The sequence below is a fragment of the Lysobacter korlensis genome, assembly GCF_042434515.1.
In genome coordinates, this window is the sequence record NZ_JBHLTG010000001.1 from 966620 (window position 1) to 1192317 (window position 225698).

Annotated in this window: 209 protein-coding genes, 6 tRNA genes, 7 pseudogenes and 1 riboswitch (1 of these 223 cut by a window edge); of the genes and pseudogenes, 129 read left to right on the plus strand and 93 right to left on the minus strand. The window is 67.3% G+C overall.

Translation table 11 applies throughout. The annotated features are described in order from the left end of the window. The 23 genes from rpoN to ACFFGH_RS04425 form a co-directional block, all read right to left on the minus strand. Positions 1-14: the start of an RNA polymerase factor sigma-54 gene (gene rpoN / locus ACFFGH_RS04315; RefSeq protein WP_386665114.1), read on the minus strand. The gene continues 1384 nt to the left of window position 1, outside the view; 14 of the gene's 1398 nt are visible here — the first part of the coding sequence; the start codon lies at positions 12-14; its stop codon lies off the left edge, out of view. A gap of 188 nt (positions 15-202) precedes the next feature. Further along, on the minus strand, positions 203-826 hold the full coding sequence (locus tag ACFFGH_RS04320; protein ID WP_189457911.1) for a response regulator: 624 nt from the start codon (positions 824-826) through the stop codon (positions 203-205). Positions 827-1030: 204 nt separating this feature from the next. Beyond that, positions 1031-1591, minus strand: coding sequence for a PilZ domain-containing protein (locus ACFFGH_RS04325; protein ID WP_386665118.1), 561 nt, complete (start codon positions 1589-1591; stop codon positions 1031-1033). Then, entirely contained in the window at positions 1588-1866 is a 279-nt protein-coding gene (locus tag ACFFGH_RS04330) for a hypothetical protein (protein WP_386665121.1), read from the minus strand. Before ACFFGH_RS04330 ends, ACFFGH_RS04325 begins: the two co-directional genes overlap by 4 nt. Then, on the minus strand, positions 1863-2279 hold the full coding sequence (gene fliS / locus ACFFGH_RS04335; protein ID WP_386667343.1) for a flagellar export chaperone FliS: 417 nt from the start codon (positions 2277-2279) through the stop codon (positions 1863-1865). The genes ACFFGH_RS04330 and fliS overlap by 4 nt, the downstream gene beginning before the upstream one ends. 5 nt (positions 2280-2284) lie before the next feature. Next, complete coding sequence (fliD, locus tag ACFFGH_RS04340) at positions 2285-3628, minus strand: flagellar filament capping protein FliD (RefSeq protein WP_386665124.1); 1344 nt, start codon at positions 3626-3628, stop codon at positions 2285-2287. Between the two features lie 235 nt (positions 3629-3863). After that, the gene (locus tag ACFFGH_RS04345) at positions 3864-4235 is read right to left on the minus strand and encodes a flagellar protein FlaG (RefSeq protein ID WP_386665126.1); all 372 of its coding nucleotides are present in this window, start codon (positions 4233-4235) and stop codon (positions 3864-3866) included. A 155-nt stretch (positions 4236-4390) separates the two neighbouring features. Beyond that, complete coding sequence (locus tag ACFFGH_RS04350) at positions 4391-5800, minus strand: flagellin (protein WP_386667345.1); 1410 nt, start codon at positions 5798-5800, stop codon at positions 4391-4393. Positions 5801-6296: 496 nt separating this feature from the next. Continuing rightward, on the minus strand, positions 6297-7319 hold the full coding sequence (locus tag ACFFGH_RS04355) for a flagellar brake protein (RefSeq protein WP_386665128.1): 1023 nt from the start codon (positions 7317-7319) through the stop codon (positions 6297-6299). Further along, positions 7252-8271 carry a low-specificity L-threonine aldolase gene (ltaE, locus tag ACFFGH_RS04360; protein WP_386665131.1) on the minus strand — a complete coding sequence of 340 codons (1020 nt, stop codon included), beginning with the start codon at positions 8269-8271 and terminating at the stop codon, positions 7252-7254. The genes ACFFGH_RS04355 and ltaE overlap by 68 nt, the downstream gene beginning before the upstream one ends. A 120-nt stretch (positions 8272-8391) precedes the next feature. Next, positions 8392-11370 carry a bifunctional diguanylate cyclase/phosphodiesterase gene (locus ACFFGH_RS04365; RefSeq protein ID WP_386665134.1) on the minus strand — a complete coding sequence of 993 codons (2979 nt, stop codon included), beginning with the start codon at positions 11368-11370 and terminating at the stop codon, positions 8392-8394. Between the two features lie 256 nt (positions 11371-11626). Next, positions 11627-12829, minus strand: coding sequence for a flagellar hook-associated protein FlgL (flgL, locus tag ACFFGH_RS04370; protein WP_386665137.1), 1203 nt, complete (start codon positions 12827-12829; stop codon positions 11627-11629). Next, positions 12826-14706 carry a flagellar hook-associated protein FlgK gene (gene flgK / locus ACFFGH_RS04375; RefSeq protein WP_386665140.1) on the minus strand — a complete coding sequence of 627 codons (1881 nt, stop codon included), beginning with the start codon at positions 14704-14706 and terminating at the stop codon, positions 12826-12828. The genes flgL and flgK overlap by 4 nt, the downstream gene beginning before the upstream one ends. A 3-nt stretch (positions 14707-14709) precedes the next feature. Next, on the minus strand, positions 14710-15726 hold the full coding sequence (gene flgJ, locus ACFFGH_RS04380; protein WP_386665142.1) for a flagellar assembly peptidoglycan hydrolase FlgJ: 1017 nt from the start codon (positions 15724-15726) through the stop codon (positions 14710-14712). Between the two features lie 238 nt (positions 15727-15964). After that, positions 15965-17062 (minus strand): flagellar basal body P-ring protein FlgI, encoded by a 1098-nt coding sequence (locus ACFFGH_RS04385; protein WP_386665145.1) that lies wholly within the window; start codon positions 17060-17062, stop codon positions 15965-15967. Between the two features lie 9 nt (positions 17063-17071). Continuing rightward, complete coding sequence (flgH, locus tag ACFFGH_RS04390) at positions 17072-17839, minus strand: flagellar basal body L-ring protein FlgH (protein WP_386665148.1); 768 nt, start codon at positions 17837-17839, stop codon at positions 17072-17074. 8 nt (positions 17840-17847) lie between these two features. Beyond that, positions 17848-18633, minus strand: coding sequence for a flagellar basal-body rod protein FlgG (gene flgG / locus ACFFGH_RS04395; protein WP_386665150.1), 786 nt, complete (start codon positions 18631-18633; stop codon positions 17848-17850). 47 nt (positions 18634-18680) lie between these two features. Continuing rightward, complete coding sequence (gene flgF / locus ACFFGH_RS04400; protein ID WP_386665153.1) at positions 18681-19427, minus strand: flagellar basal-body rod protein FlgF; 747 nt, start codon at positions 19425-19427, stop codon at positions 18681-18683. Positions 19428-19617: 190 nt separating this feature from the next. After that, positions 19618-20838: a flagellar hook protein FlgE gene (gene flgE / locus ACFFGH_RS04405; protein ID WP_386665155.1), complete on the minus strand. Its 1221-nt coding sequence runs from the start codon at positions 20836-20838 to the stop codon at positions 19618-19620. A 32-nt stretch (positions 20839-20870) separates the two neighbouring features. Continuing rightward, positions 20871-21533 (minus strand): flagellar hook assembly protein FlgD, encoded by a 663-nt coding sequence (locus tag ACFFGH_RS04410; RefSeq protein ID WP_386665157.1) that lies wholly within the window; start codon positions 21531-21533, stop codon positions 20871-20873. Between the two features lie 40 nt (positions 21534-21573). After that, positions 21574-21981: a flagellar basal body rod protein FlgC gene (gene flgC, locus ACFFGH_RS04415; protein WP_189457819.1), complete on the minus strand. Its 408-nt coding sequence runs from the start codon at positions 21979-21981 to the stop codon at positions 21574-21576. Between the two features lie 10 nt (positions 21982-21991). Then, positions 21992-22375: a flagellar basal body rod protein FlgB gene (flgB, locus tag ACFFGH_RS04420; protein ID WP_386665159.1), complete on the minus strand. Its 384-nt coding sequence runs from the start codon at positions 22373-22375 to the stop codon at positions 21992-21994. A 282-nt stretch (positions 22376-22657) separates the two neighbouring features. Beyond that, complete coding sequence (locus ACFFGH_RS04425; protein ID WP_386665162.1) at positions 22658-23578, minus strand: chemotaxis protein; 921 nt, start codon at positions 23576-23578, stop codon at positions 22658-22660. Positions 23579-23722: 144 nt separating this feature from the next. On the opposite strand from ACFFGH_RS04425, the gene flgA reads away from it, so the two are divergent. From flgA to ACFFGH_RS04445, 4 genes are all read left to right on the plus strand, one after another. Beyond that, positions 23723-24403 (plus strand): flagellar basal body P-ring formation chaperone FlgA, encoded by a 681-nt coding sequence (gene flgA, locus ACFFGH_RS04430; RefSeq protein ID WP_386665164.1) that lies wholly within the window; start codon positions 23723-23725, stop codon positions 24401-24403. Positions 24404-24653: 250 nt separating this feature from the next. Next, positions 24654-24968, plus strand: a complete 315-nt coding sequence (gene flgM, locus ACFFGH_RS04435) for a flagellar biosynthesis anti-sigma factor FlgM (protein ID WP_386665167.1) — start codon at positions 24654-24656, stop codon at positions 24966-24968. Continuing rightward, complete coding sequence (locus ACFFGH_RS04440; protein ID WP_386665169.1) at positions 24965-25303, plus strand: flagellar protein FlgN; 339 nt, start codon at positions 24965-24967, stop codon at positions 25301-25303. Before flgM ends, ACFFGH_RS04440 begins: the two co-directional genes overlap by 4 nt. Next, positions 25300-26529: an ATP-binding protein gene (locus ACFFGH_RS04445; RefSeq protein WP_386665172.1), complete on the plus strand. Its 1230-nt coding sequence runs from the start codon at positions 25300-25302 to the stop codon at positions 26527-26529. Before ACFFGH_RS04440 ends, ACFFGH_RS04445 begins: the two co-directional genes overlap by 4 nt. Before the next feature lie 6 nt (positions 26530-26535). On the opposite strand, the gene ACFFGH_RS04450 is transcribed toward ACFFGH_RS04445, so the two are convergent. From ACFFGH_RS04450 to ACFFGH_RS04470, 5 genes are all read right to left on the minus strand, one after another. Further along, positions 26536-28275 carry an EAL domain-containing protein gene (locus ACFFGH_RS04450; protein WP_386665175.1) on the minus strand — a complete coding sequence of 580 codons (1740 nt, stop codon included), beginning with the start codon at positions 28273-28275 and terminating at the stop codon, positions 26536-26538. An 88-nt stretch (positions 28276-28363) separates the two neighbouring features. After that, the gene (locus ACFFGH_RS04455) at positions 28364-29803 is read right to left on the minus strand and encodes a M28 family peptidase (protein ID WP_386667347.1); all 1440 of its coding nucleotides are present in this window, start codon (positions 29801-29803) and stop codon (positions 28364-28366) included. A gap of 176 nt (positions 29804-29979) precedes the next feature. Then, complete coding sequence (mscL, locus tag ACFFGH_RS04460) at positions 29980-30423, minus strand: large-conductance mechanosensitive channel protein MscL (protein WP_386665177.1); 444 nt, start codon at positions 30421-30423, stop codon at positions 29980-29982. A 20-nt stretch (positions 30424-30443) separates the two neighbouring features. Further along, positions 30444-31166 carry a fumarylacetoacetate hydrolase family protein gene (locus ACFFGH_RS04465; protein ID WP_386667349.1) on the minus strand — a complete coding sequence of 241 codons (723 nt, stop codon included), beginning with the start codon at positions 31164-31166 and terminating at the stop codon, positions 30444-30446. Positions 31167-31186: 20 nt separating this feature from the next. After that, complete coding sequence (locus ACFFGH_RS04470) at positions 31187-31513, minus strand: hypothetical protein (protein WP_386665180.1); 327 nt, start codon at positions 31511-31513, stop codon at positions 31187-31189. 119 nt (positions 31514-31632) lie between these two features. On the opposite strand from ACFFGH_RS04470, the gene ACFFGH_RS04475 reads away from it, so the two are divergent. After that, positions 31633-31956: a Rieske (2Fe-2S) protein gene (locus ACFFGH_RS04475; RefSeq protein WP_386667351.1), complete on the plus strand. Its 324-nt coding sequence runs from the start codon at positions 31633-31635 to the stop codon at positions 31954-31956. A gap of 16 nt (positions 31957-31972) precedes the next feature. Here the strand turns inward: ACFFGH_RS04475 and ACFFGH_RS04480 are convergent, their stop codons facing one another. The 4 genes from ACFFGH_RS04480 to thiS all read right to left on the minus strand — a co-directional run bounded on the left by ACFFGH_RS04480 (position 31973) and on the right by thiS (position 36314). Further along, a complete protein-coding gene (locus ACFFGH_RS04480; RefSeq protein WP_386665182.1) occupies positions 31973-33814 on the minus strand; it encodes an SLC13 family permease in 1842 nt (613 codons plus the stop codon). A 240-nt stretch (positions 33815-34054) separates the two neighbouring features. Next, on the minus strand, positions 34055-34801 hold the full coding sequence (gene trmB, locus ACFFGH_RS04485; protein WP_386667353.1) for a tRNA (guanosine(46)-N7)-methyltransferase TrmB: 747 nt from the start codon (positions 34799-34801) through the stop codon (positions 34055-34057). Between the two features lie 118 nt (positions 34802-34919). Next, entirely contained in the window at positions 34920-35714 is a 795-nt protein-coding gene (locus ACFFGH_RS04490) for a thiazole synthase (protein WP_386665185.1), read from the minus strand. A 399-nt stretch (positions 35715-36113) separates the two neighbouring features. Then, positions 36114-36314: a sulfur carrier protein ThiS gene (thiS, locus tag ACFFGH_RS04495; protein ID WP_386665188.1), complete on the minus strand. Its 201-nt coding sequence runs from the start codon at positions 36312-36314 to the stop codon at positions 36114-36116. A gap of 146 nt (positions 36315-36460) precedes the next feature. Here thiS and ACFFGH_RS04500 point away from each other — a divergent pair, with 146 nt between their 5' ends. The 6 genes from ACFFGH_RS04500 to ACFFGH_RS04525 all read left to right on the plus strand — a co-directional run bounded on the left by ACFFGH_RS04500 (position 36461) and on the right by ACFFGH_RS04525 (position 42346). Beyond that, on the plus strand, positions 36461-38326 hold the full coding sequence (locus ACFFGH_RS04500) for an autotransporter domain-containing protein (protein WP_386665191.1): 1866 nt from the start codon (positions 36461-36463) through the stop codon (positions 38324-38326). A 109-nt stretch (positions 38327-38435) separates the two neighbouring features. Next, positions 38436-38509: transfer RNA gene (locus ACFFGH_RS04505), tRNA-Gly, on the plus strand. 79 nt (positions 38510-38588) lie between these two features. Beyond that, on the plus strand, positions 38589-39047 hold the full coding sequence (locus tag ACFFGH_RS04510) for an ATP-dependent zinc protease family protein (protein WP_386665194.1): 459 nt from the start codon (positions 38589-38591) through the stop codon (positions 39045-39047). 9 nt (positions 39048-39056) lie between these two features. Further along, entirely contained in the window at positions 39057-40001 is a 945-nt protein-coding gene (gene rimK / locus ACFFGH_RS04515) for a 30S ribosomal protein S6--L-glutamate ligase (protein ID WP_386665196.1), read from the plus strand. 317 nt (positions 40002-40318) lie between these two features. Next, positions 40319-41008, plus strand: a complete 690-nt coding sequence (locus ACFFGH_RS04520; RefSeq protein WP_386667355.1) for a response regulator transcription factor — start codon at positions 40319-40321, stop codon at positions 41006-41008. Then, the gene (locus ACFFGH_RS04525) at positions 41009-42346 is read left to right on the plus strand and encodes a sensor histidine kinase (protein WP_386665198.1); all 1338 of its coding nucleotides are present in this window, start codon (positions 41009-41011) and stop codon (positions 42344-42346) included. Between the two features lie 51 nt (positions 42347-42397). On the opposite strand, the gene ACFFGH_RS04530 is transcribed toward ACFFGH_RS04525, so the two are convergent. From ACFFGH_RS04530 to metF, 4 genes are all read right to left on the minus strand, one after another. Continuing rightward, entirely contained in the window at positions 42398-43309 is a 912-nt protein-coding gene (locus tag ACFFGH_RS04530; RefSeq protein ID WP_386665201.1) for a branched-chain amino acid transaminase, read from the minus strand. Between the two features lie 70 nt (positions 43310-43379). After that, on the minus strand, positions 43380-43847 hold the full coding sequence (locus tag ACFFGH_RS04535; protein ID WP_386665203.1) for a hypothetical protein: 468 nt from the start codon (positions 43845-43847) through the stop codon (positions 43380-43382). Between the two features lie 110 nt (positions 43848-43957). Next, a complete protein-coding gene (locus tag ACFFGH_RS04540) occupies positions 43958-44572 on the minus strand; it encodes a hypothetical protein (protein ID WP_386665205.1) in 615 nt (204 codons plus the stop codon). 133 nt (positions 44573-44705) lie between these two features. Beyond that, positions 44706-45527, minus strand: a complete 822-nt coding sequence (gene metF / locus ACFFGH_RS04545; RefSeq protein WP_386665207.1) for a methylenetetrahydrofolate reductase [NAD(P)H] — start codon at positions 45525-45527, stop codon at positions 44706-44708. Between the two features lie 203 nt (positions 45528-45730). On the opposite strand from metF, the gene ACFFGH_RS04550 reads away from it, so the two are divergent. The 5 genes from ACFFGH_RS04550 (at position 45731) to ACFFGH_RS04570 (ending at position 49613) form a co-directional block, all read left to right on the plus strand. Next, a complete protein-coding gene (locus ACFFGH_RS04550) occupies positions 45731-46633 on the plus strand; it encodes an alpha/beta fold hydrolase (RefSeq protein WP_386665209.1) in 903 nt (300 codons plus the stop codon). Between the two features lie 7 nt (positions 46634-46640). Further along, a complete protein-coding gene (locus tag ACFFGH_RS04555; protein ID WP_386665212.1) occupies positions 46641-47684 on the plus strand; it encodes a sensor histidine kinase in 1044 nt (347 codons plus the stop codon). Beyond that, entirely contained in the window at positions 47681-48403 is a 723-nt protein-coding gene (locus ACFFGH_RS04560; RefSeq protein ID WP_386665214.1) for a LytR/AlgR family response regulator transcription factor, read from the plus strand. Before ACFFGH_RS04555 ends, ACFFGH_RS04560 begins: the two co-directional genes overlap by 4 nt. Positions 48404-48581: 178 nt before the next feature. Then, entirely contained in the window at positions 48582-49250 is a 669-nt protein-coding gene (locus ACFFGH_RS04565) for a hypothetical protein (protein WP_386665216.1), read from the plus strand. A 174-nt stretch (positions 49251-49424) separates the two neighbouring features. Then, positions 49425-49613 (plus strand): hypothetical protein, encoded by a 189-nt coding sequence (locus ACFFGH_RS04570; protein ID WP_386665219.1) that lies wholly within the window; start codon positions 49425-49427, stop codon positions 49611-49613. 110 nt (positions 49614-49723) lie between these two features. Here ACFFGH_RS04570 and ahcY read toward each other — a convergent pair whose 3' ends face one another. Beyond that, positions 49724-51157: an adenosylhomocysteinase gene (gene ahcY, locus ACFFGH_RS04575; protein ID WP_386665221.1), complete on the minus strand. Its 1434-nt coding sequence runs from the start codon at positions 51155-51157 to the stop codon at positions 49724-49726. A gap of 47 nt (positions 51158-51204) precedes the next feature. Then, positions 51205-51332, minus strand: a riboswitch (S-adenosyl-L-homocysteine riboswitch). 119 nt (positions 51333-51451) lie between these two features. Here ahcY and ACFFGH_RS04580 point away from each other — a divergent pair. Then, entirely contained in the window at positions 51452-53941 is a 2490-nt protein-coding gene (locus ACFFGH_RS04580; RefSeq protein ID WP_386665224.1) for a S9 family peptidase, read from the plus strand. A gap of 122 nt (positions 53942-54063) precedes the next feature. Here the strand turns inward: ACFFGH_RS04580 and ACFFGH_RS04585 are convergent, their stop codons facing one another. The 4 genes from ACFFGH_RS04585 to metK form a co-directional block, all read right to left on the minus strand. Then, positions 54064-55254: an extracellular catalytic domain type 1 short-chain-length polyhydroxyalkanoate depolymerase gene (locus ACFFGH_RS04585; RefSeq protein ID WP_386665226.1), complete on the minus strand. Its 1191-nt coding sequence runs from the start codon at positions 55252-55254 to the stop codon at positions 54064-54066. A 6-nt stretch (positions 55255-55260) separates the two neighbouring features. Further along, a complete protein-coding gene (locus ACFFGH_RS04590) occupies positions 55261-55695 on the minus strand; it encodes a ribbon-helix-helix domain-containing protein (RefSeq protein ID WP_386665227.1) in 435 nt (144 codons plus the stop codon). A gap of 480 nt (positions 55696-56175) precedes the next feature. Next, entirely contained in the window at positions 56176-57720 is a 1545-nt protein-coding gene (locus tag ACFFGH_RS04595) for an SDR family NAD(P)-dependent oxidoreductase (RefSeq protein WP_386667357.1), read from the minus strand. A 277-nt stretch (positions 57721-57997) separates the two neighbouring features. Further along, positions 57998-59212 carry a methionine adenosyltransferase gene (gene metK / locus ACFFGH_RS04600; RefSeq protein WP_386667359.1) on the minus strand — a complete coding sequence of 405 codons (1215 nt, stop codon included), beginning with the start codon at positions 59210-59212 and terminating at the stop codon, positions 57998-58000. A gap of 150 nt (positions 59213-59362) precedes the next feature. Between metK and ACFFGH_RS04605 the strand changes: the two genes are divergently transcribed. Beyond that, a complete protein-coding gene (locus ACFFGH_RS04605) occupies positions 59363-60382 on the plus strand; it encodes a metal-dependent hydrolase (RefSeq protein ID WP_386665230.1) in 1020 nt (339 codons plus the stop codon). A 253-nt stretch (positions 60383-60635) separates the two neighbouring features. After that, positions 60636-61349, plus strand: a complete 714-nt coding sequence (locus ACFFGH_RS04610) for a carbonic anhydrase (RefSeq protein WP_386667361.1) — start codon at positions 60636-60638, stop codon at positions 61347-61349. Positions 61350-61408: 59 nt separating this feature from the next. Here the strand turns inward: ACFFGH_RS04610 and ACFFGH_RS04615 are convergent, their stop codons facing one another. The 6 genes from ACFFGH_RS04615 to ACFFGH_RS04640 form a co-directional block, all read right to left on the minus strand. Then, complete coding sequence (locus tag ACFFGH_RS04615; RefSeq protein ID WP_386665232.1) at positions 61409-62245, minus strand: class I SAM-dependent methyltransferase; 837 nt, start codon at positions 62243-62245, stop codon at positions 61409-61411. 248 nt (positions 62246-62493) lie between these two features. Continuing rightward, positions 62494-63507: a tRNA dihydrouridine synthase DusB gene (gene dusB, locus ACFFGH_RS04620; RefSeq protein WP_386665234.1), complete on the minus strand. Its 1014-nt coding sequence runs from the start codon at positions 63505-63507 to the stop codon at positions 62494-62496. Between the two features lie 53 nt (positions 63508-63560). Then, the gene (locus ACFFGH_RS04625) at positions 63561-64655 is read right to left on the minus strand and encodes a PepSY-associated TM helix domain-containing protein (RefSeq protein ID WP_386665236.1); all 1095 of its coding nucleotides are present in this window, start codon (positions 64653-64655) and stop codon (positions 63561-63563) included. A 271-nt stretch (positions 64656-64926) separates the two neighbouring features. Next, a complete protein-coding gene (locus tag ACFFGH_RS04630) occupies positions 64927-65898 on the minus strand; it encodes a ribokinase (RefSeq protein WP_386665239.1) in 972 nt (323 codons plus the stop codon). A gap of 4 nt (positions 65899-65902) precedes the next feature. Continuing rightward, entirely contained in the window at positions 65903-67198 is a 1296-nt protein-coding gene (locus tag ACFFGH_RS04635) for a NupC/NupG family nucleoside CNT transporter (protein WP_386665242.1), read from the minus strand. A gap of 87 nt (positions 67199-67285) precedes the next feature. Continuing rightward, the gene (locus ACFFGH_RS04640; RefSeq protein WP_386665245.1) at positions 67286-68500 is read right to left on the minus strand and encodes a GGDEF domain-containing protein; all 1215 of its coding nucleotides are present in this window, start codon (positions 68498-68500) and stop codon (positions 67286-67288) included. Between the two features lie 390 nt (positions 68501-68890). On the opposite strand from ACFFGH_RS04640, the gene hemP reads away from it, so the two are divergent. From hemP to ACFFGH_RS04660, 4 genes and pseudogenes are all read left to right on the plus strand, one after another. Next, positions 68891-69091: a hemin uptake protein HemP gene (gene hemP, locus ACFFGH_RS04645; RefSeq protein WP_386665248.1), complete on the plus strand. Its 201-nt coding sequence runs from the start codon at positions 68891-68893 to the stop codon at positions 69089-69091. Positions 69092-70043: 952 nt separating this feature from the next. After that, on the plus strand, positions 70044-71165 hold the full coding sequence (gcvT, locus tag ACFFGH_RS04650; RefSeq protein WP_386665251.1) for a glycine cleavage system aminomethyltransferase GcvT: 1122 nt from the start codon (positions 70044-70046) through the stop codon (positions 71163-71165). Positions 71166-71254: 89 nt separating this feature from the next. Continuing rightward, complete coding sequence (gcvH, locus tag ACFFGH_RS04655; protein WP_386665253.1) at positions 71255-71650, plus strand: glycine cleavage system protein GcvH; 396 nt, start codon at positions 71255-71257, stop codon at positions 71648-71650. Between the two features lie 1144 nt (positions 71651-72794). Then, positions 72795-73178, plus strand: a pseudogene (locus tag ACFFGH_RS04660) (histone H1-like repetitive region-containing protein); the annotation flags it as partial. 778 nt (positions 73179-73956) lie between these two features. Here the strand turns inward: ACFFGH_RS04660 and ACFFGH_RS04665 are convergent. From ACFFGH_RS04665 to ACFFGH_RS04675, 3 genes are all read right to left on the minus strand, one after another. After that, positions 73957-75264 carry a serine hydrolase domain-containing protein gene (locus tag ACFFGH_RS04665; protein WP_386665256.1) on the minus strand — a complete coding sequence of 436 codons (1308 nt, stop codon included), beginning with the start codon at positions 75262-75264 and terminating at the stop codon, positions 73957-73959. Between the two features lie 336 nt (positions 75265-75600). Next, entirely contained in the window at positions 75601-77415 is a 1815-nt protein-coding gene (gene recQ / locus ACFFGH_RS04670; RefSeq protein ID WP_386665259.1) for a DNA helicase RecQ, read from the minus strand. A gap of 225 nt (positions 77416-77640) precedes the next feature. Beyond that, positions 77641-78132: a Dps family protein gene (locus ACFFGH_RS04675; protein ID WP_386667363.1), complete on the minus strand. Its 492-nt coding sequence runs from the start codon at positions 78130-78132 to the stop codon at positions 77641-77643. 146 nt (positions 78133-78278) lie between these two features. Between ACFFGH_RS04675 and hrpA the strand changes: the two genes are divergently transcribed. From hrpA to ACFFGH_RS04695, 4 genes are all read left to right on the plus strand, one after another. Further along, complete coding sequence (gene hrpA, locus ACFFGH_RS04680) at positions 78279-82382, plus strand: ATP-dependent RNA helicase HrpA (RefSeq protein WP_386665260.1); 4104 nt, start codon at positions 78279-78281, stop codon at positions 82380-82382. A gap of 324 nt (positions 82383-82706) precedes the next feature. Next, entirely contained in the window at positions 82707-83018 is a 312-nt protein-coding gene (locus tag ACFFGH_RS04685; RefSeq protein WP_386665263.1) for a hypothetical protein, read from the plus strand. 454 nt (positions 83019-83472) lie between these two features. After that, positions 83473-85572: a RelA/SpoT family protein gene (locus tag ACFFGH_RS04690; RefSeq protein ID WP_386665265.1), complete on the plus strand. Its 2100-nt coding sequence runs from the start codon at positions 83473-83475 to the stop codon at positions 85570-85572. Next, entirely contained in the window at positions 85535-87175 is a 1641-nt protein-coding gene (locus tag ACFFGH_RS04695; protein WP_386665267.1) for a hypothetical protein, read from the plus strand. The genes ACFFGH_RS04690 and ACFFGH_RS04695 overlap by 38 nt, the downstream gene beginning before the upstream one ends. 26 nt (positions 87176-87201) lie before the next feature. Here ACFFGH_RS04695 and ACFFGH_RS04700 read toward each other — a convergent pair whose 3' ends face one another. Further along, entirely contained in the window at positions 87202-89304 is a 2103-nt protein-coding gene (locus ACFFGH_RS04700; RefSeq protein ID WP_386665270.1) for a glycosyltransferase, read from the minus strand. A gap of 102 nt (positions 89305-89406) precedes the next feature. Here ACFFGH_RS04700 and mrcB point away from each other — a divergent pair, with 102 nt between their 5' ends. From mrcB to ACFFGH_RS04725, 5 genes are all read left to right on the plus strand, one after another. After that, positions 89407-91785, plus strand: coding sequence for a penicillin-binding protein 1B (mrcB, locus tag ACFFGH_RS04705; RefSeq protein ID WP_386665272.1), 2379 nt, complete (start codon positions 89407-89409; stop codon positions 91783-91785). A 32-nt stretch (positions 91786-91817) separates the two neighbouring features. After that, complete coding sequence (locus tag ACFFGH_RS04710) at positions 91818-92333, plus strand: tetratricopeptide repeat protein (protein ID WP_386665275.1); 516 nt, start codon at positions 91818-91820, stop codon at positions 92331-92333. Between the two features lies 1 nt (position 92334). Next, complete coding sequence (locus ACFFGH_RS04715; RefSeq protein WP_386665278.1) at positions 92335-94500, plus strand: ATP-dependent DNA helicase; 2166 nt, start codon at positions 92335-92337, stop codon at positions 94498-94500. Between the two features lie 28 nt (positions 94501-94528). Then, positions 94529-95239: a tRNA (adenosine(37)-N6)-threonylcarbamoyltransferase complex dimerization subunit type 1 TsaB gene (gene tsaB / locus ACFFGH_RS04720; protein WP_386665280.1), complete on the plus strand. Its 711-nt coding sequence runs from the start codon at positions 94529-94531 to the stop codon at positions 95237-95239. A 152-nt stretch (positions 95240-95391) separates the two neighbouring features. Beyond that, positions 95392-96240, plus strand: a complete 849-nt coding sequence (locus tag ACFFGH_RS04725; protein ID WP_386665283.1) for a hypothetical protein — start codon at positions 95392-95394, stop codon at positions 96238-96240. Between the two features lie 36 nt (positions 96241-96276). On the opposite strand, the gene ACFFGH_RS04730 is transcribed toward ACFFGH_RS04725, so the two are convergent. Then, positions 96277-97146, minus strand: a complete 870-nt coding sequence (locus tag ACFFGH_RS04730) for an energy transducer TonB (protein WP_386667365.1) — start codon at positions 97144-97146, stop codon at positions 96277-96279. A 69-nt stretch (positions 97147-97215) separates the two neighbouring features. Next, positions 97216-98163, minus strand: coding sequence for a glutathione synthase (gshB, locus tag ACFFGH_RS04735; protein ID WP_386665284.1), 948 nt, complete (start codon positions 98161-98163; stop codon positions 97216-97218). A gap of 186 nt (positions 98164-98349) precedes the next feature. On the opposite strand from gshB, the gene ACFFGH_RS04740 reads away from it, so the two are divergent. The 5 genes and pseudogenes from ACFFGH_RS04740 to ACFFGH_RS04760 form a co-directional block, all read left to right on the plus strand. Next, complete coding sequence (locus ACFFGH_RS04740; RefSeq protein WP_386665287.1) at positions 98350-98760, plus strand: response regulator; 411 nt, start codon at positions 98350-98352, stop codon at positions 98758-98760. Positions 98761-98778: 18 nt separating this feature from the next. Next, on the plus strand, positions 98779-99144 hold the full coding sequence (locus ACFFGH_RS04745; protein ID WP_386665289.1) for a response regulator: 366 nt from the start codon (positions 98779-98781) through the stop codon (positions 99142-99144). Between the two features lie 54 nt (positions 99145-99198). Then, positions 99199-99747, plus strand: a complete 549-nt coding sequence (locus ACFFGH_RS04750) for a chemotaxis protein CheW (RefSeq protein ID WP_386665291.1) — start codon at positions 99199-99201, stop codon at positions 99745-99747. A gap of 60 nt (positions 99748-99807) precedes the next feature. After that, positions 99808-101823, plus strand: coding sequence for a methyl-accepting chemotaxis protein (locus tag ACFFGH_RS04755; RefSeq protein ID WP_386665293.1), 2016 nt, complete (start codon positions 99808-99810; stop codon positions 101821-101823). Positions 101824-101966: 143 nt separating this feature from the next. Further along, positions 101967-104084, plus strand: a pseudogene (locus ACFFGH_RS04760) (Hpt domain-containing protein); the annotation flags it as partial. Positions 104085-104472: 388 nt separating this feature from the next. Here the strand turns inward: ACFFGH_RS04760 and ACFFGH_RS34525 are convergent. Further along, a complete protein-coding gene (locus ACFFGH_RS34525) occupies positions 104473-104922 on the minus strand; it encodes a pentapeptide repeat-containing protein (RefSeq protein WP_512700300.1) in 450 nt (149 codons plus the stop codon). On the opposite strand from ACFFGH_RS34525, the pseudogene ACFFGH_RS34530 reads away from it, so the two are divergent. Then, positions 104823-105080 (plus strand): annotated as a pseudogene (locus tag ACFFGH_RS34530) (hypothetical protein); the annotation flags it as partial. The gene ACFFGH_RS34525 and the pseudogene ACFFGH_RS34530 overlap by 100 nt on opposite strands. Here the strand turns inward: ACFFGH_RS34530 and ACFFGH_RS34535 are convergent. Continuing rightward, positions 105043-105258 (minus strand): annotated as a pseudogene (locus tag ACFFGH_RS34535) (hypothetical protein); the annotation flags it as partial. The pseudogenes ACFFGH_RS34530 and ACFFGH_RS34535 overlap by 38 nt on opposite strands. Here ACFFGH_RS34535 and ACFFGH_RS34540 point away from each other — a divergent pair. Continuing rightward, positions 105231-105590: pseudogene (locus tag ACFFGH_RS34540) on the plus strand (hypothetical protein); the annotation flags it as partial. The pseudogenes ACFFGH_RS34535 and ACFFGH_RS34540 sit on opposite strands and share 28 nt — an antisense overlap. Positions 105591-105708: 118 nt before the next feature. Here the strand turns inward: ACFFGH_RS34540 and ACFFGH_RS34545 are convergent. Continuing rightward, a pseudogene (locus tag ACFFGH_RS34545) lies at positions 105709-105840 on the minus strand (hypothetical protein); the annotation flags it as partial. Between the two features lie 92 nt (positions 105841-105932). On the opposite strand from ACFFGH_RS34545, the pseudogene ACFFGH_RS04770 reads away from it, so the two are divergent. The 3 genes and pseudogenes from ACFFGH_RS04770 to ACFFGH_RS04780 all read left to right on the plus strand — a co-directional run. Next, positions 105933-108239 (plus strand): annotated as a pseudogene (locus tag ACFFGH_RS04770) (response regulator); the annotation flags it as partial. After that, complete coding sequence (locus ACFFGH_RS04775; RefSeq protein WP_386665295.1) at positions 108232-109845, plus strand: chemotaxis protein CheB; 1614 nt, start codon at positions 108232-108234, stop codon at positions 109843-109845. The pseudogene ACFFGH_RS04770 and the gene ACFFGH_RS04775, both read left to right, overlap by 8 nt. A gap of 340 nt (positions 109846-110185) precedes the next feature. Next, complete coding sequence (locus ACFFGH_RS04780; protein ID WP_386667369.1) at positions 110186-110641, plus strand: chemotaxis protein CheW; 456 nt, start codon at positions 110186-110188, stop codon at positions 110639-110641. 278 nt (positions 110642-110919) lie between these two features. Here ACFFGH_RS04780 and ACFFGH_RS04785 read toward each other — a convergent pair whose 3' ends face one another. Together ACFFGH_RS04785 and bioA are read right to left on the minus strand one after the other, a co-directional pair. Next, a complete protein-coding gene (locus ACFFGH_RS04785; protein WP_386665297.1) occupies positions 110920-111657 on the minus strand; it encodes a 16S rRNA (uracil(1498)-N(3))-methyltransferase in 738 nt (245 codons plus the stop codon). A 174-nt stretch (positions 111658-111831) separates the two neighbouring features. Beyond that, positions 111832-113271, minus strand: coding sequence for an adenosylmethionine--8-amino-7-oxononanoate transaminase (bioA, locus tag ACFFGH_RS04790; RefSeq protein ID WP_386665300.1), 1440 nt, complete (start codon positions 113269-113271; stop codon positions 111832-111834). A gap of 41 nt (positions 113272-113312) precedes the next feature. On the opposite strand from bioA, the gene nudE reads away from it, so the two are divergent. The 5 genes from nudE (at position 113313) to ACFFGH_RS04815 (ending at position 117627) form a co-directional block, all read left to right on the plus strand. After that, a complete protein-coding gene (nudE, locus tag ACFFGH_RS04795) occupies positions 113313-113861 on the plus strand; it encodes an ADP compounds hydrolase NudE (RefSeq protein WP_386665302.1) in 549 nt (182 codons plus the stop codon). Continuing rightward, a complete protein-coding gene (gene cysQ, locus ACFFGH_RS04800) occupies positions 113858-114652 on the plus strand; it encodes a 3'(2'),5'-bisphosphate nucleotidase CysQ (RefSeq protein WP_386665304.1) in 795 nt (264 codons plus the stop codon). The genes nudE and cysQ overlap by 4 nt, the downstream gene beginning before the upstream one ends. A gap of 31 nt (positions 114653-114683) precedes the next feature. Beyond that, entirely contained in the window at positions 114684-115514 is an 831-nt protein-coding gene (gene mazG / locus ACFFGH_RS04805) for a nucleoside triphosphate pyrophosphohydrolase (protein ID WP_386665307.1), read from the plus strand. A 96-nt stretch (positions 115515-115610) separates the two neighbouring features. Beyond that, positions 115611-116321 (plus strand): response regulator transcription factor, encoded by a 711-nt coding sequence (locus ACFFGH_RS04810; RefSeq protein ID WP_189457755.1) that lies wholly within the window; start codon positions 115611-115613, stop codon positions 116319-116321. A 16-nt stretch (positions 116322-116337) separates the two neighbouring features. Continuing rightward, complete coding sequence (locus ACFFGH_RS04815; RefSeq protein WP_386665311.1) at positions 116338-117627, plus strand: ATP-binding protein; 1290 nt, start codon at positions 116338-116340, stop codon at positions 117625-117627. Between the two features lie 907 nt (positions 117628-118534). Here the strand turns inward: ACFFGH_RS04815 and ACFFGH_RS04820 are convergent. Next, on the minus strand, positions 118535-119716 hold the full coding sequence (locus ACFFGH_RS04820) for a S8 family peptidase (protein ID WP_386665314.1): 1182 nt from the start codon (positions 119714-119716) through the stop codon (positions 118535-118537). 918 nt (positions 119717-120634) lie between these two features. Between ACFFGH_RS04820 and ACFFGH_RS04825 the strand changes: the two genes are divergently transcribed. After that, complete coding sequence (locus tag ACFFGH_RS04825; protein WP_386665316.1) at positions 120635-120823, plus strand: hypothetical protein; 189 nt, start codon at positions 120635-120637, stop codon at positions 120821-120823. A gap of 174 nt (positions 120824-120997) precedes the next feature. Here ACFFGH_RS04825 and ACFFGH_RS04830 read toward each other — a convergent pair whose 3' ends face one another. Beyond that, complete coding sequence (locus ACFFGH_RS04830; RefSeq protein WP_386665318.1) at positions 120998-122182, minus strand: S8 family peptidase; 1185 nt, start codon at positions 122180-122182, stop codon at positions 120998-121000. A 396-nt stretch (positions 122183-122578) separates the two neighbouring features. Between ACFFGH_RS04830 and ACFFGH_RS04835 the strand changes: the two genes are divergently transcribed. The 9 genes from ACFFGH_RS04835 (at position 122579) to ACFFGH_RS04875 (ending at position 129855) form a co-directional block, all read left to right on the plus strand. Further along, a complete protein-coding gene (locus tag ACFFGH_RS04835) occupies positions 122579-123589 on the plus strand; it encodes an isoaspartyl peptidase/L-asparaginase family protein (RefSeq protein ID WP_386665321.1) in 1011 nt (336 codons plus the stop codon). 306 nt (positions 123590-123895) lie between these two features. Next, on the plus strand, positions 123896-124282 hold the full coding sequence (locus ACFFGH_RS04840; protein WP_386665323.1) for a diacylglycerol kinase: 387 nt from the start codon (positions 123896-123898) through the stop codon (positions 124280-124282). Positions 124283-124344: 62 nt separating this feature from the next. Continuing rightward, the gene (locus tag ACFFGH_RS04845; protein ID WP_386665326.1) at positions 124345-125079 is read left to right on the plus strand and encodes a TerC family protein; all 735 of its coding nucleotides are present in this window, start codon (positions 124345-124347) and stop codon (positions 125077-125079) included. Positions 125080-125217: 138 nt separating this feature from the next. Further along, positions 125218-125886, plus strand: a complete 669-nt coding sequence (locus ACFFGH_RS04850) for a LemA family protein (protein ID WP_386665328.1) — start codon at positions 125218-125220, stop codon at positions 125884-125886. A 185-nt stretch (positions 125887-126071) separates the two neighbouring features. Beyond that, positions 126072-127013 carry a TPM domain-containing protein gene (locus tag ACFFGH_RS04855; protein ID WP_386665330.1) on the plus strand — a complete coding sequence of 314 codons (942 nt, stop codon included), beginning with the start codon at positions 126072-126074 and terminating at the stop codon, positions 127011-127013. Positions 127014-127016: 3 nt separating this feature from the next. Beyond that, the gene (locus ACFFGH_RS04860; RefSeq protein ID WP_386665331.1) at positions 127017-127508 is read left to right on the plus strand and encodes a TPM domain-containing protein; all 492 of its coding nucleotides are present in this window, start codon (positions 127017-127019) and stop codon (positions 127506-127508) included. Positions 127509-127653: 145 nt separating this feature from the next. Then, complete coding sequence (gene lgt, locus ACFFGH_RS04865; protein ID WP_386665333.1) at positions 127654-128532, plus strand: prolipoprotein diacylglyceryl transferase; 879 nt, start codon at positions 127654-127656, stop codon at positions 128530-128532. Positions 128533-128534: 2 nt separating this feature from the next. Then, the gene (locus ACFFGH_RS04870; protein WP_386665335.1) at positions 128535-129329 is read left to right on the plus strand and encodes a thymidylate synthase; all 795 of its coding nucleotides are present in this window, start codon (positions 128535-128537) and stop codon (positions 129327-129329) included. Positions 129330-129363: 34 nt separating this feature from the next. Further along, the gene (locus ACFFGH_RS04875; RefSeq protein WP_386665338.1) at positions 129364-129855 is read left to right on the plus strand and encodes a dihydrofolate reductase; all 492 of its coding nucleotides are present in this window, start codon (positions 129364-129366) and stop codon (positions 129853-129855) included. Between the two features lie 227 nt (positions 129856-130082). On the opposite strand, the gene ACFFGH_RS04880 is transcribed toward ACFFGH_RS04875, so the two are convergent. From ACFFGH_RS04880 to ACFFGH_RS04920, 9 genes are all read right to left on the minus strand, one after another. Further along, a complete protein-coding gene (locus ACFFGH_RS04880; protein WP_386665341.1) occupies positions 130083-131036 on the minus strand; it encodes a symmetrical bis(5'-nucleosyl)-tetraphosphatase in 954 nt (317 codons plus the stop codon). A 9-nt stretch (positions 131037-131045) separates the two neighbouring features. Further along, positions 131046-131429 (minus strand): Co2+/Mg2+ efflux facilitator ApaG/CorD, encoded by a 384-nt coding sequence (gene apaG, locus ACFFGH_RS04885; RefSeq protein WP_386665343.1) that lies wholly within the window; start codon positions 131427-131429, stop codon positions 131046-131048. A 145-nt stretch (positions 131430-131574) separates the two neighbouring features. Then, complete coding sequence (gene rsmA, locus ACFFGH_RS04890) at positions 131575-132387, minus strand: 16S rRNA (adenine(1518)-N(6)/adenine(1519)-N(6))-dimethyltransferase RsmA (RefSeq protein WP_386665346.1); 813 nt, start codon at positions 132385-132387, stop codon at positions 131575-131577. Positions 132388-132434: 47 nt separating this feature from the next. After that, positions 132435-133430, minus strand: a complete 996-nt coding sequence (gene pdxA, locus ACFFGH_RS04895) for a 4-hydroxythreonine-4-phosphate dehydrogenase PdxA (RefSeq protein ID WP_386665348.1) — start codon at positions 133428-133430, stop codon at positions 132435-132437. Next, positions 133431-134792 carry a peptidylprolyl isomerase gene (locus ACFFGH_RS04900; protein ID WP_386665350.1) on the minus strand — a complete coding sequence of 454 codons (1362 nt, stop codon included), beginning with the start codon at positions 134790-134792 and terminating at the stop codon, positions 133431-133433. After that, positions 134789-137272, minus strand: a complete 2484-nt coding sequence (lptD, locus tag ACFFGH_RS04905; protein WP_386665353.1) for an LPS assembly protein LptD — start codon at positions 137270-137272, stop codon at positions 134789-134791. Before lptD ends, ACFFGH_RS04900 begins: the two co-directional genes overlap by 4 nt. A 159-nt stretch (positions 137273-137431) precedes the next feature. Continuing rightward, the gene (locus ACFFGH_RS04910; RefSeq protein WP_386665356.1) at positions 137432-138346 is read right to left on the minus strand and encodes a histone deacetylase family protein; all 915 of its coding nucleotides are present in this window, start codon (positions 138344-138346) and stop codon (positions 137432-137434) included. A gap of 1 nt (position 138347) precedes the next feature. Continuing rightward, on the minus strand, positions 138348-138902 hold the full coding sequence (locus ACFFGH_RS04915) for a cob(I)yrinic acid a,c-diamide adenosyltransferase (RefSeq protein WP_386665358.1): 555 nt from the start codon (positions 138900-138902) through the stop codon (positions 138348-138350). Further along, positions 138902-139486 (minus strand): hypothetical protein, encoded by a 585-nt coding sequence (locus ACFFGH_RS04920; RefSeq protein WP_386665361.1) that lies wholly within the window; start codon positions 139484-139486, stop codon positions 138902-138904. Before ACFFGH_RS04920 ends, ACFFGH_RS04915 begins: the two co-directional genes overlap by 1 nt. Positions 139487-139574: 88 nt before the next feature. On the opposite strand from ACFFGH_RS04920, the gene ubiH reads away from it, so the two are divergent. Next, positions 139575-140813: a 2-octaprenyl-6-methoxyphenyl hydroxylase gene (gene ubiH, locus ACFFGH_RS04925; RefSeq protein WP_386665363.1), complete on the plus strand. Its 1239-nt coding sequence runs from the start codon at positions 139575-139577 to the stop codon at positions 140811-140813. Further along, a complete protein-coding gene (locus tag ACFFGH_RS04930; RefSeq protein WP_386665365.1) occupies positions 140810-142009 on the plus strand; it encodes an FAD-dependent oxidoreductase in 1200 nt (399 codons plus the stop codon). The genes ubiH and ACFFGH_RS04930 overlap by 4 nt, the downstream gene beginning before the upstream one ends. A gap of 61 nt (positions 142010-142070) precedes the next feature. On the opposite strand, the gene ACFFGH_RS04935 is transcribed toward ACFFGH_RS04930, so the two are convergent. From ACFFGH_RS04935 to ACFFGH_RS04960, 6 genes are all read right to left on the minus strand, one after another. Further along, positions 142071-143018, minus strand: a complete 948-nt coding sequence (locus ACFFGH_RS04935; RefSeq protein WP_386665368.1) for an EF-hand domain-containing protein — start codon at positions 143016-143018, stop codon at positions 142071-142073. A 94-nt stretch (positions 143019-143112) separates the two neighbouring features. Next, positions 143113-144189 carry a 23S rRNA (cytidine(2498)-2'-O)-methyltransferase RlmM gene (rlmM, locus tag ACFFGH_RS04940; protein ID WP_386665370.1) on the minus strand — a complete coding sequence of 359 codons (1077 nt, stop codon included), beginning with the start codon at positions 144187-144189 and terminating at the stop codon, positions 143113-143115. Positions 144190-144300: 111 nt separating this feature from the next. Further along, entirely contained in the window at positions 144301-145734 is a 1434-nt protein-coding gene (locus ACFFGH_RS04945) for a vanadium-dependent haloperoxidase (protein WP_386665373.1), read from the minus strand. A 145-nt stretch (positions 145735-145879) separates the two neighbouring features. After that, positions 145880-146452 carry a nucleoside deaminase gene (locus ACFFGH_RS04950; protein WP_386667371.1) on the minus strand — a complete coding sequence of 191 codons (573 nt, stop codon included), beginning with the start codon at positions 146450-146452 and terminating at the stop codon, positions 145880-145882. A 14-nt stretch (positions 146453-146466) separates the two neighbouring features. Next, positions 146467-146946 (minus strand): hypothetical protein, encoded by a 480-nt coding sequence (locus tag ACFFGH_RS04955; RefSeq protein WP_386665376.1) that lies wholly within the window; start codon positions 146944-146946, stop codon positions 146467-146469. 22 nt (positions 146947-146968) lie between these two features. Then, positions 146969-148744 (minus strand): glutamine--tRNA ligase/YqeY domain fusion protein, encoded by a 1776-nt coding sequence (locus ACFFGH_RS04960; protein ID WP_386665377.1) that lies wholly within the window; start codon positions 148742-148744, stop codon positions 146969-146971. A gap of 141 nt (positions 148745-148885) precedes the next feature. On the opposite strand from ACFFGH_RS04960, the gene ACFFGH_RS04965 reads away from it, so the two are divergent. The 3 genes from ACFFGH_RS04965 to msrA are packed head-to-tail and all read left to right on the plus strand — an operon-like array spanning position 148886 to position 150502. Next, positions 148886-149158 (plus strand): putative signal transducing protein, encoded by a 273-nt coding sequence (locus ACFFGH_RS04965; RefSeq protein ID WP_386665379.1) that lies wholly within the window; start codon positions 148886-148888, stop codon positions 149156-149158. Continuing rightward, on the plus strand, positions 149155-149820 hold the full coding sequence (locus ACFFGH_RS04970; RefSeq protein WP_386665381.1) for a glutathione S-transferase family protein: 666 nt from the start codon (positions 149155-149157) through the stop codon (positions 149818-149820). Before ACFFGH_RS04965 ends, ACFFGH_RS04970 begins: the two co-directional genes overlap by 4 nt. Positions 149821-149878: 58 nt before the next feature. Beyond that, positions 149879-150502, plus strand: coding sequence for a peptide-methionine (S)-S-oxide reductase MsrA (gene msrA / locus ACFFGH_RS04975; protein ID WP_386667373.1), 624 nt, complete (start codon positions 149879-149881; stop codon positions 150500-150502). Positions 150503-150535: 33 nt separating this feature from the next. Here msrA and ACFFGH_RS04980 read toward each other — a convergent pair whose 3' ends face one another. The 3 genes from ACFFGH_RS04980 to ahpC all read right to left on the minus strand — a co-directional run bounded on the left by ACFFGH_RS04980 (position 150536) and on the right by ahpC (position 154172). Then, complete coding sequence (locus ACFFGH_RS04980; protein ID WP_386665383.1) at positions 150536-151456, minus strand: LysR substrate-binding domain-containing protein; 921 nt, start codon at positions 151454-151456, stop codon at positions 150536-150538. Between the two features lie 280 nt (positions 151457-151736). Continuing rightward, positions 151737-153320 (minus strand): alkyl hydroperoxide reductase subunit F, encoded by a 1584-nt coding sequence (gene ahpF / locus ACFFGH_RS04985; protein WP_386667375.1) that lies wholly within the window; start codon positions 153318-153320, stop codon positions 151737-151739. A gap of 288 nt (positions 153321-153608) precedes the next feature. Beyond that, positions 153609-154172 carry an alkyl hydroperoxide reductase subunit C gene (ahpC, locus tag ACFFGH_RS04990; RefSeq protein WP_386665385.1) on the minus strand — a complete coding sequence of 188 codons (564 nt, stop codon included), beginning with the start codon at positions 154170-154172 and terminating at the stop codon, positions 153609-153611. A 174-nt stretch (positions 154173-154346) separates the two neighbouring features. On the opposite strand from ahpC, the gene prmC reads away from it, so the two are divergent. Both prmC and pip read left to right on the plus strand, forming a co-directional pair. Then, positions 154347-155198 (plus strand): peptide chain release factor N(5)-glutamine methyltransferase, encoded by an 852-nt coding sequence (gene prmC / locus ACFFGH_RS04995; protein ID WP_386665387.1) that lies wholly within the window; start codon positions 154347-154349, stop codon positions 155196-155198. Positions 155199-155264: 66 nt separating this feature from the next. Continuing rightward, positions 155265-156206 (plus strand): prolyl aminopeptidase, encoded by a 942-nt coding sequence (gene pip, locus ACFFGH_RS05000; RefSeq protein WP_386665390.1) that lies wholly within the window; start codon positions 155265-155267, stop codon positions 156204-156206. A 114-nt stretch (positions 156207-156320) separates the two neighbouring features. Here the strand turns inward: pip and ACFFGH_RS05005 are convergent, their stop codons facing one another. The 3 genes from ACFFGH_RS05005 to ACFFGH_RS05015 are packed head-to-tail and all read right to left on the minus strand — an operon-like array spanning position 156321 to position 158463. Then, positions 156321-156875, minus strand: coding sequence for an NUDIX hydrolase (locus ACFFGH_RS05005; protein ID WP_386665392.1), 555 nt, complete (start codon positions 156873-156875; stop codon positions 156321-156323). A gap of 29 nt (positions 156876-156904) precedes the next feature. Then, complete coding sequence (locus tag ACFFGH_RS05010; protein ID WP_386665395.1) at positions 156905-157852, minus strand: 5'-3' exonuclease; 948 nt, start codon at positions 157850-157852, stop codon at positions 156905-156907. Further along, positions 157849-158463 carry a nitroreductase family protein gene (locus ACFFGH_RS05015; RefSeq protein WP_386665397.1) on the minus strand — a complete coding sequence of 205 codons (615 nt, stop codon included), beginning with the start codon at positions 158461-158463 and terminating at the stop codon, positions 157849-157851. Before ACFFGH_RS05015 ends, ACFFGH_RS05010 begins: the two co-directional genes overlap by 4 nt. 152 nt (positions 158464-158615) lie before the next feature. On the opposite strand from ACFFGH_RS05015, the gene ACFFGH_RS05020 reads away from it, so the two are divergent. Further along, on the plus strand, positions 158616-160817 hold the full coding sequence (locus ACFFGH_RS05020) for a DUF1631 family protein (RefSeq protein ID WP_386665399.1): 2202 nt from the start codon (positions 158616-158618) through the stop codon (positions 160815-160817). 258 nt (positions 160818-161075) lie between these two features. Further along, positions 161076-162212, plus strand: a complete 1137-nt coding sequence (locus ACFFGH_RS05025) for an NAD(P) transhydrogenase subunit alpha (RefSeq protein WP_386665401.1) — start codon at positions 161076-161078, stop codon at positions 162210-162212. Positions 162213-162230: 18 nt separating this feature from the next. Here the strand turns inward: ACFFGH_RS05025 and ACFFGH_RS05030 are convergent, their stop codons facing one another. The 3 genes from ACFFGH_RS05030 to ACFFGH_RS05040 are packed head-to-tail and all read right to left on the minus strand — an operon-like array spanning position 162231 to position 163656. Next, positions 162231-162626, minus strand: a complete 396-nt coding sequence (locus ACFFGH_RS05030) for a DUF3106 domain-containing protein (protein ID WP_386665404.1) — start codon at positions 162624-162626, stop codon at positions 162231-162233. Between the two features lie 38 nt (positions 162627-162664). Continuing rightward, positions 162665-163069: a hypothetical protein gene (locus ACFFGH_RS05035; RefSeq protein ID WP_386665406.1), complete on the minus strand. Its 405-nt coding sequence runs from the start codon at positions 163067-163069 to the stop codon at positions 162665-162667. Continuing rightward, a complete protein-coding gene (locus ACFFGH_RS05040) occupies positions 163066-163656 on the minus strand; it encodes an RNA polymerase sigma factor (protein WP_386667376.1) in 591 nt (196 codons plus the stop codon). The genes ACFFGH_RS05035 and ACFFGH_RS05040 overlap by 4 nt, the downstream gene beginning before the upstream one ends. A 253-nt stretch (positions 163657-163909) precedes the next feature. On the opposite strand from ACFFGH_RS05040, the gene ACFFGH_RS05045 reads away from it, so the two are divergent. Both ACFFGH_RS05045 and ACFFGH_RS05050 read left to right on the plus strand, forming a co-directional pair. Then, positions 163910-164206, plus strand: coding sequence for an NAD(P) transhydrogenase subunit alpha part 2 (locus ACFFGH_RS05045; protein ID WP_386665409.1), 297 nt, complete (start codon positions 163910-163912; stop codon positions 164204-164206). Further along, positions 164203-165648: an NAD(P)(+) transhydrogenase (Re/Si-specific) subunit beta gene (locus ACFFGH_RS05050; RefSeq protein WP_386665411.1), complete on the plus strand. Its 1446-nt coding sequence runs from the start codon at positions 164203-164205 to the stop codon at positions 165646-165648. Before ACFFGH_RS05045 ends, ACFFGH_RS05050 begins: the two co-directional genes overlap by 4 nt. A 21-nt stretch (positions 165649-165669) precedes the next feature. On the opposite strand, the gene ACFFGH_RS05055 is transcribed toward ACFFGH_RS05050, so the two are convergent. Next, positions 165670-166089 (minus strand): hypothetical protein, encoded by a 420-nt coding sequence (locus ACFFGH_RS05055; protein ID WP_386665414.1) that lies wholly within the window; start codon positions 166087-166089, stop codon positions 165670-165672. 107 nt (positions 166090-166196) lie between these two features. Here ACFFGH_RS05055 and sufT point away from each other — a divergent pair, with 107 nt between their 5' ends. The 3 genes from sufT to ACFFGH_RS05070 all read left to right on the plus strand — a co-directional run bounded on the left by sufT (position 166197) and on the right by ACFFGH_RS05070 (position 170581). Further along, on the plus strand, positions 166197-166754 hold the full coding sequence (gene sufT, locus ACFFGH_RS05060; RefSeq protein ID WP_386665416.1) for a putative Fe-S cluster assembly protein SufT: 558 nt from the start codon (positions 166197-166199) through the stop codon (positions 166752-166754). A gap of 713 nt (positions 166755-167467) precedes the next feature. After that, positions 167468-169213 (plus strand): S8 family serine peptidase, encoded by a 1746-nt coding sequence (locus tag ACFFGH_RS05065; protein WP_386665419.1) that lies wholly within the window; start codon positions 167468-167470, stop codon positions 169211-169213. Between the two features lie 111 nt (positions 169214-169324). Continuing rightward, a complete protein-coding gene (locus tag ACFFGH_RS05070) occupies positions 169325-170581 on the plus strand; it encodes a M12 family metallo-peptidase (protein WP_386665421.1) in 1257 nt (418 codons plus the stop codon). A 78-nt stretch (positions 170582-170659) separates the two neighbouring features. Here the strand turns inward: ACFFGH_RS05070 and ACFFGH_RS05075 are convergent, their stop codons facing one another. The 3 genes from ACFFGH_RS05075 to wrbA all read right to left on the minus strand — a co-directional run bounded on the left by ACFFGH_RS05075 (position 170660) and on the right by wrbA (position 172152). Continuing rightward, on the minus strand, positions 170660-171148 hold the full coding sequence (locus tag ACFFGH_RS05075) for an asparaginase domain-containing protein (RefSeq protein ID WP_386665424.1): 489 nt from the start codon (positions 171146-171148) through the stop codon (positions 170660-170662). Positions 171149-171220: 72 nt separating this feature from the next. Beyond that, entirely contained in the window at positions 171221-171556 is a 336-nt protein-coding gene (locus ACFFGH_RS05080) for a DUF2069 domain-containing protein (RefSeq protein WP_386665426.1), read from the minus strand. 5 nt (positions 171557-171561) lie between these two features. Then, positions 171562-172152, minus strand: a complete 591-nt coding sequence (gene wrbA, locus ACFFGH_RS05085) for an NAD(P)H:quinone oxidoreductase (RefSeq protein ID WP_386665428.1) — start codon at positions 172150-172152, stop codon at positions 171562-171564. Positions 172153-172287: 135 nt separating this feature from the next. Between wrbA and ACFFGH_RS05090 the strand changes: the two genes are divergently transcribed. The 4 genes from ACFFGH_RS05090 to ACFFGH_RS05105 all read left to right on the plus strand — a co-directional run bounded on the left by ACFFGH_RS05090 (position 172288) and on the right by ACFFGH_RS05105 (position 175119). After that, entirely contained in the window at positions 172288-173577 is a 1290-nt protein-coding gene (locus ACFFGH_RS05090) for a YihY family inner membrane protein (protein WP_386667378.1), read from the plus strand. A 2-nt stretch (positions 173578-173579) separates the two neighbouring features. Further along, on the plus strand, positions 173580-174164 hold the full coding sequence (locus tag ACFFGH_RS05095; protein WP_386665430.1) for a TlpA family protein disulfide reductase: 585 nt from the start codon (positions 173580-173582) through the stop codon (positions 174162-174164). Next, positions 174161-174430: an acylphosphatase gene (locus ACFFGH_RS05100; protein WP_386665433.1), complete on the plus strand. Its 270-nt coding sequence runs from the start codon at positions 174161-174163 to the stop codon at positions 174428-174430. Before ACFFGH_RS05095 ends, ACFFGH_RS05100 begins: the two co-directional genes overlap by 4 nt. A gap of 395 nt (positions 174431-174825) precedes the next feature. Next, complete coding sequence (locus ACFFGH_RS05105) at positions 174826-175119, plus strand: SemiSWEET family transporter (protein ID WP_386665436.1); 294 nt, start codon at positions 174826-174828, stop codon at positions 175117-175119. 234 nt (positions 175120-175353) lie between these two features. On the opposite strand, the gene ACFFGH_RS05110 is transcribed toward ACFFGH_RS05105, so the two are convergent. The 3 genes from ACFFGH_RS05110 to hemA form a co-directional block, all read right to left on the minus strand. Further along, a complete protein-coding gene (locus ACFFGH_RS05110) occupies positions 175354-175800 on the minus strand; it encodes a GNAT family N-acetyltransferase (RefSeq protein ID WP_386665438.1) in 447 nt (148 codons plus the stop codon). Positions 175801-176160: 360 nt separating this feature from the next. Beyond that, entirely contained in the window at positions 176161-177246 is a 1086-nt protein-coding gene (prfA, locus tag ACFFGH_RS05115; RefSeq protein ID WP_386665440.1) for a peptide chain release factor 1, read from the minus strand. A gap of 88 nt (positions 177247-177334) precedes the next feature. Then, a complete protein-coding gene (gene hemA, locus ACFFGH_RS05120) occupies positions 177335-178708 on the minus strand; it encodes a glutamyl-tRNA reductase (protein ID WP_386665443.1) in 1374 nt (457 codons plus the stop codon). A gap of 132 nt (positions 178709-178840) precedes the next feature. On the opposite strand from hemA, the gene ACFFGH_RS05125 reads away from it, so the two are divergent. The 54 genes from ACFFGH_RS05125 (at position 178841) to ACFFGH_RS05390 (ending at position 221722) form a co-directional block, all read left to right on the plus strand. Beyond that, positions 178841-180556: a tetratricopeptide repeat protein gene (locus tag ACFFGH_RS05125; RefSeq protein ID WP_386667380.1), complete on the plus strand. Its 1716-nt coding sequence runs from the start codon at positions 178841-178843 to the stop codon at positions 180554-180556. Then, positions 180553-181170, plus strand: a complete 618-nt coding sequence (gene lolB, locus ACFFGH_RS05130) for a lipoprotein insertase outer membrane protein LolB (RefSeq protein ID WP_386665446.1) — start codon at positions 180553-180555, stop codon at positions 181168-181170. Before ACFFGH_RS05125 ends, lolB begins: the two co-directional genes overlap by 4 nt. A gap of 112 nt (positions 181171-181282) precedes the next feature. Next, positions 181283-182191, plus strand: coding sequence for a 4-(cytidine 5'-diphospho)-2-C-methyl-D-erythritol kinase (gene ispE / locus ACFFGH_RS05135; protein WP_386665448.1), 909 nt, complete (start codon positions 181283-181285; stop codon positions 182189-182191). Between the two features lie 31 nt (positions 182192-182222). Beyond that, positions 182223-182298, plus strand: a tRNA-Gln gene (locus ACFFGH_RS05140). A gap of 107 nt (positions 182299-182405) precedes the next feature. Continuing rightward, positions 182406-183365, plus strand: a complete 960-nt coding sequence (locus tag ACFFGH_RS05145; RefSeq protein ID WP_386665451.1) for a ribose-phosphate diphosphokinase — start codon at positions 182406-182408, stop codon at positions 183363-183365. 112 nt (positions 183366-183477) lie between these two features. Next, positions 183478-184104 carry a 50S ribosomal protein L25/general stress protein Ctc gene (locus ACFFGH_RS05150; RefSeq protein WP_386665453.1) on the plus strand — a complete coding sequence of 209 codons (627 nt, stop codon included), beginning with the start codon at positions 183478-183480 and terminating at the stop codon, positions 184102-184104. Positions 184105-184190: 86 nt separating this feature from the next. Then, positions 184191-184772 carry an aminoacyl-tRNA hydrolase gene (pth, locus tag ACFFGH_RS05155; RefSeq protein WP_386665456.1) on the plus strand — a complete coding sequence of 194 codons (582 nt, stop codon included), beginning with the start codon at positions 184191-184193 and terminating at the stop codon, positions 184770-184772. A gap of 96 nt (positions 184773-184868) precedes the next feature. Then, a complete protein-coding gene (gene ychF, locus ACFFGH_RS05160; RefSeq protein ID WP_386665458.1) occupies positions 184869-185960 on the plus strand; it encodes a redox-regulated ATPase YchF in 1092 nt (363 codons plus the stop codon). Between the two features lie 74 nt (positions 185961-186034). Beyond that, positions 186035-186120: transfer RNA gene (locus ACFFGH_RS05165), tRNA-Tyr, on the plus strand. A gap of 99 nt (positions 186121-186219) precedes the next feature. Further along, positions 186220-186293: transfer RNA gene (locus tag ACFFGH_RS05170), tRNA-Gly, on the plus strand. Positions 186294-186327: 34 nt separating this feature from the next. Next, positions 186328-186403, plus strand: a tRNA-Thr gene (locus ACFFGH_RS05175). A 40-nt stretch (positions 186404-186443) separates the two neighbouring features. Next, positions 186444-187634 carry an elongation factor Tu gene (gene tuf / locus ACFFGH_RS05180; protein WP_386665461.1) on the plus strand — a complete coding sequence of 397 codons (1191 nt, stop codon included), beginning with the start codon at positions 186444-186446 and terminating at the stop codon, positions 187632-187634. A gap of 110 nt (positions 187635-187744) precedes the next feature. Further along, a tRNA-Trp gene (locus ACFFGH_RS05185) sits at positions 187745-187820 on the plus strand. Between the two features lie 93 nt (positions 187821-187913). After that, complete coding sequence (gene secE / locus ACFFGH_RS05190; RefSeq protein ID WP_386665463.1) at positions 187914-188291, plus strand: preprotein translocase subunit SecE; 378 nt, start codon at positions 187914-187916, stop codon at positions 188289-188291. Between the two features lie 4 nt (positions 188292-188295). Beyond that, the gene (gene nusG, locus ACFFGH_RS05195) at positions 188296-188880 is read left to right on the plus strand and encodes a transcription termination/antitermination protein NusG (RefSeq protein ID WP_386665466.1); all 585 of its coding nucleotides are present in this window, start codon (positions 188296-188298) and stop codon (positions 188878-188880) included. A gap of 160 nt (positions 188881-189040) precedes the next feature. Beyond that, positions 189041-189469, plus strand: a complete 429-nt coding sequence (rplK, locus tag ACFFGH_RS05200) for a 50S ribosomal protein L11 (protein WP_386665469.1) — start codon at positions 189041-189043, stop codon at positions 189467-189469. A gap of 2 nt (positions 189470-189471) precedes the next feature. Beyond that, complete coding sequence (rplA, locus tag ACFFGH_RS05205; protein ID WP_386665471.1) at positions 189472-190170, plus strand: 50S ribosomal protein L1; 699 nt, start codon at positions 189472-189474, stop codon at positions 190168-190170. 357 nt (positions 190171-190527) lie between these two features. Beyond that, on the plus strand, positions 190528-191073 hold the full coding sequence (gene rplJ / locus ACFFGH_RS05210) for a 50S ribosomal protein L10 (RefSeq protein ID WP_386665473.1): 546 nt from the start codon (positions 190528-190530) through the stop codon (positions 191071-191073). Positions 191074-191142: 69 nt separating this feature from the next. Further along, complete coding sequence (gene rplL, locus ACFFGH_RS05215; RefSeq protein ID WP_386665476.1) at positions 191143-191511, plus strand: 50S ribosomal protein L7/L12; 369 nt, start codon at positions 191143-191145, stop codon at positions 191509-191511. A gap of 353 nt (positions 191512-191864) precedes the next feature. After that, complete coding sequence (gene rpoB / locus ACFFGH_RS05220) at positions 191865-196028, plus strand: DNA-directed RNA polymerase subunit beta (protein ID WP_386665478.1); 4164 nt, start codon at positions 191865-191867, stop codon at positions 196026-196028. 96 nt (positions 196029-196124) lie between these two features. After that, positions 196125-200342, plus strand: coding sequence for a DNA-directed RNA polymerase subunit beta' (gene rpoC, locus ACFFGH_RS05225; RefSeq protein ID WP_386665480.1), 4218 nt, complete (start codon positions 196125-196127; stop codon positions 200340-200342). Positions 200343-200611: 269 nt separating this feature from the next. Beyond that, positions 200612-200986: a 30S ribosomal protein S12 gene (gene rpsL, locus ACFFGH_RS05230; RefSeq protein WP_242103006.1), complete on the plus strand. Its 375-nt coding sequence runs from the start codon at positions 200612-200614 to the stop codon at positions 200984-200986. Positions 200987-201066: 80 nt separating this feature from the next. After that, entirely contained in the window at positions 201067-201534 is a 468-nt protein-coding gene (gene rpsG, locus ACFFGH_RS05235) for a 30S ribosomal protein S7 (protein WP_386665483.1), read from the plus strand. Positions 201535-201674: 140 nt separating this feature from the next. Beyond that, the gene (fusA, locus tag ACFFGH_RS05240) at positions 201675-203765 is read left to right on the plus strand and encodes an elongation factor G (protein WP_386665486.1); all 2091 of its coding nucleotides are present in this window, start codon (positions 201675-201677) and stop codon (positions 203763-203765) included. Between the two features lie 75 nt (positions 203766-203840). After that, complete coding sequence (tuf, locus tag ACFFGH_RS05245) at positions 203841-205031, plus strand: elongation factor Tu (protein ID WP_386665461.1); 1191 nt, start codon at positions 203841-203843, stop codon at positions 205029-205031. A gap of 373 nt (positions 205032-205404) precedes the next feature. Beyond that, positions 205405-205716 (plus strand): 30S ribosomal protein S10, encoded by a 312-nt coding sequence (rpsJ, locus tag ACFFGH_RS05250; protein WP_036212661.1) that lies wholly within the window; start codon positions 205405-205407, stop codon positions 205714-205716. Between the two features lie 10 nt (positions 205717-205726). Next, positions 205727-206380 (plus strand): 50S ribosomal protein L3, encoded by a 654-nt coding sequence (gene rplC, locus ACFFGH_RS05255; RefSeq protein ID WP_386665489.1) that lies wholly within the window; start codon positions 205727-205729, stop codon positions 206378-206380. A 12-nt stretch (positions 206381-206392) separates the two neighbouring features. Continuing rightward, positions 206393-206998: a 50S ribosomal protein L4 gene (rplD, locus tag ACFFGH_RS05260; protein WP_386665498.1), complete on the plus strand. Its 606-nt coding sequence runs from the start codon at positions 206393-206395 to the stop codon at positions 206996-206998. Further along, positions 206995-207291, plus strand: coding sequence for a 50S ribosomal protein L23 (rplW, locus tag ACFFGH_RS05265; RefSeq protein ID WP_386665501.1), 297 nt, complete (start codon positions 206995-206997; stop codon positions 207289-207291). Before rplD ends, rplW begins: the two co-directional genes overlap by 4 nt. A 10-nt stretch (positions 207292-207301) precedes the next feature. Beyond that, positions 207302-208129, plus strand: coding sequence for a 50S ribosomal protein L2 (gene rplB / locus ACFFGH_RS05270; protein WP_386665503.1), 828 nt, complete (start codon positions 207302-207304; stop codon positions 208127-208129). A gap of 6 nt (positions 208130-208135) precedes the next feature. Next, on the plus strand, positions 208136-208405 hold the full coding sequence (gene rpsS, locus ACFFGH_RS05275; RefSeq protein WP_386665506.1) for a 30S ribosomal protein S19: 270 nt from the start codon (positions 208136-208138) through the stop codon (positions 208403-208405). A 10-nt stretch (positions 208406-208415) separates the two neighbouring features. Next, positions 208416-208751 (plus strand): 50S ribosomal protein L22, encoded by a 336-nt coding sequence (gene rplV, locus ACFFGH_RS05280; protein ID WP_386665509.1) that lies wholly within the window; start codon positions 208416-208418, stop codon positions 208749-208751. Positions 208752-208766: 15 nt separating this feature from the next. Next, positions 208767-209519 carry a 30S ribosomal protein S3 gene (gene rpsC, locus ACFFGH_RS05285; protein WP_386665512.1) on the plus strand — a complete coding sequence of 251 codons (753 nt, stop codon included), beginning with the start codon at positions 208767-208769 and terminating at the stop codon, positions 209517-209519. 6 nt (positions 209520-209525) lie between these two features. Beyond that, a complete protein-coding gene (gene rplP / locus ACFFGH_RS05290) occupies positions 209526-209939 on the plus strand; it encodes a 50S ribosomal protein L16 (RefSeq protein ID WP_189457958.1) in 414 nt (137 codons plus the stop codon). Continuing rightward, complete coding sequence (rpmC, locus tag ACFFGH_RS05295; RefSeq protein WP_386665515.1) at positions 209939-210124, plus strand: 50S ribosomal protein L29; 186 nt, start codon at positions 209939-209941, stop codon at positions 210122-210124. Before rplP ends, rpmC begins: the two co-directional genes overlap by 1 nt. Before the next feature lie 9 nt (positions 210125-210133). Further along, positions 210134-210403 (plus strand): 30S ribosomal protein S17, encoded by a 270-nt coding sequence (gene rpsQ / locus ACFFGH_RS05300; RefSeq protein WP_386665518.1) that lies wholly within the window; start codon positions 210134-210136, stop codon positions 210401-210403. A 13-nt stretch (positions 210404-210416) separates the two neighbouring features. Further along, the gene (rplN, locus tag ACFFGH_RS05305; protein ID WP_189457961.1) at positions 210417-210785 is read left to right on the plus strand and encodes a 50S ribosomal protein L14; all 369 of its coding nucleotides are present in this window, start codon (positions 210417-210419) and stop codon (positions 210783-210785) included. Positions 210786-210799: 14 nt separating this feature from the next. After that, on the plus strand, positions 210800-211114 hold the full coding sequence (gene rplX / locus ACFFGH_RS05310; protein ID WP_386665522.1) for a 50S ribosomal protein L24: 315 nt from the start codon (positions 210800-210802) through the stop codon (positions 211112-211114). Positions 211115-211125: 11 nt separating this feature from the next. After that, the gene (gene rplE / locus ACFFGH_RS05315) at positions 211126-211668 is read left to right on the plus strand and encodes a 50S ribosomal protein L5 (RefSeq protein ID WP_386665525.1); all 543 of its coding nucleotides are present in this window, start codon (positions 211126-211128) and stop codon (positions 211666-211668) included. A 17-nt stretch (positions 211669-211685) separates the two neighbouring features. Next, positions 211686-211991, plus strand: a complete 306-nt coding sequence (rpsN, locus tag ACFFGH_RS05320; RefSeq protein ID WP_386665527.1) for a 30S ribosomal protein S14 — start codon at positions 211686-211688, stop codon at positions 211989-211991. A gap of 113 nt (positions 211992-212104) precedes the next feature. Beyond that, positions 212105-212503, plus strand: coding sequence for a 30S ribosomal protein S8 (rpsH, locus tag ACFFGH_RS05325; RefSeq protein ID WP_386665529.1), 399 nt, complete (start codon positions 212105-212107; stop codon positions 212501-212503). 13 nt (positions 212504-212516) lie between these two features. Then, positions 212517-213044, plus strand: coding sequence for a 50S ribosomal protein L6 (gene rplF, locus ACFFGH_RS05330; protein ID WP_386665532.1), 528 nt, complete (start codon positions 212517-212519; stop codon positions 213042-213044). A 29-nt stretch (positions 213045-213073) separates the two neighbouring features. After that, complete coding sequence (gene rplR, locus ACFFGH_RS05335) at positions 213074-213427, plus strand: 50S ribosomal protein L18 (protein WP_386665534.1); 354 nt, start codon at positions 213074-213076, stop codon at positions 213425-213427. 157 nt (positions 213428-213584) lie between these two features. Then, positions 213585-214118 carry a 30S ribosomal protein S5 gene (rpsE, locus tag ACFFGH_RS05340; RefSeq protein ID WP_386665537.1) on the plus strand — a complete coding sequence of 178 codons (534 nt, stop codon included), beginning with the start codon at positions 213585-213587 and terminating at the stop codon, positions 214116-214118. Then, the gene (gene rpmD / locus ACFFGH_RS05345) at positions 214111-214311 is read left to right on the plus strand and encodes a 50S ribosomal protein L30 (RefSeq protein WP_386665538.1); all 201 of its coding nucleotides are present in this window, start codon (positions 214111-214113) and stop codon (positions 214309-214311) included. Before rpsE ends, rpmD begins: the two co-directional genes overlap by 8 nt. Next, a complete protein-coding gene (gene rplO / locus ACFFGH_RS05350) occupies positions 214311-214754 on the plus strand; it encodes a 50S ribosomal protein L15 (RefSeq protein WP_386667382.1) in 444 nt (147 codons plus the stop codon). The genes rpmD and rplO overlap by 1 nt, the downstream gene beginning before the upstream one ends. Before the next feature lie 28 nt (positions 214755-214782). Next, positions 214783-216123: a preprotein translocase subunit SecY gene (gene secY, locus ACFFGH_RS05355; RefSeq protein WP_386667384.1), complete on the plus strand. Its 1341-nt coding sequence runs from the start codon at positions 214783-214785 to the stop codon at positions 216121-216123. A gap of 363 nt (positions 216124-216486) precedes the next feature. After that, entirely contained in the window at positions 216487-216843 is a 357-nt protein-coding gene (gene rpsM, locus ACFFGH_RS05360) for a 30S ribosomal protein S13 (RefSeq protein WP_386665541.1), read from the plus strand. Between the two features lie 12 nt (positions 216844-216855). Next, positions 216856-217251, plus strand: a complete 396-nt coding sequence (gene rpsK, locus ACFFGH_RS05365; protein WP_386665543.1) for a 30S ribosomal protein S11 — start codon at positions 216856-216858, stop codon at positions 217249-217251. A 28-nt stretch (positions 217252-217279) separates the two neighbouring features. Continuing rightward, a complete protein-coding gene (gene rpsD / locus ACFFGH_RS05370; protein WP_386665545.1) occupies positions 217280-217909 on the plus strand; it encodes a 30S ribosomal protein S4 in 630 nt (209 codons plus the stop codon). Positions 217910-218058: 149 nt separating this feature from the next. Then, entirely contained in the window at positions 218059-219057 is a 999-nt protein-coding gene (locus ACFFGH_RS05375; protein ID WP_386667385.1) for a DNA-directed RNA polymerase subunit alpha, read from the plus strand. A 189-nt stretch (positions 219058-219246) separates the two neighbouring features. Next, positions 219247-219618, plus strand: coding sequence for a 50S ribosomal protein L17 (gene rplQ, locus ACFFGH_RS05380; RefSeq protein WP_386665548.1), 372 nt, complete (start codon positions 219247-219249; stop codon positions 219616-219618). Positions 219619-219788: 170 nt separating this feature from the next. Next, positions 219789-220304: a disulfide bond formation protein B gene (locus tag ACFFGH_RS05385; RefSeq protein ID WP_386665551.1), complete on the plus strand. Its 516-nt coding sequence runs from the start codon at positions 219789-219791 to the stop codon at positions 220302-220304. Between the two features lie 29 nt (positions 220305-220333). Beyond that, complete coding sequence (locus ACFFGH_RS05390) at positions 220334-221722, plus strand: class II 3-deoxy-7-phosphoheptulonate synthase (RefSeq protein ID WP_386665552.1); 1389 nt, start codon at positions 220334-220336, stop codon at positions 221720-221722. Positions 221723-221822: 100 nt separating this feature from the next. On the opposite strand, the gene ACFFGH_RS05395 is transcribed toward ACFFGH_RS05390, so the two are convergent. Both ACFFGH_RS05395 and typA read right to left on the minus strand, forming a co-directional pair. After that, entirely contained in the window at positions 221823-223469 is a 1647-nt protein-coding gene (locus ACFFGH_RS05395) for an amidase (protein WP_386665555.1), read from the minus strand. A 255-nt stretch (positions 223470-223724) separates the two neighbouring features. Next, positions 223725-225554 (minus strand): translational GTPase TypA, encoded by a 1830-nt coding sequence (typA, locus tag ACFFGH_RS05400; protein ID WP_386665557.1) that lies wholly within the window; start codon positions 225552-225554, stop codon positions 223725-223727. Positions 225555-225698 lie beyond the last annotated feature (144 nt).

Genomic DNA, 225698 nt, shown 5'->3' on the forward strand with positions numbered 1-225698 from the left:
ATCGTGTTTTTCATGGTCCGCCTCGAATGCTCGAGCCGTTAATCGGCCCTGAACATCATCCTGAGCGGCAGCTGACGGAAACCGAATCGGGCTACACCCGAGCCTGCTTCAGGAAAAACCCTAGCCTTTGTCGGGGAAACCCCTACAACGCGTCGAAATCCCGGCGCGCGGTCGCAAACGCGCGCATCCGGCGGCGTATGGTCTAGGGGCCGCCGTGCAGCCGCATGGCCATGCGCAGCAGTTCGACCGCGTTGCGACAGCCGAGCGTTTCCATGATGCGTGCGCGGTGGGTTTCGACGGTTTTCACGCTGATGCCGAGGTCGGCGGCGATCTGCTTGGTGGTGCGGCCAGCACCGAGCGCCTGCAGGATTTCGCGCTGCCGCGGCGGCAGCCGGTCAGCATCGTTCTGCACGCTGCGGTGACCGTGCAATTGCGGTGCCGACACCTGCGGGCTCAGGAACGTCCGGCCGTTCACCGCGGCGCGCAATGCGATTTCGAGCTCGGCCGGCGCGGCTTCCTTGACCACGAAGCCGCTCGCCCCACGCGACAGCGCGGCGCGCACATGCACCGGGTCGTCGTGCATCGACATGATGACCACGGCCGTATCGGGGCAGGCGCGGCGCAGTTCATCGAGCGCGTCGAAGCCGCTGCGGCCGGGCATCGACAGATCGAGCAGGACGGCATCGGGCAGGGTCTGGCGGGCCTTGATCACCACCTCATCGGCGCTGGCGGCCTCGGCGACGACCTCGAACGAATCGAACGACTCCAGCAGCCGGCGTAATCCGGCTCTTACGAGCGTGTGGTCGTCGCAGATCAGTACTCGCACCTGCCGTGTGTCCTCGGTCGACCGCTAGGGCCACCTTAACCAAGGCTTTCATAGGTGCCAACACGGGAGCGTCAGGATTCCGACGCGTGTCCGGTTCTTTGGCGCAGGGCAGGGCAAACGGCGGCCCTGACCAACATCAGGCCGTGCGATGCGGGACGCACCGACCGTGGCATCGAGGCCGGCTAATCGGCCCCGCAGATCGGATCAGGCCGCCCCGGGATGGCGCCCGCGGCGGCCGGCGACTTCGCGCCGGTGGACGCGGAACAGGTGCCGCTCCAGCGCGAGCACCAGGCCCGGCGTCAGCGGTCCGAAGCGCAGCCAGGCTGCGCCGGAGTCGTCGTGTGCGATCACCGTCGCCGGCAGTTGCAGCGGCTCGGGCAGCCAGTCACACGGCTGCACGCGGAACACGCCGGCGCCCGTCGTGGCCGCGCCCGCCTGTGGAAGATGCGCGCCGACGGCCGACCAGCGCACCGATTGCCAGGCATCGCCACCGTCGCGTTGCGCCAGCCGCGCAACCAGCGCCGTCAGCAGGTCCAGCCGGGCCTCGATGCGGCTCAGTGCGAGCGCAGCCGGGCCGAATTCCTCGGAGTCTTCGCTGCGGCTGTCTTCGATCACCGCCACCGACTGCAGGAACGCTTCGGCGCGGCTGCACAGCGAAGCGATCGCGACCGAATCAAGCGCCGCTGGGACGAACGCGGCCGGCAGGTGCTGCACGCAGGTCAGCGCATCGCCGAACAGCGCGTCCGCAGCCTGCTCGGGTGTCACGCGCCGCTGCCGAGGTAGGCCTGCACGCCGCGCTTGTCGCGCTGGAACTGGCGCAGCTGCGCCGCGACGTGGTCGCGCGCGGCCGAAAGCTCGGTCACCAGCGCCTGGTGGGCGTTGAACAGCTGGGCAGCTTCGGCAAGGCTGGGGCGGCTGGCCTGCGATTCGAACGCCGCACGCACCTCGGCGTCGTAGCGTTCGATCAGCGCGAACGCGGCGTCCCAGGCATCCGTTGCCAGTGCCGAGCGCACCGCATCGGAAGGAGGCAGCAGGCTCATCCCACGGCCTCCAGCTTCTGCGGCGCGGCCGCCTGCGGAGAGATCGCATTCCAGGCCGACTCGATGTCGCCGAACAGGCCATCGATCTCGACGAGGATCGACACGTCGTTGCCGACGTTCGCTTCGACGAGCCGGCGCTGCGCGTATTCGTACAGCGCGCCGAGGTTCGCCGCGATTTCGCCGCCGGCCTGGTGGTCGAGCGTGCCGTCGAGGTTGCCGATGATCAGGCTGGCCTGGCTGATGGCTTCACCCTTGCGCGCGATGTTCCCGCTCTGCATGCACGCGGCCGCGAGCTTGAGGCGCTCGCGCACACCGGCGAACAGCAGCGAGATCAGCTTGTGCGGGTCGGCGTCGAGCACGGCGCTGGTGACGCCGGTCTGCTTGTACTGGGATGCGAGGTTTCGGCTGTACATGGCGGTCACGATTGCTTGCTGAATTGGGCGAGCTGCTGGTTCAGGTAGCTGCTCGTGCTTTGCATCTTCGACATGATTGCGTCGAGTGCAGTGAACTGGCGGCGGTAGGCTTCCTCGACGCGGCCGATGCGCACCGCGAATGCTTCGCGCTGCTTGCCGAGCTGCTTGACGCGCTCGTTGAGGTTGTCGGTGCGCCCGGCGATCATTCCCTTCTCGCCGACGTAGGCGGTCAGGGAGGCCCGCAGCGACTTGCCGAGCTCGGAATCTGTTCCGAACAGGCGGTTGACGGCCGATGGGTCGGCTGCAATCGCGGTGTCGAACTTCGTGCCGTCCAGGCTCAACGAACCGTCGACGCCGGTCTTGAGGCCGAGCGAACTGAGCTCGGAGTAGTGGGCGCTGATTGTTCCGCGCAGCGACGAAATCATCGAGCGCGGCGCCGAGTCGCCGCTGAGTGGGCCCGCGACCTTACCTGTACCACCGGCCGCGCTCTGCGCACGCAGCGCCACCAATGCAGTGTTGTACGAGCTGATCAGCGTCAGCATGCTTGCCTTGAGCGGGCTTGCGTCCGCTTCCACCGCGAGCGAGAACGTCTCGCCGGGCTTGGCCTTCGTGAGGTCGATCGTGACCCCGGTGATCGCATCCGTGATCTTGTTGCCGCTGCTGGTGCGGACAATGCCATCGATGACGACCTTCGCATCGGCTGCGGCTGACGCAGTGGTCATCGTGCCGCTGCCGGTGGCGAGCACGCCTAGACCACCGTCTCCGCCGCCGGCGGTGACCGTCAGTGCGCCTCCAGTGCCGGGCTTCGTCGACGACAGGACCAGTACGTCGCCCGCATCGCCTTTCACCACCGTAGCGCTGAAACCCTTGCCGGAGCCTTTCGCGTTGATCGCGTCGCGGATTTCGGCAAGCGTGCCCTTGTTTTGCTCGATCGTGATCTCGACCGGAGCATCACTGCCGACCGCGATCGAAAGCGTGCCATAGCCGATCTGTGCGGTTGCGGCCGCTGGCGCTGACTGCAGCTTGTGCGCGGTCGCGAGCGCTTCGACCCTGACCTGGTAACTGCCCAGCGCGGCCTTGGTATCCGACGTCGCGCTGAAGCCCGCATCGGCACCGACGGTGACCTTTCGGCCGAGCTGCGCACCGCTACCATCGAATTTCTTGAGCGCGCTTTCGAGGCCCGCAAGGCCGGCGCGGATCGCGCCGAACGCCGAGATCAGTGCCTTCGTCGTCGATTCGATTTTGCTGAAGCGCTGCTCGGTCGGAGCGCGTTCGGATGCGACGAGCTGCGACACGAGTCCGTTGACATCGAGGCCCGAACCGATGCCTGCGCTGGAAATGGATGCCATGGTGTGAGCTCCCAAACTGACCGCATCGCGGCCGTGCCAGGTTTAACGGCCGCAAGGGCTGCGGCTTTAGCGCTGCGGCCCGGGGCGGTGGCGATCGCCGTGTGCGGATGCCTGGCGCAGCGTGCTGGCGGAGCCACAGGCGCAGCCGCATCCACGCAGCTGGAGCCGCGCAAGTGCAGCTGCGTAGTTGGAGCTTCGTAGGCGCGGCTTCAGAGTTGCAGCCGGGCCACGAGCGTCAGGCTTTCGCTTCGACCAGCGAGCCGGTGCTCGCAAGGCGGCGCGCGAGGGTGAGCGCGGTTTCGTTCGGTACCTGCAGGATCACTTCGCCACGCCGGTCGAGCACGGACACCACCACGCGATCGGTTTCCTCGTCAACGCGGAAACGCAGAGTGGTCTGGGTGTTGGCAAGTACGCGGTCGATCTGCGCCTGCAGCGCCCGCTTTGACTGCTCGGCGGGCTGCAGCGCATCAGGCGGCGGCGCCTCGGAGGCCGGTCGCGTGGTGGCAGGTACGGGTGCAACGGACGCGGCCGGCACGGCGGCGGACGCCGCGGCATCGGCGGGTCCGAGTCGAGGCGTGGACGGAGCGATGGACGCGATCTCGGTCATGACGGTTCGCCGTAAGTACGCCAAAGGGAGGCGCTTGCGCGCCCCCCGGAATTGAGCGGAACGGTGCCCATGCACCGTTCCGGTTGGGGCTGGCGCGGGAACGCCAGCCTTTGAAGCCGCCGCGGTGGATCACCGCGGCGTTATTGCGGTGTTGCTTAGCGGAGCAGGCTCAGGACACCCTGGGTTGCCTGGTTGGCCTGGGCGAGCATCGCCGTACCAGCCTGCGAGAGGATCTGCGTGCGGCTCAGCTCAGCCGTCTCCTTCGCATAGTCGGCATCGCGGATGCGGCTGCGCGACGCGGTCAGGTTCTCGGACGTGGTGTTGAGGTTGCTGACCACCGAGGTGAAGCGGTTCTGGATGGCACCGAGATCGGCGCGCGAGGCGTTGATGCCCTGCAGTGCAGCGTCCAGCGAGACCAGCGCGTTCTGGGCGCCGGCCGAGGAGGTGATGTCGATCGTGCTCACCGCCGAGCCGGTGGCGGCAATGGCGTTCGTGCCGAGGCCCGTGTTGCTGAACGCGACGTTGCCCGTCGTGCCAGTCGGCGCGCTGTAGCTGACGTTGAGCGTGCCGCCGGCAGTGCCAGCCGCACCCAGGCCCCAATCCGCAAGGGTCGCACCGGTGTTACCGCCGGCCGCGAAGCCTGCGACGGTCACGTTGCGGCCGTCAGCGGCGCGCAGTTCCAGGCCCGAGCCCGTGTCGACAGCGCGGACGCCCGTCGCTGCGGACTGGTTGTTGATCGCTTCGAGGGCGGTGGCGCGGTTGGTCGCCGCGGCGCCGCTGCCTGCCAGGCTGATCTGAACGCCGTTCAGCGTGAACGTTGAGGTGCCGTTGGCCGTTGCCGTGATGGCCGAGGTGCCTGCCGCCTTCACGGTTTCGTTGGCCGAGGCAGTCATGCCCGCCGGGCCCTTGCTGTTGATCGCCGCGGCCATCGCCTTGGCATCCGTCGCGATCGTGCCCAACTGGTAGATCGTGCCGCCGACCGTGACCGTCTGTGCTGCCGCCGTGTCGTTTGCAGTACCGATGCTGTTGTTGGCCAGCGTAAAGCCCTGGTACTGGCCGAGGCCGGAAGTGCGGGCGCTGGCGATCTGGTCGACCGAGATCGTCTCGCCCTTGTTCGCGCCGACCTGGAACTGCTGTGCGCTGAACGAGCCGTCGAGCAGCTTGGTGCCGTTGAAGTTGGTCTGGGTGGCGACGCGGTCGATTTCCGACTTGAGCTGGTCGACTTCCTTCTGCAGCGCGGCGCGATCGGCGCCGGAGTTGGTCGCGTTCGAGGACTGCACGGCCAGTTCACGGATGCGCTGCAGGTTGTTGCCGATTTCGCCAAGCGCGCCTTCGGCAGTCTGCGCAAGGGAGATGCCGTCGTTCGCGTTGCGGGCGGCCTGGTTGATGCCGCGGATCTGCGTGGTGAAACGCTCGGAGATTGCGAGGCCGGCCGCGTCGTCCTTCGCGCTGTTGATGCGCAGGCCCGACGACAGGCGCTGGATGGTGGTAGCGAGGCTGGCGCTGTTGGTCGACAGATTGCGCTGCGAGTTCAGCGACATCACGTTGGTATTGATAACGGACATTTGTGCGGTCTCCTGGAAGGTGAGGTCCGGCGGCGGCGCGGGCCGGTGCCGGAATTCGCAGGGTGTTGGCTGTTTGGTGCCGCGCCGCTGCTGAGATAAGTAACGGCAACCCCTTGTCAAGCTTTAGGGGGTTTTTTTGCGTCGGATGCGAATTCCTTCCGCATCGGAGCCACTGCATGCAGTGCGCGCGGTCGGCAGCGCGTTGCCGAACTTGAGGGCGGCGACCAACGCTTGAGAAGCGATGCAGGGCGTGCGTTCAGTGCACTCAGCGCAGCGCAGCGTGTGCGATGCACGGCTGCGGCTGCGGCTGCGGCTGCGGCTGCGGCTGCGACATGCGACATGCGACATGCGACATGCGACATGCGACATGCGACATGCGGTGTGGAGCGCGCGATACGGGACGTTGGAGTTACGCGTCGCGTAACGAGGCAGCGCGCCCGGGGCCGGGCAGTGCGAACGCTTCGGGTTGCATGATGCAACCCGAAGCGGGAGTCGATCAGCTGCCGAGTTCGCGCCGGCGAATGGAGTGCAGGCGGTCGAGGTGCATCACGTAGCGCACCAGCCGCGCCTGGTCCTGCGCGCTGAGCTGGACGAACTGGCAGCCGGCACGCATTACCGTGCGCCCGTTCTGCTCGAATTTAGCGACGTGCTGCACGCGCAGGCGCACGGTCAGCGGGCCATCCTCCGGCAGCTCGAGCACGACGTGCTCGAGCTCGTCGCCGACAGCCGGTTGCAGGGCTGCGTCGTCGCTGGTCAGCACCGCCAGGCCGCCGCCGCCGATGTCGGCAATACGCGCGGTGATCTTGTGGTCGCCGCCGGCGGAGGCAGGCACGCTGAGCGTGCAACCAAGCGAGCTCAGCGGTTCGCGGCGCACGTAATCGCGACGCTGGAGATGGATGAGCTTTTCGGGCAGGTCGACCTCGAGTGCCGGCAGGCCTTCGTAGGTGCCCAGCCGCGCCGGACCGGTCGTGAAGCGCACGCCGATGCGCTCGATCGCGCTTTCAAAGCGCAGTTTTTCCGCGGTTTGCAGCCGCGGAGTCAGGTCGGCGTCGCGCGGCACGTCGAACCAGATGCTGCGCTCGCCGAGTGCCAGCGCGGCCGTGGTCGCGTCCTCCTGGCCCGGTGCACGCACCATCACCGTGCAGCGCTTGTCGATCAGCTGCCGCAGGCGTGCGCGGATATCGGCCGGATGATGAAGCATGTACTTCTCGTACATGCTTTCGAAGTCATCGCGGCTGGCAGACGGAGCCGGGTCGGTCATGGGCGTCGATGGTCTTGAGCGAGGCGGGAGGTGGCGCGTTGGATGCGCCGCAATGGACTGTACATCCGGTTTATCCGGCTGCGTATCCGGTAACGGCCGCGCGTTGCCTCGATACAGGGTGAAGCGGCCGTCCTGTGATCGAAGTCGCGCTGTCGCAGGCCTGCGACAGCGGCGACGCTCGGGCCTGCGATCAAGCGGCCCGCGATGAAAACTGCCGGAATGCCGCGACCGTGCGCTCGATACCGTCGTCGTCCACATCCAGGTGGGTGACCAGCCGGACCAGCGGCGTGTAGCCGATCGACAGCCGGATGCCGTCCGCGTCCAGCTGCTGCTTCAACGCCGGCAGCCGTTCGACCGGCACGTCGATGAACACCATGTTGGTATGCTGTGCGGTCACCGTAACGCCGGCATCGCGCAGGCCTTCGGCGAGCCGCGCGGCGCGGCCGTGATCATCGGCGAGGCGCACAACGTGATGGTCGAGGGCATGCAGTGCGCCCGCGGCAAGGATGCCTGCCTGGCGCATGCCGCCGCCGCAGACCTTGCGCCAGCGCATCGCCGTCTCGATCAACGCCTGCGTGCCGAGCAGCACCGAACCGACAGGCGCACCCAGGCCCTTTGACAGGCACACCGACACGCTGTCGAAATGCCGCGCGATCTCACGCACCGGCACGCCGCAGGCCGTCGCGGCGTTGTAGACGCGCGCGCCGTCGAGGTGCAGCGAAAGCCCGCGACGGTCGCATAGCGCCCGCGCCTGCTCGAAGTACGCAAGCGGCAGCGGGCGGCCGTGCCATGTGTTTTCCAGGCACAGCAACCGCGAGCGCGCGAAGTGCGCATCGACCGGCTTGATCGCACGCTCGACGTCGTCGAGCGGCAGCGTGCCGTCGGCGGCATGCATGATCGGTTGCGGCTGGATCGAACCGAGCACGGCCGCACCGCCGCCCTCGTACTTGTAGGTATGCGCGTCCATCCCGACGAGGTATTCATCGCCGCGTGCGCAGTGCGAGATCAGCGCGAGCAGGTTCGATTGGGTGCCACTGGGCACGAACAGCCCGGCTTCGAAACCCAGCTCATCCGCAAGCCGCTGCTGCAGCGCATTGACGGTCGGGTCCTCGCCGTAGACGTCGTCGCCGACCGGTGCGCGCAGCATCGCGTCGCGCATTGCTGGCGTCGGCTGGGTGACGGTATCGCTGCGCAGGTCAATGACATTCATCGAGGAGTGGGCTCGTGGATGGGGGAGGCCGATGCTAACGCTCGGCATGTGTCCGGCCAGCGGCCCGGCAGCTGCGGGCGGACAATCCGCGGGATCAGGCAAACCGGTGCGCGCGGCGGTTCAGTGCAGCGCCGCGGGCTGGTCCCAGCGGCCGCTGGAGCGCATCAACGCTTCCACGCGGCCTGGTGGCAGCGGCGGACTGAACAGGAAACCCTGGACTTCATCGCATGCAAGCCGGCGCAGCAGTCGCGCCTGCTCGTTCGATTCCACGCCTTCTGCGACGACCTTCAGGCGCAGTTGGTGGGCGAGCGATATCACGCTGGCGACGATCTCGCGGTCGGTCGTGTTGCGCGTCATGCCTGAGACGAACGAGCGATCAATCTTCAGCGTGTCCAGCGGCAGCCGCGCGATGTACTGCAGCGACGAATAGCCGGTGCCGAAATCGTCGATCGCAATCGACACGCCCATGTCGCGGATCGCGTCGAGCTTGTCGGCGTTGCTCTCCACGCGCGTCATCAGCATGCTTTCGGTGATCTCGAGTTCGAGGCCGCGCTCGGCATGGTCGTCGCCACCGACCGCACTGCGCACCGAGCGCGTGAACGAGTCCTGGCGCAACTGCAGCGCCGATACGTTGACGGCGATGCGCGGCGGCGACAGGCCGGCCTCGCGCCAGCGGCGGTAATCGCGCAGTGCCTCGTTCATCACCCACTCGCCGACCGGCAGGATCAGGCCGGTTTCCTCGAGCAGCGGCACGAAGCGGGCGGGGAGGATCAGATCGTCTTCATCGGGGTCCTTCCAGCGGATCAGCGCCTCCAGTCCGCACAGCGCGCCACTGCGCGCCTCGAACTTGGGCTGGTAGTGCAGCACGAACTGCCCACGCTCGAGCGCGCTGCGCAGCTTGTTCTCGATCACGAGTGTCTCGGCAACGCGCGCATTCATCGCCGGTGCGTAGAACACCATGCGTTCGCGCATGTGCTTGGCACGCGCGAGCGCGGCTTCGGCGTTGCGCACCAAGGTCTCGGTGTCGCGCCCATCATCGGGGTAGAGCGACACGCCGGCGCGCACCGAGATGTGCAGCGCCTGGCCATCGACGTTCATCGGCACATCGCTGCAGGCCTGCAGCGCCTTCTGCACCGCCGAGGCGATCTCCGCTTCGGAGCCGGCCTCGTCGATGAGGAACATGAAGTGGTCGCGCTCGGGGCGAGAAAGCACCGCGTCCCGGCCCAGCGCGGTCGCCAGCCGCTGCGCGATCAGGCGGATCACCATGTCGCCCGCCTCGCGGCCCGCAGTCGCGTTGATCTGGCGGAACCGCTCGATGTCGATTTTCGCCACGGCACAGCGCAGGTCGCCTTCGGCAGCGCGGCGCAGGCGCTGCCCGGTGCGGTCGATGAACAGCGTGTGGTTCGGCAGGCCGGTCAGTGCATCGTGCAGTGCGAGGTAGTTCACGCGTTCGACCGCGGCGAGGTGATCGAGCGCATGCGATAGGTCGGCGGCAAGGTGCTCGAGCGTGCGCGTTTCGTCGGCCGTGAAAAAACCGGTCGGGCGGGCGAGCAGGGTGAGCGTGGCCACCGGCTCATTGCGGCGCAGCAACGGCAGCGTGATCTTGGACCGGTAGCCGAGGGCGACCGCGCACTGGCGACGCGGGCTGCGGTCGGTGCGCGTGGTCAGGTCGTTGCTGACCACGGTATGGCCGGAAACGAACGTCTCCACCGCCATGCCGCTGCCGTCGTCGTTGAGCGTGACGGGCTCGGCAAGCAGCTGGCCCGCGTCCTTGCCGGCCGACGCTACGGTGCTCAGTGTTCCGGTCGCCGGATCGACCATGTCGATCCATGCTGCACCAAGCCGGCCGTGCCGCACCGCCGCGTCGCAGGTGCCTTCGAACAGTTCACTGCGCGTAGTGGCGCGCACGATCAGCGAGCTGATCCCGCCCTGCAGCCGGCGCGTGCGCTCCAGGCGCGCGATCAATGCCTGCTGCTCGGCGCGACGCTGCAGTTCGCGCCACAGGCGCACACCGAGCAGAGTCAACAGCACGAGCAGCAGCAGCGAGCCGGCGATGTAGGTCGCCGCGGTCTGTCGCCAGGGGGCCAGCACCTCGTTGACGCCGACGCCGGCGAGCACCACCAGCGGCCGACCCGGCAGGCGACGGTAGCTGATGATGCGGTCGATGCCGTCGAACGGGTGCGCGGTGCGGTAGCTGCCGGTATCGGAGCGGCGCGCAAGCGCGATGAAACGCGGCGTCGGTTCTATCGGCCGGCCCACCATCGCCGGTGGCAGCGGGGCCTGCTGCATGACCACACCGTCGATGCTCATCAGCACCGCCACGCCCTCGCGTCCGAGGTCGAGCGCGCTGGTCTGGCGGGCGATGTAATCCGGGCGCAGCGCTGCGACGACCATGCCCGCAAAGCGCCGGTCCGGCCGCTCGATGCGGCGGCTCACCGGGATGAACCACCGGCCCCGTCCGTCCGGCATCGGGCGTCCGAACGCGAGTGTGTCGGTGTCGCGCTGCCGGTGCAGCTGCAGGTGTCCTTGCGTGGCCAGCTCCGCGCGATGCGGCATGTCACGGCTGCGATGGGCGATACGGCCGCCCGCGTCGATCACCCACATCGCCTGCACCGCCGGCAGGTGACTTGCCGCGCCTGTCAGCATTTCGTCAGCGACGGCGGCCTCGGCAGTGCCGGGGGACGCCTGCGCAGGTGCGCTGCGCGCCACGATCGACATCGAGAAATCAACGTCATCGATCAGGCCGGCCAGCTGTTGCTGCACGGCGAGCGCGAGGTTGGCGGTGTCGTCGCGCGCTTCGGCAAGCAGCGTCTGGTGCGTATTGCGCAGCGAGAAGAACAGGTTCGCGATCACGCCGCCGACGAACAGCACGACGACCGCGAGGATCAACAGCCGCAGGCTGCGATCGCCACGGGCGATGCGATTGCGCACGCGCGGGCGGCGATGGGCGTACTCGAGCCCGACAATCAACACCGTGGCGATGGCGGCGACCGCGACCCATCCGTAGGCGTCCCCGCGCATGCCCGGCAGCGCAGCACCCGACGCGGCGGCAAGCGGCGATATCAGCGCACAGGCGAGTGCTGCGGTGATCCGTCGCATTGGCCGAGGGTTGCGCATGCACGCCCCCGCGGTGGGGTGATCCATAGGCTGCCGCCATGTCGAGGCCGTGACAGGCTCGACTTCCTGGCTGGCATGTCAGCAAGCGGCGATGCAAAAGCGGGTGAACATGATCCGCGCGATCAGTCGCGTTTCGGGCGCGATTACCGGGCTTTTGCGCCCCGTCGTGGCCGCCGAGGGCGGCCATTGCGTGCTATCGCGGGCTGTACGCAGCCGCATGGTGCGGCGTGCGCGGTGATCAGCCCAGGCGGTCGAACAGCGACAGTTGCTGCACGCGCAGCATGGTGCGCTGCGCGGCTTCGATCGCGGTCAGCTGCAGGCTGAGTCGGCTTGTGGCTTCGGCGTAGTTGACGTCACGCAGGTCGGACAGGTTGGTGCGGAGCGATTCGTTCTGCGCTTCGCGTTGATGTCCGGCCTCGTCGATCGCGCCGAGGCGGGCGCCCGTGCCGGCACGCAGGCCGAGCACATGGTTCTGCGCTGTGCTGATATCGCCGAGCGCATCGCCGATCAGGTTGCTCTGGCGCGCACGCTCGGCATCGGAGGCGACCGGCATGTCGAGTGCATCGGCCAGTTGCTCCAGCGTCGCGAACACGTCACGCGTCGGTGCCGGTTCGAGCGTGAAGGTATCGCCGACGGCCGGGGTGCCGTTCAAACGCGTCTGCACGCCACCGAACGCGATCGACTCGCCGCTGGTATACGCACCGGTGCTCAGCACCGCGCCGCCGGAGTCGACGATGCGGTATGCGTCGGGCGCGGTGAATTCGATGCGCATCGGCGCACCGGCCCAGGTGGCGAAGTTGACCACCTTGGCGCCCTGCATCACCACGTTGCCCGCGTTCGTCGATGCGGCGCTGCCGCGTACCGTGCCGTCGCCGGTGCGAACGCGCATGAACACGTCGCTGCCGGGCTCGGCATCGGCAAGCGCGAGGTCGGGGCCGACGTCGAGCATGTTGCGGCCATCGTCGCCGGCATAGCTGACGGTGCCGCCCGATTCGATGAACGGACGCACGCCATCGACGCGGCCGGCGAACAGCGCACGGCCGGTGCCGTCCTCGCGGTTGGAAACCGACAGCAACTCAGTGCGCAGGTGGCGGATTTCGAGCGCGACCATGCGGCGGTCGTCCGACGACAGCGATGCGTTGTTCGCCTGCACTGCGAGATCGCGCGCGCGGCCGAGCAGGTCGCCGGAATCGCTGAGTGCGGACTCCTGTTGCTCGAGCCGGCTCTGCAGCAGGCTGGCGTTGCGCTCGAAGCCGTCGAGCATGGCGACCGCATGGTCGATGCGCTGGGCCTGCGCGGCGCCGCTGGGGTTCTGCGCGGCGCGCGTGAGCTTGTTGCCCGTGACCATTTCCTGCTGGGTACGGGCGACATCGGACTGCCGCTTCAGCAGCCCTTGCAGCCCCTGCGCATGCAGGGAGGCGGTGGAGATTCTCAGGGTCATCGGCGGATCGCTCCGATCAGGGACTGGAACAGGCTGTCGGCGGTCGCGATGACCTGCGCGGCGGCCTGGTAGGCCTGCTGATAACGCAGCAGGTCGGCGGCTTCTTCATCGAGGTTCACGCCCGACACGGATTCGCGTTCGGCGACGACCTGGTTGTGGATCGCCTGCTGCGCTTCGAGCGACAGCTCGGCGTGGCGGGCCTGGCTGCCGGCACGCGCGGTCAGCTGGCCCATGCCTTCGACGACGCTGGTGTTGCCGCTGTCGAGCATGCGGCGCTTGTCCAGCGCGGCCATGGCGCGCGCATTGCCGTTGTCGGCCGAGCGCGGTGGCGTGGGCGAGAGCGTGAACGTGTCTCCGGCCGCCGGTGCACCTTCGAGCGACAGCGACCAGCCGCCACTCGCGATCGGTGCCCCGGACGAGTACGGGAACGGACCGGCGCCGTCGACGGTGTACTGGGTGGCATCGATGAATTCGACCGTCGCGCCCGAAAAGCCCTGGAACGCAGCCGGATCGGTGACCTGCGTATTGAGCACGCGCGCCGTGCCGAGGTTGGTGGTGTCGGCGCGGCCCTGCACGGGCGATGCCGCGGCGATGCCGCCCGGGTCACGCATCACCAGCTGCATGCCGCTGGCCGCGCCCGAGGTCGGGTTCAGTGCGAAGCGGTCACCCGCGCCCGCCGTGCCGGCCACCGTGAGGCTCAGGCCGGAGACGCGGAACGGGTTGGCCGACGTGCCGGCGCCGGTCATCGCGACTGCGGCGCCCGTGTCGGCGCGATTCGCGCTCCAGGCCGAGCCGTCGAAGCGCAGCACGAGGTCCGGCGACTGCAGCGCGCCGACATCGGCGACGCTGGCGCTGAATGCGGCATTGCCGGTGTTGGACGAGTGCGGCTCGGCGGTCGGCGCACGCAGCGAGAACAGGTTCGCGCCCGGATTGCCGGCCGAATCGATGCCCCCGCTCTGGACCTGGTTGAACGTGGTCGCGAATGCGGTCGCCAGGCGGCCGAGCTCGGCGCGCGCCGGGTCCAGCACGCGGTCGCGGAATTCGAGCAGGCCGCCGATCTCGCCCGAGACGCTGCCGGCGGGCAACTGCACCGTGCCGTTCGGGCCGGCGAGTGCGAATTGCAGGCGATCGGGGCGGTACGGGTCCGGCACTGTCGCGAGTGACGACACCTTCGTGCCGAGCACGACCGGCTGGCCGCCCCCGGTGAATACGTTGAGCGAGCCGTCGTCCTGCGGCACCGTCTGGGCGCCGACGAGGCGGGCGAGCTGATCGATGCGCTGCGCACGGGCGTCGAGCAGGTCGGGCGCGGCGTTGCCACCGACGGCGACGATGTCGAGGTTGTATTTCGCGATCTCGCCACTGAGGCGGTTGACCTCGGAGACCTGGGTGATCATGCGCTGGTTGGTTTCGCTGCCCATCTGCGAAAGCTGCGAATCAAGCGAGCGCCAGCGGCCGGCAAGCTGTTCGGCAGTGTCGAGCATCGCCGTGCGCGCGACCGTCGAGGTCGGCTCGGATGAAACGCCCTGCGCGGCCGAGAAGAACGCCGACCACGGCTGCGAAAGGCTTGTCGCGGGGTCGGTCAGCAGCGCGTCCACGCGGCCGGCAAGCGACGAGACCTGCTGCAGCCGGCCCATTTCGCCGCTGCTGTCGACCTGGCGGGCGAACACCAGCCCGTCCGCGAGGCGCTGCAGTTTCGCGACTTCGACGCCCGAGCCGATCTGCAGACCCGTGACCGCGGTGCCGGGCCGCGAAGCGAGTTCGACGCGCTGGCGGCTGTAGCCGGGGGTTGCCGCGTTCGCGACGTTATGACCGACGGTGCTGAGTGCGCGCTGGAACGCGAGCAGGGCAGAAGTACCGGTGGAGAGCACGCTGCTCATCATTTATCCCTTGGGTGTGACGCCGGGCAGGCCGGCCAACGCGCGATTGAGGGTGGCGCCGTTTGCGATCGCGCTGATCTTGGCGGCGTACGACGGGTCCGTCGCATAGCCGGCTTTCTGCAGTGCGCTTGCGAAGCCGTGGACGTCGTCGCCGGTGCCGCGGGCCGCCGCATACCGGCTGCCGCTGATCAGGCGCGCGTAATCGTTGAAACTCTCGCCGGCCGATCCATACGCACGGAACGCATCACGCACGTTCTTGCGCACGCCGTTGACGAACTCGTGCGTGCCCGAGACGACCTTCTCTCCGAGCCAGCGACCGGTCGCCTTGATGCCGAACAGGTTGTGCGAGGTCGCCTGGCCATTGCCGCCTGCAAGACGCCGGCCCCAGCCGGTCTCGAGCGCGGCTTGGGCGACCAGCGCCTTGGCCGGCACCTTGAGTTCGGCGGCGACCTTCTGCGCATGCGGCCAGATCGAGCGTACGAACGCTTCGGGGCTGCTGCAGTCGAGCGGGGTGGTCGGGTCACAGGCCACGCCGCCCGGGGGCGCGGCCTTCGGCATCGCGGGCAGCGGCGGCGCGGCAACCGGCGCCTGGATCGAGACACCGCTGGTGGTCGGCGCGAGCGAAACCGCGCCGTTGCCCGGCACTGCGAGGTTCAGGCCGCCAGAGCTCGGCAGCGCGATCGACATCGACATCGGCGAGGCCGGCAGCCGCAGCGGCATCGGGCCGGCCGGCAGTGCCGCCGGGACCGGTGCGGTGCTGCGTTCGAGCTGACGCATGATCACCGGCGCCAGGCCCAGGCCACGGCCCTTGGTCAGCTCCTTGGAGAGCTGCTGGTCGTACATCTCGCGGTACGTGGTGTTGTTGCCGCCGAGCGGGTCGCCGCCGGTGGTCGAGCGCATGGACTTGATCAGCATGTGCGCGAACTGGGTTTCCAGCTCGCGCGCGGCTTCTTCCATCCGGGCGCGTGGCGTCTCGGTCGATGGGGTCAGTGGCAGCGGGGTGACGGATCGCAGGTACATGTCAGCTCCGGTGCAAGCCACGTGCCGCAAGCGTGGGAGCCACCGCGACGGCTTGCCGGCGCGGCCGCAGCTGCGCCGTGCCGGCCGGCAGAAGGGCGCCGGCCCGGGCAACACGCGCACGCCGCTGCCGACCTGCGGCCCTCGGTGATGGCGTGATGCTCGGGACGACGGAGACTTGCATGAGGGGGTTATCGGCAGCGAGCGCGCGGACTGCAGTGAGCCGGGCGCTGTATGGGAGTCAGATCACTTCAAGTTCGGCACGCAGCGCGCCTGCCCGCTTGAGTGCCTCGAGGATGGCCACGATGTCGCCCGGCGCCGCGCCGACCGCGTTGACCGCGCGCACGATCGCCTCGAGCGACGTGCCGCCTTCGAACATGAACATGCGGCTGCCGTCGGCGTTCGCGGTAACGGTGGACTGCGGCGTCACCACCGTGGCGCCGCCCGTCAGCGGATTGGGCTGGTCGACGTTGAATGTCTCGCTGACCGTGACGGTGAGCGAGCCGTGGGCGACCGCCGCCGGCATCACCGTGACGCTGCCGCCCATGACCACCGTGCCGGTTCGCGAATTCACGATGACCTTCGCCGCCGATGCGCCCGGGCTGATGTCCAGCGATTCGAGCTTGGACAGGAACGCGATGCGGTCGCCGGCCGGCGGGGTGATCTCGATCGTGACGCCGTCCAGCGCCTTCGCGTGGCCGGCGCCGAATGCCGCGTCGACCGCCGACACGATGCGCGCGGCAGTGGTGAAGTCGTTCTGGTGCAGGTTCAGCGTGACGCTGCCGCCGGGCGCGGCGCCGGGCACCGCGCGCTCGACGATCGCGCCGCTCGGGATGCGGCCGCCGTTCGGTGCGTTGACGGAAATTCGCGAGCCGTCGCGGCCCTGCGCGCCGAAGCCGCTGACCACGAGGCTGCCCTGCGCGATCGCATAGACCTGGCCGTCGGCGCCTTTGAGCGGCGCCATCAGCAGACTGCCGCCGCGCAGGCTGCCGGCGTTGCCGATCGAGGAGACCGTCACGTCGATGGTCTGGCCCGGCTTCGCAAACGCCGGCAGTTCGGCGTGGATCGCCACCGCCGCGACGTTCTTGAGCTGCGGGTTCACGCCCGGCGGAATCGTGACGCCGAGCTGTTCGAGCATCGCCTTCATGCTTTGCACGGTGAACGGCGTCTGGCTGGTGCGGTCACCCGAACCGTCCAGGCCGACCACCAGGCCGTAACCGACCAGCGGATTGCCGCGCACACCGGCGACCTGCGCGAGGTCCTTGATGCGCTCGGCCGAAGCCGGCAGCGCGGTAAATGCCAGCGCGAACGCGGCGAGCACGACGGAAAAACGGCGCATGGCGAAGCCTCAGTACGGGAACAGCGCGGAATTGAAGAAGCGGCCCAGCCAGCCCATCGCGTTCGAACGCGCGAGCGTGCCCTTGCCGCCATAGACGATGCGCGCATCGCCGATGCGGTTGGATGCGATGCGGTTATCCGGGCCGATGTCGGCCGGGCGCACCACGCCCTGCACCTGCACCAGCTCGTCGCCCTGGTTCAGGCGCATCATCTTTTCGCCGCGCACGAGCAGGTTGCCGTTCGGCATCTGCTGCACCACGGTGACGGTGATGTCGCCCGCCAGCTCGTTGCTCTGCGTCGACACGCCGCCGCCCGCGAACTCGCGGCTGCCTTCGACTTCGGCCTGCAGGATGTTGCGGCCCTTGTAGGTCACCGACGAGCCGGCAATGTTCGGCACCCCCATGCCCACGCCCGCGTCCTTGGTGACCGCCGTGTTGGCCCGAGTGCGCGATTCGGTGCTTTCCACCAGCACGATCGTCAGCAGATCGCCGACGTCGCGCGCCTTGTTGTCTTCGAACAGACGCAGGCGCGGGCCCTGCGACGCAGCGTAGATCGAGCCGCTCGACGCGGCGCCGGTGTTCGCGGCGCCATAGATCGATCCACCCGCGGCCGCCTGCTGCGCAGCGACGACCGCATGCGTGCCCGGCGCCTTCGGCACCGGCGCGAACGGTTTGACGTCGCCCTGCAGCGCACCGACGGTGGCGCAGCCGGGCAGGGCGGCCAGCGCCACTGCCAGGACGAGCATGCAACGGGCGAACTGCAGCGGAGAACGGCTCATCGCAGCGATCACAGGTTGTTGTTGAGGTAAGCGAGCATCTGGTCGGTGGTCGAGATCGCCTTCGCGTTGGTCTCGTATGCCCGCTGGGTTTCGATCATCGACACCAGCTCTTCGACCACGTTGACGTTCGAGCCTTCGAGCGAGCCCTGGATCAGCAGGCCCGCGCCGCCCTGGCCCGGTGCACCGCTCTGGGCGGGGCCGCTGGCGCCGGTTTCGACGTAGAGGTTCTCGCCCTTGGCCTGCAGGCCCGCGGGATTGACGAAGTCGGCCAGCGTCAGCGCGCCGACCTGGACCGGCTCGGGCTGTCCGGACACCTGCACGCTGACCGTGCCGTCGGCGCCGATCGTCACGCTCTGCGCGCCCTCGGGAATCTGCAGGCCGGGCTGCACGGCGTAGCCCTGGTTCGTGACCAGTTCGCCCTGCGCATTGATCTGGAAGCTGCCGTCACGCGTATACGCGGTGCTGCCGTCGGGCATCAGCACTTCGAAAAAGCCGCGGCCGTTGATCGCCACGTCGAGCGCGTTGCCGGTCTGCGCCAGGTTGCCCTGCGCGAAGCTCTTGGCGGTCGCCGACACGCGCACGCCGGTGCCAACCTGCAGGCCGGTCGGAAGCTGGGTCTGCTCGCTGGTCGCGCCGCCGGGCTGGCGTACGGTCTGGTACAGCAGGTCCTCGAAACTCGCGCGGTCCCGCTTGAAGCCTGCGGTGTTGACGTTGGCGAGGTTATTGGACGTGACCGCCATGCGCGTCTGCTGCGCATCGAGGCCGGTTTTGGCAATCCACAGAGCCTGGGTCATGGCGGTGATCCTGTTTCAGTCATGTGCGGTGGGCGGGCGCTGGAAAATCAGCGCGAGGACAGCAGCGAGTTCGCCGAACGGGCGTTCTCGTCGGAGGTGTGCAAGACGCGTACCTGCATTTCGAACTGGCGCGAAAGCTCAATCATCGACACCAGCGCCGTGGTCGCCTCGACGTTGCTGCCTTCGAGTGCGCCGGGGATCAGCGACGGTCCGGTTGCGAGCGCCGGTGCGGTGCCAGGGGCCGGGCGGAACAGGCCGTCGTCGCCGCGCACCAGCTGCGGCTGGGTCGCCTGGAAGACGCCGATCGTGCCGGCGGCTGCGATCGTCGAGGCCGGCTGGCCCTGCGGCACGATCGAGATCGTGCCGTCGCTGGCGATGCTGATCGAATCATTCGGCGGAACCGCGACCGGCGCGCCATCGGCGCCGAGCACCGGCAGGCCACTGCGCGTGGTCAGCAGCCCGTTCGGGGTGACCTGCAGATTGCCGGCGCGCGTGTAGGCGGTCGTGCCGTCGGTGGCCTGCACGGCCAGCCAGCGGCCTTCATGCAGCGCGACATCGAGCGGACCGCCGGTGGTCATCACCTGGCCGCGCGCGGCGCTGACGCCGAGGTTTTCAAAGCCGGCGTTGACGCGCGTGCGGTGGCCTTCGCCATCGATAGGCGCGGCCACGGTACCGCTCATCGTGGCCTGGAATCCGACGGTGTCGGTGTTGGCGAGGTTGTGCGATACCGATGTCTGTGCGCGCAGCGTGGCGCTTGCACCGGTCATCGCGACATAAAGGGCACGGTCGGTCATGCGGGTCCACGGGTGTTCGCCAATGGCGTTGCCCGAAGCGGTGCAAGCCGCGTGCCGCGGCCGTGCCGGCTTCCCGCCACGGTGCCGGGATCGCGGCGCGCACGCCGCGTCGCGCACGCAATAAAAAAGCCGCACCCCGGCGGGTGCGGCTTTGCGTCTGTCGCCCGCGTGCGGGCGATGCAGCGTGTCGTCAGCGGATGTTGATCACGGCCTGGGTGATCTGGTCCTGCGTCGAGATCATCTGTGCGTTCGCCTGGAAGTTGCGCTGCGCGGTGATCATGTTGACCAGCTGCGCCGTCATGTCGACGTTCGACGCCTCGAGCGCGCCGCCCTGCACCGAGCCGAAGTCGGACGAGCCGGCCGCGCCGCGGCGCGCCTGGCCCGACTCGAAGCTCTCGGACCACACGTTGTCGCCCTGGGAGGTCAGGCCCTGCGGATTGGCGAAGCTGGTCAGTGCCACCTGGCCCAGCGGCGTGGACACGCCGTTGGTGTAGCGCGCGCTGACGATGCCCTCGGCCGAGACTTCCACGCCGCTCAGGCGACCGGTGGTGTAGCCGTCCTGCGACAGCGAAGCCACGGCGAAACGCTCGCCGTACTGCGTCGAATCACCGAGTTCCAGCGTGATGTTCATCGGCACCGAGCCGTTGCCCGGATCGTACGGAGGCAGGGCGAGGCGGCCAGTGGCCGGCGCAACCAGCGCACCGGTGCCCGAGTACTGCAGCGTCTGCGGGGCACCGATCGCGTTGCCGTCGATGTAGGTATGCACCTGCCACTCGTTCGGATTGGCGGTCTTGACGTAGTACATCGACTGGCTGTGCGACGCACCGAGCGAGTCGTACACGGTCAGCGACGTGGTGTGGTTATAGGTCACCGGATCGTTCGGATCGACCGGGGTGATCGTCGGAGGCGTCGCGTTCGCCGGCAGGTTGGTCAGCACGTCGATCGACGACGTCGCCCGCGGCGGGGAGTCGTTCGTCGACAGGCGCAGGTCGATCATGCGGCCCGTGTCGAAGCCCACGCCCGAGGGGGTGGGCGCGTAGACCTGCAGGCGATGCCCGGCCGGGTTGACGACGAAGCCATCACGATCGGCACCGAAGTTGCCGGCGCGCGAGTAGACCTGCGCGCCCTGGTTCGACAGCGTGAAAAAGCCACGGCCCGACAGCGCCATGTCCAGCGTCTTGCCGGTGAAGTCGATATTGCCCTGGCCGAACTGCTGCGCCACTTTCGCAAGGCGCACACCGGCGCCGATCGCGTTCTGCGAACCGCCGTAGGCCGAGACTGCGAACACGTCGGCGAACTCGGCGCGCGACTCCTTGAAACCGGTGGTGTTCGCGTTGGCGATGTTGTTCGAGGTGACGTTGAGGTCGGACGAGGCCGCGTTCATACCGCTGAGCGAGATACGGAAACTCATGATGGGCTCCTGGGTGTCGGGGGCGCAGCGGCTCAGCCGATGCGGCGGACCGCGGACAGCGGATGGCTGCCGAGTCCGTTGAGGTTGAGGACGAGGCCGGTCGCCTCGATCGAGACGCTGTCCACGCGCGCGGCGACACGGACATCGAGTGCTTCGGCATCGGCGCCACTGCCGGCGGCAGCGCGCACGGTGTAGCGGCCGGCGGGGGCGGCGCTGCCGTTCGCGGTGTTGCCATCCCAGGCGAACGGGACATTGCCCGCGCCGGGCGAGTTGACGGTCATGCGCTGCACGACCTGGCCGCCGGCATCGACGATGTCGACCTGCACCGGGCCCGCGCCCTGCGCGACGATCTCGCCACGCACGCCGGCACCGGCCTGCAGCGACACCGTCGAGGCGTCGACGAGCGCGTCGTGCCCGACCAGCGCGGCGGCGCGCAGGGTCTGGTCGGACTCCATCACGCTGGCAACCGCGCCGAGGGATTTCTGCATGTTCTCGATGCCCTGCACGGTCGAGAACTGTGCGAGCTGGCCGAGGAACTGCGAGCCTTCCAGCGGCTTGAGCGGGTCCTGGTTCTTGAGCTGTTCGGTCATCAGGCGCAGGAAGTCGGCCTGGCCCATGTCACCCGAGCGCTTGTTCTGCGGCGCGGCGAGCCCGAGCGACGCGAGTGCGTCGCTGTTGTTGGTGATCGTGGTCATGCGCACCCCGGTGCGTCAGGTGGAAAGGTGGGCACGTGCATTACTTGCCCATCATCAAAGTCGCGTTCGCCAATTCCTTGGCGGTGTTGAACACCTCGACGTTCGCCTGGTAGCTGCGCGAGGCGGAGATCATGTCGACCATCTGCGCGACCGGATCGATGTCGGGCGCGTATACATAGCCCTGCGCATCGGCAAGCGGATGGCTGGGCTCGTAGCGTTTGATCGGCGCGGCCTCGCTCTCGCGTACCTCGGTGATCTTCACGCCGTTCAGAGCCGGGTCGGCACCGACGGCTTCGGCCGAGAACACAGGCTGCTTCGCGCGGTAGACCGCATCGGGCGCGCCGGCGATCGAGTTCGCGTTTGCCAGATTGCTGGCGACGGTATTCAGGCGCACCGATTGCGCGGTCATCGCCGAACCGGCGACGTCGAAGATGGGCAGGCTGCTCATGGGAGATCCCTTACTGGCCGGTGATCGCGGTCAGCATCGACCGGACCTTGGACTCGACGAACGACATCGAGGCGCGGTACTCGAGCGCGGCCTGCGCGAATGCGGCGTTCTCGCGCTCGCCTTCGACGGTGTTGCCGTCGAGGCTGGGTTGCACCGTGGTGCGCGCGAACTGGGCGGCGCCGACCGCGGTGTTGATTGCATCGCCGCCGGCCGCAGCGGCGCCGGGCTGCAGCGCCGCATTCAGTGCGGTGTTGAAGTCGAGGTCCTGGGCCTTGAAGCCCGGGGTGTCGGCATTGGCGAGGTTGGCCGCCAGCAACTGCAGCCGCTGCTCGCGCAGCGCAAGCGCAGTGCCGTGGATGCCGAGAAAGTTCTTGCCTGTCAGTGAATCGCTCATCGCCCGCTCCCGCGGAAAGTCTCGCGAGGTCAAGGCAAGCGCCGTGCCAGCACGGCCGTGGCGTTGTCAGGCGGGCTGGGGTCGGATCGGCTGCAAATGAGCGTCCGCGCCGCAGCGGGGTGACGGGAGTGCGTCGCGGTGATTACCGATCGAGGGGGCGCGCAACACGAGGCGGTGCACGGGTCGTGGCCGTGCACCACTGCAGAGCGGCGGGCCGGCGCTGGCTGGCCGGCCGTGGATGCCTGTGCGTGGCCCTGGGCGGGCCGGATCGCGTGTTGCCGGTCAGGCCAGCGCGGCGAGGCGCGTGGTGATGCGGTCGGCGAGCTCGCGCTCGGAGTACTTCGGCACGAAGTCGTCCGCGCCCACGCGCTCGACCATCGCCTGGTTGAACACGCCCGACAGTGAGGTGTGCAGCAGCACGAACATATCGTTGAGCATGGGATCACGACGGATTTCCGTCGTCAGCGTGTAACCGTCCATCGCAGGCATTTCGATGTCGGAAATCACCATCGCGTAGCGCTCCTGCGGGCGCGTGCCGCTCTGTGCGATCTGCTGCAGGTGATCGAGTGCCTGGCGGCCGTCGGACAGCAGCGTGGCGCTGAGGCCGAGCTGCTCGAGCACCCAGCGGATGCGGTTGCGCGCCACGCGCGAGTCGTCGACGACCAGCACTTCGCGCTGCACGTTCGCAGGCACCGAAATGGGAGCCAGCGGAAGTGCATCGGTCTCGCGCGGGGCCGACTCGGCCAGCACGCTCTCGACGTCGATCAGCTGGATCAGCTCGCCCTGGTGCCGCGTCACCGCGGTCAGGTAATTGTTCTCGCTGCCGAGTTCCGGCGGCGGGTGGATGTCGGCAACCGCGATGTTGACGATGCGCTCGACGCCCGATACCAGAAAGCCCTGCACCGAGCGGTTGAACTCGGTCACCACGAGGTAGCGCGGCTCGCCGGTGTCGCTCAGGTGGCCGATCGCGCGGGCGAGGTCCAGTACCGGCACCGTGCGCCCGCGGACATCGGCCGCGCCTGCGAACGCCGCCGGCAGCTGCGGCAGCCGGAACAGGGCAGGGCGTTGCAGCACTTCCTGCACCTTGAACACGTTGACGCCAAAAAGCTGACGCGTTCCAAGCCGGAACAGCAGCAACGCGAGCCGGTTGTGGCCAGCCAGGCGGGTTCGTTGGTCGATTCGGTCAAGCAGATCTCGGCTCATGCCGGCGTTGTCGGCGGCGGCTGGGCAAGCTTGAGGGCGGGGGCCCCCGCCGGCCCCGAACTGCGACCGTGGCCCAATGGCCTGCGCCGGGCGCCGTCGTCCCCTCTTGCCGGCCTCAGGCATGCGCCTTGCCTAGCCTTCTGCATGGCCCTGCTTGCTCTCATCCATCCACTGTCGCGCTACCCGCTGGCATTCGCGCTGATGGCGGCCACGGGCGTCGCCGACGCGACCGCGACGCATCCGGTCGAGGACATCCGCGCCACCGCGATCGCCGCGCTCGGTGCGGACGCCGCGAATGCGCAGGCGACGCTGGGCGCGGGCGTGCGCTTTGCCCGCTGCAGCCAGCCGTTGCAGGCGGTCGCGACGGGGGCGCAGACCGCGCAGGTGCGTTGCCCGGATGCGCCCGGCTGGAAACTCTACGTGCCGGTGCGCGTTCGCCGCGAGGCCGATGTCGTGGTGCTGCGTGGGCCGGTCCGCGCCGGCCAGCCGATCACTGCCGACCAGCTCACCGTGCAGCGTCGCGACCTCGGACAGGCCGCATCGCCCGGGTTCAGCGATCCGGCGCAGGTGATCGGAATGACGCCGTCGAAGTCGCTTGCCGCGGGGGCGGCACTGACCACGGCCGACGTCATGCAGGGTCCGCCGCTGCGACGCGGTGATCCGGTCGTGCTGCTGACGCGCATTGGGGGTGTCGAGGTGCGCATGGCCGGTCGTGCGCTCGGGCCGGCGGGCGCAGGCGGCACCGTGTCGGCCGAGAACGTCGAGTCCCGACGCATCGTCCGTGGCCGGCTCAGCGCGCCGGGCGTGGTCGAGATTGTCCGGTAAACGGCCGATGAACCTGTTCACACAGACGCCAACCGTCAGCACGGCATCGATGCCGGTGACGCAGTCGGCGCGGCAGCGGGGCCGTCGCCGCCTAAGTTATTGCCGTCACAAGGATTCGGGTTGCGCCCGGCTGGCCCAAACGCGTCACTTTTGGCCTTATGCCGTCGTTACGCGAAGTCGCGCACAGATCCCTAAAGTTATTTCGGACAACGCCGTTACTTGCCTTGTCCGAGGCAAACAGGAGTGTGTGATGACCAAGATCGAAGGCGCCGCGATGTCGCCGCGACCGGTTGAAACCGGTGCGTCCGCCGCTGCGCAGAGTGTCCGTGCCGGTGGCGAGCGCACTGCGCCGATCGCTGCCACGCCGGCCGCCGACAGCCTGCGCCTGACCGGCGAGGCAACCGGCCTGCAGGCGATCGAGCGCGAGCTCGGCGCTGCGCCCGCCGGCATTGACGTAGGCCGTGTCAACGCGATCCGCGCCGCGCTTGCGGACGGCAGCTATCGCGTCGACGCACAGGCGGTCGCCGACCGCATGATCGACTTCGAGCGTGCCCTGACCCAATGAACGCCATCGCCCCCGACGCACTGAACGAGCTTGAGAACGCCCTGCAGGAAGAGCGTCGCGCACTGCTCGAGAACGACGTCGAGGCGCTGCTGCGTTCCACCCAGGCCAAGCTCGCGGCCGTGCGCGTGCTTCAGGGCACGCCAGCGGTCGCGCCGGTCGACCGCGTCACCCGACTCAACGAGCTCAACCAGGCCAACCACGTGCTGCTGACCCGTCGGCGGCGTGAAGTGAACTGGGCGCTGCGCCATCTCGGCCGCGTCGAGTCCGCCGGCGTGTACGATGCCTCCGGACAGCCCGGCGCCCGCCCCCAGGCGCGCTGTCTCGGAGTTGGATGAGCGAAGAGACTTCTTCACAACCGCGCACGGCCTGGAGCGACGACCTGCTCTGGGCCCTGTCCGTGTTCGACACCGCCGTGCTGCTGCTCGACGGTGAACTGCGCATCACCCATGCGAACGCCGCCGCGCATGCGCTGGCCGCGCGCGTCGACCCCGCACATCCCGATCCGTCCGTGCTGCTGCGGCAATTGCCTGCCGAAGCATGGGCACCGGCGTGCACGATCGGTCGCTGGCGTGGCGAAGTCGCGACCGCCAGCGGCGTCGTGCTGCAGGTCGCGGCCTACTGCGGCCAGCGCGGCAACGAAATGCGCCGCTTCGTCGTGCTCGACGACGTCACCGCGCGCGTCGCGCGCGAGCACGAGCTGACCAGCCGTCACGACGAGCTCGAACGCACCTACCGGCGCCTCGCGAGCACGCAGGAACAACTGCTGCAGACCGAGAAGATGGCCTCGATCGGCCAGCTCGCGGCCGGCGTCGCGCACGAGATCAACAACCCGATCGGCTACGTGCACTCCAACCTCGGCACGCTGCGCGATTACGCCAGCGCGCTGATCAGCCTGGTCGAAGCCTACGGCCGCGAGCTCGGCACCGAGCACCCCGCATCGGCGCATCTGCAGCAGATGCGCGAGCGGCTGGACATCGACTTCATCGTCGGCGACCTGCCGCAGCTGCTCGACGAATCGCGCGAAGGCATCGAGCGCGTGACGAAGATCGTGCAGGACCTCAAGGAGTTCTCGCACGTCGGCCGCGACGAGCCGGTCCGTGCGGTCGATCTGCACAAGGGCCTGGACTCGACGCTCAACATCGTCTGGAACGACCTCAAGTACAAAGTGCGGCTCGAGAAGCACTACGGCGAGATCCCGCCGGTGGAGTGCCATCCGTCCGAGCTCAACCAGGTCTTCATGAACCTGCTGATCAACGCGGGCCAGTCGATCGCCGAGCGCGGCACGATCACGCTCGCGACCGGCGTCGACAACGAGGAGGTCTGGGTCAGCATCGCAGACAGCGGGTGCGGCATCCCCGACGAATCGCTCGCGCGCATCTTCGACCCGTTCTACACCACCAAACCGATCGGCCGCGGCACCGGGCTCGGGCTCGCGATCTGTTACGGCATCGTGGCCAAGCACCACGGGCGCATCGAGGTCAGCAGCCGGCTCGGGTTCGGCAGCACGTTCCGCGTCGTGCTGCCGGTGCAGCAGCCCAGGCCCGGCCAGCCCGGCGCCTGAGCCGGGTCAGAACGCGGCGTCGCCGGCCGCGCGCCGCTCGTGCGCGCGGAACGCATCGCGGATGTGCTCGCGAAGCTCGTCGTCGTTCCAGGGCTTGGTCAAAAAGCGGTAGATCGCGCCGAGGTTGATCGCCTCGGTGATCGTCGCCAGATCCGTGTAGCCCGACAGCACCATCCGCACCGTATCCGGATACAGGTCGCGCACTCGGGTCAGGAACTCCGTGCCGCTCATGTCGGGCATGCGCTGGTCCGACAGGATCACCTGCACGCTGTTGCTCGCGAGCATGTCGAACGCCTCGGCCACGCTGTTCGCGGTGAGGATCTGATAGCCGTCGCGGCGGAACAGCCGCACCAGCGAGCGCAGCACGTTCTCCTCGTCGTCGAGCAGCAGCAGCGTGCGCTCCGGTCGCGTCGCGGCGAATGTGTCCGATAACAGGAAACGCTTGCGGATCAGCTCGCCCAGGTCCTCGGCCGGCAATGGCGGCGCGAACAGATAGCCCTGGAAGAAATCGCAGTGGTTGCGGCGCAGGAAGCCGAGTTCGGCCTCGCTCTCCACGCCTTTCGCGGTCACGCGCATGCCCAGGCGGTGGCCCATCGCGATGATGCCGCGCACGATCGCCGCGCTGCGCGGGTCGCTCTCCACGTTGTGAATGAAGCTGCGGTCGATCTTCAGCCGGTCCAGCGGGTACTGCGCCAGCGCCGCGAAGCTCAGCCCGCCCATGCCGAAATCCTGCACGGTCAGCGTCGCACCGAGCCGGCGCAGGCCGGCCAGCGTGTCGTAGACATCGCGTGCGTCGAGGCCCAGCACGCTTTCGGCGATCTCGAACTCGACCGCCTCACCCGGCAGCCCGAAGCGGTGCAGCAACTCGCCGATCTGGTCCAGGCAGTCGGGCCGGGTCAGCATCGGGCTGGCCAGGTGCACCGACATCGTCAGGTAGTCGATGCCCTGTTCGCGCCACTGGGCCAGCTGGCGCATCGCGCTTTCGGCCACCCAGTAGCCCACGCGCGCCGACAGGCCGACGCGCTCGACCAGCTGCAGGAAGCGGTTCGGCCGCAGCAGACCCTGGTGTTCGGTCTGCCAGCGCAGCACGGTGCTGAAGCCGGAAATGCTGCCGTCGTGCGCGTTCACCACCGGCTGGTGGAAAAGCCGGAACTCGCTGTTCGCGATCGCCTCGACGAAGCGACGCGAGAGGTCGTCGCCATTGCTGTGCGTGGCGCTGTCTATCGAGAACAGGCCGATGCCGTTCGGGCCTTCGTGTTTCGCCCGGCGAATCGCATGCTCGGCGGTCGCCAGCAGCGCGGCCGCGTCCTGCGCATGGTCGGGGTAGACGGCGATCCCGATCGACAAGGTAATCGGCAGCGTATACGGCGGGATTGAAAGCGGGGTTTCGAACGCGTCGCGCAGCCGTTCGGCCAGCACGCTGCCGTCGGGTTCCTCGTGGCGGTAGCCGATGCCCGCCAGAAACTCGTCGCTGCCCAGCCGCCACAGCCAGCTGCCGCTCGGCATCGCCTTGTGCATGCGCTGCGCGATCGCCGCGAGCGCCTGGTCGCCGACCAGTTCGCCCATGTTTTCGTTGATCGCGCGGAAGCGGTCGACGTCGATGTGCAGCAGCGCGACGCGGCGACCGGTCGCGGACGCCGCGGAAAGCACGGTGGGCAGGTTCGGGCCGCCTGCGCCGAGCCGGTACAACGCGGTGACCGGATCGACCGAGACGCCACCGGCTTCGTCATAGCGCTGTCGGATCATCGGCCAAGCTTACCCGGCCCGGGCGGCGGCGAAACCGCCGCGCATGATCGCGGCGATGTCGCGGCCGGGCCGAGATGGCTCGACGGGCTTACTTCGCCGCCTCGGGCGCCGGGGCTTTCGGCGCGCTGCCGAAATCGCCCTCGGCCGCCGCAGCCAGGTAGGCGAACACCGAATACGCGGCGACGTTCTGCGCGATCGCCTTCGGGTCGATCTTGTCGAACGTGTCGTCGGGCGTGTGGTGCAGGTCGAAATAGTCCGTGCCGTCCTGGCGCAGGTTCGCCCAGGTCAGCCCACGCTCGACCAGCGGGCCGATGTCCGGGCCCGGCCCGCCCTTGCCGGGGGTGTGCTCGATGCCCAGCGGCGCAAGCGCCTGCGCGATCCGCGCCTCGGCCGCCTTCGCATGCGGCGGGGCGGACGTCGCGAACGCGTAGATGCGCCCGGCGCCGAAATCGCTCTCGGCGCCGATCTGGTGGCGCGCGATGTCCTTGGCGTATTTCTCCGCGTACGCCTTGGCGCCGTGCAGGCCCTGCTCCTCGTTCGCGAACGCGATCACGCGGACCGTGCGCGCCGGCGGCTTCGGCAACTGGCCGATCAGCGCGCCGGCGGCCATCGTGATGCCGATGCCTGCGCCATCGTCGACCGCGCCGGTGCCGAGGTCCCAGGAATCCAGATGCCCGCCGATCACGACCACTTCCTGTGGCTTGCCGCGGCCGGCCGCCTTCGAGCCGGTGATCTCGCCGATCACGTTGTGCGAGGTGGCGGTGCCGTTCCAGCCGGCATCGATCGCCAGGCGCACGCGCTGCGGGCCGAGCGCGAGCAGGCGCGAAAGCTGCTGCGCGTCCGGCACCGACAGCGCGGCCGACGGCACCGGCGTCAGGCCTTCGTCGAAGCGGGTAATTCCGGTGTGCGGATTGCGGTGCGAGTCGGTGCCCGCCGAGCGCATCAGGAAACCGATCGCACCCTTGCCGATCGCGGTCGACGGGCCGCGGCTGCGCACGCGCGAGCCCGGGCCGTAGCCGCTGCCGTCGCGTGCACGCTGCATCTCGTAATCGACGAACGCGATCTTGCCTGCCAGAGACCCGTCCGCTGCAGCCTCGAGCGAGGCGAGGTCCGGAAAACGCACCACCTCGGCCTCGACCGTGCCGGCGGGGCTGCCGCCGAGCGCGGTGATCTTCAATGGCTGCGCATTCGCGCCGAGCACCTGCGCGCTCTCGCTGCGGCGCTCCCACTTCGGGAACGTCACCGGTTCGAGCCAGACCTTGTCGTAACCGAGTTCGCGGAACTTCTTCTCCGCCCAGGCGACCGCGCGTGCATCGGCCTCGCTGCCGGGCAGTCGCGGGCCGACCTCGGTGGTGAGCGATTCGATGACGCGATAGCCCAGGTCGCTCTCGAGCGCGGTCTGGCGCAACTGCGCCGCGGTTTGCATCGCCGGTTCGGGAATGCGCGTTTCACGCGGTGCGGCATTCGCCACGCCGAGCGCCGCGCCCATCCAGAGGCCTGCCGTGACTGCCAACATCGAACCCCGCATCGCAACCTCTCCCGCCGCAGTCAAACCTCGAGGGTAACAACCCCGGGCGAGCGGCGGGATACGCAGCGCTGTGTGCGGTTGTGCAGCGTTTGGCCGCAGCCGTGATCAACGGTGGGCGCCATCAAGGCCGGCAGGCGAACCCGGACCGACCGGGTACCGCGCTCGTAGCGGGGCGGTCAGGCGTCGCGCTGCTTGAGCAGGTCGCGGATTTCGCGAAGCAGCACCACGTCTTCGGCCGGCTCGGTGACCTTCTTCGCTTCCTGCTTCTCCGTTTCCTTCCGGTCCTCGTGATGGCGCAGGCGGTTGTAGGCCTTGAGCACGATGAAGATCACGAACGAGATCAGCATGAAGTCGATCACCGACTGCAGCACGTGCCCGTAGCGGATCGCGACTTCCGCGGCGATTTCCTTGCCCGCCGCATCGACCTGCGCCGGTTCGACCACGTATTCCCAGTCATCGACGCTGACGCCGCCGCTCAGGGTCGCGATCGTCGGCATGATGATGCCGTCCACGAGCGCGGTGACGATCTTGTTGAACGCTGCGCCGATGACGACGGCAACGGCGAGGTCGATGACGTTGCCGCGCGCGATGAACTCGCGGAACTCGCTGATCAGACTCATGCAAACCGGTCCTTTGAAAGTCAGGCCGGCGGCATCGCTCCAGTGACTTCGCCGCGCAGGCTCACCACGTCATCGAGCTGCGCATCGAAACGGTCGCCCGGCATCAGCGGGCCGACACCGGCCGGTGTGCCCATGAGTACCAGATCGCCGGCGCGCAACGTGTAGAGGCGCGAGAGCTCGTGCAGGATCTCCGGCACGTTCCAGACCAGGTCCGACAGCGCGCCGTGCTGGCGCCTGTCGCCGTTGACGTGCAGCGTGATCGAGCGACTCGCAAGCTCGCCGATTTCGCCCGCGCGCACCAGTTCGCTCACCGGCGCGGAATGATCGAACGCCTTGCCGGTATCCCACGGCAGGCCCTTGGCCTTCGCCGCGGCCTGCAGGTCGCGGCGTGTCAGGTCCAGGCCGATGCCGTAGCCGAACACGAGCTGCCCGGCGTCGGCCGGGTCGAGTTCGTCAGCGGGTGCATCGGCGCCGAGTGCAACGACGAGCTCGACTTCGTGGTGCAGCTCGCGCGTGCCGCGCGGATACGGGACCACGCCGTCGAGCACGATCGCATCGGCCGGCTTGCAGAAGAACACCGGCTGGCCGCGTTCGGCCGCGGACGTCGGCACCGGCGCGCCCATTTCGCGCGCATGGTCGGCGAAGTTGCGGCCGACGCAGTAGATCCGTCGCACCGGAAACGCGCCGCCGCCACGCACGGGAATACGCACCGGCAGCGATGCCGCAATCAAATCGTTCATCAGGAAATTCCGCTGCGGCGGGGTCAGTGCGAAGCCGGCAGCACCGGACGCCTAACGACGCGGTATTGCCCTTCGACAACGCGCGATGGGGCGTTGCCGGTGCGGCGCGCGCCGCCGCCGAGCAGGCGGTAGCCGAGCCCGAACGCCAGCATCAGCGCACCAATGACGACGGCAACCACGACCAGCACCGCGAGCAATGCGACACCCGCGAGCCCCAGCAGGAAGCGCAGCGCACGATGGCGCGGCTTGCGTGGTTCAAATACGGCTCGCAGCGCAGCCATGAGGTGGCGCGGGTCGGGGCGGCGAGCGCCGAAACGGGTCGAAACGAACAGGCGGGCGAAAGCGGACATCGGATCGCGCATGACACAATCGGCCGGAAGCCGGGCAGTCGAGTATCGGCGCAGCACAGGGCGGGCGTGTGAGGGGTTCGTTAAACGGAGACTGCGGTCACACGGATGGGCCGGGGCCGCTGCTGGCACTCGAAGCCATCGGCGACGGCGCGTTCGCCGAAGCCGAAGCGCTGGTCGACGGCGTCAGCGAATCGCTGGTGCTGTACCGCGAAGGCGATCGCGTGCGCGCCTGGCTCAACATCTGTCCGCATGCCGGCCGCCGCCTCGACTGGGCGCCCGGCCAGTTCCTCAAGAGCAAGGACGGCCTGCTGGTCTGCGCCGCGCATGGCGCGGGCTTTGAGCTGCAGCGCGGCGAATGCATCTCGGGCCCGTGTCGCGGGCAGTCGCTGCGCGCAGTGGCGGTGGATGTGCGCGACGGCGCGGTCTGGCGAGTGGGCCCTTAAGCCAGCGCCCGCGGCGTCAGAACATCAGGTTGACCATCGCCACGATCAGCAACGTATAGACGAACGACAGCGGCGCCCCGATACGCCACAGCTCGCGGTTCGTGTAGCCGGCAGGGCCCGTGATCATCGAGATCACCGGGTTCGACGCGGTCATGAAGTTGTTCGATGCCGACAGTGCGACCACGAGCGCGAATGCGGTCGGGTTGCCACCGGCCGCCAGCGCGAGGTTGATCGCCAGCGGCACCACGACGATCGTCGCGCCGACGTGGCTGATCACCAGCGAGAACGTCGTCGTCAGCAGGCCAATCGCCAGCTCGAGCACCCAGGTAGGGGTCTCTCCGGGCAGCCGCTCGACCGTGTGGGCGGCGATCCACGCCGCTGCGCCGCTCGAGTCCATCGCCCAGCCCAGCGGAATCAGGCTGGCCATCAGGAACACGGTCTTCCAGTTGATCGCGTCGTAGGCCTCGTCGATGTTGATGACGCCGGCGATCAGCATCCCCGCGACGCCGGTCATCAGTGCGATCGACACCGGCAGGCGCGACGACAGCGCCAGCAGCATCGTCACGGCAAAGATCGCCAGCGCGATCTTGAGCTTGTGCGGGCGCTGCTCGCCCTTGGGGTAATCGGTGACGACGACGAGGTCCTTGGTTTCCGCGGCCTCGGCCAGGTCGGTCCAGATGCTGTGCAGCACCAGCATGTCGCCCGCGCGCAGCGCCATGTCGCGCACGTTCTCGCGGCGCACGGCCTTGTCGCGGTTCACCGCGAGCAGGCTGATGCCGTACTGCTTGCGCAGCTGCAGGTCGCTCGCGGTCTTGCCGATGAACTTCGACGTGGCGGGCACCACCGCTTCGGAGATGCCGGCGCGGCTGGGGTTGAACAGGTCGGCGAAGTTGCGCAGCCGGCTGGCCATGCGCAACAGGTTGTTCTGCGCGAAGTCGGTCACCTGCTGGCGCGGCCCCATCGCGCCGAGCACGCTGCCCACCCAGATGCGTGCATCCGCCGACGGTGAGAGCTTGGCTTCCTCGGAGCCGGATTTCAGCGCGAGCAGCAGCGGCGCGCCACGCAGGCCCTCGGCCTCGCCGAGCGACATGCCGACCAGCGGGCTGTCTGCGGTGACCGTCAGCTCGTACACGTCGCCGTCAATGCCGTAGGTCTTCGCGAAGTAGCTCTGCGTGCGCGCCGGCGTCACCGATTCGCCGCCTTCGTCGCGCAACTGCTTGTCGCCGAAGAAATGGAAGTAGATCAGCGACGCGCCCAGTAGCACCAGGCCGATCGGCAGCGGCGCGAACATCTTCAGCGGCTCGAGCGTCGCCGCGCCCGACGGCAGGTTGCTGTTGGCGGCCAGCAACAGGTCGTTGAGCAGGATCAGCGGTGAGTTGCCGACCATCGTCAGCGCGCCGCCCATCACGATCGCCGCTGCGATCGGCAGCAGCAGGCGCGGCAGCGACAGGCCGGTGCGCGACGACAGGCGGGCGGCGACGGGCATGTACAGCGCCATCACCGACGGGTTCTGCATGAACGAGGAGTTGAGCCCGGCCACTGCGGTGGTCAGCAGCAGCAGCCGGCTTTCGACGCCTTTCGCGCGTCGCAGCAGCCAGCCCGCAAGCCGGTTCAGCGCGCCGGTGCGATCCAGGCCAGCACCCAGGATCATCGTCGCGATGATGCTGATGACCGCGTTGCCGGAAAAACCGTTGAACAGCTCGTCCGGTTCGACCAGCCCGGACAAACCCAGCAGCACCAGCACGACGAGCGCGACCACGTCGGCGCGGATGCGCTCGAACAGAAACATCACCATCGTGAAACCGACCAGCCCGAGCACGAGCTTCATGTCGGTGGTCAGCGTCAGCGCGGTCTCCATCAGCGACAGGCGTTCGCGTGCATGCGCGTCACGCAGCTGCGTCCGACGCGCGGCCCGCCGCGTTCGTCATGCGGACCCGGCGCTCGAGTCAGGCCCGCGGCGCCACCGTCATGCCCCGTCGTTCCGCCCGCCGCGGTCGCACACGCCGTGGCGTGTTTCGCGGTGCGCATGACAACGGAGGGGCGGATCATCGTGCTGCGGTCCTTGGCTCAACGACACACGGTCTAGCGGTGACGGGTCCTACGGCAGGGGGTCGGACAGCGGGCGGTCGTACAGCAGGTCCCACACGCCGTGCCCGAGCTTCTGGCCGCGTGTTTCGAAGTGCGTCTGCGGACGCCAGTCGGGCCGCGGCACACTGCCGCGCGAACCGGCGCGGTTGACGAGGCCGGGCGTTGCGTCGAGCACGTCCCACATCTGTTCCGCATAGTCGTGCCAGTCGGTCGCCAGGTGCAAGCGTCCGCCGGGAGCGAGCTTACGCACGAGCAGGCAGGCCAGACCCGGCTGTACGAGGCGGCGCTTGTTATGGCGCTTCTTGTGCCACGGATCGGGGAAGTAGATGCGTACTTCGTCGAGGCTCGCATCGGCGATCTCGTGCTCGAGCACCTCGACCGCGTCGTGGTGGTAGATCCGCACGTGGTCGCTGCCGTCTTCGGCCAGCGCGTTGAGTAATCGGCCTACGCCGGGGGCATGCACCTCGATACCGATGTAATCGCGGGCGGGATCGTGCTGCGCCGCAAAGCGCAGCGCCTCGCCGTTGCCGAAGCCGATTTCGAGCACGCGCCGTGTCTGGCGCCCGAACACCGCGTCGTAATCGCGCGGCGCTCCCGCATAGTCCAGCCCGAACCGCGGCCACTGCGCATCGAACGCGCGTTGTTGCGCCGGCGTGAAGCGCCCTTGTCGCAGCACGAAGCTGCGCACCTTGCGATGGCCTTCCTCGATGGTGAAGGGCTTCGGCGGCGCTTTGCGTTGTTCGGACACGTCGGACAAGTTGGAAACTCTATGGTGATTACGCCGTCCGGTGGCGTCGTGCGGCGAGCTGGATGCTGGACCGGGGCAGGCAGGCCAGGCCCCCGGCGACAAGGCGAGGAGCGGAAGGCGCCTTCGCTCAGCCGATCAGCCCATCCACGGGGCTCGAGGCGCTTGCGAAGCGCTTGCGCGGGATGCGGCCGGCCTTGAACGCGGCGCGGCCGGCTTCGACAGCCAGCTTCATCGCGTGCGCCATCAGCACCGGGTCCTTCGCGCCCGCGATCGCCGTATTCATCAGCACGCCGTCGCAGCCGAGCTCCATCGCGATCGACGCATCCGAGGCGGTGCCGACGCCGGCGTCTACGATGATCGGCACCTTCGCGTTCTCGACGATCTCGATCAGGTTCCACTTGTTCTGGATGCCCAGGCCCGAACCGATCGGCGCCGCCAGCGGCATCACCGCAACGCAGCCGATCTCCTCGAGCCGCTTGGCGAGGATCGGATCGTCCGAGGTGTAGACCATCACGTCGAAGCCGTCGCGCACGAGCGTCTCGGCGGCGGCGAGCGTCTGCACCACGTCGGGAAACAGCGTGCGCTGGTCGCCGAGTACCTCGAGCTTGACGAGGTTGTGGCCGTCCAGCAGTTCGCGCGCCAGGCGGCAGGTGCGCACCGCGTCGTCGGCGGTGTAGCAGCCGGCCGTGTTCGGCAGCATCGTGTAACGGGCCGGATCAAGCACGTCGAGCAGGTTCGGCTCGCCCGGGTTCTGCCCGATGTTCGTGCGACGGATCGCGACGGTGACGATCTGCGCGCCGGCCGCTTCGGTGGCGAGGCGCGTCTGCTCGAGGTCGGTGAACTTGCCGGTACCGGTCAGCAGGCGCGAGGCGTAGGGCTTGCCGGCGATGACAAGCGGATCGAGATGGGCAGGAGCATTCATGCGCGGATTATCGCACCGGTTGGCAGGCCATCGGGCCGACGCTGGATGAATGCGGGCGGGTGCGTTGCGCGGCCGGTGGGCGCGCTCGCTGGTGGGTTGCCCGGTTCGAGCACTCGGGCTTGTCGAGGCTGGTCCGTAGGCGGCGCGCTCGGAGTCGCCGCTGCCGCGCGATGCCGGCAGCGTCAACTCGTCCGGCCCGGTCTTGCGACCGGGCGTTCGAAAGGCCCCGCGGCAGTGCCGCGCAAGCGGCCTTTCTCATCCAGCCCGGCGCGGGGCGCCGTGCGTTCGGCGATGCGCAATCGTCCCCCGGACGATTGCAAGCAGCATCACCTCATCCGGCCCGGTCTTGCGACCGGGCGTTCGAAAGGCCCCGCGGCAGTGCCGCGCAAGCGGCCTTTCTCACCCCCCTCCCAATGCGTGGACGATTTCGATGCGATCGCCTGACGACAGCGCGTGGTCGGCGTGGCGGCTGCGCGGGACGATCTCGCCGTTGACCTCGACTGCGACGCGGCGTTCGGCGAGGCCTTCCAGCTGCAGGACCTGCAGCACGGTGAGGCCGGATTGGAGCGAGCGGGGCTCGCCATTGAGCACGATTTCCATGCCCGCATTGTCGCCGCTCGTGCGCGCGAACCCAAATGCCCGCGGGGGCAGCTTGTGCCGGCCCGCCGCGCGTGGTTCGATTGCGCCGCCATCCGCCGACGTACGTCGGTGGGCAGGGCCCGAATGCATTCAACCAGGACACCCGCATGACGTTGATCCGTACCGCCCTTGCCACCGCGCTCGCGCTCGCCGCCGTGCCGGCTGTCGCCCAGACCTACTCGCAGACCATCTTCTTCGGCGACAGCCTCACGGACTCCGGCGCGTTCCGACCGGCCCTCGTGGCGCAGAACCCGGCTGCCGCATCGCTGGGTCGGTTCACGACGAACCCGGGTTTGGTCTGGGCCGAGTACCTCGCGGATTTTTACGGGACGCGTGCCGATCCGGCCCTCCAGTACCGCCCAACGGGCAACCCGACCAATCCGATCGGCGTCGTGTTGAATCCGGGCGCGACCAATTTCGCTATCGGTGGTGCGCGTACGGGCGTTAATTCGCCTACGGCGTTTGGCCCGGCCCTCTCAGTCGCGCAGCAGGTGGACCGCTATCTCGGCACGACCGGGCGTCAGGCGGACCCCAGCGCGCTGTACACCGTCTGGGGCGGTGCGAATGATCTGTTCGCGGTCGCTGCGGGAGCACCGGCCACCGCGACGATCGGCAGCGCGGTCGCGGCGCAGGTCACCGCGATCGGCACGCTGCAGGCGGCAGGCGCGCGCTACGTGCTGGTGCCTTCCATCCCCGATATCGGCCTCACCCCGGGCTTCCGCGCCCGCGGCCCGGCCGTGCAGGCGCAGCTGACCGCGCTGTCGGCGGGCTACAACAATGCGTTGTTCAGCAGCCTGGCATCGGCCGGCCTGCGCGTGATTCCGCTCAACATGTTCAGCCTGTTCCAGGAAGTTGTCGCCAACCCGTCGGCGTTCGGCTTCACGAATGTCACCGGCACCGCCTGCCAGCCGCAGATCACCGCGCAGTCGCTGACCTGTAACCCGACGACCTACGTCACCCCGTCCGCACCGTTCACCTACGCATTCGCCGATGGCGTGCATCCGACCACGTCGGCGCACGAGATCATTGCCGATTACGCGGTCTCGATGCTCGAGGCGCCGCGCCAGATTGCGGTGCTGCCGAACTCGGCCGCGATGGTCGGCCGCGCGCGTGCCGAACGCGTCGCCACGCGCATGATCGGCGCGCCGGCCAGCGAGGGAGCGAACTGGTGGGCCGACATCCGCGGCGATTTCCAGCGCTACGGCCATGGCGACCAGTACGACGGCGTGGGCCCGGCGCTGACCGGCGGTGTCGACTGGACGTCAGGCAACCTGGTGTTCGGTGCGTTCGCCGGCTACGGCCGTAGCGCGCTCGACTGGGGCATGCGCGGCGGCAGCTTCGACCAGAGCGACGCGACACTCGGCGCACATGCGGCGTGGCGCTCGGGTGGCGGTTGGGTCGATGCGCAGGTGAGCTACAGCAAGCTCGATTTCGATATCGAGCGCAATGTCGTGCTCGGCCAGGCCAGCCGCATGCATCGCGGTTCGGCTGACGGCGACAACCTCAGCGCGGGCGTGCAGGGCGGTTTCGAGTTCGGCCAGGGCGCACTGCGCCACGGCCCGGTCGTCGCGGTGCTCGCACAGCGCATCGAGATCGACGGCTTCGCCGAAGACCAGCCCGAGCTGTCGACCTCGCTCGCCTATCCGGAGCAGAGCTTCGACTCGCTGATCGGCAGCGTCGGCTGGCAGGTCAGCGTGCAAGCGAACGACCACCTGACGCCGTACGCGCGCGTAACCATCGACCGCGAGTTCGAAGAAGCGCCGGAGCAGGCGTTCGCGCAGGCGCAGTCGCTGCCGGGCACGCTGCCCTATGCGGTGCCTGGCCTCGCGTTCGACCAGGGCTACAGCACGCTGCTGCTCGGTGCGCGCACGCGCGTGCTCGGCGTCGATGCGAACCTCGGCGCCAGCCTCACCGTCGGTCAGGAAGGCGGCAGCCACGCGACGCTGTTCGCGACGGTCGGCCGCCGCTTCTAAGCGCGAAGCCGCAACATGGCCGGGCGCCGCACGGGCCCGGCCGCGTTGGCAACGATGCCAGTCCGGCCCGCGTTGCCAGCTGTCGGAACGCGACTTACACTGCCCCGGCGCGGGTGTAGTTCAATGGTAGAACTGCAGCTTCCCAAGCTGCTAGCGTGGGTTCGATTCCCATCACCCGCTCCACATCTCCTGCACGGCGGCCCCGGTTACGGTGGCCGCCGTTTTTGATTCCGGTTCGGCGAGGCTGCATGGCAACGAAGGCATGCTGACGAGGATCGTCCTCGGCTGGCGGGAATGGGTCGCACTGCCGGACCTCGGCCTCGCGGTGCGCGCCAAGGTCGATACCGGTGCACGCACGTCCGCGCTACACGTGGATTCGCAGTGGCGCTTCCATGACGGCGGCGCGCCATGGGTCGGTTTCCGACTGGGGCCCGAAGGCGTGTCCGGCCATCTGCTCGAGGCCGCGGCGCCGATCATCGACGAACGCGATGTCACCGACTCGGGCGGGCGCACGACTCGGCGCGCGTTCCTGCGCACGCGGCTGCAGCTGGCGGGTGTCGAGCGCGACGTCGAGATGAACCTCTGCAATCGCGGTGGAATGATGTTTCCGATGCTGCTTGGCCGCACGGCGATGGCGCGCACGTTCACCGTCGACCCGGCACGCTCGTTCCTCCACGGCCGGGCGCCCGCCAGACTCGGCGAGCCGGTGATCCACAGCTGAGGCGGTCGAATGAAACTCGCAATCCTGTCGCGAAACGGCAAGCTGTATTCGACCCGGCGATTGCTAGAGGCCGCCCGCGAACAGGGTCATACCGCACGCGTGCTGGACCCGCTGCGCTGCTACATGCGCATCGACTGCGACGGTTTCGCGATGCATTACAAGGGCAAGCCGCTGTCGGGCTACGACGCGGTGATCCCGCGCATCGGCGCATCGGTTACACGCTACGGCACCGCCGTGCTGCGCCAGTTCGAGCTGATGGACACGTTCACCCCGAACCCCTCGGACGCGATCCTCAAGGCACGCGACAAGCTGCGCAGCCACCAGTTGCTCGCGGCACAGCACATCGGGCTTCCCGCGACCGTGTTCGGTGACAACCCCGATGACACGCACGATCTCCTAGCGATGCTCGGACCGCCCCCGCATGTCATCAAGCTCAACGAGGGCACCCAGGGCACGGGGGTCATGCTGACCGAGAAGCTATCGGCGTCGCGAGGCGTCATCGAGGCGCTGCGCGGGCTGTACGCGAATTTCCTGGTGCAGGAATTCGTCGCGGAAGCGAAAGGCGCGGACCTGCGCTGCTTCGTGGTCGGCGGCAAGGTGGTGGCAGCGATGCGCCGGCAGGCGCCGAAGGGCGATTTCCGGTCAAACCTGCATCGCGGTGGTACCGCGAAAGGCGTCAAGGCGACCGAGGCCGAAAAGGACGTGGCGGTGCGCGCGGCGGCCGCGCTCGGGCTCGGCATTGCAGGTGTCGACCTGATCCGCTCGCAGCGGGGGCCGCTGGTGCTGGAGGTCAACGCCTCGCCGGGCCTGGAAGGCATTGAAAACGCGAGCGGGGCCGACGTGGCCGGGGCGATCATCCGTCATGTCTCGGACCGTTTGACGCAGCGCAGCACCGAGCGCGCCGCGAGTGCAGCCGCCCAGAAGCTCGGCAGCTACGGCCGGCGCGGGTCGTGACAAAGCTTTCGCAAAATTTAACGGGATATTAATTAGCCCGGGTCTAGCCTCCTTCGACCGCAGCTTCGCCTCCACTGCCGCGCATGCGGTTGTGGGCCGGGATGGTGACGGTGAATCGGGGTGTTCCCTTGGCCCAGGCGCGGCGGCCCCGCGTCTGGGCCTTTGTTCGCCGGCGCTCACTTTGCACATGCATGGGGCCGAGCCACACTTCGGGAACTTCGCGGCCTGCCGCGGCTCCAAGCCCGAGCGCACGGTGCGCTGCGGCGGTGCCGGGCCGGCAGGCGCGGGAACGCGATCACCCTCTTCAGGAAGACTCCATGCGCATCCTTGTCATCGAAGACAACCAGGACATTGCAGCCAACCTCGGCGATTTTCTCGAAGACCGCGGGCATACGGTCGATTTCGCGGCCGATGGCATCACGGGGCTGCACCTGGCGGTCGTCAATGATTTCGATTCGATCGTGCTCGATCTGAACCTGCCGGGTCTGGACGGCATCGAGGTCTGCCGCAAGCTGCGCAACGAAGCGCGCAAGCAGACGCCGGTGCTGATGCTGACCGCGCGCGACAGCCTCGAGAACAAGCTCGCCGGTTTCGACTCCGGCGCCGACGATTACCTGATCAAGCCGTTCGCGCTGCAGGAAGTCGAGGTGCGGCTCAACGCGCTCTCGCGCCGTGGCCGTGGCGTGCAGACGCGCGTGCTCAACGTCGCCGATCTCGAGTACAACCTCGACACGCTCGAAGTGCGCCGTCAGGGCAAGCTGCTGCAGCTCAATCCGACCGCGCTGAAGATCCTGCAGTCGCTGATGGAAGCCGCCCCGGCGGTTGTGACGCGGCAGGAACTGGAAACGCGCGTGTGGGGCGAGGAGCTGCCCGATTCGGACAGCCTGCGCGTGCATATCCATGGCCTGCGCGCGGTGGTCGACAAGCCGTTCGACGTGCCGCTGATCCAGACCCGCCACGGCATCGGCTATCGTATCGCTGCTCCGGAAAGCGCCAACGGTCAATAAGTGGTCCCAGCCAAGTCGCCGCCTGCGCGGCCTCGGGCGCGCTACCGGCGACGGCTGCGCAGCCGCATCATCCTTGCGTTCGTACTGCTCGGCTTCGGGCTGATGCTGCTGTTCGCGTTTGCGACGAACTGGACGCGTAACCGCGTCGAGAACCAGCTCGTCGAAGACCTGATGAACCGCAACATCGAGCAGGCGGCGCGGCAGTTCCAGGAAAACCCGGAAGACCCGCAGTTCGCAGTCGACCAGATCCGCGCGTTCGTCTATACGCCGGAGAAGTTCGATTCGGTGCGCGTGAATCGGCCCGAGTGGTACGGGCTGTCGGACGGCATCACGACGATCACCGGCACCGATGAAAACGGCAAGCCGATGACGTACAAGCTGGCCGTGCGCAAGACACCGCAGGCCTGGTTCTTCCTCGCGTACGACATGACCCAGGCCGCGCGAGGCGAGGCGCAGTTCAACCGCGCGATCTATGCGGCGGTGGTGGTGTTCACGCTGCTGTCGTTACTGGTCGGATGGTGGGCGGCGTCGCGCGTGATGAGCCCCGTTTCCGAACTTGCGCGGCGCCTGAAGCGTTCGGGTCGCAGTACGCAGCCCGAGGCGCTGGCCAGCTATTTTTCCGACGACGAAGTGGGCCAGCTGGCCGCGGCGCTCGACGATTACGCGGTGCGGCTTACGCATGTGGTCGAACGCGATCGCGAGTTCAACGCCGACGTGAGCCACGAGCTGCGCACGCCGCTCGCGGTCATCAAGGGCGCGGTCGAACTGCTGCTCAGCAAGAGCGATCTGGACGAGAAGACCCGCAGCCGCCTGATGCGCATCCAACGCGCCGAGCAGCAGTGCACCGACCTCATCAGCGCGCTGCTGCTGCTCTCGCGCAACGAGCGCGGCCACGGTGCGACCGACATTGCGCGACTGACCGAGCAGCTGCTCGACATGCACCGCGCGCAGCTGGGCGGCAAGCCGCTGACGTTGCGCATGGAGGGCGAACGAGGGCTGGTTGTCGATGCGCCGGAGGCTGCGGTCGCGGTCGCGCTCGGCAACCTGATCGGCAACGCGGTCAAGTACACGATGTCCGGCGAAGTGGTCGTGCGGCTGGCGCCGACGCTAGTGCAGGTGATCGATTCCGGCCCGGGGCTGAGCGCCGAGGACGCGGCGAAACTGTTCGAGCGCGGCTACCGCGGCACGCATGCCGGGCACTCGCAGGGCGGCGGCATTGGCCTGTCGATCGTGCGGCGGCTGTGCGATCTCTACGGCTGGGACGTGCGTGTCAAGCCCGGCGTGGAAAAAGGCGTGGTCGCGACGCTGACGTTCGCCCAGCGCGACACGTCGCGCTGAGATCGGGCCGCCTGCGCGGTTGCAGGCGGCTCGTCCAGATCGTCTGAGTGCTTACAGTGGATCGAGCCAGCCGTAGGTATCGGGCGTGCGGCCGTCGAACAGGCCGAAGAACAGATCCTGGATCTGCCGGGTCACCGGGCCGGGCTTGCCCACGCCGACCTGCTTGCCGTCGACCGAGCGGATCGGGGTGATTTCCGCCGCGGTGCCGCACATGAAAAGCTCGTCGCACAGGTACAGGTATTCGCGCGGCAGGTCGCGTTCGATCACCTGGATGCCGGCATCGCGGGCGAGGGTGATGATCGTGTTGCGGGTGATGCCGTTGAGCAGCGCGGCGCTGACAGGCGTGGTGTGCAGCGCACCGTCGAACACGAGGAACAGGTTCTCGCCGGCCCCTTCACTGAGCAGACCGGTCGATGCCAGCGCGATGCCTTCGCCGAAGCCCAGGCGGCGCGCCTCGCGTGCGATCAGCTGGCCGGACAGGTAGTTGCCGCCGGCCTTGGCACCGGCCGGAATCGTGTTCGGCGCAAAGCGCTGCCAGCTGGACACGCAGGCATCGATACCGGCCTCGAGCACGCCGTCACCGAGATACGGGCCCATGAACCAGGTCGCGACCGACACGTCGATCGGCGTGTCCGCCGACAGGCCGAAGCCGCCGAGGCCGCGATACGCGAACGGACGCAGGTAGGCCTTGGTCAGGTTGTTGCGGCGGATGACCTCATGGCACGCAGCATTGATCTGCTCGAGCGTGTACGGGATCTGCATATCGTAGATCTTCGCCGACGCGAACAGGCGCTTGTTGTGGTCGTTGAGGCGGAAGATCGCCGGGCCGTTCGGGGTTTCGTAGCAGCGGATGCCCTCGAACACGGACGAGCCGTAGTGCAGTGCATGCGACATCACATGGGTGGTGGCGTCGGCCCAGCGCTTGATCGCGCCGTTGTGCCAGATCCATTCGGGATATTGCATGCGGGTGGTCCGTGGTGAGGAGCCCGCTATTGTGCCTGCTCGACCTTGGGCCGAGCGATCCCGCGCCCGGTCAGCCGCGAAGCCACCAGCATCCGAAATGCCGTTGCAGGCCGAACACGGCCCGGGCGGGGGTGGCCCCGTTCGCCAGCGTCTGCTCGATGCGCAGCGCGACCGGGGCCCGTCGCGAGGTCGTCTGCGCGTAGTCGCTCTGCGCCGGGCCTCCCGGCATGACCGGCACGATATCGACCAGCGGCCGACGTGCGACCGTTTCGAGGCGCGAGACGACAGCATAGGCCTGACGCGTGGACATGCCGGGCCAGTGGTACAAGCCGGCCAAGCGGTTCGGATCGTTGGCGGCGATCGCCTCGCCGACTTCGAATACGAGGTCACGCAAGGTGCGCGCGCAGCCGCCCCGGTAGGTGGCGACGGCAGGGCGGTCAGGCCGGGGCGCTTGCTCGACTGCGCCGAGCGTGTCGCAGCGGCGGTCGGTGTAGATGACCTGGGCGTCCGGCGTGACACAACGCCGGACCTGCGCCATTGCGTCAGATGGGGCGGTAAAGCCCAAGACCAGTCCAATCAGGAAAAGCGTTCGCATAGGCGCAGCGTAACGGCGAACGCCGCCGCAGGGCCGCGCAGGCGTGGCCGCATTCAGGCCTGGTGACCGCCGTCGCGGAAACGGACGAAATAGCAGCCGGCATAGCGCTGCACTTCGAAGTCGACGACTTCATAAGCACCGCCTTCGCCGAAGGACAGCTGGAGCAGGCCGCTCATGCCGTCGCCCTGTCGGAACGAAGTGGCCTCGCGGAACGCAGCGGGGCTGATCTGCACGTCGAAGAATTGCACGTCCTGCAGCGGTCGCCGGTTGAGGCGATCGAGTCGCTGCAATACCGGGTGCGCCTGCCGGTGCGTGTGCCCGACCCAGTGATAGCTTTCGGCGAGGCGATTGAGGTCGCGCAGCGCGAGCGAGCCCTCTAGATCACGCGCGAGTTGTACAGGCGTACGCGCACACCCCGCCGTTGGCGAGCGGCGGCCAGGCGCGGGGGCGTCGAGGCTGCGCGCGAAGGTCAGCGCGGCATCCGGCATATCCGATTGCGGGCGGTCGCTCGCGATGCGCTTGAGCAATTCGCCGGACATCGGTGACGGGCGCGCGCCGAATGTCTCGCACGCGCGATCGGTATAGATCACCCGACCACCCGGCGCTTCGCACCGCACAATGCTGCCGCTCGCCTGTGCAGGCCGCGACGTCGGCACAAGCGCCGCCACTAGGACGGTCACGCACGTTATGAGCGGAAGAGTTTTCATCACACCACCAGTTCAACCGGGGTGCGATCGATCCTCCGCCGAGGCTTGTCAACGATGGGTGTGAAAACGGCGCCGGGGCTGAACCCCAGCGCAATTACTGCAAGCGCGACAGTACGTTCAGTGTCGGTTTCGACAGGTTGAGCGTGTAGAAGTGCAGCGCCGGTGCGCCGCCTTCGATCAGCCTGCGGCAAAGCTGCGCAACGACTTCGGCACCGAACGCACGCACGCTTCCGGCGTCGTCTGCATACGCGAGCATGCGCTGCGAGATCCAGCGCGGAATCTCCGCGCCGCACAACTCCGAGAAGCGGCGGATCTGGCTGAAGTTCGCGATCGGCATGATGCCCGGCACGATCGGGATGTCGATGCCTTCGGCGCGCACGTCTTCCACAAAACGAAAGTACGCATCGGCGTTGTAGAAGTACTGCGTGATCGCGCCGTTCGCGCCGGCGCGTACCTTGCCGATGAAGTTGCGCAGATCGACCTGCGAATCACGCGCCTGCGGGTGCATCTCCGGATATGCGGCCACTTCGATGTGGAAGTGGTCGCCGGTTTCCTCGCGGATGAAGCTCACCAGCTCGTCGGCGTAGCGCATTTCGCCCGCGCTCACCATGCCCGAAGGCAGGTCACCGCGCAGCGCGACGATGCGCTTGGCGCCGAGCGCACGGTAGAGCTTGAGCAGGCCGCGGATCTCCTCGCGCGAGCCGCCCATGCAGGTGAGGTGGGGCGCCGCCTCAAGCCCGCCAGTACGCAACTGGCGGATGGTCTCTGGGGTATGGCTGAGCGTTGAGCCGCCGGCGCCGAACGTCACGCTGACGTACTCCGGCGACCGCGTGCGCAGCTTCGCGACGGTCCTGTCGAGCTGCGACTGCTGCTCGGGGGTCTTGGGCGGATAGAACTCGAAGCTGATCGGGACCATGGCGACCGTCGTGGTGTAGCAGGGGGCGCGAAGTATATCTCTCCATCGCGATAAATAGAAAAGCCCCTCGGTGGCGGGCGCGAGCGGGTGGACGCCCGGCCACGTGACCGCTCGTGGACACCTGCGGCCGCTCGTCATCTTTCCGGCGGCCGGTAGGCCGGTAGAACGCAGGCTCTGCCCACCTTCTCCAGTGAGTCACCGCAATGAAGCCACGCGCCCGTACGTTCCGCCCGCTGCTTGTCGCCTGCCTGCTCGTCGCGGGCCTTGTCCACGCCAGCCCACAGCGGTTCGAGGGCCTTTCCGTCGAGGTTGTCGGCCAGGGGCGGCCGGTGCTGATGATCCCCGGACTGAACAGCGGCGCCGACACCTGGCGCGAGACCTGCTCGGCGCTGCAGGCCGAACGCATCCAATGTCACCTCGTGCACCTGCCCGGCTTCGCCGGTTTGCCGGCGACCGAAGGCGAGGTCTTCCTGCCCCGGATGCGCGAGGGCCTGCTCGCCTACGTGAAGGCGAAAGGGCTTCGGAAGCCGGCCGTCGTCGGTCACAGCCTCGGCGGCGTGCTCGCGCTGCAGATGGCGATCGACGCACCCGACGCGCTGGGCCCGCTCGTCATCGTCGATTCGCTGCCCTTCATGGCCGCGGCGACAAACCCGGCGGCCACATCCGAGGCCATGAGGCCAATGGCCGAGGCGATGCGCAAGCAGATGCGCACGTCTGATGATGCGACCTATGCGAAGGGCGCCGGGGCGGCGGTGCAGAACATGGCGCGCGACCCGGCGCGCATCGAGCTGCTCAAGACCTGGGGCCGGCAGAGCGACCGCGCGACGACGTCGCAGGCGATGTACGAATTGATGACCACCGACCTGCGACCGCAGCTTGGTTCGGTTCGCTCGCCGACGGTGGTGCTCGGCGGCTGGGCTGCATACAAGCCCTACGGTTCGACAAAGGAATCCACCGCGAACATCTTCCGCTCGCAGTACGCGAAACTCGAAGGCGCGCGCGTGGAGATGAGCGAGGACGGCTACCATTTCCTGATGTGGGACGACCCGAAGTGGGTGCAGTCGAACATCCGCGAATTCCTGGCCGCGCATCCCGAGCAGAAGTGAGTCATCGATGGCCGCACGCGGTTCCGCCCCGTATTTCTGGCTGATCAATGGACTGATCTGGGCGGTCTACGCAGCGGTTTCGATCGCGATGGGCGGCACGTTCGCCGGAGGTCTGACCTCCGGCATCGTCGCGATCAGCGTGCTGCTCGGCGCGCTGCTGTGGGTGTCGAGCGCCGCCCTGCGCGCGACGGCGCTGCGATACCGCTGGCTCGATCTCGAGGCGGGCTCGCTTGCGCTGAGGCTGGCCCTTGCCGTCGCCCTGCTCGCCGCGGCGGCGCAGTTGCTGATTGCGGTGCTGATTGCGCCAGCCCTGCGGTTCGGGTGGGTCGAGCTGCGCAACAACACCGGCTTTGCATGGGGCGCGGTCGTCTGGTACTGGATCAACACCGCGATCGTGCTCGGCCTGTGGACCGCCGGCTGGGCGGCGCGGCGCGTCCTGCGCCGCGCCCGCGAGAGTGAACTGGCGTCGCTGCGTGCCGAGTCCGACCGTCATCTGCTCGAACTCGACGCGCTGCGCGCGCGGCTCAACCCGCATTTCATCTTCAACGCGCTCAACAACCTGCGCGCGCTGATCCTCGAAGACCCTGCACGTGCACGCGAACTGGTAACGCGGCTTTCCAGCACGCTGCGCCACGCGCTCGAGCACAGCCAGCACGAGTGGACGACAGTTCGCCAGGAGCTGCAGGTGGTGCAGGACCACCTCGCGGTCGAGAGCGTGCACTATGAAGATCGCCTGCGGCCGCGCGTGGACGTCGACGACGAAGCGCTCGATGCACGTGTCCCGCCCATGGCCCTGCAGTTGCTCGTCGAGAACGCGATCAAGCACGGCATCGCGTGCACGCCGGGCGGCGGCGAACTGAACATCACGGCTCGTTGCGAGGCGCAAATACTGATCGTCGAAGTCGACAACCCCGGATCGCTCCCGCCCGACGCCAGCGGCACGGGCGTCGGGCTCGCGTTCCTCCGCAACCGGCTGCAGCGTGTGCATGGGCGCTTCGAGCTGAGCGCGAGTCAGGGCCGCGTCGTCGCCAGGCTGGAGATACCGCAATGACGCCACTGCGCGTGCTGATCGTCGACGACACCCGGCTGGCGCGGCTGGAATTGCGGACGATGCTGGCGGGGCTACCGGATGTCGAGTGCATCGGCGAAGCCGACGACGTGCCGGCCGCGCGCGAAGCGATCGCGCGCCTGCAGCCGGACGTGGTGCTGCTCGACATCCAGATGCCGTCGGGCACAGGTTTCGATGTGCTCGACGGGCTCGATCGAACGCCGCAGGTCATCTTCACCACCGCGTACGATCAGTACGCACTGCGCGGGTTCGAGGCGAATGCACTCGATTACCTGCTCAAGCCGGTGCAGGCCGACCGCGTAGCCGCCGCGTTCGCAAAGGCACGCGCGCAGCAACCCGAAGGGCACACGCCGCAGAAGCCGCTGCTGCGCGCCGACGATCAGGTGTTCCTGCGCGATGGCGAGCGTTGCTGGTTCGTGCCGCTGGCCCAGATCAGCCGGATCGAAGTCGACGGCAACTACGTGCGCGTGCACTTCCGCGGTGAGCGCGCGATGTTGGCGCGCAGCCTCAGCGCGCTCGAAGCGCGGCTGGACCCGGCGCTGTTCTTCCGTGCGAACCGCAATGCGCTGGTGAACCTGCAGATGGTCAAGCAGATCGACCTGTCGGTTGGTGACGGCTACACGCTGACGCTGAAGGATGGCGCGGAAGTCGAGGTGTCCCGCCGCCAGGCGCGCGAGCTGCGCGAGCGACTCTCGCTCTAGGCGGCGACACGCGCTGCGCGTACTTGCTGAATGCGCGGCCCGGTTGCGGCGCCCGCGTGAAACTGCGACGCAGTGCATGTCTGAATGGCGGGAGGTGTCTGCAATCTGCGGGCCCGTCGCACGGGCGACGCAATGATGAGGAACGATAGGCCTCGGGGAAGTACGCAGGCCTGTCCGGATGGCAATCAGACACCGTTTCGCCACATCGCTGATGGCGCTGATCGCATGCTTGGGCGGTGCGAATGCGCATGCCATGCCGACCGAGACGCTCGCGGACGGCACAATCCTGGTGCGACCGGCCGAGCAGGCGCTGGTGGTCAGCGGGCCGATCGGGACCAATTTCGAGGCGCATTTCCGCGCTGCGCTCAAGCGCTATCCGCAGGCGCAGGTGGTCATCGTGCGTGGGCCCGGTGGCATGCGCGGGCCGGCGCTGCGCGTCGCCGAGCTGATCAATTCGCGTGGCATGACGGTGAGGATCTCCGGCCGCTGTGCAAGCGCATGCGCGCTGCTGTGGGCCTCGTCGCGCTCCCGGGAGATGACGCCGACCTCGAAGCTGGGCCTGCATCGCAGCCGCCTGCCGGACTCGGTGATGCTGCCGGCGCCAATCGAACAGCGCCTCGTCGCCCGGAACGATCGCGAGACCGACCGCGTGCTGCGCGATGCCGGGTTCTCGCTGCAGCTGATCGCGCAGGGCAACCGTGCGTCGCCCACGTCGATGAGCTGGTTCACACCGGTCGAGCTGCAACGCAACGGTGTGCCGTTCACGCTGCTGGGCAACCCGCTGCCGGGAGCAGCCGTGCACCTTGCGGCGAACGCGACCGTGACGACGCAGCCGACGCAGCAGTAGCGACAAGCGGGCGGTCGGTCGCCCGGCGCCTTCGCAGCGCATGTCCAAGCTCAGCAGGCGGAAGCGCGCCTGCATTGCATCGCTATTCGTACCGACCGCAAATGCTCGCGCTGGCCAAGACCCGCAGCTAACGGCAGGCGGCCTAAGGTCGATGCGGATATCGAGGAGGCCGACATGAACAACGACCGCAACAATTCCGCGTCCGGTGCGAACAATGGCCAGCGCGAGCAGGACCGTGAACTGCCCAATCGCGAAGGCGACCCGCGCAAGCGCGGCCAGCAGGACCTGCGCACGATGGGCGAAGCCGAGGATGGGCTCCGCAAGGACGATCCGAGCCGCGCCCCGGAATCCGGAACACCGTAAGCAGGGTCGAAACCCGCGGCCGCGGCCTACGGGTCGCGGCTACGCTGCCGCAGAAAACAAAACGGGCGCCTGGGCGCCCGTTTCGTTATCACTGCGTTGTAAGCCCGCGATCAGTAGCGGTAATGGTCCGGCTTGTACGGGCCTTCCACCGGCACGCCGAGGTACGCGGCCTGCTCGTCGGTGAGCCTGGTCAGCACCACGCCGATCTTCTCCAGATGCAGTCGCGCGACTTCCTCGTCGAGCTTCTTCGGCAGGATGTAGACCTTCGGCTCGTACGCATCCTTGTTCGCCCACAGGTCGATCTGCGCGAGCGTCTGGTTTGAGAACGAGTTCGACATCACGAAGCTCGGGTGGCCGGTCGCGCAACCGAGGTTCACGAGGCGGCCTTCGGCGAGCAGGAAGATCGAGTTGCCGTTGTCGAACGTGTACTTGTCGACCTGCGGCTTGATGTTCGTGTGCTGCGCGCCCGAGGCGTACAGCGCATCGACCTGGATCTCGTTGTCGAAGTGGCCGATGTTGCAGACGATCGCCTGGTCCTTCATGCCCTTCATGTGCTCGAGCGTGATCACGTCCTTGTTGCCGGTCGTGGTCACGTAGATGTCGCCACGGCCGAGCGTGCTCTCGATCGTGTTGACCTCGAAGCCTTCCATCGCCGCCTGCAGCGCATTGATCGGGTCGATCTCGGTGACCACGACGCGGGCGCCGTACGCGCGAAGAGAGTGGGCCGAACCCTTACCGACGTCGCCGTAACCGCACACGACCGCGACCTTGCCCGCGAGCATGACGTCCATCGCGCGCTTGAGGCCGTCGGCCAGCGACTCGCGGCAGCCGTAGAGGTTGTCGAACTTGCTCTTGGTGACCGAGTCGTTGACGTTGATCGCCGGCACCAGCAGCTTGCCCTGCTGCGAGAGCTGGTACAGACGGTGCACGCCGGTCGTGGTCTCTTCCGAGACGCCCTTCCATTCCTTGACGACGCCGCTCCAGAAGCCCGGGCGCTCCTTCGCGACGCGCTTGAGCAGGTTCTTGATGACCTGCTCCTCGTGCGAGGCGGAAGCGCTGTTCACCCAGTTGGTGTCGCCCTGCTCGAGCTCGTAGCCCTTGTGGATCAGCAGGGTGACGTCGCCGCCGTCGTCGACGACGAGCTGCGGGCCCTTGCCGCCCGCGAACGACAGCGCATCGAGCGTGCAGTCCCAGTATTCCTCGAGCGTTTCACCCTTCCACGCGAACACCGGCGTGCCGGTCGCGGCGATCGCGGCGGCAGCGTGGTCCTGAGTCGAGAAGATGTTGCACGAGGCCCAGCGCACGTCGGCGCCGAGATCCTTCAGGGTCTCGATCAGCACCGCGGTCTGGATCGTCATGTGCAGCGAGCCGGTCACGCGCACGCCCTTGAGCGGCGCATCCGGTGCGTACTTGTTACGGATCGACATCAGGCCCGGCATTTCATGCTCGGCGATGTCGATTTCCTTGCGGCCCCAGTCGGCCAGCGAGATATCGGCAACCTTGTAATCGCCTTCGGTCGAGAAGGTCTTGGGCATAGCGTTCATACGTGCTCCGAAGCGGGCAATACGCCGTGGTCGAACAGGCGGATCGCGGACATCGGGCGCCGTTTACAGAAGAGATTTCGCCGAGCCTGGCCGTTGCCCTGTAAGTCCGCACACGCATGTGCGGGCTTGGCGGAAGAATCCGCACGGTGCAGCGGTCGCAGCGCCCCTCGGTGAATCGCCACAATTGTACCGGCTCGGGCGCCGCCCAGCCGATATGCTCGGGGTCGCGCTAAGGGACGGGCAGGAGATGTGAGCCGTGTCCCGCTGCGAACACATCCATTCCAACGGTTGCCCATGAACAAGATCGCGCCGCGGCGCCACGCCGCCTTTCTGCTGCTCGCCTTGCTGTCGTGGTCGACGCTCGTCGCCAAGGCGCCTCCCGCGGCTGCGCCCGCTCCGGCGGAAAAGGCCGCCAGCGGCTACCGGCTGCCGCCGGCCGCGCTGCAGGCGATCGTCGATGCGCCGCGCCCGCCCCAGTTGCTGCTCGGCCCCAAGCGCGATCTTGCCGCGCTGATGCAGGTGCCGCCATTGCCGTCGATCGAAACCGTGGCCCAGCCCGAGCTCAAGCTCGCGGGCATGCGGATCAACCCGCGGACCTATTCGGACAGCCGCTTCAGCTTCGGCAGCGACCTGTGGCTGATGGAGGTCGGCTCCGGCAAGGAACTGCGCATTGAAGGCCTGCCGCAGCCGCTGTCGATCGCGACCACCACATGGTCACCGGACCAGTCGCAGCTCGCGTTCAACCATGTCGATCCGCGCAGCGGGGCGAACGAGCTCTGGGTGGTCGACGTCGCAACGCGTCGCGCGCGGCGCATCGCGAGCGACCTCAACACCGTTGCCGGTCGCGGGTACCACTGGCTCCCCGACAGTCGGCGCCTGCTGGTGACGCTGCGCGCCGGCGGTGAAGCGCCGGTGTCGGACGGCGTTCCGACCGAGCCGAACATCCAGCAGACGGGCCCGGGCGGGACTGTGCGATCAATGCGCACCTACCAGGACCTGCTGAAGAACGAGCACGACGCTAAGACGTTCGAGCACTACCTGCGCTCGCAGCTCGCACTGGTATCGCTGGACGGCACGCAGCAGAAACTCGGCTCGCCCGAAATGCGCACCACGGCCGCGCCGTCGCCGGATGGGCGGCACGTGCTGAGCGTCGCGATCGAGCGGCCGTTCTCGTACCTCGTGCCGGTCCACTTCTTCCCGCAGCGCATCGAAGTGCTCGGGCTCGACGGGCGCGTGTTGCACACGGTCGCTAAACGGCCGCTCGTCGAAGGCCTGCCAACCGGTAACGATGCGGTGCCGACCGGCGTGCGCGCGATCGGCTGGCGCAGCGATGCGCCGGCGGCGCTGGTTTGGGCCGAGGCGCGCGACGGCGGCGATCCCGCCGTCGAAGCCGACGTGCGCGATGAGGTGCTGATCCAGGCCGCGCCGTTCAAGCAGGCGCCGGCGGTGCTTGCCAGGCTCGGCAGCCGGTATGCCGGCGCCGAGTGGGGGCGCGGCGATCTCGCGCTCGTGGACGAGTACTGGTGGAAGACGCGCCAGACCAAGCGCTGGCGCGTCGCGCCGGATGCGCCTTCCACCGCACCGGTGCTGTTGCACGAAGGCTCGAGCGAGGACCGCTACAACGACCCCGGCGACCCGGTCACCGTGCGTGACGCGGCCGGCTTCGAGCGCCTGCTGGTCGGCAAGGGCGACACGCTGTTTCTGATCGGTGACGGTGCATCGCCGGAAGGCGACCGCCCGTTCGTCGACCGCTGGCAGCTGGCCGATGGCAGCAAGTCGCGGCTGTTCCATTCGCAGGCGCCGCATTACGAATATCCGTACGCGCTGCTCGACGATGCAGGGCAGTCGCTGCTGACGCGTCGCGAGGCGCCGAGCGACCCGCCGAACTACTTCGTACGCAATGGCGACGGGACGCCACGCGCGCTGACGCGCTTCGAGCATCCGGCCCCGCAGCTCAAGGGCGTTACCAAAGAGCAGATCCGCTACAAGCGCAAGGATGGCGTCGAGCTGACCGGCAACCTCTACCTGCCGCCGGGCTACGACCCCAAGCGCGACGGCCCGCTGCCGCTGCTGATGTGGGCGTATCCGGCCGAGTTCAAATCCGCTAGCGCGGCCAGCCAAGTTACCGATTCGCCGTACCGCTTCAACGCGATCGGCTACTGGGGCCCGCAGCCGTTCCTCGCGAGGGGCTTCGCGGTGCTCGACGATCCGTCGATGCCGATCGTAGGCGAGGGCGACGCCGAGCCGAACGACACCTATGTCGAGCAGCTGGTCGCGAGTGCGGAAGCGGCCGTCGATGAAGTCGTGCGGCGCGGTGTCGCCGACCGCAACCGCATCGCGGTCGGCGGGCATTCGTACGGTGCGTTCATGACGGCGAACCTGCTTGCCCACACGCGCCTGTTCAAGGCCGGCATCGCGCGCAGCGGCGCCTACAACCGCTCGCTGACGCCGTTCGGCTTCCAGGCCGAGGAGCGCAACTACTGGCAGGCGCGTGACACCTATACGGCGATGTCCCCGTTCAACCACGCGCAGACCATCAAGGATCCGCTGCTGATCATCCATGGCGAGCAGGACAACAACTCGGGCACGTTCCCGATCCAGAGCGAGCGGCTGTTCGCGGCGATCAAAGGCCTGGGCGGTAACGCACGCCTGGTGATGCTGCCGAACGAATCGCACGGCTACCGCGCGCGCGAGTCGATCCTGCACATGCTGGCCGAGACCGACGCGTGGCTGGAACAGCACGTCAAGAACGCGGCGGTAGCGGCACCGGCATCCACGAAATAGACGTCGGTCCGGGTTACATCAGACAGGGCGCTTCGGCGCCCTGTTTTTTTGTAAGCCGCGGCAACCGATCAGCGGTGGCAGTCACTGCTGGCCACCGGTTGCTGATCGCGCGTCGGTCGCAGTCAGCCCGCTTGCGACAGGAAGAAGCGGACCATTTCGGCGGACGCGTCCGGGCCGCGTGCATCGGTGTACGAGCCCTGCGGACTGCCGCCCGACCAGGCATGGCCAGCGCCGTGGAGCTTCCATTCCTCGACGACCGCGCGCCCCGAGCCATCGGTGTGGATCGTGCGCTCGTACTGGCTGCCGCCCGCGGCCGAGCCGCGCTGGCGGTCGGCACGAAGCGCGGGCTCGCCGGCCTGCACGCGTGTCGCGTGCTCGCCGATCGCCGCGCCGTTGCGGATGTCGACAGTCTGGTCGCGGTCGCCATGGAAGATGATCGTCGGCACGCGGCGTCCGCCCGCCGATGGCGTCGTCCGGCGATTCGCACCACCGATCGACTGGCCCTTCATCGCGCCGAATGCGGATGGCATGTCGTGCGCGGCGCCGTAGGCCAGGCCCGAATGTGCGCCGACCGCGGCATAGAGATCGGGGTAGGTTTCGCCGAGGATCACCGCCATCGCTGCACCGGCCGAAAGCCCGGCCACGAAAATCTTGCTTGGATCGACGCGGTGGTTCGCGGCGATTTCGCGGGTGATGCCAGCGATCAGCGCGGGCTCACCGCGGTCGCGTTGCTGGTCTTCGGCGCGGAACCAGTTCCAGCACTTCGAGCCGTTCGCGTTCGCGGCCTGCGCCGGATACGCGACGAGGAAGCCGTGGCGCTCGGCCAGCGAGTTCATGCGTGTACCGGCGGCAAAGTCGTCCGGCGACTGCGTGCAGCCGTGCAGCATCACCACCAGCGGCATCGATACCGAGCCGCTGTCGGAGTAGCCCGAGGGAACGTAGAGCTTGTAGGTCCGGCTGCCGGCGGCATTGGAGAACGAGCGGCTGACGAACGTGCCCGGCTGCGCGGACGCACCGGGGCTTTCGGCCCGGTCCACCACTTCGACCGTCGTGCGGTACACCTTTTGTTCGGCGCGGTCGGGTGCTGCAGCGCCGGGCCCGGAATACAGGCCGGCGTCCGCGAGTGCGCGCTGGATCGTGTCCGTGACCCCTTGCATCTTGCCGGCGTCCTGCGCGCGGCCCGCACTGGCGAGCGCCCGCTGGATCGTGTCGGTCAGCGCAGCCGGATCGAACCGGCCGTCGACATGTGGCGCCGTGGCGTCCTTGCGGCGTGCGGATGCGTCGAGCAACTTCTTGAGAAATGCAGTCTTCATAAGGCCTCAGTGGATCCGGTCCGCAAGGGCAGCGCGCACGGCCGGGCTGGCCTGGAAAGCGCCGAGCACGGTGATCGATTGAATCGTGGCGCGGGCGAGTTCGGGGGTGACGTCGTCGGCGATCCGGGCAAGCCCGACCGCCTGGATATGCAGCGTTTCGCCTGCGGCGGCGACGCGCTCCAGATCCGCCCGGGAGATGTGCTGCAGGCCCAGGTGCAAAGCCCGACGGGCGACGGTCTGGCGCAGCGCATCCGAGTGCGCGGCCAGCTGGTTGCGGACGGCGGTCCGGATCATGTCGGTGCGGTTTGAATAGAACCCTTCCTGCACCAGAAGGTCGATCTGACCGAGGTCGACGACGCCGAGGTTGACCGTCAGCTTCTCGGTTTCGCCGCCGCCGCGCGGACGTACTTCAATGTCAGTGCCGGGCATCGCGCCATCCACGTGGAATCCAATTGGATGGATAGCACCACGTTATGTTGCACTGCACAAGCGCGGCCGGGGCTGGCGTTCAGGCACGACGTTTCCGGAGGGGCCGGCTGCCGAGTGGCTGCCTTTCAGCAGTCCGCGCGCGGCCGATCGACGCCGCAGGTGATGGACGGCAGGCGGTATGCGGCGGGCCGCCTCGACCTGCTACGGGCTTTCTCGCGGTCAGCGCATCGGATCACAACGCGTGTGCAGCTGTCCGCATGGGCGTACGCCAAGGCCGGTCTGCATCTGGACCCATTCGCGAGGTGAGGGAGTGCATACCGCGGGCCTGCAGCACCTTGGACCGCAGGCGGCGATGCGGTCGAGCGCCGGCTGCTCCCGGTGCCTCCGACGTCGCCATGCCAAAGCATTCGCGTCCGTGGCCTGCGGCGCGCCCGTGCATGGAAGACCCCGCCTGCCGCCCACGCATCTTCGCGAGCGGCAGGCGGCTTCGGCTTACCAATCCGTAGGCCGGTAGTCCTTCAGGAACTGGCCCCAGACGTGCTCGCCGGTGTTGATGCCGGCAATGATCGGATCGACGATGCGCGCGGCGCCGTCGACGATGTCCAGCGGCGGGTGGAACCGTTCTTCCACCACCTTGCGCGCAGCGATCTCCACCGGATCCTCGTCGGTCACCCAGCCGGTGTCGACCGAGTTCATGTGGATGCCGTCGCCGTGGTAATCGGCCGCGGCGGTGCGCGTCATCATGTTGAGCGCGGCCTTCGCCATGTTGGTGTGCGGATGCTTCGTGGTCTTGAAGTTGCGGTAGAACTGCCCCTCGACCGCGGACACGTTGACGATGTGCTTGTCGAAGCCCGGCGTGCGCAGCATCAGCGGCTTCAGGCGCGCATTGATGATGAACGGTGCGACGGCGTTGACCAGCTGGGTCTCGAGCAGTTCGACCGACGGCACCTCGTGCATCTGCAGGCGCCACGAATTGCGCCCCCGCAGGTCGACCTGCTGCAGGTCCTGGTCGAGCCGGCCTTCGGGGAACAGGTGCTTCTGGCCCAGCAGTTCCTCGGCCAGAAGCGGCACCTGCGACAGCTCCGCAGCGCGCGTCAGGCCGGCGGCATCACGCAGCGCCTGCGGGTCCGCCAGCCGCGCGATCGCATCCGCGCCATCGCCCGAAGCCGCCTCCGGCAGCATGTTGTAACTGCGCAGCCCTTCATACCGGCCGATCAGCCGGCGGATCGTTTCCGGCGCCTCATGCAGCGCCGCGGTCTCACCGGCCATCATGTGGGCGTAGAACTCCGGCGGGCGGCGCACGGTCTGGCAGGCGTTGTTGATGATGAAATCCAGCCGTTCGCGCGTGGCAAGCAGCTGACTGCAGAACGCTTCGACGCTCGGCGTATGGCGCAGATCGAGGCCGAACACCTCCAGCCGGTGGCCCCATTGCTCGAAGTCCGGCTCCTGCGCGTAGCGCGCTGCCGAATCGCGCGGGAAACGAGTGGTCACGATCAATTCCGCACCAGCGCGCAGCAACTTCAGGCCGGCCTGGTAGCCGATCTTGACGCGGCCACCGGTCAGCAGCGCGACGCGGCCGGTGAGGTCGGCCAGTTCGGTGCGTTTGAAGAAGTTGAACTCCGCGCACGGCGGGCAGAGCTGGTCGTAGAAGTGGTGCACGCGGGTGTACTTCTGCTTGCACACGTAGCAGTGCAGCAACTCGGGCGACTCGCGCTGCGCATCGTGCGCAAGCGACTCCAGCGCAAGATGCGCGCCCGCGGCGGTCGGCGGGAAATAGTTCGGTGTGGTGAACACCGGCTTGCGGCGCAGTTCGCGGATTCCCGTGCTGTCGAGCAATGCCTCGGTGCTGCGTGCAAGTTCGGCATTGCGCTGGCGCTGGAGCGTTTTGGTCTTCTTCCGCTTCATCCGCCGCTCGGGCGAGTGCACCTGCGCGACGGCCCGGTGCAGGCGCGCCCGGTCCTCTTTGGGCAGCGCATCAAGCACCGAGCGATCGGCGGCGATGGCTTCGAGCAGTTCGATCGCACTGCGCGTATCCACCGGCGCCGCCGTCGGTGCAGCGGAGTTGTTCTCGGACGAGTGGGCGGGCTCGGCGTCCGCGGAGGTGCGATTCGGGTGTGCGTGTGTCACGACAGGAAAATCCATGGCAGGCCGGAGCGGCCGGTTGACGTCCGCGCTGGATGCGCGGGATGGAACCTCGGCCGGCGAGTATCGGCCTTTGCGGCTGACCAAAACAGAACGGGCCGCCCGGATGGGCAGCCCGTTTGTCGTGCGCCGCCCTTCGGATCCGGGCAGCGCGCGAAGTCGTGCGTGTCGCTTACTTGATGCCGGCCGCGCTGCGCAGTTCCTCGGCCTTGTCCGTCTTCTCCCACGAGAACGCAGTCGCGGTGTGCTCCATGCCGCCTTGGTCGCGGTAGGTGACCTGCTCCGGCGCACGGCCGAAGTGGCCGTAGGCCGCGGTCGGCTGGTACACCGGGTGGATCAGGTCGAGCATCTTCACGATGCCGTACGGACGCAGGTCGAAATGCGCGCGGATCAGCTTCTCGATCTGCTCGTCGGAGATCTTGCCGGTGCCGAACGTGGTGACCGAAATCGAGGTCGGCTCGGCGACGCCGATCGCGTACGAGACCTGCACTTCGCACTTGGTCGCCAGGCCCGCAGCAACAATGTTCTTCGCGACGTAACGCGCGGCGTACGCGGCCGAGCGGTCCACCTTCGAAGGATCCTTGCCCGAGAAAGCGCCACCACCGTGGCGTGCCATGCCGCCGTAGGTGTCGACGATTATCTTGCGGCCGGTCAGGCCGCAGTCGCCGACCGGACCGCCGATCACGAAGATGCCCGTCGGGTTGATGTGCACCTTGTTCTTCGGCAGCTGCGACAGCCACTCGGCCGGCAGCACCGGCTTCAGGATGTGCTCGTACACGGCGTCGACGAGGTCGTTCTGCGCGATGCCCGGATCGTGCTGCGTCGACAGCACCACGGCGTCGAGGCCGACGACCTTGTGCTCGTTGTCGTAGCGCAGCGTGACCTGGCTCTTCGCGTCCGGACGCAGCCAGTTCAGCGTGCCGTCCTTGCGGACCTTCGCCTGCTGCTCGACCAGGCGGTGGCTGTAGTAGATCGGCGCCGGCATGAACTCCGGTGCTTCATCGACCGCGTAGCCGAACATCAGGCCCTGGTCGCCCGCGCCCTGTTCCTCGGGGCTGGTGCGGTCCACGCCCGCGGCGATGTCCGGCGACTGCTTGCCGAGCATGTTGATGATCGCGCAGGTATGACCGTCGAAGCCGACGTTCGAATTGTCGTAGCCGATGTCGTTGATGACCTTGCGCGCGAGCGCCTCGATGTCGACCCACGCGGTGGTGGTGACTTCACCCGCGACGATCGCCGCGCCGGTCTTCACCATCGTCTCGCAGGCCACGCGGGCGCGCTTGTCCTGGGCGAGGATCGCGTCGAGCACCGCATCGGAAATCTGGTCGGCGATCTTGTCCGGATGGCCTTCAGACACGGATTCGGAGGTGAACAGGTAGCTGGACATCGAGGCTATATCCTTGCATCGGGATAAAAGGATGGCCGCGCATGATACAGGCTCCGCCCGGTCGGCGCATTGTGCGGACGGACGCGCGGCAGGCCGGTTAAGCCAGCAATGGCCGGGCCCGTGGTCGAGCCAGCGCGCTAGCATGCGCGCATGGATTCCGTGACCCAGATTGTCCTCGGCGCCGCCGTGGCGGCCGCGATCGCACCGCCCGGCCACCGCCGTGCCGCGCTGCTGGCCGGCGCCGCGCTCGGCACGCTGCCCGACCTCGACTTCATCCCGATCAACCTCGTGACCGATGACCCGGTCGCGCGGATGACCTGGCACCGCAGTTTCAGCCACTCATTGCTCGTGCTGCCGATCGTCGCCTGGGCGCTGTGGGCGTGGTTCCGCAGCCGCGGCGGTAGGGTCGCGCAGGCGCCCCGGCGCTGGTTCTGGGCGATGCAGCTCGCGCTCGTCACGCATCCGCTGCTCGATGCATTCACCGTCTACGGCACGCAGTTGCTCTGGCCGCTGCCGCCGCGGCCGGTGATGTGGTCGAGCGTTTTCATCATCGATCCGCTCTATACGATCTGGCTGCTGATCGCATGCATCGCCGCCTGGTGGCTGCGCGAGCGACGCGGCGCGCAGCGTGCACTGGTCGCGGGGCTGGTGCTGAGCACGGCCTACCTCGGCTTTTCGCTGCTCGCGAAAGCGTCGGTGGATCGTGTCGCCGACGCTTCGCTTGCACGCATGGGGCTGGCCGACGCGTCGCGGTTCTCGGTGCCGATGCCGTTCAACACGCTGCTGTGGCGCGTGGTCGCGATGACGCCGGATGGATTCGTCGAAGGCGAACGCTCGATCGTGGCCGACCGCGGCCCGATGCAGTTCCGCCACTACCGTTCCGACACCGCCGCCTTGCATGCGGTCGCGGACTTTCCGGTCGTGCGCCGACTCATGTGGTTCAACCATGGCTTCATGAAGGCGGAGCAGCGCGACGGCCAGCTTGTGCTTTCCGATCTGCGCATGGGCAGCGAGCCGGACTACACGTTCCGTTTCGCAGTCGCCGAACGCCACGGCGACCAGTGGCGAGCGATCGATCCTCAGCAGATCGAATGGCCGTGGGACGCCGCGCGCCGGCTCGAATGGATGTGGCAACGCATCTGGTCCCAGCCTCCGCGGACTGCAAAATAACGGCGGCGTCGCGCGCCGTAATGCATGCGGCAACGACGCGGGTGAACAATGCGTGCACCGTATTGTTCGTCCTGCATGGCAGGATGCATTGGCACCGGCCTGGATCAGACGGTTATCGACGCGCGGTGCGAAAGCCCTTCCGCCGAAACCGATGAGGTCCAACATGAGCAACCAGATTCCGCCCTCTCCGAGCCGTCGCCGAGCACTCGGTGCCATGTGCGCCTGCAGTGGCGCCGCAGCCGCCGCACCGTTGTTGAGTTCGGCTGCACTGCGCACGCTTGCGCTCGGCGCCACGGGCGCAGCCGGTGTTGCCGCATCATCCGCCGCAGTTGCAGCGCCGGCCGGTGCCAAGCCGATCGGTCCCCCGAAGACCACGCTTACGCCGGACCAGGCACTGCAGCGCTTGAAGGATGCGAACAACGCATTCATTTCCGACAAGGCGCCGACATCGCCGCTGGGTCGCAAGCGCCGCCTTGAACTTGCGCAGGGACAGGCGCCGTTCGCGGTACTGCTGAGCTGCTCGGATTCGCGTGTGCCGCCGGAAATGCTGTTCGGACAGGGGCTGGGTGATCTGTTCACCGTGCGCGTTGCCGGCAACACGGTGTCCCCCGAAGGGCTCGGCAGCATCGAGTACGCGGTCGCCGAACTCGGGGTTCCGTTGATCGTTGTGCTTGGTCACGAGCGTTGCGGCGCGGTTGCCGCAGCGGTGTCCATCGTTCGCGACGGTGCGCGCTTTCCAGGCGCGATCGGCGAGATGGTCGGGCCGATCCTGCCCTCGGCGATCCATGCGAAGAACGAGAAGGGCGACTGGCTCGACAACGCCGTGCGTCTCAACGTTGTCAACGTAGTCGAGCGTCTGAAGGTCTCCGGCAAGCTGCTCGAAGACCCAATCGCTGCGGGCAAGCTCAGGATCGTCGGTGCGCGCTACGACCTTGACGACGGCAAGGTGGACTTCTTCCACACCTGATCGCGCAGCAGCCTTCCGCCTTGGCGGACGTGCCTCACGGGCCCGTCCGTCGAGAGCGGTCAGTACACGACCGCGCGCGCCTGCACGAACGAATAGAAAAACACTGCGTTCGGATCGTTCTGCACCTGCTGCATTTCGCGTCGCACGCCGGCAACCACCTCTTCGGTGACCTTGCCTTCGCTGATCAGCTGGTCGGCCGCCGACAGCATCAGCTCCTCCCAGAACGCGATCATCGTCTTGCGCTGGCCGGGCTCGCGATTGTCGAAGTGGAACGTCTTGATCTCGGTCTGCACGTCATGGAAACCGCCGGCCAGCAGCAGGTTGCCGAGCTTGGCGCCGACGAACGGATCGCCACCGGATTCGATCTGGAAATCGTTGAACGCCATCCAGTAGCGCCAGACATTCGGCGAGTACGGATCGAGCAGGAACGAAGCGTTCATGACCTCCGTGACATACACGACCGAGCCCGGCGCCAGCACGCGACGCACTTCGCTGAGCACGCGCGCGGGCGAGGGGACATGCTCGAGCACCCAGCACAGGAACGCGGAGTCGAAGCTGCGCGACTCGAACGGCAGGTCGCTCGCATCGCCCTGCTGCAGCGTGTAGCGACCGTCGAGCCACGACATGCTGCCGAGGTGCTGCCGCGCAGCCTCGAGCTGCGCGCCGTTGAGGTCGACGCAGGTTGCGTGCAGATCGGGGAAGCGCCGCAGCAGGATCTCGGTCTGCGCGCCCACACCACTGCCGACCTCGAGCAGGCGGCGCGCGCCGGAATAGTCGACGTTGCGGAAGATCGTCGACTCGGCAATCCGCGCCTGTTTACGCAGGCGGGCCTGTTCGGTTGGGGAAAAGCCGTGCAGGTACGGCATCGTCGTGGCGGAGGAGGCGGGATCGTTCATGGCAGTCGGCGCTTCGTTCTGTTGCAGGGAGCACGTGCCGGCAGGGCGACATGCGGCCGGAAAGGCTACCAACTCTGTTACGACGGGGATATTGCGTATTGCAGCTCGACGCCGCTTCCTTCGCGCGGCCCGACTAGCCACGGCCAGCCCGCGAACAGATCGTAGCGGCCGCGGTTATGCTTCGATCGAGCCATGTTCGCTGCGTTACAAATTGCCGCCCGCAGACGCGGTACGAGCATGCCCGCGGATCAGGCCGCGACCGAAAGCTCCGGCTGCACTCCGGCAATCAGCGCATCGAAGTATTCGCGCGTAAGGCGAAGCTGCGCCTCGGCGGTTTCCGCGCGGTTGACCACGGCACGGAACCCTGCGCGTTGTTCGGCCGAGTGCTCGGGGCGGTCTTTTGCATACCAGCCCAGGTGCTTTCGTGCGATGCGCACGCCGGCCTGCTCGCCGTAGAAGTCGTGCAGCTGCTGCAGATGGCCCAGCAGCACGTCGCGCACCTCGGTCAGCGACGGCGGCGGCAGTCGCTCGCCCGTCGCGAGGTAATGGGCGATCTCCCGGAAGATCCACGGGCGCCCTTGCGCAGCGCGACCGACCATGACGGCATCGCAGCCGGTCCGCTCGAGCACGGCGGCGGCCTTTTCTGGCGAGTCGATATCGCCGTTCGCGACCACCGGGATCGATAGCGCGGCCTTGACCTCGGCAATCGTGTCGTACTCGGCAGTGCCGGTGTACTGCTGGTCGCGGGTGCGTCCGTGCATCGCGAGCGACCGGATGCCGGCGGCCTCGGCGATGCGCGCGATCGCGAGCGCGTTCTTCTGGTCTGCGGCCCAGCCGGTCCGGATCTTCAGCGTCACCGGCACGTCGACCGCGCGCACCACCGCATCGGCGATGCGCGCCACCAGCGCTTCGTCGCGCATCAGCGCCGATCCCGCCCAGGCATTGCAGACCTTCTTCGCCGGGCAGCCCATGTTGATGTCGATGATCTGCGCGCCGTGGTCGACGTTGTAGCGCGCGGCCTCGGCCATGATCTCGGGCACGGTGCCGGCGATCTGCACGCTGATCGGCGCGGGCTCGCCGATGTGGTCCATGCGGTGGCGCGACTTCGAGGTGTTCCAGAACCGCGGGTCGGAGGTCGTCATCTCCGACACGCACAACCCCGCGCCGAGGCGCTTGCACAGCATCCGGAACGGCTTGTCGGTCACCCCGGCCATCGGGGCCAGGATCACGTTTGGGGCGATGTCGTACGGGCCGATGCGCATCGCGCAAGTTTAACGGTCGGGCCGGAGTCGGCCTGAACGACCGCGGCTCCCGATCAGTGCCCGCGCCGGCGGCGCCAGAACAGAAAGCCCGTTGCAAGCAGGAACGTTGGCAGCAACCCGGTCAGCGCGGTCAGCCACTTCACGACCGCGCCGCCGACCGAGCCGATGTGCAACGGATAGATCGCCTCGGTCATGCGTGCGCCCAGCGGCTGTCGGGTCGCGTCGTGCACGCGCAGAACCTGCTGTCCGGCGGTGTCGACATGCACCGTTGTGCGCCCGTACGGGTGCCACTCGCCGGCATTTCGAGCGCGAAAACTCACGACGCCACTGTCCTCGGCCGGTGCGGCGGTTCGTGTCAGCGCCGCGGAGGGCAGCGCGGACTGCGCGCGCGACAGCACGCGCGGCCAGTCGACCGGCGTTCCATCGGCAGGGCGCACGGGCGCATCAGGCGTGGCGCCGCCGCCGAACACACCGGTCAGCAGGCTGCGCGCCGCGCCGTGGTAGACCATGCCGATGCCGGTCAGCACCGCCAGCAACAGCACCGGCAGCAGCACGACGCCGGCGCTGCGATGCCAGGTCAGCCATCGACGCACGGGCGGGCCCCGGAACACCCGCAGCTGCGCCAGCATGCGCCCGCGCTTGGGCCACCAGAGGTACAGGCCCGTCAGGGTGAGGCCGAGTGCGATCCAGCCGACGATGCCGACCAGTGCCTCACCGGTTTCGCCGCCGAGCAGGTGCGTGTGCAGTTCATGCAGCCAGATCAGCGCATCGTCGTGCTCGCTGCGGACCAGCAGCAGGCGGCCGTCGTCCGGTGCGAAGTAAGCGCGGCGCCCGTCTTCGTAGAAGCCCATCCACACCGGCAGTGCCTCGGCCGGTAGCTGCAGCGACCGCAGCCCGCGCGATGTCTCGCGAGCAAGCACCGCGGCCAGTACCTCGCCGCGAGCCTGCGGTTCGAACACCGTCAGCTGCGGATGCTGCAGCCGCAGCAGGTCGCTATGGAACACGAGCACCGAGCCCGAAAGGCCGACGACCGCGAAGACCGCGCCGACGCTGAGGCCGACCCACAGGTGCAACCAGGCGAGCAGGGCGCGGACGCGACGCCAAAGCGTGGCGACCCGGGTGGGCGGTGCGAGCGGGACGGCGACCACGTGGTCAGGCGCCAGCCCCGGGGCAGGCGGACTCGGGCGCGACGGACAAGGCAACGCCAAACGTCCGCAGCTGTGACACGCGGGGCAGGGGAGCAGCGCTGGCGCGGAGAAGCGTCATCGGGGCGGCCGATCGGATCGGCGGCCATGGTAATGCGAGCCATTCTCGATCGGAACTGCCGGGCGCTCGCACAGCCGGTGGCATGTAGCCGAGCGACATGGGCAAACACCGAGAGCGCGCGGCTGCCAGCAGCCACGGCCGAGCGTCACGACCTCAGCCGCCGAACCGGCCGATGACGTCGGCCAGCCGCGGCATTGCAGCCGCTGCACCGGCGTTTTCGGTGGACATTGCGGCGTACCGGTTCGCGAACTTCACCTGCTGTGCGAACGGCCGCTGCGCATCACGGGCAAGCGCTGCGGCGAGCGCGCCATTGAATGCGTCGCCCGCGCCGGTGGTGTCGATCGCCTGTGCGGCTTCACCGGCCACGCGGTAGTGCTGCAGACCGTCGCCGCGCAAATCCTGCGGCGCATGTGACACGAAACAGCCCGCAGCTCCGAGTGTGACCACCACGGTGCCGTGCGGCAGCAAGCGTCGGCAGTGGGTATGCAGCAGCTCGTCGTTGAGTGCGGCCAGCGACGCGGCGTCCACCTCGTCGCCACCGTGGCGACGCAGCAACGCAGCGAACTCGGTTTCGTTCGGGGTGAGCAGGTCGGCGAGCGCCAGCAGTTCCGTCGGCACTTCGACATTCGCGGGCGCAGGATTCAGCATCCGCGTTGCTCCGGCCTCTCCCGCCAACTGCAGTGCTCGCGTGATGCTCGCGACCGGAGATTCCAGCTGCACCAGCACGACCGCCGATTCGGCCATTGCCGCGCGCTGCGCATCGACGAACGACGGCGTCATCGCCGCGTTCGCGCCCGGGCCGATCACGATGCTGTTCGCGCCATCGCTGCCGACGAAGATGCCGGCGGTGCCCGTTGGTGCATCGCTGGGCTGGTCGCGCAGGTCGATGCCGTCGGCGACCGCAAGCGCGCGCGCGAGCTGCCCGCCGCTGTCGGCGCCAAGCGCGCAGACGAAGCTCGTCGATGCACCCGCACGGGCGGACGCGACCGCCTGGTTGAAGCCCTTGCCGCCGGGGCCGCTGTGGTAGCGGCCCGCCAATGTTTCGCCCGGCCGCGGCAGGGCCGCGGCGGTCCAGACGTGGTCGACGTTGAACGAGCCGACCACGGTGACGCGATTGGCAGCCATACCGTCAGCCGAAGTAGGTCAGCACGCCCGCGATCGTGGCGGTCATCAGTGTGGCGATCGTGCCGCCGAGCACGGCGCGCAGGCCGAAGCGCGCCAGGTCCGCACGGCGATCGGGGGCCAGGCCGCCGATACCGCCGATCTGGATCGCGATCGAGCTGAAGTTCGCGAAGCCGCACAGTGCATAGGTCGCGATCAGCCGGCCCTGCTCGGACAGCACCACGCCCGGCGCGTTGCCGTTGACGATGTCGGCAAGCTGCAGGTACGCCACGAATTCATTGAGCACGATCTTCTGCCCGATCAGGCCGCCGACGATCGTCGCGTCCTGCCACGGCACACCGATCAGCCACGCCACCGGCGCCAGTACGAAGCCGAGCAGCGTCGCCATGTCGGTGGGCTTGCCGATCGCGGCGGACAGGCCGGTCACTTCGCCGATCGCGGTCAGCGGCCAGTTCAACAGCGCGATCAGCGCGATGAACGCGAGCAGCATCGCGGCGATATTCAGTGCCAGGCGCAGGCCGTCGGCCGCACCGGCCGCCGCGGCGTCGATCACGTTGCTGGTGGTCTTCTCCACCTCCATCTTCACCGTGCCGCGCGTCAGCGGGGTGCCCGTCTCCGGGATCAGCAGCTTGGCCACGACCATTGTCGCGGGCGCGGCCATGATCGAGGCCGCCAGCAGGTGCTTGGCGTAGAACGCCTGCTGCACCGGGTCGCCGCCGCCGAGCATGCCGACGTACGCGGCCAGCACGCCGCCTGCGATGTGCGCCATGCCGCCGATCATCATCGTGATCAGCTCGGACTCGGTCATGCGCGAGATGTACGGCCGCACCGTCAACGGCGCTTCGGTCTGGCCGATGAAGACGCTCGCGCAGACGCTGGTGGTCTCGGCGCCGGACACGCGCATGACCTTGGTGATCGCCCAGGCCATCGCGCGCACGATGGCCTGCATCACCCCGAGGTGGTACAGCACGCTCATCAATGCGGCGAAGAAGATGATCGTCGGCAGCACCTGGAACGCGAAGATGAACCCGTACTTCGGGATGTCCATCAACCCGCCGAAGATGAAGTTGCTACCCGCGGAGACGAAGCTGAGGATCTTCACGAAGCCGTGGCCGAGCGCGTCGAACACGTCGCGGCCGCCGGGGACCAGCAGCACGAGTGCGGCGAAGCCGATCTGCAACGCGATGCCAGTGGCGACCAGGCGCCAGTCCACTGCTTTCTTGTGGTTCGAAAATAGCCACGCGATGCCGATCAGCACGGCAAGGCCGAACAGGCCGAATCCGACCCGAGTCAATGCTTCCACTTGGAACTGTCCCCTGCGGCGCGCAGCCGCCCGTCAATCGGTCGAGCCTAGAGTACGCGGGCCCGGAGCGGCAAGCCGTGCGCGTGTTCAACCATCCCGTGCGATCACCCGGTTGCGGCCTTCGCGCTTGGCTTCCTGCAGGCGCTGGTCGGCTCGGCCGAGCAGCGCCGACAGGTCCAGCCCTTCGGCCGGGTAGCCCGCAAGCCCGGCGCTGAACGTCACCCGGATGAAGTCGGCGCCGCGGTCGACCTCGAACGGCCGGCTCGCAACCAGGCGACGCAGCGCGTCGACGCGCTCCCACGCCGTGCCGATCGGCTTGCGCATCACCAGCACGAACTCCTCGCCGCCAAGCCGCACTAACCACTCGCCAGGCTCGGCGCTGTCGCGCAGCACACTGACCACGTGCCGCAGCACGCGGTCGCCGACGTGGTGGCCGGCTTCGTCGTTGACGCGCTTGAAGTGGTCCAGATTGATCAGCGCAAGCGTCAGGCTGCCGCCTTCTTCCCGCGCGGCGCGCAGTAGCCGGGGGATGCGGTGCAGCAGCCAGGTGCGGTTCGGCAGCCGGGTCAGTCCATCGGTACCCGACATCTCGACCAGCCGCTGCATGCGGTAGACGATGACCGCGGTCACCAGCGTGCCCATACCGAGCAGCAGCAGGCGCTGGAGCTGGGTGCTCCAGGTGACAATCCCGTGCTCGCTCGAGATCAGCTGCTCGGGCGCCGTGGTCAGCAGCGCAAATGCGGCGAGCGCCCCGTACTGCGCAAGTGCGAGCGCGCCTGCGACGAGCGTCGTGCGGCCGTCGCCACGCAGCGCCGTGAGCAGGATCGCCAGCAGGTAGCCGCACCAGACCACCATGCTGTTGAGCCCGGCCGGCACGTCATTGAAGGCGAGCACGATGAGCACCGCGCTGGTGGCGGTGACGTCGAACGCGGACGTCGCGAACGGCAGCCAGCGGTACCGGCGCGAGCGACGCGCGAGCGGCAGCCAGATCTGAGCGAACAGATTGATCAGCACCGCACCGGCCAGTCCGACCAGCGTGCTGCGCAGGGTTCCACCGCCCAGCGCGTTCGCGAGTGGCAGCAGAAGCAGCAGCGCAGCGATCACCGCACGCAGTCGTGCGACCAGCAGTTCGCCGGTCGCACCGATCTCGAGCATGATCTCGTCGGGGCGCGAAAGCAGTGCCGACATGGCGTCGGCGACCGGGGTGCGACCGACCAGCCGGGCCTCGTCCGTGCGGTTGGGGTCAACGTGGCGCTCGTCGCTGCGATCAGCCGGGTCGACACTCATATCCCGCTGCGCCATGCGATCTCCTGTCCGTACATCGGCCCGCGTGCATCATCGTCCCGGCACGTCGGCGCGGCCCAGCGAAGCGCGGACGCCGCAATGGCATAAGGCATGTCGAACCGCACTCCGCACCGGACTTGGCCGGCGATCGTAACGCGAGGCCGTGCAAGTGCGTGCGACCGACGCCATGCGGGGCCGGCGATGGTCCTCATCTGATCGGACGCGGACGGCAAGGGCAGGGCCAGCCGCTAACGGAATGACGCGCGAAGTCCTGCGGCGACCACGCCCCGCGAGCCCCTGCGCGCCCGCGGCGACGTGTTTGCAGTTGCTTGCGCGGAGAGCGGGTTGAGCTTGTGTGTCAAATGAGAATGGTTATCATCAAAACGCTGCCCAACCGGGGGTTGCCCGATGACGACACAGACCGCAGTCCTGCATCTCAAGCCGCGTCCTACGACGCTCCGTCCTGCGCCGGAGCCGGTCGCGTCGCGTCCAGCCAGCTTTGACAGCCAAGCATTGCTGCGCGGCCATCGCGAAATCCTGATCGAGCACGCCGGTGAGGTGTACCGGCTGCGACACACCCGTAACGACAAACTGATTCTTACGAAGTAAGCGATTCCGTCCGCCGCTGTGAGGCGGCGGCGGACGGACGGAGCTGCCGAGGAAGCACTCAGTGCGGCGGGAACCGGTAGAGCGGGGGAGCTCCCGGCAACGGCAGACACACAGCGCACCCGAGGTAGGGCTTCGACTGACGGGCCGCCGTCCAGTTCTGCGTTGGCCTCATATAAGACGGCCATCATTTATCGTGCGCCTCCTGCGCCTCGCGGGCTGACCAGCTGACGGGGTCCAGCGCTTCGCACAGGTGACGGCTGCCAACCGAACTCTGACCATGGGCCCCGGGCGCGTTGCATGAGCGCCGTCGCGCTGTGCGTCCGCCGAGCGCGGCGAAATTGGCACCGCGATCCGAGCCGCCGCTCCACCCTCAAAAACCCAACGCTGCAGCTGCGTCACATCGGACGGCGAGAGCGTTCGCAGCACGCGTCTCGCCCTCTTCGTCTTCCGCCATGCAACGACAGTGTGCTGTCGGTTCCAGCGTATGCGCGCACGACACCCTCGTCGGCCGGGCTCCGCTGCAGCCAGCCAGCTGTGTGCCGCCTCCATGAAAAACTCCTCCGACACTTCCGGGCTCGACGAAACGGCATCGGGGAGGACGCTTGCGCCCTCGCCGCAGACGCCTCGAGCCTTCGCCACACGAGCGTGCAGGTCAGCCAATCGAACCGGTAGTGCCCCTCTTCGACATCGTTGCGTCGCCACTGCCGCACCCGCATCGGTGCAACGCCCGCGTATGCGTCGCTGGTCGGCCTCGCGTTCGCCAACGAGTGCGGCCAGTGGAAGACTGCCGGCCTCGGGGGCATCTATCGAGCGGCCGCCATTCGCGCCGGGTGACGCAGCCGGCCAGCCACTGCCGCTCATGCCGCCAGCCGTGCGAATCGCCGGCTCGCGCAATCACGCGCAGTCAAGGCCATCTGGAATAATGCGCGCCTCATTCTCCAGGCGGGCCGACATGACCCAGAAGACGATCCTCAACGATGCCCATCGCGCGCTCGGCGCCCGCATGGTCGACTTCGGCGGCTGGGACATGCCGATCAACTACGGCTCGCAGATCGAAGAGCACCACCAGGTGCGTCGCGACGCCGGAATGTTCGACGTCAGCCACATGACCGTGGTCGACCTCAGCGGCGAGCGCGTACGCGAGTTCCTGCGCCGCCTGGTTGCGAACTCGGTCGACAAGCTCAAGCTGCCGGGCAAGGCGCTGTACACCACCATGCTCAACGAGCGCGGCGGTGTGATCGACGACCTGATCGTGTACTTCCTCGCCGACGATCTGTTCCGCCTCGTCGTCAACGCGTCCACGCGCGAGAAGGATCTGGAGTGGATCGAGAAGCAGGCGCTCGAGTTCGGCGTCGAGGTTACCGAGCGGCCCGAGTTCGCGATCATCGCGGTGCAGGGTCCCAACGCGCGCGAGAAGGTCATCGGTCTGCTGCGCGAGGAAGACCGCGTGCGCATCGGTAAGCTCGGGCGGTTCGCCGCGGCCGACGCGCAGTACTCGGACGGCACGCCGCTGTTCGTCGCGCGCACCGGTTACACGGGAGAGGACGGCTTCGAGATCGTCGTGCCTGCCGGCGGCGCCGCGGCGCTCTGGCATGCGCTCCACGAGGCAGGCGTCAAACCGGCCGGCCTCGGCGCGCGCGACACGCTGCGCCTGGAAGCCGGCATGAACCTCTACGGACAGGACATGGACGAAACCGTGTCGCCCTACGAGGCCGCGCTCGGCTGGACCGTCTCGCTCGACGAAGGACGCGACTTCATCGGTCGCGAAGTGCTCGAGCAGCAAAAGCGCGACGGCGCACCGCGCCAGATGATTGGCCTGGTCATGGATGAAAAGGGCGTGCTGCGCCACGGCCAGAAAGTGCTGACGCCACACGGCGAGGGCGAGGTTCTCTCGGGGACGTTCTCGCCCACGCTCGGCAAGGCGATCGCGTTCGCGCGCGTGCCGGCCGGTCAGCTCGCAACCGGCGCCGACGCAAACGTGCGCGTCGACATCCGTGGACGCGAAGTGCCTGTGCGCGTGGTGAAGTTCCCGTTCGTTCGCGAAGGCCAGCCGCAGGACGGCGTGCTTGCCTGATGCATCACCGGCAGCGCGGCACCATGCGTCGCGCTGCTGCTTGGTTACACTATCGACCCCCCATCCACCGGCTGTACCGGAGTGCCCCCATGAGTGAGATCCCCGGCGACCTGAAGTTCCTGAAGTCACACGAGTGGGCGCGCCTAGAAGGCGAAGGCAAGGTGACGGTCGGCATCTCCGACCACGCCCAGGGCCTGCTCGGCGACCTCGTCTATGTCGAGTTGCCGAACGTGGGCGACCGCGTCGAAGCCGGCAATGCATGCGCCGTGGTCGAGTCGGTCAAGGCCGCCTCCGACGTCTACGCGCCGGTCACCGGCACGGTCACCGCGGTCAACGCCGCGCTCGGCGACAAGCCGGAGACGATCAACGAAGACGCCTACGGCGAAGGCTGGATCTTCACCGTCGACATCGACGACGCCGAGCAGCTCAACGAGCTGTTGGGCCCAGACGAGTACGCCGAGCTGCTCGAGAACGACGACCACTGATCGCCGTCGTTCGCGGTATCGAAGGCCATCGGGATGGAAGTCCCGGTGGCCTTTTCTTTTGCGTGATCGTTTAGGCCGGGTGCGGGCGCTTGAGCGTTCGGCGGTGTGGACGGCGCGAACCGGTCGCGACCACGCACGACGCGCCGCATGGTCATTGCGCATCTGCCACGGCGCGCGAGTCGAGCGAGCAGGGCAACAGGAGCACATCCGCTGTCGCACGCGTGAGCTACGAGACGTCCGCGGCACTCACGCATCATTCGCTTCGAACACATGCGACCCGTCGAGCGCCGGCATTGAAACGCACTCGAAGATGCGGTGCCGGAGTGCGTCGACGTGAGCGTCAGGTGGTGCTGTCGTGAAGCCTGTGTCGAAGCGCACGCGGTGCACGATGTCGTCGACGCGCGTGCTGACACGTCACGCGCTTGAAAAAGTTCGCGCACTTCGATGTGTTGCGGCGCGAAACGCGCACGACTTGAGGTGCGCGTCGGCAAAGGCGATTGCGTGACAACGGCGTCGTTGTTGCGACGACGCCGCGTCGCTTCAATGCACGCGCACGAATGTCGACGGCGTTAGGTGCAGTGCAACGAAAGCCTTGTGTAACAAGGGTTTCAGTCGTTCTTCTCAGACGCCTTCAACAACAAACCCAGTGTGCGATCGATCGCATGACGTCGGCTTCGATCGGTTCTGCCGACATGCGCTCGGGTGCACGCAGAAAAAAACGTTGCGGACACTTGTTGACACAAAAAAAAACCGTGATTAGGTTTCGCGCAGCAGCATTACTGCACAGATGCGAGTGAGCAAAGCCATCGCGACAACGCGTTGCACGTCACCCAGCTTCGCCCGCACATACTCGACCTGCGGCGTCGGGTCACTGTCCCCTCTCGAATCGCAAGCTGCAGCACGCGACTTGCGAGCCCGCAGATCCACGTTGACCTGTCTGGTCGAGTCGGATGCCTGGCAGGCCGACAGGGGTAATCGCTTTTACGCGCGGCGCGTATTGCGTCGACGCCGCTTCCGCCTTGATGGCGGAGCAATGCCGGATCCGTTCCGACGCCCGATTGCGTCGGCGGTTGGTCGCGGGAATCACCCGCGGCACTGTTCGTACTGGGCCGTACCCGATTGACCACTGACCAGGAGCCAGACCATGGCCACGAAAAAAGCTGCCAAGAAGAAACCCGCTGCCAAGAAAGCCGCGACCAAGAAGACCGCAGGCAAGAAGGCTGTAGCGAAGAAGACCGCCGCGAAGAAGGCCACGAAGAAGACCGCGGGCAAGACCGCCGCGAAGAAGGCCACGAAGAAGTCGACCGGTAACAAGGTCGCGAAGAAGTCCGCAAGCAAGAAGACCGCTACCCGCAAGACGGCCGGCAAGAAGGTCGCTGCGAAGAAGTCGGTCGGCAAGAAGACCGCCGGCAAGAAGGCCGCTACCAAGAAGACCGCTACCAAGAAGACCGCAGGCAAGAAGGCGGCCGGCAAGAAAGTCGCTAGCAAGAAGAGCGTAGGCAAGAAGACCGCCACCAAGAAGGCTGCGACCAAGAAGACCGCCGGCAAGAAGGCTGCTGCCAAGAAGACCTCGGGCGGCCGCGGCGCGAAGTCGGCAAGCAAGGTCGCGCGCAAGTCGTCCGACTCGGCCACGAAGAAGACCACGCGTCGCGCTTCGAAGAAGAACGCCGCAGCGGCTCCCGCCGCGATGCCGGCGACCCCGGCACCGATGATCTGATAGCCCCTCCGAGCTCGGATCAGTTTCATCCGACTCCCTTCCCGCAGCCCAGGCGGGGAGGGAGTTTTTTATTTGTCGCGCTCTCGATCACCGCTCCGCGGATGGACGGCGCAGGGGCGGCGGGCCGCTCGCATGGCGGCGCCGACCGGCGCTTGGGCACGGGCGCTGCGGCTACCTGAGCGGCTGAGGCGCAGCGCTGCCCGTTACTCGGTCGCCAAGGTTAGACAAAAGCGAGCAGCGCTGTTGGCCGCAATGCTGGGTGCACCGCGGGCTCCGGATACGTGCACCCGGCTGCGTCGTCGTGCTCGCTGATCGGTAGAGGTCAGCGGCGTGCTGCCGATGGCGCGGCGTACTCTGCGGCCTTACGCGCGCGCTGCGCCTCGAGCGCTACCCACTAGCAGGAGTGCGCGTCGCCCGAGCTCCGCGGATGGCGACACCGCGGGCGCCGCAGCGCCGGAAATGGCGTACTGCCCCAGGCGGTCACCCGGCCCGGCGATCGTGCGCCAACCGAGCGGAATGATGCGGCCTCCCAAACGGAAACGGCCCGCACGATGGCGGGCCGTTTCGTCGTCAGCAGTTCAAGCTTGGATCAGAGCGGTGCTGCCGTCGCCTTCGCCGCGCTGCCGCCTGCGTTCTGCGCCGGTGTGGGCGCCGTCGGCGTCGCGTCGGCGTAGATCGTCGGTTCGTCGAACTCGAAGTTCATCCAGCGCTGCTCCGGCAGCCCGAGTGCGCGGTCGAGCATCGTCGGCAGCATCCCCGTGGGCAGCGAGCTGTCGCTGTTCCACATCATCGCGATGCCGAGGTCGCGGCCCGGCAGCATCGCGATCACGCCGCGGTAGCCCTGCACGGCGCCGCCATGGAACACAAGCTCATGGCCGGCGTAGTCGTAAACGCGCCAGCCCAGGCCGTAGCCAGCCGACGACACCCGCGCGCGTCGCCAAGCCGAACCCTGCGTTTCGCTGGGCGTCTCGACCAGCGGGCGGTGCAGCGTCGCCAGCAACGGCGCCGGCAGCACGTCGGGCCGATGGCCGGTCTGCGCGAGCAGCCACTGCGCCATATCGCTCGCGCTGGCGTTGACGCCGGCGGCGGGCGCGACTTCGTAATACGTCGGCTTCGGCGTAACAGATACCCAGCCACTGCGGCCGCGCACATGCGGGCGCGCCCAGCGCGGGCTCGACTGGATGCCTTCCAGGCCGAGGCTCGCGTCGTTCATGCCCAGAGGTTTCAGCAGGCGGCGTTGCACGGCTTCGTTGTAGAACGTGCCGGTGGCGCCGAACACGACATCGCCGATCAGGCTGAAAGCGACGTTCTGGTAGGCGTAGCAGGTGCCCGGCTGGCACTGCAGCGGCGCATTCGCGAGCTTCTGCGTCAGCGTCCGGTAGTCGACGTAGGCTTCGAGATCACGGTCGTACGCGTTGCGGCTCAGGCCGACGCGGTGGCTGAGCACGTCGGCGACGGTGATCCGTTGTGCAGCCGACGGATCGCGCAGCGCGAAGTTCGGCATGTACTGCGTGAGCTTGCTGTCCCAACGCAGTGTGCCGTCGTTGACGAGCAGGCCGGCCATCGTGCCGGCAAAGCCCTTCGACAGCGACGCCAGGCGGAACACGGTATGGCCATCGACCGGTTCGGCCGCCTTGACGTCCGTGATGCCATAACCGCGCGCGCTGAGCACGCGCCCGTTGTGGACGATCGCGAGCGCCAGTCCGGGAATCGTCTGGTCCGCAACAAGCTGCTGCGCCATCGACTCGAACTTCGCGATGTCGAATTCAGCGGGCAGCGGCGGACCTGCCGGCACGCGCGCAGCAGCAACCGACGTCGCCGTCGTGGACGCCGCGGCCGCGGTAGTGTCCCATCGCAGCTCCGATGTCTGGGCGCCCGAGCCGAGTGTCAGCGTCATCAGGAACGCGGCCGTAGCGAGGCGCGTGATCCGTCGACGTGGACGATGAGTGGCTGGATTCCCCTGCCCGTGGTCGGTCATTGCGCGCAGTCCCGTGAGTGAGCCCGGTAAACGATGATTCTAGTGTGAGCAATCAGTAGGTTGGAACGAAAAGCTGTTCAGCTTTCTCGTCAAACCGCGCCTCGAGCGCGATATGAACTGTGACCGCATTCCGCTTTCCGCAGATTGGCCTTTACGGATGAGCTTCCGGCCCCTATTCAGGGCACTTGCAAGGCACCGAGATTTGCGGTGATGAAGAAGCGGTCCCGCCTACCCTAACGCACAACCGCTCGCCGGTCAGGCCACATCGGCAAGTCGTTCCAGAACTGCTTCGCCATAGCGGTCGAGCTTGGTGCTACCGATGCCCGGAACGCGCGATAGTTCGTCGAGGTCTTCGGGTGCCGCCTCGGCGATCGCGCGCAACGTGCTGTCGTGGAAGATCACGTATGCAGGCACGTTCTGCTCGCGCGCCGTCTCCGCACGCCATTCGCGAAGCGCGGTGAAGCGCAGCAGCGATTCGGGCGCGAGGTCGAGGCCGGCGCTGTCGACACCGCGGCCGCGGTCGCGCCGACGCCGGGCCGGCTGCGGCGCTTCGCTGCGCAGCCGCAAGGTGCGCTCGCCGCGCAGCACCGGGCCACTCTCGGCAGTCAGTCGTAGCGCACCGTGGCGTTCGACATCCGCTTCGAGAAGGCCGGCCGCTACGAGCTGGCGAAACACGCCGCGCCATGCGCGATCGTCGAGATCGCTGCCGATCGCCCAGGTGCTGAGTTCGTCGTGACGGTACTGCCGCACCTTGTCGGTGGGCTCTCCGCGCAGCACATCGATCACATGAGCAGCGCCGAACCGCTGGCCGGTGCGATACACGCACGACAGCGCCTTGCGCGCGGCCTGCGTGCCGTCCCAGCTGTGCGGCGGGTTGAGGCAGTTGTCGCAGTTGCCGCACGCGCCGCCGTGCGGCTCACCAAACCAGCCCAGCAACGCCTGGCGCCGGCATTGCACGGTCTCGCAGTAGCCGAGCAGTGCATCTAGCTTGCGCAGCTCGAGCTGCTTGCGCTCGTCGTTCGCTTCGCCCAGTTGGATCAGCTGGCGCATGCTCACGACATCGCCGAGCCCATAGCTGAGCCAGGCCTCGGCTGGCTCGCCGTCGCGCCCAGCGCGACCTGTCTCCTGGTAATAGCCTTCGATCGACTTGGGCAGGTCGACATGCGCGACGAAGCGAACGTCCGGCTTGTCGATGCCCATGCCGAACGCGATCGTCGCGACCATGACGACGCCGTCTTCCTGCAGGAAGCGGCGCTGGTTCTCTGCGCGCGGTTCGGCGCCCATGCCGGCGTGGTACGGCAGTGCCTTGATGCCGGCGGTCTGCAGCTGGTCGGCGACGGTATCCACGCGCTTGCGGGAGAACGCATAGACGATGCCGCTCTCGCCGCGATGGTCGCGGATGAAATCCAGCAACTGGCGCGTGCCGCCGCCGTCCTTGTGCACGATCCGATAGCGGATGTTCGGGCGGTCGAACGAGCTCACGAACTGGTGCGCGTCTTCGAGCGCGAGCCGCTCGACGATTTCGCGCCGGGTCGGCGTGTCCGCGGTCGCGGTCAGCGCGATGCGAGGCACCTCGGGCCAGCGCTCGTGCAGCACGGTCAGCTGGCGGTACTCAGGGCGGAAGTCGTGTCCCCACTGCGAAACGCAGTGCGCTTCGTCAATCGCGAACAGTCCAATGCGCGCGCGGTCGAGCAGGTTGAGGCAGCGCTGGGTGAGCAGGCGTTCGGGTGAGACGTACAGCAGGTCGAGCTCGCCCGAGAGCAGGTCACGCTCGACCGCGCCGGCGGCTTCGGCGTCGAGCGTCGAGTTCAGGCAGGCGGCGCGCACACCGAGCTGGCGTAGCGCTTCGACCTGGTTCTGCATCAGCGCGATCAGCGGCGAAACCACGATGCCGCAGCCGTCGCGCAGCAGCGCGGGCAGCTGGTAGCACAGCGACTTGCCGCCGCCGGTCGGCATCAGGACCATCGCATCGCCGCCACCGGCGACGTGCTCGACGATCTGTTGCTGCTCGCCCCGGAACGCGGTGTGGCCAAAGATGCGGTGGAGCAGGGCAAGCGCGGTATCGGACATGCGCCTAGGGTACCAAGCGGGTCCGCGCGGGCGGCGCCGGATGCGCCCGGATGTCGCGTCAGGAAATGCCGTGGGTCAGGCAGCGTAAAGCCGAGGCGAACGGCGCCGCGGCAGAATGGGAGGCTTTACTGATGGAGCGCGACGGGCTGCGCTGAGGCCGACGCGCTGATGTCGAGGAGCCCGGACCGCGCGCCGCCGTTCGACGGCACGCGGTGGCAGATCGGATTACTGCAGCAGCGAGCGCAGCATCCAGGCGTTCTTTTCATGCACCTGCAGGCGCTCGCCGAGCAGGCCGACGGTCGGGTCGTCGCCGGCCGGGGATGCAATCGCGAGCACCTGGCGCGCGCTGCGGCACACGGCCTCGTTGCCGACCGTCAGCTGGCGCACCATCTCGCGCCAGTCGGCGGTTTCGGTCAGGCCCGGCTCTTCCGGCAGCGAGCTCAGGCGCATGAATTCCGCGTACGAGCCCGGTGCATTGAAGCCCAGTGCCCGGATGCGCTCGGCGAGGTCGTCCAGCGCACCCCACTGCTCGGTGTACTGCGTTTCGAACATCACATGCAGCGTGTTGAACATCGGGCCGGTGATGTTCCAGTGGAAGTTGTGGGTCTTCAGGTAAAGCGTGTAGCTGTCGGCGAGGTAGCGGGAAAGCGCTTCGGCTATCGCCTTGCGGTCGGCCTCCTCGATCCCGATGTTGACGCTCGGGGCACCGGCGGCCATGGTCGCGCCGAACGCGCGGTTACCGTTGCCGTTCTCGCTCTGGCGGGTTTCGGTTCCGTTCTGCATAACGTTTCTCCCGTGGTATGCCGTGACAATAGGCCGCAGGGATGCGGCTGTGAAATCAAACGTAGCTTTTGAAGCGATCCATGAAGTCTATCGAGTCGGACATCACAGGCCTGTTGCAACGTGCGCGCGTCGATATCGACCGGGCGCTCAGCCGCGACCGTGGTCGCCTGCATGGCCTGCTGACGCGCTGGCAACAGGCGCCCGGCGATGCCTCGCGCCGCGAAGCGTTCGAGCAACTGCTGTCCGCATCGGCCGCGCAGCGCGAAGCGCGTGCGGCAGCTTTGCCGAACGCGCCGGTCGATGCGTCGTTGCCGATCGCGGCCGAAGCCGAGCGCATTGTCGCGCTGGTTCGTGAACACCCGGTTGTGGTGATCGCAGGCGAAACCGGATCGGGCAAGACCACGCAGCTGCCCAAGCTCTGCCTTGCGGCAGGGCGAGGTGCGGCCGGCATGATCGGCTGCACGCAGCCGCGCCGGATTGCCGCGCGTGCGGTGGCCAAGCGCGTCGCGGACGAGTTGGGCACGCAGCTCGGCGGTGTGGTGGGCTACCAGGTGCGCTTCAGCGACAACGTCGGTGAGCAGACCGCGGTCAAGTTCATGACAGACGGCATCCTGCTCGCCGAGATCCAGACCGACCGCTGGCTGTCGCGCTACGACACGATCGTCATCGACGAGGCGCACGAGCGCAGCCTCAACATCGATTTCCTGCTCGGCTACCTCAAGCAGCTGCTCGTCAAGCGTCGCGACCTCAAGATCATCGTCACCTCCGCGACGATCGACACGGCGCGTTTCGCTGCGCATTTCACCGACGCGCCGGTGGTCAACGTCGAAGGACGCGGTTACCCGGTGTCGGTGCGCTACCGGCCACTCGATGATGCGGGCGAAGCCGCGACGCCAACACCGGGCAAGCCGCGACGCGGGCGGCCCGAGCACGAAGCCGACGTGATGAGCGTCAACGACGGCATCGTGGCGGCCTGCGACGAGATCACGCGCGAGGATCCGCGTGGCGACGTGCTGATCTTCCTGCCGGGCGAGCGCGAGATCCGCGATGCGCACCAGGCGTTGGAGCGGCGCAAATATCGCGAGACCGAAGTGCTGCCGCTGTACGCGCGGCTTTCGGTGCGCGATCAGGACCGCGTGTTCAACCCGGGGCCGAAGCGGCGCATCGTGCTGGCGACGAACGTCGCGGAAACCTCGCTCACGGTGCCGCGCATCCGCTACGTGGTCGATCCGGGCCTGGCGCGCGTCAAGCGTTACAGCCCGCGGGGCAAGCTCGACCGGCTGCATATCGAGCCGGTCAGCCAGGCCAGCGCAGACCAGCGCAAAGGCCGCTGCGGCCGCGTGTCCGAAGGCACCTGCGTCCGCCTGTATTCGGAGGCCGATTTCGAATCGCGTCCGCAATACACGGATCCGGAAATCCGTCGTGCTGCACTGGCCGGCGTCATCCTGCGCATGCTCTCGCTCGGGCTGGGCAGGATCGAGGACTTCCCGTTTCTCGAGCCGCCTGATCCGCGCGCGATTGCCGACGGCTGGCAGCAGCTGGCCGAGCTCGGTGCGATCGACGAGCAGCGAAAGCTCACCGCGATCGGCCGTACGATGGCGAAGCTGCCGGTGGACGTGAAGCTCTCGCGCATGCTCGTAGCCGCCAACGGCCACGGCTGCCTGCGCGAGATGCTGGCGATTGCCTCGTTCCTCGGCATCCAGGACCCGCGCGAACGACCGGCGGACCAACGCGGCGCGGCCGATGCCGCGCATGCACAGTTCGCCGACCCGCGCTCGGAATTCGTCGGCATCCTCAAGCTATGGGATGCGTACCAGGCCGCGCACGGTGACCTGACGCAGTCGAAGCTGCGCGATTGGTGCGAGCGCAATTTCCTCGGCTTCATGCGCATGCGCGAGTGGCGCGAGCTGCACCGCCAGCTCAAGCTCATGACCGAAGAGCTGGGCTGGGCGCGGGACCGTGCGAGCGAACTGCCGGTCACTACGCCCGGGGCCACGAAGACGCGCGCAGGCAAACAGGGCGACGCGAAGGCTGTGCCGACCCTCCAGGCGCCACCCGACAACGCGGCCGAAGAACTCGCGCGCTACACCTTTCTGCACCGGGCACTGATCTCAGGCCTGCCTACGCAGATTGGGCAGCGCGCGCAGCGGGGCGACGGTAAGCCGCCGGCCAAAGCCGAAGGTCGGCCGGGTGCCGCGCAATACGACGGCCCCCGTGGGCGCAAGTTCCAGCTGTTCCCGGGCTCGCCGCTGTCGCGCAAGCCGCCGCCGTGGGTGCTGTCGGCAACGCTGCTCGACACTGAGCGCGTGTGGTCGCTGACGAACGCCGCGATCGAGCCGCAGTGGGTGATCGAGGAGTTGCCGCATCTGCTCTCGCGGCGGCAGTTCGACCCGCGCTGGTCGCGCGCGCAGGGGCGGGTGCTCGGCAGCGAGCAGATCGGGCTCTTCGGCCTGGTGCTCGCACCGAAGCGGCCGATCCATTACGGCGCACTGTTTCCCGAGGAAAGCCGCGAAATCTTCGTGCGCGATGCGCTGGTCACGGGCGAGATCAACACGCGAAGCCCGTTCCTCGCACGCAACCTCGCCACGCTCGAAAAAGCCAAGGAAGAGGAAGCCAAGCAGCGGCGCGCAGGACTCGTGGTCGACGAGGACTGGCAGGCGCGTTGGTACTTCGACCGGCTGCCGGCGCACGTGCACAACGCGCAGGCGCTGGACCATTGGTACGGCAAGCTGGGTGCGAAGGAGAAGGCCGCGCTCGAGTGGTCGCTCGATGAACTGCTCGTCACCGACCAGACCGAGGCGGCGCGCTTCCCGCCGTTCCTCGCGCTTGGCGACGTGCGCTTGCCGGTGACGTACCGCTTCGATCCGGGGGCGCTGGATGACGGCATGACGGTGGGCGTGCCGCTGCACCTGCTCAACGCGCTCGACGCCCCGCGGCTGTCGTGGCTTGCGCCGGGCTTCGTGGTCGACAAGGCGGCGGCGCTGATCAAGTCGCTGCCGAAGACGCAGCGACGCAACTTCGTGCCGGCGCCCGACTTTGCGAAGGCGTTCGCGGAAGCGCACAGGGGTGCCGAGCCCGATGCATTCGCTGGAACGCTTGCGCGATTCCTGCAGCGGCTGACGGGCGTTGCGGTCATGGGCACTGACTTCGACGAGACCGCGCTCGAGCCGCACCTGCGCATGAACCTGCGGCTGTTCGATCGCGATGGCCGAACCGTGCTCGCGGAGTCGCGCGATCTCGATGAGCTGCGTGCCCGCTTCGGTGCGCGCGCGGCCGATGCGTTCGCAGCGAAGGCCGCGGATGGTATGGCGCGCGGCGGCCTGACGTCGTTTCCCGACACGCCGATTCCGCTCTCGGTACCGGGGGCAGGGGGCGTTCCCGCTTACCCGGCGCTGCACGACGACAGCGACAGCGTTTCGTTGCGCGTGCATGCCGACCGCGAAGAAGCGCAGCGCGCCCATCCGAAGGGTGTGCGGCGCCTGCTGGAACTCGCGCTGGCCGATCGGTTCCGTCAGGCGCGTAAGCAGCTGCCGGTATCGCCGAAGACCGGGCTGCTCTACGCGGCGATCGAATCGGCGTCGCCGCGGCATGCCGGGCTCAAGGATGGCGATCGGCTTCGCGCTGACCTCGTCGAGGGTGCGTTCGAAGCGCTGGCTGCCGAGGGCCTGGGGGATATCCGTGATGCGGCCGCGTTTGCCGAGCGACGCGACGCGATCGGCAAGCAGCTGTTTTCCGAAGCGATGGAGCGCCTGAGGCAGGCCGAGGCGATTCTCGCGGCCGTGGCAGAGGTGCGCGCAAAGCTGGAGTCGCCGCTGATGGGCTGGGCCAGCGGGAACCTCGACGACATGCGCGCACAACTTGCGTCGCTCACGCCCCCGGGTTTCCTGCGCGATGTGCCGGCCGACGCGCTACGCGAATATCCACGCTATCTGAAGGCCCTGGCGCTGCGAGGCGAGCGTGCCCTGCGCGACCCCACCCGCGACCAGGCCCGCATGCTCGAGATCAAGCCGTTCGCTGACGCGCTTGCGACAGCGGGCGAGGAGCGGGGCGAACCCGAGTGGCAGGCGCTGCGCTGGGAGCTGGAGGAACTGCGCGTTTCGCTATTCGCCCAGGAGCTTGGCGCTCGCGGTGGTGTGTCGCCGAAGAAGCTGGCGGCGAGGCTGGCGCAGCTGCGGTCGGGGTGATTTTGCTAGAGGTTGGGTGGTGGCCGTATCCCGCCAGCCGACAACCCCGTAACCCTGGCGTACCTGACTCTGGGAGAGATCAAGGAACTGCTGCGGAGAGCGCCCGGTTTCAGGGCCCATCGCGTGAGACCAGAAACGCGCTCCAGCGGAGGCGAACGTTCATCCTGCGCGTCACGCCCGTTGGACGTGGTTACCCGATGCGCAACACGCACCTGCCGGATGAGCGCTTCAGTCAGAACCGTTGCACTTCGCATGCCGCGTGCCTTGGTGTAGCGTTTGCCTGCTGTCCACAGCTTGCCGCAGTCACTACAAGGAGAAGTAGATATGAAGCTGATCATCCCGGTTGCATTGGGAACGTTGTTGAGCGTTTCGGTGTTTTCGCACGCTGCGACCGCGGCGTCATCTGACGTCGCCGGTAGTGCAGCGCCGCAGGAAACTGCCGATGCGAACACTGCAGCGCCGGATCCCGAAAGAGCGTCGGACCGCCTCGTCTGCAGGACCGAAAAAGTGCTGGGTACTCGCAGGACCAAGCGCGTCTGCCGTAGCGACGAGTCGCTGAAGAATCACAAGGAAGCGGGCCGCGCGTTCACGGAGAAGGGGCAAAACCGGTTGCAGGACGTAACGGGGGGGAATTAGCGCTCCGTGATCGCCAGCTGAAGTGCAGAGCCGTGGTGTTCCGCCCGTGGCGGAGCCACGGCCTGCCGACCATGTCGAACGCGCTGGGCCGCGTCTAGTTCGGTCCGCCGTGAGGTCATGCTGCTCGGGCCAGCATTTCTGACGCTCATCAATGACGGCATGTTGCCCTTCGTACTGCTCGGAGCATTACATCCGGCCGGTGTCTCACGAACAGGAAGCGTTCCACCGATCGCCGATGTCGAGCTTAGGGCCCGGCGACGCTCGTCAAAGCGCGCTGTCTGCCCATCACCCGCCGGGTATGCCGCACGTCACTGCCCGAAGATTCATTGCGACGCTAGTGTAGAGGTCCAAACGTACCTCCCTGTGCGCCCCGATGACTGCCATGCCGACCGGTCCAAGTCACGAACCCTCACGGGCCGATGCATCCGTCGGAATTCCGCTCCGCTGCCTGGCAATGAGCAACCTGCCGGCGCCTCTCGCTGAGTGGTTGCGCGACGCCGCAAGCGGCGCCGCGCCGCCCGACCCTCTGGTGGCCACGGTTCTGGACGAGACAGTCGGAGCGCTCCGTCGACTGGACGCCGACCCCGACTCCATCGTCGCGGCGGTCCTGCACATCTGGCCGGAGCTGCTCGAGGCGTTGGGTCCGAAGTTCGAGCGAGAGCGTCCCGGGGTCACGGCGTTGCTCGAGGGGCAGCGCGCGGCGGAGCAGGTCTGGGCGCTGCACCGCGAGCATGGCAGCAGCAAGCGTGGTGAAGGGTTGCGCCGGCTGCTGCTGGCGATCGTGCGCGACCTGCGTGTGGTCCCGATCCTCCTCGCGCACCAGCTCGGCCGCTTGCGTCATGCGCCGACGCTGCCGGAGGGGGAGCGCCGGGCGCTTGCGATGCTCACGCGCGATATCCATGCGCCTCTCGCGAACCGGCTTGGCATCTGGCAGCTGAAGTGGGAGCTCGAGGACCTCGCGTTCCGCTTCCTCGAGCCTGCCACGTATCAGCAGATCGCGCGCCTGCTCGATGAAAAGCGCGTAGACCGCGAGCGTTACATCGAAGCGGTGAAGCACACGCTGCACGACGCGCTGGAGGCGCAGGGCCTACACGCCGACGTGGCCGGCCGACCGAAGCACATCTACAGCATCTGGAAGAAGATGCAGCGCAAAGGCGTGCCGATCGGCGAGCTCTACGATCTGCGCGCGGTGCGGGTGCTGGTCGAAGACCTCGGCGCCTGCTATGCGGCGCTCGGTGTCGTGCACGCGACCTGGACGCCGATCCCGAGCGAGTTCGACGATTACATCGCGAGGCCCAAGCGCAACGATTACCGCTCACTGCATACGGCGGTGATCGGACCCGAGGGCAAGACGCTCGAGGTGCAGATCCGCACGCGCGAGATGCATCGGCAGGCCGAGCTCGGCGTAGCCGCGCACTGGAAATACAAGGAAGGCGGCAGCCACGCGGCCGACGCCGCGTTCGACCGGAAAATCGCTTGGATGCGTCGGCTGCTCGACGCGCAATCGGACGGCGAGCGTGATGGTGGCGAAGCGCTTGCCGGCGAATTCGATACCGAGCTCGCCGAAGATCGGGTGTATGTGCTGACGCCGAAAGGCGAGGTCGTCGACCTGCCGCATGGGGCGACACCGCTGGATTTCGCCTACCACGTGCATACCGAGGTCGGGCACCGCTGCCGCGGAGCGAAGGTCGACGGCCGCATCGTGCCGCTCGATCACAAGCTGCACAGCGGCGACCGGGTCGAAATCCTGACCGCGAAGACCGGTGAGCCTCGCCGTGACTGGCTGGTGGCGTCGAACGGCTTCCTTGCGAGCAGCCGTTCGCGCGAAAAGGTGCGCACCTGGTTCCACAAGCTCGACCGCACGCGCAACGAACAGGCCGGTCGTGAACTGCTCGACAAGGAACTGCGACGGCTTGGCCTACTCGGCGCCGACCTCGCACCGGCGCGCGAACGTTTCCACATGGCGAGCGACGCCGACCTCTACGTGCATGTCGCGCTTGGGGACCTCGGGCCACACCAGATCGGACGCGTGCTGCTCGAGCACGAGCGTGCGGCTGGCTCGCCGGCCGATGAAGTGCCGACCGCGCTTCCGGCACGGCGGGTGGTGCAGTCCGATGACTTCACTGTCGAAGGGGTCGGCAACCTGCTCGTCCAGCTCGCCCGCTGCTGCCAGCCGCTGCCCGGCGAGCCGATCGTCGGCTACCTCACCCGCGGCCGCGGTGTCACGGTGCACCGGCCGGACTGCGCTGCGTTGACGCGTCTTGCAAGCGCGCAGCCTCAGCGGATCCTGCCGGTCGAGTGGGGGCGTCGCGGACGTCATTACGACGTCGACGTGGAACTGCTCGCGGTCGACCGCAAGTGGCTGCTGAAGGAGGTCACGAACGTGATCGCCCAGGCCGACGCGCACGTCGGCAGCATCCAGAGCACGCACGAGCGCGACGGTGCGCGCGTCAGGCTGCGTCTGCGGCTGCGCGTAGGCGATTTCGGCCAGCTGGCGGCCGTGCTCGGCAAGCTCGGTGCGCTGCCGGGCGTGGAGCAGGTGCAGCGCTACTGACGTCGCCCGACGGGCGAGACGTTATGCTGCGGCGGTGATACGCAGGCCTTTTCAGCCCCGCCCCGACCGTCGCCCGCGCCAGTTTGACCGGACGATCCTTTCCGGTGCGCCCTGGCGAAACGCAGTGCTCGGCCGGCTGGCGACGCGACGTCACCTGGCGTGGGCCGCGCTGCTCGTGCTGGCGCTGATGGCAGGGCTGCTCGGATTTCGCAGGCCCCTGTCCGACTGGCTGTGGCCCGACACCCGCATCCAGCAGTTGCGCGAGGATGCCGCGCTTGCACTGGCGCAGGGGCGCCTGACCTCGCCAGATGGTCGCGGCGCGCGCGAGCTCTACGAAGCAGCACTTGCGCTCGATCCGGACCGGGTGGACATCCACAGTGACCTTGCACGCGTCGGTCAGGCAGCGCTCGAGCAGGCACGCCGCGCGCTCGCCGAGCAGCGGTACCGCGACGCGCACCACGCGCTGGCGCTCGCGCGCGAACTCGAGACCCCGCGCGCTGCCGTTTCTGCAGTCGCCGAGGCGCTCCGCAAGCGCGAGGCGGCGTTGGCCGGTATCGATCGGATGCTGCGAGCCGCTGCGGAGGCGCGTAGCAATGGTCGGCTGGAAGGGGGCGATGACAGTGCGCTCGCGCTCTATCAGCGGGTGCTGGCGCTCGAGCCGGGCAATGTCGAGGCGCTCGAAGGTCGTGAGGACACGCTTGCCGACCTTCTCGGCCAGGCGCGTCGGGCGCTCGGCGAAGGCCGGGTGCGCGAAGCGGCAGCGACGCTGACCCGCGTACAGGCGGCCGATCCAGGCCACGTCGAGCTGCCGTCGGCATTGGCGGCGCTGACTGCGCGGCTGGATGCGCATCGGCGCAGTGGCGACCGGGAACTGCGGCGCGGCCGCCTCGAGCGTGCGCTGCGCGAATACGACACGGTGGTCGCGATCCGGCCCGAGGACACGGACGCCGTCCGTGGCCGCTTGTCGGTGGCTCATGCTTTTGCGCGACGCGGCGAACTTCTCGCCGCCGACTTCCGGTTCGGCCCTGCGCGCGCAGCATTGGAGCGCGCCCGTACGATTGCCCCTGATGCCCCGGCCGTGGCGGCGGCTCAGGTGCGCCTGGAGCGCGCGCAGGCCGCGCGGGCGCGGCTGAACGCGGGTGCGTTGTCGGCCGGGGAGCGGCGGCAGCTCGAGATGTTACTGCGCGAAGCGCAGGGTGCAGAGGCGAAAGGTGACCTGATCACGCCACCGGGCGAGAGTGCATTCGACCGGCTACGCGCCGCGCGTGCGATCGCTCCCCAAGACCCACGCGTCCAGCGCGCCATTGCCCGCCTGTTGCCCGCAGCACGCGCGTGCTTCGAAGCGGAGCTGAGGTCGAATCGTCTCGGGCGGGCGCGACACTGCCTGGACGCATGGCAGGCGTTGGGCGGAGAGCGCGACGCCGCAGAGGGCAGGCGCCGGCTTGCCCAGCGATGGTTGGCAGTCGGGAACGAACGTCTTGGCGCAGGAGAGTTCGATGCCGCACAGGCTGCGCTCGCCTCGGCACGTGAGCTTGACTCGACGGCCGGAGGGCTCGACGAGTTCGCCCAGCGGCTTCAAACCGCTATGGCGGGCGCCCGGTAAGCAGCCGTGGAGTGGCTGCCGAACAATCAGTCACGGCGCAGCAGTACCCGCCGTACCACCTCCCGACCGGCATCGAGCGAGAAGTGCTGCTCGACATTGCGCAGTCCGTGCTCGGCGAGAGTGTTCCATAACGTCTCGTCGGTATAGGCGCGGACCACGGCGTCAGCGAAGCTCTGTGGATCATCTGCAACCAGCACGTCACGACCGTGCACGAGGTGCATGCCTTCGACCGCGCACGGCGTAGCCACCACTGGCTGGCCATGCGCCATGCTCAGGTTGACCTTGCCTTTCACCCCCGCGCCGTAGCGCAGAGGTGCGACGGCGATTCGGCCGCCGTCCATGTACGGGTCTATATCCGGGACGTGGCCATGCACGATGACCCCCGGCTGGGAAGCCAGAGCTGTGACCGAAGGCGGCGGGTCGCTGCCTATGCAGTGAAAGCGGGCATGGGGCAATTGCGTGCGCACGCGCGGGAACACCTCGCGCACGAACCAGACTACGGCGTCCACATTGGGCGGATGCCTGAAACCGCCAACGAACACGAGGTCGGCACGCGCTTCGAAGCTCTGGCCGCGGCCCGAAACGCGGTGCAGATTCGACAGGACGTCCACCGAAGCACCTGGTGCGTCGGTCGCAAGCAGTGATCGTTCGACCTCGCTTACCACGAGCGTGGCATCGGCTCGGGCGATCAGGTCCAGTTCAAGCCGGCGCGTGCGTTCGGCCGCCCGCATCAACGCTGTGTCGCCCGCGAGTTCTGCGCCACGCTTTTCGCGCAGGTAATGAAGATCGACGGTATCGAACACGACGCGCGCGCGCGGTGCGTGCCGGCGCAAGAGGGGCAGGAACTCACGCAAAACGTAATGGCGGCAGACGAGCACCGCGTCGAACCGCTCTCCATGACGCTTCAGCCAAGCAGGCGCGCGCGCAGCAAACGGGGCGTACCACGTCTCGACTCCGAGATCTTGGAGCGTTTTCGTATCCGAGCCCGAGTGAGTGCGGTTGGCGGGCATAAAGACTACATGCGCGCCCTCGTCCCGTAGAAGCCGCATGAGATTGAGCAGCCTCAGCGAGCCGGAGTCTCGATCCGGTTGTGGAGTCAGAGCGTCAACGATCAGCACGCATGGATGGCAATTGCCGCGCAGAACCGCGCTGTCCGCTGGCCCCGGTGGTGGCTGTCGAGCCAGATCCTTCGCCCACTTCTCGGCGAAGATGCTCCGGTTGCGCTCCTGGTACGCCTTGGGGCCTTGGTTGATGTCGGTTCCCGACGTCGTCCCTTCGTCGTGCACGACGCGAGCGGCCGGCTGATACAGCACGGAGCGGCCTGAAGCGCGCACCGCAAACGCTAAATCGGTGTCCTCGTAATACGCGGGTGCGTAGCGGCGGTCGAAGCCTCCAAGTGATAGAAACAGCTCCCGCCTGAGCGCAATCGCGGCACCGGAGCAGTAATCCGCTGCGCGCACGAATGAGTAACGAGGGTCATCGGGTGAGTCGAAGCGCCCGTAGTTCCAGCCACTGCCGTCCGCGAAAACGATGCCTCCTGCTTCCTGCAGTCGGCCATCGGGATACACCAGTTGTGCTCCGACAAGCCCCGCGTCTGGGTACGATTCGAACGTGCCCAGCAGGGCGTCCAGCCAGCCCGGCTGAGGCACAGTGTCGTTGTTGAGAAAAACGAGATATTCGCCTCGTGCCAGCGAGGCGCCATCGTTGCACGCAGAAATGAAGCCGCCGTTCTCCGAGCGGCGGTGGTAGCGCACACCTTCGACAAGCGGCAGGGAGGCCGTGGTTTCATCACTGGAGCCGTCATCGACGACGATGATCTCGATCGCAGCCTGCGGCGGATGCTCGGCGAGCGCGCGAAGGCATTGCAGCGTATGTGCGAAATGGTTGTAGACGGGAATAACGATGCTCGCGCGCGGCGCCGCTGCTGCAGGTACTGAAAACGGCGCGAATTGCGCGGCGGCTGGCAGATAGAGCGTCGGTCGCTGGGTCGGCGGCACCGGACGGAGCTGGCGCGCGACGCGCTCCCACGTGGCCCGGGCCCCGCGCGTGCGAAGGCTGACCAGCCCGCGCTGGAGCAAGCCGCTGCCGCGGTCGATCAGGAACCGGATCTCGGCCCAGTCCATTGCCATGCTGAAGGAACTCCGATGAGTCGTTAACGCCCGTGCGGACGCCCGGGCCGGCTGCGCTAGACTCCCGTCGACGCGGGCGCAGCCCGACAATTGTCTCATCACGTGGCCCGAATCGATTACGACGAAGACGCCGACGCGTCCGCCGACGACACCTCCGCACCCTGGCTCCGGCGGCTTGCGACCTGGGCCCTGGCGGTCATCGGGCTGGGCCTGGGCTTTCTGATTCCGTACACGCTCTACCTCAATCACGAGGTCGGCGAGCGTTTCGGGCAGTTGCGCTGGCAGGTGCCGACGCGTGTGTTCGCGCGTCCACTGCAGCTTTCGCCCGGTCTGGCGATAGATGCGAGGACCCTGAAGACCGAGCTCGACGCCGCGGGCTACCGGGAAGGCGACGGGCGTCGTGAAGGGTCGTACGAACGCAGTGGCAACCGCTGGCGGATTTCCAGCCGCGGCTTTCACGATGTCGACGGCGTCGTGAAACCGCGCCGGATCGAGGTCGTGCTCGGTGGTGGTCGCGTGGTGTCGGTGCGCGACGCCGCGCGCCGGGAATCGGTGAAGGCCGCGCGGCTGGACCCGGCACGCATCGCCACGCTGTACGGCCAGCAGCAGGAAGAGCGCCGGCTGGTGCGCATCGACGAGGTGCCCGAGCTGCTGGTCACCGGCCTGCAGGCCGTCGAGGACCGCGACTTCAACAGCCACATCGGCATCGACCTTACCGGCATGGTGCGCGCCGCGTTCGTGAACCTGCGTTCCGGCGAGACCCGCCAGGGCGCGAGTACGCTGACCCAGCAGCTCGCGCGCAGCGGTCTGCTCGGGATCGGGCGCGAGCAGACGCTCACACGCAAGGGAAAGGAAATCCTCTACGCGCTGCTGATGGAGGCGCGCTACGACAAGCGCACGATCCTCGAGGCGTACCTCAACCAGGTTTACCTCGGCCAGCGCGGCGCACAGGCGATCCACGGTGTCGCTGCGGGTGCCGAGTTCTGGTTCGGTCGCGATCTCAAGGACCTGTCGACCGAGCAGATCGCGCTGCTGGTCGGCATCGTGAAGGGCCCATCGGCCTATGACCCTCGACGGCGCCCCGAGGCGGCACGTGAGCGGCGGGCGATCGCGTTGGGCGAGATGCACGAGGCCGGCCTGATCGACGACGCCGAGTACAAGCGCGCGCTCGACGCACCGCTCGGCGTGACCAAGACGCCCGGCCACGTCGCCGCGAACCGGTTCCCCGCATTCGTCGATCTCGTTCGCCGCCAGCTTGCACGCGACTATCCGGCCAACGAGCTGGCCGGCGCCGGCCTGCGCGTGATGAGCAGCATGTCTCCGTCGGCGCAGGCGTATGCCGAGGGCGGGGTGACCCGCACGCTCAAGAGTCTCGGAAAACGCCGCGCCCCGCTGCAGGCGGCGGTCGTGGTAACCGATGTCGAGGACGGCGGCGTGCGCGCCGTGGTCGGCGGCAAGGACTTCGACACGCACGGGTTCAACCGGGCGATCGAAGCGCAGCGTCCGGTCGGCTCGCTGCTCAAGCCCTTCGTGTACCTGCTTGCCTTGGCCGAACCGCAGAAATTCTCGCTGGCGACCTGGGTCGACGATTCGGCGGTGCAGGTCAAGCTGGGCGACGGCAAGACCTGGGCGCCGAAAAACTCCGACGGCCGCAGCCACGGCAGCGTGCGGCTGGTCGATGCGCTCGCGCAGTCGTACAACCAGTCAATGGTGCGCGTCGGCATGCAGGTCGGCCCGGCCCGGATCGCCGACCTGCTGCGTACGCTGGCTGGTATCGACGCACGGCCGCACCCGTCGTTGATTCTGGGCGGGACCGACCAGAGCCCGTACGCGATGGCGCAGCTGTACCAGTTCGTGGCGTCGGGCGGCGAAATCCAGCCGCTGCATGCGGTGCGCGGCGTACTCGATTCCGAAGGCCGGGCGCTGAAGCGCTACGACAAGACCCCCGCGCCGGCGCAGGAGGGCGACGCGATCGCCGCACGCCTGATTACGGTCGGCCTGCAGCAGGCGGTCACGAACGGCACCGGACGGCAGCTCGTCGGTGATGGTCTGGGCCGGTTGTCTCCGGCCGGCAAGACCGGCACCAGCAACGACGGCCGCGACAGCTGGTTCGCGGGCTGGACCGGCGACTATCTGGCCGTCGTCTGGGTCGGCAACGACCAGAACGAAACCACAGGCCTGTACGGCGCGACCGGGGCGATGCGGATCTGGTCGGCGATGTTCTCGCGACTGCCGAGCGCGCCGTTGCAGGTCGGCGATGAAGGGCTGGACTGGCAATGGGTGATCGGATCGAACACGACCGACCCCGAGTGCGCCGGCGCGCGACGGCTTCCATTCGTGGCGGGCTTTGCACCGTCCTACACGCCGTGTCCGGCATCGCAGCCGGTATACGAGGATGAAAGCGAAGGGTCGGGCGGCTGGCGTGAGTGGTTCGGGCTGGATCGCAACGATGCTCCCGCCACCGAGGAGGAACGAGAGTGAAAACTCATAGCGCGAACGGGCTCTGCATCATCATGCTGCTCGCCGGCTGTGCGACGCAGCCCGCCGCACCCGACCTGACCGAGCCGCCCGGCGCTGCGACACGCGTCGAGATGGTCGAGACAATCCGCGCTGCCGGGGTCGCCAGTGATGACGAACTCGAAGTGCGGCCGCTGCGCGAAGGCGCGGTGGAAGACCTTCGCGAGCGCGCGCAGGCGCTGCAGGCCCAGGGCGACTACCCGCAGGCGGCGGCGCTGCTCGACGAAGCCCTGGAAAGGCATGGGGCGGATCCGACCGTGCTGCAGGAACGCGCCGAAGCGGCAGTGCTCGTTGGCGACTTCGATGCCGCCGAGCGTTTCTCGCGGCGTGCGATCGAGATCGGCACGCAGGTCGGGCCGCTGTGCCGCAGGCACTGGACGCTCCTTGAGCAGGTTGCCCAGGCGCAGCTTGCCGGTGCGGATGCCGCCGAATCAGCCGGACTGCAATCCCGCGTCGACGCCGCGCGTCGCGAGCGCGAAGCCTGCACCGTCGCCGCGCCTGCGCGGTACTGACGTGCTCGGGCGACTCGCGCAGGCCAGCCGCGACGCGCTCGTCGAAGGCGGCGACCTTGCGCGAAACATTGCCGCGTTTGCACCGCGCCCGGCGCAGCAGGACCTGGCGGCCGCGATCGGTGAAGCATTCGACACGCAGGGCACATTGATCGCCGAGGCCGGCACGGGCACCGGCAAGACGTTCGCGTACCTCGTGCCCGCGCTGCTGTCGGGCAAGAAGACGATCATCTCCACCGGAACGCGTGCGCTGCAGGATCAGCTCTACCACCGTGACCTGCCACGCGTGCGCGACGCGCTCGGCACCGGTCTGAAGTCGGCCCTGCTCAAGGGGCGCGCGAACTACCTGTGTCATTACCGCATGCGCCAGGCCGAAGGCGAGCCGCGGTTTACTTCGCGCGAACTCGCATCGCAGTTCCAGCGCATCGTCGCCTGGTCCGGGCGCACGCGCATGGGCGATCTTGCCGAGCTGGACGCACTGCCCGAAGACTCGCCACTGATCGCGATGGTGACGAGCACGGCGGAGAACTGCCTCGGCAGTGAATGCCCGTTCTTTTCCGAATGTTTCGTCGTGCAGGCACGGCAGCGTGCGCAGGCCGCGGACGTGGTCGTCGTGAACCACCACCTGCTGCTGGCCGACCTTGCACTCAAGCAGGAAGGCTTCGGCGAGATCCTGCCCGGTGCGCAGGCGTTCGTCGTGGACGAAGCACACCAGCTGCCGGACCTCGCCGCGCAGTTCTTCGGCGAAGCGCTGAGCGCGCGGCCGTTGGTCGAGCTGGCGCGTGATGCCGTCGCCGAGTGCAAGGACCAGCCCGGTGCGCTCGCAGTGCTGCAGGATCCGGCACGTGAGCTGGAGCATGCGGTACGCGGACTGCGCAACGCGATGGATGAGCTGCCGGTGCGCGGCACGCGTCGCCGCGCCAGCGAACTCGACTCGGTCGAGGACGCGCTCGATGTGCTTACCGGCGCGTTGCGCAGGTTGCATGAAGCGCTGCTGCCGCTGCACATGGTTGCCCCGGGTTTCGAGAGCTGCACCGCGCGCGCAAAGGAATTCGAACTGCGCCTGCAGCGCTGGCGGGGCACGTCGGACCACTCGATGCCTTTGCTGGATGCGCTCGACACCGACGCGTTCGAAGACGCCTCGGTGCTGGACGGGCAGGGCGCGCAGCTTCCCGTAGCGGCCGGCGCGCTACTCGCTGGCCTGCAGCGCGATGAGTTGCCAGTCGAGCCTGAGTCGAGTGCTGACGATGAGGTCCCGTCCGGGGACGAAAAGGGCAATCCGCATGCGGACGACAGCGTCCTCTGGTACGAGCTGAGCGCACGCGGCTTCCGGCTCAGCCGCACACCGCTGGACGTGGCCGGCCCACTCGCGCGTCACCGCGCCCGTTCGCACGCGGCCTGGGTGTTCACCTCGGCCACGCTCGCGATTAGCGGACGGTTCGAGCACTACGCGAGCAAGCTCGGCCTGCACCTCAAGGGCGAGCACGCGCCCGTAACGCTGCTTGCGCCCAGCCCGTTCGACTGGCCGCGCCAAGCGGTGTGCTACCAGCCGCGTGGGCTGCCCGATCCGGCTTCGCCCGATTACACGACGCGCGTGATCGACGCGGTGCGCCCGGTGCTCGATGCGTCCGGCGGTCGCGCATTCATCCTGTTCGCCTCGCACCGCGCGCTGCGCGAAGCGGCGCAACTGCTGCGCGAGGGTCCGTGGCCGCTGTTCGTGCAGGGCGAAGCGCCGCGGCCGGTGCTGCTCGAGCGGTTCCGTGCGTCGGGCAATGGCGTCCTGCTCGGCGCGGCGAGCTTCCGCGAGGGCGTCGATGTCGCCGGCGATGCGCTGAGCGTTGTCATCATCGACAAGCTGCCGTTCGCGGCGCCGGATGATCCGGTGTTCGACGCGCGGCTGGATGCGATTCGCCGAAACGGCGGCAACCCGTTTCGCGACGAGCAGCTGCCGCAGGCGGTCATCGCGCTCAAGCAGGGCGCGGGTCGATTGATCCGCTCCGAGCACGACCGCGGCGTGCTCGTGCTCTGCGACCCGCGCCTGTCGACGAAGAGCTACGGCGCGGTGTTCATGCAGTCGTTGCCGCCGATGCCACGCACGCGTGCGCTCGAGGACGTGCAGCGCTTTTTCTCCAGCGTCCCGGCCGAGCCCTCGGTCGAGGCGATGTTCTGATGCTTTCGATCCCGGCCACCTGATACCGATGAAGCTGCTCGCATTCGAAACCTCGACCGAAGCCTGTTCGGTCGCCCTGTGGCTGGACGGCGAAGTGCGGGAGCGCTTCGAGCTGGCGCCGCGCCGCCACGCGGAAGTTGCGCTGCCCTGGACCACAACGCTGCTGGACGAGGCGGGCGTGAAGCGTTCGCAGATCGATGCGATTGCAGTGGGCCGTGGCCCGGGTGCGTTCACTGGTGTGCGGCTCGCGATCGCGCTTGCGCAGGGCATCGCGCTTGCGCTCGATCGGCCGGTCGTGCCGGTCTCCACACTTGCTGCTCTGGCGATGCAGGGTAGGGGAGGCACGAGCGGCGGCGCGCACGTGGTCGCTGCAATCGACGCACGCATGAGCGAAACCTACGTCGGCATGTTCGCACCTGATGGCGAGGGCATGCGTGCGATCGGCGATGAATGGTTGGGTCCGCCTGCTGATTTCAAGATGCCCGGACGCGTCGGCGAGTGGAGCGGTGTGGGCACGGGTTTCGCCGCACTGGACGGTGTATTGAGTCGCAGGCTCGAGTCCGCACTGGTTGCGATCGATCCGATGGCCCTGCCGCATGCAGCCGATGTCGCGCTGCTTGCGTCGATCGATTTCGCTAGTGGAAAAGCGCTCGCGCCGGAACACGTCGAGCCCGCCTATCTGCGCAACAACGTGGCTCTGACGCTCGAGCAGCAGCGCGCAGCTCGCCTCAACCGTTGAACGTCTGACTCGACGATTGCAGCGTTAGAGCTACGAAACAAGGCGTGTGCGTGGTCACCTCGGGTTACTGCAGCGGGGCCTAGGGTCGGAAAGTCGCGTGGCTGTCCACGTGGACGGCGACGCGGCCCACCTACCTAAACGAGGAGAAACCCATGCTTACCCAGCTCACGACGGCCACGCTGTTCGCGGCCCTGCTGGTCACGCCGGTGTTCGCCCAGTCGAGTAGCACGGCTGACCAGACGCGCATGCAGAAACAGGGCATGCAGACCAACCAGGCTCAAGCCGCGGATAAGTCGAAATCCGACAAGAAACAAGCCAGCCATGCGGGCGATCAGAGCAAGGCCCGCAACGACCACGCCGGGAAGAGCGCCACGGCGCATGACGGGATGAACCGTCAGGGCATGGATCACCAGGGCATGGGCCACGGCATGATGAAGCAAGGCGGCATGGCCCAGAACGATCACAAGATGATGCAGGGCCAAATGAATGCCGCCCAGGTGCAGAAGATGACCGAAGGCTGGCCGGAGCCCTCCCGCAAGGCGATCCAGGCGATGAGCGAGAAGTACGGCCCGCCGGCCGCGGTCACTGCCGACATGGTGCTGTGGAACGAGGCCGGTCCGTGGAAGCGCACCGCCGTGTATCGCGAAGCGGTTCCGCACCAGTTCCCGATGCCGCACATGGACGTCCTGCAGCAGTGGACCGACTACAAGGCTCCGCCGTCGAAGTATGACGAGCTGGCGATGTTCGACGGCAGCGTCGTGCTCGCACGCACCGCGGGCGAGATCTCGGCTCGCTGCGACAAGGAGCCCGCGAACATTCTCGCGTTGAACCTCGCCGATGAAGTCGCGAGCGGCAAGCGATCGGTCGAAGAGGCTCGCAAGATGTATGGCGAACAGATCAAGGCGCTGATGGAAGGCAAGCCCGCGCCGTACACCGAGAAGCTCATGTTCACCACGGCCGGCGACACACAGGCGCCCGACAAGGCGCTCGCAGGTATGTAAGCAGTGCGCGGTTCCAGTTCCAGGCGGGCGCCGCGGCTAGCTGTCGACGAGCGTCCCGCCTGGCAGGAACTGCCAGGTCCGGGTGACGTGCAGCACGTCCGGGTCTTCATCGGTCTTCGGCAGCGGTGCGTACGGCTCGGCGAGCTTGGCGATGCGCAGTGCCGATGCATCGAGCAGCGCGACGCCGCTGGACTGCACGATGTCGGCGCGCTCAACCGAGCCGTCGCGGCGAATCGCCACGCTGATCACCACCTGGCCCTTGAGGCGACGGCGCCGGGCCTCGTCGGGATAGTTGAGGTTGCCTACGCGCTCGACGCGGTCCACCCAGTCCCGCAGGTAGCCGGCCCACGCATATTCCTGCGTGCTTGCTGATACGAACTTGCGCTTCGGCCGTTTGGCGTAGCGTTCTGAGCGCAGGTGGATCTCGGCGGCGAGCCGCGCCATTTCCATGTCGCGCTCGATGCGCTCGGGGCCCGCCGGCAGTGGTGTGTCGACAGGCTCGGGTGAGCGTTGCTCCTCGGCCACGGCCTGTTCGCCACGCGGGCTGGTGACGACGCGGACCTGCGGCGCGGGTTGCGCGGTAGGCGACTGTGCCTGCAACTGCCGCGGCGCTACGCCGGCCTCGTCCTTTGCGACCGGACCGGTCTGGGTATCGCGCGGGCGCAGGCTGCGCTCGTGCTCGCCACCGCCCTGATGATTCGCCTGGGCGAGAAAGTCGGCCTGCTTCGGCGTCAGCGGCGTCGTGGTCTCGGTCAGGATCACGTCCAGCGTCGGTCGCAGCGGCGCCGAATCCTCGAGCGTGAAACCAATGCCGAGCAGCACCAGTCCGTGCACGAGCACGGACAGCACCATCGTCGCGCCGAGGCGCTGGTTTTCGTCGATGCCACCGCCAGCAGCGGTGGGCACGGGTGCGTTCATGGCGTGACAGTCACCGGGGGAAGGCCGTCCACGCCGGCCCGCGGGTGGGCCCGGACGTTAGCGGCAGCGTGCGTCGATCGCATCCAGCAGTGTGCCGGCAATGTTGAGCCCGAACTGTGCGTCGAGTTCGCGAATGCAGGTCGGGCTGGTGACATTGACCTCGGTCAGGTAATCGCCGATTACGTCCAGTCCGACGAACACCATGCCGCGCCGCTTCATCTCCGGGCCAACCTGCGCTGCGATCCAGCGGTCGCGCTCGGTCAGCGGGCGGCCTTCTCCACGCCCGCCGACCGCGAGGTTGCCGCGGAATTCATCACCCTGCGGGATACGCGCCAGGCAGTAATCGACCGGCTCGCCATCGACCAGCAGGATGCGCTTGTCGCCGCCGGTGATCTCGGGCAGGTAGCGCTGGGCCATGGCCAGATGCTGTCCGCCCAGGGTCAACGTCTCGAGGATCACGTTGAGGTTCATGTCGCCGTGCGAGGCGCGGAAGATCGAGCGGCCGCCCATGCCGTCGAGCGGCTTGAGTACCGCCTGGCCGTGCTCGGCGACGAACTTCTTGAGGTCGGCCGCGTCGCGGCTCACCAGCGTCGGGGGGCAGCATTGCGGGAACAGCAGCGCGGCCAGTTTCTCGTTGTAGTCGCGCAATCCCTGCGGGTCGTTAACCACCAATGCTCCGGCCTGCTGCGCAAGGCCGAGTATCTGCGTGTCGTGGATGTATTCGCTGTCGACCGGCGGGTCCTTGCGCATCAGCACGACGTGACCGCGGCCGAGAGCAATGTGTGACGCGGGTTCGAGTTCGAACCATCGGCCCGCGTCTTCCATGACACGGAGCGGCGAGACGAGCGCCCGTGCGGCACCATCACGTACCGAAAGGCCTCCGGGTACCACGTAAAGCAGCCGGTGACCCCGGCGCTGGGCTTCGAGCAGCATCGCAAAGGTCGAGTCCTTGGCGATCTTGATCGATCCGATCGGATCCATCACGACGACGATGTCGAGCGGCATTGGCATTGGTCCGGTTGGGGTCTGGGATGGTATCAGGCAGGCGCCTGGCAACTGACGCAAATGTGCAGTGATCAGGCTGCAAAGTGACAAAAAGTGCTGGCTTGACAGCCTGCGGTGGGATTGGAATAAAGGCGTTCAACGCGTTGTGCCAAGGGGATTCGAAGCACGCGCCCAGGAGGATTCGAGATGCAGGACGAGGGTCGCAACGACAACCTCGACGGTTTGCGGGTGATGGTGATCGATGATTCCAAAACGATCCGTCGCACGGCCGAGACGTTGCTCAAGCGTGAAGGCTGCGATGTGGTCACCGCGACCGACGGCTTCGAGGCACTCGCCAAGATCGCCGACCAGCAGCCGCAGATCATCTTCGTCGACATCATGATGCCGAGGCTCGACGGCTATCAGACCTGCGCGCTGATCAAGAACAACCAGATGTTCAAGGGCACGCCGGTGATCATGCTGTCGTCCAAGGATGGTCTGTTCGACAAGGCGCGCGGCCGCATCGTCGGCTCCGAGCAGTACCTGACCAAGCCGTTCACCCGCGAAGAACTGCTCGACGCGATCCGAAACCACGTTTCCCACGCACGCAACGCCTGACCGGGGGGTAGGGCACCAATGGCACGTATTCTGCTGATCGAGGATTCACCGACTGAAACCGCGGTGATGACCCAACTGCTCGAGCGCAACGGGCACCAGGTGCTCGCATCGACGAGCGCCGAGGACGGTATCGAAGCCTGCCGCCGCGAGCGTCCGGACCTGGTGCTGATGGATGTCGTGCTTCCGGGCATGAACGGCTTCCAGGCCACCCGTGCGCTGTCGCGCGATAACGACACCAAGTCGATCCCCGTGCTGATCGTCAGTACGAAGGCGATGGAAACCGACAAGGCCTGGGGCCTGCGCCAGGGCGCGAAGGACTACATCGTCAAGCCGCCGCGCGAGGCCGAACTGATCGCGCGCATCAACGACCTGCTCGGACCCTGACTCCTTGGCGCCGGGTCCCGCATCCGCCGCCTGCCGCATGAGCCTGCTGCCCCCATGAAGATGTCCCCGTTCGAGGTTCTGGCCGATTACGAGCGCCGCTCGCTGGCGCACGTCGCCGGCTTGCCCGAGCAGCTCGATGCTCCGGGCCTGTGGCGCGGCGTCGGCTACCGCATCGGCAGCCGCCGGCTTGCGTCCGAGTTTGGCGAAGTGAGGGAAATCCTCACGATGCCGCCGGTCACGCCGGTACCGGGCGCGCAGCCATGGATGCTGGGCGTCGCCAACGTCCGCGGCAGCCTGGTGCCGATCGTCGACCTCAAGCAGTTCCTCGAGGGCGAGCGCACCGTGATCCACGAACACCAGCGCGTGCTGCTGGTCCGTCAGCCCGGCGGCGACGTCGCCGTGCTGATCGACGAGCTCTACGGCCAGCGCAGCTTCGCCGAGCAGCACCAGCTGGACGATGATCAGATCACCGCCGAGCGCCTCGCCGAGGGGCGCTATGCGCATTTCGTCGACCGCGGTTACCGCCTCGGCGAACAACCGTGGGGCATCTTCAGCCTCGACCGGTTGGCCCGTACTCCCGAATTCCGTCAGGCCGCCGCCTGAGCCCTGCCACCCAACGCCGTCACCAAACGCGACCGCTGTACATAAACCCGAGGTCCCACCATGAGCTCTGACATCAATTCCGTCGCCGGCAAGGCCCGCAGCCTGGGCGTCAACACATGGTTGACCATGCTCGCCATCTCCCTGCTCGTGCTGGCGGCGAACTTCGGTTATGCGTCGTACAAGGCCGGTAAGGCGAGCGGCGCGAGCGAAGCGGCAGCCGACCTGCAGGTGCTCTCGCAGCAGCTTGCGGTGCAGAGCCAGGAGGCGGTGAGCGGCGACGCGAAGGCATTCGAAGCACTACGCGGCACGAAGTCCGCGATCGACGAGGACGTCGAGCAGCTCAACGCCGACTACGGGCAGACCGTAGGTGTCTCCGGTCCGATCGCCACGGTGGCCTCGACCTGGAAGCCGCTGGGCCAGAACGCCGAGCAGGTGCTGCAGAGCGAGAAGGCCGTGCTGGCACTCGCCGGCAACGCCGAGAGCTTCGCCGGCCGCCTGCCGCAGCTGCAGGCGCGCCTCGACGAGCTGGTGCGCGCAATGTCCGCGAGCGGCTCGCCGTCGTCGCAGGTCTACCTCGCACTGCGCCAGGTCGTGCTGTCGGGAACCATGGCCCGCCGCATCACTGAAATCCGCGCTGGCGGCCCGGGCGCCGCAATCGCCGGTGACGCGCTTGCACGCGACGCCGCGGTGTTCGGTAACGTGCTCGACGGTCTGCGCAAGGGCAGCGCCGACGTGAGCCAGCTCAACAATGCAAGTGCGCTCGCAGCGCTGAGCCAGGCCGAGTCGGTCTGGCGCGACATGAAGACCGACCTCGACGCGATCCTCGGCAGCTCGCAGAACCTGTTCCGCGCGCAGGCCGCCGCCAACTCGATCACCTCCGGTTCGGACGACCTGCTCAACCAGTCGGAAGGGCTCTTCAACGCGGTGAACGCGCCGGGCTCGTTCCAGGACACCAGCCTGCTCGGGAACATCTGGATCTCGATCATCTCAGGTCTGATCGCGCTGCTCTCGTTCGCCGGCCTGCTGTGGTCGCTGAACCGCCAGCAGCAGACGCGTTACCAGACCACGAAGGAACTCAACGACCGTAACCAGGAGGCGATCATGCGCCTGCTGGACGAAATGGGTTCGCTCGCAGAAGGCGACCTGACGGTAAAGGCGACGGTCACCGAAGACATGACCGGCGCGATCGCCGACTCCATCAACTTCGCCGTCGAGCAGCTGCGCAGCCTCGTGCAGACGATTACCGATACGTCGGTGCAGGTCGCCGCAAGCGCACAGGAAACGCAGGCCACCGCCATGCACCTGGCCGAAGCCGCAGAGCATCAGGCGCAGGAGATCTCCTCGGCCTCCGACCGCATCAGCGAAATCGCAGCCAGCATCGACCAGGTTTCGAAGAACTCCGCCGAATCCGCGGACGTGGCGCAGCGCTCGGTGCAGATCGCGACCAAGGGTGCCGGCGTCGTGCGCCAGACGATTCAGGGCATGGACAACATCCGTGACCAGATCCAGGAAACCTCGAAGCGAATCAAGCGCCTCGGTGAGTCGTCGCAGGAAATCGGCTCGATCGTTGAACTGATCAACGACATCTCGGAACAGACGAACATCCTGGCGCTGAACGCCGCAATTCAGGCGGCCTCGGCCGGTGAGGCGGGCCGCGGGTTCGCGGTCGTGGCCGACGAAGTGCAGCGACTTGCAGAACGCGCGTCAAACGCGACGAAGCGAATCGAAACGCTGGTCCAGACGATTCAGTCCGACACCAACGAAGCCGTCAGCTCGATGGAGCAGACGACCTCCGAAGTGGTCGCGGGTGCACGCCTCGCCGAGGACGCCGGTACGGCACTGGGCGAGATCGAAAAGGTGTCGTCCGACCTCTCGGGCCTCATTCAGGGCATCTCGATGGCGGCGCAGCAGCAGTCCGGCGCGGCAGCGAACATCACCCAGACGATGAACACGATTCAGCAGATCACCTCGCAGACCACGCAGGGCGCGAACCAGACGGCCGAGTCGATCGGCAACCTGGCACAGCTCGCTGCCGACCTGCGCCGCTCGGTCGCCGACTTCAAGCTGCCGGCCTGATCGCGTCCACCTGATCCGAACGAATCCGAATTTAGACGCATGACCAGGCTCGCTCCCGGCCCCCATCGCATCGATCGCGACGTACACCGTCGCGGCTGCGGCGGCCGCGGCTCCGCCGATCAATGGAGTGCGCGATGAACATGATGCGCGAAGCGATCGATACCACCACCCTCGGCTGGATCAAGCCCGAAATCGACGAGACCCTGCGCCACGCGCGGCAGGATATCGAGGCGTTCGCGGACAACCCTGCGGACGCTTCGGCGATGCGCAGTTGTGCGGCCCACCTGCACCAGATCTGCGGCACGCTGCGCATGATCGAACTGCATGCGCCGGCAATGGTCGCCGACGAGATGGAGCAGCTGTCGCTTGCGCTGCAGGGCGGAGTCGTGGGCGACCGCGACGAAGCCTGCGGCGCGCTGATGCGCGGCGTCGTGCAGCTGCCTGACTATCTCGAGCGTCTGCAGGGCGGCCACCGGGACATCCCGATCGTGCTGTTGCCGCTGCTCAACGAACTGCGTGCCGCTCGCGGCGCCGTCGGTCTCGACGAGTCGGCATTGTTCGTCGCCGATCTCGAGCGGGCCGTGCCTGCAGTCGCACCGGCCCCAAGCGCTGATCACGACGTGAGCCGGCCACTGTCGGCACTGGGCGCAGCGGTTGCCACCTGGTCGCAGGACGGTTCGGCGGTCGACGGTAACGCGCTTACGGCCGCGCTCGAAGCGCTGCTCGCCAAGGCGGGTCCCGAGTCGGCGCGACGGATGGTATGGGTCGCCATGTCGGTCGCGACCGCAATGCGCGATGGCGCGCTGGCTCCGTCTGCGTCACTGCGTCAGGCATTCGCAGGCGTGGCCAATGACGCAGCGCGGCTGCTCGGCCCATCGGGCCCCACGACCCGCGCCGACGACGCGGGCGCCGAGCCGACCCGCCAGCTGCTGTTCCACGTCGCCCACAGCGACAGCCGCCATCCGGCGCTGGATCAGCTGCGTGACGTATTCGAGCTGCGTGTCCAGGCGCCGACCGAAAGCGAGCTGGCGCATGCGCGCGGCAGCCTCGGCGGTCGCAACCGCGCACTGCTCGACACCGTTTCGGCGGCGATCAAGGAAGACCTGATGCGCGTCAAGGACGCGCTCGACCTGCACCTCCGTACCGGGCAGAGCGACATCGCTGATCTGCATCCCCAGGTGGATGCACTGACCCGCGTTGGCGAAACCCTCGGCATGATGGGCGTGGACACCGCACGCAGCGTCGTCATGCAACAGCGCGACGCGATGCGGCAGATCGTCTCGGGCCAGCGCGCCGCTGATGAGCACGCACTGCTCGATATCGCCGGTGCACTGCTCTATGTGGACGCGTCGCTCGACGACCAGGTAGCCCGCCTCGGGTTGCCGGAAGACCTTCAGGGTGAGGACCGTTTCACGGGCGAGTCGCGCAAGGTGCTCGACCTCGTCGTGCGCGAAGCCATCGCGAACTTCGGCGACGCCCGGCAGGCTTTCGTCGCGTTCGTCGAGACCGGCTGGGATCACGCCCAGCTGGCCGAAGTGCCGCGCCTGCTCGATGAAGTCGCCGGCGCGCTTCGCATCCTCGAGATGCCGACCGCCGCGAATTACCTCCATGCCGTTCGGCGCTACACCGCGACCGAACTCGTGGCGCACCAGCGCGTTCCCAGCGCACAGCAGCTCGACACGCTGGCCGACGCGCTCGCGAGCATCGAGTACTACCTCGAAGCGCTGCGCGATCAGCGACCGAACCGCGACGACATCCTCGAGATTGCACGCCAGAGCCTCGAAGCGCTGCGCTACTGGCCATTGCACGACGCATCACAGCCGGCCGCGGTCGAGATGGCCGAGGCGCATCCGGCGGATGTGACCGAAGCCCCCTCCGCAGAAGCGGCCATCGAGGCCCCACAGCTCGTAGAGATGGTGGAGGCCGAGCCTGCGCCGGGTGTCGCACAGCTCGCCGGCATCAATGCCGGCTTCGAGCACAGCGCGGACATCGACGACGACATCCGCGAAGTCTTCATCGAAGAACTCGACGAAGAAATCGCGAACCTCGGCAGCATGCTGCCGGGCTGGCGCGCCGCGCCGGACAACGCTGAAATCCTGCGGCCGATCCGTCGCGTCTTCCATACTCTCAAGGGCAGCGGTCGCCTGGTCGGCGCCAAGACGCTCGGCGAGTTCAGCTGGAAGATCGAAAGCATGCTCAACCGCGTGCTGGACGGTACGCGGCCGGCCTCGCCCGCGGTTCTCGCGGTCGTTGCGCAGGCATACGACGTCCTGCCCCAGTTCCGGGCGGCGCTTGCCGAAACCGGCGGGCTGACCGTCGACCTGCCGGCGCTCGAGGACGTGGCAGTCCGCGTGGCCGAGGGTGAGGAAGTCTTCTTTACGGCTGCTGCTGTCGAAGCCGCGCCGGTTGTGACTGACGCGCCGGCCGAGGCCGCCGCGGTTGCAGCCGCACCGGCCGAGCCCGAGCCCAGCGTGCCGGCCGCAGTCGATCCTGTGCTGCTGGAAATCCTTACGGTCGAAGTCAACGGCCATCTGGCGACGATCGACAAGTGGTTCGCGTCGGGTTCGCCGGCCGATGACCGTTTGCAGCGCGCGATCCACACGCTCAACGGCGCATTTGCGATGACCGAAGTGCCGGTCATCACCGAGATCACCGGTCCGGCCGAAGCGTATGTGAAGCGGCTGTTGGCCGCCGGCGGCGTTGCGACCGAAGAAGGTCGCGCAACGTTGCACGCGGTCGCGGACGCGATCCGTCGCACGATCGGGGCGCTGGAATCGCCCGCCCCGCACGTGCCAACGTTCGCCGGTCTTGCCGCTCGCGTGCTCTCGATGCGCGACAGCCTGCCTGACGCACGTACGCCGCTGCCGGTCGACGATATGGCTTCGCTTGCGATGCCGATCGGCGTCGACTTCGACGCTGAGCGTCGTGAGGCTGAGCGTCTTGAGGCCGAACGTCTCGAAGCTGAGCGTCTCGAAGCCGAACGCATCGAAGCTGAGCGCATCGAAGCCGAGCGTCTCCAAGCCGAGCGTCTCGAAGCAGAACGTCTTGAAGCCGAGCGCCTCGAAGCCGAACGCCTCGAAGCTGAGCGTCTTGAGGCAGAACGTCTCGAAGCCGAGCGTCTCGACGCCGAACGTCTCGAGGCAGAACGACTCGAAGCTGAGCGTCTTGAGGCCGAACGTCTCGAAGCTGAGCGTCTCGAAGCCGAACGCATCGAAGCTGAGCGCATCGAAGCCGAGCGTCTCGAAGCCGAGCGTCTCGAAGCAGAACGTCTTGAGGCCGAGCGCCTCGAAGCAGAGCGTCTCGAGGCCGAGCGTCTTGAGGCTGAGCGTCTCGAAGCCGAGCGTCTCGAGTACGAGCGCCTCGAGGCTGAATATGCCGAAGCCGCACGTCTCGAGCGTGAGGCCGCAATGAGCCAGGCCGAGCGGCTTGAGGCACAGCGTCTCGAAGCCGAACGTCTTGAGGCAGAACGGCTCGAAGCTGAGCGTCTCGAAGCCGAACGTCTCGAGGCCGAGCGCGTCGAAGCCGAACGTCTCGAGGCCGAGCGTCTCGAGGCCGAGCGTCTCGAAGCCGAGCGCGTCGAAGCCGAACGTCTCGAGGCCGAGCGTCTCGAAGCCGAGCGCGTCGAAGCCGAACGTCTCGAGGCCGAGCGTCTCGAGGCCGAGCGTCTCGAAGCCGAGCGCGTCGAAGCCGAACGTCTCGAGGCCGAGCGCGTCGAAGCAGAACGTCTCGAGGCCGAGCGCGTCGAAGCAGAACGTCTCGAGGCCGAGCGCATCGAAGCCGAACGCGTCGAAGCCGAACGCCTCGAAGCCGAACGCCTCGAAGCCGAGCGTCTCGAGGCCGAACGCCTCGAAGCCGAACGCCTCGAAGCCGAACGCCTCGAAGCCGAACGCCTCGAAGCCGAGCGTCTCGAAGCCGAGCGTCTCGAAGCCGAGTACGCAGCTGCGGCGCAGGCCGCGCTTGCGGCAGCGGCTGCCGCTGCACAGGCCGAGCCGGCATCTGCCGATGCGGGCGACGCATACGCCGAACCCGCGGCTTACGCCCACGCCGCCACGGCCGATCCCGACGAAGCGCTGGACCTCAGCGGTCTGGACCCGGAACTGGTCGATATCTTCGTCGAGGAAGGCGGCGATCTTCTCGACCATTCCGATGGCCTGCTTGCGCAGCTGCGCAATGCACCGGACGAGCGCGAACCGCTGGTCGGCCTGCAGCGCGATCTGCACACGCTGAAGGGCGGCGCGCGCATGGCCGGCATCATGGCGGTCGGCGAACTCGGCCACGTGATGGAATCGCTGCTCGAAGCCGTAGTCGCGAACCGGGTCGAACTCGGCCGCGATGGCATTCCGCTGCTCGAGCGGGGATTCGATCGCCTGCATGCGATGGTCACGCGGGTCGGCAATCGGCTTGCGATCGCGATGCCCTCCGAACTCATTGCCGAGTTCGATGCGCGTTCGCGTGGCGAGATCATCCGCGGTCCGGCCACCGCCGGCGCGAAGCCGGCCGTCCCGGCGGTCGAGCTCAAGCCGCTGTCGGCGCCGCTGTCGGATACGCCGCTCGACGACGAAGACGAGATCGGCATCCGCGCGCCGCAGGAGCAGGTGCGCATCCGTGCCGACCTGCTCGACCGGCTCGTCAACTACGCCGGTGAGGTCGCGATCTACCGTGCACGCCTCGAGCAGCAGCTCGGTGCGTTCCGCGGCGCGATCGGCGAAATGGAAGCGACGAACACGCGTATCCGCGACCAGCTGCGCCGACTCGAGATCGAAACCGAAGCGCAGATCCTTTCGCGCTTCCAGCGCGAAGGCGACAACGCCGATGCGACGTTCGACCCGCTCGAGCTCGACCGCTTCTCGACGCTGCAGCAGCTCTCGCGTGCGCTCGCCGAATCGGCGGCCGACCAGGTCTCGTTGCAGGGCACGCTGGACGACCTGACGCGTCAGTACGAAACGTTGCTGTTGCAGCAGTCGCGCGTATCGTCCGACCTGCAGGAAGGCCTCATGCGCACGCGCATGGTGCCGTTCGATGGTTTGCTGCCGCGCCTGCGTCGCGTCGTCCGCCAGGCCTCGTCCGAACTCGGCAAGAACGTCCAGCTCAAGCTCGACGGCGCCCAGGGCGAACTCGACCGCAACGTGCTTGAACGCATGACCGCTCCGCTGGAGCACATGCTGCGCAACTCGGTCGCGCACGGCATCGAACTGCCCGCCAAGCGCGCGCAGAGCGGCAAGCCGGTCGACGGTTCGATCTACATCGCGATCCGGCGCGAAGGCTCGGAAGTCGTGCTGGAAGTCGGCGACGACGGCGCCGGTCTGGATCGCGACGCGATCCGCCGCCGCGCAGTCGAGCGTGGGCTGCTGCGCCGCGATGCGCTGCTTGCCGACAGTGACCTCGATGCCCTGATCCTCGAGCCGGGCTTCTCGACGGCCGACGAGGTCAGCCGCCTGGCGGGTCGCGGCGTCGGTATGGACGTGGTGGCAAGCGAAGTCCGCCAGCTCGGCGGCACGCTCGACATCCAGTCGTCGCCGGGCAAGGGCGTGCGCTTCACGCTGCGCCTGCCGCAGACGCTTGCGGTCACGCAGGCGGTGTTCGTCCGCGCCGGCGAGACGACGTTCGCAGTGCCGATCGCTTCGGTGCGCGGCGTCGGTCGTATCGCCCGCGAAGAGCTGGTGGCCGCGCGCGACGAAGGTCGCGACGCGATCTACCGGTACGGCGACGAGGACTACACCGTCCACGACCTCGGCCTGCTGATCGGCCAGTCGGCTGCGAAGGCCGAAGGCCATCTGCAGATGCCGCTGCTGCTGATCCGCGCCGGTGAGCTCCGCGCCGCGGTCAGCGTCGACCAGGTGGTTGGCAACCGCGAAATCGTGGTCAAGCCGGTCGGTCCGCAGGTCGCGTCGGTGCCGGGCATCTTCGGTGCAACGGTGATGGGCGATGGCCGCGTGGTCGTCATCCTCGACGTCGCTCCGCTGGTGCGTCGTCAGGCCGCACTGCCGCGTGACCATTCGGCGCTGACCCCGGCGCCCGTGGTCGAAACGCGCCACGTCCCGCTGGTCATGGTGGTCGACGACTCGGTCACGATGCGCAAGGTCACCGGCCGCGTGCTGGAGCGCAACGGGTTCGAAGTGATCACTGCGAAGGACGGTATCGACGCGCTCGAACGCATGGCCGACGCCGTGCCGGACCTGGTCCTGCTCGACGTCGAAATGCCACGCATGGACGGCTACGAGCTGGCGACTGCGATGAAGAACGAGCAGCGCCTGCGCGGGGTGCCGATCATGATGATCACGTCGCGTACCGGCGAGAAGCATCGCCAGCGCGCGCTCGACATCGGCGTCAACCGTTACCTCGGCAAGCCGTATCAGGAGAACGAGCTGATGCGCAACGTCAACGAGCTGCTCGGCATGGCGACCGTCGATGCCTGAGTCCGGCCGCCGCGTCGTACTGCTCGCGCGGCCGGGACCGGCGCGTGACCGCCTGCGCGCGGCGTTGACCGAGGCGGCGGCGGAGCTTGTCCTCGAGGCGGACCCGACCCGGGTCACGCCCGAGGAACTGGGCGACGCGCAGCCGGAAGTGGTGATCGTCGCGCTCGACAGCGCGACGGAAGCCGCGCTCGATCGACTGGATGCAGTGCTCTGCCAGCCTTCGATCGATGTGATGTACGAAGAGGCGGATGTCGCGGCCAACCGCAACGGCTGGGATGCCGCGCGCTGGGTTCGCCACCTGTCCGCCAAGCTCAACCGTCATACCGATGTACTGCCGCCCGGCGCTTCAGCTGCGGCCGCACCGCTGCCTGAGGTGCAACCGCAGACGGAGGCGGCGCCTGCCGCGGTCGAAGAGCCGGGTATCGAGCTACCTGCGTTCGCGTTCGAAGACGCGGGTCTTGCGGGGTTGGACACGCCACCCGCGCATCCGCTTTCCGACGATTTCAGCCCTGGCGTCGAGCCGGGCAGCTACGGCGCGTTCGACCCCGTGGCCGCGGAGATCGGGGAATTCGAGGCGACCGCTGACCAGGTGATCACGTTCGATTCGAGCCTGCGCGACGATTTCGTCGTCGAGCCGTCGCACCTGTCCACGCCGTCGGTCGATATGGGGCTGCCTTCACTGGACCCCACGCTGGCCGAAGGGCTGCCGGCGCTGGACCTCGTGTTCGAAAGCGAACTCGAGTTGCCCGCGGACGTGCTCTCGCCGGCCGCCGTCGACACGCCGCGCTTCCAGGATTTCTCCCTCGACGATCTGCCCGCTGAGCCACGTGGCCCGGTGGCCGATGACGACGCGGTTCTGTCGCTCGATTTCGACATCACACCGCCTGACGCAGCGCCGGCCCCTGCCGCGCCGGAAAAGGCCGCGCCGTTTGCCGGGCTGTCGAGCGGCCATGTGCTCGAACTGGTCAACGACGACGCACCGACGCCCGCCGCGTCGGTAGGTGGGACGTCGCGCCAGACGAACCTGGCCGACCTCGAACGGCGTATCGCGTCGCTCGAACTGGTCGAGGACACGCCGGCTGCGCCGCGAGGCGGGGCAGTGCTGCTGGTCGCCGGCATCGGCGGGCCCGACGCCGTACGTCAGGTGCTCGGCGCGCTACCGGAAGGATTTTCCAGGCCCGTGATCGTGCAGCAGCGGCTCGACGGCGGCCGCTACGACAGGCTGGTCAGCCAGCTCGAACGCGCAACGCGGTTGCCGGTCGATCTGGCCGAGCCCGGCACCGAACTGCGGCCGGGGGTCGTCTACGTGCTGCCGGCCGACGTAGGGATTTCGGCTGGCAGCCAAGCCCTTACGTTCGACGACAGCGGGCGCACCTACGATGCGCTGCTGCCTGCGGACAGCGCAGTGCTGCTGCTCAGTGGCAGCGACCCGGCGATCGTCGATCGCCTCGTTTCGCCGGAGTGGTCCGACGGGCTCGTCGTCGGTCAGTCGACCGATGGCTGCTACGACGCCGCCGCTTCTGTCGCACTGGCCGCCCATGGCCGCCCGACCGCACCACCGGCTGAACTTGCCCAGCGTCTCGTCGAGCGCTGGAGTGCCGCCTGACTGGCGACCGATTCGAGGAAACCCCATGTCGAAGAAGCGCCATCCGAACAAGTCGCGCCACCAGCAGCGTCCGCAGGGCACGGTCGTGAAGACTGTCGATGCCGTCCCAGCGGCAGTGGTCGAGGTCGAACCCGACGCGGCTGCGGCCGATCCGATCCACGTATCTGAAACCGTTTTTCTGGAAGTACCCCTTATGCAGCACGCTCCGACGCCGGACTCGGCCCAGAATTCCAACGCGGCTCCGCACGCAGCGGGTCCAGCCGACGCCACGCCCGTCCCCGCGGCAGCGCGCGCCGTCGAACCGACGCCGGCACCGTCCGCTCCGTACTCGCAGGGCGACATCCGTGGCGTGCTGATCCAGGTTGCAGGCGCACGGCTGCTGTTGCCGAACGCGACGATCGCCGAGGTGCTGTCCTACGCCGATCCTGACCCGGTCGGTGCGGAAGCGCCGGACTGGTTGCTTGGCCGTATGCGCTGGCGCGGCTGGATGCTGCCGCTGATCGCGTTCGGCCGGCTCGCAGGCGTGTCCGAGGAAAAGGCGGCACTGGGCAGCAAGGTGGTCGTGCTGAAGGCGCTCGCCGGCACGACCAAGACGCCGTACTTCGCGATCCTGACGCAGGGCTTCCCGCGCCTGGTCACGGTGTCGCGCGCGGCGCTCGCGGTCGAGGACGACAGTGACGACGCACTGCCCCAGGGCGTGCAGGCGCGCGTGCGTCTGAATGAGGACTCGGCATTGCTGCCGGACCTCGAGGCCGTCGAAACACTGGTGGCCGAGGCGCTCGCGCACGCGGCTTAAACGCGGCGTTCTTCCCAATCAGGCGGCGCGCCTGCCCCCGGCAGGCGCGGTGTGCCGGACGTGCGGGTCGCCGGCATGTCTTTGAAGTGCGCGCTCGAATCTGGAGTGGGGAAGGCTTTCGGCGCTCCCGATAGCAACGCTCGAGGAGAGGTCCCGTCGCGGAGCCGTTCTCCCGCTATCGGCGGCGCGGCTCGAATTGCCTACGCCAACTCGCCCGGTCTGCTCGCGCGGCTACCTGCGCTGGTGCCCTTACGCCGCCACCCGGCCGCGAGGCAAGATCAACCCAGATCGCCGAGCCGCGCCTGCAACGCCGCAAGTGCCGCCAGACCGGCGGTTTCCGTACGCAGCACGCGGGGGCCGAGTCGCAGCCCCTGAAAGCCCGCGTCCATCAGCTGCGTACGGTCGGTCGGCGACCAGCCGCCCTCGGGCCCGACCGCAAGCCAGACCGCCGCGCTGGGCTCGATGTCCAGCGAGCGCAGCGACACCGTGCCTTCAGGATCGAGCAGCAGTCGCAGCCCACCCGCCGGCAGCGCTGCCAGCACGGCTGCGAGAGACGCGGGTGCGGCGACAGCAGGTACGCGGGCGCGGCCGCTCTGCTCGCATGCGGAAGTGACCACGCCGCACCAGTGCGCATGCCGCTTGCGCGCGCGGGCTTCGTCGAGTTTGACCTCGCTGCGCTGCGACCACAGCGGCCGCACCTCGCCGATCCCGAGCTCGGTGGCCTTCTGCAGGATCAGGTCCATCTTCTCGCCGCGCGCGATGCCCTGAAGCAGGCCCGTGTGCAGCGGCGATTCGCGATCCACCGCGAACGCGGCACCGACCGCGGCGCGCACTTCGCGCTTGCCGACTGCCACCAGCTTCGCGGGGTAATCAAAGCCGTCGCCGTTGAACAGCACGCAGGCATCGCCGGCTTGGAGACGCAACACGCGGGTCAGGTGCGCGGCCGGTGCTTCCGGCAGCGTCAGCTCGGCGCCCGACTGCAGAGGCAGGTCGACATGGACTCGGGTCAGACGCATTTGAACTCCGTGCCGAAACGTGTGGCGGGGCTCGCGAACGGTGGAGCGGGCCGAAGCGCACTCGCGCAACGGGCATGTCTAAAAGCGCAGGCACGTTGAAAAGCGCAGGCACAAACAGCGATTCGGGCGCTTACGTACCCGGCAACCGCGACAAAAACAAAGCTCATCGCCGACTCACGCAGCCGTCGCTTCGACGATCGCCTCGCGTGTCACCTGTGCGAGTTGCCGCAGCGCATCGTCATCGACGCAGTACGGCGGCATCCAGTACAGGATGTCACCGAGCGGGCGCAGCAGCACCCCACGCGCAAGCGCCGCGCGGTACGCATGCAGACCGATCCGCCGCTGCGGCTCGAACGGCGTCTGCCGGTTGCCGTCACGGGTCAGCTCGAACGCGACGATCATGCCGACCTGCCGGGTGTCCGCAACATGCGCAAGCGTCGAAATTTCTGCGGCGTAGTCCCGCATGCGCACGGCGGTGCCACGGTTGCGGGCAACCGCGTCGTCGTCGCGAAAGATGTTGAGCGTAGCGAGCGCAGCGGCGCAGGCGAGGGGGTTGCCGGTGTAGCTGTGCGAATGCAGGAACGCGCGCTCCCGCGATTCGTCGAGGAAGCCGTCGTACAGCGCCTGCGTCGCAAGCACCGCCGCAAGCGGCAGCGCGCCGCCGGTCAGGCCCTTCGACAGGCACAGCAGATCAGGCTGGATACCGGCGACCGTGGATCCGTCTGCCGCGGGCGCCTGTTCGCACGCGAACATCGTGCCGGTGCGTCCAAAGCCAACCGCGATCTCGTCCGCGATCAGAAACACGCCGTGCGCATCGCACAACTCGCGCGCAAGCCGCAGGTACAGCGGGTCGTGCATGCGCATGCCGCCCGCGCATTGGACGCGTGGCTCGAGGATCATCGCGCAGACTTCGCCTGCGTGGCGCTCGAGCAATTCGCGCAGTCCCTTGGCCGCGCGCACGGCGCAGTCGGAGGTGCTCTCGCCCGGGGCCGCCAAGTACGCATCCGGCGACGGCGCGAACAACGCTTCGGCAAGCAGCGGCGCGTAGACCCGCCGATAGAGCGGGATATCGCCGACCGCGAGCGCGCCGAGCGTCTCGCCGTGATAGCCGCCCTCGAGTGCGATGAATCGCGTGCGTTTGAGGTCGCCGCGATTGCGGAACCAGTGAAACGCCATCTTCAGCGCAACCTCGACTCCCGCCGATCCGTTATCTGCATAGAACACCTTGGTCAGTGGCGCGCGACCAGACTCCTTCGGGGCAAGCGCGAGCAGACGCTCCGCCAGCTCGACCGCTGGAGCGTGCGAGCAGCCCGCGAGGATCACGTGCTCCAGCGTCCTGGCCTGTGTCGCGATCGCTTCGGCGATGCGTGGGTTCGCATGGCCGAACAGGTTCGTCCACCAGCTGCTGATCGCGTCGAGGTAGCGCTTGCCGTCGCGGCCGATCAGCCAAGGCCCCTCTCCGCGCTCCACGGGGAGCAGCGGCAGGGTATGGGGGTGCTCGCGCATCTGCGTGCAGGGATGCCACAGCACGTCGAGGTCGCGCCGGCGCCAGTGCTCGGCGGCGGCGTCACCTTGCTCTGCTAGCATCGCCGCATCGTGAATCAGTTCATTCATTCCCCCATTATCGCGCCACTGCGCCGTTGCGGAGCCCCCGCATGACGCGCCGGCTGCCCGTGATCCATGGCGTGACCGAGCACGACGCCGGCCCGTACCGCTTCGAGCAGCTCGATCTGGAGTTTGCGAACGGCGAGCGCCGCTTGTACCAGCGCATGCACGGGCGCGGCCACGGCGCCGTGGTCGTGGTGCCGATGCTCGATGCGGAAACGGTATTGCTCGTGCGTGAGTACGCCGCCGGCGTGCACCGCTACGAGCTGGGTCTCGTGAAAGGCCGCATCGACGCAGGCGAAACCGCGATCGAGGCCGCCAACCGCGAGCTGCAGGAGGAGGCCGGTTACGCCGCGCGCTCGCTGACGCAGTTGCGCGCACTGACGCTGGCACCGACCTACATGAGCCATCAGACCCAGCTGATCATTGCCCGTGACCTCTACCCGCAGAGCCTGCCGGGCGACGAGCCCGAGCCGCTGGATGTGGTGCCGTGGAAAATCGACAGCCTGCACGAGCTGATGCTGCGCGAGGATTTCTCGGAAGGGCGCAGCATTGCCGCGCTGTTCATCGCGCGCGAATGGTTGAGGACACAGGCATGATCCCGAACGAGTTGCGCGAAGCCGTAATCGCGATCGCCAACGATGCCGCGACCGCGATCCTGGGCATCTACGACAGCGAGTTCGCGGTCGAGCACAAGGATGACGACTCGCCACTCACCGCCGCGGACCTGGCGGCGCACCGCTGCATCATCGATGGGCTCGCGCGGCTGACGCCCGACATTCCGGTGCTGTCGGAGGAATCCGCACACGAGGTGTCGTACGCGCAGCGACGGACCTGGCCGCGGTTGTGGGTGGTCGACCCGCTCGACGGCACGCGTGAGTTCGTCAAGCGCAATGGCGAATTCACGGTCAACATCGCGCTCGTCGAGGACGGGGTGGCGACGTACGGCTTCGTGCAGGCACCGGTGACCGGTGTGCTCTGGCACGGCGGTGCCGGCATCGGCGCGTGGCGACGCGAGGGCGGCCGCGAGTCCGCGCTGCGCGTAACGCCGGCGCATTCGCCACTGCGCGTTGCGACCAGCCGTTCGCACCGCGACGGACGCAGCGAGGCGTTCATTGCCCGCATTGGGGAAATCAGCCCCGTGGGGCTTGGCTCGTCGCTGAAATTCTGCGCGCTTGCCGATGGCGAACTCGATCTCTACCCGCGCTTCGGCCCGACCAGCGAATGGGACACGGCAGCCGGGCAGTGCGTGCTCGAAGGCGCCGGCGGCGCCGTGCTCGACCTGCAGGGGCGGCCGTTCCGCTACAACCTGCGCGAGACCGTGCTCAATGGCGAATTCATCGCGCTGGCCGATGACAGCCTGCCGTGGCGCGAGTGGCTGCCCGGATGAGCCCGGTTCTGCGACGAGGCGCTCGACCCGGATGAGCGATCAGGAAGCCCGAACGGGCATCGAGGGCCTGCTTTCAATCATGGCCCAGCTGCGCGACCGCGAGCGCGGATGCCCCTGGGACGTCGCGCAGACGTTCGAAACGATTGCGCCGTACACGATCGAGGAAGCGTACGAAGTCGCCGATGCTATCGACCGCGGCGACCTGCCCGCGCTGAAGGACGAACTCGGCGACCTGCTGCTGCAGGTCGTGTTCCATGCGCGCATGGCCGAAGAGGCCGGCGCGTTCGCATTTCCCGACGTGGTGGCCGCGATTAGCGACAAGATGCGCCGGCGTCATCCGCATGTGTTCGGCGATGAGCACGTGGCCGACGCCGAGGCGCAGACCGTCGCGTGGGAAGAGCTCAAGCGACGCGAGCGCGAAGCGGCAGGAGAAGCCGACACGTCCGCACTGGCCGGCATCAGCCGCGGCCTGCCGGAATGGCAGCGCGCAACCAAACTGCAGAAGCGTGCCGCACGCGTGGGCTTCGACTGGCCTTCGGTCGGCCCGGTGTTCGACAAGCTGCACGAGGAGATCGACGAAGTGCGCGCGGAGTTTGCTGCGCTCGACGGCGCCGATGACGAGGCGGCCGTGCGCGCGCGGCTCGAGGACGAGATCGGCGATCTGCTGTTCGTCTGCACGAACATCGCACGCCACGGCCGGGTGGACGTCGGCAGTGCGCTGCGCCGCGCGAACCTCAAGTTCGAGCGCCGCTTCCGCGCCATGGAGGTGATGGCGCAGGCCGATGGCCGGAATCTCGCCCAATTGCCGCTTGACGAGCAGGATGCCTACTGGGCGAGGGCGAAAGCGGCCGAGCGCAGCTGACTGCCGAGGCCGACTTTCACTCCGGTCGAGCTGTCTTCACACGACCTCTACCCCGGCCGAGGCACCTTTCACAAAACTGAAGGGTTGGAGATCTGTATGCAAGGCTCGCGCGACGGTGGTCTGGTCCTGATCGTGGAAGACAACCGCAATATTTCCGAGATGGTGGGTGAATACCTCGAAGGCCGTGGATTCGAGGTGGACTACGCGGCCGACGGCCTCGATGGTTACCGGCTGGCTTCGGAGAACAGCTACGACGTGGTCGTGCTCGACCTGATGCTGCCGCGCCTGGATGGAATCGAGGTCTGCAAGCGCCTGCGTGAAGATGCGCGCAAGTCGACGCCGGTGCTCATGCTGACGTCGCGCGACACGCTCGACGAGAAGCTCACGGGCCTGTCAGCCGGTGCCGACGACTACCTCACCAAGCCGTTCGCAATCCAGGAGCTCGAGGCGCGCCTGCGCGCCCTGATCCGCCGTGAACGCCGTCAGGTGGGTGGCGAAGTGCTCAAGGTCGCCGACCTCGTGCTCGATCCGGCCAGCCTGCGCGTCACGCGTGGCGGGGTGGAGCTGCAGCTGTCGCCGATCGGCCTGCGCCTGCTGACGATCCTCATGCGCGAATCGCCGCGCGTGGTGAGCCGTCAGGAAATCGAGCGCGAGATCTGGGGCAATGGCCTGCCGGACTCCGACACGCTCCGCAGCCACCTGTACAACCTGCGCAAGACCATCGACAAGCCGTTCGACAAGCAGCTGCTGCACACCGTGCAGAGCGCGGGTTACCGGATCGCCGATATCTCGCAGCCGCCGGACTGATCGCCGGTTCACGGCAATGCCACAGGGGCTTCCGCGAAAGATCAAGCTGGCCATCATCGGCCAGGCGTTGGTCGCTACGCTCGTGATCTCGCTCGGCGTACTGCTGGGCGGGATCGCGGTGCGTCAGACGCTGCTGCATTCGTTGCTTCGACACGAGGCAGCCGCGTTCCGCGAGGGGCATCGTCAGGACGCGGCGCATCCGCTGCCGAACACCACGATGCTCAGCGGCTACCTGGCTGCGCCGAACGGGCGAGGCACGCCGCTGCCCGAGGTGCTTCGCGAAACGTCGCCGGGGCTGCACGCGTTCGGCGGCGATGACAAAGTGGTATTCGTCGACCCGGACCCACACGGCACCCTTTATCTGGTCTACGACCCGAGCCTGATCGATCGCGCGGTGTTCTGGACCGCATCGGTTGCGCTGCTGCTCTCGCTGCTGGTGATGTACCTCACCTCGTGGCTGACGTACCGCACATCGAAGCGGCTGGTCGCGCCGGTCAGCTGGCTGGCGAACGTGGTGTCGCGCTGGGACCCCCGCCAGCCGGACCCGGCCGCGCTCGCCCCCGACCACCTTCCCCCCGAGTCCGCAACCGAGGTGCGCCGCCTTGCGCACGCGCTGCGCGGGCTTGCACGTCGGGTGGGCGACTTCGTCCAGCGCGAGCGTGATTTCACGCGGGACGCCAGCCACGAACTGCGCACCCCGTTGACGGTCATCCGCGTGGCAACCGATCTGCTCAGTGCCGAGCCCGAGCTTTCGGACCGGCACAAGCGCTCGCTCGGCCGCGTGCAGCGTGCAGCGCGCGACATGGAAGCGGTGATCGAGGCATTCCTGATCCTGGCCCGCGAATCGGAAGTCGAACCGCAGAGCGAGCGGCTGCCCGTGCGCGACATCATCGATAAGGAAGTCGAGCGGGCGCGGCCGCTGCTCGACGGCAAGCCGGTCGAACTGCGCGTCGTCATCGACGGCACGCCCGAGCTCTATGCGCCACGCCACGTGCTCAACGTGATGCTCGGCAATCTGCTCAGCAATGCGACTCGCTACACCGAGCGCGGCGAAATCAGCATCGTCGTAAACCCAGAACGCATCGAAGTGCGCGACAGCGGCATCGGCATGTCGGCCGAAGCGGTGAGCAAGGCATTCGATCCGTTCTTCCGCGTCGATATGGAGCGCCAGGAAGGCAAGGGCATTGGCCTGTCGATCGTGCGGCGACTCGGGGAGCGTTTCGGCTGGCCGGTCACGCTTACCAGTGCGCCCGGTGAGGGCACGACCGCGGTGATCCACTTCCCCGAGAGTGGTTCGCAGGACTGAGCTACGGCGGCGCGAACTGCGTTCCGGCAATAGCAATGGCTGTGGAATGGCAACGGCGGCGTCCTTGCCGACATGTTGGCGGTCGTGATGACGGCCACGGTGGTTCGAGCTAAGCACTGCGGGCAGCACGGGCTTGATCCGGCCGCTGCTGGACCCAGATTTCGCTGGTTACCCTCGAGTGGAGTGATGTTGTTCCATTCCTCTGCATGAGCGCCGCTTCGCTTGGCGTCGCTTCTCGCGCCGCTGGCGCCCGACCCTCGTCGTGCTACGGCCGCGGGGCTCCGAGTCACATTGCTCTTCGGTGTCCACCCCATGACGGCGCCAGCGCATCGCCTGGCTTGCGCATGACAACTGTTGGACTACCCCCCCCCCCGGCTTGAGCATCTGCGCTGCCCGTTTGCAGAGGGTGGCCTCTGCGTGTCGATCTCAGCGGTCGCCTCTGCGTCCGCGTCACCGACGAACTAGTCGGCCTCGAGGATGGTGTAGGAGGCCTTCGGTCGACCGCACCGCCGGGTCCTGATGCTTTCCGAGCCTCGATCCGGCACGGCAATGGACATGTCGAAGGCACGCGCGAGCGTTGAAGCCGTGAGCCGTACCTCATGAATTATGGACCGTTGGCGAAACGCTGTAGTGGGCGGTGCGCTCTGAGCGCCGAGTTCGGGGTTGCTGGGTGGTTTGTTTGGCTGCCGCCAGCACCGGCGCATACGTCACCGCGCACATCACCTTGCTGGCCTCAGGCGTCTCGATCGCGACGCGACTGTAGTGATGCCGCTACGTGCGCCGTAGGGCGTTATCTCTCGATTTCTTCGGAGCGCTAGCGTCCGTAAGGCAACACTATCAAGACAAAGGCGGCCCGAGGGCCGCCTTCGCATGCGCCATCCATGGCGCTTACTGCATTCGCATCAGATCAGCGCGTATAGAGCAGTCGGTTCGGCGAGCCCGCGACGTTGTACACGCGACCCGTCGTCGCGTTGTTGGTCAGCCAGCCCTTCACGGACGACGTCGAGGCCGACGGATACCGCTGCAGGTAGAGCGCGGCGGCGCCCGCCACGTGCGGCGATGCCATCGAGGTGCCGCTGATCGTGTTGGTTGCCGTGGTGCTGGTGTACCAGGCCGACTTGATCGAGGTGCCCGGCGCGAAGATGTCCAAGCAGCTGCCGTAGTTCGAGAACGACGAGCGGTAGTCGTTCGACTGCGTCGAGCCGACCGTGTACACGCCCGAGGCGCGTGCCGGCGAGTAGTTGCAGGCGTTCTGGTTGTCGTTACCCGCGGCAACCACGACGGTGACGCCGGCGTTGTTGAGGTTGTTCACTGCGGTGTCGATTGCCGAGGAGGCGCCGCCACCCAGGCTCATGTTCGCCACGGCCGGCTTGACGTGGTTGTAGCGAACCCAGTCCACGCCCGCGATGATCGTCGAGTTGCTGCTGCCGCCCGTGCAACCGAACACGCGCACCGGCACCAGCCGGACCGACTTCGCCACGCCCCAGGTTGCGCCGCCGATCGTGCCCGCCACATGCGTGCCGTGGCCGTTGCAGTCGCTGGTGCCGCGGCCGTCGTTGATCGCTGTGTAGCCACCGCTGACGCGGCCGCCGAAGTCCTGGTGGCTCGCAAGGATGCCGCTGTCGATGACGTACGCACGCACGTTGTAGCCGGTGTAGTCGTAGACGTAGCTGCCGTTGAGCGGAAGCGCACGCTGGTCGGAACGATCAAGGCCCCAGGTGGCGCCGCTCTGCGTGGCGGTCGGATACGACATCGCGTCTTCTTCGATGAAGGCGACGCGCGGGTCCTTCAGCATGCGGGCGACCACGTGTTCCGGTGCCTTGAGGGAAAAGCCCTGGAGTGCGTGTCCGTAGACGCGCTCGACGTTGCCGCCGTGGCGCGAGGCCAGGTCAACCGCGGCGTTTTCAGCGGCGACGGCCAGGCCCGGGGCACGCTCGAGGCCCGGCGGGGTCTGCAGACGGGCAGGGTCAAGCACAACGATGTACTGGCCTTCGATGCGGTTCCGCTCCGCACGAACGAGATCGGCTGCAGCGGCAGCTGAAGAGCCCAGGGCCAGGGTGACGGCCAACGCGAGGACGCGCTTGGTCATTGTGAACACTCCAAAGGATTGATTGACGACTAGGGCCTGCTCATTCCGGAGCAGTACGTGCCACACCGACCAAACCCGGCGACGCGCTGGCTGCGTGGTGTAGCGAGAGTTCGCGTCCCGCCGAATTCGTGTCAACAGCGTGTGTCAAGTCGTCTGTGTGTTTCACAAACATAAACGCGGTGATTCTTGCGTCAACGAAGTGATAAGGCGTTGTTACATCAATGTTTCATTTCTGAGAATCGATCGGGATCTGGTCAAAAAATAGCCAAGACCGTGAAGGCGTGCGCAGCCGTTTATGCTGCATCGCACAGCAAGCTTGCGCGGCGGGTCACTCGCAAGCCGATGCCGAGGTCACGTTTTCAGCGGATCGGGGCGGTTTGTGGGCTGGGCCTGCTGCCGCAGTCGACAGGCATGTAGCGCGAGTGCAACACGCCCGGTTGGTGTCGCGCGGTCGCAGGAAAGCAGTGCTCGCCGAGCGCAACTGCTCGGTCAGCGGCGGGCGCCGCAGCCGCGCCATACCGCACTTGCCGCTGGGCGCCGCCCGGCCGACCCTGGTTCCAGGAGGCACGCCTACGGGGCGAAGCGGCACGACCAGCGAGTCAGCCGGTTGCCGGCGGTTGGTAAGGAGCAGCCACTCGGACGGACTGCGCGCAGCGCGAAGCGCTGGTGCCGGCGTGCCAGGCCCCTAAAAGACGGGCGGGTTCGGCCGGAGGCGCCAACGCGACGATGATCTGCCCGGCAGGGAGCACGTGATGCGCGTGCCTTTCGGCGCGATGTCGCGCTCGGTGCTGATGCGTCGGGAACGCAAGCGCCTCGCAGGACAACATGGAGGCGCTGCTGCGCAAGCGCCATCGTGCCCGGCACCACGGAGCGCTGAGCCAGCGCGCGTAGCGTGTCGGAGAGGCCGCTGCATGCGCCGTGGAGACGCGGCCGGCGCTGCAGCTGTTCGACGTACTCGCGACGATCCGGCTCACCGAGGTCGCCATCAGCACTCTGACCGGCGCGGTGCCACCACGCGCCGCCAGCGCAGCTGCTGCAGGTCGCGCCTACGACGCGCTCACCGCGATCACCATGGCCTTTTCAGTCATCGCCCCGGGCTCTCGCTGAGGGCTTTCAGTCCAGGGTCGCGCGGTTGTCTGATCACTGCTTGCACATAGGGCGCCCGCGCTAGATCCGGTCCAATCGGGCAGTGGCACGAGCGCGTAGCCCAGACATGACGAAGGCGGCCCGAGGGCCGCCTTCGCATGCGTCATCCGTGGCGCTTACCGCGTTCGCATCAGATCAGCGCGTGTAGAGGAGGCGATTCGGCGAGTACGAACCGATCGAGTACAGGCGGCCGGTCGTCGAGTTGTTGGTCAGCCAACCCTTCACCGACGACGGCGAGGCCGACGGATAACGCTGCAGGTACAGCGCGGCGGCGCCCGCCACGTGCGGCGATGCCATCGAGGTGCCGCTGATCGTGTTCGTCGCCGTGTTGCTGGTGTGCCAGGCCGACTTGATCGAGGTGCCCGGCGCGAAGATGTCCAGGCAGCTGCCGTAGTTCGAGAACGACGAGCGGTAGTCGTTCGACTGCGTCGAGCCGACCGTGTACACGCCTGCGGCGCGCGCTGGCGAGAAGTTGCAGGCGTTCTGGTTGTCGTTACCCGCGGCAACGACGACGGTGACGCCGGCGTTGTTGAGGTTGTTCACCGCGGTGTCGACGGCTGACGAGGCGCCGCCACCGAGGCTCATGTTCGCCACGGCCGGCTTGACGTGGTTGTAACGAACCCAGTCGATGCCGGCGATGACGCCGGAGTTTGAGCCCGAGCCGTTGCAATCCAGCACCCGGATCGGCACCAGGCGGACCGACTTCGCCACGCCCCAGGTTGCGCCGCCGACAGTGCCTGCCACGTGCGTGCCATGGCCGTTGCAGTCACGCGTGCCGCGGCCGTCGTTGATCGCCGTGTAGCCGCCGCTGACGCGGCCGCCGAAGTCCTGATGGCTGGCCAGGATGCCGGTGTCCACAATGTAGGCGCGCACGTTGTAGCCGGTGTAGTTGTAGACGTAGCTTCCGTTGAGCGGGCGATCGCGCTGGTCGGAGCGATCAAGGCCCCACGTTGCGCCGCTCTGGGTCGCGCTGGTGGTGACCACCGCATCTTCCTCGATGAACGCCACGCGCGGGTCCTTCAGCATGCGCGCAATCACGTGCTCCGGTGCCTTGATGGAGAAGCCCTGAAGTGCGTGTCCGTAGACGCGCTCGACGTTGCCGCCGTGGCGCGAGGCCAGGTCGACTGCGGCGTTTTCGGCGGCGACGGCTAGGCCCGGGGCACGCTCGAGGCCCGGCGGGGTCTGCAGACGGTCAGGGTCGAGCACAACGATGTACTGACCTTCGATGCGGTTCCGTTCCGCACGAACGAGATCGGCTGCGGCGGCAGCCGAAGAGCCCAGGGCCAGGGTGACGGCCAACGCGAGGACGCGCTTGGTCATTGTGAACACTCCATTGAATGGTTGACGAGGAAGGTCTGCCCGGTTGCCGGGCTGTACTTGCCACGCCGACCAACCCCGGCGACGCGCCGGCTGCGTGGCGGACCGAGAGTTCGATGCGTGTCGAAAACCTGTCAACCACGCAAGTGCATGTGGTAACGGCTCTTCACGAAGCTAAACAGGGCGTGCAGGCGCGCATGCAATCGATAACGTGTTGGTACAGAACTGTTTCAGTTCTGAGATGCACGTCGCGAGATCATCAAAAACATACCTCGACCGTGAAGGAGTTAAGCCGCGTTTATGTTGCGTTGCACAGCGCGGATGCGCGGATCGAGCCTCCCGTAGGCGCCCGCCGCGCCGCGCTATCCTCTGGTACCGAACTGCGGAGCCCGACCGTCCATGCGATTTCCAGTCCTGATCGTCACCATGCTTGCCGCCATGTCCGCTACCGCTGCAGAACCCAAGACCGCGCTCGTGATCCACGGCGGTGCCGGCTTCGTCCCGAAGGACGCGCTGTCCGAAGAGGATCGGCGCGACGTGCATGCCACGCTTAATCGCGCGCTGGACGCCGGCAACCGCATCCTGCAGGACGGTGGTACGTCGCTGGATGCGGTCGAGGCGGCGGTGCTCGTGCTCGAGGAATCGCCGCGTTTCAACGCCGGCAAGGGCGCGGTGTTCAACGCCAAGGGCGGGCACGAACTCGATGCGTCGATCATGGAAGGACACACCCGACGCGCCGGGGCGGTGGCTGGCGTAACCACGGTGCGCAGCCCGATCCGCCTCGCGCGTGCGGTGATGGAGCACAGTCCGCACGTGATGCTCGCCGGTGATGGCGCCGAAGCGTTCGCCGATACCCGGCCCGAGCTCGAGCGCGTGCCGAATACGTGGTTCGACACCGACCATCGCAAGCGCGCGCTCGAGAAGGCGCAGCGCGAGGAGGCCAGCAAATCCGGCGCTAGGCCGCTCGAGGACGACGCGCCGAAGTATTTCGGTACGGTCGGCGCGGTTGCACTCGACAAGCACGGCCACATTGCGGCCGCGACCAGCACCGGTGGTATGACCAACAAGAAGTGGGGCCGCGTCGGCGACGCGCCGATCATCGGCGCCGGCACCTGGGCCGACGACCGCTGCGGCGTGTCCGGCACCGGCTGGGGCGAGTTCTACATCCGCAGCGCTGTTGCACACGACATCTGCGCACGAGTCGCCTACCGCGGCGATTCGTTGCAGGCCGCGGCCGAGGAAGTCGTCAATAAGATCGTCCCGGCCATGGGCGGCGATGGCGGCGCGATTGCACTCGACCGCGACGGCAACATCGCGATGCCGTTCAACAGCGGCAGCATGTTCCGCGGCTGGATCCGCCCCGACGGCACCCGCGGCACGGGAATCCATGAGGATGAGCCGGCGCGCTGACGCGGCACTGCCGCGTGCGCCGGCGAATGCCCGAGCCACCGGCTCGGGCCGGACTGAGTAGGCGCGTTTGCGAGGCACTGCCGGGCGCGCCTACGAACGCCCGGGCCCCTCGCCCCGGCCGCCCCGAGTAGCCCCACCGGGCCCACCGGGCCCACCACCGCAAAGCGACCACCCGCACGGCTGTGGCAGAATTCACGGCCCTGGCGGGACCGCCGCGACCGAATTTCCGAATGTCGACCGTCGACTCCTACCGTCTGCGCCGCGGCGCGCAGCGTCCGTCGCACGGCCGCGGTTCGAGGCACGCGCATGGCTGACGAGACCGGAAATCTGCCGCGCCGACCCGGACGGATCCTCAAGGCGACCCAGTGGTCGCTGCAGGGACTTTCAGCGGCCTGGACGCACGAATCGTCGTTCCGGCTCGAGGTCTACCTGTTCGTGGTGCTGGCGCCGCTGGGCTGGTGGCTGGCCGAGACGCCGGTCGAGATCGTGCTGCTCGTCGGCTCGATGCTGCTTGTGCTGGCCTGCGAGCTTCTGAATTCGTCGATCGAGGCGGTCATCGAGCGCTACGGCGCGGAGTTCCACGAGCTGGCCGGCCGCGCCAAAGACATGGGATCGGCCGCGGTGTTCGTGCTGATGCTCAATGTGCTGTTGACCTGGGGCGCGATCGTCGGTTCACGCCTGCTGTCCCCGTAGCGCGTCACGATTGCGCCCGTACCGATCCATAACCGCCCGTTTCCAAGACGTCAGGACGTACCGTGAACGAAATTTTTCTGGATCCGCAGACCTGGATCACCCTGATCACGCTGAGCTCGATCGAGATCGTGCTCGGCATCGACAACCTGGTCTTCATCTCCATCGCCGTCAGCAAACTGCCGTACGAGCAACGCGAACGCGCGCGCAAGTTCGGCATCGCGGTTGCGTGTATCACACGCATCCTGCTGCTGCTGACGCTGGCCTGGCTGGCCGGCCTGACGAGCGACCTGTTCCGCCTGTTCGGACAGGGCATCTCGGTGCGCGACCTGGTGCTGATCCTCGGCGGCCTGTTCCTGATCGTGAAGGGCGCGGCCGAGATCAAGGACATGATCGCCGGCGAGCCGGAATCCGAGGACGTCCACACGCGCCCGGCCGCATCGTTCATGGCGGTGATCTCGCAGATCGCGGTGATCGACATCGTGTTCTCGCTGGACTCGGTGATCGCCGCGGTCGGCATGGCCGATCAGACCATCATCATGGTCATCGCGATCCTTGCCGCAGTCGCCGTGATGCTGCTCGCCTCGAAGCCGCTGGGCGAATTCATCGATCGCAACCCGACCGTGAAGATGCTGGCGCTCGCCTTCATCGTCCTGGTCGGTGCGTACCTGCTGGCCGATGGCTTCGAACACCACGTGCCTAAGGCCTACATCTACGGTGCAATGGGCTTCTCGGCGCTGGTCGAGGTGTTGAACCTCGCTGCGAAGCGCCGCATGCGCCAACACGTCCTGCCGGAGTAACGGCGGGTCGATCCGCAACGCGAAAAGCCGGCCTTCGGGCCGGCTTTTTCGTTGGGCTTCTCACGCTGCGTTTATTGGTGCTGGGGTGTAGTCGCGCGGCAGGCACGCTTGGGCCTGCGCCGTCTACGAGGAGTGACCATGCGTGCGCGCTTGAACATCGTCTGGATCATGCTGCTGGCCCTGCTGCTCAGCGGCTGCGGTTACAACGAGATCCAGCAGAAGGACGAAGCGGTGAACGCGGCCTGGTCGCAGGTGCTCAACGTCTACAAGCGTCGCGCCGACCTGGTGCCCAATCTGGTGGCGACGGTGCGCGGCTACGCCTCGCACGAGCAGCAGGTGCTGACCGACGTGACCGAAGCGCGTGCGCGCGTTGGCGGCATCAACGTCAATGCTGACGATCCGGCTTCGCTGGCGCAGTTCCAGCAGGCGCAGGGGCAGTTGCAGAGCGCGATCGGCCGGCTGCTGGTCGTCAGCGAGAACTACCCGCAGCTCAAGGCCGACCAGCAGTTCCTCCAGCTGCAGGCACAGCTCGAAGGCACCGAGAACCGGATTACAGTCGAACGCCAGCGCTACATCGAGCGCGTGCAGGACTACAACACCTACATCCGCCAGTTCCCGACCAACCTCACGGCGAAGATGTTCGACTACGACACGCGGCCGAACTTCGCGGTCGAGAACGAAGCGCAGATCCGGGAAGCGCCGCGCGTGGACTTTGGCACGCCGCCGGTCGCACCGACCCCGGCGCCGCCGGCAACCGGCGCGCCGCAGCCGGCGCCGCAGCCGCTGCCCCCGCCGTCGGGCGGCTGAGCGCGCTTCGGGTGACCGAAGTGATCCGGCACGCAAGCTTCGGCCTGCCGTTTGAAACACGGCCTCAACGGGCATTGGAGGCCGTGCACGCGCAGGCTGGCACCGCGGATGCGCCAGCGTTTGGCGCGACCGCGTCGGCGACCTTACGGGTGGCGGCATTACGCGGCCGCCGGCGCGCAGCCGCAATGCGCGACCGCCACATCGCCGGAGTGTTTCCGGTCTGGCTGCTGTCGATGCTGGTCATGCTCGCCGCCCTGTTCTCCGTCCCTGCGGTCGCCCAGACACTCGCGCCGATCCCGCGGCTCGATTCGCCGGTGGTCGACACGACCGGAACGCTGGACGCGCAGACGCGTGCACGCCTCGAAGCGCAGGCGCGCGCGCTGCGCGAGCGCAAAGGCAGCCAGCTGCAGGTGCTGATGGTGCCGACCACGCAGCCGGAGGACATCGCCCAGTACGCGGTCCGTGCGTTCGACCAGTGGAAGCTCGGGCGCGGCGAGGTGGACGACGGTGTGCTGCTCGTCGTGGCGAAGAACGACCGCCGGGTGCGGATCGAGGTCGGGTACGGCCTCGAGGGAGCGATCCCCGACGCGACCGCCGCGCGCGTGATCCAGGAGTACGCCGTCCCGCGCTTCCGCGCCGGCGACTACGCAGGAGGCATTTCGGACGCGACCGCCGTGCTCGCACGCATCATCGAAGGCGAGCCGCTTCCTCCGCCGATGGCCTCGCACCGCGCCCCGGCCGCGCGGGCACCTCAGGGCGGCGGCAGTAATTGGCTGTTCGCATTGTTCGCCGCGTTCATCGTCGCGCAGGTGGCGCGCGGAATATTCGGAAGCGCGCCACGATCGCTGCGCGGCCTGGCCGGCGCCGGCGCCGCGGGCGCGGTCGCCTGGCTGCTGTCGTCGATGCTCCTCGTAGGCGGCATCGGCGCGCTGCTCGGCATGTTTCTCGGCCTCGCCGGCCGCCCCGCGGGTCGCTATGCGCGGCCGCATGCCTGGGGCGGGTTTGGTGGATTCGGCGGTGGCGGGTTTGGAGGCGGCGGCTTCGGTGGCGGTGGGTTCGGCGGCGGAGGCGGCTGGTCTGGTGGCGGCGGCATGAGCGGAGGCGGTGGCGCCTCGGGGAGTTGGTAGCCGATGGCGGCACGTGTGCTCAGGCATCTGTTCGCGCCTTCGGTGCGGCGCCGCTTTCCGGAGCAGGCGCTGCAGCGCATCACCGCTGCGATCGAGGCGGGCGAACGCCGCCACACCGGCGAGGTCTGCTTCGCGGTCGAGGCCGCGTTGCCGGTGCGCGATGTCTTTGCCGGCGTCGGCGCACGCGACCGCGCGCAGGACGTGTTCGCACAGCTGAGGGTCTGGGATACGCAGGCCGACAATGGCGTGCTGCTGTACCTGCTGCTGGCCGACCATGCGATCGAGATCGTTGCCGATCGAGGGTTCGCGGATTGCGTCACCGCCGAGGAGTGGCAAGCCGTGTGTCGCAGCATCGAAGCCGGGCTGCGTGGCGGCGAGTTCGAGCGCGCGGTCATTGACGGCGTCACCCGACTGACCGACATCGTGGCGCGGTGCTTCCCGCGTGGCGACGCACCCGACCGCAACGAGCTGCCGGATCGTCCCGTAGTGCTGTGAGAGGTGCATCGCGAGCAGTGACTGTCGCGCGCCGCCGCTCGCGTCAGGTCGACAGCGGACGCCCTCGGGCACAACAATAGCGACCGCCGCTTCGGGCCCTGATGGCCGTTTGCGTGCTTTCCCACCCAGTTGGAATCCCAAACGCATGACCGTCCTGCACCAGATCGACCCGATCGCCCTGCAACTCGGGCCGGTCAGCATCCACTGGTACGGGATCATGTACCTGCTCGGCTTCGGCCTGGCCTGGTGGCTCGGGCTGCGGCGCGTGCGCGCCGGTCGTCTGCCAGGGGTGAACGAGCAGGCCTACGGCGACCTTCTGTTCTACGGAATGCTCGGCGTCGTGCTCGGCGGGCGCCTGGGCTACGTGCTGTTCTACGGCTTTGCCGATCTGGCCGATGACCCGATGATGCTGCTGCGCATCTGGGAAGGCGGCATGAGCTTCCACGGCGGCCTGCTCGGCGTACTCGCCGCCTGCCTGTGGTGGGCGCGCCGCCACGGACTGCACTTTTTCGACGTGATGGATTTCGTCGCGCCGCTGGTGCCGCCGGGTCTCGGGTTCGGACGCCTCGGCAATTACATCGGCGGCGAGTTGTGGGGCAAGTTCACTGGCGCCGGCTGGGGCGTGATCTTTCCGCGCAGCGAGCTTGGGCCGCATGACGGGGCGTCGATCGAGCGCCTGCGCGAGCTGCATGCCACCGGCGCGCTCGATGCGTTCGCGCGCCATCCCTCGCAGCTGTATCAGGCGCTGCTCGAGGGCCTGGTCATGTTTGCAATCCTGTGGTGGTACTCGAGCACGCCGAAGCCGCGCTATGCGGTGTCGGGGATGTTCGCGCTGCTGTACGGCTGTTTCCGCTTCATCGTGGAGTTCGTGCGCGAACCCGACGCACATCTGGGGTACCTCGCGTTCGGCTGGTTGACGATGGGCCAGCTGCTGAGCCTGCCGCTGATCGCCGTCGGCCTGTTCCTGCTGGCGCTGTCGCGCCGCGCGCCGATCGTGGCGGCAACCCCGGCTTCCCGGAGCTGACGATGCGCCAGTACCTCGATCTGCTGCGTCACGTGCTCGAGCACGGCTCGGACAAGTCCGATCGCACCGGCACCGGCACGCGCAGTGTGTTCGGCTGGCAGATGCGCTTCGACCTGCGCGAAGGGTTTCCGCTGGTCACCACGAAGAAGCTGCACCTGCGCTCGATCGTGCACGAGCTGCTGTGGTTCCTGAAAGGCGAGACGAACATCGCCTACCTCAAGGACAACAAGGTCAGCATCTGGGACGAGTGGGCCGACGAGGCCGGCGAGCTCGGCCCGGTCTACGGCAAGCAGTGGCGGCGCTGGGCTGGCGCCGACGGCATCGAAATCGACCAGATCCGCTGGGTCGTGGACGAGATCCGCCGCAACCCGGATTCGCGCCGCCTGATCGTCAGCGCGTGGAACGTGGCCGAGCTGCCGCAGATGGCGCTGATGCCGTGCCATACGCTGTTCCAGTTCTACGTCGCGAACGGGCGCCTGAGTTGCCAGCTGTACCAGCGCAGCGGCGACATCTTTCTCGGCGTGCCATTCAACATCGCCAGCTACGCGCTGCTCACGCATCTGGTCGCGCAGGTCTGCGACCTCGAGGTCGGCGACTTCGTACACACGCTCGGCGATGCGCACCTGTATTCGAACCACTTCGAGCAGGCGCGCGAACAGCTCTCGCGGGAGCCTCGCCCGCTTCCACGGCTGAAGCTCAATCCAGGCGTGCGCGACATCTTCGATTTCACCTACGACGACATCGCGATCGAAGGCTACGACCCGCTGCCGGCGATCAAGGCGCCGGTCGCGGTTTGATGCTGCGGGCGCGGTCCAACCCGGAACTCCGGCATTGATCATCAGCCTGATCGCGGCGATCGACCGCAACTACGCCATCGGCCGCGATAACGACCTGCCGTGGCGTCTGCCGGACGACCTCAAGCGCTTCAAGGCACTGACGCTGGGCAGGCCGATGCTGATGGGCCGCAAGACCGCCGAGTCGCTCGGCCGGGCCCTGCCGGGGCGCGAAAATCTCGTGCTGACGCGGACGGGCAGGGTGCCGTTCGAGGGCATGACTCCGGTCTCCAGCCTCGACGAAGCGTTCGATGTCGCCCGCCGGCGGCAGGCCGGCGAGCTGTGCGTGATCGGCGGGGGCGAGGTGTTTTCGCTGTGCCTGCCGCATGCCACGCACCTGCGGATGACGTATGTGGACACATGCGTCGAGAACGCCGACGCGTACTTTCCGCGCTTCGACGTGTCGCAGTGGAGGGAGACCTCGCGCGAGTTCCACGCGGCCGACGCGAAGCACGCGTTCTCCTTCGAGTTCGTCGATTACGAGCGCTGATCGCGCGGCTGGATGTGCGGCGAGCACCTTCCAAGTGTGAGGCGGTTGCGATTGCGCAGCGTTGAGGAAACGCAGCCGGCTGAGACCGGGCACTTGTATGGGTCAACGCGATGCGTTGTGGCGATCGGGCGGGCGAAAGGGCCACGGAGCGGGTCGCGCTGACTCGTCGCCCCGGGTGCAAATCGCTGTTGCAAATCGGCAGCGTCAGACGCTGCTGCGGTTGGCACTCAGCGCTGCGGCGCGCCGTTGTTGCCGTTGCCGTTGCCGTTGTCCGCACGCCGCGGAGGGCGATCAGCGGGTCGCGGTTGGCGGCCTTGTGGATGCGAAGGCCGCGGCGGGCGCGCCTTAGGCGGCTGGGCCGGTACGTCGCGGCCGGGCACCTGCACGACGCGCAGTTCGTCGGTGTCGAGCTGCAGTGCGGTGAGCTTGCCGCCCCAGACCGCGCCGGTATCGATCGCATGCACGCCGTGGCCGATGAAAAGGCCCAACGCCGACCAGTGGCCGCAGACGATTTTCAGATCGCGCTCGGCGCGCCCCGGCACCTCGTACCACGGGTAGAGCCCGGCCGGCTGGGTGCCGGGCACGCCCTTGTCCTCGAACGCGATGCGCCCGCGCGGTGAGCAGTACCGCATGCGGGTGAAGACGTTGATGATCGCGCGCTGGCGGTCGATGCCGGCCAGGCGCGGGTTCCACGCAGGCCCATCGCCGTACATGTTCTTCAGCAGCCGGCCGTACTGCTCACCCTGCAGGCGCTCCTCGACCTCGCGCGCGTGGCGCTCGGCCAGCTGCGTCGTCCACTTCGGCGCAAGACCCGCGTGCACCATCATCCAGCCGATCTTGCGATCCACGTGCGCGAGCTTCTGCATGCGCAGCCAGCCCAGCAGCTCCTTGCGGTCGTCGGCCAGCACGACGCGCTGCAGATCGGGATTGACCTTACGCTGCTCGTCCTCGCGCCGCTCGCCAATCGCAAGCAACGACAGGTCGTGGTTGCCGAGCACGACAACCGAGCTTTCGCGCAGCGAGTACACCAGGCGCAGCGTTTCCAGCGACTGTCCACCGCGGTTGACGAGGTCGCCGCAGAACCACAGCCGGTCCGAGGCCGGATCGAAGCGCAGCCGTTCGAGCAGTCGCTGCGTCGCGTCGTAGCAACCCTGGAGGTCGCCGATTGCCCAGATCGCCATCGACGGCCCTCAGTGCAGCGTGCGCGGCACGGTCAACGCGAACACCGGCACCGGCGCTTCGAATTCGGTGCCGTCTTCGGCAAGCATCACGTAGCTGCCCTGCATCAGGCCCAGGTCGGTCTCGAGGATCGCGCCGGAGGTGTAGCGGAAGTGCTCGCCGGGCTGCAGCCATGGCTGCTTGCCCACCACGCCTTCGCCCGTCACTTCCTGCACCTTGCCGTTCGCATCGGTGATGATCCAGTGGCGTGCGACGAGCTGCGCGGGCACCTTGCCGGTGTTGTGGATGTCGATCGTGTACGCGAACACGTAGCGGCGCCGTTCGGGCTCCGATTGCTGGTCGAGGTAGCGCGTGGCGACATCGACATCGACACGATAGAGGCTGCGGTGTTCCATGCCGTCAGTTTACGGCGTGAACGTGTCGCAGGCGTGCAGGAGATGCAATCGATGTGATGCCGGCGTCTTCGCACTGATCCCGCATAGCGGGCCGCGGCCGATGCGCACTGCACTCGGCCCCAGCTTTAAGCGGATGCTCCGCGTGCTACTCGCTGGCCGCGGCACCGGTCAGCGAGTTCGCAAGCCGGATGAAGTCGGCAACCGGCAGCTGTTCGGCGCGCGCATCGGGCCGGATGCCCGCCGCTTCGATTGCAGCGGAATCGCACTGACGCGAAAGCGCGTTGCGCAGCGTTTTGCGGCGTTGGCCGAACGCGTCGCGCACGACGTGCGCGAACAGCGTGGCGTCGTCGATGCCGATGTCCTGCGGCGCACGCGGTACCAGGCGCACGACCGCCGAGTCGACTTTCGGCGGCGGCCGGAACGCCCCCGGCGGCACGTCGAACAGCGGCGTCACCGTGCAGTACGCCTGCAGCATCACGCTGAGGCGGCCATAGACCTTGCTGCCGGGGTCGGCGGCCATGCGGTCAACGACTTCCTTCTGCAGCATGAAGACCATGTCGCGCACCACGGCGGCGTGGTCGAGCACGTGGAACAGGATCGGCGAGGAGAGGTTGTAGGGCAGGTTGCCGACCAGCCGCAGCGCAGGGCCGTCGCCGGCAAGCTCGGTGAAGTCCACCGACAGCACGTCGCGATGGATCACGTGCAACTCGCCACGTGGCTTCGCCTGCTCGGTCAATGGCGCGATCAGGTCGCGGTCGAACTCGATCACGGTCATCGCACCGTGCCGTTCCAGCAGCGGGAACGTGATCGCGCCCTGGCCTGGGCCGATCTCGACGAGTCGATCACCGGGCTTGGGGTCCACCGCACGGACGATGCCGTCGATGATCCCGCGTTCGTGCAGGAAGTGCTGGCCGAGGTGCTTCTTCGGCGGCTCGCTGAAAGAGGATGCGCGGGTCATGCCGCATTATCGGCGACGCTTACCGCAGTGTCGCGTCGGGTTTGTCGCTATGCGTGGATGGCAGGCCCGCGTGCCCGCCGCGCGCGTGCCATGCGGGCGCAGGTGCGCGCCGCGGCGAACAGGCTGGACGGATCGGCGACGCCGCGGCCGGCCAGGTCGAGCGCGGTGCCGTGGTCGACCGCCACGCGCGGGTAGGGCAGGCCGAGAGTGAGGTTCACCGCCTGCTCGAAGCCGCTGTACTTGAGCACCGGCAGGCCCTGGTCGTGGTACATCGCGACCACCGCGTCGAAGCCATGCAGCTTCGCAGGCAAAAACGCGGTGTCGGCCGGCAGCGGGCCGATGAGATCGAAGCCGTGGGCGCGCAGCCGCTCGAGCGCCGGTTCGATGACATCGATTTCCTCGCGCCCAAGATGCCCGGCTTCACCCGCGTGCGGATTGAGCCCGAGCACGGCGATGCGAGGCCGGGCGATGTCGAAGTCCCGCTGCAGCGCGGCCGCGGTTATGCATAGGCACTGCGTCACCGTGTCCTCGGTGATCGCATCCGGCACTTCGCGTAGTGGCAGGTGCGTGGTGACCAGCGCCACGCGGACGATATCGTTCGCGAGCATCATCACCACGTCGCAGCCGGCATGGCGGGCGAGCAGTTCGGTGGTGCCCGAATAGGCGATGCCGCCTTCGTTGATCGCGGCCTTGTGCACCGGGCCGGTGATCAGCCCGTCGAAGTCGCCCTGCATGCAGCCGGTCGCGGCGCGCTGCAGTGCGTCGATGACGGCACCTGCATTGGCAGGCTCGGGGGTGCCGAACGCCGGGTGTATCGCGTTCGCGGTTTCAGTCAGTGCGAGTTCGCCAGCGCGGGTGCTGGCCTGATCCGGGTCGACCAGCCGCAGCGGCATGCCGATCGCGTCGGCCGCGGCTCTGAGCGTGTCGGCATCGCCGAACGCGACCAGCGCGTGGTCGCGCGGCTCGTGGGCCAGGCGCACGCACAGCTCCGGGCCCACGCCGGCCGGTTCGCCCGGCACCAGCGCGAGCCGGAGCAGGTCCACTCAGCCGCCGCTGGCCGGCGTTTCCGCCGGGGCTTCGGTATTGCCGGTCCGGACGTCGATGTACGCCTCGCCGCGCAGTTCACGCAGGAAGCGGTTCCACTCGTCCTCGAGCTTGCGGCGGCCGATCGTCTCGCCGACCTGGGCGCGACGGTTCTGAGCGCCGACATCGGCTTCACGGCTGCCGAGGCGCTGCACGATGTGCCAGCCGGCCTGGGTGCGGAACGGCTTCGACACCTGCTGGTCGGACAGCGCCTTCACCGGGGCCGCGAAGTCCGGCCCGAACTGGTCGGGAGCGAACCAGCCCAGGTCGCCGCCGCGGCCCTGCGTGCTCGGGTCCTCGGAGTGCTCACGCGCCAGCTCGGCGAAATCGGCACCGCCGGCAACGCGCGCGGCAAGCGTGTCGATCTTCGCCTTGGCCTGCTCGTTCGTGGTGTCTTCGTCGACGCGCACCAGGATGTGGCGGGCCTGCACCTGGGTCGCGGTCTGCGGAGCGGCCTGCGAGGCATCGCGGGTCTCGACCAGCTGCAGCAGCTGGAAGCCGCTCGGCCCGCGCAGCGGCGCACTGACCTGGCCCACTTTCATGTCGCGGATCAGCTCGCCGAACGCATTAGGAATTTCATCGAGGTTGCGCCAACCGAGGTCGCCGCCTTCAAGTGCGTTCGGGCTGTCGGAATAGCGTACGGCCGCGGCTGCGAAGTCCATCTCGCCACGGTCGATCAGGCCCTTCACGCCGGCGACTTTCTTCTGCGCGGTCGCAATCTGCTCGGGCGTGGCGCCCTCGGGCAGGGCGACCAGGATGTGGGCAAGGCGGTACTGCGTGCCGGCGTTCGCTTCGGAAGCGAGCGCGGCATCGATCTCGGCTTCACTGACCGAGACGCGGCTCTGCGCGAAACGCTGGCGCAGGCGCTGGGTCAGCAGTTCCTCGCGGACCGAATTGCGGAATTCCGCGAACGCGATACCGTCGCGCGCGAGCTGCTCACGCAGCTGGTCGACGCTGATTCGGTTCTGCGCCGCAATCGCGCCGATCGCCTGATCGAGCTCCTGGTCGGTGATGCGCACTCCGGTTTCCTGCGCGCGGGCCACCTGCAGCTTCAGCAGCACCAGACGCTCGAGCACCTGCCGTTCAAGCACGTCACGCGGCGGCAGCTGGTTTTCGCGTCCCTGGTACTGCGCGGCGATGTTGGCAACAGCGCGGTCGAGCTCGCTGCGCAGCACCACGTCCTCGTTGACCACCGCGACGATCCGGTCGATCGGCTGCAGCTGCTGGGCGAATGCGGTTGGGGCCAGCAGCGGTTGCCCGGCCAGCACGGCCGTGGCCAGCGCGTACGCGAGCAGCGTCTTCTTCGCGAAAAGTGTCTTCATAGGGTCGGATCGGGAGAGGGGGCGGCCGTGCCGTCGACACCCGGGCTGCGAATCACCGAGGACGGCGGGACGAGGTAGAGGTCGTCGCGGTCGTAGCCGAGAATAGCACGGCGTAAAACGCGCTCGGTCTTCTGCCCGGCCGAGCCCAAACCCTTCAGTTCAACTTCCAGCTGGAGGGAGTTGTTCAGGTCGCCGCTACGGTTGCGCAGGTAGCGCCGTCCGAGCAGGCGCACCGCGAGGCAGCAGCTTTCCCACTGCACGCCGGCGATCGTTTCCAGCTCCTTGCGTTTGTCGAGCGAGTAGTAATAGCGCCCGACCAGGCTCCAGTTCGCGTTGACCGGGTACAGGAACGAGAAGTCGACCTGTTCAATCAGGTCGCGCCGGTAGCGGTAGCCGAGGTTGACGATGCCCTCGTCGCCGATCAGGTAGCGCGCACGCAGCGCGGCCAGGTCCTCGCGACGGAACTTAGGGTCCCACTGGTAGGCAGCGTTGATGGTCCAGCGGTCGCTCGGCGACACGCTGACGTCGGCGATCCACGCGGACTTGCCGCGCTCGACTGCAATGGGCTGGCCCGTTTCCAGCGTGACCCGGCTGTCGTCGAAGTACTGGATCTGGCCGAAGCTCGCGGCGAGCCGCTCGCGGCCGTCGTCCTCGCTGATCAGCCGGGTCGTAACCGCGAGCGTCAGCTGGTTCGCGTCGGTCTGGCGGTCTGGCCCGGTGTAGCGGTTGTCGCGGAACAACTGACCCCAGCTGAACGTCATCGGCGCCGTGTCGAACAGCGGCAGGTCGTCCTGGTTTTCGTACGGCACGCGCAGGTAGTACATGCGCGGCTCGAGCGTATGCAGGTAGCGGTCACCACGGATTACGGTGTCGCGATCGAAGTACAGGCCGGCATCGACGGATCCGATCGGCAGCGTGCGCGAGGGTGACTCGTTGTAGAACTGGGCGATCTGTTCTTCGGTCAGGTCTGTAGGCGCAACGCGGTAGAAGTCGGCCGCCCGCACGACGGCGATGCTGCGCGCGCGCCCCGCGTCGAGCTCGTATCCAGTATAGCGCCAAGCCAGCTTTGGCCGTACGAACCATGCGGCGCCCTCGAGCGACATCGCTGCATAAGGCTTGAGGTCCACGCGGCTGCCGGCGTCGAACACCTCATGTTCGAACCGCACCGCCTCGCCGTCGAGGCCGACCTCCACGAGGCCGCCGAAGAACGGCTCAGCCCAGTGACCATAGGCGCGGGGCAGGCGGTCAAACGGCAGGCTTGTCTCGCCGAGCGTGTAGTCGGACAGCTGGTAGTGGTCGGCGGTGATGCTCGCTTCCCAGTTGCGACCGCGGCCGTAGACGCCGATGTCGCTGCGCAGGTTGTAGGTCGACACGCCGTACAGACTGTTGCTGAAGTCCTCGAGGTAATGCGTGTCGCTGACCCAGCCGAGGTTCGCGGTCGCGTACCACTTCGAGCCGATCGTGTGCAGCGCATTCAGCGCGAACTGGCCGCGGTTTTCGTCCGGTGGGCTCGGGTCACGGATCGGAATGCCGCTCGTGTCGTAAACCAGATTTCCGTTCGGGTCGCGGAGCAGGTAACGGTCCGGATCATTCTCGGGCAGCTGATCGCTCGGCATGAACGTGCCCGACACCGTGCCCTGGCCCTGCGGATAGAGCCAGCGGAACTCGCCGCCCAGCAATGCGCCGCGCTTGCTCATGAGGCGCGGGTACAGCGTCGCGTCGTAGTTCGGCGCCAGATTGAAGTAGATCGGCTGGCGCCAGTCCAGGCCGTTTCGCCCTGACATCGAGATCGACGGGTACAGCAGGCCGGTGCGGCGGCGGTCGTCGATCGGGAACATGAACCACGGCACGTAGAGGACCGGCACGTTGCCGATGCGCAGCTTCGCGCCACGGGCGATGCCCATGCCCTCGGCGGTGTTGATGTCGATGCGGTCGGCCTCGAGCTCCCAGACGCGTTGCGCGGGATCGCAGGTCGAGTACGTCGATCCGATCAGCGCGCCGCGGTCACCCTTCAGCACGATGCTGTCCGCGCCGCCGCTGCCGCGACGCTCGGTCAGCTGGTAGCGAAGCTCCGAGATACGGTGCGTGTCCGCTTCCTGGTTGCCTTCGGCGCGGTCGGCAATGATGCGCATGCCCGAGTCCTGGTACCGCACGCTGCCTTCGGCGACGTACTCACCGGTGTCGCTGTTGTAGGTCAGCTTGTCGGTGCCGAGGAACTGGTCGCCGCGCTGCAGGCGGACATTGCCCTGCACCAGCGTGTTCTGGTCTTCCTGGCCCTGGAGCTCGTCGCCTTCGATGTCGGTCGGCTGCTCGGTGCGCAGGGCCGGGTCGCTGGCGGGCGACCGGGCGTCATCGAACGCCGGCACCGCGTCGCGGATCGGGCACAGGGCCCAGTTTTCGGGTTCATCCTCCGCTGCGAACGCGGGCAGTGCCAGCGCTATGCACAACGACAACGGCAGCAGGCGGAAGGTAGGGCGCACGCGGACATCCGTCGGACCGATAGGGCGGCTAGCTTGCCGCATCGCTTCCACCCCGGCAACGCGAGCGCAGCGGGTGATGCGGCTACCTCGGCATGACGCAGCCCCGCGGCCGGACGGGCCGTCCGGACAGCCGGGCATGGAGCGGGTGCGGCGCCAGGCTCAGCGGCCGCGCAGGGCGTCCACGTGGGCGACGCTGCATTCACGCAGGGCGTCGAGGTCGTAACCGCCTTCGAGCATCGAGACGATGCGCCCGCCGCAGTGGCGTTCCGCAATCGCGACGAGTTCGCGGGTCAGCCAGCGGTAGTCCTCACCTTCGAGTTCGAGCTGCGCGAGCGGGTCCAGCCGGTGCGCGTCGAAGCCCGCGGAGATCATCAGCAGCTGCGGTTGGAAGCCGTCGAGCGCCGGCAGCAGGTCACGCTGCCACACCTCGCGGAAGCCCGCGCTGCTGGTGCCAGGCGGCAGCGGCGCATTGATGATGTTGCCGGCGCCGCGTTCGTGCTCGTAGCCGGTGTCCGGATACAGCGGCAGCTGGTGCGAGCTGATGAACAGCACGCGCGGGTCGTTCTCGAAGATTGCCTGCGTGCCGTTGCCGTGGTGCACGTCGAAGTCGCAGATCGCGACGCGCTCCAGCCCGTGATGCTCGATCGCATGCAGCGCGGCAACCGCGATGCTGTTGAACAGGCAAAAACCCATGACTTCGCGGCCGGTCGCATGGTGTCCCGGCGGGCGCACCGCGCAGAACGCGCGCAGCGTCTCGCCGCCGAGCACTGCATCGACTGCGATGATGCCGGCGCCGGCCGCACGCAGCGCGGCCTCGGCCGAGCCGGGCCCCAGCCAGGTGTCCGGGTCGAGCTGGACCGTGTGCTCGGCCGGCGTGTCGAGCACGAGCGCGATCAGCGCGTCGTCATGCGCGCGCTGCAGCTGTGAGCGATCGGCGACCGGCGCATCCAGCCATTCGAGATCACCGTGTGCAGCGCGCAACGCCTCGGTCACCGCGCGCAGGCGGTCGGGGCGTTCGGCGTGGGTCGGGCCCGGTGCGTGGTTGATGCATGCAGCGTGCGTATAGATGCGCATGTCAGGCCTTGCGACGTTCGTGATTCCACAGGACCTCGCCATGCCCGCTCGCACGTGCGAGCACGCGGGCGAGCACGAACAGCAGGTCCGACAGGCGGTTGAGGTAGCGCACCGCTTCCGGGCGTACCGGCTCGAGCCGCGACAGTGCGACCGCTTCGCGTTCGCCGCGGCGTACGACCGTGCGCGCGATGTGGCAGCGTGCGGCCGCTTCGCCGCCGCCGGGCAGGATGAAATCCTTCAGCGCCGGCAGTGGCTCGTTGAAGGCATCGAGGTGCTGCTCGAGACGTTCGATATCGGCGTCGGTGATCGCCGCGTGGCCCGGGATGCACAGCTCGCCGCCGAGATCGAACAGCTGGTGCTGGACGGCGGTCAGCAACGTGCGGACCTCGTCAGGGACCTCGCTTGCCAGCACCAGCCCGATCGCCGAATTCGCTTCGTCGACGGTGCCATAGGCGGCAACCCGCGCCGAGTCCTTCGCGACACGGCTGCCGTCGCCGAGGCCGGTCGTGCCGTCGTCACCGGTGCGTGTGTAGATCTTCGAAAGACGATTGCCCATCAGGACGCCTGGAGGTTTGCGCCGCCGCGCAGGCGCGAAGCCTGCACCGAGACGACATGGAGGCCGGCCGCGACCGCGGTGAACTTCGCGGCCGTCAACAGGTACGGGCCCAGCCAGTCGGTGTAGTTCTTCCACCAGCCGGTGAGCGTCGGCTCGGCGACGGTGCCCGAGATCCAGTAGAAGCTGCCCTGGCTGACCAGCTGGCAGGCGACGACCGAGACCACGAGGCTGCCGGCCAGCAGGCGGAGTGAACGCAGGTCGACGTTGACTTCGCGCCGGCGCAGCCACAGCCCACCCGCCCACATCGCGAAGTAGGCCGGAATCAGGCACCAGTACGCGGGCGAGACGCAGTAGTGCGACCAGAAATCGATGCCGCTGCGGCTGATCACCACGTAGTCGACGACGACGGCGAGCGCCATCAGCAGTGGGAATGCCCACCGAGTCCAGGTCGACAGATAGAAGCCGCCGATGAAAAACACCGCCCATGAGGCGTCTGGCAACGCTCCGAAATGGGCACCGCGGGTGGCCACCATCGTCGCGGCAAGCAGGGTCAGGATCAGGGTTCGCTCGGCGATCGGGCTCACTCGGTACTCCGGAACGGCGCTGCGGCACAGTGCGCTGGCGGCCGGGCATTCTAACGGACTGCCCGTGGCGAGGCCGTATCATGCCCGGATGGAATCAGGCAACGCGGCAGTGCACGACATCCTCATCATCGGAGGCGGGCTGGTGGGTGCCAGCCTGGCGATCGCGCTGGAGGCCACGGGGCTCGACGTCGGCCTGGTCGAGGCGGCGGCTTCGGACGCGCTGCCGGCGGTGTTCGACGAGCGCAACCTCAGCCTTGCGGAGGCGACCGTCAACGCGCTCGGGGCGCTTGGCGTGCTGCGCCACCTTCGCGCGCCCGGTGGGTCGATCGAGCGCATCCACGTGAGCCGGCGCGGCGACTTCGGCCGCGTCGTGCTGCGCGCTTCGGACTACGGCAGGCGCGAGTTCGGCCGCGTCGTGGTCGCGCGTGATTTCGGCGGCGCCCTCGAGGCGCGTCTTGCGGAGCTTCCGCGGCTGCACCGGTATCGGCCGGCGCGGTTCGACGGCTTCGATGGGGAAAGCGGAGATGCCCGGGCGGCGCGACTGGTGCTGCCGGACGGCAGCCGCCGCGTCGTCCGCGCGCGCTTGATGGTCGCGGCCGACGGTAGCCACAGTGCGGCGCGTTCGGCGCTCGGCATCGATGTGGACACGCATCACTACGGGCAGACGCTGCTGATCGCGCGCCTGCGCGCGGCGCAGCCCCCGGACGGCACCGCCTACGAACGCTTCGGCACCGAGGGCCCGACTGCACTGCTTCCGCGCGGCGACCGGCATTTCGGGCTCGTGCATGCGGTTGCCCGCGAGCATGCCGACGAGGTGGCCGCGCTCGACGATGGTGCTTTCCTGTCGCGCGCCCAGGAGGCATTCGGCTGGCGGGTCGGGCGCTTCCTCGCCTGCGGGCCGCGTGGCCGCTATCCGGCGGTACGTTCGGTTGCACGCTCGCTCACCGCGCCGCGTGCGGTTCTGGTCGGCAACGCTGCACAGACCGTGCATCCGATCGGGGCGCAGGGGTTCAACCTCGGGCTGCGAGACGCATTGACGCTTGCAGAACTGATCGATGGCGAGCGGCGCTCGTCACCCGGACCGGACGTGGGAGCCGCAGGCCTGCTCGAGCGGTACGCGGCGCTGCGGGAAGAAGACCGCCGGCGCACGCTCGCGTTCAGCGATGGGCTGGTGCGGCTGACTGCGCGCGAAGAGGCGTGGCTGAGCCCGCTGCGCGGCCTGGGCCTGCTGGCGGCCGATCGACTTGGCTCGCTGCAGGGTGCGCTGGTCGGCGGCGCGATGGGGTATCGCGGGCATGTGCCGGCGCTGTGCAGGGGTGAACAATGAGCCGGCGCGACGTGTTCGATGCGGTGGTTATCGGGGCCGGCGTCGTCGGCACTGCGGCTGCGCTCGGCCTGGCGCGCGACGGGCTGCACGTCGCGCTGGTCGAGGCAAGCGAGCCGCCGCGGTGGCGCGTCGATGAGCCGGACCTGCGCGTCTACGCATTCGCGCCCGACAATGCCGCGCAGCTGGATGCCTTGGGCGTCTGGCGCGAAGTACAGGTCGGGCGCGTGCAGCCGTACCGGTCAATGCGCGTGTGGGACGCGGCCGGCGGTGCCGAGCTCGCGTTCCACGCCGATGCGTTCGGCCGCCGCGAGCTGGGGTGGATCGTCGAGCATTCGTTATTGGTCGATCGTCTCTGGCAGGCCGTGGCGACGGAGGGGATCGACCGCTACTGTCCTGACCGGGTCGTCGGCTTTTCGCAGGACGAGCAGGCCGCGTCGATCGAGCTCGAAAGCGGACTGCGTCTGCGGGCGCGGCTGGTCGTCGCGGCCGATGGCGCCGCGTCCCCGATGCGAACGCTGGCCGGCATCGCCGCCCCGCCGCATGCGTATGGCCAGTCCGGGCTGGTGGCGTACGTCGAGACCGAGCAGCCGCACGAGGCGACCTGCTGGCAACGTTTCCTGCCGGGCGGTCCGGTGGCCGTGCTGCCGTTCGTCGACCCGCCGGGCGCGGTGCGCAAAGGTCATCGCAGCTCGATCGTCTGGACGCTGCCTGACGGTGAATCCGCCCGCCTGCTCGAGGCCGGTGACGCGGAGTTCCTGGGCGCGTTCGAACAGGCGCTCGGTGGTCGTCTCGGCCGGGCCGTTACGGTGTCGCGCCGGGCTTCGTTTCCGCTCGCGCGACAGCTCGCCGAACGCCCCGTCGCCGGGCGGCTGGTGCTCGTCGGCGATGCCGCGCATGTTGTGCATCCGCTAGCCGGGCAGGGCGTCAACCTGGGGCTGCGCGACGTCGGCCGCCTGCGCGCGGCGCTTGCAGGAGGCCAGGTGCGTGAGCCGGCTTCGCTGGAGGCGCGGCTGTCGCGCTGGGGCCGCGAGTGCCGCAGCGAGAACGCGTTGGCCGCGTATTCGTTCGACGGCCTCAACCGCCTGTTTTCGAATGACGCGCTGGTGCCGACATTGCTGCGCGGCCCGCTGCTGGGCATCGCCGGCCGCCTGCCAATGCTGTCGCACGCGCTCTGGCGGCACGCGGCCGGGCTGTAAAGAAAAAGCCCCGCCGGAGCGGGGCTTTCTGTTCATCAGTGACCCATCGGTCCCGACGCGATCAGCGGCGGGTCGACATCCAGGCGTGCAGTTCGCCACGGTCCAGTGAGCCGTCGCGGTTCTTGTCGACGGTGTCGAACTGGTCGACGAGTTCGCGCACCGTGGTGACCTCATCGCGGCCGAGCTGGCCGCTGCGGTCCTTGTCGAGCCGGGTGAACTCGGCGTCGTGGTCGGCGGAGGCCGAGGTCGATGCCGCACCGTTGGCCGAGCCGGCGCTCGCTGCAGTGCTTCCGGTCGCGCCCGCATTCACCCCGGAGTGACCGGCTGCGCCGCCCTGCATGCCGGACTGGGCGTTCGCGGCGCGCTCGGCTGCGTTCTGCCCGGTGGCGCTGCCCTGCGACGCGCCCATCTGAGCGGCAGCGCCGGTGGTGCCAGCGGCCGAGTTCGCGCGGTTGGTCGACCAGCTGTCCTGCGAGCCCGACTGCTGCGTGTCGCCGGACGTGGTGGTCTGCTGCTGCTCGGCCGACGTGGCGGCCGTGGCCTGGGCCGTTGCACCGGCTGCAGCCGTTGCGCGGGTCGCGGCGGTATCGGCCACTGCGCCGGCTTCGCGCGCGGTCTGGCGAGCTGCACTCGCGTCTGGACGCGGCGCCGTGCCCGAGGCGGTGGAGGCTTCCTGGACGTTCTCAGCAGCTTCGGTGGCGACCGCTGCGGCAACCTGCGCGGTTTCAGCGGCATTCTCGGCCACGTTCGCCGTCACCGCGGCTTTGACCGCGCCGGCCGGGGTCGCCGCGCCGCTCTGGCGGATGGCCTCGGCGGCCACTGCGGCCGTCGTCGCCTTGGCCGCGTCCTTGCGCGCTTCTTCAGCGATCTGTTCCGCAGTCTGGGCGGACTTGGCGGACTTCGTCGACTTCTGGGCGGTGGTGTCGGTCGCGTTCTGCGCGAGAGCGGCGCCGCTCATCGCGATCGAAGCCGCAAGGGCGACGGTCAACACGCTCGGGGTGATCTTCATGCCTTGGACCTCTATGTGTGGAAAGGTCCGCGGACGCTAGGCCTGCTGTCGTCAATTTCGCGTAAAAAGCTGCAAACGCGCGCTGAACGTCCGGTTAGGCCTCGGGTGTGGCGAAGACGGTGATCTCCTCGCGGTCGTGGTAGAGCTGGCGCGCCCGGATAGTCATGGGGCGGCCGGCCTCGCGCTCGAACAGCTCAAGGCACAGCCGGGTCTCGTCCCAACGCTTCTTCATCGGCAACTTGAGGTTGAAGATCGTCTGCCGGCACCAGTCCTCGCGGATCCAGGTCGCCATGCGCTCGGCGACCCGGCGCGGCTGTTCGACCATGTCGCAGACCATCCAGTCCAGCCTGCGCTTGGGCTGCCATGAAAACCCGTCGGCGCGCAGGTGATCGACCCGGCCGCTGTCGAGCAGCGCCTGCTGCAGCGGCCCGTTGTCGACGGACGTGACCTTCATGCCATTGCGCATCAGCACCCATGTCCAGCCGCCGGGCGCCGCGCCGAGGTCGGCCGCCTGCATGTTGTCGCGCAGCAGCGCCTCGCGTTCGCCGTCGTCGAGCAAAGTCAGCAGGGCTTCTTCGAGTTTCAGCGCCGATCGGCTGGGCGCGCTCGGGTGCATGCGCAGGCGCGGGATGCCGAGCGGCCACTGGGAACTGTCGCTGGGGTGCGCGCTGGCCAGCATCGCGTGGTCACCGGCAAGGAACACAACATGCAGCCGCGGCCGCCCGCGATCGTCCTGCGCGGTCAGCCAGCCGGCCTTGCGCAGCGCCGGGCGCAAGGCATTGCCGAAGCTGCGGGCAAGCGCGGCGAGTGGCTTGGCGGCATCGGACTCGGGGTGCTCGACCCGCAACTCGCCGAACATCCTCGGCATGCCCGAGCTGTCGAGGGCGGCAAGGATCGGGGCGATCCGGTCCTGCGGGTCCAGGTCGCGCAGGTCCGCGAAACGCAGCAGCTTCTGCCGCGCGAAGATCAGTTGTGCGAAAGGCAGCGCGCGCGACAGGGCGCGCGCGTCGTCGGTCACGAACTCGACGTAGCCGCTGCCGCGTTCGGTCCGCGCGTAGCCCGCGTAGCCGCTGGTTGCGGCCCGCTCGCCGAGCTCGGCTGCGAGCTCGGGCTCGAAGCCCGCCCGGCAGTAGCAGACAAGTGCATCACCGCCGCTGCGGTCGTGATTCATTGTTGGATCCGGGACGCGGCCGCCGGTCGGCCGGGCAGGCATTGTCGGGGATCGCGCCGGACAGGTGTTGGCAATCGACGGCGCCGCCCGGCAGGCGGCGCCGTCATGAGGTCAGCCGCCCTGGCGACCGCCGAAGTGGCTGCGGGCCTTCTGCCACGCCTGCTTGCCGATCACACGGCCGACACGGCGGCCTTCGAGATCGCCGATCGAGAAATGGATGCCGCCATAGCGACGCGAGAAACCGGCTTCGTCCGCCGCTTCGCTGAAGGTTGCCCAGTGCAGCTTCACGTCGCGCGCCGGTACCAGGCCCGGCTCGACCAGCGACGAGCCCGCCGGCACCACAGCGGAGTACTCGAAACGGTCGCTGCCGGTGTAGGTGCGCAGCACCTGCGCCGCGGCCGCACTGAACGTGCTGTGGCCGGAGACGCACTCGGCGAACGGCGGGCTGATCGCGTACGCCGGCTGGTACGGCGACCAGGTATGTCCGGCGATCTCCTGCGTGCCGCGGCCGAACCCGGCCCAGGCGCGGATCGTCTTGCCGGCGTAGAGCGTGCGGATTGCGGTGATCGGGCGGACGTAGTCGAGCTCGACCTTGCTGCGCCAAGCGAAAATGCCGGCGTCCATCAGGGCGTTGTTGAGCGCGAAGAACAGCTTGACGTCACCGTCGATGCCGCGGCGGACGCGCTTGGACACGACCTGCGCGAACATGTTCCAGTGGCCCGGAGGGGTGACCGAATGCGGGCCGTTCGCCCAGTATTCGGCGATGACCTTCTGCTTCTCGGTCAGCCGCGCGCTGATCTCGACGATCTCGCGGGCCTCGGCTTCGTACTCGGCCGAGCCGTAACGCGGCGGCGCCTGCAGCCCGTAGCTGCGGTAGGGACGCAGCGCGAACGGCTGCACCCAGCCCCACTGCGGGGTCAGGAACTTCTGCACGTAGGTGCTGCGGCCGTCGTAGGTCGGCACGCGCAGCGGCTGCCAGCGGGAAGGATCAAAGACGTGGGTCTCGCTGTTGACCGGCTGGTAGCCGGTGTAGTCGCTATACGGCGCGCCACCGCGATCGCCGAGCTGATTCGAACCGTCGCGGTGGCGGACTTCGAGCACTTCACCGCAGGCCACGTTCGCGATGCCGGCCGGCTTCGTGACGTCGCCGTTCGACAGGTCCGGACGCTGGCCGGACTTGCGCAGCAGCGCGTCGAAGCGCGGCTTCTCGCTCGGGAACAGGTCGAGCGCGGCGCGGTATGCGGCGTGGCTCACCGCGGCGCGCTTGTTGTCGAGCGTGTGCTCGGCGCGCGGGCGGCGCAGGTGCGAACCGAACTGCGTGCCGCGCGCGGTCTGATCGTAGGCGGCCCAGGCGTCGAACATGCAGGTGTGGGCAATCGCGAGTGCGCGCGAGGCGACGGTCGGGCCTGTGCCGGTGGTCGAGATCGCTTCCAGCAGCGCCTGGTTCCACTGGTTCACCGTCGATGGCTGCGCGGGCTTCGCGATGCCCGTGGCCGGCAGCCACAGCAGCGTTGCCACCACGGCGGCGAGTTTCGTCGTCCTCATGCGTTTCTCCTGATTGGGTTCGAGCCCGGGCCGTCGGGAGGCACGGCAACTCGTGCCCTGCCTGCCGGTTCAGCCACGTGGATTGGCCGTGCAGCGCGTGACCTAACGGCCGCGCTTCAGGCTCGCAGGGGGCAAACGGAGTAAATCAGTAGGACGGGCCACCAAGCTGGCCGTACGTGCGCAGCACGCCGCAGGCGTCGGCGCGGGCGATGTCGCGCACGACCTCGATGCCGCGGCGTTCGAGCTCCCCGACCCAGTCGGCCGGCAGCGGGCCTTCGTCGAATTCGGTCAGCGCCTCGACATCCTCGCTGCGGGCGCCGATCAGCAGGCGGTCGATGCCGGCCCAGACCGTCGCTCCGTAGCACTGGCAGCACGGCTGCGAGGAGGTGGCCAGCGTCATCGGGCCCAGCGCTTCGCCGTTCGCGCCCTCGTTGAGGCGCACGCGCTGAGTGCGCTGCTGGGCAAGCATGTAAGCCATGATTTCAGCGTGTGCGACCGAGCACGCGTGCGGCAACACCCGGTTGACCCCGACCGCGACTATGCGATCGGTCGCATCGAACACGACGGCGCCGAACGGGCCGCCGCTACCGGCCTCGATATTGCGGCGCGACAGCTCGATCGCGAATGCGACCTTGTCGGTGTCGGTCGCAAACGAGCGGGCGGTGTCGAGTTCGTGGATCCACGCCGGCAGCGTGAGGTGGACCTGCGCGTAGAGCATCGTCGGGCCCGCCATCAACGGATCGCGGCGCCCGCGTCGGCCGATTCGCAGCGGCCCTGCACGCAGGCACAGCTTTGGATCTCCTCGAACCCGCAGGTCGACACCATGCCCTGCTGCGCGCATTGCGCCTTGACGGCGCCGGGGTCGGGCTTGGCGTTGGTGTTCAGGCAGGCCGGCTTGTAGCCGCAGCAGCTGCCGACATCCTTCACCGCGCAGTCCGCACTGGTGCGGCAACTGCGGTCCAGCGCCGCAAGCGTGGGCGAATCGCTCGGCGCCGCTGCGCCGGTCGGGCGGATATCCGGCACCTGCTGCGGCGGCAGCGGGTCGCTCATCGGCGGGGCCGGGCGAGTGCGCGCCGGTGGCGTGGCCGCGCGGGCGTCTTCGGTGCCGGGCGCGCCGGCAAGCGCTGCCGAGTCCGGCGGAGGCGCGGCGCAGCCGGCGCCGAGCAGCGTCGCGATCAGCAGGGGAGCAAAGAAACGGCTCAGAACGCGCATGTGCAGGCTCCTTGGCGGGGGCTCAAACCTTGCCTGACCAGACGTCACGCAGCGTGACGCTGCGGTTGAACACCGGTCGGCCCGGCGCGTGGTCGTAGCGGTCGGCGACGAAATAGCCGATGCGTTCGAACTGGAACGACGTCTCCGGCGCCGCCTGGGCCGCGGCGGGCTCGACGTAACCGGTCACCGTGCGGCGCGAGTCCGGATTGATGTGGTCCTGGTAGGTCTTGCCGCCCTCGTCGCTATCGGGGTCGGGTACGACGAACAGCCGGTCGTACAGGCGGATCTCGGCCTCGACCGCATCGGCGGCGCTGACCCAATGGATCGTGCCCTTGACCTTGCGATTCGCACCTTCCATTCCGGGGCGCGATTCGGGGTCGAGCGTGCAGCGCAGTTCGACGATGTGGCCGGCCTCGTTCTTGACGACCTCATCGCAGCGCACGATGCCAGCGCCGCGCAGGCGCGCGTCGCCGCCCACCGTCAGGCGCTTGAAGCCCTTCGGCGGCACTTCCTCGAAATCCTCGCGCTCGATCCACAGCTCCCGCGAGAACGGGACCTGGCGCGTGCCGGCCGACTCGTCCTTCGGGTGGTTCGAGAACGTCAGCGACTCGCTGTGACCGTCAGGCAGATTCGTGATCACCAGCTTCAGCGGATCGATCACGGCCATACGGCGCTGCGCCGCGCCATCGAGGTCGTCACGCAGCGCGCCCTCGAGGATCGAAATGTCGAGCAGCGAGTTCTGCTTGCTGATGCCGACGCGATCGACCATCAGTTTCAGCGCCGACGGCGTATAGCCGCGGCGGCGGATGCCCTGCAGCGTCGGCATGCGCGGGTCGTCCCAGCCATCGACGAGCCCGGCCTGCACCAGCGCCATGAGCTTGCGCTTGCTCATCACGAGGAAGTTGAAGTTCAGGCGCGAGAACTCGATCTGGCGCGGCTTGCTGGCCTCGTTCGGTAGGCCCTTGCGAAGCAGCGGCTCGAGCAGCTCCGGCGAATTCGCCAGGTCGACCTTGTCGACGCACCAGTCGTACAGCGGACGATGGTCTTCGAACTCGAGCGTGCACAGCGAATGGGTGATGCCTTCGATCGCATCGCTGAGCGAATGCGCGAAGTCGTACATCGGATAGATCGGCCATTCGTTACCGGTGTTCTGGTGCTCGACGTGCTTGATCCGGTACAGGGCCGGGTCGCGCATGTTGATGTTGCCGCTCGCCATGTCGATCTTCGCGCGCAGCGTGCGCGAGCCATCGGGAAACTCGCCCGCGCGCATGCGGCGGAACAGGTCGAGGTTTTCCTCGACGCTGCGGTCGCGGTAGGGCGAAGGACGGCCGGGCTCGGTCAGGGTGCCGCGGTATTCGCGCACCTGTTCGGCGGTGAGGTCGTCGACGAATGCATCGCCCTGGCGGATGAGCTTCTCGGCAGCGAGGAAGAACACCTCGAAGTAATCCGACGCGTGGCGCAGGTCGTGCCACTCGAAACCGAGCCAGCGCACGTCGTCCTGGATCGCACGCACGTACTCGGGGTCTTCCTTCGCCGGGTTCGTATCGTCGAGGCGAAGGTTGCAGTCACCACCGAATTCCTGCGCAAGGCCGAAGTCCAGGCAGATCGCCTTCGCGTGGCCGATGTGCAGGTAGCCGTTCGGCTCGGGCGGGAAGCGCGTGCGGATCGCGTCGTGCTTTCCGCTTGCGAGGTCCTCGCGGACGATCTGGCGGATGAAGTCGTTGCGCACGACGGATTCGGTGCCGCCGGCATCGGCGGACGGGACGGTGGCGATCGGAGCGGACGAAGAAGCGGACATTGCGCGGTGGGGCCGGGCGGAAAACCGCAAGTCTAGCCGGTCGATGCGAAGCGGGCTGTCGTCATGGCCCTTCATGCGCGCGCGGGTATGTGCCACGTAAGGTGGCGTTACCGCGTCGATCGACGTGTACGGAGCGGTGCCATGCGAGTGGTTTACGAAGCGGCGAACCTGATCGATGCCCATCTCGTGCGGCATGCGCTCGAGGACGCGGGCCTGCCGGTGTTCCTGCGCGGCGAAGCGCTGATTGGGGGAATGGGGGAGCTGCCACTGTTCGGCGTGGTGGCGGTCTGCGTGCCCGAGGCCGCGCTGCCTGCCGCGCGCGATATCGTGCAGTCGCTTCCGATCACGGCGCCGCCCCCGCTGCAGCCGGTCGACGAACCCCATTCCATTCCCATCAACGGAAAACTCGCATGAGCGAAGCGCTCGCCACCCTGGTCATCGGCAACAAGAACTACTCATCCTGGTCGCTGCGGCCGTGGCTGCTGATGCGCGAGTTCGGAATCGCGTTCAGGGAAGAGCAACTGGCGCTCGATACGCCCGGGTTCGCCGAGCGCATCGGTACGCTGTCGCCGACGCGGCGCGTGCCGGCGCTGCATGACGGCGGGCTCGTGGTCTGGGATTCGCTCGCGATCTGCGAATACGTCAACGACCGCTGGCTGCATGGCCGCGGATGGCCCGAGCGCGTCGACAGCCGCGCGCTCGCACGCTCGGCGGCGGCCGAGATGCATTCGGGTTTCGCCGCACTGCGCAGCCAGCTGCCGATGAATTCGCGGCGCACGCCTGATAGCTACCGCTGGGATGCTGCTGCCCAGGCTGACATCGACCGCGTGCAACAGCTCTGGTGCGAACTGCGCAAGCGGCACGCGGACGAGGGCGAGTTTCTCTGCGGGCGGTTCGGCATCGTCGATGCGATGTTCGCGCCGGTCGTGATCCGGTTCGACGGCTACGGCGTGCAAAGCGACGAGACCTGCATGCAGTACATGCAGGCCATCAATGCGCTGCCCGGTATGCGCGAATGGCGCGATGCCGCCACGCGCGAACCCGAAGTGATCGAAGGCAGCGAAAAGCGCGGCTGAGGCGGGCAGGGACGGCGTGGCGCGAAGGCTTCCAGGCATCGGCGCGTTCAAGCAGCGGATGCCGATGCCCGACCGCGCACTGCCCGGCCGGGAGCAGCTGATGGCGCTGCGCAGCAACCGCCACCATGTGCACGGGCGGCCGCTCCAGGGCGCATTCAGCGGCCTGCAGCGCGTGCAGTTCGGCATGGGCTGTTTCTGGGGCGCCGAGCGGATGTTCTGGTCGACGCCGGGCGTGTTCACGACCGCGGTCGGCTACGCGGGCGGGTATACGCCGAACCCGACGTACCCCGAGGTCTGCAGCGGCGAAACCGGCCATGCCGAGGCCGTGCTCGTGGTGTACGACCCGCACCTCGTCAGCCTCGACGCACTGCTGAGAACGTTCTGGGAAGGCCACGACCCGACGCAGGGCATGCGCCAGGGCAACGATCTGGGTACGCAGTACCGCTCGGTGATCCATTGCCAGACGCAGGCCCAGTTCGATGCCGCGATCGCGAGCCGCGATGCTTTCCAACGGCGGCTCGCAGCGGCGGGCCTTGGCGAGATCACGACCTGGATCGTCCACCCGGAGCCCGCGTTCTACTACGCCGAGGACGAGCACCAGCAGTACCTGTCCAAGGACCCGGACGGCTACTGCGGGCTGGGCGGAACCGGGGTTGGCTGCCCGATAGGCCCGGTTGCGTGACCCGGAAACAGGGTCGGCCCTGAGCTGCGAACGCTAGACGGCTGCGCGCCCCGGAAACTCGAGCAATCCCGGCGGCAGCGCGCGGAACTCCTCCGCGAGCAGGGTCAGAAACTCGCCCATCGCCGAGCTGCGCCGCCAGACCAGCGCGATCTGCCGGTGCGGCGCCTCGCCTTCGAACGGCAGCAGGGCGACCTCAGGTGATGCCGGCACCGGCGGCTGCACCGCGAGCATCGGCAACAGCGTAAGCCCGACGCCGGCAGCGACCATCTGGCGCAGCGTCTCGAGGCTGGTCGCGCGGAAACCTTCGCGCTCGTCCGCGCCGGCCAGCCGACAGACATCCAGCGCCTGGTCGCGCAGGCAGTGGCCTTCCTCGAGCAGCAGCAGATGCACGTCGTCGAGGTCGCCCATGCGCAGCGACGTCTGCTGCGCCAGCGCATGTCGGCGCGGCACGGCCAGCACGAACGGCTCGTCGAACAGGCGCTCCACATGCAGCTGCTCGTCGTGCAGCGGCAGCGCGAGCAGGCCCGCGTCGAGGCGGCCATCGCGCAGGCGCGCGAGGATCTGGTCGGTTTTTTCCTCGACCAGCAGCAGTTCCAGCCGCGGAAAACGCTCGCGCAGGCGCGGCACCACGTGCGGCAGCAGGTATGGCCCGAGCGTGGGAAACAGGCCGAGCCGGACCGTGCCGGCTTCGGGATCCTGGCTGCGCCGCGCGACCTGCACCATCTGGTCGACTTCAGCGATCACCTTGCGGGCGCGGTCGGCGATCTCGCGCCCGACCGGGGTCAGCATCACGCGCCGCGGTGCACGCTCGACCAATGAGACGCCGAGCTCGTCCTCGAGCTTGCGGATCTGCGTCGACAGCGTCGGCTGGCTGACGAAACTGGCTTGCGCCGCGCGGCCGAAATGCCGGTGATCGGCCAGGGCGACGAGGTATTTGAGGTCGCGCAGGTTCATGCGGGCGATGGTAGCGAGTCGCGGCAGCGCACACGGCTCGATGCGCTGTTGTCGATCGTTTTCGCAGCTTGGGCAGGCGCAGCGCAGCCGGGCTAAGGAGGTTTTCGAGCCGCCGGGATGTGACCGAGGGCGTGTCGGCCGGCGGAGGTCGCGTCGAGCGGCCCATGGATGGGCCGCGCGGTGAGTCGGGCCGCGATGGCCTGACCGAGCCGAAAGCGACCTGCTCCGGTCGGCGCGCCCGGGCCGACGCACTCTGGCGCCACCCGGGCTACGTTATGTATCAGGCTGCGACGGCCTGTTCCATCGGCGCCGACGTACGGATCAGGTGGTCGAATGCGCTCAATGCCGCCGTCGATCCCGCGCCCATCGCGATCACGATCTGCTTGTACGGCACTGTGGTGGCGTCGCCGGCGGCGAACACGCCCGGGACCGACGTTGCGCCGCGATCGTCGATCACGATCTCGCCGTGCTTGGACAGCTCGAGCGTGCCCTTGAGCCACTCCGTGTTCGGCAGCAGGCCGATCTGCACGAACACACCCTCGAGCCCGACCGTACGCGATGCCCCCGAGTTGCGGTCCTTGACCACGATGCCGGTGACCTTGCTGCCGTCGCCGAGCACTTCGGTGGTTTGCCCGCTGACGATGATCTCGACGTTCGGCAGGCTGCGCAGCTTGCGCTGCAGCACCTCGTCGGCACGCAGTTTCGAATCGAATTCCACCAGCGTGACGTGCGCGACGATGCCCGCGAGATCGATCGCGGCCTCGACGCCGGAGTTGCCGCCACCAATCACCGCCACGCGCTTACCCTTGTACAGCGGGCCGTCGCAGTGCGGGCAGTAGGCCACGCCCTTGTTGCGGTACTGCTCTTCGCCGGGCACGTTCATCTGCCGCCAGCGCGCGCCGGTCGACAGGATCACCGAGCGCGCCAGCAGCGTCGCACCGTTCTCGAGCTCGACTCCCACCAGGCCGCCCGGCTCGCTGGCCGGGACGAGCTTCGTCGCGCGCTGCAGGTTCATGATGTCGACCTCGTAGTCGCGCACGTGCTGCTCGAGTGCGACCGCAAGCTTCGGGCCCTCGGTGTACGACACCGAGATGAAATTCTCGATCGCCATCGTGTCCAGCACCTGGCCGCCGAAACGCTCGGCGACCACGCCCGTGCGGATGCCCTTGCGGGCTGCGTAGATCGCCGATGCCGCACCGGCCGGGCCACCGCCGACGACGAGCATGTCGAACGGCGCTTTCTCGCGGATCTGCGCAGCGCTGCGGGCCGCGGCGCCGGTGTCGAGCTTGGCGATGATCTGTTCGACCGTCATGCGGCCGGCATCGAACGGCTGGCCGTTGAGGAAGATCGTCGGCACCGACATGATTTCGCGCGCCTGCACCTCATCCTGGAACAGCGCGCCGTCGATCGCGACGTGCTTGATGTTCGGGTTGATCACGCTCATGACGTTCAGCGCCTGGATCGTGTCCGGGCAGCTCTGGCACGACAGCGACATGAACGTTTCGAAGCGGAAGTCGCCCTCGAGGTCGCGGATCTGGTTCTGCACGTCCTCCTCGAGCTTCGGCGGATGGCCGCCGACCTGCAGCAGCGCGAGCACGAGCGAGGTGAACTCGTGGCCCAGCGGGATGCCGGCGAAGCGCACGTCGATGTCGGTGCCCTTGCGCACGATCGCGAACGACGGCTTGCGCAAGTCCTCATCGGTGCGCAGGTACTCGATCTTGTCGGACAGCGAGGCGATGTCCTGCAGCAGCGACTCGAGTTCGCGCGACTTGTCGCCGTCGTCTAGCGAGGCAACGAGCTGGATCGGCTGGACCAGGCGTTCGAGGTAGGACTGCAGCTGGGTCTTGAGCGTGGCGTCGAGCATGGGGAATGCCTCCATGGTCAGGAACAAAGTGGGAGCAGGGCCTTGGCGCAGCCGAGACGCCGACCGCTGATGTGGCGGAAGGCGGTGCGCTGGACGGTGCCGATCCGGTCGGGTCGGGCGTGCAGCGGGCGCGTGGTCGCGGCTGCGCGAATCGCCAGTGTTTGCAGGAGCGGCCTGGACCGCAGGAGAGAGCCGGTGGGGTCAGGCCGGCGTGGTCCAAGCCGCTGGTGCAAGCATCCGGAAGCGGAGCCGGGCGATGGCCGCCCGGCATCCGCGGGGATCGATCGATCAGATCTTGCCGACGAGGTCGAGCGACGGCTTGAGCGTCTCGGCGCCCTGCTGCCACTTGGCCGGGCAGACCTCGCCCGGATGCTCGGCGACGTAGCGCGCGGCCTTGAGCTTGCGCAGCGCTTCCTTCATGTCGCGGGCGATCGCGTTGTCGTGGATCTCGTAGGCCTTGATCACGCCTTCGGGATTGACGATGAAGGTGCCGCGCAGGGCGAGGCCTTCTTCTTCGATATGCACGTCGAACGCGCGGGTGAGTTGGTGCGTCGGGTCGCCGACCAGCGGGAACTTCGCCTTGCCGACGGCAGGCGAGGTTTCGTGCCACACCTTGTGCGAGAAATGGGTGTCGGTGGTGACGATGTAGACCTCGGCGCCAGCCTGCTGGAACTGTTCGTAGTTCTCGGCGGCGTCCTCGACTTCGGTCGGGCAGTTGAACGTGAATGCGGCCGGCATGAACACCACGACCGACCACTTGCCCTTCAGGTTCGCCTCGGTGACTTCGACGAACTTGCCGTTATGGAAGGCCTGGGTCTTGAACGGCTTGACCGGAGTGTTGATCAACGACATCAGTGGAGCTCCTTGTTTGGGAAACAGCCGCCAAGAATAGGGTGGGCTGCATGATCGTTCAAATTGATTAATGGAATTGTTTGGATTGACGGTGGCTATGGGTCCGATTGGGCCGCGCAATGCGCTTGTCCCAATCGCGGAGGGGTTGCAGCGGTCGGCCGCTACCATGCGCCTATGAACCTGCCTCACCCTGACGCCGCGGGCCCACGCGTCGACCAGCTGCTCGCCGACGCACGCGGACGCATCGACGCGATCGACGCCGAGGTGCTGCTCGCGCACGTGCTCGATCGATCGCGCACCTGGCTGTTCGCGTATGGCGATGCGGTCGCAGACCCTGCCCAGGCCGAGCGATTCGCCGGGCTCGTGGCGCGACGTGAAGCGGGCGAGCCGGTCGCCTATCTCACCGGCCGCCGCGGCTTCTGGCGGTTCGATCTGGCGGTGACGCCGGCAACCTTGATCCCGCGGCCTGAAACCGAACTGCTGGTCGAGCTGGCGCTGGAGCGGATCCCCGCCGGCGGAGCCCCATGCGTTGCCGATCTCGGCACCGGCAGCGGCGCGATCGCGCTCGCGTTGGCTTACGAGAGACCCGGCGCGCGTGTCATCGCGACCGATGCGAGCGACGAAGCGCTCGAAGTGGCACGGTCGAACGCGGTCGAGCTCGGGCTGTCGAACGTCGAGTTCCGGCTGGGCGACTGGTGTGCGCCGATCGCCGGCGCAACGTTCGACGTGATCGCCAGCAACCCGCCGTACATCGCGCGCGACGATGCGCACCTCAAGCAGGGCGACCTGCGGTTCGAACCGGCCACGGCGCTGGCGTCCGGCGACGATGGGCTGGACGCGATCCGGACGATCGCGCGCGACGCGCTGCCGTGCGTGCGCGCTGGAGGCTGGCTGCTGCTCGAGCACGGCTTTGACCAAGGCGCCGCGGTGCGCGCATTGCTTGAAGCGCAGGGGTGGCGCGATGTGGCCACGGCTGCGGACCTCGAGGCCCGCGACCGCGTCACGCTCGGGCGCCGCGCGATGTAACGCAAAGTACCCACGGATCTGCACCACACGGTTGCTAGACTGCCGCTCCCAGTCAGGAGGCCTCCGATGCGCACGCTCTATCCGGACATCGAACCGTTCGACACCGGCACGCTCAAGGTCGACGACCGGCACACGCTCTACTACGAGCAGTGCGGCAACCCGGACGGCAAGCCGGTTGTGCTGCTGCACGGCGGTCCCGGGGCGGGCTGCAACGAGAAGATGCGGCGTTTCCACGATCCGTCGAAATACCGCATCGTGCTGTTCGATCAGCGTGGTGCGGGGCGTTCGACGCCGCACGCGGACCTGGTCGACAACACGACCTGGCACCTCGTCTCCGATATCGAAAAGCTGCGCGAGATGCTCGGCATCGAGCGCTGGCAGGTATTCGGCGGCTCGTGGGGTTCGACGCTCGCGCTCGCGTATGCGCAGGCGCATCCGCAACGCGTCACCGAGCTCGTCCTGCGCGGCATCTTCATGCTGCGGCGCTGGGAGCTGGAGTGGTTCTATCAGGAAGGCGCATCGCGGCTGTTCCCGGATGCGTGGGAGCACTACCTCGCCGCGATCCCGCCGGTCGAGCGTCACGACCTGATCAGCGCCTACCACCGCCGCCTGACGTCCGATGATCTCGAGACCCGTCTCGCCGCCGCGCGCGCATGGAGCGTCTGGGAGGGCGCGACGAGCTTCCTGCACGTCGACCCGCATTTTGCGTCGAGCCATGAGGACGCCTCGTTCGCGCTCGCGTTCGCGCGCATCGAGAACCACTACTTCGTCCACAGCGGCTTCTTCGAAGTCGACGATCAGCTGCTGCGCGATGCGCACCGGTTAGCGGACATCCCCGGCGTGATCGTGCACGGGCGCTACGACGTGGTCTGCCCGGTCGCGAACGCCTGGGACCTGCACCGCGCGTGGCCACGGGCCGAGCTCTCGATCACGCCGACGTCCGGGCATTCGGCGCTGGAGCCCGAAAACGTCGATGCCCTGGTGCGCGCGACCGATCGCTTCGCGTAAGCACGAGGGCCGGGCTGCGCGGCGGATTGCCGTGCGGCTCGACGGGTCCCAAGGCCACAACACGAGGGCGCGGACTGCTGCAGTCCGCGCCCTGTCGTTTATGCCGCGTGCGCGCTAGCCAGCGCCGGGCGCCGGCGTGCCGTCCGGATTGCGTTCGAGCATCCACAGCCCCGCCCAGAGCTTGAGGTCGAGCTCGAACCCCTCTCGGCCTTTCTGCATCAGCCAGGCAGGGGCGTCCTTGCGCGGAACCTCGTGCACGATGATCGCTTCGTCGCCGACCCCGCCGCCCTTGCCGACCCGGCGCAGCCCGGTCGCGCGCACGAATGCGATCCGCTCGCTGCTCATGCCGGCCGAGGTTGGCCCGGTCAGCAACACGTCCACGTGCTCGGGCTCCCAGCCGGTTTCCTCGATGAGTTCGCGGCGCGCGGCATCGGCAAGCGTGTCACCGGCGTTTTCGTCACCGACCAGCCCTGCAGGCATTTCGATCGTGCGTCGGCCAAGCGGGATGCGGTGCTGTTCGACGAACAGCACGCAATCGTCCGGGGTCACCGCAACGACGATCACGGCCATGCCTTCGCCGTGCGTGCGCTCCACGTACTCCCAATGGCCGCGGCGCAACATCCGCAGCCATTCGCCCGCGTAGATGGTTTCGAGGGGCGCTTCGCTCATCCCGGATCCTCTGGCGTGATGGGTCGATCCTAAGCGGTCGGCGTTGACGGCGCGTAATCGATGCCCGCCGCCGCATGCAGCCGACGCCGGGTGAGCGGGCCGAACCGCAGCGCTTCGCACAGCGCGGTCAGCGCATCGGGGCAGGTCGTGCCCCGCGCGAACGGAAGCTTGAGCGGGTCGATCGGCGCATGCAGCGCGATCGTCGAAAGCTGCCGGCACAGCAGTGCCTGCTCGCGATGCTGGCGCAGCTTCACCGCGCATGCGGCAGCGCCACGCAGCCGCAGGTAGGGCACTTCGTCGATGCGTTCGAGCAGCGCGTCGAGCGTGCCGAAGTGCGCAAGCAGCGCGGCCGCGGTCTTCGCGCCGATGCCGGGCACACCCGGAATGTTGTCGACCGCGTCGCCGGTAAGCGCCAGGTAGTCGGCGATCTGGTGCGCGTGCACGCCGTGCCGCGCAGGCACGCCAGCCGCGGTCCAGCGCTGGTTGCGCGCGTAATCCCACTGCTCGTCGGCCTCGGCGAGCAGCTGTGAAAGGTCCTTGTCCGGCGAAACGATGACCGCGCGGAATCCATGGCCGCGCGCGGCCTGCGCTGCGGTACCGATCAGGTCGTCGGCCTCGAAATCGCGATGCGCGAGCACCTGCAGGCCGAGCACTTCGCACAGCGTCTTGCAATGGCCGAATTGCCGCCTGAGCTCTTCGGGCGCTGGCTCCCTGTTGGCCTTGTACGCGGGATAGATCGCGTTCCGAAAGCACGAGTCCAGCGCCTCGTCGAACGCGACCGCGATGTTCCGCGGGCGCACGCGTTCGATCAGTTCCAGCAGGAAGCGCGCAAACCCGTGCACCGCGTTGGTCGGCCAGCCTTCGCTGTCATGGAACTCGTTCGGCATCGAATGCCACGCGCGGAACACGTAGATGCTCGCGTCGACCAGGTACAGCGGTGGGCGCGGCGGGGTGGTGGATTCGGGATGCGTGCTCATGGCGCTCGTTCCACCGCCGGAGCCGGGTGCAATCCATCCGCCCGCCAATCGACGAGCAGCGCACGTGGATCGGGCCGATCACGCTCGGGCGTCTCGAGCTTCGGCGTGCCGATATGGACAAAACCGACAATGCGCTCATCCGCCTGCACACCGAGCCACTCGCGCACCTGCTCGTCGTAGGCCAGCCAGCCCGTCAGCCAGATCGCACCGAAGCCGCAGGCATGGGCGGCGTGCAGCAGCGCGAAGCACACGTTGGACGCGGTCGAAAAACGTTCCGACTCGGGAATCTTGTCATCGGGACCCAGTCGCGCCACCACGGCGACGATCACCGGGGCATACGAAAAGCGCATGCGGTCTTTTTCGATGACGGCATCGCTGGCATTGGGGTCGCGTTCGCGCGAGCGCGCTGCAAGGCGCTCGCCCAGTGCGTGGCGCGCATCGCCTGCAATGCGGATGAAGCGGAATGGCACGCGCTTGCCGTGGTCGGGCACGCGCACGGCCGACTGCAGCATGCGCAGCAGCGTGGCCTCGTCCGGGCCCGGCTCCATCAGCTGTTTCGGCGGAACCGAGCGGCGCGCATCGAGTGCGGAGAGGGCGTCACTGACGGCCATTTGCCGGGGGTCAAGATTCGAGTGGGGCATCAATCACAGATCGGAAATTTTGTTGATGAAGTGACGCAATCCGGCACTAGTCTGCCTGAGAGGGTCGTTTAACGACCCGGCTAGAACCCCTCACACTTCGCCAGCGCTCGGGAGACATCGCAATGTCCGGCTATCCGCTCGACATCGGGCTTGCAACACGAACCGACCCGGCGCGCGTCCTCGAGGAGATGAAGCGCCTCGCCGTCGAACAGCTCGGCACGTTGCCGCATAACCTTGCCCAAGGCGTCGAAAAGACGCTGCAGGCTTCGGCAGGCGGCCCCTCGTTCGAAGAGCAGGGGGCGCTCCAGCTGCTGCGCCAGCACGGCGCTAGCCATGTAATGCGGTTCCGGCAGCAAATCGCAAGCGGGTTCGACGAATTCCGCGGGCCGCTGTCACGCACTGCGGGCGCGGAGCTGAACCTGATCGACGAACAGCACCTGGACCTGCACCTGACCGGGCAGCGTCTGGCCGAGATGCTCGAGCAGCGCTACCAGCGCCCGCTCGAGGTCATGAAGCAGCGCCTGGGATCAGTGTCTTCCGCGCTTGGGACGCACGTGGGGCCGAATCCGGTCGCGCCGGCCCGCCTTGTCGGTGCATTCATTTCGACCTACGGCGATCTGGAGCTGCCGGCCGCGTTCCACGGCGTCATGTTCCGGCAGTACCAGCTCGCGCTTGGCCGGGTGCTGGACGAGCTGTACGTGCGCATCAACGCCACGCTCGCCACGGCGGGATACGGCGCGGATGTGGCGTCGCGCCGCACGACGCCTCTGCCGTCCAGCCGGCCCTGGAACGAGCAGGCGCTCGAGCCGCCCGCGACGCGCCAGCCGGATCCGCCGCTGGCCCGCTCTCCGGGCGCGGAGGCCGCTGCGGAGATCTCCATGGCGGCCCCGGTCGTCAGTTCGCGACTGGCGGGCGAGCTCATGAGCCTGCGCTCCCAGCTGCATGCCCGCCGGCGCCAGGCCGCCGAAATCGACACCGATGCGCACCGCCGCGCGATGCAGCGCCGTCCGCTGCAGTCGCGCGACGTGCTCACGATCGCGTCGGTGATGCAGTCCGAACCGCCGGACACGTTCGCACGTGCGCTAGCCGCGTCCGGCCGACTCGCCGACGTCGTCCGCGATCAGATGCTCGAAGGCGCGCGCCGGCTGGGCCTGGGTGCGGACGGACTCCGCCTCGGCGAGCAGGAGGAAGACGCGATCGACCTGGTGTCGATGCTGTTCGAATCGCTGTTCCGCACGCACACGCTCGAGGACCGCGCGCGCCGCGTGTACGGGCGCCTTGTGCTGCCGTACGTGAAGGTTGCGCTGGCGGGTGATGCATTGTTCGTGCAGCCGCAGCACCCGGCGCGCCGGCTGCTCGATGCGGTCACCGAAGCCTGCGAGGGCAACGACGCTGCGACGCCGCATGACCGTGAACTGCTCGAGCGCGCATCGGCGGTCTCGCAGCGCGTCGTGGCCGAGTACAACGAGGACATGGCGGTGTTCGAGCTGGCCCACGCCGAGCTCGAAGCCCTGCTGGTCCAGCAGCGCCGCCGTGGCGAGATGCAGGAAAGCCGCGCTGCCAAGGCGACCTTCGGCCGCGAGCGCCTGGCGCAGGCCCGTGCGATGGCGGATGCCGCGCTCGATACGCATTTCGCGGCCCGGCCGCTGACTTCGGCGGTCGCGGAGTTCCTGTCCGCGCCGTGGCGCCACCATTTCGTGCAGACGCTGCTGCGTGATGGCGACGAATGCGAGCGTGTGCAGCAGATCCGCGCGCTCGGCCACGCCTTGGTCGAGGTGGATGCGCTTGCCGAACAGGCGCGCGGGCGCGAGCTCGCGGACAGGCTCGTCGCGCTGCAGCCTTCGATCGTGCTGTGCCTCGGCAGCCTTGGGCTTGACGAGAATGCGGCGCGTCATGGCGTCGCGATGCTGGTGCGCGACCTGGCGACGCCCGACACCGAGCGCCGTCGGCAGGCCGTCACGCCGCTGGCCGGCGATGAGCCCGCAAATGACGACCCCAAACTCTGGCTCGCCGGCGGCACGGCGACCGTGCCGCACGATCCGGGCGTGGCGGCGGTGATCCGCAGGCTGCAGCCGGGCGAATGGCTGCGCATGGTCGATCCGCAGGGCGAGGCGTGTTCGGTCAAGGTCGCCTGGGTCAGCCCGTTGACGTCACGACTGCTGCTGGTCAACCGGCGCGGCATGCGCGTGCTCGTCGCCGCGCCCGAGGAACTGGCGGCGATGGTCGCGTCGGGCGGCGTGATGCTCGGCGGCGAACGCACGCCGTTCTCCGAGGCGATGCGCCAGTTGCGCCAGCGCCTGGACCACGCGGTCGGCCAGCACTGATCGAGCGCGGGTGCTCGCCGATCGCGGCGGGCGGCTCGTCTGGCATCGCGCAGCGAGTGGGGCGCCGGCTTCACCTGCTGGCGCCCTCATGTCGGCATGGCGGCGCGCTTTGTCGCTGTTGCCGCCCCCTGTACGACGAAGGCCGCCAGAGGTCATGCGACGCCATGCGGTAACGCGGCTTCATGACGGCGCACCGCAGCAGGCGTCGCCGCGCCGGCTCTTGGCTTAGCATGCGGAAACCCTCGCGGAGCACATCGCATGTCGACCGATCCGTCGCAATCGAGTTCGCCGTCTGCTGGTCCCGTCGTTGCGGTCGCGCGTGAGTCGGCTCCCGGCGAGCGGCGGGTGGCGGCGACGCCCGAGACCTGCCGCAAGCTTGGCGCCCTCGGCGCTCGCGTCCGGGTTGCAAGCCGCGCGGGGCTGGGCGCGCATTTCGCCGACGAGGCATACGCGCAGGCCGGTGCCGAAGTGGTCGACGACGAAAGCGCACTGCTCGGTACCGCGGACGTGGTGCTGTGCGTGCAGTCGCCCGCGGCGGCATCGATCGAACGCATGCAGCGCGGCGCGGTACTCGTCGGTCAGCTGGCCTTGCAGCCGGGCAGCGACCGGGCCGAGGCGATCGCGGCGCGAGAGGTGACCGCGTTCCCGCTCGAGCGCCTGCCGCGCACCACGCGGGCGCAGGCGATGGACGTCCTGAGTTCGCAGGCGGGCATGGCGGGCTACAAGGCCGTACTGATCGCCGCACAACTGGCGCCGCGCTTCTTCCCGATGCTGACCACGGCGGCCGGCACGATTCGTCCCTCGCGGCTGCTGGTGATCGGCGCCGGCGTGGCCGGGTTGCAGGCCATCGCGACCGCGCGTCGGCTGGGCGCGCAGGTCGAAGGCTTCGATGTGCGGCCCGAGACCCGCGAACAGATCGAGTCGCTCGGCGGGCGATTCCTGGATCTCGGCGTCAGCGCCGCGGGCGAGGGCGGCTACGCGAGGGCACTGACCGACGAAGAGCGGGCCGAGCAGCAGCGGCGCCTCGGTGAGCACCTCAAGAGCATCGACGTCATCGTCAGCACCGCAGCGGTTCCCGGCCGGCCGGCACCTCGCATCATCAGCGCCGCGATGGTCGCCGGCATGAAGCCCGGCAGCGTCATCGTCGACCTCGCGGCCGAGACCGGCGGCAACTGCGAACTCACCGTGCCGGGTCAGAACGCCGAAGTTGGCGGCGTCACGATTGCAGGCCCGCTCAATCTCGCAAGCCAGGGCGCGGTGCACGCCAGCGAGATGTTCGCGCGCAACGTGTTCAATTTCGTCAGCCTGTTCATTGCCGAGGGCGGCGTTGCGTTCGACTGGGGCGATGAACTGCTCGCACACACGGTCTGGCCGCCACGCGACGCCGCCAGCTGACGCCGCAGGCGGCCCGCTTCAATCGTCGTTTCGCGGCGTCGGCGCGGGGTGCACCTGCAGCCACGCCCGCTTCTGTTCGGCCGTCATCGACCGCCACTTCGCCATGAATACGCGCCGCTCGGGTTCGCGCATCGCGCGCACGTGATCGAACACCGCGCGCATCTGTTCGCGGTGCTCGGGCGGCATCTTCTGCCAGCGTTTCACACCGTGCCGCGCGCGCTGGCGCTGCTCGGGGGTGAGGTGCTGCCAGCGCTGCGCGTGCAGCAGCATGCGCTGGCGCTGCGCGGGCTCGGAGTTCCAGCGGTCGCGGATCGGGGCGATCAGCTGTTCGCGCTGCTGCGGCGTGAGTTGCTCCCAGGCGGGCAGGGAAGACGCAGGCGTTGCCCGGGCCGGCAGTGCGGCGGCGATCGCCACCAGCAGGCCAGCCGCAACGGCGGAAATGGATCGTGGGCTCATGGGGCCTGCTCCAGCAGATCGAGGGCCGCGTCGCTGGACGCCAGCCAGAGGTAGAAATCGGGCGATTCCTCGAGCGCGGCAAGTGCGGCGGGGATTTCGGCCGACGGGGCCGCACCGGGTGCGATCTGGCTCGCGCCCGCCACCACTGCCTCGGGCGGTGCGGCCTCCGACGGCGCAGCCGGCGGCGGTGAGCGTAGCGGCCATGCGATCGCGAGCGCGAACAATGCCGCGCATGCGCTCGCGATGGGCCAGCCGAAGCGGCGCGTGGAAGCGGCCGCCGTCGAAAGGCTGCGCGCGTTGCGCAGCCTGCGGCGGGTATCGGTACCCAGGTGGGAGAGGGAGTCGCGATGCAGCTCGCGCATCGCGGCATCGAACCGGTCACTGGAACCGTGGTCGCTCATCGCCAGTCCTTCAGTTGCTTCTGCAGCGCTTCGCGCGCCCGGAACAGATGTGTCTTCACCGCGCCCTCCCCACAGCCCATCACGCGCGCCGTCGTCGCCACGTCCAGTTCCTCGAGCACGCGCAGCGTAAAGGCCTCGCGTTGCCGGCGTGGCAGCGCCGCCAGCGCGCCCGCGAGGCGGCCATAGGCTTCGCGGCCGTCGTGCGTCCGCGACGGGTCGGGGGCCGTCTCGTCCTCCCAGTCGAGGTCGGTGTCGGGCCCGCTCGGCGACGGCAGCAGCCAGCGCAGCCGGAAGGCCCGCCGCCGTTGCAGGTCGACCACGCGGCTGCGCAGCACGCTCCAGAACAGCGGAGTCCATTCGGCCGCCGGCCGCTCGCGGTAGCCGAGCATCCGCACCATCGCGTCCTGCACGGCATCGAGCGCGTCCTCGCGGTTGCGCAGGCCGATCTCGGCGAAGCGGAATGCCCGCGGCCCAATCCCTGCAAGGAACTGCTCGATCGACGCCGGCACTGCACCCGCAGCCGCGCCGTCGCCGACGGATGGCCCGTCGATGCTGGCGGGTCCGGACTCGGGGCTCACGCGCAGCAGCATGCACAGCGCACGACGCGGCGTCGGACCGCCCGGATCGGCTGGGCGACGCAGACAGCGGACAGGCCGCCACGCAGGCAGGCGGGCCTACCTTGCACACGTGGCATTGCGCTGGTTACCCGCATCGGTGGCTCCGTTCGCTCGCAGGACGGCCTGCGCAACCGGTAACGCTCGGCCCGGCGATGCGTTGACAGATGCACGGTGGTATTCACCCGTGGTTATGATCGACCGACCGCCGCGGGGAGATGGGCCGATGGATGGATGGGTAGCGCTCTACATCTTCATGCTGGCCGCGATCGCCGGCCACGTGATCATCTCCCGGGTGCCGGTGATCCTGCACACGCCGCTGATGTCGGGGTCGAACTTCATCCACGGCATCGTGCTGATCGGCGCGATGGTGGTGCTCGGCCATGCGGACAGCCTGCTCGAGAAGGTGATCGGCTTCATCGCCGTCGCGCTCGGCGCCGGCAACGCGGCGGGCGGTTACGTGGTGACCGAGCGGATGCTCGAGATGTTCAAGTCATCGAAGCCGCCGGGAGACAGCCGGTGATCACGACGCTCGAACCCGATCCGTCCACCACCGTCCGACTAACCGTCGCTGCCGCGAGTTACCTCGTCGCGGCCACGTTGTTCCTGCTCGGCCTGCAGCGCATGGCGTCGCCCCTGACGGCCCGCAGCGGCATCCGCTGGGCCGGTGCCGGCATGCTGATCGCGACGGCGGCGACGTTTCTGCTGCCCGGGTTGCACAACCTCGGACTCATCGTCACCGCACTGGTGCTCGGCACCGTCGCGGCCTGGATCACCGGCCGCAAGGTCGCGATCACCGACATGCCGCAGATGGTCGCGCTCTACAACGGTATGGGCGGCGGCTCCGCGGCGGCGATCGGCGCGGTCGAGTTGCTGCGCCTGAGTGCCGCGCAGCAGGCGGGCACCGCGACCGCCGGGGCCGCGACGATGTCGACCACCGCGCTGGTGCTGGCCGTGATCGGCGCACTGATCGGCGCAGTCTCGCTGTCGGGTTCGGTGATCGCCTGGGCCAAGCTCGACGGGCGCATGGACCGCCGCTACACGTTCCGCGGTCAGCAGATCTTCAATGCCGTGCTGTTCGCGCTGACGGTCGTGCTGGGTGTGGTTGCGGCGTACTCGCTGCAGATGCCGGCAATCGTGGCGTTCTTTGTCGCGGCGCTGCTTCTGGGCGTGCTGATGACGTTGCCGATTGGCGGCGCGGACATGCCGGTCGTGATTTCGCTCTACAACGCGTTCACCGGGCTGGCCGTGGCGTTTGAAGGCTATGTGCTGGGGAACGAGGCGCTGATCATCGCCGGCATGATGGTGGGCGCTGCCGGTCTGCTGCTCACGCGGCTGATGGCCAAGGCGATGAACCGCCCGATCAGCGGCGTGCTGTTCGGCAGTTTCGGCGGCGGTGGCGAAGCGCAGTCGATCAGCGGATCGCAGAAACCCATCGAAGCCGGCGACGTGGCCGCGATGATGGCGTTCGCCGATCGCGTGGTGATCGTGCCGGGCTACGGCATGGCCGTCGCGCAGGCGCAGCACAAGATCTGGGAGCTTGCGCAGAAGCTCATTGCGCGCGGGGTGTCGGTCAAGTTCGCGATCCATCCTGTGGCCGGGCGCATGCCGGGCCACATGAACGTGCTGCTCGCCGAAGCCGGCGTGCCGTATGACCTGATCGCCGACATGGACGACATCAACCCCGAGTTCGCATTGACCGATGTCGCACTCGTGATCGGCGCGAACGACGTCGTCAATCCAGTCGCCAAGACCGACCCCGCCAGCCCCATCTACGGCATGCCGATTCTCGACGTGGTCAATGCACGCAACATCGTCGTGATCAAACGCGGCAAGGGCACGGGCTTTGCCGGCATCGAAAACGCGCTGTTCTACGCCGACAACGCCCGCATGCTCTACGGCGACGGGGCCGCGGCGGCGAGCGCACTGGTGGGCGAACTCAAGGCGCTCGACGGCGGCCATTGAGCGCCGCCGCGGTCGGGGCGGCTAGCGCGATGCGAGCGCCGCGACGATCAGGCCGGCCGCGATCCAGGCAGTGTCGGCGAGGCCGTTCGCGAGCTGGGCAAGCGTCCAGGCGTGGTTCCAGCCGAGCCTCGAGGCCGATTCCCACGGCGTCAGGCCCAGCACCACGCTGAGGTGGCTGGCGATGATCCACCAGTTCGCCAGCGCGACGATGACCGCGGTGCCCGCAAGGCCCGCCAGCGCTCGTCCCGCGCCTCGTGGCCAGCGGCCCAGCCGCAGCATCCACGCGACGTCCAGCGCGCCGACCACGGCCATCCAGCTGAGCTGTTCGCGCGTGTACAGCGCCAGCAGCACCCATAGCGCGGCAAAACCCGTGGTGCCCAGGGTCAGCAGCGACCACGACAGCCAGGTGGGACCACGAACCGGAACGGAGGACTTGGTCATCGGCAACGGGCGCGAGGCTCCGCGAGGCAAGCCGTACAGCATAGCGGGCATCGCGGCCGGTAGAATGGCCGGTCAGGCGCGGCCCCCGCGCGATGCGATCGTGTCGTATGTATTCCCGCAGCAGCGAACCCGTCCGTTTCGAGCGTGACTGCCCGGCCGTCCTGGTGCCCCAGGGCGAAGAGGTGACGTTGCCGGCGGGAAGCGTCGGCTACATCACGCAGGCACTCGGCGGCAGCTACACCGTGTTCGTCGAGGGCAACCTGTTCCGCATCGCGGGCAAGGATGCCGACGCGATCGGCAAGGAACCGCCCGAGCCGTTGCAGCTGCCGGAAGGCGCCGACGATGAACTCGTCGAGCAGCTGGTCTGGAAGCAGTTGCGGACCTGCTTCGATCCCGAGATCCCGATCAACGTCGTCGACCTGGGCCTCGTCTACGACGCCACCGTCGTTCCACACCCCGAGCAGGCGGGCCAGCGCATCGTGCAGGTGCGCATGACGCTGACCGCGCCGGGCTGTGGCATGGGCGACGTGCTGGTGTCGGACGTGCGCGACAAGGTCGAAATGATTCCGACCGTGGCCGAAGCCGATGTCGAACTCGTATTCGACCCGCCGTGGAACCGGACCATGATGTCCGAGGCTGCCCGGCTCGAGACCGGGATGCTGTAGCCGCGGGCTGCAGCGGGCGCCTGATGTCCCGGGTGTCGCCGGCACGATAAGAGACGTCGTGAATGGCGGCGTGCGCTGCCGGCTCGTTCCATCGGGCCGCTGCGTAGGCGGCCTCGAAGCTTCCTCCGCGAATGACTTCAAAGCTCGCCGTGGAGCTCAGACCGGCGGCGGCACTTTCCGTCCGCGCAGCTGCGGGAGCCGGTTTTCCGGTGTGGCGCGCTGATCCAGGTCGCGATCCGGGCGCAAATGGTCGCTGTACGGCCGATCCGCCCGAAAAGGTATGCCCAAGAAGGGCGTGCTGCATCGCCGCACGCCCCTGCGCAAAACCAGCCTAAACAGCCCTGCAGGCCTTGCTGGGCAAGGGCTGCAGGGTGTCCGGGCAGGCCAAATCGCCCGGTTTCCGCCGCCGATAGTGCAAAAAACGAGGCCTCGCAACCCTGTTTCGAACCTGAAACAGCCCTCGCGCCGGCCCTGCCAGTACTCACGAGAACTTTTCCCGCGCCTCCGGTCGCGTCCGGTTGCTTGAAATGTGACGCGAGTCACTCCGTTGGCGTGACTTGATGCGTCGACCTCGTTGTGGTGTCGCAAAACGGTCATCTAGTGTGGGGTTGACGGTCCTTTTCCGAGCCGCCGTCAACCCCTCGTCCGGAGCGGATATCCGCTCCGGACGAGCGGTCCCCCTGCTGACCTGCCTCAATTCCTGGAGTTCCTAGATGTCAGATCGCAACCAGCGCCGCACCCGCGTGCGCGTACTTGCCGCAGCCACTGCGGTCGTCGTGGCGTCCATGGCGGGCAACGCATTTGCCGGCAAGATCGACACCACCGGCCTGGCGGCCGACGGCAACGATCGCTTCATCGTCAAGTATCGCGAAGGCAGTGCGGAGCGCGCCGATGTGTCGAATGCGAAGGCCGCGCTCAACCGTGCCGCGCGCGCGGGTGCAGGTGGCAAGGCCGTCGCGCTGGGCCATGTGCGTCGCCTCGCGGTCGGTGCCGAAGCGGTCAAGGCTGGCCGTAAGCTCGATCGCGTCGAAGCACAGGCGCTGATGCAGCAGATCGCCGCCGATCCGAGCGTCGAGTACGTGGAAGTCGACCGCGTCATGCGCCCGGTGTTCACCCCGAACGACACACACTACGCGAACTACCAGTGGCATTACTTTGAAGCCACCGGCGGCATCCGCGCCGATACGGCCTGGGACATCACGAACGGCAGCGGTCAGTACGTCGCGGTGCTGGACACGGGTATCACCTCGCACAGCGACCTGGGCTCGAACATCGTCGGCGGTTACGACTTCATCAGCGACGCGGCGATGGCCCGCGACGGCAACGGTCGTGATTCGAACGCGGCCGACCAGGGCGACTGGTCCGCTGCGGGCGAGTGCGGAACCGGTTCCCCGGCCTCGAACTCGAGCTGGCACGGCACCCACGTGACGGGCACCGTCGCAGCGCTGACCAACAATGCCAAGGGCGTGGCCGGCGTCGCCTACGGCGCCAAGGTCGTGCCGGTCCGCGTGCTCGGCAAGTGCGGCGGCCTGACCTCCGACATCACCGACGCGATCATCTGGGCGTCCGGCGGCAGCGTCAGCGGCGTGACCGCGAACGCGTACCCGGCCAAGACGATCAACATGAGCCTCGGCGGCGGCGGGGCATGTTCGTCGACCTACCAGAACGCGATCAACAGCGCGGTCAGCCGTGGCTCGACGGTCGTGGTCGCTGCAGGCAACAGCAATGCCGATGTCTCGGGCTTTACCCCGGCCAGCTGCAATAACGTCATCGCCGTCGCTTCGACCACCCGCACTGGCGCTCGCTCGGGCTTCTCGAACTACGGCTCGCTGATCGACGTCGCTGCACCCGGCAGCGACATCGCCTCGACGGTCAACAGCGGTACCACTACGCCGTCGACCGAGAGCTACAGCCTGATGAACGGCACCTCGATGGCCTCGCCGCACGTCGCGGGCGTCGTCGCACTGATGCAGGCCAAGGCCGGCGGCTCGCTGAGCCCGTCGACGGTCGAGAGCACGCTGAAGAACACGCTGCGTCCGTTCCCGACCTCGATCGACAAGCCGATCGGCAACGGCATCGTCAATGCCCGTGCTGCGGTGGATGCCGTAGGCGGTGGCAGCAAGTTCACCAACTCCAACAACTACACGATCAACGACAACTCGACGGTCGAAAGTCCGATCGGCGTGTCCAACCTCAGCGGCTATGCGTCGAGTTCGACGCGTGTGGATCTGGACATCAAGCACACCTACCGCGGTGACCTGCGCGTGCAGCTGGTCGCGCCGGATGGCTCGCTGTACATGATCAAGGACTACAGCAGCAGCGACAGCGCGGACAACGTGATCGGCTACGTCACGCTGAACCTCTCGAGCGAGCTCAAGAACGGTACCTGGAAGCTGCGCGTCACCGACAACGCGTCGGGCGACACCGGGTACATCGACAGCTGGAGCATCACGCACTAAGCCTCTGCAAAGCGCACCAGGCGCCCCGGTTTCGACCGGGGCGTTTTTTTTAGTCCCCCGAAGCGCCAATCGCCCCCGCGTGCGGCGCGCCCATGCAGTCAAGGAGAGAGCATGAAAACCCGCAACATCCTGCCCCGCGCCGTTGCCGTCAGCCTCCTCGTATCCGCAGGCTCCGCCGTTGCCGGCCAACCGTTGTTCGTCGGTGAAATCGCATCCCCGACCGCCAGCAACCGCGCTGCACTGCAGTCGATCGCGGCGCGGCCGGAATCATTCAACACCCGCGCGATGCGGGCGAACCCCGCAGTCGTCAGCGCTTCGACGCAGGAAATCCAGCTCGATCTCGGCCACCGCCGCGTGAATGCCGTGCTCAGCGATGCCAGGGCCGTAGACGAGGGCGGCCTGGTCTGGGTCGGTCGCATCAAGGAGACGACCAGGGCGCGTTCGGGCTCGCTGCGCGAGACGGCGCAGGACGCCGCGAACACCGCCACGCTGGTGCGTCGCGATGGCACTGTCACCGGTAACGTCCGCGTCGACGGCAGGCTGTTCCGCATCCGCCCATTGCCCGGCGGCGGCCATGCGGTGATCGAGGTGGATGAGTCGCGCATGCCGGCCGACCATCCGGCCGACTATGCCGACCTGCCGCGATTCGACATGACCGCGTCGAACACCACGAGCGGCGGCTTCACCACGATGGCGATCAGCCCCGGCACGACTGCGACGATCCGGGTGATGGTTGTAGCGACGAACGCGGCGGTCAACGCGTACGGCGGCAACATGCGCTCGCTGATGGATCTGGCGATCTCCGAATCCAACCAGGGCTACGCGAACTCGAACGTCGGCATCAACCTCGTGCTGGCCGGCTACTACACGACGAGCTACACGGAAGTCGGTATGAGCACCGACCTGTCCCGCTTCCGGGGTACCTCCGACGGCTACATGGACGGCGTGCACAGCCTGCGCAACCAGAACGCAGCCGACGTGGTCATGCTGATCGGCAACCAGGGATCGTCCTGCGGACTGGCTTCGGGTATCGGCTCGACGGCGTCGACCGCGTTCGCGACCACGTACTGGAACTGCGCGACCGGCTACTACAGCTTCGCGCACGAGATCGGCCACCTGCAGTCGGCGCGGCATGACCCGGCCGCCGACCCGAGCACCACGCCCTACGCGTACGGCCACGGTTACCGCGCGCCGAACAACGCCTGGCGCACGATCATGGCCTACGCCTGCACCGGCGGGTGCCCGCGACTGAACTACTGGTCGAACCCGGACAAGACCTACAACGGCGTGGCGATGGGCACCACCACGCAGAGCCACAACCAGCGCGTGCTGGTGAACACGAAGGCGACGATGGCCGGGTTCCGCTGATCACGGGCGGACTGATCTAGTAACAGAAAACCCCGGCTTCGGCCGGGGTTTTTCTTTACACGCTGCGTAGCAGGTGCGTCAGTCGGCAGCTTCGAACCGGTTCGCCGCGACGTTCTTGCGGACCTTGGCCGGGTGCCAGACGCGGCCGTTCATCGCGATGTAGACGCCCGGGGGCAAGGACTGCACCGCGCCGACCGCCGTGCCGATGTTGAACTCCGCGTCCGAGCCGCGGAACCGCGCCGGGTTCAGCGCGCCGGTCAGCACGATCGTCCGATCGGTCAGCGTCGAGAGCACCTGTGCGGTCTGCACCATGCTGTCGGTGCCATGCGTGACCAGCACGTGGCGTGCATCCTGCGCGGCGATCGTCGCGCGGATCAGCTCGCGGTCCTCGTCGGTGATGTGCAGCGAATCCTTGCGGATGATCGGGATCACGCTGTACCGGAACGCGACCCCGAGTTCCTCGAGGATGCGGCCGATCTGTGGCTCGCCGACCTGGAAGTCCGACTTGTCGTCGAAGTAGATCTTGTCGATCGTGCCGCCGGTGGTGACGATGCAGAGCTGTTCCATCAAGGCGAGTGTCGTGCGGAGTCGCGGCGATTATACGGAGCGCGCGTCACGGCCTGCGCCGAGCGGCGCCAATCAGCTGCGTTTGCGGGAAAAACGCGCGCGCAGCCCCGGCCAGTTGGCCGCGAACACGACGACGAGCGCGAGCGCGATCTCGCCCCATGCGTATGCGGCTTCGGCCGGTCGCGACCAGGCGACCATCACGCCGTGGCTGAACCAGAACAGCCCGAGCACCGACGCCCAGAAGCCGGCCTTGCGACGGCCGCGCCAGCGGCCGATCGCGAGCAGCAGCGGCGGCAGCGCGAACACGACGAGCTCGTCCCACGGCGACGGTTTGCCGCCGAACCACGCCACGTACAGCGCGGCGAGCGCGAGCAGCGACGCGACGAGTACGCGTTCCGACGCAGTCATTCCCCTCATGCGAGCCGGGCCGCGATCGTCGCAAGCCGCCGGCCGAGCGCCCGCGCAAGGTGCGCTTCGTCATCGGTCAGCTGCGGGTTGTCGTCGGTCCCGGCGACATGGCTGGCCCCGTACGGCGTGCCGCCGCCGCGGGTCGTGCTCAGCAGCGGCTCGGTGTACGGCAGCCCAACCAGCACGCAGCCGTGGTGCAGCAGCGGCACCAGCATCGTCAGCAATGTCGCTTCCTGGCCGCCATGGTGGGTCGCGGTCGAAGTGAACGCGGCAGCAGGCTTGCCGACGAGCGTGCCACTTGCCCATTCGCCGCCCAGGCCGTCCAGCCAGTGCTTGAGCGGGGCGGCCATGTTGCCGAAGCGGGTGGGGCTGCCGAGCGCGAGGCCCACGCACTCGACGAGGTCATGCGGCTCGACGTAGGGCGCGCCTTCATCGGGCACCGGCGGGGCGACCGCGGTCGTGACGGCCGATACCGGCGGCACCGTGCGCACGCGCGCCGCCATGCCCGGCACTTCCTCGACGCCGCGCGCGACCTGCCGGGCAAGTCGCAGCACCGATCCGCCGCGGCTGTAATAGAGCACCAGGATGTCGGGCATCGGTCGCCTGCACTCGAAACGGGGGCCACAGCATAGTGGAACCGAATGCGCCTCCGGACGCGGGCCACCGTGCGGCAGCCGCGACGGGCAATCGTTTAGGCTTGGGCGATGCCTCATCCGAGCGAGTTGCTGCAGATGCGATCCGGTGCCCGCGCCTTCGTGCGCGGCACGGCGCATCGCCGGCTGCACGCGCATCTGCGCGACCAGGCGCGGCTGCGTGCGTTCCTGCGGTTCCTGTGGGGGCGCACGCTGGAAGACGACCTGTTCCAGGCCGCCGGCGCGCTGTCGTACACGGCGGTGTTCGCACTGGTGCCGCTTTCGATGGTGGTGTTCGGCGTGCTGTCGGCGTTCCCGGTGTTTTCCGAGTGGAGCGACAGCCTCAGCGACTACGTGTTTTCGAACTTCGTGCCGCGCGCCGCCAGTTCGGTACAGACCTACCTGCGGCAGTTCTCGGCCAACGCCGGGCAGCTCACCACCGCGGGCGTGATCGCGTTGCTGGTCTCGCTGCTGATCACGATCAGCGGCGTGGAATCGGCATTCAACCGCATCTGGCGGGTGAAGTCGGCGCGGCCCAGATTCGGGCGGTTCCTGATGTACTGGACCGTGCTGACGCTCGGTGCGCTGCTGGCCGCCGCAAGCCTCGCGATGTCGGCAAGTTTCTTCGCGCTGTCGATCTTCGAAACACAGGTCGGCAGTGCGCTCGAACAGGCGATGATGCGACTTGCACCGATGGCGATCGAGCTGATCGCGATCGCGGTGATCTACCGCGTCGTGCCGCACCGCACGATCCACTGGCGCTATGCGATCGCCGGCGCGCTGCTGGCGACCATCCTGCTGGAACTGATCAAAGGCGGCATCGGCCTGTACCTCGGCAGTTTCGGCAGCTACTCGAAGATCTACGGCACAGTCGCGTTCGTGCCGATCTTCCTGCTGTGGATCTACCTGACCTGGGTCGCGGTTCTGCTCGGTGCGTCGTTTGCGTCATCACTGTCCGCATTCCGCTACCAGCCGGCGCACCTGCGCCTGCCTGAAGGTTACGAGCTGTACGGTCTGTTGCGCCTGCTGACGCGCTTCCAGGAGGCCCGCGTCGAAGGTCGCGGCCTGCACTCGGACGAGATCCAGCGGCTGGAGCCGATCCTCACTGATGCGCTCGTCCAGCAGATGCTCGCCCAGCTGGGCGAGATCAACCTCGTGCGACGCGCGGAAGACGGCGAATGGCTGCTCGCGCGCGATCTGGATGCGCTTTCGCTGGCCGAGCTCTACGAAGCGTGCCAGCTGCGCATCCCGGTCGCGGAGGCGCATCTGCCCTCACGCGACGACGCGATCGGACGCGCGGCGGTCGAGGTGATGGACGAGCTGCGCGTGCCGTTGCGCGCGCTGCTCAAACGCCGCGTCAGCACGATCCACGACAATTCCCAGGAGTAACGATGCGTCCTGTTTCCCTTGCCGTCCTCGCGGCCTCTGTTCTTGTTCTCGCCGCGTGCCAGCAGCCGGCTGACGAGTCCGCTTCAGCCGGTTCCAGCAAAACCCCGGCGGCGGCCGAAGCGCCCGCAGCCACGCCCGCACCGGTCGCCAAGCCTGAGCCGGGATCGACGCAGATCCCGGAGCTGCGCGTCGCCACGCTCGACGGCACGCCGTATGACCTGGCCGAGCGGCGGGGCAAGTGGGTGGTGGTCAACTTCTGGGCCACCTGGTGCGCGCCGTGCCTCAAGGAAATGCCCGAGCTGTCCGAGCTCGACAAGTCGCGCGAGCACGTCGAGGTCATCGGGCTCGCCTATGAAGAGATCGAGCCGGCCGATATGCGCGCGTTTCTCGAGAAGCATCCGGTTGTGTATCCGATCGCAATCGTCGATGTGTCCCAGCCGCCAGCGTCGTTCGACACGCCGCGCGGCCTGCCGATGACCTACCTGATCGCGCCGGACGGGCGGATCGCGAAGGCGTTCTTAGGGCCGGTTACGGCCGCCGACATCGAAGCGGCGATCGAAAAGGCTGGCGGGCCGGCGGTGGCATGAGCGCGGCACGCTTCTTCGTTCGCGGCAAGGTACAGGGCGTCTGGTTCCGCGCTTCGACGCGTGAGCAGGCGCGGGCGCTCGGGCTGCGCGGCTACGCGCACAACCTCGACGACGGACGCGTCGAGGTGCTGGCGGTCGGCGACGCGGCTGCCATCGCATCGCTGGCCGGTTGGCTGGAGCATGGGCCTCCGAATGCGCGAGTCGGTGGAGTCGAGCGTTTGGACGCGGATGCAGGCGAGGCGGGTGGAGGTTTCGAGATCGGGTAGCTCCCGGCACTCTGGCGGGCTCCTGCGTGCATGTCTGCAGGAGCGCTGCAGTTGCATCCGCGGATGGCGTGCGTGCTTCCGAAGCCCGAACGACCGCACGCTTACGCACAAGCAGCGCGTGGCTCCACGGCGGAACCGGCCTGGCTTGGCTGGCTTCGCTTGGTCCAGCTACGTGTGGCAGAGCTGCGCGGCGCAGTGGAGGAAGCAGTGCATGAAGCCGGATAAACGCATCCCGGCCCGCAACTGAACGACCGCGGCGGCGCTCACTGCGCGGCCCGCGTGTTTCACCCGTCTGGCACGGCGCGTGGGCGAGCCTTCAAGCCCGTTCCAGCTGGTCGTGCCATGAGTCTGCAGCTCTCCGGATCCCCATCTGCCGCCGCTTGCAGGTCTGCCCCATGATCGGTCCGGACTGGATCGGTTGGGCCGCCTCTGCGGTGCTGATCGCCACGTTGCTGCGGCAGGTTTTCGTGCAGTGGCGCGAGCGCAGCACCGAGGGCGTCTCGTCTTGGCTGTTCGTCGGCCAGCTCGCGGCCAGTGTGCTGTTCACGATCTACAGCTGGCTCGTTGACAACGCCGTGTTCGTTTTCACCAACAGCGTTCTGCTGCTGACCGCGGTGATCGGCCAGCTGATTTTTCGCCGCAACCGCCGGTTGATGGCGGCCGAGGGCGGTGGGGGAGGCGGGTCGTAAACGCGTAACCCGTCGACCAGGGCAACGCACATCTCATCAAACGCATCTATTGGTGAGCCCGCGTCGGCGAACGCTCGAGCTACGCCTGCAACCGGCCCGCAGTAGGGTGCGTTCGTGCGTCGCCCCGACAGCGTCTCGCCAGGCAACTACGACGGGGAGCTGCCCCGGGGCGGGGTCGGCGGACGGTGGTGCGGGACACGGGTCAGCCCGGGCTGATGCTCGCCTGCTCGCTGCTCATACGAGGTCAAGGCTGTACCACTGGCTGTCGTCCTCACTCCAGCCCGCAGCACGGTACAGCGCGCGGGCGCCGTGGTTATTGCGGGTCGTCTCGAGCATCAACCGTGCTGCACCGTCGTCCCGTGCAAACGCGGCTGCCGCATCCAGCAACGCACGGGCGACGCCGCCGCGTCGCGCAGATTCATCCACGTACAGGTCATTGAGGATCCAGATCCGCGCGGTGCGGACCGACGAGAACATCGGGTACAGCTGGGTGAACCCAATCGCCACGCCGTCGCGTTCGGCCAGCAGCACCACGGACTCGTCGCGCGCCAGCCTCGCGTGCAGCCAGTCGTGGGCACGCGCGACATCGGCCGGCTGGCCGTAGAACTGGCGGTAGGCATCGAACAACGGGGCGATGCAGTCGAGATCGGCGATCTCGGCGCGGCGGACGGAGGCGGTCATGGTCGGCAGGCTGGGGCGGACGCTGCAAGCTTAGGCGAAGTGGAAAGGCCGCGAGTCGTCCGCATCGAGAAGTGCCGGCAATCAGTGTTGCCGGCTCCGCAAGTCAAGCGATCGGGCCGGCTCGGCGGCAGCACCATGAGGCGCGCCGGGAATTCGTGGCCCCCTCGGCATTACTCGACGTAAAGCAAGGCCACGTCCGTTGAAATGCCCAGTCCACCCGACCCGCGCTGGCTCAGTCCGCACAGTCACGCACGCGAGCTCATCGGCCTTCGGCTCAGTCCGCCGAAGTCAGGCGCAGGAGCTTCTTGGCCTTCGGCTCCATCCACCGAAATCAGGCGCAGCAGCGCATCGGCTTGCCGCTCAATCCGCCGACGTCAGCCGCGCGAGTTCATCGGCCTGGTGCTCCTGCTGCAGGCGCGCCACCAGCCCATCGAGCTCGCCGGTCATCACGCTCGGCAGGTCGTACAGGGTCAGGCCTTCCACGCGGTGGTCGGTGATGCGGCCCTGCGGAAAGTTGTAGGTGCGGATGCGCTGGCTGCGGTCGCCGCTGCCGACCTGCAGCTTGCGCGTGGCGGCCTGGGCCGCCGCGGCTTTCGCAGCCTGCGCTTCGGCAAGCATCGCGCGTAGGCGCTTCATCGCCTTGTCGCGGTTCGCGTGCTGGCTGCGCTCGGTCTGGCTTTCGACGACGACGCCCGACGGGAGATGGGTGATGCGGATCGCCGAGTCGGTCTTGTTGACGTGCTGTCCGCCGGCACCGGACGAGCGGAACGTGTCGACGCGAAGGTCGCTCGCATTGATCTCGATCGGCTCGCCCTCGGCCTCGACCGGAATGATCGCCACGGTGGCTGCGGAGGTGTGGATGCGGCCCTGGGATTCGGTCTCGGGCACACGCTGCACGCGGTGGGTGCCGGACTCGAACTTGAGCTGCGAATACGCGCCGCGGCCTTCGATCCGTGCGATCACTTCCTTGAAACCACCGTGCTCGCCCGGGCTTGCCGACTCGATTTCGACGCGCCAGCCCTGACGCTCGGCATAGCGCGAATACATGCGGAACAGGTCGCCGGCAAAGATCGCCGCCTCGTCGCCGCCGGTGCCGGCGCGCACCTCCAAGTAGATGTCACCGTCGTCGCGCGCATCCTTCGGGATCAGGTGCGCGAGCAGCTCGGCCTCGAGTTGCTGCAGGCGCGCGTTCGCGGCGGCGATCTCCTCGTCGGCCAGCTCACGCAGGTCCGGATCGGCGCGCATCGCTTCGGCCGTCGCGAGGTCCTCGCGTGCGCGGGCTTCCGCCGCCAGTGCGACCGCCACTGGTTCGAGCTGCGAAAACTCGCGCGAATAGCGCCGGAAGCGGTCGGCATCGCCGATCACGCCCGGATCGGACAGCAGGCGCTCGAGCTCTTCACGGCGTTCGGCGAGGGCTTCGAGCTTGCGGCGCAGGGTGGGAAGCATCAATAGACCGGGCTGAGGCAGGGACAGGCATCCGGACAGGGCCGGACGTAACGCAGCGGTTCGATCGCTGCGGAGCTACGGATGGCCGCTAACGCGGCGCCGCAGGGCCGGGCAGGGTAGCCGACGGGGCCGGCGGTTCGTTGCCCGGGTCCGCTGCCGGGCCGGTGCCCGGATCCGGGAAGAGCTTGTCGGCCGCGCGTGCCAGCTCGGCGTTGCCGAGCAGCGCCGCCTCACGCAGGGCGACCGTCGGCGCATGCAGCAGGCGGTTGGTCAGCGTATGGGCGAGGTAGTTCAGCGCGTCCTCGGGCGGCATGCCCGCCGCGAGCTGGGCACGGGCGCGCGCGAGCACTTCGGCGCGCGCCGCCTCGCCATGCGCGCGCAGCCTCTTGAGCGGCTCGGTGCGCGCGTGCGCGGCCAGCTGTTCGACGTAGCGGGCGACCTGCAACTCCACGATCGCTTCGGCCTCATCAGCGGCCTCGCGCCGACGCCGACGGTTGTCCTCGATCGCGCGTTCAAGATCGTCGACGGTGTAGAGGAACACGTCGCGCAGGTCCGCCACGTCGGGCGCGATATCGCGCGGAACCGCCAGGTCGAGCAGCAGCATCGGGCGGTGCTTGCGGGCTTCGAGCGCGGCCGAGACCTGCGCTTTCAGAAGGATGGGCTCGCGGCTCGCCGTTGCGCTCAGCACGATGTCGGCCTCGGCCAGATGCTTGCCGAGGTCGGCCAGCGGCAGCGCATAGCCGCCGTGTCGGATGGCGAGGTCCTGGGCATGCGCAAGCGTCCGGTTCGCGACGAGCAGGCGCTTGGCGCGGGCCTGTACCAGGTGCCGCGCGGCGAGTTCGATCGTCTCGCCGGCACCGATCAGCATCACAGTGGAATCTTCGAGCCGGGCAAACGACTCCTGTGCCAGCCGCACCGCGGTCGAGGCAACCGACACCGGGTTCGCGCCGATGCGGGTGTCGCTGCGCGCGCGCTTGGCGGTCGAGAACGCATGTTGGAACAACCTGTCGAGCTGGGGGCCCAGGCTGCCGGCGGCGCGCGCGGTCGACCAGGCCTCCTTGACCTGCCCGAGGATCTGCGGCTCGCCGAGCACCAGCGAATCCAGCCCGGTCGCCACGCGGAACAGGTGGCGCACCGCGTCCGCGCCGCCGTGGCGGTACAGATAGGCGTGCAGGTCATCGCCCTCGTCGGGGTGCGACGCGAGCCAGTCGGCCAGCGCGATGCCGTCATCGTCGGCCACCGCGTAGAGCTCGGTGCGATTGCAGGTCGACAGCAGTGCCACCTCGCGCACGGACGGCAGCGCCCTCAGCGCAGCGAGCGCGGCCGGCACCGCCTCGCCGGAAAACGCCACGCGCTCACGCAGCGCGACCGGCGCTGTCTGGTGATTCAGCCCCAGCACGTAGACGCCGGGCGAATCCTGACGGGTACCGGGCACGGCCGGACGGGGCGAAACCGAAGTCATGGGTGCGTGCGCGACAACCTGTTCAGGTGCTTGCGATAAGCTGCTGGCTACCGAGGGCCGTCATTCTACCGGCTCGATCCGGGCCGTTTCCGTACGGAACGGTCGACGTTCATGACCAAGCCAACGCCCGCCATGCCCAGAGCGACCCGACTGACGAAACCTGCCGTGCTTGCCGCGGGCTTATTGCTCGCAGCTTCGGCGGCCGCGGTCTCCAAGCCGCCTGCCGCAAGTGCAGCGACGCAGCGCCTTCCGAAGCCAAGCGCCGAGGCGGTGTCGCAAGCGCTCGAGTCGCTGATGGTCGGCGAGTTCTCGCTGCAGGCCGGCCGCCTCGACGAGGCCGCCAAAGCGTACCTGCGAGCAGCCCATGCGACGCGCGACGCGGCGCTGGCCGAGCGCGCGACGCGGATCGCGCTGCTCGCAAAAGATGATGCGAGCGCCGCCGATGCACTGGCGCTGTGGCACGGACTGGGCGGCGACCCCGCCGCGTTGCGCTCGGCGGACGCGATGCTGGCGCTTCGCAAGGGCCAGGATGCGCAAGCGCGCGAGCACCTCGTCGCGCTGGTCGGCATGAAAGCCAACGATGGTTGGCGGCAGGCGTTGGGCGTGCTCGGCGTCGGTGCACGCAGCCCCGAGCAGGCAACGGCGATGGTGCGGGCCCTGGTCGAAGGCGGCCATATCCCCGCCCGGCTCGACGCATGGCTTGCATTCGGGGGCCTGGCCCAGCGGCTCGAGCAGCCGGAGCTGGCCGAGCGAATCGTGACCGAGGTGGTGCGCCGTTTTCCGGGCGAGCCGCGCGTGGCGCTGCTGCAGGCCAGCCAGCTGCGCGAAGCCGGCAAGCGCGAGGAGGCGCTCGCCGCGCTGCAGGCCGTGATGCCGCATGCCGAGAACAACCCTGCGCTCCGACTGGCGCTGGCCGGTGAGTACGACCGGCTCGGCGACCTGTCGGCGGCCGCGGACGTGCTCGCGCGGGGCCCGCAGGACGAGCAGACGTACTCGCTGCGCGCATCGCTGCTGGCGCGCGCGCAGGACAAAACCACGCTGACGAAGCTGTACGAGGAACTCGGACGCGAGGGCAGTCGGCCCGATCCGCAGCGACGCCTGCTGCTGGGCCAGGTCGCCGAGTTCCTCGATCGCAACGAGGAAGCGCTCGGTTGGTATCAGGGCGTGCCCGGTGGCCCGCAGCGCTGGACCGCGCGCTTGCGTGCCACCAACGTGCTGCACGAGCTCGACCGCGATGCCGAAGCGTTCAAGTCGCTGCGTGAGCTGCAGGCCGATGTCTCCGCACCGGAAGACGCCCGGCGCGACGCCTACCTGCTCGAAGCTGCGCTGCGCGGTGAGGACAACGAACTGGCGGCCGAGATGGACGCGTTCGCGCGCGGGCTGGCCGCGTTCGCGGACGATCCCGAACTGCTCTACGCACGTGCGCTCAGTTGGGAGCGCCGCGACGACATTCCGCGCGCCGAAGCCGACCTGCGCCGCGTGCTGGTCGCCGATCCCGACAGCGTCGCAGCGCTCAATGCGCTCGGCTATACGCTGGCCGACCGCACCACGCGCTACCAGGAGGCGCTCGAACTGATCGACCGCGCCCGGACCGCCGAGCCCGACAATCCCGCGATCATCGACAGCTACGGCTGGGTGCTCTATCGGCTCGGACGCCTCGAGGAAGCACTGGTCGAACTGCGCCGGGCGTTCACCCTGCAAAAGGATCCCGAGATCGCGTCGCACCTCGGTGAGGTGTTGTGGGTGATAGGCAAGCGCGAAGAGGCGAGGCGTTATTTCGGCCAGGCGCGCGAGCTCGATCCCGACAACCGCGCCCTCAAGCGCGCACTCGAAAGGACCGGCGCATGAAGCGCGTGCTTGGACTTGCGGCGGCATTGCTTCTTGCCGCCTGCAGCTCGCAACCGATCCGCAGCGAACTGCCGCCCGCCGAGCGCGAGGCGGCCGAGATCGCGCAGCTCGACCGCGAAGCCGTATTGCGCGCCGATCCGGACTGGGCGCTCGAAGGCCGTATCGCCGTATCGAACGGCCGCGAAGGCGGCAGCGGCCGCATCGACTGGCGCCAGTCCGGTTCGGCCTACGAAGTGTCGTTGAGTGCCCCGGTGACGCGGCAGAGCTGGCGATTGTCCGGCGACGCCAGTCAGGCCCGGCTCGACGGGCTGGAAGGCGGCACCCGCACTGGAGACGACGCGGGTGCCCTGCTGCGCGAAGCGACTGGTTGGGACATCCCGGTTGTGGCTCTTGCCGAGTGGGTGCGCGGCGTTCGCGCCCAAGCGCTCGGATCAGCCGTAGTGCAATACGGGGCCAACGGCCTGCCAATGCGCATCGAGCAGGGCGGTTGGGTCATCGAGTACGTCTGGCCCGAGGGCGCGGCCGGTAAGCAGGCGCTGCCGACGCGGCTCGACGCGCGCCGCGGCGAGGCGCGAGTGAAACTCGTCATCGACCGCTGGGCCGACGCGCCTTGACCGCCGGAACGCAAGGCCGCACGTGTTCGCAGCGGCGGCCTGGCGCGGTGCCGCACGCGTCGCTGTCAGCCGTTCGCACACCAGCCGGCGCCGCTTCCATTCCGGCAGATCAATGACGTCCGAAGTCCCGGTAGCGCCCGGCGAGGGCTGGAGCCACTGGCCCGCACCTGCCAAGCTCAATCTCTTCCTGCGCATCACGGGCCGGCGCAGCGACGGCTACCACCTGTTGCAGACCGTGTTCCGCATCCTCGCCTGGGGCGATCGCGTCTCGTTGCGCGTGCGCAGCGACCCGGCCATCGAACGTATCGGGACGTCGGTGCCCGGTGTGGCCGAGGCCGACGACCTCGTGGTCCGGGCCGCACGACTGCTGCAGAGCGAAACGAGCTGCAAGAAAGGCGTCTCGATCGCCGTCGACAAGCGCATCCCCGCGGGAGGCGGCTTCGGCGGCGGCTCGTCCGATGCCGCGACGGTCCTCGTCGCGCTCAACGAGCTCTGGGGAACGCGCGTGCCGGTCGACGCACTTGCCGAGCTGGGACTGAGGCTGGGCGCGGACGTGCCGGTTTTCATCCACGGCGACAACGCCTGGGCCGAAGGAGTGGGCGAACGCCTGCAGCCGGTCGAGCTGCAGCCGGCGTGGTACGTGCTGGTGGACCCCGGCGTTCACGCGCCGACCGCCGCGCTCTTCGGCAGTCCTGAATTGACGCGCGATGCAGCGCCCGCGAGAATGTGCGACTTCGTTTCGGGTGAGCCGCTCGGCAATGCGTTCGAGCCGGTGTTGCGCCGCCGCGAACCGGCCGTCGAGGCCGCGTTCGCTGCGCTGACGCGCATCGGATCGCCGCGACTGACCGGCTCCGGCAGCGGCTGCTTCGTCGAATTCGCAACCCGCGAGTCCGCCGGAGCCGCGCTCGCGGTGCTTCCCGCAGGGCTTCGGGCCTGGGTTGCACCGGGAGCCACGCGTTCGCCGTTGCAGGATGCACTCGACACATGGCGCGCGACCGCAGGCAGCCCCCGACCGGGCTGACCGCGGTCAGCCGCCGAAAGCCGGTTTATCCAGGGGCGTCGCCAAGTGGTTAAGGCACCGGGTTTTGATCCCGGCATTCGTAGGTTCGAATCCTTCCGCCCCTGCCAGTTCGGGAATACGGCAGTCGGGATTGCAGACTCCTGAGGCGAGCGCCTCCGAAGTCGCGCCCGTGCCGCTCCCCGGTTTCACGAATTCCAGGTCTCGAATTCCGGCCATGCAAAACGACCGTAATCTGCTCGTCTTCAGCGGCAACGCCAATCGCCCGCTTGCCGAGGCTGTCTGCCGCGAACTGGGCATCCGCCTGGGCAAAGCACTGGTCAGCCGCTTCTCCGACGGGGAGGTGCAGGTCGAGATCGAGGAAAACGTGCGCCGCCAGGAGGTGTTCGTCATCCAGCCGACGAACGCGCCGACCGCCGAGAACTTCATGGAGCTCCTCGTGCTCGTCGACGCGCTCAAGCGCGCATCGGTCAGCAACGTCACCGCCGTCGTGCCGTACTTCGGCTACGCCCGCCAGGACCGTCGCCCGCGCAGTTCGCGCGTGCCGATCACGGCGAAGGTCGCCGCGAAGATGTTCGGCGCCGTCGGCACTGACCGCGTGCTGACGGTCGACCTGCATGCTGACCAGATCCAGGGCTTTTTCGACATCCCGGTCGACAACGTCTACGCATCGCCACTGCTGCTTGCCGACATCTGGCGCGCGCACGGAACCGACAACCTCATCGTCGTATCGCCCGACGTCGGCGGCGTGGTGCGCGCCCGCGCGCTCGCCAAGCGCCTGGACGATGCCGAGCTCGCGATCATCGACAAGCGCCGCCCACGTGCGAACGTCGCCACCGTGATGAACATCATCGGTGACGTCGCCGGCAAAACCTGCGTGCTCGTCGACGACATCATCGACACCGCCGGCACGCTGTGCGCTGCGGCGGCTGCGCTCAAGGAGCACGGCGCGATCAAGGTCGTTGCCTACTGCACCCACCCGGTGCTCTCGGGCGCGGCGATCACGAACGTCACCAACTCGCAGCTCGACGAGCTCGTCGTCACCGACACCATCAAGCTGTCGGACGCGGCGCGTGCTTGCACCAAGATCCGTCAGCTCAGCGTGGCCGAGCTGCTCGCCGAAACGATCCGCCGCGTCGCGTTCGGCGAGTCGGTGAGCTCGCTCTACGTCGACTGATCCGAATCCGCGGTGTCGGGCTTTCCGGCGCCGCTTCTCCGCTCACCTGGTCGCGGGTGAGCGCTCCAGCCGCCGCGAGGCGGTTTTCATGCAGTAAAAGCGAGTAACTCAAATGTCCGATCACACCATCAAGGCCACGAGCCGCAACGTCGAAGGGAAGGGTGCGAGCCGCCGCCTCCGTCGTTCCGCCTCCATCCCGGCCATCGTCTACGGTGGCAACGCCGAGCCGCAGCCGATCCAGCTCGACCACGAAAAGATCTGGCTCGCCCAGCAGAACGAGTGGTTCTACTCCTCGATCCTCAACCTCGACATCGACGGCCAGGTGCAGAGCGTGCTGCTGCGTGACATGCAGCGCCACCCGTTCAAGCAGATCATCATGCACCTGGACTTCCAGCGCGTGAATGCGAACGAGACCCTGCGCGCGAAGGTGCCGCTGCACTTCCTCAACCAGGACACGTCGCCTGCCGGCAGGTCCGCCGAGGTCGTCGTCACGCACGAGCTCAACGAAGTCGAGGTCACCTGTCTGCCACGCGACCTGCCGGAGTTCATCGAGGTCGACCTCAGCGCGCTCAAGGTCGGCGATATCGTCCACCTGTCGCAGCTCAAGCTGCCGGCCGGCGTGGAAATCCCCGAGCTCAAGCTCGGCAAGGAACACGACGTCGCAGTGGTCATCGCCAAGCACGGTCGCGTGGAGGCAGCTGCCTCGGACGAGGGCGCGGCAGAAGACGACCAGCAGTAATCCGCTTGCCGCGCGCGATGTGGCGTGGAGTCCCCGGCCCGGCCGGGTGCCTCCGTCGCCCCACAATCCGCGGCTGCGGTTGAACGATGACCGGTCTACGCCTCATCGTCGGGCTCGGCAATCCCGGGCCCGAACATCTCAGGACCCGGCACAACGCCGGGTTCTGGTTTGTCGATGCGCTCGCCGAAAAGCTCGGCGGCCGCTTCGGCCTGGAAGCGAAGCTGTTCGGCGAGACCTGCAAGGTCGAGCTCGCGGGCCAGCCGGTGTGGCTGCTCAAGCCCGCCACCTTCATGAACCTCTCGGGTAAGTCGGTCGCGGCGGCCCTGCGTTACTGGAAGATCGAGCCGGAGCAGGCTCTTCTTGCCCACGACGAACTCGATCTCTCTCCCGGTACGGCTCGGCTCAAGTTCGACGGTGGCCACGGCGGCCAGAACGGACTGCGCGACACGATGCGCCTGCTCGGTCACGGCGGCTTCCATCGCCTCCGCGTCGGCATCGGCCATCCCGGCCACAAGGACAAGGTCACCCCGTGGGTGCTCGGCAGGCCCGGAAAGGATGACGAGGCTTCGATCCTGCGCGCGATCGACGACGCGATCGATGTCATGCCGCTGGCGGTGTCCGGCGATTTCAACGAAGCAATGAAGCGCCTCCACACGGCCAAGGCCTGATCGGGGCATCATCGCGGCCTGATCGGCCATGGGAAATCGCGGACCGGCGCGCCGGAGTGTGATTTCCCATTTCCGATAACTGCTTACGGATCACTCATGGGTATCAAATGCGGCATCGTCGGCCTGCCTAACGTCGGCAAGTCGACCCTGTTCAATGCACTGACGAAGGCGGGCATTGCGGCGGCGAACTTTCCGTTCTGCACGATCGAACCGAACGTCGGCGTGGTTCCGGTGCCGGACCCGCGTCTCAACGCGTTGGCCGAGATCGTCAAGCCGCAGAAGGTAATTCCGACCGCGGTCGAGTTCGTCGACATCGCGGGCCTCGTCGCCGGCGCCGCAAGCGGCGAGGGCCTTGGCAACAAGTTCCTCGCGCATATCCGCGAGGTCGACGCGATCACCCACGTCGTACGCTGCTTCGATCATCCGGACGTCATCCACGTCGCGAACAGGGTCGATCCGATTGCCGACATCGACACGATCGACACCGAACTCGCGCTCGCCGACCTCGACAGCGTCGAGAAGGCGCTGCAGCGCGCCGAGCGCTCGGCCAAGACTGGCGATAAGGACGCGAAGGCGCGCGTCGAGGTGCTGGGGCGCGTCCGGGCAGGTCTCGACGCCGGCAAGCCCGCGCGCGCGTTGGCGCTTTCCGACGACGATCGCGTGCTGCTGCGCGATCTTTTTCTGCTCACGCTCAAGCCGGTGATGTATGTCGCCAACGTGCTTGAGGATGGTTTCGAAAACAACCCGCACCTCGACGCCGTGCGCGAGCGCGCGAAAGGCGAGGGCGCCGAGGTCGTTCCCGTCTCCGCGGCGATCGAGGAGGAACTCAGCCAGCTCGAGGACGCCGATCGCGACGCGTTCCTCACCGACCTCGGTCTCGACGAGCCCGGACTGAACCGCGTGATCCGTGCCGCGTACAAACTGCTCGGCCTGCAGACGTACTTCACTGCCGGCGTAAAGGAAGTCCGTGCCTGGACCGTCAAGGCGGGCTCGACCGCACCGCAGGCGGCGGCCGTCATCCATACCGACTTCGAAAAGGGCTTCATCCGCGCCGAGACGATCGGGTACGACGATTTCCTCAAATATCGTGGTGAGTCCGGCGCACGCGATGCCGGCCGTCTGCGGCTCGAGGGTAAGGAATACCGCGTGCAGGAAGGCGATGTCCTGCATTTCCGATTCAACGTCTGACCCAATCGCTAATAGAAAAGTCTGAACAAATCGTTGACTTCCGTCGAACTCATCGCCAGAATTGCGGGCTCTTTGGAGGGATACCCAAGCGGCCAACGGGGGCAGACTGTAAATCTGCTGGCTCACGCCTTCGGTGGTTCGAATCCACCTCCCTCCACCAGTTCACGCCGGCAGTTGCTGGTGCGACAGTAAAACCCGGCGGCATTACCATCCGTCGGCGCAGTACCCAAGCAGGTGAAGCCAGCGCGAGTTGGCCGGCGCGGGAGTAGTTCAATGGTAGAACCTCAGCCTTCCAAGCTGATGGTGCGGGTTCGATCCCCGTCTCCCGCTCCATTGATGTCGCGACACTCGCCTGTTTGAACAATCTGCTCACGTAGCTCAGTCGGTAGAGCACCTCCTTGGTAAGGAGGAGGTCGCTGGTTCGATTCCAGTCGTGAGCACCATCTTTGATCCCACCTAGCACGACCTCATCGAGACGCAACCATGGCCAAGGGTAAGTTCGAGCGCACCAAGCCCCACGTGAACGTGGGCACGATCGGTCACGTTGACCACGGCAAGACGACGCTGACGGCGGCGCTGACGAAGGTGGGCGCCGAGCGTTTTGGCGGCGAGTTCAAGGCATACGACGCGATCGACGCGGCGCCGGAAGAGAAGGCGCGCGGCATCACGATCTCGACCGCACACGTCGAGTACGAATCGGCCAACCGTCACTACGCGCACGTTGACTGCCCGGGCCACGCCGACTACGTCAAGAACATGATCACCGGTGCGGCGCAGATGGACGGCGCGATCCTGGTGTGCTCGGCCGCTGACGGTCCGATGCCGCAGACCCGCGAGCACATCCTGCTCTCGCGTCAGGTCGGTGTGCCGTACATCGTCGTGTTCCTGAACAAGGCTGACATGGTCGACGACGCCGAGCTGCTCGAGCTGGTCGAAATGGAAGTGCGTGAGCTGCTCACGAAGTACGACTTCCCGGGCGACGACACCCCGATCATCCACGGTTCGGCCCGCCTGGCGCTGGAAGGCGACCAGAGCGAGATCGGCGTGCCGGCGATCCTTAAGCTCGTCGACGCGCTCGACACGTTCATCCCCGAGCCCGAGCGTGACATCGACAAGCCGTTCCTGATGCCGGTCGAAGACGTGTTCTCGATCTCCGGTCGCGGCACGGTTGTCACCGGTCGTATCGAGCGCGGCATCATCAAGGTCGGCGACGAAATCGAAATCGTCGGCATCCGCGCCACGCAGAAGACCACGGTCACCGGCGTCGAGATGTTCCGCAAGCTGCTCGACCAGGGTCAGGCAGGCGACAACGCCGGTCTGCTGCTGCGCGGCACGAAGCGCGACGACGTCGAGCGCGGCCAGGTGCTGTGCAAGCCGGGTTCGATCAAGCCGCACACCGACTTCGAAGCCGAAGTCTACGTGCTGAGCAAGGACGAGGGCGGCCGCCACACGCCGTTCTTCAAGGGCTACCGTCCGCAGTTCTACTTCCGCACCACCGACATCACCGGTGCGGTGCAGCTGCCGGAAGGCGTCGAGATGGTGATGCCGGGCGACAACGTGAAGATGGTGGTCACGCTGATCAACCCGGTCGCGATGGACGAAGGTCTGCGCTTTGCAATCCGCGAGGGCGGCCGCACCGTCGGCGCCGGCGTGGTGGCGAAGATCATCAAGTAAGGCGAAGCGGCCGAGAGGCCGCTATCGCGACGGCGGGCCGTAGATTGGCTGACAATCTCCGGTCCGCTTTCGCCGTTAAGACTGAAGTCTGGCGGCGCGTTTTCAGGCATACGCCAGTAGCTCAATTGGCAGAGCAGCGGTCTCCAAAACCGCAGGTTGGGGGTTCGAGTCCCTCCTGGCGTGCCAACTGCGGGTGAGCCGACCGATCAGGTCGCGACGCCACGCATCAAGATTCGAAAGTCCGCGCATCGCCGCGGACTCTCCCAAGGGACTCTCAGGATGAACAGCAAGATCGAGCCATCCCGGAGCGGATCCGCGGCTGACGTCTTCAAGTATGCGCTGGCGCTGCTTCTCGTGGCGGCCAGCGTTTTTGCATATTACTGGTTCGACCAGTGGCCCACGGCGCTGCGCACCCTGATTGTGGTGCTCGGAATCGTCGCTGCGGTCGTGGTGTTCGCTGTCACCGCCAAGGGCGGCCAGACGCGCGAGTTCCTGTCGGAATCCCGTTTCGAGTTGCGCAAGGTGGTCTGGCCCACGCGCCAGGAAGCCATGCGCACCACCTGGGTCGTCATGATCGCCGTCGCTGTGCTCAGCCTCATCCTGGCCGGCTTCGACGTCATCATCCAGGCCGCTGTGAAGTTCCTGCTGGGACGGTGAACAAATGAACGAATCGCAGAGCTCCGACGCCAACAAGCGCTGGTACGTCGTCCACGCCTATTCCGGGTTCGAGAAGTCGGTGGCCCAAGCGCTGCGTGACCGCATCGTCCGCGCGGACATGCAGGATCGCTTCGGCGATGTGCTGGTTCCGACGGAAGAGGTCATCGAGATGCGTGCCGGGCAGAAGCGCCGGTCCGAACGCAAGTTCTTTCCCGGCTACGTGCTGGTCCAGATCGCGACGCACGACGACAACGGCATTCCGCGCATCGACAGCGAGTCGTGGCACCTCATCAAAGAAACCCCGAAGGTCATGGGTTTTATCGGTGGTACCGCCGACCGGCCGTTGCCGATCGCCGACCGCGAAGCCGACATGATCCTGCAGCGCGTTCAGGAAGGCGTCGAGAAGCCGCGGCCAAAGGTGCTCTTCGAGCCCGGCGAGATGGTGCGCGTGGTCGATGGCCCGTTCAACGACTTCAACGGGGTCGTCGAAGAGATCAACTACGAGAAGAGCCGCTTGCGCGTCGCCGTGCTGATCTTTGGACGCTCGACGCCGGTCGAACTCGAATTCGGCCAAGTCGAAAAAGCCTGATATACTGCGCGGCTCCCTGCCTGAGCGGGGAGTCTGCGTTTTCGCGCCGGCCGCCATCGTGCGGCCGCTCGCGCATAGATAACGTGATGTCGGGACACGTGATTTTCCCGGCGCGATGGGGAGCCTGCGGTTCAGGCGCTAGCACCCGGAGAGCAAGCAAATGGCAAAGAAAGTAGTCGGCTACATCAAGCTGCAGGTCAAGGCCGGTCAGGCCAACCCCTCGCCGCCCGTTGGTCCTGCGCTGGGTCAGCGCGGTCTGAACATCATGGAGTTCTGCAAGGCGTTCAACGCCGCGACCTCCAAGCTCGAGCCGGGACTGCCAACGCCGGTCATCATCACCGCGTATTCCGACCGTACGTTCACCTTCGTCACGAAGAGCACGCCGGCTTCCGTCCTGCTGAAGAAGGCGGCCGGCATCACGTCCGGCTCGAAGCGTCCGAACACCGAGAAGGTGGGTAAGGTTACCCGCGCCCAGCTCGAGGACATCGCGCGCCAGAAGGAAGCCGACCTGACGGCGGCTGAACTCGAGGCGGCGGTGCGTACGATTGCGGGCTCGGCCCGCAGCATGGGTCTGGTGGTGGAGGGCTGATCATGGCGATGACCAAGCGCGAGAAAGCAATCAAGGCAGCCGTCGTTCCGGGTAAGGCCTACCCGTTCGAAGAGGCGGTCCAGATCCTCAAGAACACCAGCAAGGCAAAGTTCGTCGAGTCCGTCGACGTTGCCGTTCGCCTGGGCGTGGACGCGAAGAAGTCGGACCAGCAGGTCCGCGGCTCGACCGTCCTTCCGGCCGGCACCGGCAAAACCGTGCGCGTGGCGGTGTTCGCCCCGGCGGGTGCCAAGGCTGACGAAGCCCGCGCCGCAGGCGCCGAGGCTGTCGGCATGGACGATCTCGCCGAGCAGATGATGGCGGGCGACCTGAACTATGACGTCGTCATTGCGACCCCGGACGCGATGCGCGTCGTCGGTAAGCTCGGCCAAGTGCTCGGTCCGCGCGGTCTGATGCCCAACCCGAAGGTTGGCACCGTTTCGCCGAACCCGGCCGAAGCCGTGAAGAACGCGAAGGGTGGCCAGGTGCGCTATCGCACCGACAAGGCCGGCATCATCCACTGCACGATCGGCAAGGCCAGCTTCGAAGACGGCTCGCTGAAGGACAACCTGCAGGCGCTGCTGATGGACCTGATCAAGGCCAAGCCGGCGACCTCAAAGGGTCAATACCTTCAGAAGGTCTCGATCAGCTCGACCATGGGTCCGGGCGTGACGGTCGACACCGCTTCGCTGACGCTCAAGTAATTCAGCAGTACGCCCGGCGCGTTCAGGCGCGCTGGACGGGGCGGCGCACAGCCCCACACTTTTGAAGGCATCGTCCGGACCCGTTCCGGACGAAGCCGTCAAAGACCGCAGGTGCGGTCAGCGCGCTACGACGACGTGCAGGGATGCGCGCTTTGGCAAGGAACCGCCGTCGAAGCAAGCGGGGCTGCTTAATCCGGATCCATACGGATCGGCCTGCGCAGATGGTGCCGCCTTTCTGGAATTTTTCTGGAGTGGCCACCACCGGGACGCCTCCGGCGTCCCCGGCGCCAGGGAGCAGGTGCCGCCCAGGACCGCAAACGGCAGGAGCCGTGAGCGGAGTTCATTTGGAGGAGTGCAATGGCTCTCAATCTGTCTCAGAAGCAAGAAGTAGTGGCCGAGCTCGCGGAAGTTGCCGCGACCGCCCACTCCTTGGTTGCTGCCGAGTACGCAGGCATGTCGGTCGGTCAGTTGACCGCCATGCGCAAGCAGGCTCGCGAGACCGGCGTTTTCTTGAAGGTTGTCAAGAACACGCTGGCCGTCCGCGCGGTCGAAGGTACCGAGTACGAGTGCACGAAAGACGCACTCGTCGGTCCGCTGCTGTATGCGTTCTCGACGGAAGAACCCGGCGCTGCCGGGCGTCTGATCAAGGACTTCTCGAAGGGTAACGACAAGCTCAAGGCGAAGGTGGTTGCCGTTGGCGGCCAGCTGTACCCGGCGAGCCACGTCGACGTGCTCGCGTCGCTGCCGACCCGCGAACAGGCTCTGGCCATGCTGGCCCGCGTCCTCGCCGAGCCGGCTGCCATGTTCGCGCGTGCGGTCAAGGCGGTGGCCGACCAGCAGGGCGGTGGCGATGCTGCCGACGCTGGCGCGGAAACGACCGAAGCCGCGGCTGAAACCGCCTGACGATCACTCGCGAACGCGAGTGTCGATCCTGAATCCGATTCGTAAGATCAATTTCCAGAGGTAATACAAATGTCCCTTTCCAACGACCAGATCGTCGACGCCGTTGCCGGCATGACCCTGATGGAAGTGATGGAGCTGGTCAAGGCCATCGAAGAGAAGTTCGGCGTCTCCGCCGCTGCCCCGGTCATGGCCGCTGGCCCAGCCGCCGCCGCGGCTCCGGTCGAAGAGCAGACCGAGTTCAACGTCATCCTGAAGTCGGCCGGCGACAAGAAGGTCGAGGTCATCAAGGCCGTCCGCGCCATCACCGGCCTGGGCCTGAAGGAAGCGAAGGACCTGACCGAAGCCGGTGGCGTCGTGAAGGAAGGCGCGTCGAAGGACGACGCCGCAAAGATGAAGAAGGACCTCGAGGCCGCTGGCGCGACCGTCGAAGTCAAGTAACCCGTAGTTGCGTCGCCGGCTTCCACTGGCGACCACCTGAGGCTGGGGGCGAAAGCCCCCGGCCTTTGGCCGTTGTAAAGCCGGGGTTGGAGGTTCGGCGGTTAGGATTCGAGGTCGCGGCAGTTCTGCCGTCGAATCCGAACCTGTCCCCAATCACCCGGCCCATCGAGTTGGCAGTTGGAAGTAGCGGGAGAGGGCGTGCTGGTGCCGGCAATACCAGCGACTCCCAACTGGCAATTTACTTTCGTCCCAGGGCTTCGAGTTTCGCGACACGGACTGCACCGAGCGCCACGCGCTCGCGTGAGGCTTGGTCGACGGCTCCAATCCCGGCTCCACAGAGGCGGTAGCTCATCATGTCCACTTCCACGTCGAAGTATTCGTTCACCGAGAAGAAGCGCATCCGCAAGGATTTCGGCAAGCGCAAGGCAATCCTCGAGGTGCCGTTCCTGCTCGCGATCCAGGTCGACTCGTACCGCGAGTTCCTGCAGGAAAACATCGATCCGGCCCGCCGCGAAGACCGCGGCCTGCATGCGGCGCTGAAATCGGTGTTTCCGATCGTCAGCTACAGCGGGAACGCTGCGCTCGAGTACGTGGGCTACAAGCTCGGCGAACCGGCGTTTGACGAGCGTGAATGCCGCACACGTGGCATGAGCTACGGCGCGCCGCTGCGCGTGACCGTGCGCCTGGTGATCTACGACCGTGAGTCGTCGACCAAGGCGATCAAGTACGTGAAGGAGCAGGAAGTCTACATGGGCGAAATTCCGCTCATGACGGGCAACGGCACCTTTATCGTCAATGGCACCGAGCGCGTCATCGTCTCCCAGTTGCACCGCTCGCCGGGCGTGTTCTTCGACCACGACCGTGGCAAGACGCACAGCTCGGGCAAGCTTCTCTACAGCGCCCGCATCATTCCTTACCGTGGCTCCTGGCTCGACTTCGAGTTCGACCCGAAGGACGCGCTGTTCACCCGAATCGATCGCCGCCGCAAGCTGCCGGTGACTGTGCTGCTGCGCGCGCTCGGCTACTCGAACGAGGAAATGCTGCGCGAGTTCTTCGAGATCAACACGTTCCACATCCTCCCCGAGGGCGTGCAGTGGGAGCTCGTGTCCGAGCGCTTGCGCGGTGAAACGCTGGACTTCGATCTCGCTGACGGCGAACGCATCATCGTCGAGGCCGGTAAGCGCGTAACCGCGCGCCACGTCAAGCAGATGGAGCAGTCGGGCATCGCCGCGCTGGCCGTGCCGGACAGCTACCTGGTGGGCCGAATCCTCGCGCACGACGTTGTGGACCCGAAGACGGGCGAACTGCTCGCGAACGCGAACGACGAAATCAACGACGACCAGCTGGCCGCGTTCCGCAAGGCCGGTATCGAGTCCGTCGGCACGATCTGGGTCAACGACCTCGACCGTGGTCCGTACATTTCGAACACGCTGCGCATCGATCCGAGCAAGACCCAGCTGGAGGCGCTCGTCGAGATCTACCGCATGATGCGTCCGGGCGAGCCGCCCACCAAGGACGCGGCGCAGAACCTGTTCCACAACCTGTTCTTCACGTTCGACCGTTACGACCTGTCGGCCGTCGGCCGCATGAAGTTCAACCGTCGCATCGGCCGCAAGGAAACCACTGGCGCCGCTGTGCTGTACGACGCCAAGTACTTCGCCGACCGCAAGGACGACGAGTCCGTCCGCCTGCGCGATGCGCTCGGGGAGACCTCGGACATCCTCGACGTCGTCCGCACGCTGACCGAGATCCGCAACGGTCGCGGCGTGGTCGACGACATCGACCACCTGGGCAATCGTCGCGTGCGTTCGGTCGGCGAGATGGCCGAGAACACGTTCCGCGTGGGCCTGGTCCGCGTTGAGCGCGCGGTCAAGGAGCGCCTGTCGATGGCCGAGTCCGAAGGACTCACGCCACAGGAGCTCATCAACGCCAAGCCTGTCGCCGCTGCGATCAAGGAGTTCTTCGGCTCCTCGCAGCTGTCGCAGTTCATGGATCAGAACAACCCGCTGTCGGAAGTCACGCACAAGCGTCGCGTGTCGGCCCTCGGCCCGGGCGGCCTCACCCGTGAACGCGCTGGCTTCGAAGTGCGCGACGTCCACCCGACCCACTACGGTCGCGTCTGCACGATCGAGACGCCTGAAGGCCCGAACATCGGTCTGATCAACTCGCTCGCTGTGTACGCGCGCACGAACCAGTACGGCTTCCTCGAGACGCCGTACCGCCGCGTCGTGGACGGCCAGGTGACCGACGAGGTCGAGTTCCTGTCGGCCATCGAAGAGAACGAGTACGTCATCGCCCAGGCGAACGCGCCTCAGGACGAGAACGGCACGCTTACCGCGCAGTTCGTCGCATGCCGTTACCAGGGCGAGTCGCTGCTCAAGCCGCCGGCCGAGATCCACTTCATGGACGTCTCGCCGATGCAAACAGTGTCGGTCGCGGCCGCGCTCGTGCCGTTCCTTGAGCACGACGACGCGAACCGCGCACTGATGGGCGCGAACATGCAGCGCCAGGCGGTCCCGACGCTCAAGGCCCAGAAGCCGCTGGTCGGCACGGGCATCGAGCGCGCGGTGGCCCGCGACTCGGGCGTGACCGTAAATGCACTGCGCGGCGGCACGATCGAGCAGATCGACGCAGCCCGCATCGTGGTCAAGGTCAATGAAGAGGAGATCTCCGGCGAGACCGATGCCGGCGTCGACATCTACAACCTGATCAAGTACACGCGTTCGAACCAGAACACCTGCATCAACCAGACCCCTCTGGTGAAGGTCGGTGACGTGATCGCGCGCGGCGACGTGCTGGCCGACGGTCCTTCGACGGACATCGGCGAGCTCGCGCTCGGCCAGAACATGCTCGTCGCGTTCATGCCGTGGAACGGTTACAACTTCGAAGACTCGATCCTGCTTTCAGAGCGCGTCGTCAAGGAAGATCGCTACACGACGATTCACATCGAGGAGCTGACCTGCGTCGCGCGCGACACGAAGCTCGGGCCGGAGGAGATTTCCGCCGACATCCCGAACGTCTCCGAGAACGCGCTCAATCGCCTCGATGAGTCCGGCGTGGTGTACATCGGCGCCGAAGTGCGCGCCGGCGACATCATGGTGGGCAAGGTCACGCCGAAGGGCGAGAGCCAGCTGACGCCGGAAGAGAAGCTGCTGCGCGCGATCTTCGGCGAGAAGGCGTCCGACGTTAAGGACAGCTCGCTGCGCGTGCCGCCGGGCATGGACGGCACCGTCATCGACGTGCAGGTCTTCACCCGCGACGGCATCGAGAAGGACAAGCGTGCGCGCCAGATCGAGGAGTCCGAGATCCGTCGCGTCAAGAAGGACTTCGACGACCAGTACCGCATCCTCGAAGCGGCGATCTTCGACCGTCTGCGCAGCCAGCTGATCGGCAAGACCGCCAACGGCGGCGCCGGCCTGAAGAAGGGTGAGACCGTCACCAGCCTCGTGCTCGACGGCCTCAAGCGTTCGGACTGGTTCACGCTGCGCATGAAGGACGAGGACGCAGTCGAGGCGATTGAGCGCGCGCAGAAGCAGATCGAAGCCCACAAGGCCGAGTTCGAGAAGCGCTTCGCCGACAAGCGCGGCAAGATCACGCAGGGCGACGACCTCGCTCCGGGCGTGCTCAAGATGGTCAAGGTGTTCCTGGCCGTTAAGCGCCGCATCCAGCCGGGCGACAAGATGGCAGGCCGCCACGGCAACAAGGGTGTCGTCTCGACGATCGTGCCCGTGCAGGACATGCCGTACATGGCCGACGGCCAGACTGTCGACATCGTGCTCAACCCGCTCGGCGTGCCGTCGCGTATGAACATCGGGCAGATCCTCGAGGTTCACTTGGGTTGGGCGGCGAAGGGGCTGGGCGCGAAGATCCAGCGCATGATCGAGGCTCAGGCCGCGGTCACCGAGCTGCGTGCCTTCCTCGACCAGATCTACAACCACGACAACGACGTGGTGGGCGAGCGCGTCGACCTGACGCAGTTCAGCGATCAGGAACTGCTCACGCTGGCGAAGAACCTCACCGATGGCGTCCCGATGGCGACGCCGGTGTTCGACGGTGCGGCGGAGTTCGAGATCAAGCGCATGCTCGAACTCGCGGAACTGCCGAGCAGCGGCCAGACGATCCTGCATGACGGACGCACGGGCGAGGCGTTCGAACGCCCGGTGACGGTCGGCTACATGCACATGCTGAAGCTCAACCACCTGGTCGACGACAAGATGCACGCGCGTTCGACTGGTCCGTACTCGCTCGTCACCCAGCAGCCGCTGGGCGGCAAGGCGCAGTTCGGTGGCCAGCGCTTCGGTGAGATGGAAGTCTGGGCACTGGAAGCCTACGGCGCGGCCTACACCCTGCAGGAAATGCTGACGGTGAAGTCCGACGACGTGCAGGGCCGCAACCAGATGTACAAGAACATCGTCGACGGCGAGTACGAAATGGTCGCGGGCATGCCGGAGTCCTTCAACGTGCTGGTGAAGGAAATCCGTTCGCTCGCGATCAACATGGAGCTCGAAGAGGACTGAGTGCCGACCCGGCTCGCAGGCGCTGCTTGATGCGCGCCTGCGAGCCACCTCCGGTGATTTCCGGTTCCTGACGAATTCCTCCGCTTGGAGAACAAAATGAAAGACCTGCTCAATCTGTTCAACCAGCAGCGCCCGGCGCTCGACTTCGACGCGATCAAGATCGCGCTCGCGTCCCCGGAGCTGATCCGCTCGTGGTCCTTCGGCGAGGTCAAGAAGCCCGAAACGATCAATTACCGTACGTTCAAGCCCGAGCGTGACGGCCTGTTCTGCGCGGCGATCTTCGGTCCGATCAAGGACTACGAGTGCCTGTGCGGCAAGTACAAGCGCATGAAGCACCGCGGCGTGGTTTGCGAGAAGTGCGGCACGGAAGTGACCCTGGCCAAGGTGCGACGCGAGCGCATGGGCCACATCGACCTGGCCAGCCCGGTCGCGCACATCTGGTTCCTCAAGTCGCTGCCGTCGCGCATCGGCCTGATGCTCGACATGACACTGCGCGACATCGAGCGCATCCTCTACTTCGAAGCGTATGTCGTGACCGAGCCGGGCCTGACTCCGCTCGAGCGCGGAATGCTGCTCAACGAAGAGCAGTTCATGCAGGCCCGCCAGGAGCACGGCGACGACTTCGAAGCCGCGATGGGCGCCGAAGCCGTGTACGACCTGCTGCGCACGATCGACCTGCAGTCCGAGATGATCCAGTTGCGTGAGGACATCGCCTCGACCGGTTCGGAGACCAAGCTCAAGCGGCTGACCAAGCGCATCAAGCTGATCGAGGCCTTCATCGAGTCCGGCAACCGCCCGGAGTGGATGGTCATGACCGTGCTGCCGGTGCTGCCGCCGGATCTGCGTCCACTGGTCCCGCTGGACGGCGGCCGCTTCGCGACGTCGGATCTCAACGACCTGTACCGCCGCGTCATCAACCGCAACAACCGCCTGCGCCGCCTGCTCGAACTCAGCGCGCCGGACATCATCGTGCGCAATGAAAAGCGCATGCTGCAGGAGTCGGTCGACGCCCTGATGGATAACGGTCGCCGCGGCCGTGCGATCACCGGTACCAACAAGCGCCCGCTCAAGTCGCTCGCCGACATGATCAAGGGCAAGCAGGGCCGTTTCCGCCAGAATCTGCTCGGCAAGCGCGTGGACTACTCCGGCCGTTCGGTCATCGTGGTCGGTCCGACGCTGCGCCTGCACGAGTGCGGCCTGCCGAAGAAGATGGCGCTTGAGCTCTTCAAGCCCTTCATCTTCGCCAAGCTGCAGCGCCGTGGCCTCGCCACGACGATCAAGGCCGCGAAGAAGCTCGTCGAGCGTGAAGAGGCGGAAGTGTGGGACATCCTCGAAGAGGTGATCCGCGAGCATCCGGTGCTTCTGAACCGCGCTCCGACGCTGCACCGTCTTGGCATCCAGGCGTTCGAGCCGGTCCTCATCGAAGGCAAGGCGATCCAGCTGCATCCGCTCGTGTGTACGGCATTCAACGCCGACTTCGACGGTGACCAGATGGCCGTGCACGTCCCGCTGAGCCTCGAGGCACAGCTGGAAGCACGCGCGCTGATGATGGCGTCGAACAACATCCTGTCGCCGGCGAACGGCGAGCCGATCATTGTGCCGTCGCAGGACGTCGTGCTCGGCCTGTACTACATGACTCGCGCCCTCGAGAACAAGAAGGGCGAGGGCATGGCCTTCGCGAACGTCGCCGAGGTCAAGCGCGCGTACGACAACCGCGTCGTCGAGCTGCATGCCAAGTGCAAGGTCCGCATCACCGAGTCCGTGATCCAGGAAGACGGATCGCGCGAGCGCAAGACTTCGATCGTCGATACGACGGTCGGTCGCGCGCTGCTGCATGAAGTGCTTCCGGAAGGCCTGCCGTTCGCGCTCGCGAACGTCGAACTGACCAAGAAGAACATCAGCCGCCTGATCAACTCCTGCTACCGCATGCTCGGCCTGAAGGACACGGTCGTGTTCGCCGACCAGCTGATGTACACCGGCTTCGCGTACGCCACGCGTGCCGGCGTGTCGATCGGCATCGACGACATGATCATCCCGGACGAGAAGAAGGGCATCCTCGACGAGGCCGAGACCGAAGTGCTGGAAATCCAGCAGCAGTACCAGTCGGGCCTGGTCACCGCCGGCGAGCGCTACAACAAGGTCGTCGACATCTGGTCGCGCACGAACGAGCGCGTGGCCAAGGCGATGATGGACGCGATCGGCACCGATACGGTGACCAACGCGAAGGGCGAGCGTGTCCCGCAGAAGTCCATGAACTCGATCTACATCATGGCCGACTCCGGTGCGCGTGGTTCGCAGGCGCAGATCCGTCAGCTTGCCGGTATGCGCGGCCTGATGGCCAAGCCGGACGGCTCGATCATCGAAACGCCGATCACCGCGAACTTCCGCGAAGGCCTGAACGTCCTGCAGTACTTCATCTCGACCCACGGCGCCCGTAAGGGCCTCGCGGATACCGCGCTGAAGACGGCGAACTCGGGTTACCTCACCCGCCGACTCGTCGACGTGGCGCAGGACGTGGTGATCACCGAAACCGACTGCGGCACCGTCGAGGGTCTGATGATGACCCCGATCGTCGAAGGCGGCGACGTGGTCGAGCCGCTGCGCGATCGCGTGCTGGGCCGTGTGGTGGCCGAGGACGTGTTCCTGCCGGGCAACGACGAGGATCCGATCGTTACCCGCAATACGCTGCTCGACGAGCAGTGGGTGCAGAAGCTTGAGGACGCCGGCGTTCAGCTGATCAAGGTGCGCTCGACGATCACCTGCGAAAGCTCGTTCGGCGTTTGCTCGTCGTGCTACGGCCGTGACCTTGGCCGTGGTCATCTCGTCAATCACGGCGAGGCCGTGGGCGTCGTTGCGGCGCAGTCGATCGGTGAGCCGGGTACGCAGCTCACGATGCGTACGTTCCACATCGGTGGTGCGGCGTCGCGAGCGGCTGCGATCGACAACGTCACGGTCAAGACGACGGGCTCGATCAAATTCAACAACCTCAAGCACGTTGAACACGCGAACGGCCACCTAGTCGCGGTGTCGCGCTCGGGCGAGCTGTCCGTGCTCGACAACCACGGTCGTGAGCGCGAGCGTTACAAGCTGCCGTACGGTGCGACGATCACGGTCAAGGACGGCTCCGAACTTCGTGCCGGCCAGCAGGTCGCCAACTGGGATCCGCATAACCACCCGATCGTCTCGGAAGTCGCAGGCTTCATCCGCTTCATCGACTTCATCGATGGCGTCACCGTCATCGAGAAGACCGACGAGCTGACCGGCCTGGCGTCGCGCGAGATCACCGACCCGAAGCGTCGTGGCACCCAGGCGAAGGACCTTCGCCCGATCGTGCGCATCGTCGACAAGGACGGCAAGGATCTGCAGATTCCCGGCACCGATCTGCCGGCCCAGTACATGCTGCCGCCGCGCTCGATCGTCAACCTGCAGGATGGCGCGCCGGTCGGCGTGGGCGACGTGGTCGCCAAGATCCCGCAGGAAGCATCGAAGACCCGCGACATCACCGGTGGTCTGCCGCGCGTGGCCGACCTGTTTGAAGCGCGCAAGCCAAAGGACCCGGCGATCCTCGCCGAGATCTCTGGCATCGTCAGCTTCGGCAAGGACACCAAGGGCAAGCAGCGCCTCATCATCAAGCCGCTTGACGGCGAGGAGCACGAGGAGCTGATCCCGAAGTACCGCCAGATCATCGTGTTCGAAGGCGAGCACGTAGAGAAGGGCGAGACCGTGGTGGACGGCGAGCCGAGCCCGCAGGACATCCTGCGTCTGCTGGGTGTCGAGCCGCTGGCCGTGTACCTCACCAAAGAAATCCAGGACGTCTACCGCCTGCAGGGCGTGAAGATCAACGACAAGCACATTGAGGTGATCGTTCGCCAGATGCTGCGCAAGGTCGAGATCACTGACCAGGGCGACAGCAAGTTCCTCAATGGCGAACAGGTCGAGCGTCAGCGTCTGATCGAGGAAAACGCCCGCCTGAACGCCCGTGGCGAGATTCTCGCCAAGTACGAGCCCGTGCTGTTGGGCATCACCAAGGCCTCGCTTGCAACCGAGTCGTTCATCTCGGCTGCGTCGTTCCAGGAGACCACCCGCGTGCTGACCGAGGCCGCTGTGCGCGGTACGCGAGACAGCCTGCGCGGTCTCAAGGAGAACGTGATCGTTGGCCGTCTGATCCCGGCCGGTACCGGTCTCGCGTATCACACCAACCGCCGTCGCGACGCCACCGGACTCACCGAGTCCGAACTCGAGACTTTGGCGGCGCCGGTCACTGCCGACGCATCGGCAATGATCGAGGCAGGTGAAGAATCGAGCGCTTCGTAATACAATCGCGCGGTTAGTTAAACCCCGGCCGGTACACGTACCGGCCCAGATCACCAAATGAGGCGCATGGAGCGCCTCGTCTTGGGCCCAGGACGGGCGGGATCGCTGAAGAGTCGGGCGCAGCCGTAAGGCCGCCGGACTCGCATGTGTAGCTCGCGTTGACGGAAACGTCCGCCGCGGGCTATACTTTTTCGTCTCGGCGGACTGGGCGTGCCTGTCCGCCGCTCGTTTTCACGAAAGGCCGGTCGGCCTTCTTCAAAGAGTTCCTGATGGCGACGATCAATCAGTTGGTGCGCAAGCCGCGCAGCCCTGAAACCTACAAGAGCACGTCACCGGCGCTGGCAAACTGCCCGCAGCGTCGCGGCGTCTGCACCCGCGTCTACACGACCACCCCGAAGAAGCCGAACTCGGCCCTGCGCAAGGTCGCTAAGGTCCGTCTGACCAACGGTTACGAGGTCATCTCGTACATCGGCGGCGAAGGGCACAACCTGCAGGAGCACTCCGTGGTGCTGATCCGTGGCGGCCGCGTCAAGGACCTGCCGGGCGTGCGCTACCACACCGTGCGTGGCTCGCTCGACGCCGCCGGTGTCGCAAAGCGCCGCCAGGGTCGCTCCAAGTACGGCGCGAAGCGTCCGAAGTCCTAATCATTGTGTGCGGCCGAGCGCGGCGGAGGTTTGCTCCGCGCCGCTTGCCGCGATCCACGAATCAAATCGAGTGAACGCCCATGTCGCGTAAAGGCTCCACCCCGCAGCGTTCGGTCCTGCCCGACCCCAAGCACGGCAGCGAAACGATCGCGCGCTTCATCAATATGGTCATGCTGAGCGGCAAGAAGTCGATCGCTGAAAAGATCGTCTATGGCGCTATGGATGTGATCAACGAAAAGAACGCCAATGCCGTCGAGCTCGTCGAGAAGGCGCTCAGCAACGTTGCTCCTGCCGTCGAGGTTAAGTCCCGTCGCGTCGGTGGTGCCACGTATCAGGTGCCGGTCGAAGTGCGCGCGTCCCGCCGCATGGCGCTGGCGATGCGCTGGCTGATCGATTCCGCTCGCAAGCGCGGCGAGAACAGCATGCCGCGCAAGCTCGCAGCTGAGCTGATCGACGCCTCCGAAAATCGCGGTGGCGCGATCAAGAAGCGTGAAGAGACCCACCGTATGGCGGAAGCGAACAAGGCGTTCGCGCACTACCGCTGGTGATCTGAGCCCCCGGAATCGGGGGTTCACAGCAGGGCTCCAAGGAGCTCTGACGCGGCGGCGAAACGCTGCCGCGCGAACCGGAGGCCGCCCACGAGGCGGCGTCCGGCCATTTGGAATCCCAAAACTTACGAGAGGGTCCCGTGGCTCGCACCACTCCCATCGAGCGTTACCGCAACTTCGGCATCATGGCCCACATTGATGCCGGCAAAACCACCACATCCGAGCGCATCCTGTTCTACACCGGTGTCAGCCACAAGATCGGCGAAGTGCACGAAGGTGCCGCGACGATGGACTGGATGGAGCAGGAGCAGGAGCGCGGCATCACCATTACGTCGGCCGCGACGACCGCGTTCTGGAAGGGCATGGACAAGTCCCTGCCGGAGCATCGCTTCAACATCATCGACACCCCGGGGCACGTCGACTTCACGATCGAAGTCGAGCGTTCGTTGCGCGTGCTCGACGGCGCGGTGTTCGTGCTGTGCGCCGTCGGCGGCGTGCAGCCCCAGTCGGAGACAGTCTGGCGCCAGGCCAACAAGTACTCGGTGCCGCGCATGGCGTTCGTCAACAAGATGGACCGTACCGGCGCGAACTTCGACAAGGTCGTCGAGCAGCTGAAGTCCCGCCTCGGCGCGTACCCGGTGCCGATGCAAGTGCCGATCGGCGCCGAAGACAACTTCGAAGGCGTCGTCGACCTGCTCAAGATGAAGGCGATCCACTGGGATACCGCTTCGCAGGGCACGAAGTTCGAATACCGCGACATCCCGGCCGAACTCGTCGACATCGCGACCGACGCGCGTAGCTTCATGGTTGAAGCCGCCGCCGAGGCCTCCGAAGAGCTAATGGATAAGTACCTCAATGAGGGCGATTTGTCCGAGGCCGAGGTCATTTCGGGCCTGCGTGAGCGTACGCTGCGCGTCGAGATCGTTCCCGTGTTCTGCGGCACTGCGTTCAAGAACAAGGGCGTCCAGGCGATGCTTGACGGCGTCATCAACCTGCTGCCGTCGCCGGCCGACCGGCCGCCGGTGCAGGGCATCGACGACAACGAGAAGGAAGACAGCCGTAAGGCGTCCGACACCGAGCCCTTCTCGGCGCTCGCGTTCAAGATCATGACGGACCCGTTCGTGGGTTCGCTCACGTTCTTCCGCGTGTACTCCGGCGTGCTCAACTCTGGCGACCAGGTGTACAACCCGGTCAAGTCGAAGAAGGAGCGTGTGGGCCGAATCCTTCAGATGCACGCGAACAACCGTGACGAGATCAAGGAAGTCCGCGCGGGCGACATCGCCGCCGCGGTCGGCCTGAAGGACGTGACCACGGGCGACACGCTGTGCTCGCAGGACAAGATCATCACGCTCGAGCGCATGGTGTTCCCGGAGCCGGTCATCTCGATGGCCGTCGAACCGAAGACCAAGTCCGACCAGGAAAAGATGGGTCTCGCCCTTGGCCGCCTGGCCCAAGAAGATCCCAGCTTCCGTGTTCGTACGGACGAGGAATCTGGCCAGACAATCATCTCGGGTATGGGCGAGCTGCACCTCGAGATCCTCGTCGACCGCATGAAGCGCGAGTTCAACGTCGAGGCGAACGTCGGCAAGCCGCAGGTTGCGTACCGCGAAACGATCCGCAAGGCCGTCAAGGCCGAAGGCAAGTTCGTGCGTCAGTCCGGCGGCAAGGGTCAGTTCGGTCACGTGTGGCTCGAGATCGAGCCGCAGGAGCGCGGCCTCGGCTACACCTTCGAGAACGCGATCGTCGGTGGCGTCGTGCCGAAGGAATACATCCCGGCGGTAGACAAGGGCATCCAGGAAGCAGTTGCGAACGGCATTTTCGCGGGCTACCCGATCGTCGACGTCAAGGTGAAGCTGGTCGACGGTTCGTACCATGAAGTCGACTCGTCGGAAATGGCGTTCAAGATTGCCGGTTCGATGGGCTTCAAGGATGGCTTCCACAAGGCGAGCCCGGTTCTGCTGGAGCCGATCATGAAGGTCGAGATCGTGACGCCGGAGGATTACCTCGGCGACGTGATGGGCGACGTGAGCCGTCGTCGCGGCATCCTGCAGGGCTCCGACGACACGCCGTCGGGCAAGGTCATCAACGCGATGATCCCGCTGGGCGAGATGTTCGGTTACGCCACGTCCCTGCGCTCGATGTCGCAGGGCCGCGCAACCTTCACGATGGAGTTCGACCACTATGCCGAGGCGCCGGCAAACATCGCCGAAGCCGTGGTGAAGAAGAACTGATCCATCCGTACGAAGCGGGTCGGCGACTGCCGGCCCGCGCTCCACAACGAATAACAATCGAAGAGGTTAGCCAGCATGGCCAAGGGTAAGTTCGAGCGCACCAAGCCCCACGTGAACGTGGGCACGATCGGTCACGTTGACCACGGCAAGACGACGCTGACGGCGGCGCTGACGAAGGTGGGCGCCGAGCGTTTTGGCGGCGAGTTCAAGGCATACGACGCGATCGACGCGGCGCCGGAAGAGAAGGCGCGCGGCATCACGATCTCGACCGCACACGTCGAGTACGAATCGGCCAACCGTCACTACGCGCACGTTGACTGCCCGGGCCACGCCGACTACGTCAAGAACATGATCACCGGTGCGGCGCAGATGGACGGCGCGATCCTGGTGTGCTCGGCCGCTGACGGTCCGATGCCGCAGACCCGCGAGCACATCCTGCTCTCGCGTCAGGTCGGTGTGCCGTACATCGTCGTGTTCCTGAACAAGGCTGACATGGTCGACGACGCCGAGCTGCTCGAGCTGGTCGAAATGGAAGTGCGTGAGCTGCTCACGAAGTACGACTTCCCGGGCGACGACACCCCGATCATCCACGGTTCGGCCCGCCTGGCGCTGGAAGGCGACCAGAGCGAGATCGGCGTGCCGGCGATCCTTAAGCTCGTCGACGCGCTCGACACGTTCATCCCCGAGCCCGAGCGTGACATCGACAAGCCGTTCCTGATGCCGGTCGAAGACGTGTTCTCGATCTCCGGTCGCGGCACGGTTGTCACCGGTCGTATCGAGCGCGGCATCATCAAGGTCGGCGACGAAATCGAAATCGTCGGCATCCGCGCCACGCAGAAGACCACGGTCACCGGCGTCGAGATGTTCCGCAAGCTGCTCGACCAGGGTCAGGCAGGCGACAACGCCGGTCTGCTGCTGCGCGGCACGAAGCGCGACGACGTCGAGCGCGGCCAGGTGCTGTGCAAGCCGGGTTCGATCAAGCCGCACACCGACTTCGAAGCCGAAGTCTACGTGCTGAGCAAGGACGAGGGCGGCCGCCACACGCCGTTCTTCAAGGGCTACCGTCCGCAGTTCTACTTCCGCACCACCGACATCACCGGCGCCGTCCAGCTGCCCGAAGGCGTCGAGATGGTGATGCCGGGCGACAACGTGAAGATGGTGGTCACGCTGATCAACCCGGTCGCGATGGACGAAGGTCTGCGCTTTGCAATCCGCGAGGGCGGCCGCACCGTCGGCGCCGGCGTGGTGGCGAAGATCATCAAGTAAGGCGAAGCGGCCGAGAGGCCGCTCGGTCGCACGCAGAACCAAGAAGAGGGGCGGCGATTGCGCCGCCCCTCTTCCTTTTTACACACGGGGCACGCTAGAATCGCGGACCCCGCTAGGGGACCAGCGAAATGAGGGGCAGGACGCTCCTCGTATTCGCCCGACAGGGAAGGTCGTAAGGCAGATCCGGCACTCCGCGAGACGCGGGTTGTACGGTCGCTTCACGCGCCTTATACTTTTCTGTCTGGGCGGGCCGGGAAACTGGCCTGCCTTGTTTTTCGCGTATTGCAGGCCTTTCGGCCGCATGCGCAGCAACCGTGGGGCGGGGCGCATGACGCCGCCACCGTCCGTCGCTCTTTAACGAAGGAATCCCGTCATGGCGGACCAAAAGATCCGAATTCGGCTCAAGGCGTACGATCATCGTTTGATCGACCGCTCGGCCAGCGAGATCGTCGAAACGGCCAAGCGGACCGGCGCGCAAGTGCGTGGCCCGATCCCGCTGCCGACCAAGATCGAGCGCTACACCATTCTTACTTCGCCGCACGTCGACAAGGACGCGCGCGACCAGTACGAGACCCGCACGCACAAGCGCGTGCTCGACATCGTCGATCCGAACGACAAGACCGTGGACGCGCTCATGAAGCTTGAGCTCGCGGCCGGCGTCGACGTTCAGATCAAGCTGACCTGAGGCCATCACCATGACCGCGAAGAAGTATTCGTTGGGCATCGTCGGCCGCAAGGCCGGCATGAGCCGGTTCTTCACCGAAGACGGCAAGTCCGTCCCGGTGACGCTGATCGAAGCGACCCCGAACCGCATCACCCAGATCAAGACCACAGACACCGATGGCTACAGCGCCGTGCAGGTGACCGTTGGTGTGCGTCGCGCAGCACTCGTCAACAAGCCGGAGGCCGGTCATCTCGCTAAGGCTAAGGTCGAGGCGGGTCGCGGCCTGTGGGAGCTCCGCGTCGAGGCCGACCAGATCGGTGGTTTCGAAGTCGGCGGCGAGATCAAGGCCGACATCTTCCAGCCGGGCCAGATCGTTGACGTCCAGGGCGTTACGAAGGGCAAGGGCTTCCAGGGCACAATCAAGCGCTGGAACTTCCGGATGGGCGACGCGACCCACGGTAACTCGCTTTCGCATCGCGCCCCGGGCTCGATCGGTCAGCGTCAGACACCGGGTCGCGTGTTTCCGGGGAAGAAGATGTCCGGTCACATGGGTGATGTGCAGCAGACGACGCAGCGCCTGGAAGTGGTCAAGGTCGACGCCGAGCGCGGCCTGATCGCGATCAAGGGTGCAGTGCCGGGTGCTCCGGGCGGCGACGTGATCGTGCGTCCGTCGAGCAAGGCATAAGGAGAGATGACGATGGAACTCGCCATCACCAATAGCAGCAATACGCTGTCGGTCTCCGACGCGATCTTTGGCCGCGAATTCAGCGAGGACCTGGTTCATCAGGTTGTCGTTGCATATCGCAACGCCGGTCGCGCTGGCACCAAGGCGCAGAAGACCCGTTCGGAAGTCAACGGCACGACCAAGAAGTCGAAGAAGCAGAAGGGCGGCGGCGCGCGTCACGGCGCACTGACGGCTCCGATCTTTGTCGGCGGCGGCGTGACGTTCGCGGCGAAGCCGCGCAACTTCTCGCAGAAGGTCAACCGCAAGATGTATCGCGCCGCGATTTCCGCGATCCTCTCCGAGCTCAACCGTCAGGGCCGCATCAAGGTAGTCGAGTCGTTCGAACTCGACGCGCCGAAGACCAAGGGTCTGATCGAGAAGCTTCAGGGGCTCGAAGTCGGCAAGCGCCCGCTGATCGTCACTGAAGACGCGACCGAGAATCTCTACCTCTCGGCCCGCAACCTGCCGTACGTCGAAGTGCGTGACGTTCAGGGCCTGGATCCGGTTGCCCTAGTCGGCGCGGACTCGGTCGTGTTCACCACCGAGGCGGTGAAGAAGATCGAGGAGTGGCTGGCATGAACGACGCCAAGCTCTACAGCATCATCCGCGCGCCGCGCGTGTCCGAGAAGACCGCGCGCCTGCAGGAAGTCTCCAACCAATACGTCTTCGAAGTCGCGACGGACGCTACCAAGGCCGACATCAAGGTCGCCGTGGAAAAGCTGTTTGGCGTGAAAGTCGAAGCGGTCAACGTTGCGAACGTGAAGGGCAAGAACAAGGCCTTCAAGTTCCGCATGGGCCGCCGCGCTGACTGGCGCAAGGCGTACGTGAAGCTGGCAGAAGGCCAGTCGATCGACGTGATGGCCACGGCCTGAGGAATTACCCATGGCATTGATGACTTTCAAGCCCACCTCCCCCGGCCGTCGTTCGATGGTCCGCGTGGTGACTCCGGGTCTGCACAAGGGTGCGCCGCACGCGCCGCTCCTTGAAAAGCAGGGTAAGACCGGCGGCCGTAACCACCATGGCCGCATCACCACCCGTCACATTGGTGGTGGCCACAAGCAGCACTATCGCATCATCGATTTCAAGCGCGATAAGCAGGGCATCCCGGCTCGCGTCGAGCGCATCGAGTACGACCCCAACCGTACCGCGCACATCGCTCTGCTGTGCTACGTCGACGGCGAGCGTCGTTACATCATCGCGCCGAAGGGCCTCAAGGACGGCGACCAGGTGATCGCCGGCCGTGACGCGCCGATCCGCGTCGGCAACACGCTGCCGCTGACCAATATCCCGGTCGGCACCACGGTGTGCTGCGTCGAGATGAAGCCGGGCAAGGGCGCCCAGTTGGCACGCGCCGCCGGCGCCAGCGCCTACTTGGTCGCTCGCGAGCAGGGCTACGCCACGCTTCGTCTGCGTTCGGGCGAGATGCGTAAGGTTCCGGTTGAGTGCGCGGCAACCATCGGCGAAGTCGGCAACGACGAGCACAACCTCGAGAAGCTCGGCAAGGCTGGCGCGAAGCGCTGGCGCGGCGTCAAGCCGACCGTTCGCGGTGCGGCCATGAACCCCGTCGACCATCCGCACGGCGGTGGTGAAGCCAAGGCCGGCCAGGGTAACCCGCATCCGGTCACGCCGTGGGGCGTGCCGACCAAGGGTTACAAGACCCGCAAGAACAAGCGCACCACGCAGTTCATCGTGCGCGATCGTAGGAGCTAACCGGCCATGGCACGTTCACTTAAGAAAGGCCCGTTCGTCGACCACCACCTGATGAAGAAGGTGGAGACGGCCGGCAACAACAAGAAGCCGATCAAGACCTGGTCGCGTCGCTCGATGATCCTGCCCGAGATGGTTGGTTTCACGATCGCCGTGCACAACGGCAAGAACCACATCCCCGTGCTGGTCAACGAGAACATGGTTGGCCACAAGCTTGGCGAATTCGCCTTGACCCGTACCTTCAAGGGTCACGGCGGCGACAAGAAGTCGGGTCGCTAAGGAGATGACAATGGAAGCGAAAGCCATCCTGCGCACCGCGCGCATCTCCCCGCAGAAGGCCCGCCTGGTCGCCGACCAGGTGCGCGGTCTGTCCGCAGAGCGCGCCGTCAACCTGCTGAAGTTCTCGGACAAGAAGGCTGCCCAGATGATCCGCAAGGTCGTCGAGTCCGCCATCGCGAACGCGGAAAACAACCAGGGCGCCGACGTCGACGAACTGCGCGTCAAGACCATCATGGTGGACGAAGGTCCCGCCCTCAAGCGCTTCATGGCGCGGGCAAAAGGCCGCGGCACCCGCATCCTCAAGCGCACCAGCCACATCACTGTGGTTGTGGGCGCTGGCAAGTAAGGCGGAGTCAGACTAATGGGTCATAAAGTTCATCCCACCGGCATCCGCCTTGGCATTTCCAAGGACTGGAACTCGAAGTGGTTCGCCGGTAAGAAGCAGTACGCCGAGTACCTGGCTGCCGACCTCAAGGTCCGCGACATGCTTCGCAAGAAGCTGGCACAGGCCGGTATCTCCCGCATCTTCATCGAGCGTCCGGCAAACAACGCCCGCGTGACGATCCACACCGCCCGTCCGGGCGTCGTGATCGGCAAGCGCGGTGAGGACATCGAGAAGCTGCGGCGCGAGGTCAGCGAAGTGATGGGCGTTCCGGCGCACATCAACGTGACCGAGGTACGCAAGCCCGAGCTCGACGCCCAACTGGTTGCAGAGTCGATCGCGCAGCAGCTCGAGCGTCGCATCATGTTCCGCCGCGCGATGAAGCGTGCCGTGGGCAACGCGATGCGCCTCGGAGCTCTTGGCATCAAGGTCAACGTTGCCGGCCGCCTCAACGGTGCGGAAATCGCCCGTTCCGAGTGGTACCGCGAAGGCCGCGTTCCGCTGCATACATTGCGTGCCGACATCGACTACGGTTTTGCGGAAGCGAAGACCACGTACGGGATCATCGGCATCAAGGTGTGGGTCTACAAGGGCGAGATCTTCGATTTCTCCCAGGTTGGCCAGGAGAAGCCGGACGACAGCCCGCGCAACGAGCGTGGTGACCGCGGTGATCGTGGCGACCGTCGCGACCGCAACGACCGTCCGGCCCGCCCGGCCCGCGAAGCGAGGTAATTCGTCATGCTGCAACCCAAGCGAACCAAGTACCGCAAGGTGCACAAGGGCCGCAACGAGGGCCTGAGCTGGAACGGCAATGCCGTCAGCTTTGGTGAGTACGGCCTTAAGGCGACCAGCCACGGCCAGCTCACCGCTCGCCAGATCGAGGCTGCTCGCCGTTCCATCAGCCGCTACGTGAAGCGTGGCGGCAAGATGTGGATCCGCGTGTTTCCCGACAAGCCGATCACCAAGAAGCCGATCGAGGTCCGAATGGGCTCCGGTAAGGGCAACGTCGAGTACTGGGTCGCACAGATCCAGCCCGGTCGAATGATTTACGAGATCGAGGGTGTGGCCGAGGACGTCGCTCGTGAAGCGTTCCGCCTGGCCGCCGCCAAGCTCTCGGTGACCACCCAGTTCGTGACCCGTACGGTGCGCTGATGGAACTCAAGCAAATGCGCGAAAAGTCGGCTGCCGAGCTCCAGGCTCACCTCGCCGAGCTGCATAAGGAGAGCTTTGCTCTCCGCATGCAGAAGGCGACCGGCCAGCTCGCCAAGACCCACGAGACCCGCCGTGTGCGCCGCGAAATCGCGCGCGTCAACACGCTGCTGGGTCAGAAGAAGTAAGGACCCGCCATGACCGACAACAATACAGAGAAGGCGCTGCGCACGGTTGAAGGCCGGGTTGTCAGCAACAAGATGGACAAGACCGTCACCGTGCTCGTCGAGCGCCAGGTCAAGCACGCGCTGTACGGCAAGTACATCCGCCGCTCGACCAAGCTCCACGCCCACGACGCCGAGAACGCCTGCAACGAGGGCGACATCGTGCGAGTGAAGGAGATTGCCCCGATGTCGAAGACCAAGAACTGGAGCGTGGTTGAGATCGTCAGCCGCGCGACCGTGTAAGAGGAGCTGAACCATGATCCAGATGCAAAGCTACCTCGACGTGGCCGACAACTCCGGTGCCAAGGAACTGATGTGCATCAAGGTGCTCGGCGGCTCCAAGCGTCGCTACGCCGGCATCGGCGACATCATCAAGGTCACCGTAAAGGATGCAATCCCGCGCGGTAAGGTCAAGAAGGGTGACGTGTACGACGCCGTCGTGGTGCGGACCCGCAAGGGCGTCCGCCGCCCGGACGGCTCGCTGATCCGTTTCGACGGCAACGCGGCCGTACTGCTCAACAACAAGCAGGAACCGATCGGTACCCGCATCTTCGGGCCTGTGACCCGCGAGCTGCGTTCCGAGAAGTTCATGAAGATCGTCTCGCTCGCTCCTGAAGTGCTCTGAGCGGAGGAATAGATATGAACCGTATCCGCAAGGGCGATCGAGTGATCGTCACCACCGGCAAGGACAAGGGCAAGCAGGGCGAAGTCGTGCGCGTGCTCGGCGAGAAGGTCGTCGTCTCGAACATCAACATCGTCAAGCGGCACACCAAGCCGAACCCGCAGGCAGGCCAGCCTGGCGGCGTGATCGAGCGCGAAGCGCCGATCCACATTTCCAACGTCATGCTCTTCAACCCGGCCACCGGCAAGGGTGAGCGCATTGGATTCAAGGTGCTGGAGGATGGACGCAAACTGCGTGTGTTCCGCTCCAGCGGCGAGGCGGTTGACGCCTGAGGAATGCTTAAATGACCACCCGGCTTGAAGAGTTCTACAAAAACGAAGTCGTCCCGGCGCTGACCGCGAAGTTCGGATACAAGAATCCGATGGAAGTGCCGCGCCTGGTCAAGATTACGCTCAACATGGGCGTGGGCGAGGCCGCGACAAACAAGAAGATCCTTGAAAACGCGGTCGCCGACATGACCAAGGTCGCGGGCCAGAAGCCGATCGTGACGAAGAGCCGCGTGTCGGTCGCCTCGTTCAAGATCCGCGATGGCTGGCCGATCGGCTGTAAGGTCACGCTGCGTCGCGCGCACATGTTCGAGTTCCTTGACCGTCTGATCAACATCTCGCTTCCGCGCGTCCGCGACTTCCGCGGCGTTTCGGGCAAGTCGTTTGACGGCCGCGGCAACTTCAACATGGGGGTCAAGGAGCAGATCATCTTCCCCGAAATCGACTTCGACCAGGTCGACGCACTGCGCGGCATGGACATCGCAATCACGACCACGGCGAAGAGCGACGCGGAAGCCCGCGCGCTGCTGGAAGCGTTCCGCTTCCCGTTCCGTACCTAAGTCTCGAGGAATCTGAAATGGCTAAGACCTCCATGGTCAACCGCGAGATCAAGCGGGAAAAGCTCGCCAAGCAGTACGCGGCCAAGCGTGAGGCGCTGAAGAAGATCATCTCCAGCACCGACGCGTCTTACGAGGACAAGATGGACGCCGTGGTTAAGCTGCAGAAGCTGCCGCGCGACTCGTCGCCCAGCCGTCAGCGCAACCGCTGCGAGCTCTCCGGTCGTCCGCGCGGCACGTATCGCAAGTTCGGCCTCGGCCGCAACATGCTGCGCGCCGCCACCATGCGCGGCGACGTCCCGGGCTTGCGCAAGGCCAGTTGGTGAATCTGCTATAGTGGCTGGCTAGCCCAGCCTCAAGCGCCGCGCCCTACGGTCGCGGCGTTACAACTGAATTCGCAATTCCGCGGATATCGGTGCTACTCATAAGGTGAACCTCAATGAGCATGACTGATCCCATTGCCGACATGCTGGTCCGCATCAAGAACGCGGCAGCTGTCCGTAAGCCGACGGTGAAGATGCCGTCGTCCAAGATCAAGGTTGCAATCGCCGGCGTCCTCAAGGACGAAGGCTACATCCTCGACTCGCGCGTGACCGAGGTCGGTCCCGGCAAGTCACAGCTTGAAATCGTGCTGAAGTACTACGAAGGCAAGCCCGTGATTGAGCGCCTTGAGCGCTACTCGCGGTCCGGCCTGCGCCAGTACCGCGGCAAGGACGCGCTTCCGAAGGTCCTCAATGGCCTCGGCGTCGCCATCATCTCCACCTCGAAGGGCATCATGACCGATGCGCAGGCGCGCCAGCAGGGCGTCGGCGGAGAGGTTTTGTGCTTCGTGGCTTAAGGGAGGAATAGAAATGTCCCGAGTTGCCAAGAAGCTGATTGCCCTCCCGAAGGGTGTCGAGCTCAATGTCCAAGCCGACTCCGTCAGCGCCAAGGGCCCGAAGGGCACGTTGTCGGTGCCGAAGCCGGGTGCGATCAATCTCAAGGTTGAAGACGGTCATGCCGTGTTCGTGACCGAGGACGCCGCGCTCATCCCGCTGACCGGTACCTTGCGCGCGATTCTCGCGAACATGGTCAAGGGCGTGTCCGAAGGTTTCGAGCGCAAGCTTGAACTCGTGGGCGTGGGCTACCGTGCCGCGATGCAGGGCAAGGATCTGAATCTTTCGCTCGGTTTTTCCCACCCGGTGCTGTTCAACACGCCGGAAGGGATCACGATCACGACGCCCACACAGACCGAGATCGTGGTCGCCGGCGCGGATAAGCAGCGCGTGGGCGAGGTCGCGGCGAAGATCCGCAGCTTCCGTCCGCCGGAGCCTTACAAGGGCAAGGGCGTGAAGTACGCTGGTGAAGTCATCATTCGCAAGGAAGCCAAGAAGGCCTAAGGCCTATCCGCTTTCCGAAGGACAAAGTCATGAAGAAGAACATCGCCCGCCTCCGCCGTGCCAAGTCGACCCGCGCGCATATCCGCGAGCTCGGCGTTCCGCGTCTGTCGGTGCTGCGCACCGGCCAGCACCTGTATGCCCAGGTCTTTACCGCAGATGGCGCAAAGGTGCTGGCGGCGGCCTCCACCGTACAGGCCGACGTGAAAGATGGGCTGACCAGCAGTAAGAACATCGACGCAGCGACCAAGGTCGGCCGTTCAATTGCCGAGAAGGCCAGGGCCGCGGGCGTCGAGAAGGTCGCGTTTGACCGGTCGGGCTACCGGTACCACGGCCGCATTAAGGCGCTTGCTGATGCAGCGCGTGAGGGCGGTCTGCAGTTCTGATCGTCACTTATGTCCGGCGCTATCCGCCGGACATTCCGCCGCCAGCGCGGATTGCGCTGGGCGTGCGTGGCGGTTCCGCTGCGCGCGAGTCACCGGTACACGACCACAACGATAAGCGGCACCGCCGCAAATCCTTTCAATATCCGAGACTCAGACAATGGCAGAAGAACGTTCGCCGCGGGGCCGCGACCGCAACCGCGAAGAGATTGATGACGGCATGATCGAGAAGCTGATCGCGGTCAATCGCGTCAGCAAGACCGTCAAGGGCGGTCGCCAGTTCACCTTTACAGCGCTGACCGTCGTCGGCGACGGCTCGGGCAAAGTGGGCTTCGGCTACGGCAAGGCACGCGAAGTGCCGGTCGCGATCCAGAAGTCGATGGAGCATGCGCGCAAGAGCATGGCCAACGTGGATCTCAACAACGGCACGCTCTGGCACTCGGTCAAGGCTGGCCACGGTGCTGCACGGGTGTTCATGCAGCCTGCCTCAGAAGGTACCGGTGTCATCGCCGGCGGCGCGATGCGCGCTGTGCTCGAAGCTGTGGGCGTGAAGAACGTGCTTGCCAAGGCCGTTGGCTCGCGCAACCCGATCAACCTGGTGCGCGCGACGATGAAGGGCCTGACGGACATGCACTCGCCGGCCTCAATCGCGGCCAAGCGCGGCAAGAAGGTGGAGGATCTCGTCAATGGCTAAGAACCAGGCAGTCGAGGGCGGCACCGTCAAGGTGCGTCTGGTCAAAGGTCTGCGTGGCACCCAGTCGCGTCACCGCCTGTCGGTGCGTGCGCTCGGGCTCAACAAGCTCAACGATGTGCGTGAACTCAAGGACAGCCCGCAGGTGCGCGGCCTGATCAATAAGGTTCACTACCTCGTTCGCGTCGAGGAGTAATCAATATGCGTCTCAACACTTTGCAGCCCGCCGAGGGCGCACGCCAGGAGCGCACGCGCGTCGGTCGCGGCATCGGTTCTGGGCTTGGCAAGACCTGCGGTCGCGGCCATAAGGGTTCCTTTGCGCGCTCGGGTAAGGGCAAGATCAAGGCCGGCTTCGAAGGCGGTCAGATGCCGATGCAGCGCCGTCTGCCGAAGATTGGCTTCCGTTCGAAGCTGTCGAAGGATACCGCGGAGGTGCTTCTGTACCAGCTCGACAAGCTCGACGCGGGCGATGTGGACTTTGCGGCGCTTAAGGCTGCCAAGCTGGTGCCCAGCACCGCGAAGCAGGCGAAGATCGTCGTCAAGGGCGACGTGACCAAGAAGTTCGTGCTCAAGGGCCTGCTGGCAACGGCCGGCGCGAAAGCGGCGATCGAAGCGGCCGGCGGCCAGGTCCAGGAGTAAGCGGTAGATGGCGCGCAGCAGCAACGCGATGGCGGGCCTCGGTGGCGGGCTCGGTAAATTCACCGAGCTCCGCCAGCGCTTGCTGTTTGTCGTCGGCGCTCTAATCGTTTATCGCATCGGTTGCTACATTCCGGTTCCGGGGGTCAACCCCGAAGCCATGCTGCAGCTAATGGAGACGCAGCAAGGCACGATCGTGGACATGTTCAACATGTTCTCGGGCGGCGCGCTGGAGCGCTTCAGCCTGCTCGCGCTGAACGTGATGCCGTATATCTCGGCGTCGATCATCGTGCAGCTTCTCGTGCAGATCGTTCCGACGCTTAAGGCCATCCAGAAGGAAGGCGAGTCGGGGCGTCGCAAGATCAATCAGTGGTCGCGTATGGGTGCGATCCCGCTGGCTGTTTTCCAGGCGTGGGGTATCGCAACCGCGTTGCAAGCGGGTGGGGCGAGCCAGGGCATCCCCGTCGTGTACAACCCGGGGCCGGGGTTCGTGCTGACCGCGATCATTGCGTTGACCGCCGGCACGATGTTCCTGATGTGGCTCGGCGAGCAGGTGACCGAGCGCGGCATCGGTAACGGCGTTTCACTGATCATCTTCGCAGGCATTGTCGCTGGTCTGCCCTCAGCGATCCTCGGGATGTTCGAGCAGATCCGTAACGGCGACATGTCGGCTTTTGCTGCTATTGCCGTAGTGGCGATCGTCCTGATCTTTACCTTCCTTGTCGTGTTCGTAGAGCGTGGTCAGAGGCGCATCACGGTCAACTACGCGCGCCGCCAGGGCGGGCGCAGCGCGTACATGAACCAGTCGTCGTTCCTGCCGCTGAAGCTCAACATGTCGGGTGTCATCCCGGCCATTTTCGCGTCGAGCATCGTGATGTTTCCGGCGACCGCAGCCACCTGGTTCGCGCAAGGGAATTCGAACTCCTTCCTGTTGCAGTTGAGCCAGTGGCTGAACCCTGGCGAGCCGCTGCATATGATTCTTTACGCGTCGCTCATCGCGGGCTTCGCGTTCTTCTATACTGCGCTTGTTTTCAACTCGCAGGAAACCGCCGACAACCTCAAGAAGTCTGGCGCGCTCATTCCTGGGATCCGTCCGGGCAGGGCGACGGCCGACTATATTGACGGGGTGCTGACGCGCTTGACGGCAGCGGGGGCGACGTATTTGGTCATCGTGTGCTTGCTGCCCGAGGTGATGCGTACGCAACTCGGGACCTCGTTTTACTTCGGCGGCACCTCACTACTGATTGTCGTGGTCGTTGTGATGGACTTTATTGCGCAGATTCAGGCGCACCTGATGTCGCATCAGTATGAAAGCCTGCTCAAGAAGGCCAACCTCAAGGGTTCGCGCGGCGGCCTTGCGGGCCGGACGTGATCCAGCCGCGGCGGTATGCACCGCCGCATTAGTTGCGCCGCTGAGTGGCGCGACGGTTTCAAGGGGCTTGCGAACAAGCGCCGCAAGTCTAGAAAGGGCGACTCGCGCGGCGGTTCTGGGCGCGGGTGGTCATGGTCCCGCGGCGCGCCAGAGTAGCGCACCCGGCCTGAGGGGCTTCCCGAAGGCACAGACTGCGACCGTCGCCGGAGCATGGGCACGCTCCCCATGCCGGGCACCGTTCCAGCTTTGCTGGGCGGGGCTTCTTAAGCCGCCAGAACCTTGTTAACATTTCGAGTTCACTTCGTGTGAATCCATCGCCGCGGGCTTTTGCCTGGCGGCGGCAAACCAGTTGGAGATCGCGTTATGGCGCGTATTGCGGGCGTCAATCTGCCTGCCCAGAAGCATGTCTGGGTTGGCTTGCAGAGTATTTACGGCATTGGCCGTACCCGTTCGAAGCAGGTGTGCGAGTCGGCCGGCGTTCAGCCGAACACCAAGATTCGTGATCTGTCCGAGCCGGAAGTCGAACGCCTGCGCGGCGAGATCGGCAAGTTCGTCGTTGAGGGCGACCTTCGTCGCGAGATCGGCATGTCGATCAAGCGTCTGATGGACCTCGGCAGCTACCGTGGCCTGCGCCACCGTCGCGGCCTACCGCTGCGCGGCCAGCGCACCCGTACCAATGCACGCACCCGTAAGGGTCCGCGCAAGGCCATCAAGAAGTAAGGGGTCCAGACAATGGCCAAGCCGGCAGCTGCAAACAAGACGAAGAAGAAGATCAAGCGCGTGGTTACCGACGGTATCGCGCACGTGCATGCTTCTTTCAATAATACGATTATCACGATCACCGACCGCCAGGGTAACGCGCTGTCATGGGCGACCTCGGGTGGGGCAGGGTTCCGCGGTTCGCGCAAGTCGACCCCGTTCGCCGCGCAGGTTGCGGCCGAGAAGGCCGGGCGTGCTGCGCTCGACTACGGCGTTAAGGCGCTGGAAGTGCGCATCAAGGGCCCGGGCCCCGGTCGCGAGTCAGCCGTGCGTTCGCTCAACAACGTCGGCTACAAGATCATGAACATCATCGACGTGACGCCCATCCCGCACAACGGGTGCCGTCCGCCGAAGAAGCGCCGCGTCTAATCGCGGCGGCTGAGGAGCAGAGAACATCATGGCTCGTTATATCGGTCCCACCTGTAAGCTCGCGCGCCGCGAAGGCGCCGACCTCGGCCTCAAGTCGTCCGCGCGTGCGCTCGACTCTAAGTGCAAGCTCGAGCAGAAGCCCGGCCAGCACGGCCCCAACGCCCGTAAGGGCAAGCTGTCGGACTATGCGACCCAGCTTCGCGAGAAGCAGAAGGTCAAGCGCATCTACGGCCTTCTGGAGCGCCAGTTCCGCAATTACTACAAGAAAGCCTCGACCAAGAAGGGCAACACGGGTGAAAACCTGCTTCAGCTCCTCGAAACGCGGCTGGACAACGTTGTCTACCGCATGGGCTTCGCCGTCACGCGCCCGGCGGCGCGCCAGCTCGTTTCGCATCGCGGCGTCATGGTCAACGGTAAGCCGGTGAATCTGCCGTCGTACCAGGTCAAGGCCGGTGACTCCATCACGCTCGGTGAGCGCGCGCAGAAGCAGCTCCGCGTGCAGGAGTCGCTCACCGTTGCCCAGCAGATGGATCTGTCGCCGTCCTGGATCGAAGTCGACGGCAAGAAGTTCGCGGGTGTCTTCAAGGCTGTGCCTGACCGTTCCGACTTGCCGGCTGACATCAACGAAGCGCTGATTGTCGAGCTGTACTCGAAGTAACGGATTCGGAATGTGCGGCGGGGCGTCGAATCCTTTCGACGCCTCAAATCCTGGCCGGCACGCTTTGCGTGTCGGCTGCTTCCCTTCGTGGGGAGCTCCAAGAGCAACAGCCACCGCCCAGCGGCGGTGGTCACTGGAGACACCGAAACATGACGGTTACCGCCAATCAGGTACTGCGTCCCCGCGGTCCCCAGATCGAACGCCTCAACGGCAATCGCGCGAAGGTCGTGATCGAGCCGCTTGAGCGCGGCTACGGTCATACGCTTGGCAATGCGCTGCGCCGGGTGCTGCTGTCGTCGATCCCGGGTTTTGCGATCACCGAAGTCGAGATCGATGGCGTTCTGCACGAGTACACCACGGTCGAGGGACTGGAGGAGGACGTGCTCGAGGTGCTGTTGAACCTCAAGGACGTTGCGATCCGTATGCACAGCGGCGAAACGGCGACGCTGACGCTGAGCAAGCAGGGCCCGGGGATCATTACCGCGGCCGATATCCGCACCGACCACAACGTCGAGATCCTCAATGGTGAGCACGTCATTGCTCACCTGACGAAGGACACGGCGGTTAACATGCGGCTCAAAATCGAACGTGGCTATGGCTATCAGCCGGCTGCGGCGCGCCGTCGCCCGGATGAAGAGACCCGCGCGATTGGTCGCCTAATGCTCGACGCATCGTTCTCCCCAGTCCGCCGCGTGGCGTACGCCGTGGAGGCAGCCCGTGTCGAGCAGCGCACCGACCTGGACAAGCTGGTCATCGACATCGAGACCAACGGCACCATCGATGCGGAAGAAGCGGTCCGCACGGCTGCGGATATCCTGACCGACCAGCTGTCGGTGTTCGGCGACTTCACGCACCGCGATCGCGGCGCGGCGAAGCCGGCCACGAGCGGCGTCGACCCGATCCTGCTGCGTCCGATCGATGATCTTGAGCTCACGGTTCGTTCCGCGAACTGCCTCAAGGCCGAGAGCATCTACTACGTCGGCGACCTGATCCAGAAGACCGAAGTGGAGCTGCTGAAAACGCCGAACCTCGGTAAGAAGTCGCTGACGGAGATCAAGGAAGTGCTGGCTCAGCGTGGTCTTTCGCTCGGCATGAAGCTCGAGAACTGGCCGCCGGCAGGCATCGCCTCGCACGGAATGATGGGCTGAGCCCATTGATAGACGCGCCCCGTTTCGGCGGGTGCGGTTGTCGGCAGCACCCATCGCCGACGGATCTGAAGATCCGCGGCGATTTCCGGTCAGGGACGGCCGGTTCGGACCACCCGCAGTCCATTGTGAGAACGCCAGGACGGCGACAGCGAAGTTCAACGGTTTCACCATTCATCAGGAATCCAATCCATGCGCCACCAGAAATCCGGACGCAAGTTCAGCCGCACCAGCGCGCATCGCGATGCGATGTTCACGAATATGGCTGCGTCCCTCATCAAGCACGGCATGATCCGCACGACGCTGCCGAAGGCGAAAGAGCTGCGCCGGGTTGCGGAGCCGCTCATTACGCTCGCCAAGAATGATGGCGTTGCGAATCGCCGCCTGGCGTTCTCGCGTCTGCGCGACAAGGAAGCGGTCGGTACACTTTTCGTCGAGCTGGGTCCGCGCTACCGCGAGCGTCCGGGCGGCTACCTGCGCATCCTCAAGTGCGGCTTCCGCGCCGGCGACAATGCTCCGATGGCGTATGTCGAGCTCGTCGATCGTCCGCAGGTCGCCGAGTAAGGTCTGCCGTTGCTGGCCATGCTCCGGCATGGCGACGCGAAAGCCTCGACCTCGTCGGGGCTTTTTGCGTTTCGGGGGAGCGGCGATCACGCTGTCCCTGTGCTCAACGGCTATGAATGTCGCGCGGAAGTTCTTTGCGTGCGGCGGATCCTATGTCTAAGGTGTCGACCATGATTTCCCCTCCCGTCGCGTCGTCGTTTCGGCTGCAGATGTTGCTCGGCTTTTTCGTCTGTTGCGGACTGCTTGGCTACGCGTTCTACGCGCAGTTCCAGCTGGGACTCGAGCCATGCCCGCTGTGCACTTTCCAGCGTGTCGCGTTCGCCGCGCTCGGGCTCGTGTTCCTCATCGGGGCCGTGCACGCCCCTCGAGGCGCGGGAGGCAGGCGAGCGTATGGCGTGCTTGGGCTGATCGCGGGAGCGGCCGGCATCGGGATCGCCGGCAATCACGTCCGCTTGCAGAATCTTCCGCCGGACCAGGTGCCTGCGTGCGGCCCCGGGCTCGACTACATGCTGGATTCCATGCCGATCTCCGGTGTCGTTCGGCGGGTCATGACCGGCTCCGGTGAGTGTGCCAACGTGGACTGGACGTTCCTGGGCTTGTCCATGCCCGCCTGGGCGCTGGTGTGGTTCGTTCTCCTCACGGCTTGGTCCGCGTTCGCTGCGTTCCGCCGCTCTTCGCCCGCCTGAATCACCCGTCTAAATCGCCTGGATTTCGCATGAATAGCTCCGACCGCAACGTCCAAGCCGTCCGCCTTCCGCAAGAATGGTCTGCGACCTCGTGGCGCGAGCGGGTCGCGCTGCAGCTGCCGCACTACGGTGACTCGGACGAGCTGGCGGCCGCCCTGTCGGAGCTGCGCGGCCTGCCGCCGCTGGTGACGTCGTGGGAGATCCTCGCGCTGAAGCAGCAGCTTGCGGAAGCGCAGGAGGGCAAGCGGTTTGTCTTGCAGGGGGGCGACTGCGCGGAGACCTTCTCGGAGTGCACGTCGGAAGTGATCTCCAACCGGCTCAAGGTGCTGCTGCAGATGAGCCTCGTGCTCGTCCATGGACTGCGCAAGCCTGTCGTGCGCGTCGGACGCTTTGCCGGACAGTACGCAAAGCCGCGTTCGGCCGACATGGAAACCATCGGCGACGTCACCTTGCCCAGCTATCGCGGCGACATGGTCAATGGCCCGGCGTTTACGGCCGAGGCGCGCCGACCCGACCCGCGCCGGATGATCAAAGCGCATGCCCGGTCAGCGATGACGATGAATTTCGTCCGTGCGCTGATCGACGGCGGTTTCGCTGACCTCCACCACCCGGAATACTGGAACCTCAACTGGGTCGGTCACTCGCCGCTCGCGGACGAGTACCGGCGCATGGTCAACTCGATTGGCGACGCCGTGCGGTTTATGGAGACGCTGTCCGGCCAGGAAGTGCACAACCTCAATCGCGTCGAGTTCTACACCTCGCACGAAGCGCTGCTGCTGCCGTACGAGGAGTCGTTGACGCGGCAGGTTCCGCGTCATTGGGGGTGGTTCAACCTCAGCACGCACTTCCCGTGGATCGGCATGCGCACGGCCGCGTTCGAAGGCGCGCACGTGGAGTATTTCCGCGGCATCCGGAACCCGATCGCGGTCAAGGTGGGCCCGTCGGTGGCACCGGACCAGCTGCTGCGGCTCATCGACATACTGAACCCCGAGGACGAACCGGGGCGGCTGACCTTTATCCACCGCATGGGCGCGACGCAGATTGCGCAGAAGCTGCCGCCGCTGCTCGAGACGGTCCGCCGCGATGGGCGTCGCGTGCTCTGGATCTGCGACCCGATGCACGGCAACACCGAGTCGACCGCGAATGGCTACAAGACCCGGCGGTTCGAGAACATCGGACGCGAGCTGGAGCAGTCCTTCGAGCTGCATGCGGCCGCGGGCACGCGGTTGGGCGGTGCCCATCTGGAGCTCACCGGCGAGGACGTAACCGAGTGTCTCGGCGGCGCGCGGGAGCTGACTGAACTCGATCTCGAGCGTGCGTACCGGACCTGCGTCGACCCGCGTCTGAACTACGAGCAGGCGCTCGAGGTGGCGATGCTGATCGTGCGCAAGCAGTCGCAGCTGGCCGCGCCGGTCTGAAGTAGTTCCGCCTCGGTCCGCCCGCTTGCGGGGTTGCGGGCGGCCGGACTGGATGAGGCCGCGCTAGGGCAGTAACAGGGCTCATCCAGTCCGCCCTGGGTCACGGCAACGGAAGCGTCGGCACGAACGTCGGCGCCCGCCGCTCGCGGGCGCGCTGTTCGAATGCATAGCCCAGCCCGAGCAGGCGCGCTTCGCTCCAGCGCGAACCCATGAACGTGATGCCCAGCGGCAGGCCACGCGCATTGCCCATCGGAACAGTCAGGCTCGGATAGCCCGATACCGCGGCGGCGCCATAGCCGGCACCTGTGAAGTTGTCGCCGTTGACCAGATCGATCGGCCATGCCGGTCCGGTTGTGGGCGCCACAAGGGCGTCAAGCTTGTCCTTCGCAAGCGCTGCGTCGATCCCCTCGCGGCCTGCCAGCCGCCGGGCCGCCTCGGACGCCTTGCGGTACTCGGCTGAGTCGAGCGCGCCAAGCGACTGCGTTTGTTCCAGCAGCTCCTGGCCGAAGTAGGGCATCTCCGTGCCGGCGTTGGCACGGTTGAACTCGACCAGTTCGGCGAGCGATTTCACCGGAGCGCCGCTCTCGCGCAGGTAGCGCTCGAGACCGTCCTTGAATTCGTACTTGAGCACGGTGAACTCGGGCGCATTCCACTTGCCCGCAGTCGGAATCTCGACATCGACGAGCACGGCGCCCGCCTCGCGCAGGTGCGACAGCGCGCGCTCGAACGACGCATCGACATCGGGTTGTGCATTCACCCCGTGCTTGCGCACCACGCCGATGCGGGCGCCGCGCAATGCGTCGGTCCGGAGCGCGGCGGTGTAGTCCCGCGGGGAGGCGGGCACTTCAGTCGTTGCGCGGTCCTGCGCGTCCTTTGCCGACGCCAGCACCTCGAGCAGCGCAGCCGCATCCGCAACGCTGCGCGTCATTGGGCCCGCGGTGTCCTGCGAGGCAGAAATCGGAATGATGCCGCTGCGGCCGACGAGCCCGACCGTCGGCTTCAGGCCGACCAGCCCGTTGACCGCGGAGGGGCAGAGGATGCTGCCATCGGTTTCGGTACCGACGCCGACGGTGGCCAGGCTTGCCGCGATCGCCGCGCCGGTGCCGCTGCTGGACCCACAGGGGCTCCGGTCGAGGACATAGGGATTGCGCGTCTGGCCGCCGCGGCCGCTCCATCCCGATGTCGAGCGGGTCGAGCGGAAGTTCGCCCACTCGCTGAGGTTGGTTTTGCCGAGAACCACCGCACCGGCCGCACGGAGCGCTTCCACGATTGGGGCGTCCTTGCTGGGCCGGTGCGCGGCCAGTGCCATCGAACCGGCCGAGTTCACCATCGGGGTCGCATCGATGTTGTCCTTTACGAGCACGGGGACGCCGTGCAGCGGACCACGCACGGTGCCGGCGCGGCGCTCCGCGTCGAGACGCCGCGCTTCGGCGATCGCGTCGGGGTTGATCTCGATGACGGCGTTGAGGCGCGGGCCCGCGTCATCGATCGCGGCAATCCGGTCGAGGTAGGCCTGGGTCAGCTGCTCGCTGCTGAGCTCCCCGCGCTGCATGCGGCCGGCGACGTCCGCGATGTCGGCCTCGGCGATGCGCAGCGGGTCGGCTGCAGTGGCGTCCTTCTCCACCGCTGCGCCAGTCTCGGGCGCCGCGGCGCGCGCTACCGGTGACGTGCCGGTCGAGTGTGCGCATCCAGCCAGCAGGGCAACAGCGGTTGCGATCGCGAGCAGCGAAGAGGGGCGGGCTTCCATCGGCGGTCCTGCATCGGGTGAGGGGCCCAGTATGCTCCGGCCTCCTCGTGCTGCGACGTTGCCGGACGTGGCGGCCGCGCTGTGCCGACCGCCGACGAAGCGAATGGGCGCGCGCCCGTCATCGGGCTCGCGCGCCAGTAGCCGGCCGGTTCTCGACGAAAGAACCAAGAGAGCCGCTGGGGTGCACTGGCCGCCCAAAGAAAAGCGGCGCACCGTTGCCGATGCGCCGCCGTTCATTGCCGATGTGCGGCGGTCTTACGCCGCGCGCGAGGCGCGCTTGCGGTCCGATTCGCTGAGGAACTTCTTGCGCAGGCGAATCTCCTTGGGCGTCACCTCGACAAGCTCGTCGTCTTCGATGAAGTCCAGCGCCTGCTCCAGCGTGTACTTGATCGCCGGGGTCAGCTTGATGTTCTCGTCCTTGCCCGAGGCGCGCATGTTGGTCAGCGGCTTGGTCTTGATGGCATTGACCGTCAGGTCGTTGTCCTTCGAGTGGATGCCGATCAGCTGGCCTTCGTACACCTGGTCGCCTTCAGCGGCGAACAGGCGTCCGCGCTCTTCCAGTGGTCCAAGCGAGTACGCGGGCGTCATGCCCGGGGCGTTCGCGATCATCACGCCGTTCTGGCGCTTGGCGATCGCGCCCTGTTCCTTCGGACCGTAGTGGTCGAAGACGTGGAACAACAGGCCCGAGCCCTGGGTGAGCGTGCGGAATTCATTCTGGAAGCCGATCAGGCCACGCGCCGGGATCATGTAGTCCAGACGCACGCGACCCTTGCCGTCGGATTCCATGTTCTTGAGCTGGCCCTTGCGGATGCCCAGCTTTTCCATCACGCCGCCCTGGTGCTGCTCTTCGATGTCGACGACGAGCTGCTCGACCGGCTCCATGAGCTGCCCGTCGATCTCCTTGATGATGACTTCCGGGCGTGACACCGCCAGCTCGTAACCTTCGCGGCGCATGTTCTCGATCAGCACCGACAAGTGCAGCTCGCCACGGCCGGAGACCAGGAACTTGTCGGGGTCCGAGCCTTCCTCGACCTTCAGCGCGACGTTGTGCAGCGTCTCGCGCTCGAGGCGCTCGCGCAGCTGGCGGCTGGTGAGGAACTTGCCGCCGCTGAGCTCCTTGTGACCGGCGAACGGCGAGTTGTTGACCTGGAAGGTCATCGAGATCGTCGGCTCATCCACGGTCAGCGCCGGCAGCGCTTCCGGCGCGTCGAGCGCGCAGACGGTGTCGGAGATGCTGAGGTCCTGTACGCCTGAGATCGCAATGATGTCGCCGGCCTCGGCCTCGGCCACCTCGATGCGCTCCAGACCCATGAAGCCGAGCACCTGCAGAACCTTGCCCTGACGCTTCTTGCCTTCGCGGTCGATCACGCTGACCGGCATGTTCGTACGGACCTTGCCACGCTGGATGCGGCCGACGCCGATCAGGCCCACGAAATTGTTGTAGTCCAGCTGGCTGATGCGCATCTGGAACGGGCCATCCGGGTCGACCTGCGGCGGGGCGACATGCTTCATGATCGCCTCGTACAGCGGCGTCATGTCGCCGCTGCGCGCGGAGTCGTCGAGGCTGGCGTAACCGTGCAGCGCCGAGGCGTAGACGATCGGGAAGTCGAGCTGCTCGTTGGTGGCGCCGAGCTTGTCGAACAGGTCGAAGACCTGATCGATCACCCAGTCCGGGCGCGCGCCGGGCCGGTCGATCTTGTTGACGACGACGATCGGCTTGAAGCCCATCGCGAACGCCTTCTGCGTAACGAAGCGCGTCTGCGGCATCGGGCCATCCATCGCGTCAACGAGGATCAGCACCGAGTCGACCATCGACAGCACGCGCTCGACCTCGCCACCGAAGTCGGCGTGTCCCGGGGTGTCGACGATGTTGATGCGGTTGCCCTGCCAGGTGATGGCAGTGTTCTTGGAAAGGATCGTGATGCCACGCTCCTTTTCCTGATCGTTGCTGTCCATCACGCGCTCGGCGAGCACCGTGCGTTCATTCAACGTGCCGGACTGCTTGAGCAGACAATCGACGAGTGTGGTCTTGCCGTGGTCGACGTGGGCGACGATGGCGATGTTGCGCAGGCGTTCAATGGACATGCAGAAAGTGCCCGGACAGGCAAGGAGAGCGGGAGGAAGCCGACAAGTATAGCCGGGGTGAAGGCTCGGTGCCGGCCGCCCGTCGAGGCGTGGGTTATGCTTCCGGGCCGCGTTCACCCTCGTGCCGGCCGAGCCTGTGGCTCG

Excerpts from the sequence above, each read along its gene's own strand:
- ACFFGH_RS04330 (WP_386665121.1), bottom strand. The coding sequence starts at position 1,866 with ATGAGCCTGCTGCCTCCTTCCGATGCGGTGCGCTCGGCACTGGCAACG.
- fliS (WP_386667343.1), bottom strand. The coding sequence starts at position 2,279 with ATGTACAGCCGAAACCTCGCATCCCAGTACAAGCAGACCGGCGTCACC.
- fliD (WP_386665124.1), bottom strand. The coding sequence starts at position 3,628 with ATGGCATCCATTTCCAGCGCAGGCATCGGTTCGGGCCTCGATGTCAAC.
- ACFFGH_RS04345 (WP_386665126.1), bottom strand. The coding sequence starts at position 4,235 with ATGACCGAGATCGCGTCCATCGCTCCGTCCACGCCTCGACTCGGACCC.
- ACFFGH_RS04350 (WP_386667345.1), bottom strand. The coding sequence starts at position 5,800 with ATGTCCGTTATCAATACCAACGTGATGTCGCTGAACTCGCAGCGCAAT.
- ACFFGH_RS04355 (WP_386665128.1), bottom strand. The coding sequence starts at position 7,319 with ATGTGGACGACGACGGTATCGAGCGCACGGTCGCGGCATTCCGGCAGT.
- ltaE (WP_386665131.1), bottom strand. The coding sequence starts at position 8,271 with ATGAATGTCATTGACCTGCGCAGCGATACCGTCACCCAGCCGACGCCA.
- ACFFGH_RS04365 (WP_386665134.1), bottom strand. The coding sequence starts at position 11,370 with ATGCGACGGATCACCGCAGCACTCGCCTGTGCGCTGATATCGCCGCTT.
- flgL (WP_386665137.1), bottom strand. The coding sequence starts at position 12,829 with ATGACCCTGAGAATCTCCACCGCCTCCCTGCATGCGCAGGGGCTGCAA.
- flgK (WP_386665140.1), bottom strand. The coding sequence starts at position 14,706 with ATGAGCAGCGTGCTCTCCACCGGTACTTCTGCCCTGCTCGCGTTCCAG.
- flgJ (WP_386665142.1), bottom strand. The coding sequence starts at position 15,726 with ATGTACCTGCGATCCGTCACCCCGCTGCCACTGACCCCATCGACCGAG.
- ACFFGH_RS04385 (WP_386665145.1), bottom strand. The coding sequence starts at position 17,062 with ATGCGCCGTTTTTCCGTCGTGCTCGCCGCGTTCGCGCTGGCATTTACC.
- flgH (WP_386665148.1), bottom strand. The coding sequence starts at position 17,839 with ATGAGCCGTTCTCCGCTGCAGTTCGCCCGTTGCATGCTCGTCCTGGCA.
- flgG (WP_386665150.1), bottom strand. The coding sequence starts at position 18,633 with ATGACCCAGGCTCTGTGGATTGCCAAAACCGGCCTCGATGCGCAGCAG.
- flgF (WP_386665153.1), bottom strand. The coding sequence starts at position 19,427 with ATGACCGACCGTGCCCTTTATGTCGCGATGACCGGTGCAAGCGCCACG.
- flgE (WP_386665155.1), bottom strand. The coding sequence starts at position 20,838 with ATGAGTTTCCGTATCTCGCTCAGCGGTATGAACGCGGCCTCGTCCGAC.
- ACFFGH_RS04410 (WP_386665157.1), bottom strand. The coding sequence starts at position 21,533 with ATGACCACGATCACCAACAACAGCGACGCACTCGCGTCGCTCGGGCTC.
- flgC (WP_189457819.1), bottom strand. The coding sequence starts at position 21,981 with ATGAGCAGCCTGCCCATCTTCGACGTCGCCGGTTCGGCGATGACCGCG.
- flgB (WP_386665159.1), bottom strand. The coding sequence starts at position 22,375 with ATGAGCGATTCACTGACAGGCAAGAACTTTCTCGGCATCCACGGCACT.
- ACFFGH_RS04425 (WP_386665162.1), bottom strand. The coding sequence starts at position 23,578 with ATGAGCCGAGATCTGCTTGACCGAATCGACCAACGAACCCGCCTGGCT.
- flgA (WP_386665164.1), top strand. The coding sequence starts at position 23,723 with ATGGCCCTGCTTGCTCTCATCCATCCACTGTCGCGCTACCCGCTGGCA.
- flgM (WP_386665167.1), top strand. The coding sequence starts at position 24,654 with ATGACCAAGATCGAAGGCGCCGCGATGTCGCCGCGACCGGTTGAAACC.
- ACFFGH_RS04440 (WP_386665169.1), top strand. The coding sequence starts at position 24,965 with ATGAACGCCATCGCCCCCGACGCACTGAACGAGCTTGAGAACGCCCTG.
- ACFFGH_RS04445 (WP_386665172.1), top strand. The coding sequence starts at position 25,300 with ATGAGCGAAGAGACTTCTTCACAACCGCGCACGGCCTGGAGCGACGAC.
- ACFFGH_RS04450 (WP_386665175.1), bottom strand. The coding sequence starts at position 28,275 with ATGATCCGACAGCGCTATGACGAAGCCGGTGGCGTCTCGGTCGATCCG.
- ACFFGH_RS04455 (WP_386667347.1), bottom strand. The coding sequence starts at position 29,803 with ATGCGGGGTTCGATGTTGGCAGTCACGGCAGGCCTCTGGATGGGCGCG.
- mscL (WP_386665177.1), bottom strand. The coding sequence starts at position 30,423 with ATGAGTCTGATCAGCGAGTTCCGCGAGTTCATCGCGCGCGGCAACGTC.
- ACFFGH_RS04470 (WP_386665180.1), bottom strand. The coding sequence starts at position 31,513 with ATGTCCGCTTTCGCCCGCCTGTTCGTTTCGACCCGTTTCGGCGCTCGC.
- ACFFGH_RS04480 (WP_386665182.1), bottom strand. The coding sequence starts at position 33,814 with ATGGAGACCGCGCTGACGCTGACCACCGACATGAAGCTCGTGCTCGGG.
- ACFFGH_RS04490 (WP_386665185.1), bottom strand. The coding sequence starts at position 35,714 with ATGAATGCTCCTGCCCATCTCGATCCGCTTGTCATCGCCGGCAAGCCC.
- thiS (WP_386665188.1), bottom strand. The coding sequence starts at position 36,314 with ATGGAAATCGTGCTCAATGGCGAGCCCCGCTCGCTCCAATCCGGCCTC.
- ACFFGH_RS04500 (WP_386665191.1), top strand. The coding sequence starts at position 36,461 with ATGACGTTGATCCGTACCGCCCTTGCCACCGCGCTCGCGCTCGCCGCC.
- ACFFGH_RS04510 (WP_386665194.1), top strand. The coding sequence starts at position 38,589 with ATGCTGACGAGGATCGTCCTCGGCTGGCGGGAATGGGTCGCACTGCCG.
- rimK (WP_386665196.1), top strand. The coding sequence starts at position 39,057 with ATGAAACTCGCAATCCTGTCGCGAAACGGCAAGCTGTATTCGACCCGG.
- ACFFGH_RS04520 (WP_386667355.1), top strand. The coding sequence starts at position 40,319 with ATGCGCATCCTTGTCATCGAAGACAACCAGGACATTGCAGCCAACCTC.
- ACFFGH_RS04530 (WP_386665201.1), bottom strand. The coding sequence starts at position 43,309 with ATGCAATATCCCGAATGGATCTGGCACAACGGCGCGATCAAGCGCTGG.
- ACFFGH_RS04535 (WP_386665203.1), bottom strand. The coding sequence starts at position 43,847 with ATGGCGCAGGTCCGGCGTTGTGTCACGCCGGACGCCCAGGTCATCTAC.
- metF (WP_386665207.1), bottom strand. The coding sequence starts at position 45,527 with ATGGTCCCGATCAGCTTCGAGTTCTATCCGCCCAAGACCCCCGAGCAG.
- ACFFGH_RS04550 (WP_386665209.1), top strand. The coding sequence starts at position 45,731 with ATGAAGCCACGCGCCCGTACGTTCCGCCCGCTGCTTGTCGCCTGCCTG.
- ACFFGH_RS04555 (WP_386665212.1), top strand. The coding sequence starts at position 46,641 with ATGGCCGCACGCGGTTCCGCCCCGTATTTCTGGCTGATCAATGGACTG.
- ACFFGH_RS04560 (WP_386665214.1), top strand. The coding sequence starts at position 47,681 with ATGACGCCACTGCGCGTGCTGATCGTCGACGACACCCGGCTGGCGCGG.
- ACFFGH_RS04565 (WP_386665216.1), top strand. The coding sequence starts at position 48,582 with ATGGCAATCAGACACCGTTTCGCCACATCGCTGATGGCGCTGATCGCA.
- ACFFGH_RS04570 (WP_386665219.1), top strand. The coding sequence starts at position 49,425 with ATGAACAACGACCGCAACAATTCCGCGTCCGGTGCGAACAATGGCCAG.
- ahcY (WP_386665221.1), bottom strand. The coding sequence starts at position 51,157 with ATGAACGCTATGCCCAAGACCTTCTCGACCGAAGGCGATTACAAGGTT.
- ACFFGH_RS04580 (WP_386665224.1), top strand. The coding sequence starts at position 51,452 with ATGAACAAGATCGCGCCGCGGCGCCACGCCGCCTTTCTGCTGCTCGCC.
- ACFFGH_RS04585 (WP_386665226.1), bottom strand. The coding sequence starts at position 55,254 with ATGAAGACTGCATTTCTCAAGAAGTTGCTCGACGCATCCGCACGCCGC.
- metK (WP_386667359.1), bottom strand. The coding sequence starts at position 59,212 with ATGTCCAGCTACCTGTTCACCTCCGAATCCGTGTCTGAAGGCCATCCG.
- ACFFGH_RS04605 (WP_386665230.1), top strand. The coding sequence starts at position 59,363 with ATGGATTCCGTGACCCAGATTGTCCTCGGCGCCGCCGTGGCGGCCGCG.
- ACFFGH_RS04615 (WP_386665232.1), bottom strand. The coding sequence starts at position 62,245 with ATGAACGATCCCGCCTCCTCCGCCACGACGATGCCGTACCTGCACGGC.
- dusB (WP_386665234.1), bottom strand. The coding sequence starts at position 63,507 with ATGCGCATCGGCCCGTACGACATCGCCCCAAACGTGATCCTGGCCCCG.
- ACFFGH_RS04630 (WP_386665239.1), bottom strand. The coding sequence starts at position 65,898 with ATGGCTGCCAATCGCGTCACCGTGGTCGGCTCGTTCAACGTCGACCAC.
- ACFFGH_RS04640 (WP_386665245.1), bottom strand. The coding sequence starts at position 68,500 with ATGGCGCAGCGGGATATGAGTGTCGACCCGGCTGATCGCAGCGACGAG.
- hemP (WP_386665248.1), top strand. The coding sequence starts at position 68,891 with ATGACGACACAGACCGCAGTCCTGCATCTCAAGCCGCGTCCTACGACG.
- gcvT (WP_386665251.1), top strand. The coding sequence starts at position 70,044 with ATGACCCAGAAGACGATCCTCAACGATGCCCATCGCGCGCTCGGCGCC.
- gcvH (WP_386665253.1), top strand. The coding sequence starts at position 71,255 with ATGAGTGAGATCCCCGGCGACCTGAAGTTCCTGAAGTCACACGAGTGG.
- ACFFGH_RS04665 (WP_386665256.1), bottom strand. The coding sequence starts at position 75,264 with ATGACGCTGACACTCGGCTCGGGCGCCCAGACATCGGAGCTGCGATGG.
- recQ (WP_386665259.1), bottom strand. The coding sequence starts at position 77,415 with ATGTCCGATACCGCGCTTGCCCTGCTCCACCGCATCTTTGGCCACACC.
- ACFFGH_RS04675 (WP_386667363.1), bottom strand. The coding sequence starts at position 78,132 with ATGGCCGCCGGTGCCCCGAGCGTCAACATCGGGATCGAGGAGGCCGAC.
- hrpA (WP_386665260.1), top strand. The coding sequence starts at position 78,279 with ATGAAGTCTATCGAGTCGGACATCACAGGCCTGTTGCAACGTGCGCGC.
- ACFFGH_RS04685 (WP_386665263.1), top strand. The coding sequence starts at position 82,707 with ATGAAGCTGATCATCCCGGTTGCATTGGGAACGTTGTTGAGCGTTTCG.
- ACFFGH_RS04690 (WP_386665265.1), top strand. The coding sequence starts at position 83,473 with ATGAGCAACCTGCCGGCGCCTCTCGCTGAGTGGTTGCGCGACGCCGCA.
- ACFFGH_RS04700 (WP_386665270.1), bottom strand. The coding sequence starts at position 89,304 with ATGGCAATGGACTGGGCCGAGATCCGGTTCCTGATCGACCGCGGCAGC.
- ACFFGH_RS04710 (WP_386665275.1), top strand. The coding sequence starts at position 91,818 with ATGCTGCTCGCCGGCTGTGCGACGCAGCCCGCCGCACCCGACCTGACC.
- tsaB (WP_386665280.1), top strand. The coding sequence starts at position 94,529 with ATGAAGCTGCTCGCATTCGAAACCTCGACCGAAGCCTGTTCGGTCGCC.
- ACFFGH_RS04725 (WP_386665283.1), top strand. The coding sequence starts at position 95,392 with ATGCTTACCCAGCTCACGACGGCCACGCTGTTCGCGGCCCTGCTGGTC.
- gshB (WP_386665284.1), bottom strand. The coding sequence starts at position 98,163 with ATGCCGCTCGACATCGTCGTCGTGATGGATCCGATCGGATCGATCAAG.
- ACFFGH_RS04740 (WP_386665287.1), top strand. The coding sequence starts at position 98,350 with ATGCAGGACGAGGGTCGCAACGACAACCTCGACGGTTTGCGGGTGATG.
- ACFFGH_RS04745 (WP_386665289.1), top strand. The coding sequence starts at position 98,779 with ATGGCACGTATTCTGCTGATCGAGGATTCACCGACTGAAACCGCGGTG.
- ACFFGH_RS04750 (WP_386665291.1), top strand. The coding sequence starts at position 99,199 with ATGAAGATGTCCCCGTTCGAGGTTCTGGCCGATTACGAGCGCCGCTCG.
- ACFFGH_RS04755 (WP_386665293.1), top strand. The coding sequence starts at position 99,808 with ATGAGCTCTGACATCAATTCCGTCGCCGGCAAGGCCCGCAGCCTGGGC.
- ACFFGH_RS04775 (WP_386665295.1), top strand. The coding sequence starts at position 108,232 with ATGCCTGAGTCCGGCCGCCGCGTCGTACTGCTCGCGCGGCCGGGACCG.
- ACFFGH_RS04785 (WP_386665297.1), bottom strand. The coding sequence starts at position 111,657 with ATGCGTCTGACCCGAGTCCATGTCGACCTGCCTCTGCAGTCGGGCGCC.
- bioA (WP_386665300.1), bottom strand. The coding sequence starts at position 113,271 with ATGAATGAACTGATTCACGATGCGGCGATGCTAGCAGAGCAAGGTGAC.
- nudE (WP_386665302.1), top strand. The coding sequence starts at position 113,313 with ATGACGCGCCGGCTGCCCGTGATCCATGGCGTGACCGAGCACGACGCC.
- cysQ (WP_386665304.1), top strand. The coding sequence starts at position 113,858 with ATGATCCCGAACGAGTTGCGCGAAGCCGTAATCGCGATCGCCAACGAT.
- mazG (WP_386665307.1), top strand. The coding sequence starts at position 114,684 with ATGAGCGATCAGGAAGCCCGAACGGGCATCGAGGGCCTGCTTTCAATC.
- ACFFGH_RS04810 (WP_189457755.1), top strand. The coding sequence starts at position 115,611 with ATGCAAGGCTCGCGCGACGGTGGTCTGGTCCTGATCGTGGAAGACAAC.
- ACFFGH_RS04815 (WP_386665311.1), top strand. The coding sequence starts at position 116,338 with ATGCCACAGGGGCTTCCGCGAAAGATCAAGCTGGCCATCATCGGCCAG.
- ACFFGH_RS04820 (WP_386665314.1), bottom strand. The coding sequence starts at position 119,716 with ATGACCAAGCGCGTCCTCGCGTTGGCCGTCACCCTGGCCCTGGGCTCT.
- ACFFGH_RS04830 (WP_386665318.1), bottom strand. The coding sequence starts at position 122,182 with ATGACCAAGCGCGTCCTCGCGTTGGCCGTCACCCTGGCCCTGGGCTCT.
- ACFFGH_RS04835 (WP_386665321.1), top strand. The coding sequence starts at position 122,579 with ATGCGATTTCCAGTCCTGATCGTCACCATGCTTGCCGCCATGTCCGCT.
- ACFFGH_RS04840 (WP_386665323.1), top strand. The coding sequence starts at position 123,896 with ATGGCTGACGAGACCGGAAATCTGCCGCGCCGACCCGGACGGATCCTC.
- ACFFGH_RS04850 (WP_386665328.1), top strand. The coding sequence starts at position 125,218 with ATGCGTGCGCGCTTGAACATCGTCTGGATCATGCTGCTGGCCCTGCTG.
- ACFFGH_RS04855 (WP_386665330.1), top strand. The coding sequence starts at position 126,072 with ATGCGCGACCGCCACATCGCCGGAGTGTTTCCGGTCTGGCTGCTGTCG.
- ACFFGH_RS04860 (WP_386665331.1), top strand. The coding sequence starts at position 127,017 with ATGGCGGCACGTGTGCTCAGGCATCTGTTCGCGCCTTCGGTGCGGCGC.
- lgt (WP_386665333.1), top strand. The coding sequence starts at position 127,654 with ATGACCGTCCTGCACCAGATCGACCCGATCGCCCTGCAACTCGGGCCG.
- ACFFGH_RS04870 (WP_386665335.1), top strand. The coding sequence starts at position 128,535 with ATGCGCCAGTACCTCGATCTGCTGCGTCACGTGCTCGAGCACGGCTCG.
- ACFFGH_RS04880 (WP_386665341.1), bottom strand. The coding sequence starts at position 131,036 with ATGGCGATCTGGGCAATCGGCGACCTCCAGGGTTGCTACGACGCGACG.
- apaG (WP_386665343.1), bottom strand. The coding sequence starts at position 131,429 with ATGGAACACCGCAGCCTCTATCGTGTCGATGTCGATGTCGCCACGCGC.
- rsmA (WP_386665346.1), bottom strand. The coding sequence starts at position 132,387 with ATGACCCGCGCATCCTCTTTCAGCGAGCCGCCGAAGAAGCACCTCGGC.
- ACFFGH_RS04900 (WP_386665350.1), bottom strand. The coding sequence starts at position 134,792 with ATGAAGACACTTTTCGCGAAGAAGACGCTGCTCGCGTACGCGCTGGCC.
- ACFFGH_RS04910 (WP_386665356.1), bottom strand. The coding sequence starts at position 138,346 with ATGCGCATCTATACGCACGCTGCATGCATCAACCACGCACCGGGCCCG.
- ACFFGH_RS04915 (WP_386665358.1), bottom strand. The coding sequence starts at position 138,902 with ATGGGCAATCGTCTTTCGAAGATCTACACACGCACCGGTGACGACGGC.
- ubiH (WP_386665363.1), top strand. The coding sequence starts at position 139,575 with ATGGAATCAGGCAACGCGGCAGTGCACGACATCCTCATCATCGGAGGC.
- ACFFGH_RS04930 (WP_386665365.1), top strand. The coding sequence starts at position 140,810 with ATGAGCCGGCGCGACGTGTTCGATGCGGTGGTTATCGGGGCCGGCGTC.
- ACFFGH_RS04935 (WP_386665368.1), bottom strand. The coding sequence starts at position 143,018 with ATGAAGATCACCCCGAGCGTGTTGACCGTCGCCCTTGCGGCTTCGATC.
- rlmM (WP_386665370.1), bottom strand. The coding sequence starts at position 144,189 with ATGAATCACGACCGCAGCGGCGGTGATGCACTTGTCTGCTACTGCCGG.
- ACFFGH_RS04945 (WP_386665373.1), bottom strand. The coding sequence starts at position 145,734 with ATGAGGACGACGAAACTCGCCGCCGTGGTGGCAACGCTGCTGTGGCTG.
- ACFFGH_RS04950 (WP_386667371.1), bottom strand. The coding sequence starts at position 146,452 with ATGCTCTACGCGCAGGTCCACCTCACGCTGCCGGCGTGGATCCACGAA.
- ACFFGH_RS04955 (WP_386665376.1), bottom strand. The coding sequence starts at position 146,946 with ATGCGCGTTCTGAGCCGTTTCTTTGCTCCCCTGCTGATCGCGACGCTG.
- ACFFGH_RS04960 (WP_386665377.1), bottom strand. The coding sequence starts at position 148,744 with ATGTCCGCTTCTTCGTCCGCTCCGATCGCCACCGTCCCGTCCGCCGAT.
- ACFFGH_RS04965 (WP_386665379.1), top strand. The coding sequence starts at position 148,886 with ATGCGAGTGGTTTACGAAGCGGCGAACCTGATCGATGCCCATCTCGTG.
- ACFFGH_RS04970 (WP_386665381.1), top strand. The coding sequence starts at position 149,155 with ATGAGCGAAGCGCTCGCCACCCTGGTCATCGGCAACAAGAACTACTCA.
- msrA (WP_386667373.1), top strand. The coding sequence starts at position 149,879 with ATGCCGATGCCCGACCGCGCACTGCCCGGCCGGGAGCAGCTGATGGCG.
- ACFFGH_RS04980 (WP_386665383.1), bottom strand. The coding sequence starts at position 151,456 with ATGAACCTGCGCGACCTCAAATACCTCGTCGCCCTGGCCGATCACCGG.
- ahpF (WP_386667375.1), bottom strand. The coding sequence starts at position 153,320 with ATGCTCGACGCCACGCTCAAGACCCAGCTGCAGTCCTACCTCGAACGC.
- ahpC (WP_386665385.1), bottom strand. The coding sequence starts at position 154,172 with ATGTCGTTGATCAACACTCCGGTCAAGCCGTTCAAGACCCAGGCCTTC.
- prmC (WP_386665387.1), top strand. The coding sequence starts at position 154,347 with ATGAACCTGCCTCACCCTGACGCCGCGGGCCCACGCGTCGACCAGCTG.
- pip (WP_386665390.1), top strand. The coding sequence starts at position 155,265 with ATGCGCACGCTCTATCCGGACATCGAACCGTTCGACACCGGCACGCTC.
- ACFFGH_RS05005 (WP_386665392.1), bottom strand. The coding sequence starts at position 156,875 with ATGAGCGAAGCGCCCCTCGAAACCATCTACGCGGGCGAATGGCTGCGG.
- ACFFGH_RS05010 (WP_386665395.1), bottom strand. The coding sequence starts at position 157,852 with ATGAGCACGCATCCCGAATCCACCACCCCGCCGCGCCCACCGCTGTAC.
- ACFFGH_RS05015 (WP_386665397.1), bottom strand. The coding sequence starts at position 158,463 with ATGGCCGTCAGTGACGCCCTCTCCGCACTCGATGCGCGCCGCTCGGTT.
- ACFFGH_RS05020 (WP_386665399.1), top strand. The coding sequence starts at position 158,616 with ATGTCCGGCTATCCGCTCGACATCGGGCTTGCAACACGAACCGACCCG.
- ACFFGH_RS05025 (WP_386665401.1), top strand. The coding sequence starts at position 161,076 with ATGTCGACCGATCCGTCGCAATCGAGTTCGCCGTCTGCTGGTCCCGTC.
- ACFFGH_RS05035 (WP_386665406.1), bottom strand. The coding sequence starts at position 163,069 with ATGAGCGACCACGGTTCCAGTGACCGGTTCGATGCCGCGATGCGCGAG.
- ACFFGH_RS05045 (WP_386665409.1), top strand. The coding sequence starts at position 163,910 with ATGGATGGATGGGTAGCGCTCTACATCTTCATGCTGGCCGCGATCGCC.
- ACFFGH_RS05055 (WP_386665414.1), bottom strand. The coding sequence starts at position 166,089 with ATGACCAAGTCCTCCGTTCCGGTTCGTGGTCCCACCTGGCTGTCGTGG.
- sufT (WP_386665416.1), top strand. The coding sequence starts at position 166,197 with ATGTATTCCCGCAGCAGCGAACCCGTCCGTTTCGAGCGTGACTGCCCG.
- ACFFGH_RS05065 (WP_386665419.1), top strand. The coding sequence starts at position 167,468 with ATGTCAGATCGCAACCAGCGCCGCACCCGCGTGCGCGTACTTGCCGCA.
- ACFFGH_RS05070 (WP_386665421.1), top strand. The coding sequence starts at position 169,325 with ATGAAAACCCGCAACATCCTGCCCCGCGCCGTTGCCGTCAGCCTCCTC.
- ACFFGH_RS05075 (WP_386665424.1), bottom strand. The coding sequence starts at position 171,148 with ATGGAACAGCTCTGCATCGTCACCACCGGCGGCACGATCGACAAGATC.
- ACFFGH_RS05080 (WP_386665426.1), bottom strand. The coding sequence starts at position 171,556 with ATGACTGCGTCGGAACGCGTACTCGTCGCGTCGCTGCTCGCGCTCGCC.
- wrbA (WP_386665428.1), bottom strand. The coding sequence starts at position 172,152 with ATGCCCGACATCCTGGTGCTCTATTACAGCCGCGGCGGATCGGTGCTG.
- ACFFGH_RS05090 (WP_386667378.1), top strand. The coding sequence starts at position 172,288 with ATGCGATCCGGTGCCCGCGCCTTCGTGCGCGGCACGGCGCATCGCCGG.
- ACFFGH_RS05095 (WP_386665430.1), top strand. The coding sequence starts at position 173,580 with ATGCGTCCTGTTTCCCTTGCCGTCCTCGCGGCCTCTGTTCTTGTTCTC.
- ACFFGH_RS05100 (WP_386665433.1), top strand. The coding sequence starts at position 174,161 with ATGAGCGCGGCACGCTTCTTCGTTCGCGGCAAGGTACAGGGCGTCTGG.
- ACFFGH_RS05105 (WP_386665436.1), top strand. The coding sequence starts at position 174,826 with ATGATCGGTCCGGACTGGATCGGTTGGGCCGCCTCTGCGGTGCTGATC.
- ACFFGH_RS05110 (WP_386665438.1), bottom strand. The coding sequence starts at position 175,800 with ATGACCGCCTCCGTCCGCCGCGCCGAGATCGCCGATCTCGACTGCATC.
- prfA (WP_386665440.1), bottom strand. The coding sequence starts at position 177,246 with ATGCTTCCCACCCTGCGCCGCAAGCTCGAAGCCCTCGCCGAACGCCGT.
- hemA (WP_386665443.1), bottom strand. The coding sequence starts at position 178,708 with ATGACTTCGGTTTCGCCCCGTCCGGCCGTGCCCGGTACCCGTCAGGAT.
- ACFFGH_RS05125 (WP_386667380.1), top strand. The coding sequence starts at position 178,841 with ATGCCCAGAGCGACCCGACTGACGAAACCTGCCGTGCTTGCCGCGGGC.
- lolB (WP_386665446.1), top strand. The coding sequence starts at position 180,553 with ATGAAGCGCGTGCTTGGACTTGCGGCGGCATTGCTTCTTGCCGCCTGC.
- ispE (WP_386665448.1), top strand. The coding sequence starts at position 181,283 with ATGACGTCCGAAGTCCCGGTAGCGCCCGGCGAGGGCTGGAGCCACTGG.
- ACFFGH_RS05145 (WP_386665451.1), top strand. The coding sequence starts at position 182,406 with ATGCAAAACGACCGTAATCTGCTCGTCTTCAGCGGCAACGCCAATCGC.
- ACFFGH_RS05150 (WP_386665453.1), top strand. The coding sequence starts at position 183,478 with ATGTCCGATCACACCATCAAGGCCACGAGCCGCAACGTCGAAGGGAAG.
- pth (WP_386665456.1), top strand. The coding sequence starts at position 184,191 with ATGACCGGTCTACGCCTCATCGTCGGGCTCGGCAATCCCGGGCCCGAA.
- ychF (WP_386665458.1), top strand. The coding sequence starts at position 184,869 with ATGGGTATCAAATGCGGCATCGTCGGCCTGCCTAACGTCGGCAAGTCG.
- tuf (WP_386665461.1), top strand. The coding sequence starts at position 186,444 with ATGGCCAAGGGTAAGTTCGAGCGCACCAAGCCCCACGTGAACGTGGGC.
- secE (WP_386665463.1), top strand. The coding sequence starts at position 187,914 with ATGAACAGCAAGATCGAGCCATCCCGGAGCGGATCCGCGGCTGACGTC.
- nusG (WP_386665466.1), top strand. The coding sequence starts at position 188,296 with ATGAACGAATCGCAGAGCTCCGACGCCAACAAGCGCTGGTACGTCGTC.
- rplK (WP_386665469.1), top strand. The coding sequence starts at position 189,041 with ATGGCAAAGAAAGTAGTCGGCTACATCAAGCTGCAGGTCAAGGCCGGT.
- rplA (WP_386665471.1), top strand. The coding sequence starts at position 189,472 with ATGGCGATGACCAAGCGCGAGAAAGCAATCAAGGCAGCCGTCGTTCCG.
- rplJ (WP_386665473.1), top strand. The coding sequence starts at position 190,528 with ATGGCTCTCAATCTGTCTCAGAAGCAAGAAGTAGTGGCCGAGCTCGCG.
- rplL (WP_386665476.1), top strand. The coding sequence starts at position 191,143 with ATGTCCCTTTCCAACGACCAGATCGTCGACGCCGTTGCCGGCATGACC.
- rpoB (WP_386665478.1), top strand. The coding sequence starts at position 191,865 with ATGTCCACTTCCACGTCGAAGTATTCGTTCACCGAGAAGAAGCGCATC.
- rpoC (WP_386665480.1), top strand. The coding sequence starts at position 196,125 with ATGAAAGACCTGCTCAATCTGTTCAACCAGCAGCGCCCGGCGCTCGAC.
- rpsL (WP_242103006.1), top strand. The coding sequence starts at position 200,612 with ATGGCGACGATCAATCAGTTGGTGCGCAAGCCGCGCAGCCCTGAAACC.
- rpsG (WP_386665483.1), top strand. The coding sequence starts at position 201,067 with ATGTCGCGTAAAGGCTCCACCCCGCAGCGTTCGGTCCTGCCCGACCCC.
- tuf (WP_386665461.1), top strand. The coding sequence starts at position 203,841 with ATGGCCAAGGGTAAGTTCGAGCGCACCAAGCCCCACGTGAACGTGGGC.
- rpsJ (WP_036212661.1), top strand. The coding sequence starts at position 205,405 with ATGGCGGACCAAAAGATCCGAATTCGGCTCAAGGCGTACGATCATCGT.
- rplC (WP_386665489.1), top strand. The coding sequence starts at position 205,727 with ATGACCGCGAAGAAGTATTCGTTGGGCATCGTCGGCCGCAAGGCCGGC.
- rplD (WP_386665498.1), top strand. The coding sequence starts at position 206,393 with ATGGAACTCGCCATCACCAATAGCAGCAATACGCTGTCGGTCTCCGAC.
- rplW (WP_386665501.1), top strand. The coding sequence starts at position 206,995 with ATGAACGACGCCAAGCTCTACAGCATCATCCGCGCGCCGCGCGTGTCC.
- rplB (WP_386665503.1), top strand. The coding sequence starts at position 207,302 with ATGGCATTGATGACTTTCAAGCCCACCTCCCCCGGCCGTCGTTCGATG.
- rpsS (WP_386665506.1), top strand. The coding sequence starts at position 208,136 with ATGGCACGTTCACTTAAGAAAGGCCCGTTCGTCGACCACCACCTGATG.
- rplV (WP_386665509.1), top strand. The coding sequence starts at position 208,416 with ATGGAAGCGAAAGCCATCCTGCGCACCGCGCGCATCTCCCCGCAGAAG.
- rpsC (WP_386665512.1), top strand. The coding sequence starts at position 208,767 with ATGGGTCATAAAGTTCATCCCACCGGCATCCGCCTTGGCATTTCCAAG.
- rplP (WP_189457958.1), top strand. The coding sequence starts at position 209,526 with ATGCTGCAACCCAAGCGAACCAAGTACCGCAAGGTGCACAAGGGCCGC.
- rpmC (WP_386665515.1), top strand. The coding sequence starts at position 209,939 with ATGGAACTCAAGCAAATGCGCGAAAAGTCGGCTGCCGAGCTCCAGGCT.
- rpsQ (WP_386665518.1), top strand. The coding sequence starts at position 210,134 with ATGACCGACAACAATACAGAGAAGGCGCTGCGCACGGTTGAAGGCCGG.
- rplN (WP_189457961.1), top strand. The coding sequence starts at position 210,417 with ATGATCCAGATGCAAAGCTACCTCGACGTGGCCGACAACTCCGGTGCC.
- rplX (WP_386665522.1), top strand. The coding sequence starts at position 210,800 with ATGAACCGTATCCGCAAGGGCGATCGAGTGATCGTCACCACCGGCAAG.
- rplE (WP_386665525.1), top strand. The coding sequence starts at position 211,126 with ATGACCACCCGGCTTGAAGAGTTCTACAAAAACGAAGTCGTCCCGGCG.
- rpsN (WP_386665527.1), top strand. The coding sequence starts at position 211,686 with ATGGCTAAGACCTCCATGGTCAACCGCGAGATCAAGCGGGAAAAGCTC.
- rpsH (WP_386665529.1), top strand. The coding sequence starts at position 212,105 with ATGAGCATGACTGATCCCATTGCCGACATGCTGGTCCGCATCAAGAAC.
- rplF (WP_386665532.1), top strand. The coding sequence starts at position 212,517 with ATGTCCCGAGTTGCCAAGAAGCTGATTGCCCTCCCGAAGGGTGTCGAG.
- rplR (WP_386665534.1), top strand. The coding sequence starts at position 213,074 with ATGAAGAAGAACATCGCCCGCCTCCGCCGTGCCAAGTCGACCCGCGCG.
- rpsE (WP_386665537.1), top strand. The coding sequence starts at position 213,585 with ATGGCAGAAGAACGTTCGCCGCGGGGCCGCGACCGCAACCGCGAAGAG.
- rpmD (WP_386665538.1), top strand. The coding sequence starts at position 214,111 with ATGGCTAAGAACCAGGCAGTCGAGGGCGGCACCGTCAAGGTGCGTCTG.
- secY (WP_386667384.1), top strand. The coding sequence starts at position 214,783 with ATGGCGGGCCTCGGTGGCGGGCTCGGTAAATTCACCGAGCTCCGCCAG.
- rpsM (WP_386665541.1), top strand. The coding sequence starts at position 216,487 with ATGGCGCGTATTGCGGGCGTCAATCTGCCTGCCCAGAAGCATGTCTGG.
- rpsK (WP_386665543.1), top strand. The coding sequence starts at position 216,856 with ATGGCCAAGCCGGCAGCTGCAAACAAGACGAAGAAGAAGATCAAGCGC.
- rpsD (WP_386665545.1), top strand. The coding sequence starts at position 217,280 with ATGGCTCGTTATATCGGTCCCACCTGTAAGCTCGCGCGCCGCGAAGGC.
- ACFFGH_RS05375 (WP_386667385.1), top strand. The coding sequence starts at position 218,059 with ATGACGGTTACCGCCAATCAGGTACTGCGTCCCCGCGGTCCCCAGATC.
- rplQ (WP_386665548.1), top strand. The coding sequence starts at position 219,247 with ATGCGCCACCAGAAATCCGGACGCAAGTTCAGCCGCACCAGCGCGCAT.
- ACFFGH_RS05385 (WP_386665551.1), top strand. The coding sequence starts at position 219,789 with ATGATTTCCCCTCCCGTCGCGTCGTCGTTTCGGCTGCAGATGTTGCTC.
- ACFFGH_RS05390 (WP_386665552.1), top strand. The coding sequence starts at position 220,334 with ATGAATAGCTCCGACCGCAACGTCCAAGCCGTCCGCCTTCCGCAAGAA.
- ACFFGH_RS05395 (WP_386665555.1), bottom strand. The coding sequence starts at position 223,469 with ATGGAAGCCCGCCCCTCTTCGCTGCTCGCGATCGCAACCGCTGTTGCC.
- typA (WP_386665557.1), bottom strand. The coding sequence starts at position 225,554 with ATGTCCATTGAACGCCTGCGCAACATCGCCATCGTCGCCCACGTCGAC.